General features: G+C 36.1%; 188 protein-coding genes, 1 other RNA gene, 1 pseudogene and 2 riboswitches (1 of these 192 cut by a window edge). Of the genes and pseudogenes, 108 read left to right on the plus strand and 82 right to left on the minus strand.

The genetic code is table 11. The annotated features are described in order from the left end of the window. Together JM84_RS09130 and JM84_RS09135 are read left to right on the plus strand one after the other, a co-directional pair. A protein-coding gene (locus JM84_RS09130) for a PEP/pyruvate-binding domain-containing protein (RefSeq protein ID WP_144783854.1) crosses the window boundary here: on the plus strand, window positions 1-2668 show its 3' portion. It extends 251 nt beyond the left edge of the window; 2668 of the gene's 2919 nt are visible here — the last part of the coding sequence; its start codon lies beyond the left edge, outside the window; the stop codon is at window positions 2666-2668. After that, the gene (locus JM84_RS09135) at window positions 2668-3915 is read left to right on the plus strand and encodes a serine hydrolase (RefSeq protein WP_144783856.1); all 1248 of its coding nucleotides are present in this window, start codon (window positions 2668-2670) and stop codon (window positions 3913-3915) included. The genes JM84_RS09130 and JM84_RS09135 overlap by 1 nt, the downstream gene beginning before the upstream one ends. A gap of 65 nt (window positions 3916-3980) precedes the next feature. Here the strand turns inward: JM84_RS09135 and JM84_RS09140 are convergent, their stop codons facing one another. The 4 genes from JM84_RS09140 to JM84_RS09155 all read right to left on the minus strand — a co-directional run bounded on the left by JM84_RS09140 (window position 3981) and on the right by JM84_RS09155 (window position 10216). Continuing rightward, a complete protein-coding gene (locus JM84_RS09140; protein WP_144783858.1) occupies window positions 3981-6824 on the minus strand; it encodes an Npt1/Npt2 family nucleotide transporter in 2844 nt (947 codons plus the stop codon). A 26-nt stretch (window positions 6825-6850) separates the two neighbouring features. Next, complete coding sequence (locus JM84_RS09145) at window positions 6851-7747, minus strand: serine hydrolase (RefSeq protein ID WP_013752301.1); 897 nt, start codon at window positions 7745-7747, stop codon at window positions 6851-6853. A gap of 159 nt (window positions 7748-7906) precedes the next feature. Then, window positions 7907-9598 carry a gamma-glutamyltransferase gene (gene ggt, locus JM84_RS09150; RefSeq protein WP_013752300.1) on the minus strand — a complete coding sequence of 564 codons (1692 nt, stop codon included), beginning with the start codon at window positions 9596-9598 and terminating at the stop codon, window positions 7907-7909. Window positions 9599-9631: 33 nt separating this feature from the next. Next, on the minus strand, window positions 9632-10216 hold the full coding sequence (locus tag JM84_RS09155) for an ACP phosphodiesterase (protein WP_186439149.1): 585 nt from the start codon (window positions 10214-10216) through the stop codon (window positions 9632-9634). A gap of 208 nt (window positions 10217-10424) precedes the next feature. Here JM84_RS09155 and glmM point away from each other — a divergent pair, with 208 nt between their 5' ends. From glmM to JM84_RS09170, 3 genes are all read left to right on the plus strand, one after another. Next, window positions 10425-11813 (plus strand): phosphoglucosamine mutase, encoded by a 1389-nt coding sequence (glmM, locus tag JM84_RS09160; protein ID WP_144783862.1) that lies wholly within the window; start codon window positions 10425-10427, stop codon window positions 11811-11813. Window positions 11814-11870: 57 nt separating this feature from the next. Next, window positions 11871-12227: a hypothetical protein gene (locus tag JM84_RS09165; RefSeq protein WP_144783864.1), complete on the plus strand. Its 357-nt coding sequence runs from the start codon at window positions 11871-11873 to the stop codon at window positions 12225-12227. Window positions 12228-12317: 90 nt separating this feature from the next. After that, window positions 12318-13823, plus strand: a complete 1506-nt coding sequence (locus tag JM84_RS09170; RefSeq protein ID WP_144783865.1) for an aminotransferase class V-fold PLP-dependent enzyme — start codon at window positions 12318-12320, stop codon at window positions 13821-13823. 2 nt (window positions 13824-13825) lie between these two features. On the opposite strand, the gene JM84_RS09175 is transcribed toward JM84_RS09170, so the two are convergent. Continuing rightward, window positions 13826-14734: a lysophospholipid acyltransferase family protein gene (locus tag JM84_RS09175; protein WP_144783867.1), complete on the minus strand. Its 909-nt coding sequence runs from the start codon at window positions 14732-14734 to the stop codon at window positions 13826-13828. A gap of 64 nt (window positions 14735-14798) precedes the next feature. Between JM84_RS09175 and JM84_RS09180 the strand changes: the two genes are divergently transcribed. The 3 genes from JM84_RS09180 (at window position 14799) to JM84_RS09190 (ending at window position 16406) form a co-directional block, all read left to right on the plus strand. After that, complete coding sequence (locus JM84_RS09180; protein WP_144783869.1) at window positions 14799-15431, plus strand: rhomboid family intramembrane serine protease; 633 nt, start codon at window positions 14799-14801, stop codon at window positions 15429-15431. A 49-nt stretch (window positions 15432-15480) separates the two neighbouring features. Next, window positions 15481-16164, plus strand: a complete 684-nt coding sequence (locus JM84_RS09185; protein ID WP_144783871.1) for an SIMPL domain-containing protein — start codon at window positions 15481-15483, stop codon at window positions 16162-16164. Between the two features lie 62 nt (window positions 16165-16226). Further along, complete coding sequence (locus JM84_RS09190) at window positions 16227-16406, plus strand: hypothetical protein (RefSeq protein WP_144783872.1); 180 nt, start codon at window positions 16227-16229, stop codon at window positions 16404-16406. A 99-nt stretch (window positions 16407-16505) separates the two neighbouring features. Here the strand turns inward: JM84_RS09190 and rluF are convergent, their stop codons facing one another. After that, entirely contained in the window at window positions 16506-17288 is a 783-nt protein-coding gene (rluF, locus tag JM84_RS09195; protein ID WP_013752292.1) for a 23S rRNA pseudouridine(2604) synthase RluF, read from the minus strand. Window positions 17289-17384: 96 nt separating this feature from the next. Then, the gene (locus JM84_RS09200; RefSeq protein ID WP_013752291.1) at window positions 17385-17579 is read right to left on the minus strand and encodes a cold-shock protein; all 195 of its coding nucleotides are present in this window, start codon (window positions 17577-17579) and stop codon (window positions 17385-17387) included. Between the two features lie 251 nt (window positions 17580-17830). Between JM84_RS09200 and JM84_RS09205 the strand changes: the two genes are divergently transcribed. Next, window positions 17831-18070: a DUF1456 family protein gene (locus JM84_RS09205; RefSeq protein WP_013752290.1), complete on the plus strand. Its 240-nt coding sequence runs from the start codon at window positions 17831-17833 to the stop codon at window positions 18068-18070. A 6-nt stretch (window positions 18071-18076) separates the two neighbouring features. Here JM84_RS09205 and JM84_RS09210 read toward each other — a convergent pair whose 3' ends face one another. The 4 genes from JM84_RS09210 to JM84_RS09225 are packed head-to-tail and all read right to left on the minus strand — an operon-like array spanning window position 18077 to window position 21544. After that, complete coding sequence (locus tag JM84_RS09210) at window positions 18077-19258, minus strand: THUMP-like domain-containing protein (protein WP_144783874.1); 1182 nt, start codon at window positions 19256-19258, stop codon at window positions 18077-18079. Continuing rightward, complete coding sequence (locus tag JM84_RS09215) at window positions 19258-20355, minus strand: AI-2E family transporter (protein WP_144783876.1); 1098 nt, start codon at window positions 20353-20355, stop codon at window positions 19258-19260. Before JM84_RS09215 ends, JM84_RS09210 begins: the two co-directional genes overlap by 1 nt. 22 nt (window positions 20356-20377) lie before the next feature. Next, window positions 20378-20875 (minus strand): TrmH family RNA methyltransferase, encoded by a 498-nt coding sequence (locus JM84_RS09220; RefSeq protein ID WP_261375716.1) that lies wholly within the window; start codon window positions 20873-20875, stop codon window positions 20378-20380. A gap of 21 nt (window positions 20876-20896) precedes the next feature. After that, window positions 20897-21544 (minus strand): DUF4159 domain-containing protein, encoded by a 648-nt coding sequence (locus tag JM84_RS09225; RefSeq protein WP_144783880.1) that lies wholly within the window; start codon window positions 21542-21544, stop codon window positions 20897-20899. A 238-nt stretch (window positions 21545-21782) separates the two neighbouring features. On the opposite strand from JM84_RS09225, the gene JM84_RS09230 reads away from it, so the two are divergent. From JM84_RS09230 to rnpB, 4 genes are all read left to right on the plus strand, one after another. Beyond that, window positions 21783-23102 (plus strand): M16 family metallopeptidase, encoded by a 1320-nt coding sequence (locus tag JM84_RS09230; RefSeq protein ID WP_144783882.1) that lies wholly within the window; start codon window positions 21783-21785, stop codon window positions 23100-23102. Further along, a complete protein-coding gene (locus JM84_RS09235) occupies window positions 23102-25171 on the plus strand; it encodes a M16 family metallopeptidase (protein WP_144783884.1) in 2070 nt (689 codons plus the stop codon). The genes JM84_RS09230 and JM84_RS09235 overlap by 1 nt, the downstream gene beginning before the upstream one ends. A 324-nt stretch (window positions 25172-25495) precedes the next feature. Beyond that, complete coding sequence (locus JM84_RS09240; protein WP_144783886.1) at window positions 25496-28075, plus strand: phosphoenolpyruvate carboxylase; 2580 nt, start codon at window positions 25496-25498, stop codon at window positions 28073-28075. A gap of 58 nt (window positions 28076-28133) precedes the next feature. Continuing rightward, an RNA gene (gene rnpB / locus JM84_RS09245) (RNase P RNA component class A) lies at window positions 28134-28455 on the plus strand. 128 nt (window positions 28456-28583) lie between these two features. Here the strand turns inward: rnpB and JM84_RS09250 are convergent. Genes JM84_RS09250 through JM84_RS09260 form a run of 3 tightly spaced genes read right to left on the minus strand, consistent with a single transcriptional unit; the run spans window position 28584 to window position 30575 of the window. Then, on the minus strand, window positions 28584-29144 hold the full coding sequence (locus JM84_RS09250) for an RsmD family RNA methyltransferase (RefSeq protein WP_144783888.1): 561 nt from the start codon (window positions 29142-29144) through the stop codon (window positions 28584-28586). Next, window positions 29141-29932 carry a DUF3822 family protein gene (locus tag JM84_RS09255; RefSeq protein ID WP_186439111.1) on the minus strand — a complete coding sequence of 264 codons (792 nt, stop codon included), beginning with the start codon at window positions 29930-29932 and terminating at the stop codon, window positions 29141-29143. Before JM84_RS09255 ends, JM84_RS09250 begins: the two co-directional genes overlap by 4 nt. Further along, window positions 29925-30575, minus strand: a complete 651-nt coding sequence (locus JM84_RS09260) for a hypothetical protein (protein WP_144783892.1) — start codon at window positions 30573-30575, stop codon at window positions 29925-29927. Before JM84_RS09260 ends, JM84_RS09255 begins: the two co-directional genes overlap by 8 nt. 114 nt (window positions 30576-30689) lie before the next feature. Between JM84_RS09260 and JM84_RS09265 the strand changes: the two genes are divergently transcribed. The 4 genes from JM84_RS09265 to JM84_RS09280 all read left to right on the plus strand — a co-directional run bounded on the left by JM84_RS09265 (window position 30690) and on the right by JM84_RS09280 (window position 34291). Next, complete coding sequence (locus tag JM84_RS09265) at window positions 30690-32126, plus strand: ATP-dependent RecD-like DNA helicase (protein ID WP_144783894.1); 1437 nt, start codon at window positions 30690-30692, stop codon at window positions 32124-32126. 168 nt (window positions 32127-32294) lie between these two features. Further along, a complete protein-coding gene (locus JM84_RS09270) occupies window positions 32295-32855 on the plus strand; it encodes a DUF4126 domain-containing protein (protein ID WP_144783896.1) in 561 nt (186 codons plus the stop codon). Between the two features lie 156 nt (window positions 32856-33011). Then, complete coding sequence (gene kdsB, locus JM84_RS09275; protein WP_144785171.1) at window positions 33012-33731, plus strand: 3-deoxy-manno-octulosonate cytidylyltransferase; 720 nt, start codon at window positions 33012-33014, stop codon at window positions 33729-33731. 5 nt (window positions 33732-33736) lie between these two features. Beyond that, window positions 33737-34291 carry a 1-acyl-sn-glycerol-3-phosphate acyltransferase gene (locus JM84_RS09280; protein ID WP_108878734.1) on the plus strand — a complete coding sequence of 185 codons (555 nt, stop codon included), beginning with the start codon at window positions 33737-33739 and terminating at the stop codon, window positions 34289-34291. 76 nt (window positions 34292-34367) lie between these two features. Here the strand turns inward: JM84_RS09280 and JM84_RS09285 are convergent, their stop codons facing one another. Further along, window positions 34368-34859, minus strand: coding sequence for a Dps family protein (locus JM84_RS09285; protein WP_144783898.1), 492 nt, complete (start codon window positions 34857-34859; stop codon window positions 34368-34370). Between the two features lie 164 nt (window positions 34860-35023). Here JM84_RS09285 and JM84_RS09290 point away from each other — a divergent pair, with 164 nt between their 5' ends. The 34 genes from JM84_RS09290 (at window position 35024) to JM84_RS09455 (ending at window position 73669) form a co-directional block, all read left to right on the plus strand. Beyond that, on the plus strand, window positions 35024-36022 hold the full coding sequence (locus JM84_RS09290) for an SDR family oxidoreductase (protein ID WP_144783900.1): 999 nt from the start codon (window positions 35024-35026) through the stop codon (window positions 36020-36022). A 37-nt stretch (window positions 36023-36059) separates the two neighbouring features. Next, window positions 36060-37340 (plus strand): nucleotide sugar dehydrogenase, encoded by a 1281-nt coding sequence (locus JM84_RS09295; RefSeq protein WP_186439112.1) that lies wholly within the window; start codon window positions 36060-36062, stop codon window positions 37338-37340. Further along, window positions 37340-38383 (plus strand): dTDP-glucose 4,6-dehydratase, encoded by a 1044-nt coding sequence (gene rfbB / locus JM84_RS09300; RefSeq protein ID WP_144783902.1) that lies wholly within the window; start codon window positions 37340-37342, stop codon window positions 38381-38383. Before JM84_RS09295 ends, rfbB begins: the two co-directional genes overlap by 1 nt. After that, complete coding sequence (gene rfbA / locus JM84_RS09305; RefSeq protein ID WP_144783905.1) at window positions 38383-39237, plus strand: glucose-1-phosphate thymidylyltransferase RfbA; 855 nt, start codon at window positions 38383-38385, stop codon at window positions 39235-39237. The genes rfbB and rfbA overlap by 1 nt, the downstream gene beginning before the upstream one ends. Then, the gene (rfbC, locus tag JM84_RS09310; protein ID WP_144783907.1) at window positions 39237-39791 is read left to right on the plus strand and encodes a dTDP-4-dehydrorhamnose 3,5-epimerase; all 555 of its coding nucleotides are present in this window, start codon (window positions 39237-39239) and stop codon (window positions 39789-39791) included. The genes rfbA and rfbC overlap by 1 nt, the downstream gene beginning before the upstream one ends. Further along, window positions 39791-40681, plus strand: a complete 891-nt coding sequence (gene rfbD / locus JM84_RS09315) for a dTDP-4-dehydrorhamnose reductase (protein ID WP_144783909.1) — start codon at window positions 39791-39793, stop codon at window positions 40679-40681. The genes rfbC and rfbD overlap by 1 nt, the downstream gene beginning before the upstream one ends. Further along, a complete protein-coding gene (gene cysQ / locus JM84_RS09320; protein WP_144783911.1) occupies window positions 40681-41484 on the plus strand; it encodes a 3'(2'),5'-bisphosphate nucleotidase CysQ in 804 nt (267 codons plus the stop codon). The genes rfbD and cysQ overlap by 1 nt, the downstream gene beginning before the upstream one ends. A 7-nt stretch (window positions 41485-41491) precedes the next feature. Then, window positions 41492-42493 carry an NAD-dependent epimerase gene (locus JM84_RS09325; RefSeq protein WP_144783913.1) on the plus strand — a complete coding sequence of 334 codons (1002 nt, stop codon included), beginning with the start codon at window positions 41492-41494 and terminating at the stop codon, window positions 42491-42493. 109 nt (window positions 42494-42602) lie between these two features. After that, window positions 42603-43997 (plus strand): nucleotide sugar dehydrogenase, encoded by a 1395-nt coding sequence (locus tag JM84_RS09330; protein WP_144783915.1) that lies wholly within the window; start codon window positions 42603-42605, stop codon window positions 43995-43997. A gap of 81 nt (window positions 43998-44078) precedes the next feature. Beyond that, window positions 44079-46511, plus strand: a complete 2433-nt coding sequence (locus JM84_RS09335) for an SLBB domain-containing protein (protein ID WP_144783918.1) — start codon at window positions 44079-44081, stop codon at window positions 46509-46511. Window positions 46512-46553: 42 nt separating this feature from the next. After that, window positions 46554-47651 (plus strand): hypothetical protein, encoded by a 1098-nt coding sequence (locus tag JM84_RS09340; RefSeq protein ID WP_144783920.1) that lies wholly within the window; start codon window positions 46554-46556, stop codon window positions 47649-47651. Window positions 47652-47760: 109 nt separating this feature from the next. Continuing rightward, complete coding sequence (locus tag JM84_RS09345) at window positions 47761-48696, plus strand: UDP-glucuronic acid decarboxylase family protein (protein ID WP_144783922.1); 936 nt, start codon at window positions 47761-47763, stop codon at window positions 48694-48696. Window positions 48697-48757: 61 nt separating this feature from the next. After that, the gene (locus JM84_RS09350) at window positions 48758-49945 is read left to right on the plus strand and encodes a UDP-N-acetylglucosamine 4,6-dehydratase (RefSeq protein ID WP_222428943.1); all 1188 of its coding nucleotides are present in this window, start codon (window positions 48758-48760) and stop codon (window positions 49943-49945) included. Between the two features lie 22 nt (window positions 49946-49967). Next, the gene (locus tag JM84_RS09355) at window positions 49968-51497 is read left to right on the plus strand and encodes a lipopolysaccharide biosynthesis protein (protein ID WP_013752260.1); all 1530 of its coding nucleotides are present in this window, start codon (window positions 49968-49970) and stop codon (window positions 51495-51497) included. Between the two features lie 18 nt (window positions 51498-51515). Then, window positions 51516-52439: a hypothetical protein gene (locus JM84_RS09360; protein WP_144783926.1), complete on the plus strand. Its 924-nt coding sequence runs from the start codon at window positions 51516-51518 to the stop codon at window positions 52437-52439. 2 nt (window positions 52440-52441) lie between these two features. Further along, window positions 52442-53572, plus strand: a complete 1131-nt coding sequence (locus tag JM84_RS09365; protein WP_013752258.1) for a DegT/DnrJ/EryC1/StrS family aminotransferase — start codon at window positions 52442-52444, stop codon at window positions 53570-53572. Window positions 53573-53652: 80 nt separating this feature from the next. Next, window positions 53653-54744: an acetyl-CoA carboxylase biotin carboxylase subunit family protein gene (locus JM84_RS09370; RefSeq protein ID WP_186439113.1), complete on the plus strand. Its 1092-nt coding sequence runs from the start codon at window positions 53653-53655 to the stop codon at window positions 54742-54744. A 7-nt stretch (window positions 54745-54751) separates the two neighbouring features. Then, window positions 54752-55285 carry a GNAT family N-acetyltransferase gene (locus tag JM84_RS09375; RefSeq protein WP_144783930.1) on the plus strand — a complete coding sequence of 178 codons (534 nt, stop codon included), beginning with the start codon at window positions 54752-54754 and terminating at the stop codon, window positions 55283-55285. A 4-nt stretch (window positions 55286-55289) separates the two neighbouring features. After that, a complete protein-coding gene (locus JM84_RS09380) occupies window positions 55290-56510 on the plus strand; it encodes a glycosyltransferase (protein ID WP_144783932.1) in 1221 nt (406 codons plus the stop codon). Continuing rightward, window positions 56473-57567 carry a nucleotidyltransferase family protein gene (locus JM84_RS09385; protein ID WP_261375717.1) on the plus strand — a complete coding sequence of 365 codons (1095 nt, stop codon included), beginning with the start codon at window positions 56473-56475 and terminating at the stop codon, window positions 57565-57567. Before JM84_RS09380 ends, JM84_RS09385 begins: the two co-directional genes overlap by 38 nt. A gap of 18 nt (window positions 57568-57585) precedes the next feature. Continuing rightward, window positions 57586-58707, plus strand: coding sequence for an EpsG family protein (locus JM84_RS09390; protein WP_144783934.1), 1122 nt, complete (start codon window positions 57586-57588; stop codon window positions 58705-58707). 18 nt (window positions 58708-58725) lie between these two features. After that, window positions 58726-59757, plus strand: a complete 1032-nt coding sequence (locus JM84_RS09395) for a polysaccharide biosynthesis protein (RefSeq protein ID WP_144783936.1) — start codon at window positions 58726-58728, stop codon at window positions 59755-59757. A 104-nt stretch (window positions 59758-59861) separates the two neighbouring features. Then, a complete protein-coding gene (locus JM84_RS09400) occupies window positions 59862-60197 on the plus strand; it encodes a sugar epimerase (protein WP_144783938.1) in 336 nt (111 codons plus the stop codon). Between the two features lie 79 nt (window positions 60198-60276). Beyond that, window positions 60277-61395, plus strand: coding sequence for an NAD-dependent epimerase/dehydratase family protein (locus tag JM84_RS09405; protein ID WP_144783940.1), 1119 nt, complete (start codon window positions 60277-60279; stop codon window positions 61393-61395). 9 nt (window positions 61396-61404) lie between these two features. Next, window positions 61405-62544, plus strand: coding sequence for a non-hydrolyzing UDP-N-acetylglucosamine 2-epimerase (gene wecB, locus JM84_RS09410; protein ID WP_144783942.1), 1140 nt, complete (start codon window positions 61405-61407; stop codon window positions 62542-62544). Beyond that, the gene (locus tag JM84_RS09415) at window positions 62544-63716 is read left to right on the plus strand and encodes a glycosyltransferase (protein ID WP_144783944.1); all 1173 of its coding nucleotides are present in this window, start codon (window positions 62544-62546) and stop codon (window positions 63714-63716) included. The genes wecB and JM84_RS09415 overlap by 1 nt, the downstream gene beginning before the upstream one ends. 3 nt (window positions 63717-63719) lie before the next feature. Then, on the plus strand, window positions 63720-64898 hold the full coding sequence (locus JM84_RS09420; RefSeq protein WP_144783946.1) for a right-handed parallel beta-helix repeat-containing protein: 1179 nt from the start codon (window positions 63720-63722) through the stop codon (window positions 64896-64898). Window positions 64899-64909: 11 nt separating this feature from the next. Continuing rightward, window positions 64910-66061 (plus strand): glycosyltransferase family 4 protein, encoded by a 1152-nt coding sequence (locus JM84_RS09425; RefSeq protein ID WP_144783948.1) that lies wholly within the window; start codon window positions 64910-64912, stop codon window positions 66059-66061. 56 nt (window positions 66062-66117) lie between these two features. Next, entirely contained in the window at window positions 66118-66723 is a 606-nt protein-coding gene (locus JM84_RS09430; protein WP_144783950.1) for a sugar transferase, read from the plus strand. Beyond that, on the plus strand, window positions 66710-67360 hold the full coding sequence (locus JM84_RS09435; protein WP_144783952.1) for a sialic acid O-acetyltransferase: 651 nt from the start codon (window positions 66710-66712) through the stop codon (window positions 67358-67360). The genes JM84_RS09430 and JM84_RS09435 overlap by 14 nt, the downstream gene beginning before the upstream one ends. Beyond that, window positions 67353-68492 (plus strand): DegT/DnrJ/EryC1/StrS family aminotransferase, encoded by a 1140-nt coding sequence (locus tag JM84_RS09440; RefSeq protein ID WP_144783954.1) that lies wholly within the window; start codon window positions 67353-67355, stop codon window positions 68490-68492. Before JM84_RS09435 ends, JM84_RS09440 begins: the two co-directional genes overlap by 8 nt. A 12-nt stretch (window positions 68493-68504) precedes the next feature. Next, entirely contained in the window at window positions 68505-70514 is a 2010-nt protein-coding gene (locus tag JM84_RS09445) for a polysaccharide biosynthesis protein (protein ID WP_409994608.1), read from the plus strand. Then, window positions 70514-71287, plus strand: coding sequence for a polysaccharide biosynthesis/export family protein (locus tag JM84_RS09450; RefSeq protein ID WP_013752239.1), 774 nt, complete (start codon window positions 70514-70516; stop codon window positions 71285-71287). Before JM84_RS09445 ends, JM84_RS09450 begins: the two co-directional genes overlap by 1 nt. An 18-nt stretch (window positions 71288-71305) precedes the next feature. Next, complete coding sequence (locus JM84_RS09455) at window positions 71306-73669, plus strand: GumC family protein (protein WP_144783956.1); 2364 nt, start codon at window positions 71306-71308, stop codon at window positions 73667-73669. On the opposite strand, the gene JM84_RS09460 is transcribed toward JM84_RS09455, so the two are convergent. Beyond that, the gene (locus JM84_RS09460; protein ID WP_144783958.1) at window positions 73666-74394 is read right to left on the minus strand and encodes a tyrosine-protein phosphatase; all 729 of its coding nucleotides are present in this window, start codon (window positions 74392-74394) and stop codon (window positions 73666-73668) included. The genes JM84_RS09455 and JM84_RS09460 overlap by 4 nt on opposite strands. Before the next feature lie 46 nt (window positions 74395-74440). On the opposite strand from JM84_RS09460, the gene JM84_RS09465 reads away from it, so the two are divergent. From JM84_RS09465 to JM84_RS09475, 3 genes are all read left to right on the plus strand, one after another. Continuing rightward, window positions 74441-75799 carry a capsule assembly Wzi family protein gene (locus JM84_RS09465; RefSeq protein WP_144783960.1) on the plus strand — a complete coding sequence of 453 codons (1359 nt, stop codon included), beginning with the start codon at window positions 74441-74443 and terminating at the stop codon, window positions 75797-75799. A gap of 286 nt (window positions 75800-76085) precedes the next feature. Then, window positions 76086-77156, plus strand: a complete 1071-nt coding sequence (locus JM84_RS09470) for an NADH:flavin oxidoreductase/NADH oxidase (protein ID WP_144783962.1) — start codon at window positions 76086-76088, stop codon at window positions 77154-77156. A 165-nt stretch (window positions 77157-77321) separates the two neighbouring features. Further along, window positions 77322-81968 carry a DUF5689 domain-containing protein gene (locus tag JM84_RS09475; protein ID WP_144783964.1) on the plus strand — a complete coding sequence of 1549 codons (4647 nt, stop codon included), beginning with the start codon at window positions 77322-77324 and terminating at the stop codon, window positions 81966-81968. Window positions 81969-82210: 242 nt separating this feature from the next. On the opposite strand, the gene mnmE is transcribed toward JM84_RS09475, so the two are convergent. Next, complete coding sequence (gene mnmE, locus JM84_RS09480; protein ID WP_013752233.1) at window positions 82211-83599, minus strand: tRNA uridine-5-carboxymethylaminomethyl(34) synthesis GTPase MnmE; 1389 nt, start codon at window positions 83597-83599, stop codon at window positions 82211-82213. Between the two features lie 76 nt (window positions 83600-83675). Between mnmE and JM84_RS09485 the strand changes: the two genes are divergently transcribed. Continuing rightward, on the plus strand, window positions 83676-84041 hold the full coding sequence (locus tag JM84_RS09485; protein ID WP_013752232.1) for a DUF4870 domain-containing protein: 366 nt from the start codon (window positions 83676-83678) through the stop codon (window positions 84039-84041). On the opposite strand, the gene JM84_RS09490 is transcribed toward JM84_RS09485, so the two are convergent. After that, window positions 84034-84312 carry a DUF3817 domain-containing protein gene (locus JM84_RS09490; RefSeq protein ID WP_013752231.1) on the minus strand — a complete coding sequence of 93 codons (279 nt, stop codon included), beginning with the start codon at window positions 84310-84312 and terminating at the stop codon, window positions 84034-84036. The genes JM84_RS09485 and JM84_RS09490 overlap by 8 nt on opposite strands. Window positions 84313-84375: 63 nt before the next feature. Then, window positions 84376-85479: an esterase-like activity of phytase family protein gene (locus JM84_RS09495; protein ID WP_186439114.1), complete on the minus strand. Its 1104-nt coding sequence runs from the start codon at window positions 85477-85479 to the stop codon at window positions 84376-84378. Window positions 85480-85590: 111 nt separating this feature from the next. Here JM84_RS09495 and JM84_RS09500 point away from each other — a divergent pair, with 111 nt between their 5' ends. Further along, window positions 85591-86307, plus strand: a complete 717-nt coding sequence (locus JM84_RS09500; RefSeq protein ID WP_013752229.1) for an SDR family oxidoreductase — start codon at window positions 85591-85593, stop codon at window positions 86305-86307. Window positions 86308-86466: 159 nt separating this feature from the next. On the opposite strand, the gene JM84_RS09505 is transcribed toward JM84_RS09500, so the two are convergent. The 3 genes from JM84_RS09505 to JM84_RS09515 form a co-directional block, all read right to left on the minus strand. Beyond that, window positions 86467-86769 (minus strand): STAS/SEC14 domain-containing protein, encoded by a 303-nt coding sequence (locus JM84_RS09505; RefSeq protein WP_144783968.1) that lies wholly within the window; start codon window positions 86767-86769, stop codon window positions 86467-86469. Window positions 86770-86911: 142 nt separating this feature from the next. Further along, a complete protein-coding gene (locus JM84_RS09510) occupies window positions 86912-87220 on the minus strand; it encodes a hypothetical protein (RefSeq protein WP_144783970.1) in 309 nt (102 codons plus the stop codon). A gap of 234 nt (window positions 87221-87454) precedes the next feature. Beyond that, the gene (locus JM84_RS09515) at window positions 87455-90007 is read right to left on the minus strand and encodes an ATP-dependent Clp protease ATP-binding subunit (RefSeq protein ID WP_013752226.1); all 2553 of its coding nucleotides are present in this window, start codon (window positions 90005-90007) and stop codon (window positions 87455-87457) included. A gap of 251 nt (window positions 90008-90258) precedes the next feature. Here JM84_RS09515 and gyrA point away from each other — a divergent pair, with 251 nt between their 5' ends. Together gyrA and JM84_RS09525 are read left to right on the plus strand one after the other, a co-directional pair. Continuing rightward, on the plus strand, window positions 90259-92805 hold the full coding sequence (gyrA, locus tag JM84_RS09520; RefSeq protein WP_013752225.1) for a DNA gyrase subunit A: 2547 nt from the start codon (window positions 90259-90261) through the stop codon (window positions 92803-92805). Between the two features lie 64 nt (window positions 92806-92869). Then, on the plus strand, window positions 92870-94126 hold the full coding sequence (locus JM84_RS09525; RefSeq protein ID WP_013752224.1) for a tetratricopeptide repeat protein: 1257 nt from the start codon (window positions 92870-92872) through the stop codon (window positions 94124-94126). A 74-nt stretch (window positions 94127-94200) separates the two neighbouring features. On the opposite strand, the gene JM84_RS09530 is transcribed toward JM84_RS09525, so the two are convergent. Then, window positions 94201-94950 (minus strand): C40 family peptidase, encoded by a 750-nt coding sequence (locus tag JM84_RS09530; RefSeq protein ID WP_013752223.1) that lies wholly within the window; start codon window positions 94948-94950, stop codon window positions 94201-94203. 15 nt (window positions 94951-94965) lie between these two features. Continuing rightward, window positions 94966-96147, minus strand: coding sequence for an acetyl-CoA C-acyltransferase (locus JM84_RS09535; protein WP_013752222.1), 1182 nt, complete (start codon window positions 96145-96147; stop codon window positions 94966-94968). A gap of 139 nt (window positions 96148-96286) precedes the next feature. Here JM84_RS09535 and JM84_RS09540 point away from each other — a divergent pair, with 139 nt between their 5' ends. Then, window positions 96287-98335, plus strand: a complete 2049-nt coding sequence (locus tag JM84_RS09540; protein ID WP_013752221.1) for an HD family phosphohydrolase — start codon at window positions 96287-96289, stop codon at window positions 98333-98335. A 118-nt stretch (window positions 98336-98453) separates the two neighbouring features. On the opposite strand, the gene JM84_RS09545 is transcribed toward JM84_RS09540, so the two are convergent. The 8 genes from JM84_RS09545 to purL all read right to left on the minus strand — a co-directional run bounded on the left by JM84_RS09545 (window position 98454) and on the right by purL (window position 116440). Next, window positions 98454-100862 carry a thiamine pyrophosphate-dependent enzyme gene (locus JM84_RS09545; RefSeq protein ID WP_144783971.1) on the minus strand — a complete coding sequence of 803 codons (2409 nt, stop codon included), beginning with the start codon at window positions 100860-100862 and terminating at the stop codon, window positions 98454-98456. Window positions 100863-101044: 182 nt separating this feature from the next. Next, a complete protein-coding gene (locus JM84_RS09550; RefSeq protein WP_261375719.1) occupies window positions 101045-103810 on the minus strand; it encodes a metalloprotease in 2766 nt (921 codons plus the stop codon). 170 nt (window positions 103811-103980) lie between these two features. Beyond that, complete coding sequence (locus tag JM84_RS09555) at window positions 103981-104670, minus strand: TIGR00730 family Rossman fold protein (protein ID WP_035337030.1); 690 nt, start codon at window positions 104668-104670, stop codon at window positions 103981-103983. Between the two features lie 47 nt (window positions 104671-104717). After that, window positions 104718-107549 carry an excinuclease ABC subunit UvrA gene (uvrA, locus tag JM84_RS09560; protein WP_144783975.1) on the minus strand — a complete coding sequence of 944 codons (2832 nt, stop codon included), beginning with the start codon at window positions 107547-107549 and terminating at the stop codon, window positions 104718-104720. A 159-nt stretch (window positions 107550-107708) separates the two neighbouring features. Then, window positions 107709-108143: a methyltransferase family protein gene (locus JM84_RS09565; RefSeq protein ID WP_144783977.1), complete on the minus strand. Its 435-nt coding sequence runs from the start codon at window positions 108141-108143 to the stop codon at window positions 107709-107711. A 72-nt stretch (window positions 108144-108215) separates the two neighbouring features. Next, window positions 108216-109985, minus strand: a complete 1770-nt coding sequence (locus JM84_RS09570; protein ID WP_144783979.1) for an AMP-dependent synthetase/ligase — start codon at window positions 109983-109985, stop codon at window positions 108216-108218. Window positions 109986-110114: 129 nt separating this feature from the next. After that, a complete protein-coding gene (locus JM84_RS09575) occupies window positions 110115-112502 on the minus strand; it encodes a M14 family zinc carboxypeptidase (protein WP_144783981.1) in 2388 nt (795 codons plus the stop codon). A gap of 200 nt (window positions 112503-112702) precedes the next feature. After that, window positions 112703-116440, minus strand: a complete 3738-nt coding sequence (gene purL / locus JM84_RS09580; RefSeq protein ID WP_144783983.1) for a phosphoribosylformylglycinamidine synthase — start codon at window positions 116438-116440, stop codon at window positions 112703-112705. Window positions 116441-116614: 174 nt separating this feature from the next. On the opposite strand from purL, the gene JM84_RS09585 reads away from it, so the two are divergent. Further along, on the plus strand, window positions 116615-119611 hold the full coding sequence (locus tag JM84_RS09585; RefSeq protein ID WP_144783985.1) for a GEVED domain-containing protein: 2997 nt from the start codon (window positions 116615-116617) through the stop codon (window positions 119609-119611). Between the two features lie 129 nt (window positions 119612-119740). Here the strand turns inward: JM84_RS09585 and JM84_RS09590 are convergent, their stop codons facing one another. Then, entirely contained in the window at window positions 119741-120952 is a 1212-nt protein-coding gene (locus JM84_RS09590) for an RsmB/NOP family class I SAM-dependent RNA methyltransferase (protein WP_144783987.1), read from the minus strand. Between the two features lie 69 nt (window positions 120953-121021). On the opposite strand from JM84_RS09590, the gene JM84_RS09595 reads away from it, so the two are divergent. Next, window positions 121022-122134, plus strand: coding sequence for a WD40/YVTN/BNR-like repeat-containing protein (locus tag JM84_RS09595; RefSeq protein WP_144783989.1), 1113 nt, complete (start codon window positions 121022-121024; stop codon window positions 122132-122134). Between the two features lie 8 nt (window positions 122135-122142). On the opposite strand, the gene JM84_RS09600 is transcribed toward JM84_RS09595, so the two are convergent. The 4 genes from JM84_RS09600 to JM84_RS09615 all read right to left on the minus strand — a co-directional run bounded on the left by JM84_RS09600 (window position 122143) and on the right by JM84_RS09615 (window position 124925). Then, complete coding sequence (locus JM84_RS09600; protein WP_144783991.1) at window positions 122143-122610, minus strand: hypothetical protein; 468 nt, start codon at window positions 122608-122610, stop codon at window positions 122143-122145. A 3-nt stretch (window positions 122611-122613) separates the two neighbouring features. Then, window positions 122614-123141: a hypothetical protein gene (locus tag JM84_RS09605; RefSeq protein WP_144783993.1), complete on the minus strand. Its 528-nt coding sequence runs from the start codon at window positions 123139-123141 to the stop codon at window positions 122614-122616. 36 nt (window positions 123142-123177) lie between these two features. Further along, window positions 123178-123729 carry an RNA polymerase sigma factor gene (locus tag JM84_RS09610; RefSeq protein ID WP_315897946.1) on the minus strand — a complete coding sequence of 184 codons (552 nt, stop codon included), beginning with the start codon at window positions 123727-123729 and terminating at the stop codon, window positions 123178-123180. Between the two features lie 329 nt (window positions 123730-124058). Then, window positions 124059-124925: an RNA polymerase sigma factor RpoD/SigA gene (locus tag JM84_RS09615; protein ID WP_013752207.1), complete on the minus strand. Its 867-nt coding sequence runs from the start codon at window positions 124923-124925 to the stop codon at window positions 124059-124061. 239 nt (window positions 124926-125164) lie between these two features. Here JM84_RS09615 and JM84_RS09620 point away from each other — a divergent pair, with 239 nt between their 5' ends. Continuing rightward, entirely contained in the window at window positions 125165-125617 is a 453-nt protein-coding gene (locus tag JM84_RS09620) for a Dabb family protein (RefSeq protein WP_144783997.1), read from the plus strand. An 84-nt stretch (window positions 125618-125701) separates the two neighbouring features. Continuing rightward, window positions 125702-127453 (plus strand): ABC transporter ATP-binding protein, encoded by a 1752-nt coding sequence (locus JM84_RS09625; RefSeq protein ID WP_144783999.1) that lies wholly within the window; start codon window positions 125702-125704, stop codon window positions 127451-127453. Window positions 127454-127531: 78 nt separating this feature from the next. Here JM84_RS09625 and JM84_RS09630 read toward each other — a convergent pair whose 3' ends face one another. After that, window positions 127532-127909: a DUF2237 family protein gene (locus tag JM84_RS09630; RefSeq protein ID WP_144784001.1), complete on the minus strand. Its 378-nt coding sequence runs from the start codon at window positions 127907-127909 to the stop codon at window positions 127532-127534. Between the two features lie 134 nt (window positions 127910-128043). Between JM84_RS09630 and JM84_RS09635 the strand changes: the two genes are divergently transcribed. Beyond that, window positions 128044-128406, plus strand: a complete 363-nt coding sequence (locus tag JM84_RS09635; RefSeq protein WP_144784003.1) for a DoxX family protein — start codon at window positions 128044-128046, stop codon at window positions 128404-128406. Here JM84_RS09635 and JM84_RS09640 read toward each other — a convergent pair. Together JM84_RS09640 and JM84_RS09645 are read right to left on the minus strand one after the other, a co-directional pair. Then, the gene (locus JM84_RS09640; protein ID WP_144784005.1) at window positions 128399-128749 is read right to left on the minus strand and encodes a DoxX family protein; all 351 of its coding nucleotides are present in this window, start codon (window positions 128747-128749) and stop codon (window positions 128399-128401) included. The two genes, JM84_RS09635 and JM84_RS09640, sit on opposite strands and share 8 nt — an antisense overlap. A gap of 87 nt (window positions 128750-128836) precedes the next feature. After that, window positions 128837-129160: a hypothetical protein gene (locus tag JM84_RS09645; RefSeq protein WP_144784007.1), complete on the minus strand. Its 324-nt coding sequence runs from the start codon at window positions 129158-129160 to the stop codon at window positions 128837-128839. Window positions 129161-129469: 309 nt separating this feature from the next. On the opposite strand from JM84_RS09645, the gene JM84_RS09650 reads away from it, so the two are divergent. Continuing rightward, window positions 129470-129916, plus strand: coding sequence for a cold-shock protein (locus JM84_RS09650; RefSeq protein WP_144784009.1), 447 nt, complete (start codon window positions 129470-129472; stop codon window positions 129914-129916). Here JM84_RS09650 and JM84_RS09655 read toward each other — a convergent pair. The 5 genes from JM84_RS09655 to JM84_RS09675 all read right to left on the minus strand — a co-directional run bounded on the left by JM84_RS09655 (window position 129913) and on the right by JM84_RS09675 (window position 133623). Further along, entirely contained in the window at window positions 129913-130488 is a 576-nt protein-coding gene (locus tag JM84_RS09655) for a pseudouridine synthase (RefSeq protein ID WP_144784010.1), read from the minus strand. The genes JM84_RS09650 and JM84_RS09655 overlap by 4 nt on opposite strands. Before the next feature lie 61 nt (window positions 130489-130549). Continuing rightward, on the minus strand, window positions 130550-131395 hold the full coding sequence (gene rlmF, locus JM84_RS09660; protein ID WP_144784012.1) for a 23S rRNA (adenine(1618)-N(6))-methyltransferase RlmF: 846 nt from the start codon (window positions 131393-131395) through the stop codon (window positions 130550-130552). A gap of 162 nt (window positions 131396-131557) precedes the next feature. Next, a complete protein-coding gene (locus tag JM84_RS09665) occupies window positions 131558-131842 on the minus strand; it encodes a hypothetical protein (protein ID WP_013752197.1) in 285 nt (94 codons plus the stop codon). A 2-nt stretch (window positions 131843-131844) separates the two neighbouring features. After that, window positions 131845-133245, minus strand: a complete 1401-nt coding sequence (locus tag JM84_RS09670; protein ID WP_144784014.1) for an exonuclease domain-containing protein — start codon at window positions 133243-133245, stop codon at window positions 131845-131847. A gap of 108 nt (window positions 133246-133353) precedes the next feature. Continuing rightward, entirely contained in the window at window positions 133354-133623 is a 270-nt protein-coding gene (locus tag JM84_RS09675; RefSeq protein WP_013752195.1) for an EF-hand domain-containing protein, read from the minus strand. Between the two features lie 210 nt (window positions 133624-133833). On the opposite strand from JM84_RS09675, the gene JM84_RS09680 reads away from it, so the two are divergent. From JM84_RS09680 to JM84_RS09720, 9 genes are all read left to right on the plus strand, one after another. Beyond that, entirely contained in the window at window positions 133834-134943 is a 1110-nt protein-coding gene (locus JM84_RS09680) for an alkene reductase (protein ID WP_144784016.1), read from the plus strand. Window positions 134944-134972: 29 nt separating this feature from the next. Next, window positions 134973-135929: a YihY/virulence factor BrkB family protein gene (locus JM84_RS09685; protein WP_144784017.1), complete on the plus strand. Its 957-nt coding sequence runs from the start codon at window positions 134973-134975 to the stop codon at window positions 135927-135929. 49 nt (window positions 135930-135978) lie between these two features. Then, window positions 135979-137022, plus strand: coding sequence for an NAD(P)-dependent alcohol dehydrogenase (locus tag JM84_RS09690; RefSeq protein WP_013752192.1), 1044 nt, complete (start codon window positions 135979-135981; stop codon window positions 137020-137022). 145 nt (window positions 137023-137167) lie between these two features. After that, window positions 137168-137791, plus strand: a complete 624-nt coding sequence (locus JM84_RS09695; protein WP_144784019.1) for a fasciclin domain-containing protein — start codon at window positions 137168-137170, stop codon at window positions 137789-137791. A 213-nt stretch (window positions 137792-138004) separates the two neighbouring features. Continuing rightward, complete coding sequence (locus JM84_RS09700; protein ID WP_144784021.1) at window positions 138005-143044, plus strand: translocation/assembly module TamB; 5040 nt, start codon at window positions 138005-138007, stop codon at window positions 143042-143044. Between the two features lie 3 nt (window positions 143045-143047). Continuing rightward, window positions 143048-145318, plus strand: coding sequence for a BamA/TamA family outer membrane protein (locus tag JM84_RS09705; protein WP_144784023.1), 2271 nt, complete (start codon window positions 143048-143050; stop codon window positions 145316-145318). A gap of 135 nt (window positions 145319-145453) precedes the next feature. Then, complete coding sequence (locus JM84_RS09710) at window positions 145454-146707, plus strand: NAD(P)/FAD-dependent oxidoreductase (RefSeq protein WP_013752188.1); 1254 nt, start codon at window positions 145454-145456, stop codon at window positions 146705-146707. A gap of 607 nt (window positions 146708-147314) precedes the next feature. After that, the gene (gene mqo / locus JM84_RS09715) at window positions 147315-148802 is read left to right on the plus strand and encodes a malate dehydrogenase (quinone) (protein WP_144784025.1); all 1488 of its coding nucleotides are present in this window, start codon (window positions 147315-147317) and stop codon (window positions 148800-148802) included. Further along, the gene (locus tag JM84_RS09720; RefSeq protein ID WP_013752186.1) at window positions 148803-149303 is read left to right on the plus strand and encodes a peptide-methionine (S)-S-oxide reductase; all 501 of its coding nucleotides are present in this window, start codon (window positions 148803-148805) and stop codon (window positions 149301-149303) included. It abuts the gene before it with no gap. On the opposite strand, the gene JM84_RS09725 is transcribed toward JM84_RS09720, so the two are convergent. Both JM84_RS09725 and JM84_RS09730 read right to left on the minus strand, forming a co-directional pair. Next, complete coding sequence (locus JM84_RS09725; RefSeq protein ID WP_013752185.1) at window positions 149300-150055, minus strand: acyl-CoA desaturase; 756 nt, start codon at window positions 150053-150055, stop codon at window positions 149300-149302. The two genes, JM84_RS09720 and JM84_RS09725, sit on opposite strands and share 4 nt — an antisense overlap. 50 nt (window positions 150056-150105) lie before the next feature. Beyond that, window positions 150106-150678 (minus strand): Crp/Fnr family transcriptional regulator, encoded by a 573-nt coding sequence (locus tag JM84_RS09730; protein ID WP_013752184.1) that lies wholly within the window; start codon window positions 150676-150678, stop codon window positions 150106-150108. A gap of 162 nt (window positions 150679-150840) precedes the next feature. On the opposite strand from JM84_RS09730, the gene JM84_RS09735 reads away from it, so the two are divergent. Further along, a complete protein-coding gene (locus JM84_RS09735) occupies window positions 150841-151773 on the plus strand; it encodes an EamA family transporter (RefSeq protein ID WP_013752183.1) in 933 nt (310 codons plus the stop codon). Between the two features lie 191 nt (window positions 151774-151964). Here JM84_RS09735 and JM84_RS09740 read toward each other — a convergent pair whose 3' ends face one another. The 10 genes from JM84_RS09740 to uvrA (JM84_RS09785) form a co-directional block, all read right to left on the minus strand. Further along, window positions 151965-154445: a M56 family metallopeptidase gene (locus JM84_RS09740; RefSeq protein WP_013752182.1), complete on the minus strand. Its 2481-nt coding sequence runs from the start codon at window positions 154443-154445 to the stop codon at window positions 151965-151967. Window positions 154446-154448: 3 nt separating this feature from the next. Then, window positions 154449-154802 (minus strand): BlaI/MecI/CopY family transcriptional regulator, encoded by a 354-nt coding sequence (locus tag JM84_RS09745; protein ID WP_144784027.1) that lies wholly within the window; start codon window positions 154800-154802, stop codon window positions 154449-154451. A gap of 185 nt (window positions 154803-154987) precedes the next feature. After that, entirely contained in the window at window positions 154988-156265 is a 1278-nt protein-coding gene (locus JM84_RS09750) for an amidohydrolase (RefSeq protein ID WP_013752180.1), read from the minus strand. A 17-nt stretch (window positions 156266-156282) separates the two neighbouring features. Beyond that, window positions 156283-158112 (minus strand): Xaa-Pro dipeptidyl-peptidase, encoded by a 1830-nt coding sequence (locus JM84_RS09755; protein ID WP_013752179.1) that lies wholly within the window; start codon window positions 158110-158112, stop codon window positions 156283-156285. A 13-nt stretch (window positions 158113-158125) separates the two neighbouring features. Next, window positions 158126-159403 carry an amidohydrolase gene (locus JM84_RS09760; RefSeq protein WP_013752178.1) on the minus strand — a complete coding sequence of 426 codons (1278 nt, stop codon included), beginning with the start codon at window positions 159401-159403 and terminating at the stop codon, window positions 158126-158128. Between the two features lie 39 nt (window positions 159404-159442). After that, window positions 159443-160762: a M28 family peptidase gene (locus JM84_RS09765; RefSeq protein WP_041295943.1), complete on the minus strand. Its 1320-nt coding sequence runs from the start codon at window positions 160760-160762 to the stop codon at window positions 159443-159445. A gap of 189 nt (window positions 160763-160951) precedes the next feature. Further along, window positions 160952-161749 (minus strand): sugar-binding protein, encoded by a 798-nt coding sequence (locus JM84_RS09770; protein ID WP_144784029.1) that lies wholly within the window; start codon window positions 161747-161749, stop codon window positions 160952-160954. 43 nt (window positions 161750-161792) lie between these two features. Next, window positions 161793-162653, minus strand: a complete 861-nt coding sequence (locus tag JM84_RS09775; protein ID WP_013752175.1) for a hypothetical protein — start codon at window positions 162651-162653, stop codon at window positions 161793-161795. A 50-nt stretch (window positions 162654-162703) separates the two neighbouring features. Then, a complete protein-coding gene (locus JM84_RS09780; protein ID WP_013752174.1) occupies window positions 162704-163543 on the minus strand; it encodes a hypothetical protein in 840 nt (279 codons plus the stop codon). A 45-nt stretch (window positions 163544-163588) separates the two neighbouring features. Further along, on the minus strand, window positions 163589-166384 hold the full coding sequence (gene uvrA, locus JM84_RS09785) for an excinuclease ABC subunit UvrA (protein ID WP_144784031.1): 2796 nt from the start codon (window positions 166382-166384) through the stop codon (window positions 163589-163591). Between the two features lie 250 nt (window positions 166385-166634). Here uvrA (JM84_RS09785) and JM84_RS09790 point away from each other — a divergent pair, with 250 nt between their 5' ends. Continuing rightward, window positions 166635-167219 carry an RNA polymerase sigma factor gene (locus JM84_RS09790; protein WP_108878876.1) on the plus strand — a complete coding sequence of 195 codons (585 nt, stop codon included), beginning with the start codon at window positions 166635-166637 and terminating at the stop codon, window positions 167217-167219. 238 nt (window positions 167220-167457) lie between these two features. Here the strand turns inward: JM84_RS09790 and nth are convergent, their stop codons facing one another. Next, on the minus strand, window positions 167458-168129 hold the full coding sequence (gene nth / locus JM84_RS09795) for an endonuclease III domain-containing protein (protein ID WP_144785181.1): 672 nt from the start codon (window positions 168127-168129) through the stop codon (window positions 167458-167460). A 210-nt stretch (window positions 168130-168339) separates the two neighbouring features. Between nth and bcp the strand changes: the two genes are divergently transcribed. Next, window positions 168340-168795: a thioredoxin-dependent thiol peroxidase gene (gene bcp / locus JM84_RS09800; RefSeq protein WP_144784033.1), complete on the plus strand. Its 456-nt coding sequence runs from the start codon at window positions 168340-168342 to the stop codon at window positions 168793-168795. Between the two features lie 75 nt (window positions 168796-168870). Here the strand turns inward: bcp and JM84_RS09805 are convergent, their stop codons facing one another. Together JM84_RS09805 and JM84_RS09810 are read right to left on the minus strand one after the other, a co-directional pair. Continuing rightward, window positions 168871-169290, minus strand: a complete 420-nt coding sequence (locus tag JM84_RS09805; protein WP_144784035.1) for a hypothetical protein — start codon at window positions 169288-169290, stop codon at window positions 168871-168873. Between the two features lie 5 nt (window positions 169291-169295). After that, the gene (locus JM84_RS09810) at window positions 169296-170753 is read right to left on the minus strand and encodes a TonB-dependent receptor (RefSeq protein WP_144784037.1); all 1458 of its coding nucleotides are present in this window, start codon (window positions 170751-170753) and stop codon (window positions 169296-169298) included. Between the two features lie 126 nt (window positions 170754-170879). On the opposite strand from JM84_RS09810, the gene JM84_RS09815 reads away from it, so the two are divergent. Both JM84_RS09815 and JM84_RS09820 read left to right on the plus strand, forming a co-directional pair. Next, on the plus strand, window positions 170880-171671 hold the full coding sequence (locus JM84_RS09815; RefSeq protein WP_144784039.1) for an MBL fold metallo-hydrolase: 792 nt from the start codon (window positions 170880-170882) through the stop codon (window positions 171669-171671). Window positions 171672-171674: 3 nt separating this feature from the next. Beyond that, window positions 171675-172166: a hydrolase gene (locus JM84_RS09820; RefSeq protein WP_144784041.1), complete on the plus strand. Its 492-nt coding sequence runs from the start codon at window positions 171675-171677 to the stop codon at window positions 172164-172166. 76 nt (window positions 172167-172242) lie between these two features. Here the strand turns inward: JM84_RS09820 and JM84_RS09825 are convergent, their stop codons facing one another. The 8 genes from JM84_RS09825 to JM84_RS09860 form a co-directional block, all read right to left on the minus strand. Then, window positions 172243-172884: an alpha/beta hydrolase gene (locus tag JM84_RS09825; RefSeq protein ID WP_144784043.1), complete on the minus strand. Its 642-nt coding sequence runs from the start codon at window positions 172882-172884 to the stop codon at window positions 172243-172245. Window positions 172885-172955: 71 nt separating this feature from the next. After that, window positions 172956-173285 (minus strand): DUF4870 domain-containing protein, encoded by a 330-nt coding sequence (locus tag JM84_RS09830; RefSeq protein ID WP_144784045.1) that lies wholly within the window; start codon window positions 173283-173285, stop codon window positions 172956-172958. Beyond that, a complete protein-coding gene (locus tag JM84_RS09835; RefSeq protein WP_144784047.1) occupies window positions 173285-174538 on the minus strand; it encodes a dihydroorotase in 1254 nt (417 codons plus the stop codon). Before JM84_RS09835 ends, JM84_RS09830 begins: the two co-directional genes overlap by 1 nt. Then, window positions 174535-176466 carry a BatA domain-containing protein gene (locus JM84_RS09840; RefSeq protein WP_144784049.1) on the minus strand — a complete coding sequence of 644 codons (1932 nt, stop codon included), beginning with the start codon at window positions 176464-176466 and terminating at the stop codon, window positions 174535-174537. Before JM84_RS09840 ends, JM84_RS09835 begins: the two co-directional genes overlap by 4 nt. A 40-nt stretch (window positions 176467-176506) precedes the next feature. Then, on the minus strand, window positions 176507-177700 hold the full coding sequence (locus tag JM84_RS09845) for a sensor histidine kinase (protein WP_144784051.1): 1194 nt from the start codon (window positions 177698-177700) through the stop codon (window positions 176507-176509). A gap of 85 nt (window positions 177701-177785) precedes the next feature. Continuing rightward, the gene (locus JM84_RS09850) at window positions 177786-178550 is read right to left on the minus strand and encodes a TIGR02757 family protein (RefSeq protein WP_144784053.1); all 765 of its coding nucleotides are present in this window, start codon (window positions 178548-178550) and stop codon (window positions 177786-177788) included. A 57-nt stretch (window positions 178551-178607) separates the two neighbouring features. After that, window positions 178608-179273, minus strand: a complete 666-nt coding sequence (locus tag JM84_RS09855) for an ABC transporter ATP-binding protein (RefSeq protein ID WP_144784055.1) — start codon at window positions 179271-179273, stop codon at window positions 178608-178610. A gap of 51 nt (window positions 179274-179324) precedes the next feature. Further along, entirely contained in the window at window positions 179325-181790 is a 2466-nt protein-coding gene (locus JM84_RS09860) for a DUF5916 domain-containing protein (RefSeq protein ID WP_144784056.1), read from the minus strand. Between the two features lie 132 nt (window positions 181791-181922). Here JM84_RS09860 and folE point away from each other — a divergent pair, with 132 nt between their 5' ends. Together folE and JM84_RS09870 are read left to right on the plus strand one after the other, a co-directional pair. After that, window positions 181923-182519, plus strand: a complete 597-nt coding sequence (gene folE / locus JM84_RS09865) for a GTP cyclohydrolase I FolE (RefSeq protein ID WP_013752156.1) — start codon at window positions 181923-181925, stop codon at window positions 182517-182519. A 51-nt stretch (window positions 182520-182570) separates the two neighbouring features. Then, the gene (locus JM84_RS09870) at window positions 182571-182882 is read left to right on the plus strand and encodes a hypothetical protein (RefSeq protein WP_144784058.1); all 312 of its coding nucleotides are present in this window, start codon (window positions 182571-182573) and stop codon (window positions 182880-182882) included. A 97-nt stretch (window positions 182883-182979) separates the two neighbouring features. On the opposite strand, the gene JM84_RS09875 is transcribed toward JM84_RS09870, so the two are convergent. Further along, window positions 182980-183363, minus strand: a complete 384-nt coding sequence (locus JM84_RS09875) for a hypothetical protein (RefSeq protein WP_013752154.1) — start codon at window positions 183361-183363, stop codon at window positions 182980-182982. A gap of 110 nt (window positions 183364-183473) precedes the next feature. Between JM84_RS09875 and JM84_RS09880 the strand changes: the two genes are divergently transcribed. Beyond that, window positions 183474-183983, plus strand: a complete 510-nt coding sequence (locus tag JM84_RS09880) for a DUF6155 family protein (protein ID WP_144784060.1) — start codon at window positions 183474-183476, stop codon at window positions 183981-183983. A gap of 141 nt (window positions 183984-184124) precedes the next feature. Then, entirely contained in the window at window positions 184125-185648 is a 1524-nt protein-coding gene (locus JM84_RS09885) for a DEAD/DEAH box helicase (protein ID WP_013752152.1), read from the plus strand. A 101-nt stretch (window positions 185649-185749) separates the two neighbouring features. Here the strand turns inward: JM84_RS09885 and JM84_RS09890 are convergent, their stop codons facing one another. The 3 genes from JM84_RS09890 to JM84_RS09900 all read right to left on the minus strand — a co-directional run bounded on the left by JM84_RS09890 (window position 185750) and on the right by JM84_RS09900 (window position 189013). Continuing rightward, window positions 185750-187066: a dipeptidase gene (locus JM84_RS09890; protein ID WP_144784062.1), complete on the minus strand. Its 1317-nt coding sequence runs from the start codon at window positions 187064-187066 to the stop codon at window positions 185750-185752. Window positions 187067-187139: 73 nt separating this feature from the next. Further along, on the minus strand, window positions 187140-187628 hold the full coding sequence (locus JM84_RS09895) for a CAP domain-containing protein (RefSeq protein WP_144784064.1): 489 nt from the start codon (window positions 187626-187628) through the stop codon (window positions 187140-187142). A 104-nt stretch (window positions 187629-187732) separates the two neighbouring features. Next, the gene (locus JM84_RS09900; protein WP_144784066.1) at window positions 187733-189013 is read right to left on the minus strand and encodes a hypothetical protein; all 1281 of its coding nucleotides are present in this window, start codon (window positions 189011-189013) and stop codon (window positions 187733-187735) included. A 365-nt stretch (window positions 189014-189378) separates the two neighbouring features. On the opposite strand from JM84_RS09900, the gene JM84_RS15465 reads away from it, so the two are divergent. The 3 genes from JM84_RS15465 (at window position 189379) to JM84_RS09910 (ending at window position 191560) form a co-directional block, all read left to right on the plus strand. Next, window positions 189379-189513 carry a hypothetical protein gene (locus JM84_RS15465; RefSeq protein WP_013752148.1) on the plus strand — a complete coding sequence of 45 codons (135 nt, stop codon included), beginning with the start codon at window positions 189379-189381 and terminating at the stop codon, window positions 189511-189513. A gap of 204 nt (window positions 189514-189717) precedes the next feature. Next, window positions 189718-191115 carry an NAD-dependent succinate-semialdehyde dehydrogenase gene (locus JM84_RS09905; RefSeq protein ID WP_013752147.1) on the plus strand — a complete coding sequence of 466 codons (1398 nt, stop codon included), beginning with the start codon at window positions 189718-189720 and terminating at the stop codon, window positions 191113-191115. Between the two features lies 1 nt (window position 191116). Continuing rightward, a complete protein-coding gene (locus tag JM84_RS09910; RefSeq protein ID WP_013752146.1) occupies window positions 191117-191560 on the plus strand; it encodes a nucleoside deaminase in 444 nt (147 codons plus the stop codon). 50 nt (window positions 191561-191610) lie between these two features. Here the strand turns inward: JM84_RS09910 and JM84_RS09915 are convergent, their stop codons facing one another. Further along, entirely contained in the window at window positions 191611-192825 is a 1215-nt protein-coding gene (locus tag JM84_RS09915) for a multidrug effflux MFS transporter (protein WP_013752145.1), read from the minus strand. Between the two features lie 116 nt (window positions 192826-192941). On the opposite strand from JM84_RS09915, the gene JM84_RS09920 reads away from it, so the two are divergent. Together JM84_RS09920 and JM84_RS09925 are read left to right on the plus strand one after the other, a co-directional pair. Further along, entirely contained in the window at window positions 192942-193499 is a 558-nt protein-coding gene (locus tag JM84_RS09920) for a DUF4251 domain-containing protein (protein ID WP_013752144.1), read from the plus strand. 176 nt (window positions 193500-193675) lie between these two features. Further along, window positions 193676-195331, plus strand: coding sequence for a tetratricopeptide repeat protein (locus tag JM84_RS09925; protein WP_013752143.1), 1656 nt, complete (start codon window positions 193676-193678; stop codon window positions 195329-195331). A gap of 569 nt (window positions 195332-195900) precedes the next feature. Here the strand turns inward: JM84_RS09925 and JM84_RS09930 are convergent. The 3 genes from JM84_RS09930 to JM84_RS09940 form a co-directional block, all read right to left on the minus strand. Further along, the gene (locus tag JM84_RS09930; protein ID WP_013752142.1) at window positions 195901-196539 is read right to left on the minus strand and encodes a hypothetical protein; all 639 of its coding nucleotides are present in this window, start codon (window positions 196537-196539) and stop codon (window positions 195901-195903) included. Between the two features lie 224 nt (window positions 196540-196763). Beyond that, window positions 196764-201059 (minus strand): hypothetical protein, encoded by a 4296-nt coding sequence (locus tag JM84_RS09935; protein ID WP_013752141.1) that lies wholly within the window; start codon window positions 201057-201059, stop codon window positions 196764-196766. A gap of 460 nt (window positions 201060-201519) precedes the next feature. Beyond that, a complete protein-coding gene (locus tag JM84_RS09940) occupies window positions 201520-203667 on the minus strand; it encodes a response regulator (RefSeq protein ID WP_158307014.1) in 2148 nt (715 codons plus the stop codon). A 461-nt stretch (window positions 203668-204128) separates the two neighbouring features. On the opposite strand from JM84_RS09940, the gene JM84_RS09945 reads away from it, so the two are divergent. The 9 genes from JM84_RS09945 (at window position 204129) to moeB (ending at window position 213327) form a co-directional block, all read left to right on the plus strand. After that, window positions 204129-205601 carry a sensor histidine kinase gene (locus JM84_RS09945; protein ID WP_144784068.1) on the plus strand — a complete coding sequence of 491 codons (1473 nt, stop codon included), beginning with the start codon at window positions 204129-204131 and terminating at the stop codon, window positions 205599-205601. Window positions 205602-205750: 149 nt separating this feature from the next. After that, a riboswitch (TPP riboswitch) is annotated at window positions 205751-205845 on the plus strand. Window positions 205846-205939: 94 nt separating this feature from the next. After that, window positions 205940-206143 (plus strand): sulfur carrier protein ThiS, encoded by a 204-nt coding sequence (gene thiS / locus JM84_RS09950; RefSeq protein WP_144784070.1) that lies wholly within the window; start codon window positions 205940-205942, stop codon window positions 206141-206143. Window positions 206144-206198: 55 nt separating this feature from the next. Further along, entirely contained in the window at window positions 206199-208058 is a 1860-nt protein-coding gene (gene thiC, locus JM84_RS09955; protein WP_144784073.1) for a phosphomethylpyrimidine synthase ThiC, read from the plus strand. Between the two features lie 107 nt (window positions 208059-208165). After that, a complete protein-coding gene (locus JM84_RS09960; RefSeq protein ID WP_144784075.1) occupies window positions 208166-208753 on the plus strand; it encodes a thiamine phosphate synthase in 588 nt (195 codons plus the stop codon). Between the two features lie 198 nt (window positions 208754-208951). Further along, on the plus strand, window positions 208952-209725 hold the full coding sequence (locus JM84_RS09965) for a hydroxymethylpyrimidine/phosphomethylpyrimidine kinase (RefSeq protein ID WP_144784077.1): 774 nt from the start codon (window positions 208952-208954) through the stop codon (window positions 209723-209725). Next, window positions 209725-210366: a thiamine phosphate synthase gene (thiE, locus tag JM84_RS09970; protein ID WP_144784079.1), complete on the plus strand. Its 642-nt coding sequence runs from the start codon at window positions 209725-209727 to the stop codon at window positions 210364-210366. Before JM84_RS09965 ends, thiE (JM84_RS09970) begins: the two co-directional genes overlap by 1 nt. 3 nt (window positions 210367-210369) lie before the next feature. Continuing rightward, window positions 210370-211140, plus strand: a complete 771-nt coding sequence (locus JM84_RS09975; RefSeq protein WP_144784081.1) for a thiazole synthase — start codon at window positions 210370-210372, stop codon at window positions 211138-211140. Between the two features lie 11 nt (window positions 211141-211151). Then, entirely contained in the window at window positions 211152-212270 is a 1119-nt protein-coding gene (gene thiH / locus JM84_RS09980) for a 2-iminoacetate synthase ThiH (RefSeq protein ID WP_144784083.1), read from the plus strand. A 1-nt stretch (window position 212271) separates the two neighbouring features. Further along, window positions 212272-213327 carry a HesA/MoeB/ThiF family protein gene (moeB, locus tag JM84_RS09985; RefSeq protein ID WP_144784085.1) on the plus strand — a complete coding sequence of 352 codons (1056 nt, stop codon included), beginning with the start codon at window positions 212272-212274 and terminating at the stop codon, window positions 213325-213327. Between the two features lie 86 nt (window positions 213328-213413). Here moeB and JM84_RS09990 read toward each other — a convergent pair whose 3' ends face one another. Both JM84_RS09990 and JM84_RS09995 read right to left on the minus strand, forming a co-directional pair. Next, a complete protein-coding gene (locus tag JM84_RS09990) occupies window positions 213414-213842 on the minus strand; it encodes a peptidylprolyl isomerase (protein ID WP_144784087.1) in 429 nt (142 codons plus the stop codon). A gap of 329 nt (window positions 213843-214171) precedes the next feature. Beyond that, window positions 214172-214600 (minus strand): hypothetical protein, encoded by a 429-nt coding sequence (locus tag JM84_RS09995; RefSeq protein ID WP_144784089.1) that lies wholly within the window; start codon window positions 214598-214600, stop codon window positions 214172-214174. Window positions 214601-214995: 395 nt separating this feature from the next. Then, a riboswitch (SAM-I-IV-variant riboswitch) is annotated at window positions 214996-215092 on the plus strand. 36 nt (window positions 215093-215128) lie between these two features. On the opposite strand from JM84_RS09995, the gene JM84_RS10000 reads away from it, so the two are divergent. The 4 genes from JM84_RS10000 to thiE (JM84_RS10015) all read left to right on the plus strand — a co-directional run bounded on the left by JM84_RS10000 (window position 215129) and on the right by thiE (JM84_RS10015) (window position 218961). After that, a complete protein-coding gene (locus JM84_RS10000) occupies window positions 215129-216463 on the plus strand; it encodes a Na+/H+ antiporter NhaC family protein (protein ID WP_144784091.1) in 1335 nt (444 codons plus the stop codon). Between the two features lie 256 nt (window positions 216464-216719). Next, a complete protein-coding gene (locus tag JM84_RS10005; RefSeq protein ID WP_013752126.1) occupies window positions 216720-217394 on the plus strand; it encodes a fasciclin domain-containing protein in 675 nt (224 codons plus the stop codon). Between the two features lie 192 nt (window positions 217395-217586). Continuing rightward, complete coding sequence (locus tag JM84_RS10010; RefSeq protein WP_144784093.1) at window positions 217587-218147, plus strand: DUF4494 domain-containing protein; 561 nt, start codon at window positions 217587-217589, stop codon at window positions 218145-218147. A gap of 172 nt (window positions 218148-218319) precedes the next feature. Beyond that, the gene (thiE, locus tag JM84_RS10015) at window positions 218320-218961 is read left to right on the plus strand and encodes a thiamine phosphate synthase (protein ID WP_144784095.1); all 642 of its coding nucleotides are present in this window, start codon (window positions 218320-218322) and stop codon (window positions 218959-218961) included. A 127-nt stretch (window positions 218962-219088) separates the two neighbouring features. Here thiE (JM84_RS10015) and JM84_RS10020 read toward each other — a convergent pair whose 3' ends face one another. Together JM84_RS10020 and JM84_RS10025 are read right to left on the minus strand one after the other, a co-directional pair. Then, window positions 219089-219280 (minus strand): cold-shock protein, encoded by a 192-nt coding sequence (locus JM84_RS10020; RefSeq protein ID WP_013752123.1) that lies wholly within the window; start codon window positions 219278-219280, stop codon window positions 219089-219091. A gap of 61 nt (window positions 219281-219341) precedes the next feature. Then, window positions 219342-220908, minus strand: a pseudogene (locus tag JM84_RS10025) (SDR family NAD(P)-dependent oxidoreductase). A 166-nt stretch (window positions 220909-221074) separates the two neighbouring features. On the opposite strand from JM84_RS10025, the gene JM84_RS10030 reads away from it, so the two are divergent. The 6 genes from JM84_RS10030 to JM84_RS10055 all read left to right on the plus strand — a co-directional run bounded on the left by JM84_RS10030 (window position 221075) and on the right by JM84_RS10055 (window position 226484). Beyond that, on the plus strand, window positions 221075-221974 hold the full coding sequence (locus JM84_RS10030) for an EamA family transporter (RefSeq protein WP_144784097.1): 900 nt from the start codon (window positions 221075-221077) through the stop codon (window positions 221972-221974). A gap of 243 nt (window positions 221975-222217) precedes the next feature. Beyond that, the gene (locus JM84_RS10035; protein WP_144784099.1) at window positions 222218-222799 is read left to right on the plus strand and encodes a TetR/AcrR family transcriptional regulator; all 582 of its coding nucleotides are present in this window, start codon (window positions 222218-222220) and stop codon (window positions 222797-222799) included. A 31-nt stretch (window positions 222800-222830) separates the two neighbouring features. Beyond that, window positions 222831-223463 carry an NAD(P)H-dependent oxidoreductase gene (locus JM84_RS10040; RefSeq protein ID WP_108878821.1) on the plus strand — a complete coding sequence of 211 codons (633 nt, stop codon included), beginning with the start codon at window positions 222831-222833 and terminating at the stop codon, window positions 223461-223463. A 13-nt stretch (window positions 223464-223476) separates the two neighbouring features. After that, a complete protein-coding gene (locus JM84_RS10045; RefSeq protein WP_186439115.1) occupies window positions 223477-224475 on the plus strand; it encodes an NADP-dependent oxidoreductase in 999 nt (332 codons plus the stop codon). A 33-nt stretch (window positions 224476-224508) separates the two neighbouring features. Beyond that, window positions 224509-225669, plus strand: a complete 1161-nt coding sequence (locus JM84_RS10050) for an iron-containing alcohol dehydrogenase (protein WP_144784103.1) — start codon at window positions 224509-224511, stop codon at window positions 225667-225669. 8 nt (window positions 225670-225677) lie between these two features. Further along, on the plus strand, window positions 225678-226484 hold the full coding sequence (locus tag JM84_RS10055) for a type 1 glutamine amidotransferase domain-containing protein (protein WP_186439116.1): 807 nt from the start codon (window positions 225678-225680) through the stop codon (window positions 226482-226484). A gap of 143 nt (window positions 226485-226627) precedes the next feature. Here JM84_RS10055 and JM84_RS10060 read toward each other — a convergent pair whose 3' ends face one another. Then, a complete protein-coding gene (locus tag JM84_RS10060) occupies window positions 226628-229120 on the minus strand; it encodes an ABC transporter permease (RefSeq protein WP_144785187.1) in 2493 nt (830 codons plus the stop codon). Between the two features lie 47 nt (window positions 229121-229167). After that, window positions 229168-229857, minus strand: coding sequence for an ABC transporter ATP-binding protein (locus JM84_RS10065; RefSeq protein WP_013752114.1), 690 nt, complete (start codon window positions 229855-229857; stop codon window positions 229168-229170). A gap of 26 nt (window positions 229858-229883) precedes the next feature. Between JM84_RS10065 and JM84_RS10070 the strand changes: the two genes are divergently transcribed. After that, on the plus strand, window positions 229884-230633 hold the full coding sequence (locus tag JM84_RS10070; RefSeq protein WP_013752113.1) for an arylesterase: 750 nt from the start codon (window positions 229884-229886) through the stop codon (window positions 230631-230633). Window positions 230634-230686 lie beyond the last annotated feature (53 nt).

Consider the following 230686-nt stretch of genomic DNA (forward strand, 5'->3'; position numbering starts at 1 on the left):
AGGTAAAAAGCACCATTTATATGTGGCAGACATTCTTGCAAATACAGACAAAGAACTTTTTTGGGATGTGGCAAACGACCATAGCCGCATTAAACAATATCAACTTGCTCGCTACTTGGGGAGTGTAGATGATGGATGGGTGCAGCGCAAATCTCAATATTATAGAGGAGCTGTACAATCTGAAGATGAAGAAGCATGGGGTATCGACTTTTATGAGTGGCTACTGCGTAGCGATACGAGACTAAGACAAAATTACTATTTACTGCGTCAAACATTGCGAGATATACCACACGATGGTGATAGTAACATTGCACAACGTATGCGTAGCGAATCAAAAATCCTTGCCGAAGATTATCCTAAGTTTATGGATGCCCGTATTAAGATACATGGTAAACCTAGCGTGAGTGATATCCAGATGGTACAAGAATTTAGAGCAAAGCATAAAGGCAATCTTTCTGATAAATTGAAATCTCAGTTTGATGCTTTAGAAAAAACAATGGCTGCTTTTTATGCACCTATTAACTTTAAGGAATTACAAGCACAAGTAAATCAAGTATCTGTAAAAAATGAGCTCACAGAACGTATAACAAGCTTTCTTGCAAACAGCGAGCGTGATGCCTCTCCTGAAATATTAGTGCCAGAAATTGCAGACATTTTGTGTTTAATTCGCCAAGAGATAGAAACTTTAGATAGAGGGAGTGATAAGCTCACAATGCTTGACCTCTCTAACGAGCTTGAAGATATACTCCTTATAAAAACACAAGAGTGGAAACCAGAGACACTCAAGAGTTTACTATATAAGATACAGACGTTGGGTTATGCCGCAACGGGAACAGGACTTATAGAAATGAATGAGTGGGCAGCGGTAGAGCCTTATCTCATCGCCGATAGCTACCATAATGATAAGAGTGTTGCACAACTAAACGATTTTCTTGCCACATCAAGGGGACTTGTAGAGTGGAGCGCTTCTCAGGTAAAAGCAAACTATCAAGAAATTGTAGATATTTATGCGCAGTTTGAGCCTAAGGCATATGGCTTCATAGATGATCGTGTACGCTCGTCTGTTGCTCTTGACTTAGGAGAGAGTGTAAGTACGTTAGGAGCTTTTATCGCAAAGCATTCAGGACTTGAAAACAAGGTGATGGATATAGATGGGCAATCTTCTGTAAGAGGATTAAATCCTGGCTATGCTTATGGTGAGCTTGTGGTTATAGAAGGATCTCCAGAAGGAGTGGAGGTAGATACGGAGAAGATTTACGTTTTTGAAAAACCGCCATCAGATCTTAAACCCGTTGCTGGTATTATGACTGTGTCAGAAGGTAATCTTGTTTCTCACGTGCAATTACTTGCTAGAAATTTAGGTATTCCTAATGCGGCCTTATCTCAAGAAAACCTTCAGGATTTGAGTAAGTATAGCGGTAAGAACGTGTTTTATGCAGTTTCAAATAAAGGAAGTGTTATCATAAAAGGCGAAGATGATATTACAGATGAGGAACGTGAGTTATTTACAAAGAAACAACGTTCTACTAGCCAAGTAACGGTACCTGTAGAAAAAATTCAACTTGATAAAAAGGATATTATAAATATGCGAGATCTTGATGCAAGTGCATCTGGAAAACTTGTAGGTCCTAAAGCAGCAAATCTTGGTCAGCTCAAAAAGATGTTTCCAGAGCAGGTGGTAGAAGGTCTTGTGATTCCTTTCGGAATATTTAAAGATCATATGGATCAAAAGATGGCTAGCTATGATGGTTCTTATTGGGAATTTTTAAATAACGCTTTCGCGAAAGCGGAAGACATGAAAACCTCTGGCGCATCGTCAAAAGAGATAGAGACCTTCCAAGTGGAAGAGTTGAAGAGGTTGCGTGATGCTATCAATTTAATGACGCTGAAACCGTCATTTGTGAATAGTTTGCGAGCAGATTTCCAAAAAGTATTTAAATCACCTATAGGCAAAACACCTGTGTTCTTACGTAGTGATACAAATATGGAAGACCTTGAAGAGTTTACAGGCGCAGGATTGAACTTGACCCTCTTTAATATACTTGATGAAGATAAAATCTTGAAAGGAATTAAAGACGTTTGGGCTTCTCCATACACGGAGCGTAGCTTTAAGTGGCGCCAGCAATATCTGAGTAATCCAGAAAATGTATTTCCATCCATTTTAATAATACCATCTGTAGACGTGGATTATAGTGGAGTGATGATTACCAAAGGAATTAATCAAGGGACAGATGAGGATCTTACTATTGCCTTTAGCCGTGGTGCAGGAGGAGCAGTAGATGGCCAAGCTGCCGAAACTAGACTTGTAACAGCAACGGGCAGCAGGTTACTTTCTCCTGCACGTCAAGCAGATTATATACGCTTGCCGGCAACGGGAGGTGTTAAGAAGAACATAGCCACTTTTGATAAGCAAATACTCAACGAGAAAAACATAAATGATATACGTGCAATAGCTCAGTCTATAAGAACACGCCTTCCAGAAATGACAGGATCTACTTATGATGGAGCTTATGATGTTGAGCTTGGATTTGAGAATGACAAATTGTGGTTATTCCAGATTAGACCTTTTGTAGAGAATAAAACGGCAAAGACTTCTGAATATTTAGAATCTATTTCGCCTGTAATTAATGAAGACTTTTTAATAACCTTAGACGCACCAATAAACTAATGAAGACATTTATCACATTTACATTTATTGTATTATCCACACTTGTTGCCACGATGATCTATCCTATAGATGGCTATGACAGCACTGGAATCAAAAGATTGTATCGTCTTCAAAAAATGGAGAAGGATAGCATTACTAATAAGCGTATTCCTAATGGAGCTTATTTAAAACTAAATGATATTAAGTTGAATTTGCTTTCGCGAAAGCAAGATTCTCTTGGTGCACTTCTCGTTGAAGATCCAGAATTTGCGCGTGCTATTGCAAGAATCACTCCTGGCGGAAACTACTCCCTTGCAGTTCTTGATATGAGCGATCCAGAAAACTTGAAATATGCAGCCCATAGAGAGAACGCTGGTTACCAGCCAGGAAGTGTGGGTAAAATTGCCGTACTAAACGGTTTTTTTAATGAGCTTGCAGAGACTTATCCAGATGATTTTGCACTACGTACAGGACTTATGTGTAATAAGCGCGTAAAAGCACGTTACTGGGGTACAGGAGATCATCACACCATTCCTATTTATGATATTGAAAAGGATAAGCTTACAAAACGCCAAGTAGTGGCAAGTGATGAGTTTTCATTATACGAGTGGGCAGATCATATGGTGTCTGTAAGTAACAACGGAGCTGCAAGTGTATTATATAGAGAAACGATGTTGCTAGACGCCTTTGGAAGAGATTATGCAGACTTAACAGAAGAAGAGTCTGAAAATTACTTTGTAGAGACAGATAGAGACTCTCTTACAAGCCAAGCAAACAGAGTTGTAAATCAGCCTCTAAGAGAGCTAGGGATAACAGAAGATGACTGGAGACTAGGAGGGATGTTTACGAGACCTGCCGGAAAATATGTAGGTCGTGAAGGTGGAAGTATAGGAACTCCTAAAGGACTCATGAAGTTTCTAGTAGCCTTAGAGCAAGGAAACGTAATAGATGAAGAAAGCTCACTAGAGATGAAGCGTTTATTATATATGACAGATAGAAGAATACGTTATGCACAATCTAATAGACTTGATGATGCCGCTGTGTTTTTTAAATCTGGATCATTTTATAAATGTGATCGCAGTAAAGACCCAGGATGTAAGGATTATGCCGGAAATGTATATAACTATATGAACTCTGTAATCATTGTAGAGCAACCTAATGGAAAGAAGTACATAGTTTGCTTAATGACCAATGTGCTTAATAAAAACTCTGCTGGAGCTCACATGTATCTAGCAAGTAGTATTGATGAGGTGGTGAATCCATCCTAGTCATCACAATTAATTAATACCTTTAAAAATGCCCATTAGAACTCATCTAATGGGCATTTTTTATATTATTTGTTAGCTTTCTGAGAGCTTTTAAGACCTTGAAGAACTCTCGTTGCTAGCTTGCTTATGCCTTTGTTTCTATGTTTAGTAAAGGATTGTGTAATGGGAATGTATCTCGCATCCTCTAAGATTTCTATAAGATGTAGCATGGCGATATTCATTTGCCTGCTTCGGTTTCTTATTAAATTACGAATAGTTTGAAATTCTGACTGATCTTCTATTTCAAAGTGTGCTGTATCTGCTCCTTCTGTTTCAATAATATTGTACTCTAGCAGCGGTAAGATCTTATTCTTAAGTTTAATGTGAAGTAGGTTATCTAAAAATTCGATAGCGTTCACTTTTGCATTATCATCATCACTTTTTAAGCCTAGAAAAGCAGCTGTAATGTCGTCTTGGTTATAGCGTATGCTCAGTAAAGTAAAAATACTATTCAGACTCAAATCTACTTGTTCTCTTAAAATCATTACAATTGCCTCGCGTGCGAGTAAGATTTCTGTTTGTTTATCTGTGGAGCTTTCCAGCATACTTGTGTTATTTACAAGTTTTAAAAAAGTTGATAGGGCATTTATAGTACTTTGATAATAGTTGCTTTCCGTTAGGATGTACCTCGTTATACGTCGCTTATCAATTACTAGAGAAGGATTTTGTGTGCTCAGCTTTAGCAGTGATTTTGAGGCATTTTTACGTACGATAAGATTATTACTAGCTAGAAATTTATATAAAATGCGCACTGCATTCTGAGAATTAAAAGTTGCAATAACCTTAGGTAGATTTCTTTTTATGTCAAGGCTGAAAGCATCCTCACTTTCTAACTGAAGCAGGGTTTTGGTAATTTCTGGTCCGTACTGGGTTAAACTTTTTATAGCAGTCTTACGTAAGTCCTTATCCTCCAGATATTGTAATAGATGTCCTACAAACAATGGATCTGTAGTGATACCTGCAGCTTGAATCGCTTTTCTAGCAACAGAACGTTGCTTATTACTAAAATGAATAGAAATGAAATAATAAAATTCTTTCATCCCAGAGTATGCAATCGTTAACAGTAATTCTGATGTTTCTTTTTGATTTTCTAATCCTTCGGGAGTTCCTAATCTCTCAATTTCTTTGGTAATACGATTTCTTAAGTCAAATCGCGTTGCAAGACGATCATTAGTGCGCGCATCTTGTGCGAGACAAAGTAATGCCGCTTTTGATATTCTTTGATTAGCGTGGTTGAGGTATTCGTTAAAAACGCTGTCGTCTTCTAATTGGGTGTGATGCAATAAGTATTGTAATACAGCGAGTGTGAGCGCATCATCTTCGTTAGAGAGTAGTGTCTTCACCTTAGCTAGCGCTGTACCTTCTTTGTAAATATATAATTCTTCTAAAGCTGCTTTTTTTACAGCGTTAGAAGGGTGATCGAGAAGTTTTACAATATGTGACTTAAGAGGATTGAGTTTTGTAGTAGATAACCTCGTAAGGAGCGTTAGTATTTCTTGTTCTTCACCAGTTTGTAAAATACGTCTCGCGGTAGAGATTGTTCTATCTTCTTGGAATGTCTTTTTAGAACTCTCCTTATTGAGAAGTAAGCTCTTCAGGTTAGTTCTGAAAGAGTCAAAATAAGCATCTCTTAATTTGTAAATTAAAATGAGCCAAACAAATAGAAAAAAGAGTGTGAGTACTGTCACAAACTTAGTGTCTAGTTCCATTCCTTTTATAACAAAAATGAGCAAAAATCCTGCGAGACCCGTAGCAACACTGTCTACCACAATATCTATAAATGATTTAGCTTGATTTTTGATAGCATAAGGTATGGGTAAAATAGATAGCTCGGCAGCTGCTTTGTTTATTGATTGTTTGAAACTACCATCTAATCCTTTGATAATGATAAGTACCCAAAGCTCAGGTACCGTAAGAAATAGGAGGGATCCCAAAGCAATCCCTAGTGGAAGGATGAGCATGGTTGAGGTTACCCCAAGATAACTGAGCACTCTGTTTGTGATAAACAGCTGAATTAATAGTGCAACGACATTAAATGATGAGAACCAAAAACCCAAAAACGAAGCTAACTCATCTGAATCTGGCAATGCTCTATGCGCAAAATCACTGAATTGAAAATCTACGAGCTTAGCAACAACTACGCTTACACCAATTATAGACGCGAGGTATAGTAAATGCTTTGATTTTGATATGAGTTGGTACGCATTGCGGTCTGGCGAAGTTGCTTGATGTACTTCCTTCTTTCTAGAATAAACGGTAAGCGTACGGAGCCTTAAATTCCATATGTGGTGTAAAATGGGCACACATGAGAGAATAAGAATACCTGCTATGAGAATAGAAACCTTATTCCCGAACATGGCAGAAATAAGCGTTGTCAAATATCCTCCAAAAATACCTCCAGCAATAGCACCAGCTCCTATAAAACCAAATAAGCGCTTTGCTTCTCTAGCATTGTACACCATATTCGCTAGTATCCAGAACTGTGAAGTAACTACAACTGCAAAAAGCGATATAAGAACATAATAGAGATAAAGTATCCAAACATTAAGAAACTTGAAGTGTAGCGCTACAGAAAGAATAATGAAAAATAGACAAAAAGCAGAGAGTGTGATTGTCGCAACTCTCTTGAACGAATACTGTTTAAGCGCTTTGTTATAAAAAAACGAACTAACAATAGCTACCACAGCAACCATAAGATACCCGTACGGTAATTTTTCTGCACCTAGTGCAGAGAGGAAAAGCGCATTTACTGTAGGCTTAACAATGAGCAATACTGTAATCACCAAAAAGATGTACAGTTGCATAAAAAAAGAGATGGTGATTTCACCATCTCTTATATCAAAGGCTTTTTTATAAAGTCTTTTTATCATTAATTATGTTTGGATTGTGAGATGCTCTAGTTGAATGCTAAAGCTCGTGATTTTTTCATTGCTTTTTCTAAAGGAATTACTAAATCTCTAACAATCTGCTCTCCTTGAGAATCATCTATAAGAGCAACCAAAATATATTTACGCTCAGGTCCCCATACTAACACAGAATCTGAGTGCCAGTTTTTCCATGACCCTGACTTTCTATAGATATCAGCTTTTGGAGCAATTTTATCAAGGGTATTTACAAATTTGTGGTGTAATGCAGGATCTTTCATGATTTTAAGCATTTCTAAAGATCGTGCTGGGTTAATAAGATTTCCCATTGCAAGTTGGTAATAAAAACTACACACTTGTCTTGCAGTAGCAGCATGGCTGAGACCTTTCATAGGTTCTGGGTGGCGTCTTCCGCCAGCAGCATATCTTTTACCTACCCATAAACCTCCACCTACTTCTTCATCATAAAGTTTAAGCTGATCGCTACGTAGTACTTGTTCTATTTTTTCATAACCTACACGGTCAATCATACGTGTAGATGCAGCATTATTTGATTTACTTATCATGAGGTGCATATCCTTGCGTACTTCCTTAGAATCTTTGAGTTCGCCATTTTCTATAGCGTCCATAGCTGCAAGTAAAATCGCAATTTTGGGTAGACTCGCTGCATACATCATAAACTCATCGTTTAATCCTGCATATTCTATTCTATCTACATTACTCATATCTACAATACCTATAGACATTTTATTTGCTTTGACCATGCTCTTCCATTTAGGATTCTTTGCTATTTCTTGAGAAAGTAGTTCTTGAAGAATAGGACTAGAATGTGTCTCTAATGGAGCGACATCACTTACCGCTAGTGGAAGATTTTGTGCCGTCATCATTGAGGCAAGGAAGGAGCACATAAATAGCGCAATGTATTTCATAAATATATGTTTTTTTAAAGATTTCTTATAGTATACAAAAAGGCTGCCAAAGATAGCAACCTTTACTGTTAAAACGATAAAAACGTTCTATAATCAACTATAGTATTTACTGTATTCTTAAAGTTATTATAAAATTGAGTGTTGTACTCGGCAAGCTATTTAGAACCCTACCGCAGTATCATCTCCACGTCTATCTGCGCCACCTTCTAAGGTGCCTTCAGGAAGCACTAAAATACCGTCCACTTTTCCAATAACTGGAGATTGCTCTTCATTAGTATTATATCCCTTTTCTTGTAATCTTTTTATAGTTTCAGCATCGAAACTATTTGGTTCAAATAATACAACATCTGGCAACCACTGGTGGTGGAAGCGTGGTGCATTAACCGCTTCTTGCATAGTCATTCCATATTCATGTACGTTAAGTATCGTTTGCAGTACAGACGTTATAATCGTAGAGCCTCCAGGAGTTCCTACGGTCATCCAGAACTCCCCATCTTTTTCTACTAGCGTAGGAGTCATACTTGATAGCATGCGCTTCCCTGGTTCAATCTTATTAGCTTCGGCACCTATGAGGCCAAACATATTAGGCACTCCAGGTTTGCTAGAAAAATCGTCCATTTCATTATTTAAAAAGAAACCTATCTCGCCTACATATAATTTTGATCCATAAGCACCGTTAAGCGTTGTTGTCACGGCGATTGCATTACCGTACTGATCTATCGCACTGTAGTGTGTGGTTTCCATACTTTCATAACCTGGTAACTTCCCGTGGCTCATATCACTTGATTTTGTTGCGGTATCCCAAGAAAAAGTATCCATTCTATTTTTTGCATACTCGTCAGAGAGTAATGTTTCTAGCGGAATTTCTACAAAGTCGGGATCACCTAGATAAAAGCTACGATCTGCATAGGCACGACGCTCGGCTTCGGTAAGTAGCTGGATGCTTTCTACTGTATTATGTCCATATTGTGAGATGTCGTAAGGTTCAATCATCTGCATGATTTCAGATAAGCAAACACCACCAGAACTAGGAGGGCTCATGGATATAATCTTTAGGTTATCATATTCAAAAGTTACTGGAGTGCGCCATTTTGCTTCGTAAGTAGCAAGATCTTCCATTGTGATGATGCCACCTTTTGATTGTAGATAGTTTACTAACTTCTGTCCAGTCTCTCCTTTGTAAAATTCATCTTTACCGTTTACAACAATGCGCTCTAGTGTTTTTGCAAGGGCTTCATTTTTGAGGGTAGACATTTTCGCGAAAGCGTTTGCATATAAAATACTATCTCCATTAAGCTCGATAAATTTCTCGCGCAACGCATCAAATCGTTTTGCCTGATTTTCTGTAACCACATAACCATTGCGGGCAAGATCTATTACTGGCTGTAAAATCTGGGACATAGGTAAAGAGCCAAACTTCTCATAAACGGCAAACATACCCGCAAGACCTCCAGGAACACCCACAGCAAGGCTTCCCTCTGTGCTCAAGTTAGGAATCACATTACCATCTTGATCAAGATACATATCGTGCGTAGCGGCTGCGGGAGCCATCTCTCTATAATCCAGCGCGCCTATCTCGCCATCCTTAGTACGATATACTAGAAAACCACCACCACCTAGACTTCCTGCAAAAGGATAAGCCACGTTGAGCGCCATATCTGTTGCAATCATGGCGTCAAAAACATTACCGCCTTGCTCCATAATTTCTGATCCTATGCGTGAAGCTTCTTCTCGAGCAGAAACTACCATAGCTTTTTGTGCAATTACTCCATGTACGGGCTCAGGAGCGGGTCTTTCTGTTTTGCAAGTGATAAATAAAAGTGGGGAGAGCAGTAAGAATAGTTTTTTCATGTAGTTGAATTTTCTAACGTAAATATATCAAACTTATAGTTCTTTAAGTTTTAATGCAACAAATGCCTGCAGCTCCTCAAAAAACCGTGTAAACTCATCTTCAAAGGCTTCATAATGTTCTGCTAGGTCTTCTATAGCCTTATCCATCGCTACGCGGCGCTTTGTGCGTATATTCATATTATAGAGCACTGTGCCTATTCCTTCCATAGTCGCATAACTGAGTAACCAGTTTTGTTTCATCATAGGGATCATCATTTTCTGAATTCGGCTCGTGAGCAGATGGTGATTATCCTCAAGTAATTGATAAAAATCTGCGATGTATACGTCTAAAGGCGCGTCGTGATAGTTCTTCCAGTTTTTGGCAAGAAAGTGATCGTATAGAATATCTACTATCACACCAGAGTAGTGTCCATATTTCTCGTGAAGCCGCTTTGTACTTTGTTTTACAATAGGGTGACTGTCTGTATAACTATCTATCCAGCGGTGAATTAAAATCCCTTTTTGGATATCATCTGAGTATTTTAAATATTTTTTACCCTTAATACCGTCTGCCATAAAGTTTCCTATGGTTTCTTGTGGTAATCCGTCTGTAAAGTAAATGTGTGCAAGAAAGTTCATATAGAGAACAAGATAGTCGTTGCAAGTTGTATTATCAATGGTAATGGGGCAAATATTACTCAAAAAATCAATGTTGCGATAGTTACGCTTTCGCGAAAGCAAAAAAAACTTAAACATAATTTAAATTGCGTCATAAGTGCTATCGAGTTCAATTCTTTACTTTTGCGTCATCAATCAACTAACACCTAATCTCAGAATATCATAATTTATGACACTAATAAAATCCATTTCAGGAATACGCGGAACCATAGGAGGACGCACAGGAGATAACTTAACACCAGTAGATGCGGTTAAGTTTGCTGCAGCATATGGGGCCTGGCTCAAGAATGACCGTAACAAAGAAACCTATAGAGTAGTAGTAGGGCGTGATGCTCGTATCTCTGGATCAATGATACAAGAACTTGTGATGAATACCTTAATAGGAATGGGGATTCATATTATAGATTTAGGACTTTCTACCACGCCTACGGTAGAAATCGCGGTGCCTATGGAACATGCAGACGGTGGAATCATACTCACGGCTTCTCACAATCCAAAACAGTGGAATGCTTTAAAGTTATTAAATAGCAAAGGAGAATTCTTAAACGGAGTAGAGGGAGAGAAGATCCTTAAGTATGCAGAAAATGAAGACTTCACTTTTGCTGAAGTAGATGATCTAGGTGCTATCACAAAAAATGATGCTTACATCGATTTGCATATTGAAGAAGTAAAGGCTCTAGAACTTGTAGATGTAGATGCTATTAAGGCTGCCAAATTTAAAGTCGTAGTAGATGGTGTAAACTCTACCGGAGGTATCGCAATACCAAGATTACTAGAAGAGCTAGGCGTAGAGGCAGTAAAATTATATTGTACACCTAACGGGGAGTTTCCTCACAACCCAGAACCACTTAAGGAGCACCTAGGTGACATTTGTAAAATGGTGGTAGATGAAAATGCAGATTTTGGTATCGTAGTAGACCCAGATGTAGACCGTCTGGCTTTTATAGATGATAAGGGAGAAATGTTTGGAGAAGAGTATACCCTCGTTGCTTGTGCAGATTATGTACTAGGAGAGACTAAGGGTAATACGGTGTCAAACTTATCTTCTTCACGTGCGCTACGTGATATTACAAGAAAACACGGCGGAGAATACTTTGCAAGTGCCGTAGGAGAGGTAAACGTAGTACAAACTATGAAGGACCAAAACGCTGTAATAGGTGGAGAAGGAAATGGTGGAATCATCTATCCAGCTTCGCATTACGGTCGTGATAGCCTAGTGGGAACTGCATTATTTTTAACGCACCTTGCGAAGCTTAAAATTACCGTGAGCGAACTTAAAGCTAGTTATCCTCCATATTTTATGAGTAAGCAAAAAATCCAACTCACACCAGAGCTTGATGTAGATGCTTTGCTAGAAAAAATGGCTGCTAAATATGCTAATGAAGATGTATCAACGGTAGACGGTGTAAAAGTAGATTTTGAAAACCACTGGGTACATCTACGTAAATCTAATACAGAGCCTATAATTCGTATTTATACAGAAGCAAGCACGCAAGAAAATGCAGATCAAATCGCAAATGATATGATTGCTACTATAAAGGAGGTTGCAGGTATTTAATTGTTTATAATAACAATATTATAAAATTGTATTCGTCTCCACAAAATTCTTATTATTATGATTAATTATCGCATATTATTTTATCTAGTATTTTTTTTAAGTACTGTAAATGTTTATTCACAAAGTACTATTCCACCTAAAGGAGAAAGAAGACAAGCGATTAGGCTCATTACTAAGGAGGACTTGTCAAAATTTAGAATAGATACTGAGGAATCTGAAAACGAAGTATTAGATTTTAAATTACGAGTAGACAAGCGTCCATCAATTCTTGTAAAAGGGAATAAAATCGATGGAAGAGGTTTGTCTCTTATTCAAAAAACATCTCGTGGATCAAAGATCATCGTATATGATATAAGACGAAAAATTGTCGACTCATTAAAAGTTGGAACCTATGAATTTGTTGTAAGAGAATAAAATTTATGTTCATACAATTTTAAAAAGGAGCGCCACGGCGCTCCTTTTTTGTTGTCTTTTTTAATAAATTTACAGCCTAAAGTTTTGATTATGAAAACATTAAATCCTATTAAGTCTAGCGGTAAACTAGAGAATTACTTTACACGCTTTCGCGAAAACATTGTAGGTGTGGATCAATTCTTTACTTCACCTTATGGCACCCAGAGATTACTCTATACAGATTGGACCGCTTCTGGGAGGCTGTACGGACCTATTGAAGATAAAATGACACGTGATTTTGGACCCTATGTGGCAAATACACATACGGAGACTACCGTCTCTGGTACTGCGATGACCATGAGTTACCACAAAGCCAAGGATATCATCAAAGAGCACGTACATGCAGATCAAGATGATGTTCTCATTGTAGGAGGTAACGGAATGACGGGAATGATCAATAAATTCCAGCGCATACTAGGTTTAAAAGTACCTGAGAATATAAAAAAGTTTGTAACCGTACCAGAGGAGATAAAACCTATTGTTTTTATCTCTCATATGGAGCATCACAGTAATCAAACTACCTGGTTAGAAACTACAGCTAAGGTTGTAGTTGTTCCTGCTAAAGAAGATGGGCTTTTTTGTATAGAAATGTTTGAAAACGAACTTCTTAAATATGAGAATCATCCGTTTAAAATTGCTTCTATAACAGCATGTAGTAATGTAACAGGTATCCAAACTCCATATCATGATGTAGCAAGATTAATGCACGCACATGGCGGATTGTGTTTTGTAGATTTTGCTTGCAGCGCGCCCTACGTTAACATAGATATGCACCCAGCAAATCCCGAAGAACGGCTAGATGCTGTTTTCTTTTCGCCACACAAATTTTTAGGAGGCCCAGGATCATCAGGTGTCTTGATTTTTAATAAAGGATTATATAAAAACGTCGTACCAGATAATCCAGGCGGAGGTACCGTTTCTTGGACAAACCCATGGGGAGAACACAAGTATATAGACAACATAGAAGAACGTGAAGATGGTGGTACACCAGGTTTTTTACAAACCATACGTACAGCTCTGTCTATAAAGCTCAAAGAAGAGATGGGCGTTGGTAATATTATAAATCGTGAGCACGAGCTCATAGATATTATCTGGAAAGAACTCAATGAGGTGCCAGACATTAATATTCTAGCGAGTAACCATACAGATAGGCTAGGGGTGATTTCATTTTATATTGATGATTTACACTTTAACCTTGCCGTAAAAATGCTTAATGATCGTTTTGGAGTACAAACGCGCGGTGGTTGTAGCTGTGCAGGCACCTATGGTCATTATTTGCTCAACGTAGATCAAAAAACGTCTAACTCACTTACCTGCGAGATTGACGCTGGTAATTTAATTCACAAACCAGGTTGGATTAGAATGTCTATACATCCAACACTTACAGATGCTGAGGTTATGTATGCTTGTAACGCTATAAAGGAACTAGCCTTACATCATAAAGAATGGTCAAAAGATTACCACTACCAAAGCCACTCAAACGAATACCTGCATAAAGATGACGCAACAACCTCCCAGACTCGCAGTGAGGCAATAGATAAGTGGTTTGAGTTTTAAGATTATTTACGCTTCTTTACTTTTGATAGGATCTCTTCCTTTTTTCCTAAAAATTTGAATCGTTTGTGTGTCCATAAGTAATATTCTGGACGCGCTATAATTTGTTTTTCAAGCGCTTTCGCGAAAGCGTTTGTAATCTCACCTTCTTCTGTTTTTGAACCATCAGGAGTTAGTAATTGAAAAGTACCTCTGTAATGACCTCTACTTATTTTTTCGGTTCCAAAATATATCACAGGTAATGCAAATTCGGTAGCAATGCGCTCAACACCTGTAAAGAAAGGTAATTCATGCCCTAAAAATTGAGTCCAATAATGCGCTTTGTGATAACTCGGTGTTTGATCTGCCACAAAACCATAAGTACCCACTTTACCTTCTTTTTCTAAACGTTTTATGTGTCGTACCGTAAATTTTGAGTCAACCATAAAGGTATTCCATCGTCCTCTTATTTTTCTAATAAGGTCATCAAATTGCTTATGCTTAATTTTTTTATATACGGCATAACCAGGATTCTCCATAGAAAGTTGTAGCGCAAAAATCCACTCATAACTAGCATAATGTCCCATCATGAGGCAAGTACTCAAACCATCTTTATCATATTGAGTAATGAGTTCCTTGTTTGTAAACTGGTAACGCTCTAAGAGATCTTCTTTCTTAATATTCATAGACTTGATCATCTCTAGAAACATGTCGCAAAAGTGGCTATAAAACTCTTTTTCAATAGTCTTAAGCTCATCATTAGACTTGTTTGGGAAAGTAAGTCTTAAGTTATGTCTCACCGTTTTCTTACGGTAACCTATGACATGATAAACAAGAAAGTAACAACAATCTGAAACGATGTATAAGGCTCTAAAAGGAAGTACAGAGAGTAACCATAAAAGGGGATAGAATAACCAGAAAACAACTACTTTCATTCAGATTTTGTTAAGAAATTGATAGCACAAATATAGCTATCTTTACAAGTAAAACTTAGTATTTATGGCGGATTTACATCCAGTTACAATTGCAATTATCTTAGCAAATGTTTTATTCTCTATGAGTGGTTTCAACAACTACTCGATGTTTGAAAAATACAAATTTAATATAGGTGCTATACGAAGAGGAGAGCAGGTGCGTATGGTATCTTCTGCCTTTTTACATGCAAACACGCAGCACTTATTATTTAATATGCTCACGTTATATTTCTTTGCAAATGCTGTGATCTATACCATAGGTGTACCTAAGTTTTTAATGGTATATCTATCCAGTTTACTCTTAGGTAACATTCTGTCTTATTTTCTACATAAAGATGAATATCATTACTCGGCAGTAGGTGCTAGTGGAGCAGTAATGGGTGTTGTGTATGCCGGTATTCTACTTAACCCAGGACTAGAAATTTACTTTTTACCGGGTTGGGTATTTGGGGTAGGGTATATGATTTACTCCATCTATGGCATGGTAAAACGTAATGATAATATAGGGCATGATGCCCACTTTGGTGGTGCTATCGCGGGTTATGCAATCGCGCTCATTTCGGTTCCAGAGCTCCTAGAAGTTAGATTACCTATTGTGCTTGCGCTTGCAGCACCCATTCTTGTTTTCTTTGTCTTATTTAAAATGGGAAAGATTTAAGAAACTATGGTATCAACTTTGTTATCTTAATTGTCTAAAACAAACAAATATGAAATATCTAACAGCAATATTATTATTTACGGTAATGAGTCTAACTGCACAAACTGATACTATGGAACCACTTGTAAATGTCACAGGAGAAGGAATTGTAAAAGTAATTCCAGATGGCGTAGCGATAAAAGTTCGCGTAGAAACTCAAGGAAAGGAAGCGCAACAAGTAAAGGCAGAAAATGATCAATCTATAGACAAGGTGATTAAGTTTTTACGTTCTCAAGGAATTGACAATAAGTATGTACAAACAGAATACATTAATCTTAATAAAAATTACGATTATAACAGCAAGACGTATAATTACAACGCAAACCAAACGCTCACTATACAGCTCAAAGAATTAAAAATGTATGAGGGTGTAATGACTGGACTTCTTAATTCTGGTATTAATCGTATTGATAATGTACAATTCACATCGTCTAAGATGGATGCTTTAAAGGCAGACGCTCGTATAGCAGCGATAAAGGATGCAAAAGAGAAAGCTACAGCATATGCAGAAGCACTAGGACAGACTATAGGTAAGGCGGTACAAATAAGTGAGCAAGGCACTTCTTCACCACAGCCACCTATGTATAAAGCAAGAATGATGTCTATGGAAATGGACAACTCAGGAGGAGAAACTATTGCACCTGGTGAGCTTATTATCACAACTAAAATAGCGGTGAGTTTTAAATTAAACTAAGCTTAACTATTCTTAACGACGTGTTAACCATATCATTTAGAATAGCTCAGTATCTTTAGTATATGAAAAAGTTAGATGAAAACAAAAATAAGTCAGAGCGAGAAAAAGAAATAGAAGCACGCATCGTTAGAGATAATCCCAACCCTATATCCATAGGAAATGGTGTACATCGAGAAGAATCAGATTTAGCTAAGAAAGAGGCTAATGATGAGGATATATTACGAGCTAAGAAAGAACAATAGTAAAAGGCTTTTATAGAAAAAGGCAAAGAATGTATATTCTTTGCCTTTTTTATTTTCTAGATTTTAAGATAACGCTTTCGCGAAAGCGCAACTAAAATATTATCTATTTCTAGAACTTCTTAAATCTTTAAATTTTGGTTCGGCATCTTTTTCTGCCTGTGTTTTCTCAGAATCTGCTACAAGTACATAGATTTCTTTCATTTCTTCTTCTGTTATATAGCGCCATTTTCCCTCCTCCACGTCTAGTGAAACATTCATAATTCTGTTACGCTTTAAACGTGTAACCTCATAATCAAGTGCTTCACACATGCGGCGTATCTGGCGATTGAGCCCTTGAGTAAGAATGATTTTAAAAGAAAATCTACTTAACTGTTCTACGTGACAGGTACGTGTTACGGTATCAAGTATAGGTACGCCATTCCCCATTTGTTGAATAAAAGAAGGTGTGATAGGTCTATCTACCCACACTTCGTATTCTTTCTCGTGATTGTTACGAGCGCGTAAAATTTTATTTACAATATCTCCGTCATTAGTTAAAAAGATAAGACCTTCAGAAGGTTTATCTAGTCTTCCTATTGGAAATATGCGACTAGGATAATTAATGTAATCAATGATATTGTCCTTTTCTACACGTGTATCTGTCGTGCAAACGATACCTACAGGCTTGTTAAAGGCGATATAAACAGGCTTTTCTGTAGGAGCAGAGATGAGTTCGCCATTTACATGAACCTCGTCACCTTGAGAGATCTTTGTTCCCATCTCTGGAATTCTACCATTTATGGTCACTCTTCCTTGCTCAATCAATTTATCGGCAGCACGGCGGGAGCAGTAGCCCACTTCACTTAGATATTTATTTATGCGTGTTTGTTTTCTTTCTTCCATAGAGCTACAAAAGTACTATATAATTGGACAAAAAAAATGCCAGTCGTAAGACTGGCATTGCAAGTTCATAAAAGTGAACTAAAAAGTTATATGTGCTTAGTCAATTACTCTGACGTTTACTGCATTTAATCCTTTTTTACCTTCTTTTAATTCAAACTCAACAGCGTCACCTTCCCTTACCTCGTCGATAAGTCCTGTTACGTGTACGAAGTGCTCTTGGTTTGCTTCTTCTTCATTGATAAATCCAAAACCTTTAGTGTCGTTGAAGAATTTTACTGTTCCTTTGTGCATTGTAATAATTTAAATATGTTAAGTTGCAAATTTACAGTTATTTAATACAGAAACTATTAATTGTAGTTAATTGTTTTAAAATAGTTTTTTTATACGCTTTCGCGAAAGCTAAAACCCTTGTAATCCCCATTATATAGGCATTTGATCAGTAAAAAATTGGGTGCTATAAATTGCTATTTAACTAATTTAGTTCTCTTATACCGTAAAGATTGTCTGTCTAATCTCGTAACTTGCGCTTAAAACAGACAAGTATGGCTCTTACAAACAACGATATCTTTAAAAAATTACGAGTAGCACTTCAATTGCGCGATGATGAAATCATTGAAATCTGTAAGCTTGTAGAATTTCAAGTATCTAAGAGCGAACTAGGAGCTATTTTTAGAAATCCTGACCATCCTAAGTTTATGGAGTGTGGCGATCAGTTTTTACGTAATTTCTTAAATGGTCTTGTGATTCATAAGCGTGGACCGATGCCTCCTAAGAAGAAGTAGGTAAAACTACAAGTTGATTTTGTTACATTTTATGACCACAAGTGCTCCATCCTGAAGCGTTGTAAAAAATAAGTAAACAGAACCTCCATCTTTAATCCTAAGCTTCTTACGTATATCTTCTACCTTCATAGGGAAATTACGGGTGGTGATATTTGCCTTATTGATTTGCAACTCTTTTGCTACTTTCTTTGAGTAGGGTAATACCTCAAGTATTTCGAAGCGTCTTCCAGCAAATTCTTTTAACTCTGCTGATGTGTAGAGATGTGAGTGCTCATGTAGTTTATCTACTTCAAAATAATCACAAGCCCAATGAAAAGCTCCGCTTTTCATAAGTGCAGCATTGGGCTCATATAGATATGTTTGAGGCGCTGCATATGTGGGAGTAGACTCAAAAATTGCGGTATAATCAAATGTAAGTGTAGGATCTTCGGTATCTAAGTTAACGACGGTAACTTGAGGTATACTCATTTTCTTAGGCGATAGCTTCCACAGTAATTCTTTCACCTCGTTTTTAAGTGCAACGATATGAATTTCGGCAACATGTTGTAGTTCTTCTAGTCCTGCAGATATATCTAATAATGGCGCAGTTTTAATCCATAAGCTATCACACTTAGATAGTAATAGATTTTTATATAAAGGAACATTAGGTAGGCAATCTTTGAGCATAAACACCTTTCCCTTTGCATATGTACGTCTTCCTGGATCTAAGAAGATGGTATCGAACTTCTGCTCAGTTTTAGAAAAGAATTCTATGGAATCACCTACTATAAAATCAATATTAGATTGCTGTAGTGTTTGCGCATTATTTTTCGCGAAAGCGGAAAGCTCACCATTCATTTCAATGTGCGTAACATGCTTTGCTATTTGAGCAAAGTAAAATGCATCAATACCAAACCCACCAGTTCCATCAATAATATGGTTACCTTCCATAAGACTCGCTTTATAACGAGCTGTAGCTTGTGAAGAGGTTTGCTCTAGGTTAAGTTTAGGTGGAAATAAAATCCCATCTGTTTCATGCCACAGCGGTAATTTACCCTTTGCTTTACGTTTGCCTTCTAGCTGTTGCGCTAGTTCTTGAACGCTTATTTCTTTGAACGGACTACCTTTGAGAATGAATGAGTGTAGTGGTGTTTGCTCATGAAGCTTCAAATAATCAAGCACTTCTGGCTTTAAAAGCATCGTGTTCATTACAAATCTTGTGTAAGTTTTTGAACAATTTTGTATTCACTTAAAAATTCCTTAGAAATCACTTTAAGTGCAGTATATACAGGTACGGCAAGAATCATCCCGAATACCCCAAATAGTAATCCTGCAATAATGATTGCAAGAAATATCTCTAGGGGATGTGATTTTACACTATTTCCAAAAACGAATGGTTGTATGATAAAATTATCTACCATTTGTGCAGCTCCATAGCATATAAAAATCCAAAACAGCTTAGGTAATATCACAGTTCTAAAATCCATATTGATATTACTAGATGTCACAAGTAATAACATGACACCTCCACCTACCAGCGGACCGATATAAGGAACTAGGTTTAGTACCGCACAAAATAATGCAATTGCAAGTGCATTGTCTATCCCAAAGGAAAGCAAGATAATCGCATAAAGTACAAACATGGTAAACACCTGTATGATGAGTCCTATGAAATAGCGAGATAGCAAGTATTTAATCTTTTCAAAAACACGTAAAAATTTACCTTCATTACCTCTCCTAGCAAATACTAACAAGCTATTTACTAGAAGTCTATTGTCTTTCAAAAAGAAAAAAGTGATAAAAATAATAGCAAAAATCCCTATACCCGCAGCTCCTAGATTTCCTAGAATACTATTTAGAAAGGTTGGGATAATTCCAAAATCAAAATTCTTTACAAAATCGGCTTGTTGTACACCCTGTATGATGGTCATTTTATTAATGCCAAAATAGGCAGCAACTTCTCCGTACAATCGATTAATATTCACCTTGACATCATAAAAATTAATCTGACTAAGATGCTGGCTTTGATCAATTACCACTGGTATAAATAAAGCTAGTACGCCCATGATAATCATTAGTAGTAATAAAATGGTGACAACAGATGCCCAGGTCGGACTAAACTTAAGCGAATAGCGTAAAAACTTCACAATAGGTCTTCCTACTAGTGATAATACTGCAGCAACGGCTAGGTATACAATTACACTTTGGATGGTGTAAAGCAGCCATAGGACCATGAGAACACCTACTACAACGCCTATCGCTCGTAGTATGCCTATGCTTATTATTTTAGCTTTGAGTGGTTTCATTTAAGAGTGCAAGATACTATATTTATGACCTAGTAAGTTCGTAAAGCGCAATTCCTGTAGCTTGCGCTACATTCATACTGCTATTAATACCATACATCGCAATATGCGCTACATTATTGCATTGCTCCAGTGTTTCGTCTGTAATGCCTATGCTTTCAGCACCTATTATAAGAGCAACTTTATCTAGTCTAGAAAAATCTATCGTGCTTATCGGTTTACTATTTGATGTGATCTCTAAGGCAACACTAGTATAGGAAAGGTCGTGTAGTTCTTGTAATGTGCTTTTTATAGTATCGCTTGCGCGAAAAGGTATTGTCTTTTCTGTGTTTCTAGCTGTTTTACGTAAACGGCTACTTCCTGTATCTGGTTGATTGCCGCAGAAAATAATTTCTTTAACACCAAAGGCATCTGCTAGCCTAAAAATACTTCCAGCATTTGCAGGGCTTGTCATATGCTCACAGACGAGGATAATCTCTTTATTGTGAGTGGATGGTTTATGATGATTATGGGCGAGTTGCACAGTATGGTGAATCTTTAAATATTAGTTTTCAAAAGCATACTTAACAATATTAGCACCCATTTGTAGTGCCTTCTCGCGTACGCTTTCTGGGTCTCCATGTACTTCTGGATCTTCCCAGCCGTCACCGAGGTCTGATTCTGTAGTGAAAAGCACAACAAGTCTATCTTCATAAAAAAGTCCTAGCGCCTGTGGTCGTTTGCCATCATGCTCGTGGATTTTAGGTAGCCCTTTAGGGAATCTATATGCGCTAGAAAATATAGGATGAGTAGCGGCAAGTTCTGTAAGTTCTTGCTCTGGGAAGATCTTTTTAAGTTCCTTAGGTAAATACTCAGCCATTCCGTAATTATCATCAATGTGCAAGAAACCTCCGCTTATTAGGTAGCTACGCATGTTTTCTACATCATTATCTGTAAAGAGAACATTACCATGCCCAGTCATGTGTAATAAGGGATATTGGAAAATATCTGTACTACCAGCATCTACAGATACGGGAGCGGGATTCATCTTCGTGTTGATGTTTTTATTACAAAAAGTAATAAGATTAGGTAGGGCAGTTGGATTACTATACCAGTCTCCACCGCCTTTATATTTAAGTACAGCTAGATCTTGCGCTTTCGCGAAAGCGAACATAAATAACATGATAACAAGTGCGAGAATACTACGGTTCATAAGGTTTTTCTTAAAAAATAAAAATAGTGAATACCAAAATGATGGAAGTCCTAATTAACAAGAAAGTTGCAGCAGAATACTAATGTACTGTAGATTAGGTATTATCATTCTAAATTGTAGGAATATATATACAAGTGGCTTGTGTTTAATCAAACGAGTATTTAAATTTACTTACGTAAAGTTGTAACAATTTTATCTTGTTGCGACTTACGTACTAACAATAACTTTAAAATCTAATATGAAAAAGAAAATGTATGCTTTAGCAGCTCTTTTATTAAGTGGCGTAGCGCTTAATGCTCAAGAGGTTAGCTTTGAAGAGTATGATCTTGACAATGGAATGCACGTTATTCTTCATCAGGATAATGGCGCTCCAGTAGTAACTACATCTGTAATGTATCACGTAGGTGCAAAAGATGAAGATCCAAATAAAACTGGTTTTGCGCACTTTTTTGAACACTTACTTTTTGAGGGTACAGAAAATATTGAGCGTGGTGAGTGGTTTAAGGTTGTCTCTTCAAACGGAGGACAAAACAATGCAAACACTACACAAGACAGAACGTATTATTACGAAGTATTTCCTTCTAACAACCTAGAATTAGGTCTATGGATGGAATCTGAACGTTTATTGCACCCAATCATCAATCAAATAGGCGTAGATACTCAGAAAGAAGTAGTGCAAGAAGAAAAACGTTTAAGAGTAGACAATCAGCCATATGGACGTTTTCAAGAAGTAATAGGTAAAATGCTTTTTAAGAAGCATCCATACCGCTGGACAACCATAGGATCTCTTGATCACCTTGCTAGTGCAACACTAGAAGATTTTCAAAAATTTAGTGATACCTATTACGTACCAAATAATGCGGTACTCGTAGTAGCTGGAGATATTGATATTGCAGACACTAAAGAGATGATTAATACATACTTTGCACCTATCCCAAGAGGTAAGGATATTGCACGTAGCACGTTTAAGGAAGATCCTGTGATGCCTGTAAGAGAGAAGTTTTATGATCCAAATATCCAGATTCCTGCGATATTTATGGCTTACAGAACACCTGCTCAAACAGAAAAAGATGCTTATGTATTAGATATGGTGTCATCTGTTTTAAGTGATGGTAAAAGCTCTAGACTTTATAAAAAACTTGTAGATGATCAGAAAAAAGCATTACAAGTATTTGCTTTTAGTGGTGCACAAGAAGATTATGGTTCTTACTTAATTGGTGCATTACCTCTAGGTGATAATTCATTGGACGATTTAATAACAGAAATGGATGAGGAAATTGTAAAACTTCAAACAACACTTATATCTGAAAGGGATTATCAAAAGCTTCAAAATAAATTTGAAAACCGTTTTGTAAACTCTAACAGTAGTGTAGAAGGTATTGCAAATTCACTTGCTCGTAACTACATGTTATATGATGATACTAATCTTATTAATACAGAGATTGATATTTACAGATCTATAACAAGAGAGGACATTAAAGCAGCTGCTATAAAGTACCTTAAAGAAAATGAGCGTGTAATATTAGAGTACTTACCAGAATCTCAAAAAGAAAATTAATGAAAAAGCATATTATATTAGGTGCACTTTTAATGCTAGCAACTGCTGGTTATGCACAAGTAGACAGAAGCATACAACCTAAACCAGGCCCAGCTCCTGAGATTAACCTAAAAGATCCAGCATCTTTTGAGCTCAAGAATGGCCTAAAAGTAATGGTTGTTGAGAATAAAAAATTACCTAGAGTATCTATTCAACTTACCATGAATAATCCTCTTATTGTAGAAGGAGATAAGGCAGGTGTTGCTTCCCTTACGTCATCTATGCTAGGTAAAGGTTCTAAAAACATTGAAAAGGATGTTTATGAAGAAGAGGTAGATTACTTAGGAGCAAACATAAGTTTTGGTTCTCAAAGTGCATTTGCTAGCGGATTATCAAAATATTTTGAGCGACTTATAGAGCTTACAGCAGATGCTGGTATCAATCCTAACTTTACACAAGTAGAGTTTGAGAAAGAAAAGGAACGTCTCATAGAAGGTTTAAAATCTAATGAGAAGAGTGTAAGTGCAATTGCAGGTCGTGTACAAAGCGTTCTTGCATACGGTGCAGATCACCCTTACGGGGAGTTTACAACTGAAGAGACGGTAAACAATGTTAATCTTGCAGATGTGCAGAAGTTTCACTCTGATTACTTTAGACCAAATAATGGATACCTAATTATTGTAGGCGATGTTAATTTTGATGAAGTAAAGAAGATTGTAACTAAAAATTTCAAGAACTGGAAAGAAGGAGATATTCCTGAAACTCCATTCTCAGAGAAAGATAATGCATCTACTACAGAGATCAATTTTATAAATATGGATAACGCTGTACAGTCAGAAATTGCTGTTCAGAACACGGTAAACCTTACAATGACAGATGAAGATTATTTTCCTGCATTGATTGCAAATAACATCTTAGGTGGTGGTGGAGAAGCTCGTCTTTTTAACAACCTACGTGAAGATAAAGGATATACCTACGGTTCTTATTCTAGAATAGGATCTAACGAGAAAACGGTAACGCGTTTCAGTGCGACAGCAAGTGTACGTAACGTTGTTACAGATAGCTCTGTAGTTGAGATCGTAAAGGAAATCAATCGCATGGGATCTGAGCCAGTATCTGCTGAGGAACTTGCAAATGCAAAAGCAAAATACACTGGTAGCTTTGTACTAGCGCTAGAGCGACCACAAACTATTGCAAACTATGCATACAATATTGAGAGCAAAGGACTTCCAAAGGATTTCTATAAGAATTACCTTGCTAACATTGATAAAGTTTCTCAACAAGACGTGCAGAATGCTGCAAGTAAATTGTTTAAAGGAGACAATGCTAGAATTGTAGTTACAGGTAAAGGTAGCGAGGTAATTGATAATCTTAACAATGTTGTTATTAATGGTAAAGCTGTACCAGTAAAGTATTATGATGTATATGGTAAAGCAATTGCAAAGCCAGAATTTAAGAAAGAACTTCCAGCAGATTTAACGGTAAATAAAGTGCTTGAATCTTACATTGCTGCCATAGGAGGTAAGGATAAGATTGCAGCAGTAAACTCTGTGTACATAAAAGCGCAAGGTACTGTTCAAGGTATGACGTTAGATTTTGAGCTTAAAAAGACGACTAAAGAGCAATTTGTGCAAAATATCATGATGGGAGGTAATTCTCTTTCTAAGCAAGTGCTTGATGGTGAGAAGGCTTATATGGTAGCACAAGGGCAACGCAAAGACCTAGAAGGTGATGATATTGCAAAAGTAAAAGCAGAATCTTCTCCTTTTCCAGAAGTTAACTGGTTAAGTGGTGGAGCTACTCTAGAAGGTATGGAGAAAGTAGATGGCGAAGATGCTTATGTTGTAAAGGTTGAAGGAGGTAAAATGGCATATTATAGTGCAAAAACTGGACTTAAACTTCAAGAAGTTTCTGTACAAGAAGCACAAGGTCAAACGTTCAAAACTACAATCGTTTATAGCAAGTATCAAGATGTAGGAGGAATTATGTTTCCATTTACATTGAGCCAGTCTTTAGGCCCACAGGCTATAGAGTTTAATGTTACAGAGATCAAAGTAAATGAAGGAGTTTCAGATGCAGATTTTGAGTAATCATTAATCACATAATTTTAAAAAGGTCAGCGATTGCTGGCCTTTTTTTATGCTCTTACTTTACCTTGCACATTGTTATAAACTCCTTATTGCTACTTAACTTCTCAGAATATTCAAAAAAAGCGGGAAGTGTGTGGTTTTACGCTTTCGCGAAAGCGTAATAATAACCCATCAAAAAAGAGAAATTATAAATTTTAATATGCATTAACTTGCTATTTGTTAATGAGGTTAACTCATAAACAAGTGTAATTATGAGATTCTGAAATTTAACAACGCTATATAGTAAGTGAAAAGTGATATGTACTTTTAATAAAAATAATACCCATGTCTAGAGAACCAAAAATTGAGAGATTTAATACAAACGTAAAGTCAAAATATGAAGTGTATAACGCTATATTTATGACACTTCCCTTTGACGGTATTTCAAATACAGGAGTACTTCTACCGCTTTTTCATTCTATTTGTAAAGCAGGATATGAAGACAATAAAAATCCTTCAGAAATCATTGAGTATTTCTTTGAGAGATACATGAGAGATGCTTCGGCAAAGGAAAGAGAAGATTTACTGTTTAAGTTTATTCAATATATAGAACGCCAAGTAGTACTTTTTGATGCGATAGAGGATGCTTCATATCGTATTGTAAACAATATGGACGGACGCGGAACACTGCGTAACATAAAAGAAGAAGCAGAGGCAACTGGTAAAAAAGAAGAGCTTATTGCTTACTTAAATACTTTTAAAATAAGACCAGTACTTACTGCACACCCTACGCAATTTTATCCAGGAGTTGTGCTAGGTATTATTAATGATCTTAGTGAAGCAATACGAGAAGACCGTCTTGAAGACATAAAATCATTACTGGCTCAATTAGGAAAAACACCTTTCTTTAAGAAAGAAAAACCAACGCCTTATGATGAGGCAGTAAGTTTAATATGGTACCTAGAAAATGTGTTTTACCATAGTGCAGGTGCTATTTATGATTACTTACATAAGCACTTAATACAAGACGAAACTTTTAGTAACTCACTAGTAGATTTAGGTTTTTGGCCAGGTGGAGATCGCGATGGTAATCCATTTGTGACTACAGCAATCACGCTTAAAGTTGCACGTAAATTACGCAGCACCGTACTAAGGAATTATTATCGCGAACTAAGACAACTGCGTCGTCGTATAACTTTTCAAGGTACTGAGGAACTTCTGGGATCATTAGAGGTTGCGTTGTATAAAGCGATTTTTATAGAAGGTAAGCCAGAGATTGATCAAAAGCATATTCTTACCGTTCTTAAAGAGGTGCGAGATGTCGTGCGTGATAAACATCAAAGTTTATACTTAGACCATATAGATAGCTTAATTCACAAAGTAGAACTGTTTGGGTTACATTTTGCTTCCCTAGATATAAGACAAGATAGTAGTATTCATAAAATTGTATTCGAAGAAATAGTAGCACATGCTCAGATAGATGGTAAAGCCATATTTCCAGAGAACTACTTGAGTCTAGATGACGAAGCACAGATTGCCTTTTTAAATGATGTTTCTGGCTCCTTAGATCCAGAGAGTTTTAGTGAAGAAGTTGTCACAAAAACACTAGGTTCCATTTATGCAATGAAAACCATTCAGGAAGAAAATGGAGAAAAAGGCTCAAACCGTTATATCATTAGTAATTCACAAAGTGCATTGCATGTAATGCAGGCGTTTACGTTCTTAAGACTATGTGATTGGGATATGCCTACTGCAGATGTTTCCCCACTTTTTGAGACCGTTCCAGATTTAATTGCTGCGCCAGAAGTGATGGAGGCGTTGTATACAAACCCAACCTACAGTGCGCATTTAAAGCGTCGCGGCATGCGCCAGACTATCATGCTAGGCTTCTCTGATGGAACCAAGGATGGTGGGTATCTCATGGCAAACTGGAGTATTTTTAAAGCCAAAGAAGCAATGACTGCCATGTCTAGAAAATATGGGGTTACTGTAATCTTCTTTGACGGTAGAGGAGGACCACCAGCACGTGGAGGCGGAAAGACACATCAATTTTATGCATCTTTAGGGCCAAAAATTGAAGCTCAAGAAATACAACTTACAGTACAAGGACAAACCATCAGTTCAAATTTTGGAACATTGGATTCATGTCAATATAACCTGGAGCAATTATTAAGTAGTGGTGTTGCAAATGAAGTTTTTGCTTCTGCAAATAATGACATTACAGATACTGATAGAGCCACACTAGAAGCACTAGCTCAAAAGAGTTATGAAGCTTATACAGCTTTTAAACAGCACGATAAATTCTTGCCGTACCTAGAGCGTATGAGTACGCTTAAGTATTATGCAAAAACAAATATTGGTAGTAGGCCAAGTAAGCGTTCTCAGAAGTCTACGCTAGATTTTGGGGATTTAAGAGCAATTCCTTTTGTGGGCAGTTGGAGCCAACTTAAACAAAACGTTCCAGGATTTTATGGCGTAGGTACTGCGCTGGCTTCTTTTGAAGAAAAAGGAACACTTGACGAGGTAAAAGAGCTTTATAAGAACAGTTCATTCTTCCGTACGCTGCTTGAAAATAGTATGATGAGCCTTACCAAGTCATTCTTTGGCTTAACGGCTTATATGGCAGATGACGAGGAGTTTGGTGCTTTCTGGAAAATTCTATTTGATGAATATGAGCGTAGCAAGCGATTAATGCTTGAAGTGTCAGGACTCAAGGAGTTAATGGAAAATGAGCAAGCTGGTAAGGCTTCCATACAAGAAAGGGAGCGCATTGTATTACCACTTCTTACCATCCAGCAATATGCATTGAGAGCTATACAAGAAATGCAAAAATCTGGAGAACAATCAGATAAGCTTGCTGTGTATGAGCAGATGGTGACGAGATCATTATTTGGTAATATTAATGCGAGTAGAAACTCGGCATAAAAAAGCATCATAAGGGAGTAATGCGTTGCTCCCTTATAATAGTTAGAGTACCTTTGCGCCAGCAGGCCGCCTTATTGATCCAGCAATGGATAGGAAAGTCCGGACACCATAGGATAGCATAGCGGCTAACGGCCGTCACGCTAAATTTATTTTTAGTGGAGGACAAGTGCAACAGAAAGAATGTACAGGTAATGCTGTAGCGAACCCAGGTAAACTCTATGCGGTGCAATGTCAAGTATACTCACAGTTAAGTGCGATCCGCGCGTTGTGAGAGGGTAGGCAGATAGAGGTTACTAGTAATGGTAATCCCAGATAAATAATAAGGAATCTCTAGAATCATCTAGAGTGAACAGAATCCGGCTTATAGGCCTGCTTTTTTTAAGATTTTACAAGCTTTTTATAACAAATAAATCCCGCTAGTTGCGGGATTTATTTGTTATACTATATATGTTATGCTTCCCAAAGTGAATTCGGGACGAGTCTTGCGAAAGCGTGCTTGAATAAATTGTTATTCTTCTTCGTCGCTTTCTGGCATTTCAAAAAAGCTGAAGGCATTCCCACCATAATTACGTGTTTGTACATAATTAGGAAACGAGTCCATTTTAGTATATTTTCCGTGTTCTATGATCAAGGTGCCATCTTGATCTAGCAAATTTTGTTTAAAAACAAGCGTTGCTATTTTTTCAAAATCCTTAATGTCGATGTCGTAAGGTGGATCTGCAAAAATAATATCATAAGTGCCTCTTGCACGCTCTAAATACTTAAATACGTCACTTTTTATAGTTTGAATTGAAAATTCAAACTCCTCTGCCGTTTTATTTATAAACTGCACACAACCATAATTTGCATCTACGGCTGTAATCTGGTCTGAGCCGCGTGAGGCAAACTCATAACTTATATTTCCTGTACCAGCAAAAAGGTCTAAAACCCTAAGCTGGCTCATATGGTAATTGCTTCTCAGAATATTAAACAATGCTTCCTTTGCCATATCTGTGGTAGGGCGTACGGGTAATTTTTTTGGAGCAGCGATGCGGCGTCCTTTATATTTTCCTGAGATTATTCTTGTCATAGTAGTGTTGCGAGTAGGGATTGAGATCTTGTGAGGCTGGTAGACGGACTATCTTTAATAATAAGATGTCTGATGTACGTATGTGCTATACTATAAAATTCGTCATCCTTTTCTATAGTACCTGTAAGTGTTACAGATGTATTTTCTGGATTGAGTTCTAGTTGCTCTAGAGTGAATAGTAGGTAATATATAAAATCTTCCTTGGCGCGTATCTCAAACCTATTAATAAAAAGTAGTTTTTTATTCTTTACAACGCCCATCTCAAAATACGAGCTTTGTAAATTTATTAATACTTGAGCTTCTTCATTATTAGAATACTCCGTAAGAAGATGTTTTGCAAATATTGTAGTACTGTGATAATACTCAAACGATCCAACAGTGTCAAAGAAGAAGTTGTTTATGTTTGAATAGGGCACATAAACATTGATAAGATCATAAAAATCTATGGTGTCGTGAGCTATATAATCAGTACTTAAAATCTTTGTATTAAACTTGAGATAGTCTGCGGCCTTCTCACTATCAAATAGCGCCTGTGGGACAAGTGTAAACAACTCGTTAGCATATACCACAGTAACCTTAGAAAAGGGTTGTGCAAGCGCCTCTATCTCTTTGAAAGCCTTTTCTATTTCAACGAGTAGGGTTGTAGGATTCACGTTTTCGCGAAAGCGCACCACCTCTGCATCCTTTACGTCCTTAGAATGGATATGTTGAGTAAAAAAAGAAAGTCCATCCAAATGTATTTGGATGGACAGACTATATAATGAATTTGTATGCTTGCTATTAGTCATTAGCACCGTAACTCTTAGGCCAGTTACCATTTGTGTTAATAGAAACCATTGACCCTACAGTTAAAGCATCACCATTTACACCGTCTACAGATACAATTTGCTTTTCTTTTTGAAGATAGTCTTTATCTTGATCTGCAAGTAAAATATCCTTTTTTATAGATATTTCAAAAACAGGATACATTGTGTTACTTTTTTCAATTTCTCCAGCGTCCATTGTATACTTTGCATCGATTCCTTCAATAGGAACATTGATCATTGTCTTATAACGATCTGAACCTTTAAATAAAGAGTCCTTAATAGATTTAGTACCTAATGTATCTGTAACAACAATTTCTTTGAAAGTATCTACACGGAAACGCTTAGTTTTTTCTACATCAAGTATAGTTGTATCTCTACGTTGAGTTATTGTGAACTCAGCTGTGTCTATAAAACGAACTAGTTTGTCAAAGTCTTTTTCATATTTACCTGTTACAGTTTTATGAGCTAATTGAGCCTGACGTAAGTCTCTCATATTGGTAATAGCGGCCTTATATCGCTTTTCTTTTATTTCATTAAATTCTACCTCTCCCCAAACTGCGTTAAAAAGAAGGTAGCCTAAAGCGGCAATTACTACCCAAAGTACAAGCTGTATTACTAGTTTCATGTAATGATGTTTAAAATTAGTTATGGTTAGGAACAAATCTACAATTTTTTTTTACACACAAAAATTTATTATCTCATTTTTCATTATGTAATTTGCGAGCATTCTCAACCTCCTATGATTAAAGAACCCAGAGCATTTTACAAGCAGCTAGTTAAGGACTTTGTGCACACACCTACTTTAAAGCAAGACAGGCTGTTAGAGCAATTGTCTACTTTTCTATTTGACATATCTAAGGATAAAGTGTTTGTTCTTAAAGGGTTTGCAGGTACAGGTAAAACAACAGTAATTGGGACTGTAGTTAAAAATTTATGGCAAGCTGGCATGACATCTGTGCTCATGGCACCTACAGGAAGAGCTGCAAAGGTGGCGAGTAATTATAGTAAAAAGCAAGCCTATACCATCCATAGAAAAATTTATTTCCCCAAAAAAGAGCGTGGAGGCGGCGTTTCTTTTAGTCTGCAACCCAATAAGCATAGAAACTGCATTTTTATAGTTGATGAAGCATCTATGATCTCTGATAGGGCTGCAGAGTCTAAGTTTTTTGATAATGGGTCACTACTGGATGATATGATGCAATACATCTATAGCGGTCATAATTGTAAGCTCATTCTGGTAGGTGATGAGGCGCAGTTACCACCAGTAAAGCTTGATATGTCACCTGCACTTGACATTAATTTGCTTTCCATGCAGTATAATAAAAATGTCGAGACCATACAGCTTGATGAAGTAATGAGGCAAGCAGAGGATAGTGGTATCCTTATGAACGCAACCGCTTTAAGGGAGCAACTCTCTGAAGAGTTTTATGAAGATTTTAAATTTGACATCGCAGGATTTACAGACGTTGTGCGACTTATAGATGGTCATGAGATTATGGATGCCATTAACGACTGTTACAGTAGTGTAGGTACAGAAGAGACAGCCATCATCGTACGGTCTAACAAACGAGCAAACTTATATAATCAGCAAATAAGAAACAGAATTCTATTTCAAGAGGAAGAAATTTCGGCTGGAGATCACTTAATGGTGGTAAAGAACAACTACTTCTGGATTGATGCAAAAAGTGATGCTGGATTTATTGCAAACGGCGATATTGTAAAGGTGCTAGAAATTCTAGCAATTAAGGAACTCTACGGTTTCCGTTTTGCAGAGGTAAAAGTGCAAATGGTAGATTATCCACAGATGCAACCTTTTGAAACTGTTGTCATGCTTGACGTACTTACACTTGAGACGCCAGCACTTCCTTATGAGCAAGGTGACACCTTATATAAGGAAGTTCAAAAAGATTATGCAGACGAAACTTCTAATTACAAACGTTTCCAAAAAATAAAGAATAATAAATTCTTTAATGCCTTACAGGTTAAATTCTCCTATGCAATCACCTGTCACAAATCACAAGGTGGACAGTGGGATAATGTTTTTATAGAGCAACCCTATCTTCCTGACGGGATGAATAAAGATTATTTGAGATGGTTATATACAGCTATCACACGATCTAAAAGTAAGCTGTACTTAATAGGTTTTAAAGATGATATGTTTGTAGAAGAGGCTTAAGTTGTAGGTCTTTTGGAGCTATTTCCCGCTTTACGTTACAATTCCTCATCGCGGCTGCGCCAGCTCTTGCGGGATTTTCACTGCAATCGGGGCTAGGGTTAGGTTAGTACGTTGGCACTTTTCTTTTTCATTCTTACCTTATGCACATTATTAGTTAAGTTTACCGTTATGAGTTTTGAGTTAATTGTAAGTATCATTCTAGGGTTTTCTCTAGCGGCATCTGCTGGTTTTAGAGTGTTTGTCCCTTTATTAGTATTAAGTCTTTCGGCACATTTTGGTTGGTTTCCTGTAAACAATTCATGGGAATGGGTGGGAAGTGTTCCCTCATTAGTGTTACTAGGAGTCGCCACAATTTTTGAAATAGGAGCTTACTTTATCCCTTGGGTAGATAATATTCTAGACACTATATCGGTACCACTAGCTGCAGTAGCAGGTACATTATTAATGGTAGCAACGATGGGTGATATGGATCCTACCATCACATGGGCACTGGCCATAATTGCAGGAGGCGGAGCAGCGGCAGCAGTTTCTGGCACTACAAGTGCTACAAGATTAGGAAGTACTGCAACCACTGGCGGACTCGCAAACCCGGTAATCGCTGGGACAGAAACAATTGCTGCGACTACAGTCTCTGTGGCAAGTATATTTTCTCCTATTTTGGCACTAATTCTCGTATTGTTATTAGTGGGCTTAGTTTGGAAGGTAATTCGTCGTCTTAGAAGAGCATAGCTTTTGTACTCTTTTCACTAACTTCGCTACTTGTTTTGAGGTGATGTATCACGCTGTCGAGAAACTCGTACCGAATTCACTTCGGGAAGCGTAAATAAATCCTTTCTAATTTTCTAAAAAATATTTTTTTTGAGTAAAGAACTTAAAATTATAGCCATGATTCCTGCTCGCTATGCAGCCTCACGTTTTCCAGGGAAAATGATGAAGGATTTGGCTGGTAAGCCAGTAATTGTGCGCACTTACGAGAGTACTATTGCAACGGGACTTTTTGATGAAGTATTTGTAGTTACTGATAGTGAAGTTATTTACAAAGCGGTAGAAGATGCTGGAGGTAAAGCAATCATGAGCATAAAAGAACATGAGTGTGGCAGCGATCGTATTGCAGAAGCAGTTGCAAGTCTTGATGTAGATATTGTGGTAAATGTACAAGGTGATGAGCCTTTTACTACACGAGAAGATCTTGCACCGGTACTAGATGTATTCTATGGTGACGATGCAGATCAAATAGATCTTGCAAGTGTAATGATGCCCATGACAGATGTATCTGAAATTGAAAATCCTAATAATGTTAAGGTAATAGTAGATAACGCAGATTTTGCTCTGTATTTTTCTAGATCTCCTTTGCCTTACGTGAGAGATACTACAGCTGGTATAACTACCTACAAGCATAAGGGAATATATGCTTTTAGAAAGCAAGCTATTTTAGACTTTGCTTCTATGAACATGACACCATTAGAAAAAGCAGAAAAGATAGAATGCATCCGCTTTTTAGAATATGGTAAAAAGATAAAAATGGTACGTTCTTCCAAGCTTGCTATAGGAATTGACACTCCAGAAGATCTTGAGGAGGCAATAAAAATTTATAAAGGTTTATAAAAGTTATGGGATTTTTTAAATGGATATATAACGATGTTATCGGTTGGAAAGCAATAGGTGATTTTTCGCAGGATACCGTAAAAAAAGCGGTGGTAATAGCCGTACCGCATACCAGTTGGCATGATTTCTATATGGGAATATTATTGCGAAGTGCACTTGATGTAAAAATAGGTTTTATAGGAAAGAAAGAGCTTTTTAAATGGCCTATGGGCCTTCTCTTTAAGGCCATGGGAGGCGCACCTATAGACAGAACTCCAGGTCAAGATAAAGTACAGTCTATCGCAGATGTCTTTAAGGATAAAGAAGAATTTAGACTTACAATCGCCCCAGAAGGAACGCGTAAGAAAGTTGATAAGCTCAAAACGGGTTTTTATTACATAGCCCTAGCAGCAGAAGTACCTATTATTATGGTAGCTTTTGATTTTGGTAAGAAAGAGCATCGTATTTCTAAACCATTATATCCATCTGGAAATATTGAAGAGGATATGAAAACAATCTATGCATTTTTTAAAGGAGCAGTAGGGAAGGTGCCTGAGTATAGCTTTACTCCAGAGGAATAAAAGAATTGTTACAGACGTAAAAAAGGCTCAATTACAAAATAGTAATTGAGCCTTTTTAGTAATATAGGTGTTGAACTTATGCCTCAGTGTATGTACCTGCTGTTTTCTTTCTCCATGCATCTAGCATCCAGCTTGTTTTTTCTAGCTCGCGTATGTATGCTCCAATGAGGTCAATAGTTCCCTCGTCACCAGCCTCATCTGCTTTTTTCACAACTGCACTTAACTGTTTTAAAATTATGCCATGGTCCTCAAGGATGTTATCGACCATGTCTCTGTCTGATAAATCTGACTTTGCCTCTTTGATGCTTGATTTTTCTAAATAGTCAGAAAGATTACTTGTAGGTGCAAAACGCAATGTAAGAATTCGCTCTGCGATTTCGTCAATTTTTAATTTTGCGTCATCGTATAATTCTTCAAATTTAATATGTAAATCAAAGAAATTTACTCCTGAAATATTCCAATGAAAGTTACGAAGCTTTTGATAGTATACGTGGTAATCTGCTAATAGTGTGTTAAGCTCGTTTACAGTATGATTAGTTTTTTCTGTATCTAAGTTTAGGTAATTCATAGTTCTTTTTTTTTGTTTTACGTAAAACTACGAAGTAGTGTTCATTAGTGTTAAAATTAGAGTTGGTTTAGTATAAATTTAACCCATTATACTAAGATTATCGTAAAATTAGTAGAGTTCTCTGGGCAGTCAAAATAAACTATATTTGCTCAAATTTTTTTATTATGATTAATAGTGTGTATCCTCAAGTAACGGGGAAGAAAGTATTAGTAACGGGAGGAGCTGGATTTATAGGTTCGAATATTTGTGAGGTATTGATTGAGCATGGAGCAATAGTAATTTGTTTAGACAATCTAGCTACGGGTCACAAGCATAATCTTGATGCTATTATGTCAAATCCTAACTTTACCTTTATAGAAGGAGATATTAGAGATATCAATGTATGTAAGAGCGCTGTTTCTAATTGTGACTATGTTCTTCATCAAGCTGCACTAGGATCGGTACCTAGATCTATTCAAGATCCTGCAACAAGTAATGAAGTAAATGTGGGAGGTTTTTTGAACATGCTTATAGCGTCTAAAGACAAGGGGGTGAAGCGCTTTGTGTATGCTGCGAGTTCCTCTACTTATGGTGATTCTCAAGGATTACCAAAGCAAGAAGATATTATTGGGAAGCCATTATCACCATATGCAATTACAAAATATGTAAATGAATTATATGCAGATGTATTTCATAAAACATATGGATTGGATTGTATAGGTTTGCGATATTTTAATGTATTTGGTCGTAAGCAAGATCCCAATGGGGCGTATGCCGCTGTTATTCCAAAATTTACAAAATTATTAATGGACCATGAATCGCCAGTGATGAACGGTGATGGTACATTTTCTCGTGATTTCACGTATATTGACAATGTTATTCAAATGAATATTCGTGCTATGCTTACCGAAAATGAGGAAGCAATGAATACTGTATACAATGTTGCTTACGGAGAAAGAACTGATTTAAACGAACTTGTTGCGATACTAAAAACTGAATTAAGTCAGTTTGATAGTGAAATTGCGGATGTTGAAATAAAATTTGGACCAAAAAGAGCTGGGGATGTTCCACATAGCCTAGCGAGTATTGATCGCGCAAGAAGTAGAGTAGGGTACGACCCACAATTCAGTATTAAAGACGGACTCAAAGAAGCAATGGTATGGTACTGGAAAAATTTAAAATAGAGTTTTTTGCTTTCGCGAAAGCATAAAAAATATAGATATGACAAAAATAAAGGTAGGAGTTATTGGATTAGGTTATGTTGGATTACCACTGGCTAGGTTATTTGGGACTAAGTACAATACGGTAGGATTTGATATCAACAAAAAACGTATTGCTGAACTTCAATCAGGCACAGATAGTACATTAGAGGTTGCTGACGAAGTGTTACAAGGCGTACTTAAGACTGAAAATAATGACTTAAATGGATTGTTATGTAGTGCAGATAGTAAGGATATTAAAGATTGTAATTATTATATTGTAACCGTGCCGACTCCGGTTGATAAAAATAACAGACCTGTTCTAACTCCTTTATATAAAAGTAGTGAGACTGTAGGTAAAGTTTTAAAGAAAGGTGATATCGTTGTTTACGAGAGCACTGTTTATCCTGGTGTAACAGAAGATGAGTGTGTGCCAGTTTTGGAACGCGTAAGCGGACTTAAGTTTAATGTAGACTTTTTTGTAGGGTATTCTCCAGAACGTATTAATCCAGGAGATAAAGAACATACTGTAGAGAAAATACTAAAAGTGACCTCTGGAAGCACTCCTGAAATAGGGAAGAAAGTAGATGATTTGTACAGCTCTATAATTACTGCAGGAACGCATCTAGCTCCAACTATAAAAGTAGCAGAAGCTTCTAAAGTAATCGAGAACTCTCAACGTGACATCAATATTGCTTTTGTAAACGAACTAGCTAAGATTTTTAATTTGATGGGTATCAATACACATGATGTCCTAGAAGCAGCAGGTACAAAGTGGAATTTTTTACCATTTAAACCTGGCCTAGTAGGAGGTCACTGTATAGGTGTAGATCCATATTACCTAGCACAGAAAGCACAAGAATTAGGATATCATCCAGAAATTATTTTAGCAGGACGTCGACTTAATGATAGTATGGGAGCATATGTGGCCTCTGAAGTGGTAAAGCTTATGCTTAAAAACGATATCAAAGTAAAAGGTTCTGAACTATTGATTCTTGGAATTACTTTTAAGGAGAATTGTCCAGATGTACGCAATACGAAAGTAACAGATGTTATAAGACATTTGAAAGAATTTGGGGTTAATGTAACGATATTTGATCCATGGGTAAATGCTACCGAAGTATTTCATGAATACGGTCTAGATGCTCTTACAGAAGTTCCAAACCAAAAATATGATGCTATCGTACAAGCTGTGGCGCATAAAGAATTTGCTTCTTTAGATTTAAATTCTCTTAAGAATGATAAATCTGTAGTTTATGACGTAAAAGGGGTGTTAGGTAATAAAGCAGATGCTAAGCTGTAATGAACATTCTAATTACAGGTGGAGCAGGTTTTATAGGGTCTCACGTGGTGAGACTATTTTTAGAAGTTTTTCCTAAAAGTCATATTTACAATCTTGATATTCTTACTTATGCTGGAAACCTAGAGAACCTTTCCGATATAGAAGCGTCTAGCAATTATACATTTATAAAAGGGGATATCAATGATGCCCCTTTTTTGATGAATCTGTTTTCTAGTTACCAATTTGATAAAATAATCCATCTAGCGGCAGAATCACATGTTGATAGAAGTATAAAAGATCCTTTAGCATTTGTACAGACTAATATTATTGGTACACTTAATCTTCTTAACGCAGCAAGAAGTATTTGGAAAGAAGATTACTCTTCAAAACTTTTCTACCACATTAGTACAGACGAAGTCTACGGTTCACTAGGTGAAAGCGGACTCTTCACTGAAACTACTTCTTATGATCCAAATTCGCCCTATGCAGCCTCGAAGGCAAGTTCAGATCATTTTGTAAGGGCTTATGGGGAAACCTATGGTTTGCCATATATTATTAGCAATTGCTCTAATAATTATGGTCCTAACCAATTTCCAGAAAAATTAATTCCTTTATTTATCAATAATATTATCGAGGGTACATCTTTGCCTGTTTATGGTGATGGTAATTATACGAGAGATTGGTTATTTGTGAAGGACCATGCGGCTGCAATAGCACTTATATTTGAAAAAGGTACATTAAAGGAAACCTATAACATTGGCGGTTTTAATGAGTGGAAAAATATTGACTTAGTAAAGCTATTGTGTGATATAATGGATGATAAGCTTTCGCGAAATCGGGATTCTTCAAAATCACTTATAACTTACGTGAAAGACCGTCAGGGTCATGATAAGAGGTATGCAATAGATGCAACAAAAATTGAAAAAGAACTTGGTTGGAAACCATCTGTTACTTTTGACGAAGGTCTATCGCGAACCGTAGATTGGTATCTTGCTAATGATCAGTGGCTCAAAAATGTAACTTCTGGATCTTACCAAGAATATTATAAAAAAATGTACTCATAATGAAAGGTATTGTACTAGCAGGCGGCTCGGGGACGCGTTTATCACCACTTACAATAGCGGTAAGTAAGCAGTTGTTACCCGTGTATGATAAACCTATGATTTTCTATCCTATCTCTGTGTTAATGCTTGCGGGTATAAGAGAGATATTAATAATAACTACACATGAGGATAGTCACCTTTTTGAGCGTTTATTGGGTGATGGAAGCACGCTAGGCTGTAATTTTCAATATGAAGTTCAAGAATCACCTAATGGACTTGCAGAGGCATTCATAATAGGTGAATCATTTATAGGACCGGATAAAGTAGCACTAGTTCTAGGAGATAACATTTTTTACGGTAATGGTCTTAGTCAGTTATTACAAAGTAAAAATGATGTAGATGGTGCAGCTATTTTTGCTTATCCAGTTAGAGATCCAGAACGATTTGGTGTTGTGGCTTTTGATAAGGAAATGAAAGCAACAAGCATTGAGGAAAAACCGAGTACACCAAAGTCTAATTACGCAGTTCCTGGAATTTATTTCTATGATAACGAGGTAGTGGGGATTGCAAAGAAGATAAAACCGTCAGAACGAGGAGAGCTAGAAATTACTACAATTAATCAAGAATATCTCAAGAAGAAAAAACTTTCAGTAGGTATTATGAGTAGAGGTATGTCTTGGTTTGATACAGGCACGGTAGATGCGCTTGATGATGCGACAGAATTTATAAGAGTATTACAACGTAATCAAAGCACAATGATAGCTTGTCTTGAGGAGATTGCTTACAAGATGAATTGGATATCATACGAAGCACTTAAGGCAAGTGCATCAAGGTATGGTAAAGGTGCTTATGCACAATATATAAATACACTATAGTGGAATTTCAAAAAACAGCATTCAAAGATTTAATTATATGCACTCCAAAAGTGTTCGAAGATGATCGTGGTTATTTCTATGAATCATATAATTCGCAAGCTTTTGAAAAATTTTCAGGTTTCTCTCCAGTGTTTGTTCAAGATAATCAGTCTAAATCATCATATGGGGTACTAAGAGGACTTCATTTCCAGATAGGAAAACATGCGCAATCTAAACTTGTAAGAGTAATTGAGGGTGAGGTGCTTGATGTAGTTGTAGATCTTCGTAAAGAAGAGCCTACCTATGGAAAATCTTTTACTATCAAACTTTCGGGCATTAATAAAAAACAACTCTTTGTGCCTAAAGGGATGGCGCATGGATTTATTACATTGAGTGATACTGCTGTCTTTGCCTATAAGTGTGACGCGTTTTATGATCAACAAAGTGAACGTGGACTTGCTTACAATGATGTCTCATTAAAGATTGATTGGTTGCTTGACGAGCATGAATTTTTGCTTTCTCCTAAGGATTTAGAAAACCCTATGCTCTGCGAACTTAAAAACATTTCTTTTTAATGAATGTTACTGCGAGTAATAGAGAGGTCACTTTAAAAAAGATTGTAGTCACTGGAGCTCTTGGTCAGCTGGGAATGGCTTTACTAGAGCAGTCTAAGTACCATAAGGATTTTTACTATGTGTTTCTTTCAAGAAAAGACTTTGATATAACTTCTCGTGATAATATCTCATCAGTGTTTGATACACATCAACCAGATGTTGTTATCAATACTGCTGCATATACAGCCGTAGATGCTGCAGAAGACGATAAAGATCAAGCATTCCTTATTAATGAAACAGCTGTGGGTTATCTCGCAGAGGAGTGTAAAAAGCGCGATTGTGCATTAATTCATGTCTCTACAGATTATGTTTTTGATGGAGATAAATCCACTGCCTATGTAGAAAGTGATAATCCTAATCCGCAAACAGTTTATGGTGTGTCAAAACTAGGCGGGGAACAATTAATTGAGGCTTCCAATATATCAAAGTACGCTATTATTCGTACGTCATGGGTTTATAGTGTGTACGGTCACAATTTTGTAAAAACAATGCTGAGATTAGGGGAAGAGAGGGGACAGCTCTCTGTTGTCAATGACCAGTTGGGTTGCCCTACTTGGGCAAATGACCTTGCAGATACTATTTTAACTGTTGCCCGAGAATTGAAAGAAGATAGTTCTGGCGTATATCATTTTTCTAACAAAGGAAGTATTACTTGGTATGATTTCGCGAAAGCCATCTTTGAGAACTCACAAATGGATGTTCTCATTACTCCAGTTACTAGCGATTCGTTCCCCACCAAAGCAGAACGCCCTAAAAATAGTGTGCTAGACACGCATAAGATTGAAAAGCAATTTCAAGTTGATATTCCAGAATGGGGTAGTTCGCTGCAAAAAATGCTCAAAAGACTTTAATGATTGAATCTTGGAAAACTATCGCAATTCAAGCTGCAATAAAAGCAGGAGAAGTTATTATGGATGTTTATCGTCGTGACTTTGATGTAGCACATAAATCAGATAATTCTCCACTCACTGAGGCAGATCTAAACGCTCATGAAACCATTGTCGGTCAGCTCCAGCAAACTGGAATTCCAATATTGAGTGAGGAAGGGAGTGAAATACCTTTTGAGACTCGCATAAAATGGGATCAATTTTGGATGGTAGATCCTCTAGATGGTACTAAGGAGTTTGTAAAACGCAACGGCGAGTTTACGGTAAATATCGCTTTAATGGTAGGTCACAGACCTGTTTTTGGTGTGATTTATGTCCCTGTGCATAAAACTATATATGCTGGTGGATCTGATGATGGAGCCAGTTATAAGTTGGTTGGTCCAAAAGATGATATTTCTTGGGAAAAGTTGATAAATAAGGTAATCCCGCTTTCGCGAAAGCTTAAAAACTACAATAACCTTAATCATGTCAAAGTAGTCACCAGTCGCTCACATTTAAATTTAAAAACGCAAGAATTTGTTAAGGACTTGCAGAATGCAGGTAAAAATACAGAAGTAGTGCCATCTGGTAGTGCGTACAAGTTTTGTCTTGTTGCAGAAGGAACTGCAGATGTGTATCCTCGTTTTGGGCCTTGTATGGAATGGGATACTGCAGCAGGAGACGCTATTTGTGAAGGAGTAGGAGGAGCTGTTTATGTTGAGCATACAAGTGAGAGACTATTCTACAATAAAGAATCACTTTTTAGTCCTAACTTCGTAGCACACTAATTGATTTATGAAAATTCTTGTTACTGGCGCTGCTGGATTTATAGGCTATCATCTTTGTAAACGCTTACTGAGCGAGGGTCACACTGTGGTAGGCCTCGATAATATAAATGATTATTATGACCCACAACTCAAGTTTGATAGACTTAAAGAGCTGGGTGTGGTGAGGGAACAGGCAGAAAAGTGGAATACACCTTCTACTAGTAAGCTACACGGAAATTTCTCATTTATTAGGTTAAATCTTCAAGATAGGGAAGGGTTACCTATACTGTTTAAAAGAAATTCATTTGATCAAGTCTGTAATCTCGCAGCTCAAGCAGGAGTGCGGTACTCTATAGAAAATCCAGAAGTGTATGTAGATACTAATATTGTGGGTTTCTTAAATATTTTGGAATGCTGTAGAGATTATAAAGTTTCAAAATTGGTTTATGCTAGTAGTAGCAGTGTTTACGGTAATAGTAAAGAGGTCCCTTTTACAGAAAAACAGTCTGTAGATGAGCCTATAAGTATTTATGCAGCGACCAAAAAATCTAATGAGTTAATGGCGCATACGTATAGTCATCTATTTAATATAGAGACTATAGGACTACGATTTTTTACCGTTTACGGACCTTGGGGAAGGCCTGATATGGCCATGTTTTTATTTACAGATGCTATATTAAATAAGAGACCTATTAAAGTTTTTAACGAAGGTAATCTCTCACGTGATTTTACTTATATATCAGATATCATAGAAGGGGTAATAACAGTGATTACTGGTACTTCGCGGACTAAAAAACCAATCTATAATATAGGGAATAGTGAACCGGTCAAGCTGTTAGATTTTATTACGGTATTAGAATCGGAGTTAGGTATAACTGCTATAAAGCAAATGATGCCTATGCAAGATGGCGATGTACACAGAACATGGGCAGATGTTTCCTCATTACAAAATGATTTTGGCTATGCACCATCCGTCTCTGTTGCAGAGGGAATTGCAGCTTTTCTAGCTTGGTACAGGTCTTATTATTAAAATTTTAGAGCTTCACTATTCAATTAATTCTGTAAATTGATTTATTACCTTATATTTTGAGTGATGGTATCATTAATTTATATATTTGCGAGCTTAAACAAAATTTATAATGTCTGTAAAAAATATCTGTTGTATTGGTGCTGGCTATGTGGGAGGTCCTACAATGTCAGTCATAGCTCAAAAATGTCCACATATTAATGTTACTGTTGTAGATCTTAATAAAGAAAGGATTGCTGCATGGAATGATGAGGATTTAAATAAGCTACCAATTTATGAACCAGGTTTAGATGCAGTAGTAGGTGAGGCTAGAGGTAGAAACTTATTCTTTTCTACAGAAGTAGACAAAGCTATTGACGAAGCAGATATGATATTTATTTCTGTAAATACTCCGACTAAAACTTATGGGGTAGGTAAGGGAATGGCCGCAGATTTAAAATTTATTGAACTTTGCGCAAGGCAAATTGCTAGAGTTGCTACAACTAATAAAATAATTGTTGAAAAGTCAACTTTACCGGTAAGGACTGCTGAAGCACTTAAGAGGATTTTAGAAAACACAGGTAATGGTGTACAATTTGATATTCTTTCAAATCCAGAATTTTTAGCAGAAGGTACAGCAATAGAGGATCTTCAAAACGCTGATCGAGTACTAGTAGGACGAGAAAATACAGAGAGAGGAATTGCTGCAGCAAAGAAACTTACAGATATCTATGCTAATTGGCTTACTCCAGAAAGAATTTTGACGACTAATGTTTGGTCTTCTGAACTTTCTAAACTAACTGCAAATGCATTCTTAGCACAGCGTGTATCGTCTATAAATGCCTTGTCGGAATTGTGTGAAGTTACTGAAGCAGATGTTAATGAAGTAGCACGAGCAATTGGTTCTGATTCGAGAATAGGACCTAAATTTTTGAAAGCGTCTGTTGGATTTGGAGGGTCTTGTTTTCAAAAAGATATATTAAATCTTGTATACATTGCCAAAACCTATGGTCTTGATGAAGTAGCAGATTATTGGGAACAGGTCATTATTATGAATGATCATCAAAAAAGAAGATTTGCAAAGAAAATAGTAGAAACCTTATTTAATACAGTTTCTGGTAAAAAAATAGTCTTGTTAGGTTGGGCTTTTAAAAAAGATACTAATGATACAAGAGAATCTCCTGCTATATATGTAGCAGATTATTTGCTAAGTGAGCAAGCGGAGGTTGTCGTATACGATCCTAAAGTGCCATCAGAAAAAGTCTATGCAGATTTAGACTATTTAAATACGAGATCTGAATCAGAAAACAAATCATTGGTTACAGTGGTGAGTAATCCAGCTGAAGCATTTAAAGATTCCCATGCGATTGCAGTGTGCACGGAGTGGGATGAATTTAAAAGTTACGATTGGAATTCCATATATGATGATATGTTGAAACCTGCATTTGTTTTTGATGGAAGAGCTATTTTAGATATTGATAATTTAAAATCAATTGGTTTTGATTGTTATAGTGTAGGTAAAGGATAGTTGACCTAGGCATATTTGTTTTATTAATTTATTAACGTTTATGGTAATTCAGTTTTTTTTTAAAGTATTTACATTTTGTGTATGAAATATATTAATTGCGTTGTACTGATTGTTTTTTTATTGTTTTTTACTATAGGTCATTCTCAATCTTTCGACCCTAGTAATTTAAAGTCACTTGATATTGATGCTTTGTCTGATGAACAAGTAAGTTCATACTGGGAACGTGCACAAGATGAAGGTTATAGTTTAGGTGATTTAGAATTAATAGGTGCATCTCGAGGGCTTTCTAAGAGCCAAATCACTAAACTTAAGCGCCGTATCGAAAGTTTGCCAGTAACCTCAGGTGTTGGTAGTTCTTCGCAAGAGGAAGTAGTTGATTCGAAAGTCGTAAGAAAAGCACCAGCTAGCGACGAAAGAAGATTTGGCAGAGGTGAATTGGAAAATACATCTACTTCTATTTCTAATCCCTTGTTCGGGTTTGATTTTTTTAATAACCCAAATATATCTTTTGAACCTGCTCTTAATTTAGCTACTCCAGAAAATTATCAGTTAGGTCCAGGTGATCAAATAACTATATCTGTTTTTGGTGCTGCCGAAGATGTTTTTGAACGCACTGTAGGGGCAAATGGCTCTATAAATATCCCAAATTTGGGGCCAATAGTTTTAAGTGGTCTGACAATAAAAGAAGCAAGAACAAAAGTAAATGGGCGTTTTAAATCAATTTATAGTGGTATTTCAGCCCAAGAAAATAGTCCTTATAGAGTTAATGTTGATCTTTCTCTTACTGGTATAAGAAGAGTTCAAGTTAATATTATAGGCCAAGTAAAGGTTCCCGGCACCTATAGTTTATCAGCTCTTTCAAATGTTCTTAATGCACTTTATGCTGCTGGTGGGCCTACTGAGAATGGGACTTTTAGAAATATACTTATTGTAAGGGATGGTATTGTTGTAGGTAATTTTGATATTTATAAATATATCATTTCAGGAAATACTGAAGGTAATTTATTTATTAAGGATCAGGATGCAATTATTGTAAGACCTTATGATAAGCGTGTAAATGTAACTGGTGAGGTAAAGCGTCCAGGTCTTTATGAGGTCTTGCCCAATGAATCTTTTACTGATTTGAGTCTTTATTTTGGAGGATTTACATCAAATGCTTATAAAGAGAAAGTTGTTATCGAACGCGTTGAAGGCGCTCAGCGTTCAGTAAAAGAAATTGACGTATCTGAATCTAATGTAGCCTTGGTAGATGGGGATCTAATTGATATTCAACCTATAACCGATCGTTTTGTTAATAAAATTACCATCGAAGGGTCAATTTATAGGCCTGGATCTTATGAGTTGCAAGCAGATATGAAGCTTTCTGATTTACTTCAAAAATCTCTCGGACCAACAGATGATGCTTTTTTAGAACGAGCGATTTTATATCGTACTAATAAAGGGCTTAAGAAGGAGGCTATTTCTTTTTCTATTACTGAAGTAGTTAGTGGAGATTTTGATATCTTATTAAAAAGAGAAGATGCTGTAAAAGTGTTCAGCAGTAGTTCATTAGAAGATTCAATGACATTATCTATAAACGGAGCAGTAAATGATCCAAAAACAATTCCATTTATTGATGGTTTAAAAGTTGGTGACCTTATTGCTTTAGGGGGCGGGTTTAGAGATGGCGCAGATCCTCTTTCTGTAGATGTTTTTAGACGCGTTGTAGACGAAGATTTAAGCACGGAGAGTAAAATTTTGAAATGGTCTGGAAATGAGGAGCTTTCAGTCGGCATAAAAACAGATTTTGAACTGAAGCCTTTTGATAGAATCTCTGTTAGATTTAGAAAAGGTTTTGTCAAGCAACAAAGTGTTTCCGTAAAGGGTGAGGTTTTTTATCCAGGAGAATACTCAATCGTTTCTAAAAACGATCGTGTATCAGATTTGATACAAAACGCTGGAGGCCTTTCGCCATACGCAAATATCAAAGGAGCAACATTAATTAGAAAATTGAGAGTTCGTGATGAAAAAACACAAAGAGCTTTAGTCGAAAATCTGAGTGATGATGGGGAAATTATTAATGAAAATAATGATAAGGAATTCAGAATTGCACTAGATTTAGAAAAGATACTTAGCTCTAATAAAAATAAATTAAAATATGATATTATTTTAGAGGAGGGTGATCAATTAACAATTCCCTCATTCAAGCAAACGGTAGAGGTTCGAGGAGAAGTCCTAGCTCCCTCTCTAATTCGTTTTGATAAGCGAAAATCATTAAAAAGTTATATTAACGGTTCTGGAGGTTTTACCTCAAATGCAAAGAAAGGAAAAGTTTATGTAATTAAGGCTAACGGAGAAGTTTCCTCTACTAAAAAGTTCCTTTTCTTTAGAAACTACCCAGATGTAGAGCCTGGGTCGGTAATTTTAATTCCACCTAAGCCAGAGAGAACAGGTGGTCTGTCTGTACAAGAGATAATAGGTATAACTACTGGACTAGGGACTTTAGGATTGTTAGTTGATAGATTAGCAAATTAAAATAAATTATTATTGAGTAATTATATCTCGAAACGATAACTTATGAAGAAGGAAAGTACATTCGATGTAGAGTATATCATAATAAATTTATTAAAATTTAAGAAGTTGATATTATTTTCAACATTTTTTATTTTTATTATGAGTATTATTATTATGTGGGGTACACCAAAAATGTATAGCTCACATACTTCTTTTATCCTTCAAGTTTCAGAAGGCAAAAAGCTCAATAGCAATATTAGTAGTGTTGCAAAATTGGTGGGTATTAATGTAGGTGGAGGAAGTAATGAAAATTTAATTTATCCTACACTTTATCCAATTATTTTTAAGAGTGGTCCTTTTCAAAAAAAGCTATTAAATTCTGAGATTACTAGTAGTTATGAAAGCTCCCCTATAACAATAAGTGAATATTTAGGTAAATATCCTCAAACGAGCAGCCTCGATGTTATCCTTGGCTATACAATAGGCCTTCCTGGAAAAATAGTAAATGCAATAAAATCTAATAAAAGCCCTGCAATTAGTGATCAATTCAAAAAGATATCTGATTCAACCTTAGTTTATCTTTCGTCTAAAGAAGAAGAGAGAATTGGCTTTCTTTATGAAAATCTTAGTCTTGGTGTGAATGAGGATGATGGTATTATAGAGATTAACAGCTCATTTCCTGAAGCTCTAGCATCTGCTCAAATTGCCGGGATTATTCAAAATCACTTGCAATCCTATATAATAGAAAGTAATATAAAAAAGACAAGAACTGAGTTTCAATACATCACTGATCGTTTAGAAGAAGTTAAAGATGATTATGAGATTAAGAGAGCAATTCTTGCAAATTATCAAGATCGTAATATAAATCTTAGAAGTAACATTGCATTAAATAGATTAACTCAACTTGAAAACGATTTTGAACTAGCATCGGAGGTTTATTCAAATGTTCTTAGTGAACATGAGAGTATGAAATTGCAGCTCAAAAGAGATACACCTGTATTTATGACGATAGAACCGCCCGCAGTTCCACTCAATGCAAGCTCTCCCAAGAAGTTAAGAGGTGTAATTCTCATAACATTATTTGGTTCACTTTTAGTTATTGCACTAATCTATTTAAGAATAATTATTCTAGACTATGCGCGTGTATTTTTGAAAAAATAAAAATTGAAGACTCGCATAAAAATTGAAATTTAAAACTTGAATTTAGTATATAATTTTTAATTTAAAATTTAGAATAAATTTTAAATTGAGAAATAAATAAAACTTAGCAATGAAAAAAATATTAGTAACGGGTGGAGCAGGTTTTTTAGGTTCTCACTTATGTGAAAGGTTATTGAAAGAAGGAAACGAAGTTATTTGTTTAGATAATTATTTTACGGGTAATAAGATGAATGTAATTCATTTGTTAGAAAATCCATTATTTGAATTAATAAGGCACGACGTTACTGAACCTTTTTATGCAGAAGTAGATGAAATTTATAATTTGGCGTGTCCAGCATCACCCCCTCACTATCAACATAATCCCATTAAGACTATTAAAACATCTGTAATAGGGGCCATTAATATGCTTGGTTTGGCAAAGAGAGTAAATGCAAAAATTTTACAAGCCTCAACTAGTGAAGTTTATGGAGATCCAGAAGTTCACCCGCAAACTGAAGAATATTGGGGCAATGTGAATCCTATTGGATTGAGGTCCTGTTATGATGAAGGAAAAAGATGTGCAGAGTCTTTATTTGTGAATTATAAAAATCAAAATGATGTAAAAATCAAAATCATTAGAATTTTTAATACATATGGAACGAGGATGAATCCTTATGACGGGAGAGTAGTCTCTAACTTTATTGTTCAAGCATTAAAGGGGGAAGACATAACTATTTATGGAGATGGTAAACAAACTCGTAGTTTTCAGTATGTAGATGATTTAGTAGAGGGAATGATTAGAATGATGGCTTCAGATGATTCATTTACAGGTCCAGTTAATTTAGGTAATCCTAATGAATTCACAATGCTAGAATTAGCTCAAAATATTTTAAAGCTAACTAAATCACCTTCTAAAATTGTTTTTAGACCTCTTCCTCAAGATGATCCAATGCAAAGACAACCAAACATTTCATTAGCATTTGAGAAATTAGATGGTTGGAAGCCAAAAGTTGAACTTAAAGATGGGTTAGAAAAAACAATAAAATACTTTGAAAAAATAGTCTAGTAATTATTCAAAATTAAGGTAATTCTTGAAGGTTTTTATTAAGCTACTAATTTGTTAAATAATGAATGTTTTAAATTTAATTGGACGAGAGAAGCAATTATTTGCTAAGGATATAGCTCAATACGAAGATGAGTTAGTTGAGATCGTAAGTAGCTCCCGCTTCTTAGTTATAGGAGGGGCAGGTTCAATCGGTCAAGCTGTTACTCAAGAAATTTTCAAGCGAAACCCACTAAAATTGCACGTTGTAGATATTAGTGAGAATAATATGGTTGAACTAGTTCGTGATCTTAGGAGTACTTTTGGCTATATCGATGGAGACTTTAAGACATTTGCATTAGATATTGGTTCTATAGAGTATGATGCTTTTTTTGAAGCAGATGGGGCATATGATTATATATTAAACCTTTCAGCATTAAAACACGTGCGTAGCGAGAAGGACCCCTATACTCTTATGCGCATGATTGATGTAAATATTTTTAATACAGAAAAAACTTTAGTGCAGGCTATTGCTAAAGGAGTAAAGAAATATTTTTGTGTATCAACTGATAAAGCTGCTAACCCTGTTAATATGATGGGTGGTTCTAAAAGAATTATGGAGATGTTCTTAATGAGAAAAAGTGAAGAAATAAATATCTCTACTGCTCGTTTTGCAAATGTTGCCTTTTCAGATGGTTCTTTATTGCACGGATTTAATCAAAGAATCTTAAAAAAACAACCAATAGTGGCTCCCAATGATGTAAGACGATATTTTGTGACTCCCCAAGAATCAGGAGAATTATGTTTAGTTTCTTGTCTTTTAGGAGAAAATAGGGATATATTTTTTCCAAAATTAGATGAACATTTAAATCTTATTTCATTTGCAGATATTGCAATTAAATTTTTAGAACAAAGGGGCTATGAAGCTCATATGTGTTCAACCGAAGAAGAGGCGAGGTCTAAAGCTGATACACTAATAAAAGAAGGAAAATGGCCTTGTTTATTTACATCTAGTGACACGACAGGTGAAAAGGACTTTGAGGAATTTTTTACCGAAACAGAAATAATTGATTTAAAGAGATTTAATAATTTCGGAATAATTAAGAATGATGCAATTTATGATCAAGAAAAGCTGGAGATGTTTAGTAGCGAGATTAATCATATGAAAAATAATAGACGTTGGGACAAAGAAACTCTTGTAGACTTATTTCATAAAATGATTCCTAATTTTGGACATAAAGAAACTGGAAAATATTTAGATTCAAAGATGTAATCTATTTATCATCATACCATTAATGAAGAACGCAAATAAAGTAGTATACAATACAGGAATACTTTACCTAAGACTAATTTTGGGATTAGTTATTGGATTGATAACTACACGATTTGTTTTAGAAGCTCTTGGTGAAACTGATTACGGTATTTATATGCTTGTAGCTGGTATAGTAGCAATGTTAGGGATTTTAAATTCTAATATGTCTAATACATCCATGCGCTTTATTGCTCATAGTTTAGGTTCTAATGATGAAAAACTTCTAATAGCTACATTTAATACTACGCTGTTTTTACATTATTTTGTAGGTATTGTTGTTGTTATTTTGATGTTATTTGGCGGATATATACTATTTGAAAATTTTTTGAATATACCCCTAGATAAAGTTTTTGATGCTAAGGTGATTTTTGGATGTATGGTGCTCACTACTTTAATTACAGTTATATCAGTGCCTTATGATGCCTTAATAAATGCTCACGAAAATTTAATTGTTTTATCGTTAGTTGATATTGTAGGTGATATTCTAAAATTATTAATAGCTATTTATTTACTCTATAGCGATACTGAATTATTAATTCAGTATGGTGTTTTAATGCTTGGAGTTCAAATTATTCTTAGAGTAATTAAACAGGTTTATAGTAGAGTAAACTATAAGGAGAGTAAAGTAATTTACGCTGCTTTTGATAAAAAATTAATGAAATCTATTCTTAATTTTACAGGGTGGAATTTGTTTGGATCACTTGCCGCTGTTTCTGTAATTCAGATAAGGAGTATTTTACTCAATTCCTTTTTTGGTGTAAGAATTAATGCAGCAGAAGGTATTTCAAAGTCGGCTAGCACAGCTTTAAACATGGTATCCACGAGTATGACAATGGCTATAAATCCACAGATGGTAAAAAGCGAGGGTAGTGGAGACAGAGAGCGTATGATTTATATAACTAAAGTAAGTGCAAAATTTTCAATATTTTTATTTGGTCTATTTGCAGTTCCTGTATTTATTGAAGCACCATTATTACTTGAATTATGGTTAGTAGAGATTCCTGATTTTGTAGTAATTTTTTTCCAGATCACGGTTCTTACATTACTTTTAGAAAAATTCACATTTCCAATAACTGATGCAATTCGGGCAATTGGAGATATTAGAAAATTTCAAATAACTGAAACGTTTCTTTTTTTATTAAATATTCCAACCGCATATTTATTATTTAGCTTTGGTTATAGTCCATCTTCTATATATATCGTCGGATTATCTATTTCCGGTCTAGTTTTTTTCAATAGATTATACTTTGGAAAGAAAATAGTTGGAATAAAGCCATATAATTACATTCTTGAATCTATCATCCCTGTTATTATTCCAATATCTATATCTCTTATAATCGCACTACTGTTCTACTTTAATATGAAAAGCGGGTTTTTTAGATTATTAGTCGTCTCATTTTCTTTTGGATCCCTTTTAACTGTAATGTTCTGGAAATACGGTATTAATAAAAATGAAAAGGATAAATTTATACAAATAGCTAACACATTTTTAGCTAGGTTTAAAAATAAGTAGTAAATATTTAATTTTAGTATGAAAAAAAATAGTGAAACTCCCGTATTGCTAATAGCTTTTAATCGACCTGATACTACAATTAAAGTGATGGAAACATTAGAATTGGTACGACCCAAAAAGTTGTATGTAGCAATCGATGGACCTCGATCAGGCCGACCAGAAGAAAGAATATTGGTAGAAGAAGTTATTAAAATTACTAAGAATATTTCTTGGGAATGTGAAGCTCACTACTTAATAAGGGAATATAACGTAGGGTGTAAAAATGGCGTTTCTGGAGCTATATCGTGGGTGCTTGAAAAGGAAGACAGAGTTATAATAATAGAAGATGACATAATAGCTGTCCCAGAGTTTTTTAACTTTGCAGAGGAGTTATTAGAGCGGTATAAAAATGATGAACGAATAGGAATGATTAGTGCTAATAATTATACTCCTGTATCATCTTCTAGTGATTATTTACTGACTAATTATGGTCATATATGGGGTTGGGCTACTTGGAAACGTGTATGGGAGAAATTTGATGTAGCAGTACCACAAATTTACAATACCTTAGAAAATAATCTTTCTGAAATGGAATTTGCAAGTAATAGTGAAAAGAGATATTTTAAGAAAAGCTTTAGCAAGCTGGCTACTCAGCTTAAAAATAACTCAGAGAACACTTGGGATCATCAATTTGGATTTTTTAGATTGCAGAATAAATTACGATCTATAGTTCCTAGAGTAAATCTTGCCTCTAATATCGGTGAGAATAGTTCCCGTGATGAACAAAATAACTCTAAGCCTTTGGAACATTTTTATCTATCAGATAAAAAATTTAAACTTACAAACCATCCTGTAAGTTTAAAATGGAATAAGGCTTATGACAAACACCATTTCAAAAACCATATTGATAAGCTTTCTCTTTTGCAAAAAGTGAAGATTAAATTAAATCAAATAAAAAATTAGTTATGGATTATAAGATTCCATTGTTTCAACTCAATTTTGGAGAAGAGGAAATACAAGCAGTAACAGATACGATACGTTCTAAATGGATTTCCACTGGGCCAAAGTGTCAGGAGCTTGAGGAACAATTTATAGAAATGTTTGATGTTAAGCATGCAATAAGCGTTTCAAATTGCACCGATGGTTTGCATCTAGCAATGATAGTTAATAATATAAAACAGGGTGATGAAGTAATCTGTCCATCCCTCACATTTGCAGCATCTGTGAATTGCATCCGTTATGTTGGTGCGACACCAGTTTTTTGTGATATTGGAGGGTTGGATAACATGAATATTACCCCAGCTGAAATTGAAAAAAGAATAACCTCAAAAACCAAAGCAATAGTGGTTGTTCATATGGCTGGTTTTCCTGCAGATATGGATGGTATAATGGCGCTTTCGCGAAAGCATAACCTTAAAGTTATAGAAGATACTTGTCACGCTCCCTTGTCACAGTATAAAGGCAAGACATTAGGCACTATAGGTAGTATGGGTACATATAGTTTTTTTTCAAATAAAAATATAAGTACTGGTGAAGGAGGAATGATTATAACTAATGATGATGAAATCGCTGCTAGATGTAGGCTATTAAGATCTCATGGTATGACCACAATGTCTTACCAAAGGGCAAAAGGGCACGCCACTTCGTATGATATTGTAGAGCTAGGGCATAATTTTAGATTAGATGATATTAGAGCATCTATAGGTGTTGTGCAAATGAAAAAATTAAAGGCTGATCTTGATAGAAGGCAGAATGTGCGCAAATATTATATTGATGCGTTGCAATCTATAGATCAGGTTATTGTACCTTTTTGTGATAACACAGAGTATGTATCTAACTATATAATGCCTATAGTATTAAAAGACAGCACAGAGGCAAATCGAGATGCATTAAGAGCGCATCTTCACGCTCAAGGAATACAAACCAGTAATCATTATCCACCCATTCATAAATTCTCTATTTATAAGGAATACACGACAAAGCTTCCAGTAACCGAGTATGTTTGTGCAAATGAGATAACATTACCAATGTATGCTGCACTTACAAAGGAGGATGTTGAGTTCATAGCTCTTACTATTAGAAATTTTTATTCTTAAGAAGAATGCAGCAGTCTATTCTAATCTTTGGAGGTTCAATTTTACAGAGGTCTCTTATCTTAAAGTGCAAAAATAGAGGGTTGAGAACTATTGTGATCGATCCAGACCCTAATGCTTTATGTAAAAAAGAAGCGACAGTATTTGAAATAGTCGATGGGCAAGATTATGAAAAGACTTTAGCTATTGCTCGTCGCGAGAATATTTGTGGTGTTATAACAGCAGCTTCTGATAAACCATTAGTGATGATGGCGCGTGTAGCTAAGACTTTAAAGCTTCCATTCATAAGTGAGGAAACTGCAATAATTTCGACAAATAAGTTTTTAATGAAGGAATTATTCATCAAGAATAATTTGCCTTGTGCTAAAGGGGTGGAACTAGCTGCTGCAGACCAGTATACAGGAGATTTTCCTGTTATTATAAAACCTTTAGATAATTCAGGTAGTCGTGGTGTAGTATTATGTACTAACAAGAAGGAACTGAGCGTTAATTTTGTTGATACTTTTAAGTATACTAGAAAAAGTAAATTATTAGTCGAAGAATTTATTGAAGGTAAGGAGTATTCTATCGAGGGGCTGCATTTTGATGGGAATCACAAAGTAATTGCTTATACAGAAAAAGAAACGACACCGTTTCCATATAACGTAGAATTAGGACATAGACAGCCTGCAAATTTACCTGACGACATTAAATTAGAAATTAGTGATTTGTTATACAAAATTGGTAGAGCTTTTAATTTTGTAAATTGCGCATCTCATACCGAGATAAAAATTAAAAATAATCAGATACATATTATTGAAACCAGCCCAAGATTAGGTGGTGATTTTATAACTTCACATTTAACACAATTATCTACAGGGTCTGATATTGAGGATTATCTTATAACAATATCACAGGGTAATTTGCCAAAAATCACAAGCGATGTAGGAAAGAGTTCTTTAATTAAATTTTTTAAATTTAATGCAGGATTAACAGTTCTTGAAGAATGGAAATCGACTATTAAAGATGATTCTATAGTTCATTTAAGAGTTGCACTGAATAAGGGCGATGTAGTCCCGACTATAAAAAATAGTCTTAATAGATATGGAGAGGTTATCTTTCAAGGAAATAATATTAATAATTTGGAGTGTAACTACTCAAAATTATATGACTCAATGTTAACAAATCTTAGCTAATATTTATATGTTAGAAAGTAAAAGAATTAGATTACGCCCTTTAAAAGTTCAAGATAAGTTGAAAATGCACGAATGGAGAAATTCATTGGATCTTATTAAATTAACCCAAGGTATTCGCTTTCCAAAAACCATTGAGATGGAAACAAGCTGGTTTGAAAGTATTTTGAATGATATATCTAATAAGAATGTTTATTTTGCTATAGAAACTATTAGTCAAGATGAATTTATAGGCATTGTTCAACTAAACAATATAAATCAGATTTCGGGAACTTCGACTCTGGGTTTTATGATAGGAGATTCTAAAAATCAAGGTCAAGGTTACGGGAAAGAATTTGTAGAACTTATAGTGTCTTATGCTTTTAATATTTTGAATTTGAGAAAAATAACGAGTTACGTAGTGGATTATAATAGCAAGTCACTTAACTTGTTTCAAAAATTAGATGGTTTTAAGCAAGAGGGGAAGCTTGTTGAACATTTTTATTTTGAAGATTCTTATAATGATGTACTTATCTATTCTTTGCATAGAAATAAAATAAAATAGCGGTTTGGCAAAAATCAAAAAAATTAAAGTCGTTTGGTTATGCCATTTTGGTAATGAAGAGCTCTCAAAAAAATTAGGTATTTCTTCTAATTTAAATTTTGCACCTTGGATATCTGATCTACTTCTTTTATTTGAAAACAACGAGCAAATTGAATTACATGTTGTTAGTCCTAATTATTATAATAATCTTGATATTACTACTAATTTAAATGGAGCAACAATTCATTTATATAAGTACAAAATGTTACCTCTACCCAAACAATTTGAAAATATTGCATATTCCCATATTTATTCGATTTCGAAAGTAATTAAAATTGTAAATGGAATAGCCCCAGACATACTTCATTTACACGGTTCTGAAAACCCAATCTATTCAGAGGCTGTTTTGCCTTTAATTACTCAATTTCCTACATTGGTAACTATTCAAGGATTTGTTTCTTTATCTAAAAACCCTAAAAATTACATCAAGCAATATATAAGATGGAATAGGGTACGAATAGAGAGGAAGATTAATAGAAGTGCAAAATTTATTACTGCAGCAACAAAAGATACAAGAGAAGAATTAAAAAGATTTACAAAAGACGCTATTATATACGATGATCATTACCCTACTACTGTTCCCAAAGTTTCTAAGAATGGCATTACTAAGTCCAAATATGATTACGTTTTCTATGCAAGAATTTCCAAGGAAAAAGGCGTCGAAGATTTTGTAAAGGCACTTCATATTATAAAAAAATCAAAACCTCAATTAAAAGCACTTATAATAGGTGGGGGTAGTTCGAGTTATATTGAAAGACTAAAGACTAAGATTAAGACATTAGGACTCTTTGAAAACATTACATTTGCAGGCTATCAAGAGACACAACAAGATGTTTTTAATCTTGCTATACAGGCTAATATTTATATATTGCCTACACACTTTGATGGTATTCCTGGTTCTATAAGAGAATGTATGTTTATGAGAATACCAATTATTGCTTCGGCTGTAGGTGGTATACCTACATTTAACGATGAGAAGGAGTGTTTAACACTCAGCAAACCCAATGATGTGAATGATTTGGTAGTAAAAATTAAATTAGTAGAAGAAAATTCGACAAGAACTCAACGATTAGTTGATAATGCATATCAACTTATTACTAATAAATATGATAATCAAAAAATACCTTCTAATATGCTAGGTATATATAATGATATTCTCAGAAGAGAAAACCAAAACACAAAATAAAATAATGGATAGTAAAAAGAAGCTCTTTATAGATAAAAAGACAACTATACTTCAGGCGCTCGAAAAGATGGATATGCTCAAGCGTAAACTTCTTATAGTGATGGAGGAAAATTTATTTGTTGGTGTGTTGAGCATAGGTGATATACAACGTGCAATAATAAAAAAGTTACCTTTAGATAGCTCCATAGAGGGCATTCTTAGAACCGAAATCACAATATGTTCTGATACGGAATCTGAACAGGAGGTTAAGGAAAAAATGTTGTCTTCTAGAACGGAGGTAATGCCTATTGTTAATAACGAAGGCTTACTAACAAACATTTTGTTTTGGGAAGATATTTTTGGACTAACTCGTAGAAAAAAAGAAGTTAAACTTAATCTTCCAGTAATTATAATGGCAGGAGGAAAAGGAACTCGTTTACGTCCTCTCACACACGTATTCCCAAAGCCATTATTGCCTATTAACGAGAAAACCATAATAGAAGATATTATGGATCGCTTTGTAGACGTAGGTTGTAATAAATTTTTTCTTTCAGTAAATTATAAAGCAAAAACTATAAAAAGTTATTTTAAGGATTTAGATAATAAGGACTATGATATTTCGTATTTCCAAGAAGATAAACCTTTAGGTACTGCTGGTTCAATGTTTCTAATTAAGGATGATATCTCCACACCATTCTTTGTATCTAATTGTGATATTCTAATAGATCAAGATTTAGAAGAGATATATGAATATCATAAAAAAAATAATAATAAAATTACGATTGTTTCTGCTATAAAGAATTACAAAATTCCTTACGGTACTATTGAAACTGGAGAAAATGGTCTGCTAAGTCATATGGATGAAAAGCCAGAACTTATTTTCCAAATAAATACAGGAATGTATCTTTTGGAGCCTGACATGCTTAAAAAAATACCCGATAATACGTTTTATCACATCACAGAATTAATAGAAAATGTCAAAGATTGTGGTCAAAATGTTGGTGTTTTTCCAATAGCAGAAAATAGCTGGCAAGACATTGGTAACTGGGAGGATTATGGTAAAATTCTCGTTCGTTAAGAGAATTAAATTTATTAGATGATTAGACTTTTTGTTATTATCATAATTCTAGCTGCAGCTTTTTACTTCTCTACATCGAGTAGTAAATTCAGTTACGATATCCGTAGAAAGCGATACGTGGCATTTATGGTTTTCGTGCTGGCAATGCAATCTGGTCTTCGAAATTGGGCAGTGGGTTCTGATACTTATCAATATAATTATTTGTGGAGGCAAGCTCAAAGATTTTCTTGGGACAGCACATTAGAAAGACTTTTTACTTTCTCAGGTAAAGATCCATTCTATCTCTTTTTTCAAAAAGTTATTCAGATTTTTATATTAGATTATCAAGTATATTTAATGATTGTTGGTTTCTTTTTTATGATTCCTTTTGGTCATTTTATATATAAAAATACTACTAGCATAAGGCATATAGCAGTCGCCTTTATTATATATATGGGTTATTATTATGGGTTTTACTCTATTACAGGTATACGTCAAACACTTGCTACTGCTGTTTTATTCATAAGTTATGAGCATTTAGTTAAGCGTAACATTTGGAGGTTTATTAGTCTCGTTTTATTTGCTTCTCTATTCCATATTTCGGCACTTGTGTTCTTACCTCTCTACGCCGTAGTCCGATTAAATATGCCACGATTGATTTTTGGATTATCAATAATTACTTTTCCAATTGTAATGTATTTTAAAAATTATCTCGCGTTATTTTTTGTTACTATTTTTGGTGTTGAAGATAGATTTGGAGCTTATGCAGAGCAATACAAAACAGGTGGGTCATTAATACTAACTGCTTTTCAAATCGTGCTTGGTATTATTGGCCTTATATTAATGAAAAAAGCAACAAAAGACAATTACCGCGTTGTGGTAATGTACAACGTTTTTGCTCTTGCCCTATTTTTTCTCCCATTACAATGGGTAAACCCTAGTGCAGGAAGAGTAGCTCAGTATTTTGCTATTATTATGATGGTTTGGATTCCATTTCTTTTAGATGCATCTAGCTCATCGTCGCTGCATTCTAATAAATTTAGGGGAGTTACATATAGTCTAGCAACTGTAGGATTCATATTTATTACCATATTTGCTATACAGTCCTTAGATGAGTATAAGTTCTTCTGGCAATATATGAAAGCGCCCTACGGGTCTTAATCTAAAACAAAATTAATTATGCTTAAAAATAAAATATTATTAATTACTGGAGGAACTGGTTCATTTGGAAACGCAGTATTACAGCGTTTTCTACATACAGATCATTTCAGTGAGATTAGAATATTTTCTCGTGACGAGAAGAAACAGGATGATATGCGTACTGCACTTAAAAATAATAAATTGAAATTTTATATAGGTGATGTGCGCAACTATGATAGTATTGAAAGAGCTACCCGTGGTGTTGATTATATTTTTCATGCTGCTGCATTGAAACAGGTCCCTTCTTGTGAGTTTTTTCCTCTAGAAGCTACTAGAACTAATGTATTTGGCACGCAGAATGTAATTGATGCAGCAGCTTTTAATAAAGTAAAAAAAGTAATTTGTTTGAGTACAGATAAAGCGGCATATCCCATTAATGCAATGGGTATTTCTAAAGCGCTTATGGAGAAGGTTGCCGTTGCTGCCTCTCGCAATAATCCTGACACTACAGTATGCCTAACTCGATATGGTAATGTTATGGCCTCTAGAGGCTCTGTAATACCCTTATTTCTCAAACAAATACAAGAGGGAAATCCTATTACAATAACAGATCCTACTATGACGCGTTTTCTTATGTCTCTAGAAGAAGCTGTAGAGCTAGTTCTTTTTGCTTTTGAGCATGGAAATGCTGGTGACCTATTTGTAAATAAAGCACCAGCAGGAACAATAGGTGATCTTGCTCAAGCTCTTAAGGAATTATGTAAGGCAGATAACGATATAAAGATTATAGGCACAAGACACGGAGAAAAATTATATGAAACCCTCTGTACTAGAGAAGAGATGCTTAAAGCAGAAGATATGGGAGAATTTTATCGTATCCCTGCAGATAATAGAGACCTTAACTATGCACAATATTTTTCTGAGGGAGAAGAGGCGGCTGCTGAGATAGAAGATTATAACTCTCATAATACAGAGCAAGAGGATGTTGAAGGGATGAAACAATTACTATCAAATTTACCTCTAATTAAGAAGCAATTGTTTGGCGAAGATGTTTCTCAATATCCAAATTAAAAAGCATGAAGCAATTTCCTTACATTATTAAAGGAAAGTCATTCAAAGATATTCGAGGAGAACTGGTTTATAACAATGACTTTGATGCATCCCAAATCAGAAGGATGTATTCGATAACTAATAGTGTAGATCGTCCTGTACGGGGATGGCAAGGGCATCAGATTGAGAAGAGGTGGTTTTCTTCTTCAGTTGGACAAGTGAAAATTGATGTCATAAAAGTTGATAATTGGAAAGTGCCCGACCCTAAAGCATCTATAGATAGTTTTCTTATTTTCGCGCAAAGCGGAGATGTGTTATTTGTGCCAGATGGTTATATTACGAGAATTAGCTCATTAACGGAAAATGCAACAATTCTTGTATTTTCAGATTATTTGATGGGAGAAATACAGGATGATTATAAATATGATCTTGATTATTTCAATTCAAACACTCCCATGTAGTTACGTTTAAAAACTAACTTTAAATGCTGATCTAATTGGTCGCTAAATGAGATACGATAAAAAGGTATAAAAATATATTATGAAATTTATAGGTATAACAGGAGAAGCTGGATTTGTAGGTAATCACCTTAAAATGATAATTAATACTAGACCTGAAGATTTTACACTAGTCCCTTTTGAACGCTCTTTCTTTGAAAAAGATTCTAAGATGGATGAATTTGTAAATAAATGCGATGCTATAGTTCATCTTGCTGGAATGAATAGGCACGATAATCCTCAGGTCATATATGATACTAATGTTAATCTTGCAGAAAGCCTTATATCCTCATTAAAGCGTACTAAATCTAGAGCACACGTACTTTTTTCATCCTCATCTCAAGAAGGTAGAGAAAATCTTTATGGATCTTCAAAAAAGAAAGCGAGGGAGTTACTCAATAACTGGGCTGAGCAAGTTGGTGCTACATTTACCGGAATGATTGTTCCCAATGTTTTTGGTCCATTCGGTAAACCTTTCTATAACTCAGTTGTAGCAACATTTGCCCATCAAGTTTCAAAAGGAGAAGTACCTACTATTCAAATTGATGGTGAGCTTAAGCTCATTTATGTATTAGAGCTCGTACAAGAAATTTTGGATAAAATTAATGACAGTATACACGAACCTGAGTATGTGATTTCTCATACCGCTGTCGCTAAAGTTTCAGAAGTTTTAAATTACTTTCAAAGCTTTAAGAATACCTATCAGGATCTTGGAGTGATCCCAGTGATAACCAACACTTTTGAATTACATCTATTTAACACCTATCGATGTTATATGGATATAACATCGCATTTTCCTGTAAAATTTACGCAACATACCGATCCAAGAGGTAGTTTTGTTGAAATAATTAGATTAGGAGTAGGAGGGCAAGTTTCATTTTCGACTACAGTTCCAGGTATAATTAGAGGGAATCATTATCATACTAGAAAGATAGAGCGTTTTGCAGTTATTAAAGGAAAAGCTTTAATTCAATTACGCAAGATAGGTACAAACGAAATATTAGATTTTTACCTTGATGGTGATGAACCAGCCTACGTAGATATGCCTATATGGTACACTCATAATATAAAAAACATAGGAGATGATGTTTTATATACCAATTTTTGGATTAACGAACCTTATGATGCAGCTGATGCAGACACTTATTTTGAAGAAGTTTAAGTAAAAAATATGAAAAGATTAAAAGTAATGACCGTCGTAGGTACGCGTCCAGAGATTATACGTTTATCAAGAGTACTTGATGCACTTGATGCTTCGGAAGCCATTGAGCATATTCTAGTACATACTGGGCAAAATTATGATTATGAACTTAATCAAATATTTTTTGATGACCTTGCTATAAGAAAACCGGATTATTTTCTTGAAGCTGCAGGTAAATCAGCAACAGAAACTATAGGTAATATTCTTATCAAAATAGATCCTCTTTTGGAAGAGATTAATCCAGATGCATTCTTAGTTTTAGGAGATACAAATAGCTGTTTATGCGCTATTCCTGCAAAAAAGCGTCACATACCTATATTTCATATGGAGGCAGGTAATCGTTGCTTTGATCAGCGTGTGCCAGAAGAGACAAACAGGAAAATTGTTGATCACACAGCAGATATAAACCTTACCTATAGCGATATTGCGAGAGAATATTTACTTAAAGAAGGGTTACCTGCAGATAGAATTATAAAAACGGGGAGTCCTATGTTTGAAGTTCTTAATCACTACTTACCTAAAATTAAAGCTAGTGATGTTCTATCTCGTTTAAACCTTAAAAAAGAGAATTATTTTGTTGTTTCTGCCCACCGTGAGGAAAATATAAGTAGTGAGGTTAACTTTACGAACCTTATGCGGGGGTTAAATGATATTGCAGAAACTTATAATAAACCTATCATAGTAAGTACACATCCACGTACTCGAAATATGATTAATAAGAAAAACATTACAATGCACAGTAATGTACAGTTTTTAAAACCTTTAGGTTTTCACGATTACAATGCACTACAAATGTACAGTTATGCTGTGTTATCAGATAGTGGTACAATTTCTGAGGAATCCTCTATTCTCAATTTTCCTGCTCTCAATATAAGACAGGCACACGAGCGTCCAGAAGCTATGGAGGAAGCCTCTGTAATGATGGTAGGCTTATCACCAGAAAGAATAATGCAAGGTCTTTTACAACTCAAGAGACAAGAAAGAGGAGCCAGTCGTAATTTTAGAACGGTTGCAGATTATAGTATGCCTAATGTAAGTGAGAAAGTCGTACGTATCATATTAAGTTATACGGACTATATAAAACGCACTGTCTGGAGTGAATCATTATAATGGATAAAGGAACTATAATATATATAGGAGGATTTGAATTGCCAGACAAGAATGCTGCAGCACACCGAGTAATAGCAAATGGGAAGCTATTACGCGATGTAGGGTATAATGTTCATTTTATGGGAATATCAAATGAAAGAATTTATAGTAATAAAACTTTTTATGGTTTTAACTCAAGTGCATTAAAATATCCTAATTCTATTATTTCTTGGTTTGAATATATAACTACTTTCAAAAATTATATAAAACTTATTGAGTCCTATAGTAATGTCCACTCTATAATATGTTATAACCTTCCTTCTGGATCTCTATATCGTTTACTAAAATATTGTAAAAAAAAAGAAATAAAAATTTTTTCAGACTGCACAGAATGGTACATCGCACCCAAAACAGGTAATTTTTTAGCTAGAACGGTAAAGTCTTGGGATATTAAACTTAGAATGAATAATCTTCACATAAAATTAGATGGAGTTATTGCTATAAGTTCCTTTCTAGACACTTATTATAGTAATCAAGGTGTTAAAACATTGCAGATACCACCTTTGATCGACAAGGAAGATTCTAAGTGGCCTACTAATATACTTCTAAAAACCAATACAACTGTTAATTTAATTTATTCCGGATCTCCCTTCGCTCTAACAAAAGGATCAGAGGTAAAGGACAGGCTTGATTTAATAATTGATGGTCTTTATTTGATTTCCAAAACTTTTAAAGACTTTAAATTGACCATCTTAGGAATGGATTTAAGTGGCTTTCTGATTGTATTTCCTGACTACAAAGACAAACTATTGTCTCTAGGTGAATTAATAGATTGGAAAGGTCGTGTTCCTCACAATGAGGCCTTAGATTTATTGAAAAAGAGTGATTTTTCTATTTTCTTAAGAGATACTAATTTAGTTACTACAGCTGGCTTTCCAACAAAATTCGTTGAAGCTCTTTCTTGCGGTATTCCTGTGCTTACTAATAGAAATAGTAATTTAGCAGACTATCTGATTGAAGGAAAAAATGGTTTTTGGATAGATACAAGTAGTGAGGATTCTGTTTATGATTCACTTTCAGAAGTATTTAAAATAAATAAAAATGATCTAAAAATTTTAAAAGAAAGCGTGTTAGAGGATAAAATATTTGATTATAGAAGTTATATGACTGTTTTTGAAAATTTTTTGAAATAATCTATGAAAAAGCTTACTTTTTTTCTAACCTTAAATGTAATTTTTGTGCTTTTTTCTTGTGGTACAAATGAGCTACTCAAAGTCGATACCAAACTTGCAAAAAAGCAATACAACAAAGAGTCGGATTCATTGAATAAAGACTTAACTAATAATGAGAGTTTTTATCTCACCTATGCGAAAGTTACCGACTATTTACCAAAAAATTATTCTGTATTGGGAGATATAGACTATACTAATTATATTCAGAAAGCTTTAAATGAAGAGCGAAATTTAATCTTTCCTAATTTTCCCTTACTAGTTAATGATAAAGGTATAGCAGTAAAAAGTAATTCTATAGTTATATTTCCAGAGGGTTCTAAGTTAATTTTATCACCATCAGATAAAGTTTGGTATACGATATTAGCTCTAAATAATGTCGAAAATGTAAAATTATATGGGCCGATAATAGAGGGCGATAAGTATAGAAGGCTAAAACCAAATATAACAGAAGGTGAGTGGGGAATGGGTATATGGATGGCCTCGGCACGAAATATTGAAATTTATGCTCCTAAAGTTGAGAAGTGTTGGGGAGATGGTATTTACATAGGGAAAGGTGATATAAACAAACCCAACAATAAAATTTTGATAACTGATCCGTATATAAATGATAATAGACGGAATGGAATTTCTATTGTATCTGGTAAGAATGTAACTATTAATAATGCTATTATTTCCAATACGAATGGTAAAAGCCCAGAGGCAGGTATTGATATAGAACCCAATGGAAACGACGACGTAATTGAGAATATAACTATAAATAATCCACACACTATAAACAATGCTTATTTGGGAATCGTTGTATCCTTAGGTAGTATGGTAGGTGAAAAGGCTAAAAATGTTTCTGTAGAAATTAGAAATCATAAAGATGAGTATTCATACCACGGCTTTGTATTAGCATCGATTAGGAGAGAGGTGAATAAAAATGATAAAAAATTACAAGGATATATAAATATTGTAGAGCCTGTTTGGAAATTTAATAAAGTTCCATACGCTTTAGGCTTAACGAGAGGCTTATTTCCATCGTTGAAAATAGACAAGCCTATTATTTTTACTGTGGAAGATACCGTCAATGCAAATCAAAAATTGATCAATCGTCTAAGCACCTTTGAATTTGATGGGAATTTAGAGATTACAAAAAACTAACATTTTTAGATTTGAAAAATAAAAAATTAATAAGAATCACCACAGTTCCTGTGTCATTAGAAAAGTTGCTTGAAGACCAGCTTACTTTTATGAATAATCATTATGCGGTAACAGCAATTTCTGCTGAGAAAGAAAGATTAGAACTTTTTGGGAAAAATAATGATGTATCAACTTATCATATCGAACTAACGAGAAAAATCACTCCATTAAAGGATATTAAAGCTGTGTATAAACTATATCTATATCTAAAGAATGAAAACCCATTTATAGTTCATACTCATACACCTAAAGCGGGTATTGTAGGTATGATGGCTTCCTATTTTGCAGGGGTGCCTGTAAGATTACATACTGTCGCTGGATTGCCCCTTATGGAAGCTCGCGGTACTAGACGTGTAATCTTAGATGTTGTAGAAAAACTGACCTACAGCTTTGCGACAAAAATTTATCCAAATTCTAAGGGATTGTATGATTTTATTCTTAAAAATAATTTCGCGAAAGTGGATAAAATGAGAATAATAGGTAACGGAAGCTCCAATGGAATTGACACCAATTATTTCGATCCATCATTAATTAACGCTGAGGATAATGGTAACTTAAAGAAGAATTTGGGCATAGATGATAATATATTTGTATTTATCTTTGTTGGCAGACTTGTAAGTGATAAAGGAATTAACGAACTAGTAGGTGCATTTTCTAAACTTGCGCTGGAATTTTGTGATGTTGCATTACTTTTAGTTGGCTCATTTGAAGAGGAGCTAGATCCCTTAGATAGTTTTACTTATGACAAGATCAAATCTAATCCTAGAATATATTCTGTTGGATATCAAACTGACGTAAGACCATATTTTGCTATTTCTAATGCACTCGCTTTCCCTTCTTATAGGGAAGGATTTCCGAATGTCGTTTTACAGGCAGGTTCGATGGGTCTTCCCGCAATTGTTTCTAATATAAATGGTTGTAATGAAATTATTAAAGATGGGATCAATGGTATTATTGTAGAACCTAAAGATGAAATTTCATTACACGATGCTATGCAGAATTTAGTAGATAAAAACCAATTATATTTCTCTATGAAAGAACGAGCTAGGGAATCTGTGGTGGCGAACTATCAAAGGTCAGTATTTTGGGATGCTCTTCTTGAAGAATACAAATCTTTGATGTAGTGGTTTCTAATTCTCAATTTTATGGATAGTTTTGCGTTTAATTAAAAATTAAAAAAGTGTACAAGAACGTCGTGAAACCTATTTTGGACTTACTTTTTGCATTACTTTTTTTAAGTATTGCTTCACCTATATTCGTTTTTGTTTCAATATTATTGGCAATAACTAATAAGGGTACACCATTTTTTCTCCAAAATAGACCAGGAAAAAATGGCAAAATTTTTAAGATCATAAAGTTTAAAACAATGAATGATCGAGCTGACAGTAGTGGTAATCTTCTTTCAGACAAGGAGCGACTTTCTCCATTAGGATTATTTATACGTAAAATATCCCTTGACGAAATACCACAACTTATCAATGTTTTAAAGGGAGATATGAGTCTTGTAGGCCCTAGACCATTATTACCTCAATATTTAAAATTGTATAGTGTAGAACAATCAAAAAGGCATATCGTAAAGCCAGGTATTACAGGTTGGGCTCAAGTAAATGGCCGTAATAATATAACCTGGACTCGCAAATTCGAATTAGATGTCTTTTATGTAAAAAATCTTAGTTTTATTTTAGATATTAAAGTTCTTTATAAAACTTTTTTAAAGGTTATTTTACGAGAAGATATCAATAAAGATGGGGCTATAACTACCGTTAGATTCAATGGAAAAAATTAAAAATTGTATTATTTATGGTGCTGGAACTTACGGTCAAGTCTATGCCTCATATCTTGAAGAAAATTATAATATTTTAGGTTTTATCGACGATAATCCTTTTATTAAAGATAAAAAAATTCATGGATACATAGTTTTAGGTGGTTTTGATTATTTAAAAAAAAACCTCAATATATCTATAGATATTTTTGTTCCATTAGGAAATCCCTCCGTAAAAGAAAAAATTTTAAAAAAAATAAAAAATTTAGGCTATAAAACACCAAATTTCATACACAAAACTTCTGACATTCACTGTAATGTGAAGATTGGTGAAAGTGCTGTCTATATACTTCAAAATACTACGATAATGCCGTTTACTACAATAAATGATAGCGTAATGATAAGCGCAGGTACCGTTGTATCTCATCATTCTATCATCGAGAGCAATGTATTCATATCTTTTGGAGCTAATGTAGGTGCTTCTTTAATAATTAAAAATAAGGCATACCTAGGTATAGGTTGTACAATAATGACTGGTGTTGAATCAGTAGGAGTTGGAGCGATAGTGGGAGCGGGAGCCGTTGTAATAAAAAATGTACCGGATTATACTACAGTAGTTGGAAACCCTGCTAAAATAATAAAATATAATACCAATGAATAATTCTAAAATATGGCTTTCCTCTCCGCATATGGGAGGCACTGAGCAAAATTACGTTAAAGAAGCATTTGACAGTAACTGGGTTGCCCCTTTGGGAGCAAACGTAAATGGTTTTGAAAGTGATCTTGAAAAATATCAAGGAGAAGATACACTTGTTGCAGCTCTTAGTTCTGGGACAGCTGCAATACACCTTGCTCTTATTCAATGTGGAGTTACGCACGGTGATGAAGTAATATGTCAATCTTTTACATTTTGTGGTAGTATTAATCCTATTATATATCAAGGGGCTACACCTATTTTAGTAGATAGTGAGCCAGACACTTGGAATATTTGTCCAAAGTATTTAGAAAAAGCAATAGAGGATAGAATACGCTTGGGTAAGACACCAAAGGCAATTGTGGCAGTACATCTGTATGGGATGCCTTATAAAATTGATGAAGTTCACGCTATTGCAGATAGGTTTTCTATACCTATAATAGAGGATAGTGCCGAGGCTCTTGGGTCAACTTTCAAAGGTCAGAAATGTGGAACATTTGGTCGCTTTGGTATTCTTTCGTTCAATGGAAATAAAATTATCACCACAAGTGTAGGAGGTGCGATGGTTTGTAATTCTAAGAAAGATAAGGACTACACTGTTTTTCTAGCAACTCAAGCAAGAGATGAGGCCGCACATTATGAACACACAGCTGTTGGGTATAATTATAGAATGAGCAATATAACTGCAGGGATAGGCCGTGGTCAAATGGAAGTGCTGGAAAAACACATCAACCTTAGACGTGGTATGCATACATTTTATGAAAGAGTTTTTAAAAATATAAGCGGAGTAAAAGTTTTTACAGAACCTAACTCTGATTATCATAGTAATCACTGGCTTTCTGCAATTATTGTTGATCCAGAAAAGACAAACGGTATTACCAGAGAAGATATGCGTATTGCTTTCGCGAAAGCAGATATAGAATCAAGACCACTTTGGAAACCAATGCATATGCAGCCTATTTTTAAGGATACACCTTATTACGGTAATAATGTTGCAGAGGAGTTATTTAATGAGGGGCTTTGTTTGCCATCAGGATCAAATCTGACTGATGCAGACAGGGACCGAATTGAAAAGGCTATCTTTGATTTATTCAAATAATTCATAAAAGAAATGATGACGAGGTTATATAGAGCAATAAATCGCTTATTTTCTGATGAGAATAGATTAGACATCAGGAATATAAAATATTTGCCTAGATGGTCTGTGCTTTTTATAGATACCTCCCTAGTTCTTTGTGCACTTTCTATTACTTATTTATTGCTAAATGATTTGAATATTAAACCACTTAATGTACTAACTATAGGACAGCAAGTAAGTTTAATTGTTGGTGTTACTTTTGTAAATTTATTAGTATTTAGAACTTATGCGGGATTAATTCGTCATTCCTCTTTGATGGATGCCTTAAAGTTACTCTTTGCTACATTGAGCACTTTTCTAGTACTCACACTTATCAATTTATTTTACCTAAGATTTTGGGGAGGAAAAATTTTCCTAAATAGTGGTTTAGTAATGTTCTTTGTAACCTCTTTTACTGCATTATTTATTTTTAGACTTGTTATTAAGCAATTATATGAAAGCTTTAAAGTAGTTCATCAAGATGAAGAATTAATTCAAGCTGTCATTGTCGGAATAGACGATGGAGCGATATCTATTGCCGCAGCTCTTGATATTGAGCACCCACAGCGATTTGTTATTAAAGGCTTTGTTTCCACTAGACAAATTAAAAGTTTAAGAATATTAGATAAACCAGTTCTAGAAATGGATGGGAGTATTCATACTATTGTTCAGAAATTAAAAGCTTCGGCTATAATTTTTGCGGGAAACACCCTTAATTCAGAAGAACGATTTAAACTTGTCAAAGACTGTCTCGAACACGATATAAAAGTTTTTAATTCCCCTCTAGTTATCAATTGGAGTGAGAAAACAACAGTTACCGACCAGCTAAAGAGCTTACAAATTGAAGACCTTCTAAATAGAGAACCCATTAAATTGAATGATTCCGTTAAGTCTAAAAAAATTCTTGGCAAGACGATTCTTGTCACTGGGGGAGCAGGATCAATAGGTAGTGAGATAGCAAGACAAGTTGCAAGTTATCACCCAACGAAGCTTATTATTTTGGATCAAGCAGAATCTCCCATGCACGCATTGTCACTTGAGCTTATGTCCAAGTTTCCTAATTTAGACATTGAATTTACCATCTGTGATGTTGCTAATAGATCAAGATTAAGAGTTCTCTTTAATACTTTTAAGATTGATGCAATATATCACGCCGCAGCTTATAAACACGTCCCTTTAATGGAGGATAATCCTTCCGAAGCGATATTGACAAATATTTTTGGAACTAAAAATCTTGCAGATATTGCAGTTGAAAATAGTGTAAGCCATTTTGTAATGGTCAGTACTGACAAGGCAGTAAATCCAAGTAATGTAATGGGTGCTACAAAAAGAGCAGCAGAGATGTATGTTCAATCTAAATATTTCGATACTTTAGAAAAAAGCAAGAAAAAAAATGTCACAAAATTTATTACTACTCGTTTTGGAAATGTATTAGGATCTAATGGATCTGTAGTTCCACTTTTTAAAAAACAAATTGAAGAGGGAGGCCCTGTTACAATTACCCACCCAGATATAATTAGATATTTTATGACAATCCCTGAAGCTTGTCACCTAGTTCTCGAAGCTGGATCGATGGGTAAAGGAGGTGAGATTTTTATTTTTGATATGGGAGAACCCGTTCGTATTATGGATCTAGCAGAAAAAATGATAAAATTAGCTGGATATACTACTAACGAGGATATGGAAATAAAAATAACAGGACTAAGACCAGGAGAAAAACTTTATGAAGAACTTCTTTTAGACACTAGTAAGACACTACCTACGCATCACGACAAAATAATGATAAGTGAGGATGTAATTTATGATTATAATTTCGTAGATGAATTAATTTCTAAAATTATTAAAGCTGCTGTAAAAAATAATAACACGATTAGTGTGGCAAAGTTAAAAACTTTAATTCCAGAATTTAAAAGTAACAACTCTACCTATGAATTGCTAGATGTAGAGGTTGATAATCAAAAATCTACTATTTCTGACTTCAGTACAAATGCAAGCTCAAAATAATGTTGTTAGATTCTATAAGCTTTAGATTTTTAGTAGTTGTTTTAATAGCCTTTTTCTTTTCTTCCTGTGTTTCAAAAAAAGATGTTTTATATTTTCAAGACGTTGAAAATATAAGTAGTAAAGATAATAGTAATGACTATGAGGTGATTGTTAGACCTAATGATTTACTTACCATATATGTTTCAGCACTATCTCCAGAAGCTGTGTTACCCTTCAATCCAATGTTTACAAGTTCTGGGATATCACGCAACGGTGACGAAAGATTACAGACTTATTTAGTAGATAACAAAGGTAATATTGACTTCCCATTAATAGGATCATTAGCTATTGGAGGCAAAACAAAGCAAAAAGTTATAGAGTTAATACAAGAGAGAATTTCAACTTATGTCAAAAATCCTATTGTAAACTTGAACATTATAAATTATACAATTTCTGTTTTAGGGGAAGTAGCCAGACCTGGATCGTTTACAATTTCGGATGAGAGGATTACAATTTTAGAAGCTCTTGGTAGAGCAGGTGATATGACTCTTTTTGGAGATCGAAAAACGGTAACAATAATTAGAGAACAAGATAATCGTAAGATTTATGGACAACTAGATTTTACTAGTATTGATGCTATTAATTCCCCTTATTATTATTTAAATCAAAATGATGTTGTAATTGTGTCTCCAAATAAGGCTCAAGTTCAAAGTTCTGGTTTTAATAGAAATTCATCAATTTTCATCTCTATTGCTGGTATCATCATTTCTGTGATTGCTGTCTTAGTGAAATAATTCCTATCCTAAGTTTATATGCCTAAAGATATTCAAGAGTCTTCTGTAAAAGTACAATTATTACATTATGCTGCTTATTGGAAATGGTTTATCATTTCGGTCTTTGTAACTATAAGTGTTGCATATATTTATATTTACTCTAGTATTCCTTTTTATAACAGTTCCTCTAGCATTTTAATTAAAGATGAAAGCAATAGTGCACTGTCGGAGCTCGCAGCTTTCGATGATTTAGGCCTAACAGGGGCTGGTCTCAGTGAGTCTGCCTTTGAAAATGAATTAGAAATTATTAGGTCTAGGAGGATTATAGGTGAAGTTATAACTTCGCTAAAATTAAATGTTTCATATTTTAGAAATGATCGGTTCAAAAAAATAGAACTATTTGAAAATAAACCTGTAGAAGTAAAAGTATTATCAGAAGAAGAATCTATTAAAACAATTCTGTTTGATTTAAAATTAGTAGATGAGGCTAGTTGTCAAATTAGTTTTGATGGTTCTGGAAACTTTGTAAATTACGATTTTGGTGAACGTATTTCTTTTAAAGGTAATGAGTTTATATTGTTTCCACGGTTTGATTATCTATCTATAAAAAATGAAGCTCCTAGTAAAACATATACAATTCAAGTATCAAGTATAGAGAATACAATAAACGCTTTACGTTCAAGTATAGGAGTAGAACAAGTAAGTGAAAAGAGTAGCATTATAAAACTAAGCCTTATAGGTAGTAATTTTAAAAAATCTGAAGTAATACTAAATAGACTTGTTGAAGTCTTTAATAATGATGCCATAAATGATAGAACTGCTGTAACTAAAAGTACGGCTATATTTATTAAAACAAGGCTTGCCATAATTCAAAGCGAACTTGATTCTGTTGAGCAACAGAAGGAAGTGTTTAATAGAACCAATAAACTGGTAGATATTCAAGAAGAAGGGAAGCTTTTTTTAAAAGATGTAGACAAAGTTGTCGAAAAGAATTTCGAGATTGAAACTAAATTAGATTTACTTAATTCTCTCTCAGAATATCTTAGCTCTGGAAATGAAGATGATTTAATACCCATTAATATTGGTTCTGATATAGGATTATCAAATACTGCTGTTGAAAATTATAATGCTTTAATTCTAGAGCGCAACAAACTTCTTAATAGCTCAACAAATTTAAACCCCGTTGTTATAGCCGTTAATCAGCAAATTTCGGCAATACGTAGTAATCTTCTTGAAAATTTAACTACATTAAAAACTGCACTTGAAATAGAAAATAGAGAAGTCCAACTAAGACAAGCTACTATTAATAATAAATTATCTAATATTCCTAAAATTGGAAGATCATCTCTAGTCATCGAGCGTCAAAGGTCTATTAAGGAAGCTTTATACTTATATCTATCACAAAAGAAAGAAGAGACGGCAATTGCACTTTCTGTAGTTACACCTAAAGCTAAAATAGTTGATTATGCATACACATCTAAATCTCCTATTTCACCTAAAAAGAGAATTATTTTATTATTAAGTATTTTGTTAGGTATTTTAATACCTCTAGTTGTTATTTACTTTAAGGAACTATTCGACACTAAAATTCACAGTAGAAGCGATGTTGAAATGTTATTATCTAATCCTCCCATTTTAGGAGAGATCCCAGAGGTTAAGGCAAAGGAGAGTAGTACGATTATTACTAATGATAGATCTGTATTATCTGAAGCTTTCCGTATTATAAGGACAAACCTATCATATTTTTTAAGAGTTAATGAGCAAACTAGTGAGAAAGTAATTTTTGTAACATCTACAGTCAAAGGAGAGGGGAAAACTTTTGTAGCATATAATCTGGCCTTAAGCCTAGCTAGTACAAATAAATCTGTTATACTTCTAGGTGCAGATATAAGGAATCCTCAAATTCACAGATATTTAGAAGGTATTAAATGGACAATAGGTTTAGCAGAATATTTACATGACTATAATGTAATTGAAAGTTCTATAATTAATGAATTAGGTACAGATAAATATAATTTAAATGTAATTCTTTCTGGAAAAGTTCCTCCTAATCCAGCTGAGCTATTGCTCAATGGTAGATTTAGCCAACTTATCGATACCTTATCTAAATCTTATGATTATATAGTTGTAGATACTGCACCTACCTTGTTAGTTACTGATACACTATTGTTAACTCAAAAGTCTAATGTGACTGTGTATGTTTGCCGTGCAGAGTATACAGATAAAAAGCTTTTACAATATCCTTCAGAATTAATAGATGAAGGTAAATTAAAAAATGTAGGGTTTATACTAAATAGTATTACAAGGACAAATTTTGGCTATGGTAGTAAGTACGGCTACGGTTATGGTGAGGAGGAATTAAGTTATTTTGAGAGGTTAAAAAAAAGATGGGAAGAATTTTAATTATTTTCGAATAAAGATTTTGTATTGTGACAAATACGGTTGATTACATCTTTATATTTTGTAGATATCTCAAAAGTCGAAATCTTTTCCAAATGTTCAAATCTATGAGCATCAGTTCCTATAAAATCGTACATACCAGCCTCTAAAAGAAGTAGCGCTTGTTTATTAATAGACTTTCCATAATGGTTTGTCAACGAAAGTGCATTGAGTTGGAAATAACAACCCATTTTTTTTAACTTATTATAATTTTTTAAATTATTGTGATAATAAGCATAACGCTCGGGGTGTGCTAGAATAGGTGTATATCCCTGGGAACCAATTTTGAAAATTTGTTCAAAGAGATTTTCTGGTGGTTGAAAAAAAGACATTTCAACTAATACAAAATTATCGATTAGAGGTATAAGCTCTTTTTTTTCCAAATAGGTAGTAAATACTTCATCTAGCATATACTCAGAAGAGTATGATAAATCAATCCCTTGCGTTTCTTTGATGCTATTATATGCATTTAAAATAGTCGCAGGTGTATTATCATATATTCCTCCCATAGTATGAGGAGTGGCAATAATCTTATCACAACCTAAACTCTTATATTTCCTTAAAAGTTCCTCGCTATGAGCTACAGTTTTGGCTCCGTCATCGATTCCTGGTAATACATGACAATGCATCTCTGGTGTACCTGACCAAATATCTAGAAACGACTTCTTTTTGTTAAATATTCCAAACATGACTCAAAAATACTTCAAATATTTAAGAAACTAGTATCTTCATTCTATGATTAAAAAGTTGTTTAGTGTATTACTTTATATTTTTATTTTCACTTCCAGTATCACTGCGCAAGAAAGATTAAATTTTTCTGGTTCTCTTGGCTCCATAGGCTTTATACCTAATGATAGACTTCCTTTTTGGAGTTTTACTAATAGTCAAGGTTTCCTAAGTGAGTCAAGTAGTTATGGAGTTTCCGCTTTCGCGAAAGCGGACTATAGCATATCAAATACTCATATGCTCACTTTAGGTGCAGGTGCTTATATATCTGACGGATTTGATAATAATATAAGGAGAAGTGATTTGTATCTGGAGTATAAAAACAAATGGATTTTAGTAACGGCAGGTGCAAAACAGCTTACTTCAGAGCCATACAATCTTTCTACTATAAATAATAACATTTTACAAACTGGAAATGCACGACCACTTCCTGGAATCATAATTTCCAACAGGAAATCAATTAAATTGTCAGAGAAATTTTCTTTAGATGCAGCCTTAGCTCATTATAATTTGAATGATGATCGCAGTACGAAAAATTCGCAGATTCATTATAAAATGATTAGAGCTAATTGGACTATAAATGAAGTGAATTCGCTTTCAGTAGCTCTAAGACATTATGTTCAATGGGGAGGTACGCTTTCTGATGGAACTAAGCTTCCTAGTGACTTACAAGCATTCGGTAGAATATTTATTGGAGCAAATGGAGGAGATATAGACAACCCCAACGAAGCTATAAATGCATTAGGGAATCACTTAGGCAGTTATAATGTTAACTATAAAAGAAAACTCAACATTGGCACATTAGCACTTTACCATCAATCATTATTTGAGGATCGATCTGGACGAGAATTAAATAATTTTCCTGATGGTGTATGGGGAATTAACTATCTACCTGAAGGAAGTAAGTTGATTAAATCAATCTTATACGAATATATACAAACGATATCACAAAGTGGAGCACCTAGGCCAACCGAAGGACTTAACCAACAAAGCGGTGGTGACAATTACTTTAGTAATGGAATATATCCATCAGGATGGACTTATGAAGGAGCTATTATAGGACTTCCCTTTCTTAATCCCTTTGGTAATACAACAACGCCACGCAATAACAGAATGATAGGTCATCATCTAGGTATAGCGGGATCAATAGGGAAGATTGACTATGCTTTTAAAGGATCTTATATTCAGAATCTAGGAACATACACTTCACCTATAAAACCTAGACAAAAGGCACTATATAGTCATGCTATGTTTTCTTATAAGACGAATACTCTTGGAATTATCAATTTTTACTTAGGAGCAGATTATATTAATGATTTCTCTAATGCAACAAGTATCGGAATTGGTTACAAGTATAATTTAGAGTAATTATTCCTCAAAGTAATTTAAATATTTGAGGTAGCTTATAATTAAATAGCTCCAGATTCTTCTGAAATTAATTTCTTCTCTACCAGTTTAAAAATTTAAATAAGGTTTGGTTTATTCTTTGTTAGTATGGGCTTCGTGTCTCTTATTATGGAGTTTTATCTTTGTAAAATGGATTGAACTTACGATTTGTAATGTCCTTACTCTTTGTTTAGATATCATATAAAAACGGTCACTCAGAAATTGAGAAAATAACCTTAGGGTACTCTAATTAATAATTATAACTAATATGTCTAAAATATATACACCATTAACAATAAGAGGTTTAGAATTGCCTAATAGAATTGTAGTTTCTCCTATGTGCCAGTATAGTTCAGTTAATGGAATGGCAAATGATTGGCACCTTGTTCATTTAGGTTCTAGAGCTGTTGGAGGAGCTGGGTTAATAATTACTGAGGCTGCTGCAATTTCCCCGGAAGGAAGGATTACACCTTCAGATATGGGGATTTGGTCAGATGAGCATATTCAACCTCTTAAACGAATTACAACTTTTATTAAGGAGCAAGGTACAGCAGTGGGAATTCAGCTAGCACACGCTGGCAGAAAAGCAAGTACATTAGCGCCTTGGGAAGAGAGTAAGAGGCTGACTAAGGATGATGGAGGATGGCTTCCCGTGGCGCCGTCTCCTATACCGTTCAATGATGAAGGAGTGGTGCCAAAAGAACTTTCTATAAATGAGATAAGAGATATTATCAAGTTATTTATAGAGGCAGCTAAGAGAGCAGTTATAGCAGGTTTTGATGTTATAGAAATTCACGCCGCACATGGATATCTATTAAATCAATTTTTATCACCTCTTACTAATAAAAGAGTGGATGAATATGGCGGCACATTTGAAAAACGAGTACGTCTATTATTAGAGGTGACAGAGGGGATTCGATCAGTGATTCCTGATAGAATGCCTTTATTTGTCCGTATATCTGCTACGGAATGGGCAGAAGGTGGTCATACTATTGAGGATTCTCTAAAAATTTCTCAGCTTCTTAAGGATAGTGGAGTAGACTTGATAGACTGTTCAACGGGAGGGGTTGTTAAAAGTCAAGAAATTCCAGTAGAGAAAAACTATCAAGTTCCTTTTGCAGAAAAAATCAAAAAGGAAATAAATATAGCCACGGGTGCAGTAGGCTTAATTGATGACGCCATTCAAGCTGATGATATTTTAACGAATGATCAGGCAGATTTAATATTTATAGGAAGAGAAATGTTACGAAATCCATATTTCGGATTATTAAGTCCAGAACTAGGAGGGAAGAAGATTGCTTGGCCGAGTCAATATCAAAGAGCAAAACCTAGAAAATAGTTGTAACTTTTTGAAAATAAGCGACATATAATTAAAGCTGTTTTAGAATAATAATAATGTCAAAATTATTGTTCATCACCACTTGCCGATTGCTTAACAATATAGAAACATTGAACACTGAGTTTGATTGTAGATTTGCAAAAATCATAACTAAAAACTCTCTCAATGAAAAAAAAACTACTCAGTGCACTCTTGTGTATAATATTAGCATTTCTTACTGCTAATCTAAATGCTCAAGGTATTTTTATTAATGAATTGCATTATGACAACGCAGGGGGCGATGTTAATGAAGGAATTGAACTTGCTGGACCTGCGGGAACAGATTTAGCAGGATGGTCATTAGTTTTATATAATGGTTCTAATAACGAACCTTATCGAACAGTAGACCTTACGGGAGTAATAGCCAATCAACAAAATGGTTATGGAACCGTAAATTATCCTATTACAGGAATTCAGAATGGAGCTCCAGATGGTATTGCTCTTGTAGATGGAACAGGTAACTTGGTTCAATTTATATCATATGAAGGAGAACTTACTGCTATAGGAGGTCCAGCAGATGGCTTGACTAGTAGAAACATAAGTGTATCAGAAGGAGCAGATACTTCAACCGAGAGTTCGCTATCTCTATCTGGAAATGGTATAGAGGCAGCTGACTTCACTTGGGAAATTACAAACACAAATACTTTTGGAGCGGTAAATACAAATCAAGTTTTTGGTACTTTGATAATAACGCCTGTAATTAACGAATTTGTATTTAATCATACGGGATCTGATACCGACGAATTTATAGAAGTTCTTGCAGGGGACAATGAAGACCTCTCAGCCTATTCACTTTTAATTATTGAGGGTGATGTAAATTCTGTAGGAACTATTACTTCAGTATTTCAATTAGGTACTACCACCTCAGATGGACTTTACACAATACCTTTTCAAAATAATGTGTTTCAAAATGGATCTCAAACGATTCTTCTTGTCACAAACTTTATTGGTAACCTCGGAGAAACTATTGATACAGATCTAGATGGATTAATTGATGTTAATCCTTGGGATGAGATTATTGATAGTGTAGCGGTAAGTGATGGTGATGAAGGAGATATGTCATACAGCGATGTGGTACTAACCAATGATTTTGATGGAGGAATTTTTACAGTAGGTGGAGCATCTAGAATTCCTAGCGGAACTAATACGGGAAGTACAACAGACTGGATTAGAAATAATTTTAATGGTGCTGGGCTTCCAAGTTTTCCAAGTGCAATACCATCTGCAGGTGAAGCTATTAATTCTCCAAATTCTGCAAATAGTATAGTTACTTCAGAACCAACAAACGATACAGTATTACTTATCAATGAAATTGATGCAGACAATACTGGTACAGATACCATGGAATTTGTAGAATTATATGACGGTGGAACGGGTAATACGCTTCTTGACGGATACACTGTAGTATTTTACAACGGTTCTAGTGATACTAGTTATGCTTCTTATTCATTAGATGGGTTTACTACAAATGCAAATGGTTTTTTTGTACTAGGAAATGAATCAATAGCTACGGCGAGCATTGTTTTTGCTAGTAATGGGATTCAGAACGGAGCAGACGCTGTTGCTCTTTATAAAGATGCTACAAATGATTTCGCAAATGGAAGTATAGTAGATCTTGACAACCTACTAGATGCTGTTGTTTATGATACTAATGATGCAGATGATGATGGTTTGCTTATACTTCTAAAAGAGGGGCAAGAACAGCTTAATGAAGATGAGTTAAGTAATAAGGATACATTCTCTCTACAACGATTTACAAACGGATCAGGTGGTCTACGAGAAACTGCAACGTACGTAAATGCATTACCTACTCCTGGAGCTACAAATAACAATGCTACTGAACCAATTACTTTAGTCATTAATGAACTTGATGCAGACACTGCTGGATCAGATTCTCAAGAGTTTCTTGAAATCTTTGATGGCGGCCAGGGTAACACCTCTCTATCTGGATTTGTTGTTGTCGCTTATAACGGAAATGGGGATGCTGTTTATAATACATTTGACTTAGAAGGATTTACTACAAATGAAGAAGGATACTTTGTATTAGGAAATGCAGATGTTCTAAATGTAGATTTAGTAATTCCGAGTAATTCATTTCAAAATGGAGCAGACGCTATAGGTTTATATCAAGGAACCGCTGTAGATTTTCCAAATGGATCAGTAGTAACCCTTGATAGACTCGTTGATGCAATAGTTTATGGAACAGATGATGATACAGATCTAGAACTAATTGTGTTATTAAATTCTGGACAACAACAACTAAATGAAAATTCAAATGGAAGTAAAGACTCAGAATCTTTACAGAGAATTCCAAATGGACAAGGAGGCACAAGAAATACAGCAAACTATATTGCTCAAACTCCAACGCCAGGAGGAGCTAATGACGCTGTTGTTACAGCAGGTGAAGTACTTACTATTGCACAGGTGAGATCAGCTGCGGAGGGAGATACCGTAACAACTACTGGAATCTTAACAGTAAGTGATCAGTTTAATGGTCCGGCATTTATTCAAGATGAAACTGGTGGGATTGCAATATTTGATAATCTTGTTCATGGTGAAAATGTATTTGCTATCGGTGATTCTATCACAGTTACAGGTACGAGAAGTTCGTTTAATGGCCTTGCTCAGATAAGCCCTGTAAATATTGTAGAGATAAACGCTCCATCCACAAGTATCATAGAGCCTATAACTATCACTTTATCACAATTATCTGATTATGAAGGTCAGTTGGTGCGTGTTATTGATGCAAGCTTTCCTAATGAAGGAGATTTACTTTTTGGAAATTCGAATTTTGAACTTACAGATAGCAGTGGATCTGGTCAGTTGCGTATAGATGGGAATGCATCTTCACTAATTACATTAACCCAACCTAGTAGTTGTGATATTGTAGGGGTTGTTGGTCGCTTTGGTGATAATTTCCAATTATTACCTAGACTAGCAAGTGATATACCTTGCGCTACTCCTTTTGAAAGTCCAGATGAAACTTCTGATGTTTCAAGGGATGATAGCTTTGATGTAGTCGCGTGGAATATTGAGTGGTTTGGAGATGAAAATAATGCTCCGCCAGCAGGAAGACCTATGTCTGACGAAATACAGAGAGATAGCGTACGTACAGTATTAAGAAGATTAGATGCAGATGTCATTGCTGTAGAAGAAATAGCAGATGATATTCTTTTTGCTGAGCTAGTGGATGGACTAGAAGGCTACGATTATATTCTTTCTGATGCTGTTTCTAATCCTACTGGAACACCACCTTTTCAAAAGCTTGGTTTTATTTACAAAACTGCTACGGTGAATCTTGTAAAAACACAAGCACTATTAGCTACAATACACCCATTATACAATGGAGGTGATGATAGTGCTTTAGTAGATTACCCTAGTACCACAGATCGTTTCTATGCAAGTGGGCGTTTACCGTTCTTAATGACTGCAGATGTTACTATCAATGGTACCACAGAGCAAATAGATTTAATAGCACTACATGCTCGCGCAAATGGTAGTACTCAATCTCAAAATAGGTATGATATGCGTCGTTATGATGTAGAAGTACTTAAAGATTCTCTAGATGTTCAATTTTCAGATAGAAAGATTATTCTTTTGGGAGATTACAATGATGATGTAGATGAGACGGTTGCAGATGAAGTACCTACAACAGAATCATCTTTTATCGCTTACGTACAGGATCCAGAGAACTACAATGTGGTTACAAGTGTATTAAGTGACGCCGGATTTAGATCTTTTGTATCTAGAGAAAATATGATTGACCATATCGCAATTACAGATGAACTTTTTGATAATTATATCGAGAGCAGTGCATCTGTAGGATATCAATTTTATGATGAAGACTATGCATTTACAGCGTCAGATCACTTTCCTGTTTCTGCTAGATTTATATTTGATACTATAGAGCCTTTAGAAGTTGCGACTATTGAAGCATTTGACATCACCTGTTTTGGTGTAAATGATGGCGTAGCAACCGTTTCTGTAACTGGAGGTGTTGCTCCGTATAGCTATGTTTGGAGTGATGGTCAAACGGAAAATTTTGCAGAGAATTTAACTGAAGGCACTTACTCAGTAATTATTACCGACAGTAATGACGATGAACTTCTTGTTGAGAACATCAATATATCTAGCCCTGCACAAATAACTTTTTCAGTATCTAACGATGTGACTATATATAAAGGTTACGGGTCAGACTGCACTACTTTATCAGTATCTGATATTGTGGCTGAAGGTGACACATCCATACTATGGAGCACAGGTGAAACCACAGAAAGTATCACTTTTTGTCCAGAAGCAACAAGTACTGTTTCGGTTACTGTAATGGATGATAATGGGTGTGAGACTGAAAAGGAAATCACTGTTACAGTAGAGGATGTTACATGTGATAATAATCCATATTTCCAGCGCGTTCAGCTCTGTTACAAAGGGCGTTCACTTTGTGTAAGCCGTTATGCTGCAAGAGTATTTTTACGAAAAGGTGCAACATTAGGGGCTTGCGATAACTCTTCAATTGTTATTTCTAAGATTAAAGTATATCCTAATCCAGTAATTAAAGATGCCAACGTGAAAATCACTAGCTCAATAAATACCGAAGTGTCTTTCGAACTTTACAATATTTTTGGAGTTCGTGTATTTTCTCAAAATGCAACAATTTCTGATGGGCAATCTATAACATCACTTCAATTAGGAAATTTACATAGAGGCTTTTACTTTTTAAAGCCAACTGTAAATGGAGTAGTGCAAGGGACGAAAGTTCTTATTAAGAGATAATAAATGAGTACTACATCTTGATAATTTTAAGGCTGAGCAATAATAATATTGCTCAGCCTTTATTATTTAATATACCAAAATGAAAGTTTTTCTAAATCTTCCTACTCTAAAACTTTTTTGTTAACCAATTTAATTTTGATTTTCATAATTTAATAATCAATTCTCTTATGGATATATTTCTTATTGTATCTATGTGTAATAATATATAGGAAGATATTCTTACAATCTTTTCATAATCAAAATTACTTCCCGATACAAAAATTAGCAAAGATATTACCAAGTAGCTCATCATTAGTTACTTGCCCAGTAATCTCTCCAAAATGATAGAGCGCCTCTCTAATGTCAATTGCCATAAGATCACCTGAGAGATCTGTATCTAGTCCATATTGCACTTTTTCTATTTCTTCAAGCGCCTTAAGTAAAGCATCGTAGTGACGACTGTTTGTAACAATAGTCTCATCATTACGTAAGGCACCAGTATTTACAAACTCTAAAAGTTTAGTTTTAAGCTCATCAACTCCTTTGTTTTCTTTGGCAGAAAGTAGATGGAGATTTGGTATTTGATTACTTATTTCTTTAACGTCACTCTCAGATACTTGATCAACTTTATTGGCGACAATAACAAGAGGCTTTAGTGGAAACTTGTTTTTGATTTTTTCAATTTCTGTTTTGAATGTGGCACCATTTGCAAGAAATTCATTTGCACTAAATAGTAAAATAACTACTTGTGCTTGTTTTATTTTTTCAAATGTTTTTTTGATTCCTAAGCCTTCAATCACATCTACAGTTTCTCGTATACCAGCAGTGTCTATAAACCTAAAACCAATACCACCTATTGATAGTTCATCCTCTATAGTATCACGAGTGGTACCTGCGATGTCTGATACAATAGCACGTTCTTCATTAAGAAGTGCATTTAATAAGGTTGATTTTCCCACGTTTGGTTCTCCTACAATAGCTACGGGGATTCCATTTTTTATCACATTACCGGTAGCGAAAGAATCTATAAGACGTTTAAGTACTTTAGTGATACGAGCAATGAGCTCTTTAAATTGACTACGGTCTGCAAACTCAACATCTTCTTCAGAGAAGTCTAATTCTAGTTCAATGAGGGATGCAAAGTTTAAAAGCTCTTGACGCAGTTGTGCTATTTCATTAGAGAAGCCTCCTCGCATTTGTTGCATTGCAATATGGTGAGAAGCTTCGTTATCACTTGCAATAAGATCTGCAACAGCTTCTGCTTGACTCAAGTCCATTTTACCATTAATAAATGAACGTAGTGTGAACTCTCCTGCTTGCGCAGCACGACAGCCTGATCTTAATAGTAACTGTATGATTTCTTGCTGAATATAATTTGATCCGTGGCAAGAAATTTCAACAGTAGGCTCGCCAGTGTATGAGTTTGTGCCTTTAAATAATGAGACTAGAACTTCATCTATAGTGCGCTCACCATCCATAATATGTCCTAAGTGAATGGTATGTGTTTTTTGCTCTGATAACACTTTACCACTAACAGATTTAAAAATAGGGGAGGTTATTTCTAGGGCTTGAGCTCCAGAAACGCGTATTACAGCAATTGCGCCAGCACCTGCTGGACTTGCTAAAGCTACTATAGTATCTTGTACATTCATCTTTACAAAATTACGTAAACGTGTAACATTTTCGTGTAAGCATATACATATATAGTATCAATCAACAATCAACCATATGGAAATCGTACAACAAACCACTTATGCGCGTGAAGATAGAACGCTGCTAGCACTTACTCATCTATCACAACTTCTAGACTATGTTACTGGTTTTGGAGGTTTTATAGTACCACTCGTATTGTGGCTTTCTAATAAAGACCGAGTAATTGACATGGATGAGCATGGAAAATCTATTGCAAATTTTCAGATAAGTTTGTTCATTTATTGCATACTGAGCATCCCTGCAATACTATTATTGGGGTTAGGTCTAGTTACTTTATTAATACTTGCAGTGTTAGGCTTTATTTTACCTATTATAAATGCAATAAGAGCTAGTAATGGTGAAGAGCCTAACTATTATATAAGCATAAAATTCTTTAAGTAGACTGGAGATACTTTTTATCCATCCAGAAAGTACCAAATGGAATAATAGAGCATAAAAGGACGATTCCTACTGTTTTATTGTTCCATTTCATATAAGATTTCATCATAATTGCCATCACTACATAGGCAAGAAATAGAAATCCATGAGCCATCCCTATGACTTTGTTAGGTGCTCCATTATCAAATATATACTTTAATGGCATGGTGATAAAAAGTATTAATAAGAATGATATTCCTTCTAATACACTAAGAATTCTAAAGGTCTTAAGCATCGTATATTTTTTAACAAAAATAAGGGCAAACTACTAATAAGTCTACTCATCAAAGAGTAACTTTTACTTAATTTCAAATAGGATTATCTGACTAAGTTGTTTTCCAAAGGAGTTAAAATTATTATCGGAAATAACGATAAGTGATCTATTGCCGTTTTCAAAATTAGGGCCAAAAGTCATTCCTTCAATATTATCTACAATACCATCTGTGAGCTGACTGCGCACGCTACTAAAATCTAATAGCAGTTTCTTGGTCGCAGGGATATAGGCGGAGTTAGAAAGACTGTTTAGGTCGTTTACATCTGTAGCATTTTTAGTTGAAACTTGGTAAATCTTAACATCATTTCCACCGTCTTCATGACCCGAAGCATAAGAGCGTTCAAGAACTAGAAAAGAGTGCTCATCATATGACAAAATTTCAGTAATACCGTTTACTTCAAGCTTCCCTTTTCTAGCTACTTTATCCAGCATGTAGGCATACTCTTTAGTAAAAGTGTTGCGCTCATGGTCTATGTATGCAATACGTACGGGAGAGTTTGCATCGCTAGCAGTGGGTACAATTCCATCTTGTTTAAGTGGTAACTCTGTAGTTACCCAGAATCCGTTATTGTCGTAATTTCTAGTAAGTGCTTCAAAAACACCATTATTATGTGGGCCATTATTATCGTTTGACTGTACAAGATATCGAGATGGAATTGTAAAAGCACTTTTAAAATTTCCATCTATACTAGCTACTCTTATAAATGGGTCAATGCCTTTACTTATATTTCCTTCGCTAGACCAGATAATGTCATTTGATACTGTAACACGTAGCGACTCAGGATCTGCTTGCCCAGCGTTAAAAGCAAGACCTGTGTTATCTTTAAGACTTACCACTTTAGTAAATATTGGTGCTTGTAATTTGCCACTTTGAATAGGAATATCAGCCATATAAAATCGCGGATCTTTTCTATCATCACATATGATATACATTTTACCATCCATATAATCGATGCTTGATAGCCCGCCTACGGCTGCTCCGTCGTACATTTCATCACTTGGTATGATAACTTCATTTATAAAATTAAGTTTAATTATTTCGGAAGAATTCTTTGGTAGGATGTTAATGGATTTACAAGAGAGTACAACTGTTACAAATAGGAGAGAAAAGATATTTTTAATTGACATTTGAGTGTAAATTTTCATGTGTGCAAAGGTGTTACTTTTTTAGATTTAGTTTAAGGAAATTTCTTGTTTGCTTTCGCGAAAGCGTGATTATCTTTATAAAAACACATAATCATGGAATCATTAAAGGATAAAGTTGCATTAATAACGGGAGGAACAAAAGGAATAGGGCGCGGTATTGCCGAAGCCTTGTTGCATCAAGGGATGAAAGTAGCTATCACGGGAAGAGATGAGAAAGGTGCTCAAGAAGCAGCTCATGAGCTTACTGAAAATGATAATTACATTCTCGGTATTGCTGCAGATGTAAGGAATTATGAAAGTCAGCAACACGCGGTAAAAGCAGTACTAGATAAATTTGGAAAAATTGATGTACTCATTGCAAATGCTGGTCTTGGACATTTTGAGAGCATTACAGATATGTCTATAAAACAATGGGATGAGACTATTGATACCAATCTTACTGGTGTTTTCTACTCGGTAAAAGCATCCCTTGAAGCAGTCAAAAAAACTGAAGGATATATTTTTACAATTTCTAGTCTTGCGGGAACAAATTTCTTTGAAAAAGGAACGGCTTATAATGCAAGTAAATTTGGACTAACAGGATTCTCACAAGCCCTAATGTTAGACTTAAGACAAGATAATGTAAAAGTGACTACCATTATGCCAGGTTCTGTAAGCAGCCATTTTGGAGGTAGATCACCAGAAGAAGGCACAGACTGGCGTATACAACCCGAAGATCTTGGTCAAATTACCGTTGATCTTCTTAAAATGCACCCAAGAACATTACCTAGTAAAATCGAGGTGCGACCATCTAAACCGCCTACTAAATAGATGTTTATTGAATTTAATAAAGCCTTCAATTGTTAAGAAATTGGAGGCTTTAATATTTTGTAATGGTTATAGAAAAATGGAAAACTATATTATTAAATTAAACTTATGGGTCTTTGTTAAAGTATCCTGATGCTGCATGCTTCCGGCGCTAATTAAAATTTAGTTTACGAGCAATTTTGAAAGCCATTCTTTTGCATCCTCTACAGAATAAAAAGATTCAAATGGTTGATTATAAAATTGCTTTTCTAATGCTACATTGGACTTAATAAGTGGATTATCGATAACTACTGCAATAGCTTTAAGACCGGGGTGATTTCCAGCATCCATATAAACTGTGGGATCTACTGAATATGAATTAAGTCTATGGGAAATGTAACCAAATGATTTACCATTGAAATAATCTTTACAGAATGAAAGTAATAATTGGTTGGACTCTCGATCTACATGAGAACCTTCTTTCATGATGCCAATAACAAAATTTTCTTCAATTTGGATTTTTCCAAACTCAAATTCTCTAATATTTTTCAAAGGGGTGTAGGGGGATTAAATTGAGTGCAAAACTCCCTTTTTTTTTAATAAAATAAAAGTATTTCTGCAAAAAATATTAGTGTTCTCCAGAAAGCAATTTTTCCTTGTATTTTAGGGCCTCATCAAGAGTTTGATATACTGCAAAAGGTTTGTTGAAGAATAATTTTTCAACCCTAAATGATTCTATAAGACTTTTGTTTGGACAAACAGCTATAAATCCTTTGAGATTCTTGATTTTTGAGGTCTCCAGATAAATGATGGGATCAATAGAATAGGAATTAATTCTATGAGTTATATAAACAAATTCTCTATCGCTGTAGTATATTTCAGCGACAGCTAATAGAATATCATTAAAATTAGGTTGAACGGTTATTCCTTCGTTCATAATGGTGTAAACATAATCATTATACACAGTTATCTCGCCGAAGGATAAGCTTAAATGGTGCTCTAGTGCTTGTGTCATAGTTAAAAGGGAACTTAGACTATTAAGATAATAATAATACTTATTACAACAATCTATTTATCAATACATTAACTATGTATGCATAGTACTTTATATAAAAAATCCCCAAAAAGCTTATTAGACCTTTTGGGGATATTAATCAATATCTGATGTCAGTTACGATTCTGTAGCTTCTATCTTTTTTATATCAATAACTAATTCTTCTTTTTTCTCGTCAAAGTCCATAAATATGCTATCACCTTCTTTTAGTTGAGAATTAATTATCTCCTCAGCTAGTGCGTCTTCAATATACTTTTGAATAGCTCTCTTAAGTGGTCTTGCGCCATATTCTTTATCAAATCCTTTATCACTTATATAATCCTTAGCTTTTTCACTAAGAGATAAGTCATATCCTAAATCTTTGATTCTAGTATATAATTTTGAAAGTTCAATATCAATAATTCTATGAATATCCTCACGCTCTAATGCGTTAAATACCACAACATCGTCTACACGATTTAAAAACTCAGGTGCAAAGGCTTTTTTAAGTGCATTCTGTATAATACTTCTTGCATTATCGTCTACTTGAGTTTTACGAGTAGCAGTACCAAAACCAACTCCCTGACCAAAGTCTTTGAGTTTTCTTGCACCTATATTAGACGTCATAATGATGATTGTATTTCTAAAATCGATTTTACGACCTAAAGAATCTGTTAAGAAACCATCGTCTAGTACTTGCAATAGCATGTTGAACACATCTGGATGCGCTTTTTCTATTTCATCAAGAAGTACTACAGCATAAGGCTTACGACGCACTTTTTCTGTAAGTTGCCCACCTTCTTCATAACCTACGTATCCAGGAGGCGCTCCAACTAATCTAGATATTGAGAATTTCTCCATGTACTCACTCATATCAATACGTATGAGTGCATCTTGATTATCAAATAGTTCCTTTGCAAGGACTTTTGCTAGTTGCGTTTTACCTACACCCGTTTGTCCTAAGAAAATAAATGAACCTATAGGCTTATTTGGGTCTTTCAATCCTGCTCTGTTACGTTGTATGGCCTTAGCTACTTTAGCAACAGCTTCGTCCTGACCTATTACATTTTTCTTAATGATAGCAGGTAGTTCGGCAAGTTTGTTGCTTTCTGTTTGTGCAATACGATTAACAGGGATTCCCGTCATCATACTCACTACATCTGCAACATTATCTTCAGATACCTCTTCTTTATGAAGCTTTGCATCTTCTTCCCAGCGCTCTTGAGCGATTGCAAGTTCCTTTTCTAAGGTTTTCTCGTCATCTCTTAACTTCGCAGCCTCTTCATACTTCTGCTTTTTGACAACAGATGTTTTGAGTTCTCTTACCTCTTCAAGTTTATTTTCTAGTTCTAGAATTTTCTTTGGTACATCAATATTTGTGATGTGGACACGAGATCCCGCCTCATCCAGAGCATCAATAGCTTTATCTGGGAGAAACCTATCCGTCATATATCTATTTGTAAGTTTTACACAAGCTTCGATAGCCTCATCCGTATATGTTACGTTGTGGTGCTCTTCGTACTTTCCTTTAATATTTTGTAGAATTTCAATAGTTTCTTCAACAGAAGTAGGTTCTACAATAACTTTTTGGAAACGACGCTCAAGAGCTCCGTCTTTTTCAATATGCTGGCGGAATTCATCTAACGTAGTCGCTCCTACACATTGTATTTCGCCTCGAGCTAGTGCTGGTTTAAACATATTTGATGCATCAAGAGATCCTGTCGCTCCACCTGCACCTACGATTGTGTGAATTTCGTCAATAAAAAGAATAATATCATCATTCTTTTCAAGCTCATTCATTACAGCCTTCATGCGCTCCTCAAACTGTCCTCTGTATTTTGTTCCGGCTACAAGACTAGCAAGGTCAAGAGTAACAACACGCTTGTCAAAAAGTATACGAGACACCTTTCGTTGCACAATACGTAAAGCAAGTCCTTCTGCAATAGCAGATTTACCCACTCCTGGTTCTCCTATTAAAAGAGGATTATTTTTCTTGCGTCTACTCAAAATTTGAGATACACGCTCTATTTCTTTCTCGCGTCCTACTACTGGATCAAGTTTACCCTCATCTGCCATCGCAGTAAGATCTCTTCCAAAGTTGTCTAAAACAGGAGTTTTACTTTTCTTTCCTCCTTTAGGCGTTGTAGGGCTATTAAAAGGATTTTCTTTAGATCCTTCATCACTATTATCGCCATCATCACTAAAAGATTCTGACTTAATAGGCTCTATATATTCATCGCTTTCGTTTGCCATCATTAATTTAAATTGGTCTTTAACACTGTCATAATCTACTTTAAGTCGATTAAGAAGTTTTGTAGTAGGGTCATTCTCATTACGTAGTACACATAATAATAGATGAGCCGTATTTATTGATGAACTTTGAAAAAGCTTTGCTTCTAAAAAGGTTGTTTTTAGTGCACGCTCTGCCTGACGAGTAAGATGTAAGTTTTTCTTATCGTTACTCTGCAAATTCATATTGGGGTTTGCTGGGCTTAGTATCTCAACCTTGCGTCTTAAATGCTCTAAATCTATGTTTAAAGCTCCTAAAATATCGATTGCTTTACCGCTTCCGTCTCTTAATAACCCAAGTAGTAAGTGCTCCGTGCCTATAAAGTCATGACCTAATCTTAAGGCCTCTTCCTTACTATAAGCAATCACATCTTTTACTCTTGGTGAAAAATTATCGTCCATATCTCTTTTCTCTTTCTAAGGTAAATTTAAGCAAACTGGTTCAAAAATCATTCCGCTTAAAGTCATTAGTCCAAATTACCAAAAATACCTGACAATTTGCCTTCAAGGGCTTTAGGTAGTTATTAAGAAGCTTTGTTAAAATTTGTTGATAAAAAGTGCGCTTTCGCGAAAGCGTTAACCCATAAAAAACCTCTAAAATGATTACATTGCTAGCTAGTTAAAATTTGACATAAAATCTAATCAATTTATATATGGCTGCAGGAGAAAAGCTGATCTCGATTAATATTGAAGATGAAATGAAATCTGCTTACATCGATTATTCGATGTCGGTTATCGTGTCACGTGCACTACCAGATGTACGTGATGGTCTCAAACCAGTACACCGTCGTGTTCTTTATGGGATGCACGAGTTAGGAATACGAGCAAGCGGCGCTCATAAAAAGAGTGCGAGAATAGTAGGAGAGGTGTTAGGTAAGTATCACCCACACGGAGATACTTCTGTATATGACGCGATGGTGCGTATGGCTCAAGAATGGAGCTTACGTTACATGCTTATAGATGGTCAAGGTAACTTTGGGTCTGTAGATGGTGATAGCCCAGCAGCAATGCGTTATACAGAGGCTAGAATGCAGAAAATATCTGAGGATATGCTGGCAGATATAGACAAAGATACTGTGGATCATCAACTTAACTTTGACGATACACTTAAGGAACCTACAGTGCTACCTACAAGAGTACCAGGCTTACTTATTAATGGTGCTTCTGGGATTGCCGTTGGTATGGCGACAAATATGCCACCACATAACCTCTCTGAGGTGGTAGATGGTATTCATGCTTACATTGATAATAATGACGTTACTATAGATGAACTTATGGAGCATGTAAAGGCTCCAGATTTTCCTACTGGTGGTACGATATACGGGTATGATGGAGTACGCGAAGCTTTTAAAACAGGTCGTGGTCGTGTAGTAATGCGGGCAAAAGCTACCTTTGAAGAAGTTAAAGGTAGAGAGTGCATCATCGTAACCGAAATACCATATCAAGTCAATAAGGCGGATATGATTAAGAAAACGGCCGATATGATCAACGATAAAAAAATCGAAGGTATATCTGCTATACGTGATGAATCTGACCGTAATGGTATGCGTATTGTTTATGTTATAAAGCGTGATGCCATCCCTAATATTGTACTTAATAAACTTTACAAGTATACGGCCTTACAATCTTCTTTTAGCGTAAATAATATTGCTCTTGTAAATGGACGTCCTGAGATGTTAAATCTTAAGGATATGATTCATCATTTTGTTGAGCACCGTCATGTAGTGGTTGTAAGAAGAACAGAATACGAACTCAAAAAAGCTGAGGCACGTGCACATATACTCGAGGGACTCATCATAGCATCTGATAATATAGATGAAGTTATTGCGATCATAAGAGGTAGTGCAAATGGAGATGAAGCTAGACAGAATTTAATAGAGCGCTTCAAGCTTTCAGAAATTCAAGCGAAAGCAATTGTCGAGATGCGTTTACGCCAACTTACAGGTCTGGAGCAAGACAAACTTCGTAGTGAGTATGAAGAGATAATGAAGACTATAGAAGACTTAAAAGATATCCTTGCCAAAAAGGAGCGTCGTATGTCTATTATAAGAGAAGAGCTTCAAGAAATTAAAGATAAGTATGGTGATGAGCGCCGCTCGGTTATAGAGTACGCTGGAGGGGATGTAAGTATCACAGATCTTATTCCAGATAAAAAGGTAGTGATTACCATTTCAAATGCTGGATATATTAAGAGAACTTCACTTACAGAATATAAAACTCAAAATAGAGGAGGAGTAGGTACAAAAGCATCTACTACCCGTAATGAGGATTTCTTAGAACATTTATTTGTGGGTACAAACCACCAGTACATGTTGTTCTTTACACAAAAAGGAAAATGTTTCTGGATGCGTGTGTTCGAAATTCCAGAAGGTAGTAAAACTTCAAAAGGTCGTGCGATTCAAAATCTTATCAATATAGAGCAGGATGATGAAGTGAAAGCATTTGTATGTACGGGTGATTTAAAAGATGAGGAATACATCAATAATCACTTTATTATTATGGCTACTAAAAAAGGTCAAGTAAAGAAAACTGCATTAGAGCAATACTCTAGACCTCGTACTAATGGTATTAATGCAATTACCATTAAAGATGACGATGAATTATTATCTGTAAAACTTACCACAGGAGAAAGCCAAGTAATGCTTGCGCTCAAGTCTGGTAAGGCAATACGCTTTGAGGAAAGCAAGACAAGACCTATGGGAAGAAACGCTTCTGGCGTTCGTGGCATAACTCTTGCAAATGATCAAGACGAGGTCATAGGTATGGTTTCCGTAAACGACGTAGAAAGTAATATTCTTGTAGTATCAGAAAAAGGATATGGTAAACGCAGTAGTCTTGAAGATTATAGAATTACTAATCGTGGAGGAAAAGGTGTGAAAACTATTTCTGTAACAGAAAAAACCGGTGAACTTGTAGCTATAAAAAATGTAACAGATGCCGATGATCTTATGATTATCAATAAATCTGGTATCGCCATAAGAATGGAAGTAGCTTCTCTTAGAGTTATGGGTAGAGCAACACAAGGTGTTAGACTTATAAATCTCAAAGGCAATGATTCTATTGCAGCTGTAGCCAAAGTAAAAAGTGACGACGAAGCAATAGATGAAGAAGATCTAGAAGGGGTAGTAGGTGAAACTACTGAGAATCCTGCTGGAGAATCAACAACCCAAGAACAAAACACCTCTAATGAAGAGGAGTAGCGATAATCAAGGGTTGATAAAAAATTAGTAATTTTGAAACCCTTATATTAATTAAACCATTACAATGAAAAGTAAACTATTTTTAGCAATAGCACTTGCCGCAACATCAATGGCATTTGCACAGAAAAAAGAAGTAAAAGCTATAGAGAAGGCAATTAAGTCTGGTAGCTATACTGAAGCAAAATCGCTATTAGGAGCTGCCGAGGCTCTTACGGCAGATATGGATGAGAAAACAAAAGAGAAGTTTATGCTTCTTAAAGCTCAAGCTTATTTAGGAGTTGATAATCAAAATCCAGCCGATCTCGAAAAAGCTGCGACCGCCTTTGCAGATCTTAAAGACACAAAATACACTAGTGAAGCAGATGCTGGTCTTGCAAATGTGACAAATGCTTACATCAATGGAGCAGTAGCAGATCAGAATAAAGAAGATTATGCTAGTGCGGCAACAAAACTTGAGAAAGCATATAATTTAAGTAAGAAGGATACTGTTTACTTATACTTTGCTGCATCGAATGCAATTAATGGAAAAGATTACGACACTGCATTAGGATATTATGAACAACTTAAGGACTTAGGCTTCCAAGGAAGAGAAGTTTCTTACGTAGCAACTAATGTTGAGACAAGTGAAGTTGAGAATTTCCCAAGCAAACAAGAAAGAGACCTTCAGGTACTTGCTAAAACTCACGTGAAACCAGAAGAGCAGTTAGGAGACTCTAAAAGTGCAGAAATTGCAAAAAATATAGCTCTTATCTATATTTCTAAGGATGAAAATGAAAAAGCACTTGCTGCAATGGCAGATGCACGTAAAGAGAATCCAGATGATATCTTATTATTACGTTCTGAGGCAGACATCTACCTTAAAATGAAAAAGATGGATAAGTATCAAGAAGTAATAGCAAAAGTTCTTGAGAAAGATCCTAATAACCCAGAGTTGTTATATAACTTAGGTGTAAGTTCTGATCAACAAGGAAACAAAGAAAAGGCAAAGGAATACTATATGAAGGCTGTTGAGCTTGATCCTACATATGCTGCAGCATATAATAATATTGCTGTTCTTATCTTATCAGACGAGCGTGCTATTGTTGATGAGATGAACAGTTTAGGAACTTCAAAAGCAGACTATGATAAATATGATGCTTTAAAACTTAAGCGTCAGGGTGTTTATAAAAGTGCTGTTCCTTACTTAGAAAAAGCATTAGCAGCAAAGCCAGATTATCTAGATGTAGCAAGATCCTTATATGGAATCTATGAGCAATTAGGTGAAACATCTAAGGCAGATGCAATGAAAGCAAACATTGAAAAACTAGAAGGAGGAAACTAATCTTCTATCTTCCATAAATTAAAATAGCCACTCATTTGAGTGGCTATTTTTTTGTATGATATTTTAAATCTAAACTATATGATTTTCTTAATCACCCTTAATTTATGAGTGTGTACACCTTTATGCACATTGTAAATACCAGAATGATCTAAGCGATCTATTCTCACTTCTCCGTGAGCATGTATGATATAGTTATCTTCCATAATAATACCTACGTGCGTAATTAGTCCCTCTGCATTATCAAAAAATGCTAGATCCCCAGGTTCACTTTCCTCTATAAAACTTAATGCCTCACCTTGTGTTGCTTGTTGTGAAGCATCCCTTTTAAGGTCAAAGCCGTTAAGTCGATACACCATTTGAGTAAAACCACTACAATCTATACCAAAGGTTGTTCTTCCGCCCCATAAATATGGAGTTTTGAGATAGAGTAGTGCTGTTTCCACAAGTTGGGCTCTGGATGTTTTTCCAGTGTGACTATTGCCATCGTAAGAATCTTTAAGAAGCCCAATATTTTCAACAGAAGAACCTAATACCACCGTAAGTAGTTGATTATGTTCTGTTGTAATAAATTGTACAGGATCTGTGGTGAGTGTGGTTTGTTGCGCTTTCGCGAAAGCGTACTCATCCTCACTAATCTCAATGTATTGCTTATTATCAATCCATCCCTCATATTTATCATGAGAAAGTTTAATACGGCTCCATTGCTTGCGTTGCTCCACAACCTTAAAATGTTCACCATAGAGAACTTGATTTACAAGTTCGCTAGGATCCGAAGGTTCGGCGCGCATAGGGACTATACTAAGCTGGCAAATACCGTATCGCATAAGGTATGTCTATTCTTAATTGTGATTTTCTATTACCATAGCAGAGGCACCTCCACCGCCATTGCAAATTGCCGCGGCACCTAGTTTGGCATTATTTTGCTTCAATACGTTCATAAGCGTAATAAGGATACGTACTCCACTGCATCCTAATGGATGTCCTAAGGAAACTGCTCCTCCATGTACATTTACATTTTCATCTGTTAAGCCTAATATTTTCATATTTGCTAGACCAACTACAGAGAATGCTTCATTAAACTCAAAAAAGTCAATGTCATCTTGAGCTACACCTGCCTTTGCAAGAGCTTTTGGTAATGCTTTTGACGGAGCCGTAGTAAACCACTCTGGCTCATGTGCAGCATCTGCATAACTTTTTATAGTACAAAGTGGAGTAAGGTTAAGCTCTTTTGCTCTTTCTTCACTCATTACGATTACAGCACCTGCGCCATCGTTAATTGTAGATGCATTTGCAGCAGTTACTGTTCCGTCTTTTGAGAATGCAGGACGTAAAGCAGGAATTTTTTCCATTTTTACATTTGTAAATTCTTCATCACGAGATACGATAACATCATCTCCACGTCTTTGTGGTACGGATACTGGTACTACTTCATTGTCAAACTTTCGAGCTTCCCAAGCAGCAGCACTGCGTTTATAAGATTGGATAGCATAATTATCTTGATCTTCACGTGAGAATTTATATTCTGTTGCACATGCATCTGCACATACACCCATCGCGTTACCATCATATGCATCTACAAGACCGTCTTTTTGCATACCGTCTACCATAGTCTGTGGTCCAAATTTATGTCCATTACGTAACTGAACATAATGAGGAATAAGACTCATATTTTCCATTCCGCCAGCAACAACAATATCCGCATCTCCTAGAGCAATGGCTTGTGCAGCCATCATCACAGCTTTCATTCCTGAAGCACATACTTTATTTACAGTAGTACAAGGCACAGTATCTGGAATTCCAGCTCCTAGTGCAGCTTGTCTAGCAGGTGCTTGGCCTACACCAGCTTGTACGACGTTACCCATATATACTTCACTTACAAGTGAAGGGTCAAGGTTAATTTTATCTAAAGCGCCTTTTATAGCGATTGATCCAAGTTTACTAGCAGTAACAGAGGATAAAGCTCCCATGAAACTACCTATCGGTGTGCGTGCAGCCGCAACTATAACAACGTTCTTACTCATATATTTGTGTGTTTGAAGTACTAAATTTTTCTCTTGCGAATGTAAGGAAAATTTGAAGATTTTAGAATCTATAGCGACGCTCTAAGTGGTATATCAAGCGATAATAATTTAGTACTTTAGCTTCATACTAGACAACCCTATGAGCAGCACTGCACAAAAGTTTTATAAAAATCAAGATCTCATCTACAAGCTCTTGCTTGTCTTTATTTGTGCAGGATTTATTGTTTATTTTTTTCCGAAAAGCGGAAAATTTCAATATGAGATTCAAAAAGGTTTTCCATGGCAATATGAAAACCTGTATGCAGATGAGGATTTTGCTATTCTCAAAAGTGCCACAGAACTTGAAGAAGAGCGTAGTCAAGTAAAATCGCAATCTGCTGTGTACTTTAATTACAATCAAGATATTGTAGATAACATAATAGCGTCTTACGATGAAAATTTTGATAAGGTATTTCCTGATAGTATTGATTATCAATTTCCAAAATCAGAACTGAGAAGGTATGGTAGTAATTTGCTAAAAGGAGTTTACAAAACTGGGGTTATAAAGAACAAGCCTGTCTATGATTCTGGCCGACTCATCTTCATAAAAAAAGGTAATGAAGTATATGAAATGAGGTTAAACCAAATTTCAGTGCTTAATAATGTAACAGATGATCTTACATCTGTTATTGAGAATGGTGCTTATGCAGCATATTCTAATAAATATCTTCAGCTTTACTTTGATGGGCTAGAAGCAAATGTTTCGTTAGATGAAGTTCTTACAAAGGAGACACTTGATATAGAGCTTGGTCAGATTTCAGAAACACGCAATATAGTGCCTAAGGGAAGTATTGTGATAGCAAGAGGAGAGCTCGTAGAAGGTGATAATCTGCAAAAATTACTATCTCTAAAAGCCAAATACGAGTCGCAAAACATAAGTGATTCGCGTTATAATTGGGTGCTCTTTGGATACATCTTGTTAGTGCTGCTGGCACTCGTAATGTTGCTCCTTTTTATACGTACTTATAGACTTTCTGTATTTTTAAATAATACTAAAGTAACCTTTATATTTTTCAATGTTTTGGTTATGGTGCTTCTTACAACGATAGTTGTAAAGTGGAGCCCTCAGTACGTATATGCTGTACCTATGTGCATACTACCACTCATTATAAAAGCTTTTTTTGACGCTCGCTTGGGGCTTTTTACGCATGTAATTGCTATTCTCTTATTAGGATTTATTGTGCCAGATAGTTTTGAATATTTTTTCTTACAAGTAATCGCGGGTATCGTAACTATCTTAACAATACCAGAATTATATAAAAGAGCAAACCTCTTTATCTCCATAGGTCAGATAACACTTATATATATACTTGCATATTTTGCATTTAATATTATAAGTGAAGGTGGTATGGAGGGGCTGCAGTGGGAAGACTTCGGTATGTTTTTACTCGCTGGTCTAGCAACACTATTTGTACAGCCGCTCATCTATATTTATGAAAAGATTTTTGGTTTGGTGAGTGATGTTTCACTATTAGAATTATCAGATACTAACTCAAAGCTTCTCAAGCGCCTTGCAGATGAAGCTCCTGGTACTTTTCACCACAGTCTCAATGTGGCAAACTTATCTGAAGCAGCAGCAAATGAAATAGGTGCAAACGCCATGCTTGTTAGGGTAGGAGCACTTTATCATGATATAGGTAAAATAGAAAACCCTACAGATTTTACAGAAAACCAAGCAACAGGTATCAATAGTCATGATGATTTATCTCCAAAAGAAAGTGCACGCATTATCATAGATCACGTGATTAATGGAATTGAACTCGCACGCAAATACAATTTACCAGATCGTGTAATCGATTTTATACGTACGCATCACGGTACCAGTACTGTACAGTATTTTTATTTTAAGGAAAAGGAAATTAATGAGGACACACTAATCACAGATTTTCAATATCCAGGACCGTTACCTTTTAGTAAAGAAACTGCGATACTAATGATGGCAGATAGTGTGGAAGCTGCTTCCAAGAGTCTTAAAAATCCAACTTCAACACTTATAGATGCTTTTGTAGAAAAGATAATCAAGAAGCAAATGGATGAAGGGCAGTTTCTAAATGCAAATATTACGTTCAAAGAAATTCAGCAGATTAAGAAAGTACTTAAAAAGAAGCTTAATAACATTTATCACCTCAGGATTGAATATCCAGAGTAGGAGCTAGATTAAAAGTATATTCTAACGGAGTTATAATAGTTAGTAACGCTTTCGCGAAAGCGTAAAAAAAAACGAGATACAAATTAATGTATCTCGTTTTATATTTAGACTAAGTTTCTTATCTCAACGTAGGAAAACTAGAAGGATTAACTTCGTTCATCATACTGTATATTTTCTCAAATATATCATCTGCAGAAGGTTTAGAGAAGTAATCTCCGTCTGTTCCATAAGCAGGTCTATGAGCCTTTGCAGTCATGGTTTCTGGCTTACTATCTAGGTATTTGTAAGCATCTTGCTCATTTAATACTGCATTAAGTAGGTAAGCACTCGCTCCACCTGGCATATCTTCATCTATAACGATAAAACGATTTGTCTTTTTGATACTCTCAACAACATCGTGATTAAGGTCAAATGGTAATAAGGATTGTGCATCAATTACTTCGATGTTGATACCTACAGTTAGAAGTTCTTTTGCAACTTCCATAACGATACGCAGTGTACTTCCGTAAGAAAGGACTGTAATATCTGTTCCTTCTTTTACAGTCTCGACAACACCTATAGGAGTTTTAAATTCTCCTATGTTAGTTGGCAAGTTTTCTTTTAAACGGTAACCATTTAAGCATTCTACAACTAGTGCAGGCTCATCACTTTCTAGTAATGTATTATAAAAACCAGCAGCTTTTACCATGTTACGAGGAGTAAGAATGTACATACCTCTAAGAAGGTGTACGATGGCTCCCATTTGTGATCCACTGTGCCATATTCCTTCTAATCTGTGACCTCGAGTTCTTACGATAAGTGGTGCTTTTTGTTTACCATGAGTTCTATAACGCAAAGTTGCTAGATCATCACTCATAATCTGGATTGCATACAGAATATAATCAAGATATTGAATTTCGGCAATAGGGCGTAAGCCTCTCATCGCCATTCCTATTCCTTGACCAAGTATCGTTGCTTCACGTATTCCTACATCGGCAACTCTATGCTCTCCGTATTTCTCTTGCATTCCTTCTAGCCCTTGGTTTACATCACCAATGGCTCCAGCATCTTCTCCAAAAACAAGTGTATTAGGATATTTGCTAAAGATAGCATCAAAGTTATCTCTTAAGATAACGCGACCATCTACAAGGTTTTCTTCCCCATAAGTAGGGGCAACAGCCTCTATTGAAGTCGCACCATTACCATTTTCATTGTATAAGTGTGCGCTGTATTGTGGTTGAATTGTTGCAATATAGTTATCAATCCATGCTGCGAGTTCTTTGTGAGTATCAGATTCCTCACCTATAGTAAGACGCAAAGCTTTACGCGCTGTACTAAGTAAATCACATTTAAGTGATTCCTTATTTTCTACCAGTTTTTCAAAAAGTGGCTTTATAAAACTTCCGTTACTTGAGCTCTTTATAAGTGCTTCAAGGATTGTTGTGATTTTTTCTTTTTCACTTTTAATAGGTCTTAAAAATGCTTCCCAAGCAGCCTTCTTGCCATCTCGCACTTTCTTTTTAAGATCTTTGTCAATAGCGGTAAGTTCCTCATCTGTAGCTAGACCTTGATCAATAAGCCAGCTTCTGAACTGTACATTACAGTCATTCTCACGTTCCCATTGTAATCTATCTTGATCTTTATAGCGTTCATGAGATCCAGAAGTAGAATGTCCTTGAGGCTGTGTAAGCTCAACAACATGAACTAAAACTGGTACATGCTCTTCGCGAGCTATTTTTCCAGCACGTTCATATGCATCTACTAGTGCTGGATAATCCCATCCGTTTACTTTAATAATCTCATATCCCTTATCTTCTTCGTCTCTCTGGAAACCAGCAAGAATTTTAGAGATACTCTCTTTTGTAGTTTGGTGTCTAGCGTGAACAGAAATTCCGTATTCATCATCCCAAACACTTATTACCATAGGTACTTGAAGTACACCTGCGGCGTTTATAGTTTCAAAAAACAAACCTTCACTAGTACTCGCATTACCTATAGTTCCCCAAGCAACTTCATCACCATTATGTGAGAAATTTTCTTTCTGAGTTTCGGCAACGTTTCTGTATACCTTTGAAGCTTGCGCAAGTCCTAAAAGTCTAGGCATCTGTCCAGCAGTAGGAGATATATCTGAGCTTGAATTCTTTTGAGCTAGTAAGTTTTTCCAGTTACCGTCATTATCAAGACTGTGTGTTGCAAAGTGACCACCCATTTGCTTTCCAGCACTCATAGGGTCAAATGCTATATCTGTATGTGCATATAGTCCTGCGAAAAACTCTTCTATAGATAAGTGGTCTATCGCCATCATGAACGTTTGATCTCTGTAATAACCAGATCTAAAGTCACCATTTTTAAAAGCACGTGCCCAAGCTAACTGTGGTAGCTCTTTTCCATCACCAAAAATTCCAAATTTTGCCTTTCCTGTAAGAACTTCTCTACGTCCTAAAAGACTACATTCTCTACTAGTAACAGCGATTCGATAATCTTCAAGAACAGATTCTTTAAAGTCATCATAAGATAATGCTGCTTTGGTATTAGAAGTAATTGCCATAAGTTTAAAAGATTTGATTGTAAAAATAGCCAAAACATATCCACAATGCAATATGTAGCTGCGTTAAATACTTATAATTTTCGCATTAGAAGTGCTTTTTACGCAGTCCATTTTCAACAAAAGTCAAGATTTTTTGATTTTATTAAGAATATGACAACTTAAACGGTCCTTTTTGAGAATCTTTAGTACCACTTTCGTGAAAAAAGTCTTATCACCGTATCAAAACTTATTTGTAATTGAAACCTAATTTTCTGATCATAGTTAGGTTGGCCTATTTCCCAACCCAAATTTGAATACAGAGGAAAATATAACTCGAAGTAGTCATCAAGAAGACTTACTTGAATTCCAGAGTCATATACGAGTCTTCCATTTGCTCTTTTATTCTTAACAACTCCAACATCTCCATAAGCATAGAAATACTTCCATAGCGTTGTACTTGCGTTTGCTGTAAACATCCAGTCATTTGCAAATACAGGCGCTACATCATCCAATTGAGATTTAAAACCACCTTCCGCAATAATAATTTGTTGAGAAAATAAACCGCTATCTTCAGAGCGACCATAGTAATTGTAATCAAATAAATAATCTGTAGGCCTGTCTAGCGCAAAGCTAAAAAAATTGCCATCTGCCTGTGCATTGTTGTAGGTAAATACACCGCCAAATAAGCGCACATTTAATTGTCTATTATTAAGAAAAAGTCTTCTGTAAAATATATTACCAGACACCTTACCAAAGTTTTTTGCAAACTGCACATCTCCAGTAACGTTGAGTGTGTGTATTATTCCCGGATTTGATCTAGTGTACCTTAGGTTAAGAACATCGTAGTTAGGTGTAGGTAATGCCACAAGCGGATCTTCTTGTCTTTGTACACTCACAAATCGAGCAGATGCACTCTGTCGTTTATTTGATCTAAGGTTTGAAGTTCTAAAAGATAGATTTACAAAAGGAGTAACCCTTGTAAATAATAAATCTGGGGCATAAGAAAAACGGTTTCCAGAAATACCATACCTCAAAGCATATAGTCCTTGATTTTGGTAGTCATGTCTATAAGAAATAGACGCGCTACCTATTAGTTTTTTTGATTTTAATCCTATTTGAGGCTCTATTTTGTAATTGAGTGCTTTCGTTAGAAGCGTTTTATTATAAAGCTTTACACCTGGGATGAAGCCATCATAAATATTAAACTCTGCAACAGGCATAACAAACAACTGATTCTTTGCTGGATTTTCAAAATCCTGCAAAAATTTTAACTGGATAGGTTTGTCGATCCCTATAAACGCATTAGGTTTCTCGTAGTTGTTTCTCAGGTTATTTTCAGGTATAACATTTTTGTAGTTCAAAACAAACCTATCTGCGTCTTCCTTTAAGTAGGCAAGCGTTTCAATTTTCTTTGTTCCAGATACCCAACGCTTACTTATAAGGCTATCATTTTTAAAACTAGACACAGAAATAGGTGAGGAGCGACGCTCTTTCCTTTTTACATCTACATAAATGGAGTCTCCTTTAACTTTAGAATTTTTTAAAGCATAATCTATCCGTTTATTAGAAGTTATGTAGTCTTTAAAAAACCAATCTACATCTTCATCAGTTTGCAAGTTTACCTCCTTTTCAAACTGCGATGACGTGAGTGGTTGAGACTTATATTTTTGATAAAAGTTCTTAATAATCTCATCAAGTTTATTATCTCCTATGTAATCATTCAGGTAATTAAGTCCTACACCACTTTTGTATGAAGAGCCTATATTCTTGTTATATTTAATAAGCTTGTCGTACGGTGTATCTAGTGGCTGGTCAAGATTTAATCTAGATATATGAGTAGATAAAATATTAAACTGATCATTAAATTCTAGTTCTGAAGCATAGAACTGGCGCACTAGCCAGTATTTTTCTAAAGAACCTACAACCTTGAGGTCTGGATAATAAGTGTCCATATAATTTTGCAACATGTAGACCTTAATACCATCAATGAGCCATCTATCTGTTCTTGGGTTAACAAGAAGTGTGTTATTTACATAGTTGTTAATCGTTGTTTTAAGAAGCTTAATTTCATATTGAAAGCCATCAGGAAAAGGACTTATGAAACTAGGTAGCTGGTTAAGTCCATATACTGGCTGCTCTTTATAATCAAGATCTGTAACAAGAATTTTATCAAATGGGTATTCTCCTAGGTTATTATACAAATATCCAGCAATACGATCAGATATTAAGGCTCGTAAAGGAGAGGGTATTTTATAATCGTGTAGGTTAGAAATGATGTTTACATAATCTGTTTGGACCTCTTCGTAATTAGAACTTTTAAGTAAAAAAACTTTGGCATCAGTTCGGCTTTTGCCAGTGAGCACCGTAAGCTTATTACCTTTTGTCTGCGAACTTGAAATATCATTCTGCTCAAGATCCGTGACTAGATCATAACCTTGAGGAATGGAAAATTGTAAGCGTATGTCCGTCTGAGGAAAATAGCGATCATTTAGATTTTTATTACTATAAAATTGCCAGCCATTATTGTATACAGCAGGAGTAACAAACCAGTATCGCAAGTTATAATCACCGCTTTTAGTAATTCCATAATCTGTAAATTTTACATCTGGTAATATCACAGTATAATCAAGAGTAAAAGTAATGGAAGCTCCTGGTTGTATAGGATCATTTACTATAACTCTGATAACATCAGGGTGCTTCTTCGGCCTTGTGTATTGAAGAATTGTCCCTTGTCCAGAAATAGAAGTTATTTTAGTAAAACCACGATCACTATCAGGTGCAAGATGAAATTTCTTATCAAAAGACTCAGAAAATCTTCTTGCCAGTGGTGTAGTTTTACTAGAAAAACTATGTGCCCAGTCTGTTAAGTATACATCGTTCCACACATCACTAGACGTATTTGTAATAGTTATGGTGTGATCAAGATGTATAGACCTATCTTCAGAAATTAATTGTGCATTAATTTCCATCGTATGTTGACTCGCGGCTCCTACACTTAATAGAAGCAATGAGATAAAAGCATACAGAGATTTAAGGGAGTGTCTCAACTAGAAAAGGGATGTGTTAATTTGTAATAGAATAAGCTGTTTTATTTTGCTGTTATATATAGTTTTCACGCTTTCGCGAAAGCGCAACACCATTAGAAATTAGGACTTAATTGGTATTCATCATAGAAGTTATTAAGCACCTCGATTACCTCGTCTGAAGTGTCTACAAGGTGTATAAGATCCATATCACCAGCACTTATATTTTGGAAACTATCAAGTAATGTAGTCTTTACCCAATCCATAAGTCCTCCCCAAAATTCTGTACCTACAAGAATAATAGGAAACTTCTGAATTTTATGTGTTTGGATAAGTGTGATTGCTTCAAAAAGCTCATCAAGTGTTCCAAAACCTCCTGGCATGACAACAAATCCTTGTGAGTACTTTACAAACATCACTTTACGTACGAAGAAATAATCAAAGTCTAAACTTTTATCACTATCAATATATGGATTGTCGTGTTGCTCAAAAGGAAGTTCAATGTTAAGTCCTACAGATGTTCCACCTGCAAGATGTGCACCGCGATTACCAGCCTCCATAATACCTGGGCCTCCTCCAGTAATTACACCATAACCGTTATCTGCAATTTTTTCAGCAACTTCGGTAGCTAGTTTATAATACTTATTATCTGGTTTTGTTCTTGCACTTCCAAAAATGGATACACATGGACCTATGCGGCTCATTTTTTCAAATCCATTTACAAATTCTCCCATTATCTTAAAGATAGCCCAAGAATCATTTGTTTTTTTCTCGTTCCAGCCTTTTGGTCTATTTTCGTTACTCATAATTATGTCTTAGTATTTTTAATTAAAACTATATTGTATATGTAGTTTTATGCCATTTCCTTCTTTAGAAACTGGGCTGTATATCCTTTATTTTTTTTAATAATTTGTTCCGGAGTACCAATGGCAACTACCTCGCCACCACCTTTTCCACCTTCATATCCTATATCTATGATGTGATCTGCCGTTTTTACAACATCTAGATTATGCTCGATAATGAGGATGGTATTTCCTTTGTCTACAAGACGGTTGAGCACATCCATTAATACTCTAATATCCTCAAAATGAAGTCCTGTGGTAGGCTCATCTAGTATGTAAAAGGTATTCCCAGTATCTCTCTTACTAAGTTCTGATGCTAGTTTAATACGCTGCGCCTCACCACCAGATAAGGTTGTGCTCTGTTGTCCTAGCGTAATATAGCCTAATCCTACATCTTTTATCGTTTTAAGTTTGCGATATATTTTAGGAATAGGTTCAAAAAAGTCTGCTGCCTCGGTCATAGTCATCTCAAGAACATCAGAAATTGATTTTCCTTTATAACGTATTTCTAGCGTTTCTCTATTAAAACGCTTCCCTTGACATGTCTCACACTCAACATATACATCTGGTAAGAAGTTCATCTCAATCACTCTTAAACCACCACCTTTACACGTCTCGCAGCGACCACCTTTGACATTAAAGCTAAAACGTCCAGGTTTATATCCTCTTATAAGTGCCTCAGGAGTCTTTGCAAAAAGGCTTCTAATTTCGTCAAAGGCTTTAGTGTAGGTTGCAGGATTAGACCTAGGTGTACGCCCTATAGGTGTTTGATTTATATCTATTACTTTGTCACATTCGTCAAGTCCTTTGATGCTCTTGTAAGGCATAGGTACTTTTACACCATTAAAATAATGAGCATTCATGATAGGGTAGAGCGTTTCATTAATCAGAGTAGACTTACCACTACCAGAAACTCCTGTAACCGCAATCATTTTACCTAATGGGATCTTAATAGAAACATTTTTTAGATTGTTTCCTGTAGCTCCTTTAAGCTCTATAAATTTACCATTTCCTTTTCGACGTTGTTTTGGGATGGTAATTTCTTTTTCACCATTCAAGTATTGTGCTGTAAGTGTATGGTGCTTTATTAAATCTTCTGGAGTTCCTTCACTTATTATTTCTCCTCCAAAACGTCCTGCTCTTGGTCCTATATCAATTACGTGATCTGCACGCTCAATCATATCTTTATCATGCTCTACAACGATGACAGAGTTGCCTATATCACGCAAAGAAATAAGCGAATTTATAAGCTTTTCATTATCACGTTGATGTAGTCCAATACTAGGTTCATCTAGTATGTATAATACGCCTACAAGTTGCGATCCTATCTGTGTAGCGAGCCTGATACGTTGTGCCTCTCCTCCAGATAAAGACTTTGAGCTTCTGTTTAGATTAAGATATGTAAGTCCTACATCTACAAGGAATTGTATTCTTGAATTAATTTCTTTAATTATCTCAGATGCAATCTGTAATTGCTTGCTAGAGAGTCGTTTTTCTACTGTCTTAAACCATTCTTGTAGCTCAAGAATATCCATAGAAGCAAGGTCTGCAATACTAAGATCATCAACCTTAAAGTAGAGTGATTCTTTGCGCAATCTTGACCCCTCACATACGGGACAAGCTACCTTATCCATATATCCTTTTGCCCAGCGTACAAGTGATGTAGACTCGCTATCATTAAAGGTATTTTCTATAAAATTTGCTACACCTTCAAAATCAATTTTATAATCTCTAGTAACTCCTAATTGCTTTGAAGAAACAGAAAACTTTTCATTTCCGCCATAGAATATAAAATCCATAGCTTCTTCAGAAATCTTTTCAATAGGGTCTGTTAGTTTAAAGTCAAACCTCTCTGCAATAAGTTGTAGTTGTTTAAAGATCCAGTTGTTCTTCTTAGGTCCATGAGGATCTAGTCCGCCAGCGTTAATAGATAGTTTTGGGTCTGGGACTATCTTTTTAGGATTTACTTTATATAGCTCACCTATGCCATTACAGTTAGGGCAAGCGCCTTTAGGTGAGTTAAAGGAGAAGTTATTTGGTTCTGGGTTAGGATATGAGATTCCTGTAGAAGGACACATCAAGTTTCGGCTAAAATAACGTACTTCCTTCGTGTCTTGATCAAGTACCATTAACACATCATCACCATGATACATCGCGGTATTTATGCTTTCGCGAAGGCGTTTATCATCGTCATCACCTTTTTTTACGAGCATGCGATCTACTACAATCTCAATATCGTGTACTTTGTAACGGTCTACTTTTAATCCTTTTACAATATCCTTAACCTCACCATCTACACGAACCTTAACAAAACCCTGTTTTGCAATTTGTTCAAATAACTCTCTATAATGGCCCTTACGTGAGCGTATAGTAGGAGCGAGGATGTTAATCCTTTTACCTTCAAAACTCTCTGTAATGAGCTTCTGTATTTGTTCATCATTGTAACTTACCATCTTTTCGCCAGTATTGTAAGAGTAGGCATCTGCCGCTCTTGCATAAAGGAGACGTAAAAAATCGTAAATTTCTGTAATGGTTCCCACCGTAGATCGCGGACTTTTACTAGTGGTTTTTTGCTCGATAGCAATAACCGGAGAAAGTCCTAGAATTTGATCTACATCTGGACGTTCTAATCCTCCTAGAAACTGTCGTGCATATGCAGAAAACGTTTCAATGTAACGACGTTGTCCTTCTGCATAGATAGTATCAAAGGCTAGCGAACTCTTTCCACTTCCAGATAACCCTGTAATTACAACGAGTTTTTCTCTCGGTATCATTACGTCTATATTCTTTAGATTGTGGGCGCGAGCACCGTAAACTTCAATACGTTCTTCGTGATCTATCATACATTTTTACAAAGCAACAAATTTACCGCTTTGCGCCCTAAATAGAAAGCGAGTAACACTATAAGAGATTGTTAATGTTAACGGTATTGATAGTTGTTGTTGTTACGCTTTCGCGAAAGCGTAAATAACCCAAAAATCATTCTCAAACTTCTAGTCATATTAGAATATATACGGCAATATTCTCCACGTACGCGCCTTATAAACTGTATAGCTCTGACCAAATTTTTCTTTGAGGAAAGCCTCTTCCTTATATATCTTGAGAATAAGGACTACAATTAATAATACATAGTAAATCCAGGGAAATAAATGGTCTCCTCTAATAACCACAGGTAGAAATACTAATAGGATACCTGTGTACATAGGATTTCTTAAAATGTTGAAGATTCCCTTAGTTACAAGAACCTCGGATTTAGCCTCTGGCTGAATATTGAAATTTCCTATCTTAATATTGTAAATACCCCAAAGAGCTATAAATATGCCTAGTAATTGGACACTTAGAGAAGTAAGATCCCAATGTACCATCTGTCCGTTCCATATGATGAGGAAAATTAAGCTAGACTGGGATATTACAAGTGCTAGTGAGTATAGAGACATAAACGGATATAGTTTTTTGATAGAAACTGCTCTAATCAAAAAAGGTTGCGCAATGCGCAACCTTTTTTAATGTTATAAATCGTAAATGTCATTATAGAGATGAATATAGTTCTCTCTTATAATCTTACGTTTAAGCTTCATAGTAGGAGTGAGGTGTCCACCTTCTACTGTCCAAGCGTCATGCGTAAGACGGAAAGCTTTAATTTTCTCCCATTTAGCAAATGTTTCATTAGCTTCGTTTACTTCCTGCTGGTAACGGTCTTGAACACGCTCTGATGCGAGAAGTTCATCTAAATTAGAATAGCTTATGTTTTTCATTTTTGCCCATTCTTCTAAGAATTCAAAATTAGGCTGTATTAAGGCAGCAGGCATTTTTTGTCCTTCTCCTATAACCATGATTTGTTCTATAAAACGTGATTGCTTAAATCTATTTTCTAGAAGTTGAGGAGCAACATATTTTCCTCCAGATGTTTTAAACATCTCTTTCTTGCGATCTGTTATCTTTAAGAAACCATCTTCATCTATGTGACCTATATCACCAGTATGGAAATAGTCATTCTTTAGTACTTCGTCTGTTTTTTCTTTGTCCTTATAGTAACCTATCATTACGTTAGGTCCTTTTACAAGAATCTCACCATCGTTTGCGATTTTAACTTCAACACCTGGCAGTAGCTTACCTACAGTTCCTATTCTGAAGCCGCCATCACGCATATCATTTACAGAACATACAGGAGAGGTCTCAGTAAGGCCGTAACCTTCCATAATACCCATCTCAGCAGCGTTAAATATTCTTGCAAGTCGTGGTTGTAATGCGGCACTTCCAGAAGCGATAAGATCAAGGTTTCCACCTAGACCTTCTTTCCACTTTGAGAATATAAGTTTACGAGCAAGTGCAAGTTGTTTTTCATACCACCAGCCATTCTGACCATATGGTTCGTATTTAAGACCTAAATCTACAGCCCAGAAGAATAATTTCTTTTTGACTCCAGTAAGTGCAGCACCTTTTGCAATAATCTTGTCATATACTTTCTCAAGCAAACGTGGTACTGCGGTCATAACTTGAGGCTTTACCTCTTTTAAGTTATCACTTATAGTCTCTAGCGACTCTGCAAAGAAAATAGAAACCCCTTTATATTGATATAAATACATCAACATGCGTTCATAAATGTGGCAAACAGGTAAAAAGCTCAAGGCTCTCATACCTGTGTCAGCAAGAGGCAGGCGGTGCGCACTGGCCAAAGCGTTGCTCACAATGTTCTCATGTGATAGCATTACCCCTTTAGGGCGTCCAGTAGTTCCAGATGTATATATTAGCGTTGCGAGATCCTTAGTGGTTACAGCAGCTTTAAGTGTCTCTACTTCTGATTGATTAGAAGTGTCTGCTCCTAATTCTAGAACCTCAGACCAGTTTTTACAATTATCAATGTCTTCAAAAGAGTACACTTCAATAAGAGAAGGCACTTTATCTTTTATAGACATTACCTTATCACGTACTTCGTTACACGACACAAATACATACTTAGACTCAGAGTGATTAAGTACATAAGCGTAGTCCTCCTCAGATATAGTAGGATAAATAGGTACGTTTTGAGCTCCTAATTGTAAGATCCCTATATCGCAAATATTCCACTCTGTGCGATTAGTCATAGAGATGACAGCAATTTTATCATTAGGTTTAACACCTAATCGCAAGAGTCCTCGACTAATTGCGTTTGCTTGATCAATATATTCCTGAGTAGACGTAGCAACCCAAACACCATCTTTCTTAGTGTTGAGTGCGTCTGAGAGATTAAATTTTTCCAGTTGATAATAAGGAAAATCAAAAAGTCTGGTAATTTCCATAGATTGCTTTTAAATAGTGTTACAAAATAGGAAAATTTGCACGGTTTTTATTGAGATATTCATAAAATGAGAGAGGATTTCTCATAAAAGTGAGATATCCCTTTGATTTTCTTTAAGATGCACTTTAACTTAATTTTTAACAATTTTTAAAATAGTACTGTTTTTTGAAGTTTTAAGCTTTAAAAAGTACATTCCTTGAGGTAAATAAGCGTAGTCTACGCTTGCGTTTCCGGTTTGTTGGACTGCTGGAGTTACATTTTGACCTAGGATATTGTAAACACTAGTCTCATACGAGCTTAGTGATGTACGTATATTAAGTTGATTTGAAACTGGGTTTGGAAACACTTCAAAAGCATTATTAAATTGTTCATTATCTACAGTTAATTGTTCTCCTGAGAGTATAGAAAAAGATAAATCGTCAAAGTAAAAACCATCTCTCGTTACGGCACCATCTGTAACTAAACGGAATCTTGCCCTAATTGTTTCTCCTATATAATCACTTAAATTAATTTCTTCGAGTATCCAATCATTCTGGATACTGTCGTATAAAGGCTCACCTTGAGGCTGAATATTTGTTCCGATAGTGGTAAAATTACCACATTGTGGTTCCCAGGTGATACCATCGTCTTTAGAAATCTCAAATTGCACATAATCCCATGTATCTTCAATGTTCCATCTTGCATGGTAGCTCACTGTTGCTGTAATAGCATCTGTGAGGTCTAAAGATTGTGTTAGTTCAATGATATTACTAGCATTGTTACTATAATTACCAGAAGGCGAATCTGTTATCGAAGAGGAAGGGGAAACAAAGCTTACATTTGTGGTTCCCCAACTTGTAGATCCAAAATCTGTGAGCGAATTTCCATTTACATAAAATATCTCTGTTGTGCTACCGTATATTTTACTAACGCGAACCTCCTTTTCAAAAAAGCCATTGTCTATAATTAAATCAAATTCAATAGCATCACCCACTTCTACGCTTGTAGATAGGGAATAGGTTATACTTCCAGATTGTGTCGCTAAGGGTGCTAAACTCGATAATGTAATTGGCGCTCCTTGATCAATAATATTAGAAGATACGGGAGAAAAGGTAATAGTAAAATCTCCTAAATTTTCTACAGCCAGTCTCTCTAAATCAAAAGAAGTTGATAAAGCAGCTGACTCACCAGTAAAAGTAGGTGAGGTCTCGGTTAGTTTGCCATAATTACCAGCTATTTGAGCGGCCGTAAGATTGAGAAACATCATGTTTTGCGAAGTGCTAATAATCGAGCTTGCAGGCGGCCAAAATGATGTTCCTATCTCTGGGGTGAAAGCAAAAATTTTATCATGAGTTCCCACTGTTCCGTACATAAAATCATCACTGTCTCCAGCAAATGGGAAATCATTAAATGCATTGTAGCCATTTATAGAGGTAAGAGCATCGCCTATCCCTTGAAATAAATCATCGTCTGGAGTGTCCACATCTGCATAGCCAAAAGGATAATAAACTAACTCGCCAAAAGAATGATTATTAAGAGCAATCACAAAATCATGCTGCTCTACAAACCACTTCACTGCTTGAGTCTCTACTTCAGAGAAAGGGCCTGTACCGTGATATGTTTCATTATTTGTATTTGACGAAGATCCAGGACCGCCCCAGCTACCATCATTAGGATTACCATTAATATGATAGTCATAGTTGCGATTATTATCAACACCATGTCCATTTTTTCTATTCTTACGCCATAGGCCACCACCATCAGGATCTGTTAGCTCATTATATAAGTAACCATCAGGGTTTATTACAGGTATAAAATAAAGCTCCGTATTATTTACAATAGCTTGTACCTCTTCATCAGTATCATAATTTTCAAGCAAGTACCACATATAATATACCAGTTGCATAAGTGACATAGGTTCCCTAGCGTGATGTATAGACGTATATAATACTTCTGGCTCAGTTTCATCGTTTTCAGGATTGTCGCTTATTTTTAACCAGTAAATAGGATTTCCTCCTATGGACGGCGTGACACCATCATCTGGAAGTCCTTCCGTAAGGAAGTTACTTATCGAAGCTCTCGTAGTTATTAAGTCTGGATATTGCTCAGCCATGTCATCAAGTTCATCGAGTAGTTCTTGATACGTCAAGTAGCCACCCATAGATCCAAGATTAAAATTTGCAGGAGTTTCATATGTCAGAGCATCGCTGGAGCTACAAGCTACGTTGCGAGTGGCAGTGCTGGATCGTGTTGATTGTTCTTTATAGGCTTTTTGAATATCTTCTTCAATGGTTTCGTATTGAAAACCTGCATTTCTAATTTTCTCTAGCTCTTGCAATGAAAAGTCAGATATGATAAAAGTTCCCTCTTTATGTATACCATGGTCTGCAGCAACACCAGTTAGGTTTAATTGTGCAAGCGTTTGAGTTTGGTTTAAAAATACTTTTATACGTTTATATTGAGGGGTTTCTTGTTGCGCTTTCGCGAAAGCGTAACAGAAAAATATACAAACAATAATTGGTAGTTTTTTAAAGCGCATAAAAGTGTCTTACTTGGTTGAATATGTGCAACTAAAGATAAAACAAGCTGCAATCAAATTGTCCTACCTAGTCGGTAATATATAAATAGTATTACATATTATATACTCGTTGAAATATTATGTAACTTAATTACAAGGTTTTATAAAAAATGCCTCACTTAGTGATAAGTGAGGCATTCTGTAATTAGAAGTATATAATATTATGAGTTTTTCTCTACCCAATTTCTTGCGTTTACAAACGCTTCAACCCAAGGACTCACCTCATCACTATTTCCAGCAGGGTAGTGCGCCCAGTTCCATGGGAATGTAGATCGCTCAATATGCGGCATTGTTGCAAGGTGACGACCTGTAGTATCACAAATCATCGCTGTATTAAAGTCAGACCCGTTAGGGTTTGCAGGGTATCCTTCATAACCATAGGTCGCTACAATATCATATGCATTTGCTCCCATAGGTAAATCAAATCTACCTTCACCATGAGAAATCCATACACCTAAGGTTGTTCCAGCAAGCGTAGAAAGCATCACACTGTTGTTTTCTTCAATCTTCACAGAAGTAAAGTTACTCTCGTGCTTGCGGCTTTTATTGTGTTTTAATTTAGCTAACCTTTCGTGATCTGGGTTTATAAGATCAAGTTCTAAGAATAATTGGGCACCATTACAAATTCCAACAGAGAGTGTGTCTTCACGTGCAAAAAAGTTCTTAATCGCTTTATTTGCCTTCTCATTATATTTTATGGCACCAGCCCATCCTTTGGCAGATCCTAATACATCACTATTAGAAAACCCTCCTACAGCTCCAAGAAACTGAATATCTTCTAGCGTTTCACGTCCAGATATTAAATCTGTCATGTGTACATCCTTTACGTCAAAACCAGCGAGGTACATCGCATTTGCCATCTCGCGCTCAGAGTTACTTCCTTTTTCACGTAAGATTGCCGCTTTAGGTCTAGCTTTGCTAGTATCTAATACTGGCTTTTTTCCTGTAAAGTTTCCAGGAAAAGTATATTGTAGTGGTTGTACTTTATAATTGTCAAAACGATCCTTTGCAAGACCATTTGCCGTTTGCTTATTATCTAGTAAATAAGAAGTCTTAAACCAAGTATCACGAAGTGATGCAATGTTAAGACCTAATTCTACGCCACTATTTTTGATTGTTAGCTCTGCAGTGGTTGTTACCGTTCCTATTTTTGAGAATGTAACACCATTATCAGTAAGTATTTTTTCAACAGATGCATCTGCTTGGAAAACTAATCCTGCATTTTCAGAAAAAAGCACCTTGATAAGGTCTTGTTCTCCAAGTGGAGTCAAATCTAAGTTTGCACCTAAGTTTACATCTGCAAAGCAAAGTTCAAGTAGGGTAGTGATAAGTCCGCCACTCGCAACATCGTGACCAGCTTGAATTTTGTCGTCTTTTATGAGTTGTTGAATGGCGTTAAACGCTTTCGCGAAAGCGGTATCACTCACAACACTTGGCGCTTCGTTACCTATAGCATGACATACTTGTGCAAAACTAGATCCTCCTAGTTTATGGGTATCTCCAGACATGTTGATATAATAAATAGCACCACCGTCTTTTTGAAGAACTGGCTCTACTACTTTATTAATATCATTACAATTTCCAGCTGCCGAAATAACGACCGTTCCAGGAGCAATTACATCTCCATCTGGATATTTTTGTTTCATTGAGAGGCTATCTTTCCCTGTAGGGACGTTGATCCCAAGGTTAATTGCCATTGCAGATATTGCCTCTACAGCCTTATACAAACGTGCATCTTCTCCTTCATTCTTACAAGGCCACATCCAGTTTGCCGAAAGGCTTACAGACTGTAATCCATCTTTAAGAGGTGCCCATACAATGTTTGTAAGAGCCTCCGCAATACTGTTTTTACTTCCCGCTACAGGATCAATAAGTCCAGAAACTGGTGAGTGTCCTATAGAAGTAGCAATTCCTTCTGTACTCTTATAATCAAGTGCCATTACACCCACATTGTTAAGTGGTATTTGTAAGGGTCCTACACATTGTTGTTTTGCAACACGACCACCTACGCAGCGGTCTACTTTGTTAGTAAGCCAGTCTTTACAAGCCACAGCTTCTAGTTGCAATACCTGTTCTAGATAATCGTGGAAGTGCTCCAGTTGATACTCTGGGTTTTTATAATTGCGAACAACTGTTTTGTCTGTCATTATAGTTTTTGGAGAACTCCCGAACATATCATCTAGATGCAAGTCCATAGGACTTAAGCCTGTTGTTTTACTTTTAAAAGTAAAACGGTGATCATTTGTAACATCGCCTACTTGATACATAGGTGAGCGCTCACGATCTGCAATGCGCTGTAGCATATCGATATCTTTTTCACCTATTACGAGACCCATACGTTCTTGCGACTCGTTTCCTATAATTTCTTTTGCGGATAGGGTAGGGTCACCTACGGGTAATTTATCAAGATCGATACGACCTCCAGTATCTTCTACAAGTTCAGAAAGACAGTTAAGATGTCCTCCAGCACCGTGATCGTGTATAGATACGATTGGGTTTACATCACTTTCTACCATTCCTCGTACTGCATTTGCAGCACGTTTTTGCATTTCTGGGTTAGAACGTTGTACCGCATTAAGTTCTATTCCAGAGTCAAAAGCTCCAGTATCTGCACTTGAAACAGCAGCACCACCCATTCCTATTCTATAATTTTCACCTCCTAAGATTACAATTTTGTCACCATCTTGCGGAGTGTCTTTAAGCGCTTGCTCACGCTTTCCGTAACCAATACCACCAGCTTGCATAATTACCTTGTCATACCCAAGACGCTGACCGTCTTCTTGATGCTCAAAAGTAAGAACTGAACCTACGATTAAAGGCTGCCCAAATTTGTTTCCAAAATCTGATGCTCCATTTGAAGCTTTAATAAGGAGGTCTATCGGGTTTTGATAAAGCCATTTACGAGCATCCATTCCATGCTCCCAAGGACGTTCTTCTTCAAGTCTAGAATACGGAGTCATATACACAGCTGTTCCAGCAAGAGGAAGTGATCCTTTACCTCCAGCAAGTCTATCACGTATTTCTCCCCCAGAACCTGTAGCAGCTCCGTTAAAAGGCTCTACGGTAGTTGGGAAGTTGTGTGTTTCTGCTTTTAAAGAAATAACAGAGTCAAAATCTTTCTCTGTATAGAAATCTGGCTTATCTGCAGTGTCTGGAGCAAATTGTGTTACTCTAGGTCCTTCTATAAAAGCAACATTATCTTTATATGCAGAAACTATTGTTCCTGGAGTTACTTTTGAAGTTTCCTTTATTAACTTAAATAGGGAAGAAGGCATCTCTTCTCCATCAATCACAAAGGTTCCATTAAAAATCTTGTGACGACAGTGCTCAGAGTTCACTTGGCTAAAACCAAAAACTTCAGAGTCTGTAAGTGGTCTGCCTATTTTGGCAGCAACACCATCAAGGTAAGCAACCTCTTCATCGCTTAACGACAAACCTTCTTGCTCATTATATGCAGCAATATCCTCTATAGATAATATAGGTTCTGGAGTAACGTTAACCGTAAAAATCTCTTGATTTAAAGCTGCGTATTCTTGAGAGATCATAGGATCATAATCAAGAGTACTTTCTGTAACTACGCCTGTAGCATCTTCTATAGATGGAAAAGGAGTCGTGTTAACTTGTTGTGATGAAGAGTTCGCTTTCGCGAAAGCGTGAAACTCCTCTATTCTTATAATATTTGAAATTCCCATATTCTGGGTAATCTCTACAGCATTAGTGCTCCAAGGCGTAATCATAGCTGCTCTTGGACCAATAAAAAAAGCGTCAATATGAGACGCTTCAATTTTTTGAGAGTTGCCAAAAAGCCATACGAGCTTAGCGGTATCGTCTTGTGAAAATGCTTGTGTGCTTTGTACTGCGTAAACAGTGCCTTGAGGGTTTCCAAAGAAGTGGATCATCCGATTGGTTTTGTTGCGTTGTTTAAGGACGTAAATTTACTACAATATTTATTGATATGATAGGTAGGATAATATCTCTTTGTCATGTTCTTTAAAAGAGTTGTTAACCATTTATTAAGATAAGGGGAATAAAATGTATTATCTTTAGTAAACAGAAACTAAACTCCCCAAATTATGAAGAACAAACTACTAATAATTTTGCTAGTTACATTTTCTAATTATCTCATTGCGCAGGAGTTATTACCTCCTACAGAGATCACTAAGGGAAAATTTATAGGTAAAACAGCAGCACTGAGAGATCAACCTATAATTACCTCAAATAAATCTTTAGGAGTATCAGAGATTACGATTGTTCCTAATAATTTACGAGGAAACCGAAAGATAAATGATCAAGCATTACCACTAGGTTCAGATCCTATTACACAGTTTGCTTCGGGACAGTTTAGAATGCTTGAAACTGAAGCAAATTTTGGAGGTGGAAACTCCTCTCAGTCCAATTTTACACCACCAGACCCATCTGGAGCGGTAGGGCCTGATCACTATGTACAAGGTATAAATAGTGTCATTAATATATTTGATAAGCAAGGAACGTTACTCTTGGGGCCTGTAGCGTTAGGAGATTTTCTAGGAAATGGACAGAATGAAGGAGATCCTATAGTTATGTATGACCAACTTGCAGATCGATTTTTTGTGAGTCAGTTTCAAACGTCTACCGTTGCTAGTTTAAATAATATTCTTGTTATAGGAGTGTCAGAAACTCCGGATCCTACAGGAGCTTACTTTATATATCAATTTCAGTTAGATGCTTTTCCAGATTACCCACATTATGCAGTTTGGCCAGATGCCTATTATTTAACTGCAAATAAAAATCAAGGAAACACCACCTATGCGTTAGATAGAGCAGCAATGCTTGCCGGAGAGGATACTGTGACTTTAGTAGGTTTTAATCTGCCAGGGATTGTGCGCAATCCCGGCACTGTTTTTAGTCCAGAACCAGCAAATTTAACGGGCTTTTCATTTCCAGAGGACGCACCAGGTTACATTGTTTATTTACAAGATGATGGCTGGGGTGGAGCAATTACAGAAGATCACTTAAAAGTCTGGGAACTAGATGTAGATTTTGACGAGCCCGGAAACTCCACGGTATCTATGCCATTAGAAATTCCTGTTGCCCCTTTCGATTCTGTTTTCGGAGAATTTGGAGAGGGAGATCTTGCTCAACCAGGTTCTAATCAAAAAATAGATATGATAGGAGGTGTCATATCTTATGCTGCCAATTATAGAAGTTTTGAAGATCATAACTCATGGCTTATCACATTTAATGTAGATGTAGACGGAAATGATAGATCAGGAATACGATGGACAGAGTTACGTAACAGCGATACAGAACCGTGGAGTGTTTTCCAGCAAGGAACTTATGCTCCTTCTGATGGAAAAAGCCGTTTTATGGGAAGTGGGGCAATGGATGCTCAAGGCAATATAGGCCTTGCATTTAATGTAGGAAGTGCAAATGATTTTATCGGAATAAGCTATACCGGACGTTTTGATGGCGATACAGCTGGTGAGATGACACTGGGTGAAGCCATTATTGTACAAGGTTCTGGAATACAAACTTTTTCTAATCGTTTTGGAGATTACTCACATTTAACAATGGATCCAAATGACTTTTCATTCTGGCATACCGCCGAATATTTCTCGGCAACTAATTTTTGGGATACGCAGATAGCTTCTTTTAGATTATCTGATGGATTTACTAATGATGTAGGTGTAATTGCCATCGACTCTCCAGTAGACGGAATTCTCACAAGTGCAGAAACAATTCAAGTTACAGTAAGAAACTTTGGGACAGATCCTCAAGTAGATATTCCTATTTCATTATCAATAGATGGGGTGGTGGTAGCAAATGAGGTGATTACTGGACCTATTGCACCTAACTCTAACAGCTCATATGAATTTACAACCACTGCAGATTTATCTGTACAAGGGCAATCGTATTTAATAGCTGCGGAGACTAGTCTCGTAACAGATCAAGCTCCAGTAAATAATGATGCTGTAAAAACGGTAACGCACTTATATGAAAATGATCTTGGAGTTGTGAGTATCACTTCACCAGAATCGGCTGGAGGGTTGTCACAAGAAACAGTGGTTATTCGTATTAAGAACTTTGGAGCTAATACCCAATCAGATTTTGAAGTACAGTATGCTGTAGATGGAGGAACAGCTGTAGTAGAAACATTTACTGGCGCTATCGCTCCTGGAGCGATTGAAGATTTCACATTTGCAGTTCAAGCAGATATTACAGTATTTACCACCTATCAATTAGAAGCAAGAACTAATAGCGTGGGTGATCAAGATCCTTCAAATGACGCTGCAACTACAGAAGTAATTAACTCTTGTATGCCTCGCGCGACCGAACCTAATGGTGCAGGTTGTCAAGCAGACGGGATTAAGCAATTTATATTAAACACCATCAATGTTGATGATGGTGGTGATGGATGTAACACAGAACCAACTAACGGGCCTCAAGGTTATGCAGACCGTACAGATCTAGAAACAACACTAAGTAATGTAGCTGGTCAAAATGAATACGTACTTCAAGCGCGTCATAATTATGATGCGGGAGCTGGTATAGAAGTATTGTCTGTATGGGTTGACTTCAATGACGACGGGATTTTTGAACAGTCTGAACAATTAATTCAAGGTGTTCCTTTTCCAGGAGCAAATACGCTAGATAGTTTTGATCTGGTAATCCCAGTAGACGCTCCTTTAGGAAGTCATACTTTAAGAGCTAAAGCTATTGATGGTGCAGAGCCAGGTGACATTAATAATCCGTGTTCAGATTTCCGTTTTGGGGAAGTCCAGGATTATACGGTTACTATAGATGATACATTGAGCATTGATGATTTTCTACAAGGAACTACAGATTTAGTTATCACTTCACTAGAAGACAATCAATTTGATGTGCAATTGCCAACAGATTATGATGGTAAAGTGTATGTAGGTGTTTCTAATCTCTTAGGGCAGCAATTAACGTATAAAGCAATTGCTAGAGGTATTGATGGTTTTAGAGTATTATTGAACTTAGCTAACCTTTCTTCAGGAGTGTATATAGTAACAGTAAATGATCAAACGGGTAGATTTACTAAAACTAAGAAGATTATAGTGCAGTAGATTTTAATTCTTACATTAGATTTATTCACATAAAAAAAGCCTTATTATCAATCGATAATAAGGCCTTTTTTTTTAAGTATAATCTCAGAACTCTTCTATAATAAATAAGAGAAGTGGCGAGGTGTTTTTTTATTGCTTTCGCGAAAGCAATGCCATGTAGAATCCGTCGTAACCAGTCTTTGCAGGGCTTACTGTTTCTTCTTTATCAAGTTGAAACTTCTGACCTTGTTCTGTAGCTAGGAAGGCTTGCACTTGCTCTTGATTCTCTCTAGGTAAGATAGAACAAGTAGCATAAAGCATTTTACCATCTTCCTTAACGATTTTACTATAGCTTTCTAGTAATTCTGCTTGTCTTTGTACGACCTTGTCTATAAATTCTGGCTGCAATTTCCATTTTAGATCAGGGTTACGTTTAATAGTTCCTAGTCCAGTACATGGTGCATCAATCAATACACGGTCTGCTGTATTGTAGAGTTTCTTAAAAACCTTAGTTGATGTAATTTCTCTTGTCTCTATATTGTGAGCTCCAGCGCGCTTAGATCTTCTTTTAAGTTCCTTAAGTTTACCTTCATAGATATCCATGGCGATAATCTGACCTTTATTTTCCATCAAGGCTGCTAGGTGTAAAGTTTTTCCTCCAGCTCCTGCACAAGTATCTACTACGCGCATTCCTGGTTGTACATCAAGCATACGTGCCACTTTTTGAGATGAGGCATCTTGTACTTCAAAGAAGCCATTTTTGAAAGCTTCTGTTGTAAATACATTCTTACGTTCTACAAGCTCTATAGCATCAGGATACCCATCTAATAATCGAGTATCTATATCTTGATCTGCAAGGGTATTTCTTAAATCTTTTGGAGTAGTCTTCAAGGTATTTGCTCTAAGTACAACTTGTGCTTGTGTATTTAAAGCCGCAAGTTCTAAAGCCCATTTTTTACCAAGTGCTTTCTCTCCCATCTCATCCATCCAGTCTGGAATAGACTCCTTGTACTTTCTGATTTTTGAAAGTTCGTCAAAACGTCCTTTTATTCTACGAGTAGGTATAGGTTCCATTTGTTTCCAGTCTGGAACTTCAATACCTCTTAATGTAGCCCAAACAGCAAATAACCTAAATAAATTAGGTCTACTATATGGTGCTTTTACTTCTGCAATTTCTGAGTATAATCTTTGCCAGCGCACGATATCGTAAACCGTCTCTGCAATGAAACCGCGATCACGGGATCCCCATCTTTTGTCAAATTTGAGAACCTTTCTTAAAACCTTATCAGCTTGTTCTCCGTCATTAAATATCATCCCTAGTGCATCAACTGCGGCAAAGACTAAATTTCTGTGTAATTTCATACTTTATTTTGAGGGTGTAAAGGTATTGGTTCTTTAGGTAATAGTGCTATTTTTACTAAAATTTTGACAATGCGTTTTCTATCTCTTTTTTTTATTTTATTTCTTCTTATTACATCTTGTAAGGATGTAAAAACTAATGACCAACATCCTGCGGTTGAGGATGCTCAAGTTTTCACGAAAGTGGATATCGAATTTTTACATCAGGATAGTACGAGTATACGTGCTCTAGAAGTAGCTCACGATGCAGTGATGTATGCAGGTAGCGACGGTCACTATGGTATTTATGAGATGAATCTTGATAAAACCAAGTCTACAGATGCTGCGATGGCTTCACAATTTAAAGAGACTAATAAAGGTAGAATAGACTTTTTGGGTAAAAATCCAGCTTTTAGAAGTATTGCTAATACTAGCAAGGCTTTTTACATACTCTCTATTGAAAATCCAGCATTGTTATATCGTTATGATAGAACAAGCAAAGAGGTTTCATTAGTATATACAGAGCAACAAGATAGTGTTTTTTATGATGCTATGACTTTCTGGAATGAGGAAGAGGGAATCGCGATAGGGGATTCTGTAAACGGTTGTTTATCTGTTATTGTTACAAGGGATGGCGGTGCTACTTGGGGAAAGCTAGATTGTGGATCACTGCCTAATCAACTAGAAAAAGAAGGAGCTTTTGCTGCTAGTAATACTAATATTAAAACCATAGGCGACGAGACATGGATTATTACCGGTGGTGGTACGTCTAGAATATACTATTCTGCAAACAAGGGGTTTTCTTGGAGTATTTATAACGTTCCAGTAGCTCAAGGAAAAGATACTCAAGGTGCTTATACCATGGATTTTTATGACAATAAAACAGGTATTATATACGGAGGTGATTATACTACCCCAGAAGATAATATTGACAATATAGCCATGACAAACGACGGTGGTAAGTCATGGATAGTTACTGCTTCTGGTAAAAATGATGGCTATAAAAGTTGTGTTCAGTATGTTCCTAACTCAAATGGAAAGGAAATTATTGCAGCTGGATTTACAGGTATTTCATACTCAAGCGACTCAGGTGCTTCATGGAAACAATTATCTGATGCGCCTTTCTTGACTGTAAGATTTGCAAATGATTCTACAGCTTATGCGGGAGGAAAAAACGCACTAGCAAGGCTTAATTTTAAAAGATAAGAGAGTTATTATGGCTCTCTGTGATCGCGCTTTCCATCTTTATCACCACGAAGTTTGTGTAATAAATCACGTCTAAAATCTCCTTCGGCTTTGAGAAGTATAAGTGTCTTTTTATAAGAGAGCTTATTTTTTAAACTCACAAACAATGCTTTTCTAGCATCAAGTTTTTGTTGCTCAAAAGACTGAATGTTATCAAGCGTGTTTTTTGCGCTGCTTTCATCCATAGTATCAAATTGATCTCTGGTTTCCTTTAGCACTTTACGTTCTCTGCTATAGATCTCAGACATGCGCTCACCGTAGGTATTGTAAATAGGCCAAAACACTTGCGCTTGGTCCGGAGTAAGCGATAACTTTTCAGTAATATATGCAACCTTAAGCGCTTGTATTCTCTCCTTTTTAGCGTTTCTATCCTCTTTTTGACCTACTGCAGTTGCAGTGATCATTATCGTAATTATACATGTTATAAGTAGTCTCATAATTTAATCTAAGTAAAAGTGGTAGCTATCTGTGCGATCATCTAGATAGTCGATAATAACTGATTCGTCTAAGGCAATATCATTATGAAGCGCATCAATGTCATCATCAGATAACCAATCGGCAAATTCAATTTGTTCAAGATCACTGGTTTCATCATCTAAATACTCTGCAATAGCAATACTCTCGATTCCTGCAGTTGTGTCTAGTTGTGACCAAACAATACTAGCTAGGAGTAGGAGGGCAGCAGCCACTCCTGCAATTGAATAGTAATAGTTTTTAAGAGATATTACTTTAGTAGCCGTATTTTGAGTTGATGTATTTTCCTCTTCTAGTTTTCGCAAAAGCGTAGTAAGCATTTCGTTTTTAGAGTTCTCAAAATATCCATCAGGGACATCATAGCGCTCACTATTTGAGCTAGATACTTCTGCTCTTAAGGTGATTTCATCAAGAATTACTTCTCGACTAGTGTCGAAATAATCTTGAGGAACTTTAAAACCTCTTTTAGACGGTATGTTGTTTGTTGTTTTCACGGTTCTATAAATAAGACTCTTAAAAAGTCAAAAGGTTTAATCTGCTTGTAATATGGCGGTTACTTTTTTTGTAGCGATATGGTAAGAACTTTTGAGAGCTCCTACAGAAGTGCCGAGTATTTCACTCATATCTTCATATTTCATATCCTGATGGTATTTCATCTGGAAGACTAGCTGTTGTTTCTCTGGTAATTGCGCTATTGCTTTTTCTAATGCTAGTTGTATGTCGTCTCCATTAAAATAGACATCACTTTCTAGGTTCTCAACAATGCGCGTTTGAAGCTCTTCATTTGAAATTTGTAAATGCCTAGCACGTTTCTTTAAAAACGTTAGCGATTCATTAGTCGCAATTCTATATAACCAAGTATAAAGTTTGCTATCTTCTTTGAAGTTTTTAATACTCTTATAAACTTTAATAAAAACGTTTTGTAACACATCATCTGCATCTTCATGATTTTTTACAATCCCTCGTATATGCCAATACAGCGGCTTTTGATATTTATCAAGTAATATAGCAAATGATCCATTATTGGGATCTTGCTGTAATGCGTGTATAAGGTCTTGCTCTTCTATGAGATGCGTTTTTATAAATTATAAGACTTCTAATGTACTTAAAGGTTTAATCCAGATATCAATCTGTAGTCTTAATTAGCAGACATTAACATGTATCTAATATTAATATCGATAAAATGCATTTAATCACGATAAAATACACAAATAGCTTGTGGGATTGAATTAAGGGTTTTATATTTGAATCATCATTAAAAGATGGTCAATTAGAATCCCCAAATTCATAAGTTGATTTTACAATAGTTTTTAGTGTCTAGGCCCCAAAGCTAGCATTAATGTCTAACCTACTTAACCTAAAAAAGCCCGTAAAAACGGGCTTTTTTTATGTTTTATTGTAAAATAGGATATTATCCTAAATACTTCATTAAGATTTTACTTTTAGAAGTGTGACGCAATCTCTTGATAGCTTTCTCTCTAATCTGGCGTACACGCTCACGACTTAGGTCAAAAATATCGCCTATCTCTTGAAGTGTCATAGCTGGTTGATTACCTAAACCGTAGTTTAAACGTACAACCTCTGCTTCTTTCTCTGTAAGTGTGTCTAGTGCTCTGTTGATCTCAATACTTAAAGACTCCTGCATAAGCTCTCTATCTGGACGAGGTGACTCGCTAGAACTTAAAACGTCATATAAGTTGTTATCATTTTCACCTTCGGCAAAAGGAGCATCCATACTTAAACTACGGCTTACGTTTTTAAGTGAGATTTTTACTTTTTCTTCAGATATGTCAAGATACTTTGCAATTTCTCCAGAGGTAGGCTTACGCTCATGTACTTGCTGTAAGTAAACCATTGCTTTGTTAATCTTACTTATCTCACCAATTTTATTGAGAGGAAGACGTACCGTACGTGCATGCTCTGCAATAGCTTGTAAGATAGATTGTCTAATCCACCATACTGCATATGAGATAAATTTAAAACCTCTAGTTTCATCAAAACGTTTTGCTGCTTTTACAAGCCCAACGTTTCCTTCGTTAATTAAATCAGAAAGGGATAAACCTTGATTTTGATATTGTTTTGCTACAGATATTACAAAACGAAGATTTGCTCTTGTAAGAGCATCTAGTGCTCTCTCGTCTCCTTTTTGAATACGTTGTGCTAACTCAACCTCTTCTTCGGCAGTAATTAAATCAATCTTGCTCACATCCTGAAGATAGTTATTCAGGGATTTCGTCTCTCTATTAGTAACCTGCTTGGTGATTTTGAGTTGTCTCATGTATTGTCTATATATTAAGTGAGTATTACCCCATTATAACCTAAATGATTCATAAAAGCAAGTATTTAACTAAAACAGTTAAAAAACATGCGATAAGCCCAGTAAAACTGAAATTTATAAAAATTACGTTATGATAATTTTAAGATATGATAGCGTTATAATAATGGATGTATTCTATTATTAAGTATGTATAACGCACAAAGGTAAGATTTGTTACATTTAACTCATAATTATAGGGCATGAAAATACAATTACAACTCATTATTCTTTTCATTTCCAGCATTTTCATTACTTCTTGTGATCAAGGAGAATTTGCTGCGAGTAATACTGCGATCAAGAGTGATGTCATTATCTCAACAGATAGCGAGACTGTTTTTAATGAAAACTATGCACATGTCGTTTACTTTTGGTTCAAAGACCCTACTAACGAAGAGGATAAGAAACTTTTTGAAAAGTCCCTGCGCACTTTCTTGGATAGTTCGCTATATGCCAAAACACATTTTATAGGCACATCGCCCATGGCAACAAGGGAAGTTGTAGATGACGGCTTTACTTATAATCTAGTGTTGAGTTTTGCATCAGCAGAGGATCAGCAGGCGTATCAAGATGAGGATGCACACAAGACATTTATAGAAAAATGCGCTCATCTTTGGGAAAAAGTAATAGTTTATGATGCCACGAGCATAAGATAATTACCCCATAGTTACAGCTTTCAAATATAATGACGGTGGTTAGTTATGCTTTCGCGAAAGCGCAATTATAACTAGTTTTGTGCTATGTCAAAAGAGCAAAGTAAAAAGAGTAAAGTAACTATAACATCTGCATTTAAAACCATTATCTGGCCACGACGAAAGCTAGTATTTATTGGACTCATTCTCATCGTAATAGGTCGTCTAGCGAGTCTCGTGTTGCCATGGAAATCAAAAGCTTTACTAGATCACATTATCCCTAATAAGGACATGGCTGCACTATACGATTTATTGTGGCTCGTGGGGGTTGCGCTTCTTATACAAGCCATCACATCATTTTTACTTACACGTATATTGAGTGTGCAAGCACAGTATCTCATCTCAGAACTTAGAGCTCAGGTACAGAAAAAAGTATTGTCATTACCTATTAGCTTTTTTGATAACACAAAATCCGGAGCGCTTGTATCACGCATCATGAGTGATGTAGAAGGTGTGCGTAATCTTATAGGTACAGGATTAGTACAGCTGGTGGGAGGGAGCATAACCGCCGTTATATCATTAGTGCTATTGATACGTATTAATGCGTTAATGACCTTGTTTGTGTTCTTACCGGTAGCCATTTTTGGGTATGTTGCCTTACGTGCTTTCAAGCATATCCGTCCTATTTTTAGAAATAGAGGTAAAATCAATGCCGAAGTAAAAGGAAGACTCACTGAGACACTATCTGGTGTACGAGTAATCAAGGGCTTTGGGGCAGAAGAACAAGAAAATAAATCCTTTGAAGAAGGTGTTGATAGATTATTTCAAAACGTCAAAAAAAGTCTTACTGCTACCGCAGTGATGTCTAGTAGTTCTACATTTTTACTTGGTTTAGCATCTGTTGGAATTATGGGTATAGGTGGCTATTTCATGATACAAGGGGAGATGACTACGGGAGAGTTTCTGTTTTTTACACTCTTGCTAGGCTTTATGATTGCGCCTATCGTACAAATGAGTAATATAGGGAGCCAACTTACAGAGGCGCTAGCAGGATTAGACCGTACGGAAGAATTAATGAATATGACACCTGAGGATGAATTAGGGAATCGTGATATAGAACTAGAAAATTTTAAAGGAGATATAAAATTTGAAAATGTATCCTTCTCTTATGAAAAAGGAAAAGAAGTGATACATAACATTTCCTTTGAAGCAAAAGCAGGAACTACGGTAGCACTTGTAGGAAGTTCTGGTTCTGGAAAATCAACTATTGCCGGATTATCAGCAACATTCTTAAATCCTCAACAGGGAGTGGTGTCTGTAGATGGTCAAGATTTATCAAGAGTAAAACTACCTAGTTTTAGAAAGCATTTAGGGGTTGTATTACAAGATGAATTTCTATTTGAGGGAACCATAAGGGACAATATAATGTTTCCTAGACCAAATGCCTCAGAAGAGCGATTACAAGAAGCAGTAAAAGCTGGTTATGTAAATGAATTTACAGATCGTTTTGAAGATGGACTTGATACACTTATAGGTGAGCGAGGTGTAAAGCTATCTGGTGGACAGCGCCAGCGTATTGCGATTGCTAGAGCAATACTTGCTGCTCCTAAAGTGATTATACTAGATGAGGCTACCTCAAACCTAGACACCGAAAGCGAAGCGCTTATTCAAAAGTCCTTATCACAACTAGTAAAGGATAGGACGACTATTGTCATTGCTCACAGGCTAAGTACTATAAAAAAAGCAGATCAGATTTTAGTGATAGAAGATGGCCGCATCGCAGAACAAGGAACTCACGATGAACTTATAGGTAAAGAAGGAAGGTATTTTGACCTATACACGTATCAAGCTAAGATTTAATGATTTTTAAATAGTTAGTAATTAAACGATTCTCTATAATATGTTTACAGTCAAAATGCTATCAAAAACTACCTGTTCTTAATCGTAGGCATATTTTTTAAGCATATTGATGGTAGTGTACTCCAGTGCTTTTTGATCTGTGGCAGCCAACTTTACCAGTGGTGCAACCCCAGCTTTTTCTGCTTCTAGCCATCTTAAAATGCACAAACACCACCCATCACCAGGTTTAAGCCCAGGAAAATTCCATTGAGGAATAGGGGTAGAGAGGTCATTTCCTTTTGACTTTGTATACGTGAGAAACTCCTCTGTCATAATTGCACAAACTACATGAGTTCCTTGATCTATGCCAGCAGTCCTACAGTATCCATCTCTAAAATACCCTGTCATAGGATCACTGCAACAACCTATCAACGATGAGCCTAATATATTTAATGCGGGTGTACTGTTGTCATTCATGATTTTGCTTATATTTTGTTAAGTAAAGGTCTTAAATCTTAATCTCTTGGTAAATTTCATGATAGAAATTAATTTTTTTTGTGAAATGCAGCCTTTACATATCTTAAAATCTTAATTTTAAATAAAAAAAACACATGGAATATTTATCGATTGTTTTAAAATGTATTGTTGGTTTAAGCATTCTTAATGTTTGGCTATTGCGTAAAGGACAATCTTCACCTTGGAGAGGAGGAAATGCAAATTCCTTAAAAGAAGAATTTGCTCATTATGGATTATCAGAAACAGCGATGAAAGCGGTAGGTACAATTAAGTGTTTACTTGCTGTGGGGCTTCTAGTTTCTATTTTTGTACCAGTTTTAGAATTTTATAGTGCTTTAGGTATTGCGGTGATGATGGTAGGAGCAATTGCAATGCACTTGAAAGTAGGGGATGTTTTAAAAAAGTCTTTTCCTGCATTTCTGTTTTTAGCACTTTCAGTATTGATTATTCTCATCTAAGGAAAATCAGATAATAAGCTAGATAAGCGTTGAGCACAAAGAATACAAAGGATGGCAAAGCGGCTATAAATGAATCTTTTATCTTAAGGCGAACAGCCCATCCTAATAACATTAGTAGTGAAATCCCCATCAGAGCTGCAATTTGTAAGGGTTTGTAGAAGTATCCTATTAAGACTCCTAGTCCACCTATAATTTGCGCGACACCAGTAATTTTTCGTTGTAGCTTAGATAACCCAAAACGCTCAAATTCGGCAGTCATAAAATTGGAAGACAAACAACTCACACCGTAATAAAGGAATGAAAAGCCTATTAACCCTATAAGTACTGTATGTGCTATTGTCATTTAATAAAGATATACTAATTGTAAAGTTAACTTCCATATAAATAAAAAGCGACCGTTTGGTCGCTTTTTATCGTTTATCGTAAATGGTTACTTTATATACTGATCACTTTGCTCTTCAAGATTCTCTTTTGTTTCTCCACCTTGACTATATAACATGTTTTCCTCGTCTTTAATTCGGTTTGTAGTCTTCTTACTAGCCGCACTACGTCCCGGAACATCTAAGTCTTTTCCAGAAAAATCAACGTTTTCTTCCCTATTGGTTAATGCTACATCATCTCCACCATCTTGACGAATGTTATTTTCAATGTCTTGCCCTAATACTTTAAGGTCTTCACTCGTAATGTCAGAGTTGTATGATGTATCCTTTTGGTCTTCTTTTAACTTGTTATTGTTATTTGCTTGTGTTTTCATATCTTTTGTTTTTTATAAAGTTAAGGAGATATCATAGTAGTAAAATGAGCTTTAACCCATTGATAAGAAAAGGATAACAAATGGTGTTAAATACAAGTCATAGTGGGGTGTGTACATAATTACGCTTTCGCGAAAGTTAAAAAATCACATTATTTTTTGTATCTTTACAAATATTCACGAATACCTTATCAAAAGGTAGGTTACACAGTTCAAAAATCTTTTACAGACTTAATAGTATTTTAAACTGCGTAAACGTGAGCGTTACGAGATATTCTTATAACGACTTCATTTAATACGAGAAAAGAGTTAATGGCTAGACCACAAGAAACCTTTGGTAAAAAAGAACGAGAAAAGAAAAGGCTTAAGAAAGCCGAAGACAAGCGCAAGAAAAAAGCAGCGCGAAAAGAAAGCGGAGAGAAAGCAAACGAGTTTGTGTACGTAAACCACTTAGGACAATTAGTAGATACTCCACCAGATCCAGCTTTGAAGGAAGAGGTAGATGTAGACGATATTGTTTTAGGAATTCCTAAGAAAGTTGAAGGCGATGAGCCAGATCCTATCAGAACTGGTTTTGTAGAATTTTTTGACTCTTCAAAAGGTTTTGGATTTATCAAAGATGCCGATACTCCAGAAAAGTACTTTGTTCACATTTCTGAAGTACGCGATGGTGAACTTAAAGAAGGCAATAAAGTGTCTTACGAAATAGAAAGAGGACAAAAAGGAATGAACGCAGTACGCGTGAGTAAAGTTGCTTAAAGCAACTCCTTTACCTCAATAACTTGTCTAGGCTCCAGACCCATTAGGGTTTGTGAGCCTATTCTTATTCTTACAAGTCTCAGTGTAGGGAAACCTACAGCACTCGTCATCTTACGTACTTGTCTAAATTTTCCTTCTGTAATAGTAACAGCTATCCATGGTGTAGGACCATGACGAGCGTCTCTTATTTTTTTAGAACGTTCTGGCAGCGTAGGATTCTCAATTAATCGTCTTACTTTACATGGTTTTGTTTGATATTTCTTACCGTCAAAACCAATCTCGACTCCAGCGGCCATTTGTTCAATAGCGTCGTCCGTAATCATACCATCTACTTGAACATAATATTCCTTTTCAATACCTGATCGATTAATGGTATCTGAGAGTTTACCATCTGTTGTCATGAGTAGTAATCCCTCAGATTTCTCATCAAGACGCCCTATAGCCATTGTACCCTCAGGAAAATCATGTAGCTCACTTAAAAACTTCTTCTTTCTAGCCTGTCGCTCATCATTACTAAGCAGCTGACTAATAAAACCATAAGGTTTGAATAATTTGAAGTGAGTATGGCTCATATCTAATTAAAGGAAGAGTAAAATAAATAAAGTTGATTATTAAAAAGAGTGATGTTTTGTACTACTCTTTAAATCTCCAAGCTAGAAATCTTGATTTCTTATTACCCTGAGACATATCTACCGTTCTATGCTCTGCATTAAGCTTCTCAAGTTGCTTTTTGATTTTAGAAAGGTGCTCACTTTTTGAAACTAACGTTGTAAACCAATCCACTTGTGATTTAAAGTTTACACTTTCCTTTACCATGCGCTTAATAAATAGTGCTTCTCCACCATTACACCAAAGCTCATTAGATTGTCCTGCAAAGTTACGTTCAACTTCTTTGAGTTTAAGCCCTTTTGATTTCTCCTTAGTTGCTTTAAAAGCATCTTTTTCAGAGCTGTAAAAAGGAGGGTTACACATTGTAAAATCGTAATGCTCTCCAGGTAAAATAGCGCCTGTAAAAATATTAGCACGATCTTGTTGATAGGTAGCTGTTAAGAATCCTTTGAGATGCGTATTTTTTTCAAGAATTGTATTTGCATTTCTAATAGCCTTTGCATCGATATCAACTCCTTTCATTTTCCAATTAAAAACAGATCCTGCTAGAAGTGGGTAGACAAAGTTTGCCCCAGTACCTATATCAAGGCCGTGCACATCTTCTTTTCCTATAAAATCATTGAGATAATGTAGATAATCTACGCGTCCCGGAATTGCTGGGCACAAATAGCCTTCAGGGATTTCATACCAGTTTAAAGAATAATCGCTTAATAAAATAGCACGATTGAGTTCTAAAACCGCTTTAGAATTTGTAAAATCTATTGTTTGAATTCCGCGGTCTGTTTCTAGAACATAAGGAGCAAGCTCTTTATTTGCTTTTCTAAGCTGTTTAAAAAGATAAGGACCTATATTTTTATTATTTGGATGCATAGCTGGATAATTAGTAACGCCCTGATAATATGTTATCTCGGCAGTTTATTAGTCACCTTATATCAAATTAGTATAAAAGTGATTAACGTTGCAAAATTACCAATTATACTTTCCTTAGTAAGAGAAGCAAGCCTTTTTCTTTGGGTAGGAAAAAGTATCTGTTTACACTAACTTTCCTCTATATGCTAGTGAGATCATATTATGTGATAAAAGTAAGTTCTTGTCCTTCACGTAAGATGAGAGATAAGATATGACCAGTTTTCTTTGATCTGTAGTAAGATGCTTATATGCTGGCTTAGCAATCTGAGTATCCCACTTTGTACCTATAACATTATCTAGCGCAATGCGTAGATAGCAATGATTTTGAAAATTAAGATCAGGATAATGACTTACTAATAGTTCAGGTATTTCAAGGTAATAGGTTTTAAAATCTAAGGCTGTGTCCATAATTAAGCAGAAATAGCAAGTGATACAATATGCGGATTTTTATGTCTACGTAAATAACTTCTCAATATAATGTCTGTATGATACGTGCTCTTTTTAGGTAGTAAATGTGAGGCTACTTCATCAAAATGACTCACTTGCTCTGTCTCAGGTACAAAGCCAAAACCTTTATAAACGCCTTTATCTATGTATATGAAGGCTGTTTCATTATCTGTACGACCGTCTTCTTTTATAATATAACTCTCATTTTCTGCATCAAAGGATTGTAATGCTTCACGAACGCGTAGATTGTAATCAGTTACAGATTCGTTATTACTACAGATACCTTTACAATTTTTTAGACTATAATGTGAGCACTCATTAAAGGTTGCCTGCAAACCGCAAAAACGTGGGCATAATTCATACATCTCACAAAGCTCCATGAGTCGCTCTGTAGCTTTGGCTCTAGTAAATACTTTTTGAGTTGCTGTATGTCTATATTTTGTCTTGGCTACCGCGAGCTGTATGATACCTTTTCTATTTTCATACGATATAATAGAGTAGGTGCTTGTGGGTATTTTTTGAGCCCTGTTGAACTTTGGGAAATATTGCTGGATATATTCAGATTCTAGTAATAGTGCGCAAAGTTCATTTCCAGTAACTTCATAATCTATTTGATAGGTTTCTTGACCTAATAAATATTCCTTATTCTTTTTGTCGTAAAAATGTGAGAGGACTCTCTTTTTAATATTAATAGCTTTACCTACGTAAATCACTTTACCCGTGCGATCTTTAAATAAGTAGATACCAGCAGTTTCTGGTAATTCTTGAATAATGCGAGATGGCAAGTGCGGCGGCAGTGTAGCTTCTTTAGAGCGCACATTAAGAAAGGAGCTCATAACTTTGCCATCCTCATCAAGGGTGAGTAATCGTTTAAAAAGAATTACAGTAGCATCTGTATCCCCTTCGGCTCTGTGGCGATTATTAAGAGGAATTCCTATAGAGGCACAAAGATTACCTAACGAATAACTAAAGAGACTAGGTATAAGCTTTCGCGAAAGCCTCACCGTACACAGTTTTTTTCTAGTAAATGAATGGCCGAGTCGCTTAAACTCGCTACGCAACACGTTAAAATCAAATGTGACGTTATGTGCTACAAATATGGCTCCTGACGATATCTCAATAATTCGATCTGCAATTTCATTAAATAGCGGTGCGTCTGCCACCATAGCGTCATCTATACCCGTAAGATTAGTAATAAATGGCGGAATGTATTGTTCAGGATTTACTAGTGAAGTAAATTTATCTACTACTTCACCATCTTTAAGGCGTACCGCACATATTTCTGTAATGCGATTGCCATTAATTCCTTTTCCCGTAGTTTCTACGTCTATAACACAATGATATGTAGGCTCTGTCTCATTCATAAATGAGTTACAAAGTTACTCTTTATTTTGAGATATTAGGAATAATTCCAAAAAAATGGAAAATATTGTGAATGTTATTTAGAAAAAGTGAATCCTATTGATAAGATATTAGTGTTTGATCTCGTCAAGTGCCTTTTTAAACTCTTCCCAGCTCACATTATCGTTACCATCCTTACTATATCCGTCTATTAATGCAGAGGCAACCATAGATCTTATAAAACCACTTATTTCTGCTTTTTTCAAAAGTTCTTTGATTTCATCTTTTGATAAAGTGCCATTGCCATCTTCGTCAAAAAAAGCAAAAGCCTGCTCTGGACTATCAAATTCTTGTGTAATTAAGATTTGAAGTTTTTTGAGAATCATGTCTTTAGTAGCCATACGTTTATTTTTTTGTAATGAGTTGAATACGATTTTTTACTCGTTTTTAGATATAAAAGTACAACTTCACTTACTTGCGCCAAAAAGATAGTTGGTTATGATTTCAATTTTTCACGAAAGTGAAAACCTTATGATAATGAAAACATTGTTTTAACAACGCATTAACCGCAATGAGCGATAGCATGGACTAGTTTTGTAAAAAAAAATTGCATGGAAAATTATAAAGAACTTTTAAGCCCATTAGACACTGAGCATTTTAAATTGAAAAATAAGGTGGTTATGGCGCCTCTTACGAGGTCAAGATCTACTGCGGGACATATTCCGACAGATATAATGATTCAATATTATAGTGAGCGTGCCGGTGCAGGACTTATTATAACAGAAGGAACATCGCCGTCACTTAATGGTGTGGGATATCCTCGTATCCCAGGTATTTATAGTCGTGAGCAAGTAAAAGCATGGACGCCAGTAGCAAGTGCTGTACACAAAAATGGTGGAAAGATATTTATGCAACTTATGCACTCTGGTCGTATATCCCATCCAGATAACATGTCTGATGATGCAGTAGTATATGCTCCGTCTGCAATTAGACCAGAAGATACTAAGATGTATGTAGATGGAAAAGGTGAGTTACCTATTCCAGAACCTACCGCGATGAGCATTGAAGATATAGAGCATACCATTGAAGAGTATGTTACGGCAGCAAAAAATGCTATTGAAGCTGGTTTTGACGGGGTAGAAGTTCATAGTGCAAATGGTTATTTATTAGATCAGTTTTTAAATACTGGAACAAATAAGAGAGATGATAATTATGGTGGTTCTGTAGAGAATAGATGTCGCTTTACACTTGAAGTCACACAACGTGTTGTTGCGGCATTAGGTAAAGAAAAAGTAGGAGTCCGTTTATCTCCTAATGGAGCAATGAATGATATAGGACCTTTTGATAGTCAAAAAGAGACATTTGATTACCTATCTGCAAAATTAGAAGAGATTGCACCAGTTTATATACATCTAGTAAACCATGAATCTATGGGAGCACCAGGCTTACCAGCAGATATTGAGAAAAATATACGTGACCGTTTTAGTGGTTTACTTATTCTTAGTGGTGGTTATGATGCTGCCAAAGCAAATCAAGATTTGATGGATAAGAAAGGAGATTTAGTCGCTTTTGGACGTAATTTTATAGCAAACCCAGATTTAGTTAAGCGTTTTGAAGAAAATGCTTCTCTCAATGAGCCTAATCCAGATACGTTTTATACTCCTGGAAAAGAAGGTTACATTGATTACCCAACGCTCCAAGAGCAAAAAGATAACTCATAACTTTTAAACCCTTGAAAAAGGGTTTTTTTATGGAAAAAACAGATAATTATATGACGGCAGACCAAGGTAGGCGTTCTTTTAAAATAAAGGATGTGCCTCGCCTTATGGTTGACACTTATAAAAAATGGATGGCATCAGACCCATTTAAGTTAAGTGCTATCGTTGCCTATTATGCCATCTTATCACTGCCTGCACTTGTTGTTATTATTTTAAACATTGTAGGAGCTGTGTGGGGTAGAGATATCGTTCAAGGAGAACTACTTGCTGAAATTACTAAAGTCTTAGGACAAGAAACAGCAGAGTCTATACGACTCATGATGGTAGATCGAGGAGATGAAGAAACAGGTTTTTTTACAGCTACAGTCGGTATTTTAGTACTATTATACGGTGCAACGGGTGTTTTTTTTCAATTACAGCAGGCGCTAGACACGATATGGGGAGTTAATCTCAATGAGCAAGATGGGATTCTTAATATTATAAAAAGTAGGGCGAAGGGATTTGGATTTATTTTAATTATTGGGTTCTTACTTCTCATCAGTTTTATAGCCACTTCACTACTTAGCGCATTTTCAAACAGACTAGCAGAATTTTTACCAGCTTCTTTAATAGAATTTATATTTATAATTGATATAGCAATCTCGCTTATAGTTATTTACACGCTATTTGCAGCACTGTTTAAGTTTTTACCTAGCGTTTATGTGCGTTGGAAAGCAGTACGAGTAGGCGCCGGTCTTACAACCATATTATTTATTTTAGGAGAAGTTGCTATGGCATACTACTTCAATACCATGGAGCCTGGTTCTACTTATGGAGCAGCAGGATCTATAATCCTCATCATGCTCTGGGTTTCTTATAGCAGCCTGATTTTATTTTTTGGAGCAAATTTTACTAGAGTATATGCAGACGCATATTATAATGAAACGCGCCAGTTAAAGACAGGAATAGGTTTCAAAAGATTTCAACATTTTAAAAAGAAAGAAGAATAGTTACGCTTTCGCGAAAACTACCAATTAATAATAAATTAAATAACCAACTATGACAGAAGTAAAAGCATATGGCGCTCAAGATAAAGAAGCCGACTTAAAAGAAATGACTATAAAACGTCGTGATACACTATCTACAGATGTAAAGATAAAAATTACATATTGTGGTGTTTGTCACAGTGATATACATACGGTAAGAAGTGATTGGGGACCAGCAATGTACCCAGTAGTTCCAGGACATGAAATTGTAGGAGAAGTAATAGAAGTAGGATCTGATGTCACAGGATTTAAAAAAGGAGACGTTGTAGGAGTAGGGTGTCTAGTAGATTCTTGTCAAGAATGCTCATCATGTAAAAGTGACCTTGAGCAATTCTGTAAAGAAGGAGCGACATGGACTTACAACAGTAAAGACAAGCATACAGATGGGCACACCTTTGGAGGGTATTCTCAAGAAGTAACTGTAGATCAAAATTTTGTACTTAACATACCAAGTAATTTAGATATTAAAGCCGTTGCACCTTTATTATGTGCAGGTATTACTACATTCTCACCGTTGCACCACTGGGGTATCAAGGAAGGAATGAAAGTAGGAATTGTAGGTCTAGGTGGACTTGGTCATATGGGAATTAAGTTTTCTCATGCAATGGGAGCAGAGACAGTAATGATCACCACTTCAAAAGGAAAGGCAGATGACGCAAAACGCCTAGGTGCAGATAGCGTGCTGATCTCTAAGGATGAAGATGCGATGGAAGAGCAACACGGAACTTTTGATTTTATATTAAACACAGTCCCTGTAAGTCACGATATTAATCCATATTTAGCATTGTTAGGCGTAGATGGAACAATGTGTATGGTAGGAGCTATAGAACCATTACCAGATGTTCATGGTGGTAATCTTATTATGGGACGTAAAAGTGTTGCAGGTTCTCTTATAGGAGGAATTAAAGAGACTCAGGAAATGCTAGATTTCTGTGGCAAGCACAATATTGTAAGTGATATTGAAATGATTGACATGAAAAATATCAATGAAGCCTATGAGCGAGTACAAAATAATGATGTAAAATATCGATTTGTAATTGATATGGATACCCTATAGTAGGTGTCTTATTTATTAAAAAGTTGTAAAAAGCGAGCTGTAATAGCTCGTTTTTTATGTTTTTAACGTCTTTACATTTAGTTTTAACGATAACTTAGCGGAGTTTCTATTATGTGCTTGTGATATTTGTAAAAAAAGAATTAGCATGTTTTTAAACAAAACGATACTGTTAGTAGGGTGTATATCTGCATTCGTTACGCTATCATCTTGTGATAATAAACAAAGAGATCAACAAATACGTGAAGAAGCTGAGCGTGAGATTGTGCAAAAGAAATTATCAGAAAAAGCCTTAAAAGAACAGATAATAATTGAAGATAATAAGGTACATGGAATAGTTTCTAAAATTAACAATACCGAAGAGCTTTCTGAATTTGAATTACAAATTAAGGAACTAGATTTGGATGAATGTTTAGTGAACCAAGGATTTCTTACCATATTCGCCCCAAATAATAAGGCGTTTAATAATGAAAACTTAGGTGTCTTAGATAAGAAATCTAGTGATTATGACAAGTCTGAGGCAAAAAAAGCACTCAAGTACCATGTAGTTAAAAATAAGTGGACAGCAGAAAAACTAGAATCAGAAATTATAAAGAGTGGCGGTTCTTTAGAATTGACTACCCAAAATGGAGGTAGCATCCGCGCGACAATAGATAAAACAAATATCATTCTCAATGATGAAAGCGGCCATACTGCTAGAATACTATCTGCAGATATGAGTCCCTCAAACGGTTCTTTGTATATTATAGACAGCGTTTTAATGGCTGACTAGCTTTTCAATTAGCACCTTTCGTGAGAATAGTCAAATATCTCCTCTATTTATTTGTAAGTGATTTTATCACGCTTTCGCGAAAGCGTAACCCACAACAATGTTAAAATTTTAATAGTAGGTTGATACTATTTAACAGAAGATTACGTCGTCAAATTATGTTAAAAGCGATTATCGACGTTAATTTGTTAAAGCTTATCAAACCCTCTATTTTCATTGTCAGAAGAACAACAGTCTATCCCAAAAAAGCCTAAGAGAAAATATCGATGGCTTCGCATTATTGGTCGAATCTTACTGATCATATTTCTTATATTATTCTTACTTGTTCTATTCATACGCAGTGAGTGGGGACAGAATATTATAGTTTCTAAAGCAGTTACCTATTTATCTGAGAAGACAAATACCAAAGTTGAACTAGAAAGGGTGTTTATCACCTTCGATGGTGATATTGCGGTTGAAGGACTTTACATAGAAGATAAGAAGGGCGATACACTGGTTTACAGCAGATCATTAGAGGCAAATATCCCGTTTCTTCCTATATTACAAGGTTCTGGAATAGGGATAGAGGATGCACAGTGGGAAGGCGTTCGTGCAAACATCATAAGAAACGATAGTATCTCTGGATTTAATTTTGACTTTATAGCAGAAGCATTTGCTAGTCCTTCAACTGCGGAAGTAGATACCATTGCGACAAATCCCCTTGATATAATTATAGGAGATATTTCTTTAAAAGATTTTGACATCACTTACAATGATGGTGTAACTGGAATTACAAGTAGCTATGTTTTTGATGTACTAGAAGTAGAGATGGATGTAGTAGATCTCGACGCAATGAGATTCACTGCTAATAGCGGTTTAATTCAAAATGGACGCTTTAATATCTACCAAGTTCCTGTACCTTCAGATCCGAATGCAGAAGAAATTCCGTTGCCATTTCTAGCTTTCGAAGAGTTAACACTTAACAACGTAAGCGGTAATTATACTGGCACAGAAGCAGGAATTGATTTTGACTTCGATTTAAAAGAACTATATGCCGAAATCCCAAAAGCAGATTTTAATACGTTTACCATTGATGTAAATACGATTAATATTTCAGATAGCAACTTAGGTATTGATATGACTACTGTTGCATCTGCTTCGACTATTGGCGCTACTAGTACTTCCATATTCCCTGCCTATAATATTCAAATTACCGAAGCACTTATTAAAAACACAGATGTTTCATATACTGTGGATGGTGCGACTTCCTCTAAGGGGACGTTTAATCCTAATGCAATCACTATTGAGAATATTGCCTTTGACGCAACAAATACATTTTTAAAAGATTTTAAAGCGGGTAGCACTATAGCGCATCTTTCGGGATATGAGTCAAGTGGTATTAACTTAAAATCTCTAGCAACTAATTTCCTTGTGTCAGAGCAGAATCTGACTATCGATGATTTGAAGCTTCAGTTAAATAATAGTGCTATAGATGGTTGTATATCAATGAATTACCCTTCATTTAAATCATTAACATCACAACCTGAAAAGGTGACTCTTGATGTATCGATACCAAGTTTTAGATTTGATGTAAAAGATACCTATCGTTTTCAGCCAGACTTGTTAAATAATGAATATATAAGAGCATTGAGTAAGCAGTTTTTAACTGGATTTGTAAATGCATCTGGATCATTAGCTTCACTTGATGTCCCATTATTACGTATGAATTGGGGTAAAGAAACATCGATTACTGCCAGTGGCGCTCTGAGTAATCTAAGCGATGTAGATAATCTCTACATGAACCTACCAGAGATACAAGCACAAACCACCAAGCGAGATATTTCTAAGTTTGTAAGTGCAGATTCCCTTTCAATTAACTTACCTGCGAAGTTTAACCTAGTGGGTAATGCAAAAGGTAGTATGGAAGATATAACTGCAAAGGCAGCATTGACTTCAAGCCAAGGTGCAGCAACCATAGTTGGTAGATTTAAAAATGGTAACACCATTGCATTTGAAGCAGATGTAGCTGTGCAGGAATATGCGATGGGAGAATTATTGGGCAATGACCAATTAGGAGCACTCACCTTATCTATTAAAACTAGTGGATCAGGAAGCACTATAAATACACTCGATGCAAGTCTAGATGCGACTGTAAATACTTTCCAATATAACAAGTATGCCATTAAGGACCTTAACCTCAAAGGTCAAGTCACAAATGGTAAAGGGGCATTTAAATCTACTTATAAAGATGAAAATCTTAATATGACGTTAGATGGATTAGTAGTGTTAGATTCTATAGCTCCTGAAGCCTCTATAGATCTAGACATTATAGGAGCAGATCTTCAAGCACTTGGTCTCATGCAAAGAGATGTGCGCACAGGTTTTAAACTAAAAGGAAATTTTAAGGGTAATGCAACGAGTTATGACGTAGCTGCTACGATGGATGATGGTATTGTTGTTTATGATGACCGCTCATACCTCATTGGGAACCTAGATGGTACTGCGAGAGTTCGCCCAGATAGTACCTCAGTTACTTTTGATAATAAAATCATGAATCTTGATTTAAAATCAAATGCAGATCCAGCACGCATAACAACAGCACTTCAGGATCATATTTATAGCTATTTTTATAGAGATGTGGCTGTTGCAGATACGCTAGCAAACCCTGTAAACCTTATTCTCAAAGGAAAAATCAGACAGTCTCCTTTACTTAATGAAGTCTTTTTAGTAAACATGAAAGATCTTGATACGGTATCCATAGATCTAGACTTTGCGCAAGCAGAGCGTGTCTTAAATGCTTCTATTAAAGCACCACATATTAATTATGGAGGTAATGAGATTGATAGTCTTGCTTTTGTAATGAATACAGATAAGGATGATTTTAATTTCAATCTAGGCTTTAAAGGAATTAAAGCTGGACCATTTGCTATTCAACGTACAGAGATAAGCGGTAATCAAACGAATAATGAGCTAGCATTAGACTTTCTTGCTTATGCTGGAGGGGATAAACTTATACAAGTTCAATCTGAAATTACAGGAAGTAGAGAAAATCTCCGTTTTCATGTATTGAGAGATAGTTTGATTTTTAATAAAAAACAATGGGGAATCCCTGTTACTAATGAAGTCCTCATCACAGATAAAAAATTATCCTTTAATGATTTTCGCTTTAAGCGAAATACCCAATCAGTAGAGATTACAGATAAGCTTCCTACCATTGAGAAAGACCATATTGCAATAGATTTTAGGAATTTTAAGATTAGCGAATTCTTAGCTTATCTCAATCCAAATGAGCAACTAGCTACTGGAAATCTTAACGGCGATCTGGTATTAGAGGAGCCATTTGGAGATTTAGGTTTCTTGGCTGACTTATATGTAGAAAATCTTGGTTTATTAGGAGAAAATTTAGGTACAGCAGAGCTTACAGGTAGGTCACTCAATGGAGACCGTTATGATTTTAATTTGGGCATTCAGGGTGGAAGTGTTGATCTTGATCTTACAGGTGATTATGTAGCAGATGTAGATGGCGCATTAATTAACATGGATCTCGATATTAACGAGATTAAAATGGAAGCTATAGATGGCTTTTCACTTGGAGAGCTTAAAGATGGCTCAGGAAGTCTTGAGGGTAATTTTAAATTAAATGGGGCACTAGCAAGCTTAGAATATCAAGGATTTTTGAGGTTTAAGAATGCTGGATTTATAGTGTCAAAGCTTAATGCTCCTTTTTCTTTAAAGAACGAAACAATCTCCTTAGATAACGATGAAATCTCAATGTCTAATTTTACAGTATTAGATGAAAAACAAAACACACTTGTAGTCTCTGGGCTCATTGGTACGGAGAGTTTTATTAACCCATCTTTTGATTTAACAATCAACGCAAAAGATTTTCAAGCTTTAAATGCTAAGCCAAAAGATAATGACTTCATTTATGGTACGGCTGTTTTTGATGCAAAAGCAAGTATCAAGGGGGATTTACAAATTCCAATTGTTACAGTGGACGCGACAGTAGGAGGTGCTACAGATGTTACTTATGTGATGCCTACGGCGGCAGCAAATATAGAATCTAGTGACGGAATCGTAGTTTTTGTAAATCGTGAAAATCCAGATGCCATACTTACAAGAACAGAAGAGGAGACCGGAACTATTACAGGTTTCGATTTCAAAGGACTTTTTAAGGTAAACAAAGAAGCGCAAGTAACTGTTCTTATAGATAAAGAAACAGGTGATAATCTTAAAGTACAAGGAGAAGGAGATTTTAATTTTACATTACAACCTAATGGTAGAATGACGCTCACGGGTGTGTACGACGTAACTAGTGGTCAGTATGAAATGAATCTTTACAATTTAGTGAACCGCACATTCAAATTAGATCCTGGTAGTAGAGTAAGCTGGTCTGGTGATCCATTTGATGCAAAACTTGATGTACGTGCTGTATATGAAGTGGAGGCTTCTGCATCACCTTTAATGGCAAGCGCAAATGCGGGAGCAGATCCTGCTCAAAGTAGTAAATACAGACAGCAGCTACCATTCTTAGTATATTTAAATATAGATGGCGAACTACTGAGTCCAAAAATTAATTTTGCTCTTGATTTGCCAGAAGATGAGCAAGGCGCCATAGGTGGCCAAGTTTATAGCCGTGTGCAGCAAGTAAACCAGCAAGAAGGAGAGCTCAACCGTCAGGTATTCTCATTGCTTGTATTAAATAGATTTTACCCAGATTCCAATTCTGATGGAAGTCGTGGTGGTTTTGCAAGTATTGCAAGAGATAACTTAAATGACGCTCTATCGGATCAGCTTAATATTTTTTCTGATAAGTTATTGGGAAAAACAGGATTTCAACTTGATTTCGGATTAGATAGTTTTACAGATTATCAAGGAACCACACCACAAGAGCGTACACAGCTAGATATTGCAGCACAACGTAAGTTTTTTGGTGATAAGCTTACAGTACGCGTAGGCAGTAGTGTTGATGTAGCTGGTCAAAGTGCCTCTGGCGAGAGCAATCCGCTCATAGGTAATGTGAGTCTTGAGTATGAGCTTACCGAGGATGGCCAATACCGTCTTAAAGGCTTCCGTCGTAGTGAGTTTGTAAATGTAATTGATGGGCAAACAATCGTAAGTGGTATATCTCTAATATTTCAGCAAGAGTTCAATAAATTTAGTCAGCTGTGGGATGCTATTTTAAGAAAGAAACAGCAGCAGCTTGTAGAGGAGGAAAAAGCCAAGAAAGAAGCAACTCCACCTCAGGAAACTATTGAAAACAATAAAAACAACTAGCACGTGCAATACCGATTATCTACATATTTTTCAGCTCTAGTTTTGATCGCTTTTTGCGCGTCGTGTAGTGTTGAAAAGTACATTCCAGAGGGAGAACGTTTATATACTGGCGCCGAAATTGTCATATCCCCAGATAGCACCATCACAAATCAAAGTTCGCTACAAACAGAGCTTGAAGGTGTGCTGCGACCTACACCTAATTCTAAAATCTTAGGAGGTTATCCTTATTTAAGTGTTTATTACAAAGCACAGCGTGAAAAACCAGGAGTAATCAATAAATGGCTTAATAAAAAGATAGGAGAGGAGCCTGTTTATCAATCTGATGTAGAAGAATTTGAAGTAGAATCATTACTACGTAACAGACTAGAAAATCGCGGATTTTTCTATAGTACGGTGAGTTCACGCTTTCGCGAAAGCGAGACAAAAAAAAGAGCATCTATTACTTACAACCTCAAAGTACCTACGCCATACCGCATGGAGACGTATCAACTTGATACGTTATCACCGCCTATTTATAGAGAGATGATAAGCACGGTGGCTTCCTCACCGCTTGAAAAAGGCATGAGATATGACTTGTCTAATCTTAAACTTGAGCGCGATCGTATTGATTATCTCCTTAAAAGAAAAGGATATTACAACTTCAATCCTTCGTTTTTAATATTTGAGATAGATACCAATCAATACAGCAATAAGCGTTTTGATATGTTCTTGAAGATTAAGAAGGATGTGCCTAATAAGGTCATTGTTCCTTACAAAATAAGCAAGGTAAATGTGTATCCTAATTATGCGCTCAAAGACTCGTTACAATCTGATGTGGTTCGCTTTGATAGTTTAAATTTTATTCAAGAAGAGCTTTATTTTAAACCTAAATACCTTGCGCCATTTGTACAACTTGAAGAAGGACAATTGTATCATCCAGATGTCTCCCGTAACACTGCGCGACGCCTGTCTACTATAGGAGCCTATAAATTTGTAAATATCCAGTATGACGAGATTGATAGCTTGCGCACAGATAGTTTAGGTATTCTTGAGGCAAATATTTACTTATCACCTTTAAATAAACGAGCCTTAAGAGCCGAAGTGCAAGCAGTAACTAAGTCTAATAATTTTGCTGGACCTGGACTAGCACTAACCTATAGCAATAGAAATCTCTTTAATGGTGGGGAGATTCTTAATATTACAGGATCTGCAGGATACGAAGTACAACTAGGAGGAGGAGAGTCATTAAGTAGTATAGAGCTAGGTCTGGCCAGCGAACTCGTATTCCCAAGAGTGATATTTCCTATTGATATTTCAACAGATTTTTTTGAGTATAATATTCCAAAAACGGTTGCAGCACTAGGTGTAGATTATTTGAGCCGTTCTAGATTATACACCTTATTGTCTGGTAATGCTGGATTTGGTTATGTGTGGGATGCAAATAAATATGTCACACACCGTATTAATCCTCTTTCTGTGAGCTATACGAGACTCTCTAATACTACGACAGAGTTTGAAGATATACTCACTGCAAATCCTTTGTTAAGACAGAGTTTTGATCAGCAGTTTATTGCTGGACATAATTATAGCTTCACGTATAATGGGATGGTAGAGACCCAGAAAACACATCAAATATTTTTCAATTCTAACTTTGAACTTGCAGGTAACGCCATTAGTTTGCTAGGTAAAGATGATGCAGACACTCAAAATAAAACATTTATAGGATTGGAATATGCACAGTTTGCTAAGTTAGATGTAGATTTTAGGTATCATTTTAATATTACAAATGAGCAAAAAATCGCAACGAGACTCTTTGCAGGATATGGGTATGCGTACGGCAACTCAGAGATATTACCATTTGTAAAGCAATACTATTCTGGTGGGCCATATAGTGTGCGCGCCTTTAGAATACGCTCTTTGGGGCCTGGAACATCTTCTGGAAACCAATCTAGCGGAAACTTCTTTGATCAAATAGGAAACATCAGGCTAGAGGCAAATGCAGAGTATCGTTTCCCAATTTTCAGTTATCTCAAAGGTGCCTTTTTTGTAGATGCTGGAAACATATGGAATAGCACAGAAAATGAAGATCTTGAAGGTAAAGATAAGTTCACCTCAGATTTCATTAATGAATTAGGAATAGGCGGTGGTTTTGGACTTAGAGTAGATGTTCAGGGCTTTGTGATTCGTTTTGATCTCGCAGCTCCTTTTCACGATCCATCATTACCGGAGGGCGAGCGATGGGATTTCAAATTTGACGAACCTATTTTCAACTTTGCTATTGGATATCCATTCTAAAACAATCTCGCTTTCGCGAAAATGTGAAACAAACTATTATTAGAAAGAAATCACGTCACAGCCAGGGGATTTTTATAGTACAAGAATTATCAAACCAACAGACCAAACAATACATACATACCTTATTTTTGAGTTATGAATCAAACCGACCAGAAGATTTACATCATAGGCGCTGGAATAAGCGGCCTTGTTGCAGCTATTAACTTAGAGAAAAAAGGCTACGCACCTATAATTCTTGAAGCGACAGATCGCATAGGGGGACGTGTAAAAACAGATATTGTAAAAGGATATCAGTTAGACCACGGTTTTCAAGTGTTACTTGAGAGTTACCCGAAAGCCAAAGAGTATCTCGATTACAAAAAGCTAGAGTTACAATCTTTTTTGCCTGGAGCTACTATTTACAAAAATAGAAACTCGCAATCTATAGGAGATCCTACACGTAGTTTTAAAATGCTCATCCCGACTATGAGCTCATCTATAGGTACACTGGGGGATAAGGTCAAAATTTTGAAACTTAATAAAAGTCTTAAGAAGAAATCGCTCGAGGATATTTTTAAAGAGGAAGAAAAGACTACCTTAAAGTATTTACAAGATAAAGGCTTTAGTAAATCGATGATTACAGATTTCTTTAAGCCGTTCTTTAGTGGGATATTTTTAGAATCTTCACTAGAAACATCTAGCAGGATGTTTGAGTTCGTTTATAAAATGTTTGGTACTGGTATGGCAACATTGCCAAAAGCAGGTATAGGAGCAATACCAAAACAATTACAAGAGCAGCTAGCAACTACTCAGGTTAGACTAGACACTGCTGTTAAGGAAGTGTCCGGGCAAACAATCACATTAGAAAATGGCGAGGTTCTAGAGAGTGACTACATCATCATTGCAACAGAGGCGAGTCACATAGTTCCTAACCTCAGAGGTCAAGAAACTCCATGGAAATCATGTGTAAACTTGTATTTTGAAGCAGATGCTCCTAAAGATCGTAAGCCGCTCATTGGTCTTGTGGCAGATGAGAATACTAGAATTAACAATATATTCTATCACGACACGCTAGAAACTGTTACAACAGGTGCAAAAAGTTTATTATCTGTTACCGTGGTAGATCATAATGATTTGAGCGTGGAAGCGCTTAGCGCAATGGTGTCATCAGAGCTCAGTACGTATTGTGGTATAAAAGGGACTACTTTTCTCAAATCATATGAAATAAGAAAAGCATTACCTGAGCTTAGCAATCTCCGTAACAATTGCGCGCCATCAGAAACGCAGCTTACTAACAACATTTTTCTTGCTGGTGATCATTTATTAAATGGATCATTAAATGCAGCAATGGTTTCTGGGGAGAGAGCAGCAGAAGGTGTAATCGAAAAAATAGAAGGACTTCTAAAGTAACTTCAGAAACATAAATTAATACTTGAAAGAGGCGATGATTTTATAATCATCGCCTCTTTTTTGTACAATACATTCTGGATGTAAAGCTAGTAAGTTTCGGAATATTCTAAAGCAGAATAGATAGCAAATTGCACTTAATTTTTGAATCCTCAGACTCAATAAATAATGCTTGTTTAAGACTTTTGTTTAGCAAATCAATGGCAAATGAATCATCAGTAATTGCTAACTATAGACGTTATCTATATAGAGTTTAAAATGATAGTAAAATTATTAAAATCAATTAGTTGTATAGTATTTTTAAAGTTATTGTTTAATCATAAAGAATAGCTATTTAAGATTGGCATCAGAGATTTTAAGATAATTTGTGATGATAAGTGCAAAGTGAAAAGAGTAGTCATTTTGAGGTTTTTGATTGCTGTATTAGGTTAATTTTTAGACAAGACTAAAAGTGTAAATTTATGATATTTGTGAGATTGTTGTGTTGCCTTTTTAGGCTTTCGCGAAAGCGTAATTGTTATTATTTACAATCTTTACCGACTCATTCTTTTTTGATGTTTTACTCAAACTCAACAAGCTTATTAATATCTTTAGAGTGTAAAAAATTACTATGACTGGAGCCATCCCAAAACAACATTACGACCTCATTTGTGTAGGCGGAGGAATTATGAGTGCAAATCTGGCATTGCTAGCCAAAATGATAAAACCAGAATTGAGCATCTTAATTTTAGAACGATTAGGAGATGTAGCTCAAGAGAGTTCGGCGGCATGGAATAATGCAGGAACGGGTCATTCTGCTCTTTGCGAACTCAATTACTGCCCTGAAGAAAGTGATGGTTCTGTTTCTATTGATAAGGCAATTAAAATATGCGAACAGTTTGAAATCACAAAGCAGTTCTGGGCGCATCTTGTAGAAGAAGGTCTTATAGAGGATCCTCAAGCATTTTTAAAGTCTATCCCACATCATAGTTGGGTGACTGGAGAAAAGAACGCAGATTATCTAGAGAAGCGTTATGAGGCGTTTAAAGATCACTTTATGTTTGATACTATTGAGTTTACTCGTAACGTATCAAAAATGAAGGAGTGGTTCCCGCTTATCATGAGGGGGCGCACAGAGGATGAGGTGATGGCAGGGTCGCGTATAGATCGAGGGACAGAAGTTAACTTTGGCGTTCTTACAAAGCGATTATATGAGATTCTAGAAACAGAATTTGATACTCCTGTTCATTTTCATAAAGAAGTAAAAGATCTCGATCCGCTTGAAAATGGGAATTGGACAGCATTTACAAAAGATTTAAAAACAGGAACTAAGCAATCTATAGAAGCAGATCATATCTTTATAGGTGCTGGTGGTGGTGCTTTACTGCTGCTAGAAACCGTTGAAATAGAAGAGAAAGATGGTTTTGGTGGTTTTCCCGTAAGTGGAGAATGGCTTGTTTGTAAGAACAAGGAAATTATAGATCAGCATTATGCAAAGGTGTACAGCAAGGCAGGCGAGGGCGCACCACCTATGAGCATGCCGCATCTAGATACTAGATATGTAGATGGAGAGCGACAATTAATGTTTGGTCCCTTTGCTGGTTTTAGCCCTAAGTTTTTAAAGGAAGGATCTAATTTTGACTTGCTCGACAGTGTGACGTTTAAAAATATACCTTCTATGCTTGGTGCTTTCTGGCATAATCTAGATCTCACCAAATATTTGATAGGTCAGATCACCATGAACTTTGACGATCGCATGAAAGACCTACGCACTTTTATAAAAGATGCAAAAAATGAAGACTGGCGTATAGAAGTGGCTGGACAGCGCGTACAAACCATAAAACGAGATGAGTTTGAAGGTGGTAAACTTGAATTTGGTACTCAAATCGTAAGTGGTTCTGATGGGAAGATTACTTGTTTACTCGGGGCTTCACCAGGAGCATCTACAGCGCCTAGAATTATGCTAGACGTACTAGAGAAGGCATTTCCGGAGATTATGGAAACAGCTGAGGGTAAACAACGTTTGAGTGAGATTGTACCTAGCTATAAGCAGGAAATAACAAAAGAGCATTTTAACCGTGAGTTAAAACGAACCTCTACATTATTGAACCTAGATTAATTGCAAGACAAGGAAATACATAAAATAGGATTTGGTGGCGGCTGTCACTGGTGCACAGAGGCGGTCTTCCAGTCCTTACTGGGTGTTGTAAATGTAGAGCAAGGGTACATTGCTTCAGAGGGTATAAACGCTTCCTTTTCTGAGGCTGTTATTGTGCATTATGATAGGAACGTCATACCGTTGGAGGTTTTAATCGAAATTCATCTTCTTACGCATAAGAGTACAAAGATGCACAGCATGCGAGATACATATCGATCTGCAGTGTATGTTTATAATGTTCGGGATAACGCTTTCGCGAAAGCGGTATTAAATAGTTTACAAAAAAGTAACGAAGAAAAGATAATTACTACTGTATTGCCTTTTAAAGACTTTAATCCTTCAAGAGAAGAGATTACAAATTATTACAAGAAAAATCCAAATAAACCCTTCTGTGAGCGTTACATATCACCTAAGCTGGGGGAACTTAAGAATACGTTTGCTCACAGAATGGTCGATTTTTAATGGTGTGAGTGCACGTCTATCGTGATGGGTTTCATTTTTATCACTCCTGTGCGGTGAAGCACTTTCATGATTACATAAGTAACATCAATCTCATACCAGTGTATCCCTCCAAAGTTAGGCCTAGCCGCAAATTTGTGGTGGTTGTTATGATATGCTTCTCCCATCATTAAGAAGTCAAAGCGGAATAAATTCTTAGAAGTGTCTTTAGTTTTGAAATTTGTATACCCTAGAATGTGACCAAACCAGTTGATAATCACTCCGTGTATAGGAGCCATCGCAAAGGCAACAGGTAACAATAACCACTGCCACCATGCTGTTGCAAATACGGCAAAGAAAGCGATATATAAACCTACCCAAAGTAAGCGTGATAGACGCGAGCTAGCGAAAGTGTCAAAACTCTTCCACTGTGGTACGTTTTTCTTAAACTTAGGGTCTACCTCAATACGATCGTTATTTATATCTTGATAAATAGTCTTAGTCTTCCACATCATTGCAAAAAGGTTTGCATCATAAGAAGGGGAGTGAGGATCCTTTTCTGTGTCTGTATAAGCATGATGCATGCGGTGCATAATCCCATAACCATAAGCACTTAGGTAACTTGGTCCTTGAAAAAGCCAGGTTAATATAAATGTGATTTTTTCTGTGGTTTTAGACATTGTAAATGTCTGGTGAGCTGCATATCTATGGAGAAAGAATGACTGAAAAAATAACCCGCTATACCAGAGGATTACTATAAAGAATATTATAAGCATTTTTTTTTACAAAGGTACTTTCACAAATAATGCCAGACAATGAACCTGTATTAACTAATACGTTTGCGAATGCGGCTTAAAGCCTGTGGCGTCACGCCTATGTATGAGCTGATATATTTAAGAGGAATTTCCTTAAGTAACTGAGGGCGTTCTTTAAAGATGCTCAAATAACGCTCTTCGGCAGTTTGATCTAGGAGTGATTGTAGTCTTTTTGATTTGGTAATAAAAAGACTTTCGGCAGTAAGTCTGCCTATAAGATTACCAATGGCCGTTTTCTCGTAAATTTCTTGTAAATCCTTATAAGAAACACTCAAAATCACGGTATCGACAAGCGCCTGAACAGAATGATCTGATGGTTCTTGAACTAAAAACGAATCATATGCACTCACAAATTGGTTTTCAAAACAAAAGCCAAAGGTGATTTCTTTATCTGATGATTCCTTTGGTATAAATAAACGTACAGAACCTTCCTTAATAAAGGAAATATAGTTTTCTGTTACACCAGCTTCAAGAATGGTTTCTTTCTTTTTGAACGTGCGTTCTACAAGCTTTGATGTAAAAAGTTTCCAATCTATATCAGATACGGGAGCAAACTGGTTTATATAGGTGCGTATTTCGTCCAAGATGGTTTATAAATAAGAGTAAAGATACTACTCAAGAGCGCAGTTTACTTGAATAAATTATAAATTCTATTGCTGTTGTTATTTTAAAATAAAGATACACTCCGCATGCATAAAATAGCTAAGTTCGTAACTTATAAATTTTAACCTATTTACGGCCTTACAATGAAGAAGGAAACCTATCTAGCTATTCTCGCTTTTTTTTCTATTTATGTTTTTTGGGGATCAACTTATCTATGGAATAAAATTGTAGTAAGCGAAGTACCTGCATTTATGTTGGCCGGTTTACGTTTTACCACTGCAGGTCTAATCATATTTCTAATAGCGGGATTAAGCGGTAAATCACTTAAAATATCAAGAAAGCAGCTGCGTAATTCTATTCTAGCAGGGTTTTTCTTTTTAGTGTATGGGAATGGTGTTTTTGTATGGTCACTCAAGTATGTAGATAGTGGATTTGCAGCGCTCCTTGCGGCCTTACAGCCATTATCAATTCTTTTACTAATGCGCATTGTTCAAAAAAAGGGTTTAAAACTCAAATCGATTATAGGGGTTACCTTAGGTTTAATAGGAATGTACTTACTGGTTTCTCAAAGAGAGATAGCGATGCAACAAGGAGCAACCTTAGGGATTATAATGATATTTACTTGTATCTTAAGTTGGAGTATAGGAAGCTTGTTTGTAGCACAAGCAGATTTACCTAAAAATTTCTTTATTACAACTGGTTATCAAATGGTAAGCGCTGGTATTTTATTATGGACGTGGAGTTTTATTATAGGAGAAACATGGAGTTCTCCGGTAGATTGGAGTTCGCGTGCACAGATATCCATGGTATGCCTTATTATTTTTGGAGGTATCGCAGCATTTACTTCGTTCAATTACTTACTCAAAAATGTATCAACAGAAAAAGTGGCAACCTCTGCATATATAAATCCTGTTGTTGCTTTATTCTTAGGTTGGTATTTTCTAGATGAAAATATCACTACTCAGTCTATTATTGCAGCATGTGTATTGCTGAGCGGTGTTTATTTTATAAATAGCGTACGCAAAAATGATAAGACGCAAACAAAGAAGATGCGTTTTAGAAGAGGTAGGGTATAACCGAACTTTTCAAACAAAAAAATCTTCATGTAGATTAGAATTTTTATAGGAAAATTATCGCTCATTTTAGGCGTATTCATCTCATTCCATCATTTTAATTGAATTTTCATGAGTGGTAGTTGTAAAGAACACCATATAAAAAAAGTCCGCTTTCTGATTGAAAGCGGACTTTTAAAATAATGTGAGTGTAGTTAATCTTTGGTTTTTACGAGTATTACTCCGTTTTTTCCTGCCTGTCCATAAAGTTCAATTGCTTTTTCACCATTGACAACTGATAAGCTTTCAATATCATTTGGATCTAAATTATCAAAATTTCCTGAAGTAAGTAATTTTCCATTAATATAGATAATAGGTTTATCGGAGGAGCCACTTTTAATAATCCCATCCTTAGGTACCATATTCATTACTTCATCTTTGCTCTTGTCATCTACTGTAAAGTAACCTTTTTTTAAAAGCCTTTTATAGAGTGGAGTGTCTTCTTTTATTTGTTTTCCCCAACGATCATAGAAACTCTTTGACCCTTCTGGGCTAACCACAAAGTAGTAAGTTTTATCATCAAGTGTTAAGTAGCCCACGTCTCTTTGCTGTCTGCTATTTTTATAGTTTTCTCTATCGCTTTTTAAATTCTCACGTCGCTCCTTCATTTGCGTTTTCATGCTATCACGTCTAGCCATCATAGACTGGCGCATAGAGTCACTTTGTGCACGGCCTTGCAGGTTTCTACGTTCATCCATACGAGCGCGTAGTTCTTGTTTACGAGCTTCCATATTTTTACGCATACTGTCTCTGCTAGTTATCATTGAGTTGCGTCGTTCTTCTAAGCTAACTCTCCTGTTGTCATATGTATCTCCAGTATTGTTCTCCATATTGACATTTCCCATGCCTGTACTACCGTCAGCATTGCGGTATATATATATGTCGCTGATAGGATTAGAGCTCTTTAAAGTGTAATTCTTATTATTCCCATTCTCATCTTTAAGATTGACCGAAATTTTTTCTATTTCTAGATTTCTATTTCTCTTAATACCACTTACCTTCAGAGTAGCCTTGTGCTTTTCTCTCATTACCTTAATGAGCGCATCAATCTCATTATCCGTTGTATTTTTGGTAATTATATAGCTATAAGTTTCTTGTACTATACGCGATACTACTCGTGTGGTGTCTGCCTTGGGACTACTGTGTACAATGAGCGCACCGTCTTGTGCAATAGTTCCGTAGGCTTTGATAGCTTGGGCAGTAGGTAAGCTTGTGATACTATCACCTGTGACTCTTTTCTCTTTTTCTTGTCCCAATACAACGTTATTATTCACAACTATTACGGGATTAGGTCCTAGTGCATCCTTTGTAATATTATTTTCTTTAGCTACTGTTTTTTCTGTATTTACAGCAACCTTCTCATCTGTGATGATTGTTTTATCTGGAGTGATGTTTATAAATGTGCCATCGTTTTGCTCCATTACAACAATCTCCTGTTCAGTATTAACCATTAGGCTATAGCCTTCCCACTGGTTAATTTCTTTAGAATTAAAAGAAAGCTTATTTACAAAACCTTCCTCCTCGTCAAATTGTACCTGCAACGTAAAAGCTGACAAGTCATTTTCAGAAGTATAGCTTCTTTTTGAAAATTTGATTGCGACTTCTTTCCAATGGTCTGTGACATACTTTTCGATTCTGTCTAGCTTGTCATTTGTAGTCTCACGATCTATAAAAAAGACATCTCTTCCTTTATTAGTCGGATTTTTAGTTGTTTCCGCTTTCGCGAAAGCGGTATTGTCCTCTTCAACATAAGTGACAACTTCTTTTACATTAAAAGAATATAGAAAGAAAGATACGAGCGGGATGATTAATCCCAGTTTCCAAAGATGGTGTTTACCTGATTGTGGTGTGTTGAGCATAACGATTCGTTTTTTGATGAATGATTGATAAAATTGATTAGTAAGCGCTGGTTTAAATGAGGGAGATGAAACCTTAACCAGTGTGCGTTGATATTGCTGCGGATTGTTGATGTGCTGGATAGCATGAGCATCTGCAATGTATTCTAAGTTCTGTTCTAAACTCTGCTTATACAACCACGCCAGCGGATTGCACCAGTGAAGCGCTAATATAATTTGTGTAATCAGGATGTCTATGGAATGGCGTTGTCCTGCATGAATTTGCTCGTGAGCTAAAATCATTTCGAGCTCTTCTAGCGTATGTAGCTCGGGATTATAGACGATACACGAGAAGAAGGAGAAGGGTGCTATATTATTTGTGACAATAACATACGTGTATGCATTCCTTTGTACCACAGTTCCGGAAGAAATGAGATTTCTAAGTGAGAATAGTTGCATACCTAATCTAATACACATGACAATAACGCCTGCAATGTATATAAGCAATGCAATTTGCCACCAATCAATTGTTGGCACCTCTGTTGTGGTTGCCGTGGGAAGATATTCAACTTGCGATAATGGAACTACATTTGCAGTATCAAACACTTGCTGTGAAGGCAATACGATTTCTGTAACTTGAGTAAATTCTAAAAAGGGTAGCGTGAGCGCTGCAATGATACCAGCAATGAGAAAATGCCTGTTTGCTGTAAAGAGCGTGTTTTTGTGCAAGATGGAAATGTATATCACATAAAACAAGGATAGAATTCCAATACTTTTTGCTATTAAAATAAGGATTTCCATAAGTTACTTTTTTTCTATGATTGCTAAAATTTCCCTAAGCTCATCTGCAGAAATCTTTTCTTCTTTGGCAAAAAATGACACCATATTTTTATAGGAGTTCCCAAAAAACTTTTGACTCGTAGTTTCCATAAACTCTTTTCTATAAGCCTGAAGAGATACCACAGGAAAATATTGATGCGTCTTCCCAAACGCTTGGTAACCCACATACCCTTTATCTGCGAGGTTACGCACAATGGTAGATATGGTATTGTAATGATTGCCTTCTGGTAAGCTAGCAACCACTTCTTTAACAAAAGCGCGCTCTAACTTCCATAGTGCGTGCATCACTTCTTCTTCTTTATTTGTTAGTTTTTCCATGTATACAATTGATTATCTAATGATTGATAATTCAAACTTACAACGAAAAGTATAGTTACACAACTATTTTTATAGTTATTGAACGAAATTTATAGTTTTCATTGATTTTTTACATAAAAAAACGACAGTTAACACATTGGTTAACTGTCGTTAATATAATCTTTAGTGTAATGATGGAGTAGGGGTTATTGCCCTAAATAGTCATGCGTAAGTTGTATAAATGTTTTTACTCCTAGCAGCATCCCGCTTTCATCAATGTAAAAATCTGGAGTGTGGTGAGGAAAAGCTTCTCTGCTTCCTGGTGTTTTACCTCCTAAAAAGAAATAAAGCCCAGGAACTTCTTTTTGAAAGAATGAAAAATCTTCGGCGCCTGTAATGGCTTTTATCACAGAGACATTTTCCTTACCAGCAGCTTTCTCGAGTGAAGGAAGCATTTGTGCCGTAAGTACTACATCATTATAGGTGATAGGGTAGCCCTCAGGAATAGTAAGCGTAGCCTCTGTACGATACGCCGCAGCAATAGCAGGAATCATTTCCTTCATACGCTGATTTATAAAAGCTTGCATATCATAATCTAACGTGCGTAATGTACCTACTATGTGTACTTCTTCTGGGATAATATTACTTCGCACACCTGCGTTAATTTGTCCTATCGATAATACAGCCGCTTCTTCTGTAAGTGGTATTTCTCTAGAAATAATGGTTTGCAGTCCATCTATAATTTTTACAGCAGCCATGATAGGATCACGACTTGTCCACGGTGTAGAACCATGACTTTGTTTTCCTTTTACGTGGATTTCAAAACTCTGGGAAGCTGCCATAATCCCGCCTGGTTTATATGCGATGGTATTTACATCTTGACCAGAACCTATATGAAGTCCGAAGATGGCATCCACATCAGGGCTTTTAAGAACATTTTCTTTAACCATCAACTCGGCACCACCTTCTTCTCCCGGAGGTGCGCCTTCCTCAGCTGGTTGAAAAATGAATTTAACCGTTCCTGCAAAGTCGTTATTTTTTGCAAGTACTTCTGCAACACCCATAAGTATGGCAATATGCGTATCATGCCCACAAGCATGCATTACAGGTACAGGATTACCTTGGTATTCACCCATCGCTGTAGATTTAAACGGTAAATCTGCACGTTCTTTAACTGGGAGGGCATCAATATCCGCACGTAAAGCAACTACTTTTCCTTTGCGTTTTCCTTCAAGAATTCCTACTACACCTGTTTTTGCAACTCCTGTCTGCACTTTAATGCCCAAGGATTTAAGGTGTTTTGCAATTTTATCGGCAGTATTAAACTCTCTGTTTCCCAATTCTGGGTTTTGGTGAAAATCTCTACGCCACTCAATTACTTTTGATTCTACAGCTGCTATTTCTTTATCTAGATTTGATTGCGCTTTCGCGAAAGCGGTAAAAAGTAACACACTAGAAAATAGTAAGGTTGTTGTATACTTCATTTATGGTAATGATATTTTTAATTAATCGTTGTGCTAAAGGCCGTTTCTCCACCTACAACTGGTAGTGTAAGTTTGGTTTTTGATAGATCTACAGTTAGCTCTGTTCCAGGATTAGGAAGTACTGTAAACTCGCTATCACTAGAAAAAATCATCAAGCCTATTTGCTGTCCTTTTCTTATAATCTGATCATCTGGCATTAAGTCAAATGTCACTTCATAAAACTCACCTTTCTTAAGAGGCTCGCTCTTACGGATGGAGGCATGATTTTGAGGATCTGCCCATCCACGAGTGATAAGATTATCTGTAATCTTAATCCCTTTTCCTTCTTCATAAGGTAATGAAACCAAGTACACGCTTAAGTTTGCTGCTTCCTTACTGCTAGAAACACTAATAGTCACTTTAGGTGTTCCGGAAATATGTAATTCTTCCTTAAGAGTAGAAGTGAGGTACAATAATCTGTTTTGAGATGCAGAACCTTTCATCATATCTTTAGCGCTCACAGTAGCATCATCTACAAGTGTTTCCTTAGGTGATTTCTTTGCTTTTTGAATAGATAATGTTCCAGCTCCATCTATACTTTGTCCTAAGTATAATGTTATATCCTCTGCTTGTGGATTTGGATAGTTTTCATAAGGTGTAGGTTGATCTCTGGCATCGTTTTCTCTTACAATTTGCGCTTTAGGATCATTTTCAACGCCATTATCTATTCCGTGTAAATATTTTGTAAACCATCTGTTCATCATTTTCATAGGTGGTGGACCTCCATGACCATTCTGATGATAAAAAATCTGACTAGGGATTCCCATTTCTTGAGCTCTCTTATAAATGCGGTAGCTATGCTCAGGCATCACGTTCCAATCGTTAAAACCATGTGACATGAGTAGTGCGGCTTTCATTGGTTTCATATCATTGAGATAATCTCTTTCTGCCCAGAAATCGTTGTAATCTCCTGTGGCACGATCCATACCATTTTTAAGCTCGATATCCCTCACAAGACTATCGGCATATGCTCTTTTTGATTCGTCTCCACTATGAATAAAATTGTACAGTACATCGATATCCTCACCAAGATACCCTCCTGGGGAGCGCACTAAACCATTTGATCTATAGTAGTGATAATATGAAGTATTAGGAGCTACAGGAATGATAGCTTCAAGACCATCAACTCCAGTAGTTGCAGCGGCTAACGGTAAGGTACCATTATAAGAAGTACCTGTCATTCCAACTTTCCCCGTAGACCAGAATGCTTTTACCTCTTCATTACTGTCAATTTCTTTATAACCTTTTGCTCTACCATTAAGCCAATCTACAACGGCCTTAGGCGCTAGTGACTCATTATCACCACCTACTGTAGGAGATCCTTCTGATAGTCCAGTTCCTGGAGAGGAAGAATGCACCACAATATAACCCCTAGGAATCCAAGTCTTAATGAGCGAATTTGAAATTACAGGACGTTTTCCTCTTCGTACGACAACTCCGTTTGCTATTGGTTTTTCTTGAGCTCCTATTTCATGCTTTACATCATAAAACAAGTTTGGATCATTTGCTGCAACACCAGCATAATAAGGGCTTGTCTCATAAATAACAGGCAGTTTTAGTCCGCTTTCGGTTTGTGCTGGCCTTGTTACATCTACGTGCATGCGATCTAGCTCGCCATCGCCATCAGTGTCAAACTCTGTTTCAACCCATAAATCCTCGCGAATCCAAGTAGAAGGCGTATCAAATGCTGGAACTATCTGCGCTTCTCCGTCCTTAAAAATTGGTTGATCATTCTGTTGTGAATGTAAGTTGGTAGCCGCCATTGCAGCAACTGCAAACGGTATTAATGTTTTGAAAAATGTCTTCATAGGGATTTAATTTTTATTTACCGTTTAAGTAGTCAATACTCATCTGACTCAAAGCCTTAACACCGAGCTGGAATCCAGCTTCATCAATCACAAAATCAGGTGTGTGATGAGGAAAAGCTTCAGTGCTTCCTGCAGTCATACCTCCTAAGAAGAAATAGAATCCAGGTACTTTTTCTTGAAAGAAAGAAAAGTCTTCTCCACCAGTGACCGCTTTCTGTAGCGACACATTTTCTGTACCACCTACTTTTTGTAAGGTAGGGAGCATTTGTGCAGTAAGATCAAGATCGTTATAAGTTACGACAGTCATGTTTTGCCAGTCTATCGTAGCCTCACCGCCATAAGCCTTTGCAATACCAGCAGCCATTTCATCCATACGGCGTATGATTTTCTCACGCATGTCTGGATCAAGTGTACGTACTGTACCTATCATTTCGGCACTTTCTGGGATGATGTTAAAGCGTGTTCCAGATGTAATTTTACCGACAGTAATTACTGCAGCTTCCTCTGTTAATTCACTCTCACGAGATATTATACTCTGGAAACCATTGATAATCTGTGCCGAAATTAAAATAGGGTCAACTCCAGACCAAGGCTGACTACCATGAGATTGCTTTCCTTTTACATTTACTACAAAACGCTCTGTAGCTGCCATCGTTCCACCTGGTTTATATTTTATAGTATTTACAGGAGTAGCACTATTAATATGTAAACCAAAAATAGCATCCACTTTAGGATTATCAAGTACACCTTCTTTTACCATAAGTTTTGCACCGCCTTCTTCACCTGGAGGTGGTCCTTCTTCTGATGGTTGAAAGATGAATTTTACAGAACCTTTGATTTTGTCTTTATTTTTAGATAGCACTTCTGCCACACCCATAAGAATAGCAGTGTGCGTGTCATGACCACAAGCATGCATCACACCAGTTTCTGTTCCTAAGAAAGAAGTAACTACCTCAGATTTAAAAGGAAGGTCATTTCGTTCTGTAACGGGAAGCGCATCTATATCTGCTCTCAACGCAACCACTTTACCTGGCATATCTCCTTTAAGTAAACCTACGACACCAGTTTTGGCAACTCCTGTTTGTACTTCAATTCCTAAAGATTCAAGATGTTTTGCTATTTTCTCGGCAGTTTTGAATTCGCGATTTCCTAATTCTGGATTTTGATGAAAGTCTCTGCGCCATTCTATGACCTTTTTTTCTACAGCGGCAATGTCTTTGTCAAAAGAGGTTTGCGCTTTCGCGAAAGCGGTACCAGCAATAAGGGCACTTAGTATTAATACTTTTTTCATAAGGTATATGTTGTGATGATTTAAAATCAATATGTAGTATTATCTAATAATCTGGCTAGGAAAAGCAACAGGACTTTCATGACCATCCTTACCTACAGCGGCAACGCCAAAGAAGAAATTGTCTATAACAATACCTTTTAATGTCGCCGATGTTCCATCTGTAATCAATCGTGCATTGTCCCAAGTAGGAGAGGTAGTATCTCTCCAGTATATTTTATAAGCAACTGCACCTTCAACTTCATCCCATTGTAATCTTGCGTTTGCCTCTACAATACCACCAATGCCTACATTTTTAGGTGTAGGAGGAGCCCAAGCAATACTTGCAAGATTAATCGCATTTACAGCGGTAAGCTTTGCGTTATATGGGAAATTTACATGCTCAAATGTATCTCCGTAATTAATGCCATTTTCTGTACGTATATCTTGATGTTGTTGTGTGTAGTTTTCATGAGCTTCCATGATACGGATACCTGCAAAACCAGCGTCATTAAAAGGTCTGTGGTGACCACCACGACCAAAACGATCTAAACGGTACACCATCATAGGGTTCATTTCTGGCATGTAGTCTTGTGTAGTTTTGTAAATAAATCTTGCTAGTTGGCGAGAGATTCCATCTACCTCACCACCATAAAAACGGCGAGCTCTGCGTTGCTGCTCTGTCTCTGTAGGCGGTACAGGCTCAGAGAAAATTCTAAACGTACGGTTATCAATAACACCATCTACACCTTCAATGTTACCTATCATGTCATTATTCATAATCCCGATGATTTCCCATCCTTTTTCTTTAGCATGGGCAGCAAGTCCTTTTCCACCATAAAGTCCTTGTTCTTCACCAGAAAGACCTACGTAGATAATACTGTTCTCAAAAGAATATTTAGAAAGTACTCTTGCAGCTTCCATCGTTCCAGCCATTCCGCTCGCATTATCATTTGCTCCCGGCGCGTCATCTGTATAATTATTAGGATCAGATATACGGCTGTCTATATCCCCACTCATAATTACATAGCGATTAGGATATTTAGTTCCTTTTTGAACTGCCAGTACATTTACAACCATCACATCTTTTGTGATACGGTCATTATCACCTTTTTTTATAAGGTTACTTTGATAAAATACATCTAGACAGTTATTACAGTTTTGCGAAGTCTTTTCAAATTCGTTTTTTATCCATCTTCTCGCAGCTCCTATTCCTCTTGTGTTTGATACGGTATCGCTTAAGGTGTGTCTCGTTCCAAAATCTGCTAGTTTCTTTACATCTGCTCTCAAGCGATCTTCAGATACTGCATCTATGATTTCGTAGATTCTCTTATCGGTTTGTGCATTTGCTGTTACTACAGAAAAAAGTAGTGTAAACACCATAAAACCTAAGGTTATGGGTAGTCTTTTAGTAGCTCTAAATAGGGTAGAAGTATGCGTGTTTAACATTATAAAGTGTTTAATAAATTGTTATGTTTTAAAGATACTAAAACAATGTATGTGCTAGAAGTACGCTTTCGCGAAAGCAAAAAAAAATCCCAAACCTATGTTTGGGATTTTTACTGTCTTATTTTATTGCTCTACTAGCTCTATGGTGCCAAAGATTCCAGCGTCTATCCAGCCTCTATTTTTATCTTCACCAGGCACAGCTACAGAACCTATAAAGTTCTCTCGTTCTGCACTTGTGTCGTTATCACAATAAGCAAGCGCAAAACCAAGTTTCTGATGTACATCCAGAATTTTTGGTTCATTGACACCACCATCTTTGTAGGTATCATTATAAACGGTCATCTTACATTCCCAAATCATTGTATTTTCTCCTGTTTTCATTGTCTTAGACACCACGTGATTATTATAAAGCGTAGGGACTTGACCAGGAGCGACATCTACCACGTTTCCATCTAGGGCAACGTGATAGGCAAAAGCATTATGTGTAAACTGGTGCCCACCACCAGAATTATCTGCATCTATAAAGATCTCAAGGCAATCATCATCCCACCACAATGTAAGCGGGTCATCTTCTTTATCATAAATAATATCGTCTGTAATCTCAGCTATGATGTATAAAGCTTCTGGAGTCCATGTGAGCTTGTATTTACCTGAGAAGTCCTCTGCTGTATAGTCTTCACCTAACCATTTTTGATCAAGTGATTGCCATTGCACGTCTTTCCAAGCTGGGTCTGTTGCAAGCCCATCAATCTCTGGTGTTATGGTCGCCTTTATTACTTGGCGTAACTGGTGATCTGTTTTTGAGTTGGGTATTTCTGAGGTGTCCTCAATGAGATCTGATGTTTTTTCTTGTTGATTTGGATTGTTATTGCAGCTAGTGAAAACGATTAAGAATAAGCTTAATGACCAGAAATGCTTCATTGATGTGTGTTGGTTTAGTTGAATATTGAGATTGTTGCTTTGTTTATTTTTTATCCTTTTTAGCAGCGACTATGGCGATTTGTGAACCGTTAGGGGAGATAGCAAATCTTGAAATATCTTGGAGTTCTTCGTCTTCAAATGTTTGGTAGACTTTCCATGCTGATTTATTAGTTTTACTGAGCAGTGTATTTCCTTTTGCAGCTAGTAGCGTACCATCTGGTAACCAGTTAATATCTTCAATACCTTCTGGAAGTTCTGTAATACTCTTTATTTTTTTAGTGTCTGGGTTGATAGATTTTACGACCCATTGATCTGTAGATTTGTCAATAAAACTAATGAGATTTGTATCTGGTATGTTGTGAAATGATCTACCAACAGGGATTTCTAAGTCATCAGATGTTTGATTCTTTACATTATGAATTACAAGGTGTAAGTTACTCTCAACAATATCGGCTCCCACGATATAGTCTTCATTTGCCCATGTATAGTATGCAACCACAGCATCTTTAATTAACACGGGTGCTTTGTCTTGTCTAGGTAAGTAGGAGTAAAGACGTTGTAGTCCATCAGGATCTAGTCGTACGGCCGATATTCCTCGTTTTCCTTTCATAAACTGTGGTGAATACTCACCACCAGATGTAGCTTTGTTAAACTGTCTTGTAGTGCCACGTGTGTATTGAATAATTTCTGTTTGACCATCACGTGCTCCTGCATAAATAATAATGTCATTAGCTAAAAATTGCGGCTGACTATCATATCCGGGATTATTACTTATGTTTCGCTTGTTTGTGAGCGTATCTCCGTTATCGGCTTTATTAATGTCAAGTAGAAAAATTTCTGTTTCTGCTTGAGATGCTGCAAACTGTGTTGTAAGAATTAATAGTATTAGAAGTACGTTTTTCATAAATTATAGATGTATTGTCGTTTAGTACGCTTTCGCGAAAGCATACTTATTTACATTTTCCTTGGTTTTGATGAGTCGTAGTCTTGATCAAGTTCGTCAACTATAACTTCTTTGTTCGAATAGGTTGTTGAAGTGCTGTCATAACTACTTTCTGTATTATCTCGATGAGCAATATCTGGTTCGAGACTATTATAGCCATCAGTAGTATCAGTATTTTTTGAAAAATAAGTAGTAGCAGTCATTTTATTCCAAGCAGGAATACCTAAGAAATCACTGAGCACAACAGCATCTTGTTCTATACTCTTACGGTGCCCATGATCTACCACTTTATAACGCGAGCCATCTTCAAAAATAAGATTAATCTCATAGCTTGTGTACGAGCTTTTATCACCACTAACGCGTTCTGGCAAAATTTGGAGTGCCTTTATAGTTTCTAGTTTAAAGGTATGAGCATCTTCTGTGACAGTAAGACTTTTAACCTGTTGTTTTTTACCTTTATAGAAATAACCAGTTGATTTATTAAAACTAGTAGTAGTGTTGAATTTTTTTATAAAAAAGATCCCTACACCAATAAATAATAAAGGAAACAGCGCAAAAAGTAATGATTCAATGTTAAAACCTTGATTTATAATAGTCGCAATACTTATTCCAATAAAGATGAGTGGAAATAAAATAAATATACCGCCAAAAATCTTACCGAAAGACGAGGCTTTATAGCGAAGCTCATTATCTGAAACGACTTCTAGTGTTTTGGTTTTAAAATTTGCACCACCACCAGCCTTAGGAGACCAGCTTGTTTTTGAGGCAAGCTCATGGTTAAATACCGCAGGGTCAAACACCGGAGTACTCGCAGATTGCACAAGGCTTTTTAAAAATGAAGAAAGTCCCATTGTACTAAAATAGGACTTTCGATAGAATAATATGTTTGAGAATGGCTAGAGTTTTTCTTTCAAGTATTTTCCAGTAAAGGACTTCTTGTTTTTTGCGACCTCTTCCGGAGTTCCAGAAGCGACTAGAATACCTCCGTTTTTTCCACCTTCTGGCCCCATATCAATAACATGGTCAGCGCATTTTACAAGATCCATGTTGTGTTCTACAACAATAATAGAGTGACCCTTTGCAATAAGTGCCTCAAAGGAAGCTAAGAGTTTTTTAATATCATGAAAGTGCAAGCCTGTTGTAGGTTCATCAAAAATGAACAGTGTTTTATCCTTAGTGGTTCCTTTTACTAAGAAACTTGCAAGTTTTATACGCTGCGCTTCACCTCCAGATAGGGTAGAGGAACTTTGTCCTAGTGTTACATACCCTAAACCTACATCTTGTAGAGGTTTAAGTTTGCGAGTTATTTTTGTCTCATTATGTGCTGTAAAAAATGCCACGGCATCATCAATAGTCATCGTGAGAATATCATCAATATTCTTATCATTGAATTGTACTTCGAGTACCTCTTTCTTAAAACGCTTGCCCTTACAAGTTTCACATTCTAAGTGCACATCTGCCATGAATTGCATCTCAATGGTTACTTCACCTTCACCTTTACAAGTCTCACATCTTCCGCCATCTACGTTAAAAGAAAAGTGTTTTGCTTTATAGTTTCTTATTTTGCTAAGCTTCTGACTTTCAAATAATTTACGAATATCATCGTAAGCTTTAATGTAAGTCACAGGATTTGATCTAGAAGATCTCCCAATCGGATTTTGATCTACAAATTCTATGGTTTTTATATTGTCATAGTTTCCTTTGAGTTCTGTAAATTGGCCTGCCTTTTCACCATAGCCGCCTATTGCTTTAAGCATGGCAGGGTATAATATTTTTCTAACTAAGGTAGATTTTCCACTTCCAGAAACACCGGTTACAGCGGTAAATACACCAAGTGGAAAACGTACGTTTACGTTTTGTAAGTTGTTTTCACGAGCGCCAATAACTTCGGCATAATATTTTGTAGTTCTACGCTTCTTAGGAACTTCAATTTCTAATGTTCCGTTAAGGTATCCTGCTGTTAAAGAATCGCTTTTTAAAATCTCATCATAATCACCTACAGCAACCACATCTCCTCCAAAGGTTCCTGCTTCTGGCCCAATATCAATGATAAAATCTGCTTTTTTCATGATATCCTCGTCATGTTCTACAACGATGACCGTATTACCTAGATCGCGTAGCGATTGTAGCACCTCAATGAGCTTTTCTGTGTCTTTAGGGTGTAAACCTATACTTGGCTCATCAAGAATATACATAGAACCTACAAGACTGCTCCCTAAAGAAGTTGCAAGATTGATACGTTGCGACTCACCACCAGAGAGTGTATTTGACTTTCTGTTGAGCGTAAGGTAGTTGAGCCCTACTTTTTCAAGAAAACTCAGTCTACTTGTAATCTCTGTAAGTAATCTTTTTGCGACCGTAGTATCATACTCATTAAGCGTTAGGCTTTTGAAGAAAGCTGCTACTTCGTCTAGTGGTAGCTCTACTAAGTCAACGATATTTTTACCACCTATTTTTACATAAGTCGCTTCAGGGCGTAGACGCTTTCCTTTACAAGTGTTACATTTTGTCTTACCGCGATAGCGCGATAGCATTACTCTGTTCTGAATTTTATATGCCTTAGATTCTAAGAATTTAAAGAACTTATTGAGCCCATCAAATTCTTTATTTCCGTCCCAAACAAGCTGTTGTTGCTCTGGAGTTAACTCAAACCAAGGCTTATGGATAGGAAAATCAAATTTATAAGCACGATTTACTAGCTGGTCACGATAATGGCTCATGCTATCACCACGCCAAGGGAATACAGCATTCTCGTAGATTGATAGTCCAGTATTAGGTACTACAAGATCTTCATCTATTCCTATTACATCACCATAACCTTCGCAAGTAGGGCATGCACCGTAAGGATTGTTAAAGGAGAATAAGTGAACATTAGGTTCTAAAAAAGTAATTCCATCAAGCTCAAACTTATTTGAAAATTGGCGACGAGAATTATCTGCTAGCTTTTCTATAAATAGTTCGCCCTTTCCTTCAAAAAATGCCGTTTGTACCGCATCTGATAGTCGGTTTATAAAGTCTTCATCTTCTGGATCATTGATAATTCTATCTACAACGAGTAATACATCTTTTGTTTTCAGTTTGCTTCCTATTTCAGCAACTTCATCTAGACGTTTTACTTCGCCCTTTACTTGTATACGTGAATATCCTTGTTGTAATAAGGCTTGTAATTTAGATTCTATTTTTCTTCCTTTTTCTAAATGAATAGGAGCGAGTAGGAGTAGTTTTTCTCTTTTCGCGAAAGCGGAAACATAAGCAACCACATCTGATACCGTATCCTTTTTAACTTCATTTCCGGAAACAGGAGAATATGTTTTACCTATACGTGCAAAAAGTAACTTCAAATAATCATAAATCTCCGTCGTCGTTCCTACTGTAGATCTAGGGTTTGTACTATTTACCTTTTGCTCGATGGCAATGGCTGGAGCAATCCCTTTTATATAGTCTACTTTAGGTTTGTCAAGTCTACCTAAGAACTGGCGAGCATAGGAGGAGAGGCTCTCCACATACCTGCGCTGTCCCTCTGCATAAAGGGTATCAAAAGCTAGAGAAGATTTACCAGATCCAGAAAGTCCCGTAATAACAACGAGCTTGTTACGAGGGATTACTGCATTTATATTTTTAAGATTGTGCAGTTTGGCACCCTTAATGATAATATTCTTCTTAGGATTTACATCCTTAACGTCTATAAGCATCGCAATTCTTTAGTTCTATTACAAAGATACCGAAAGTGCATTGCTATTGAAACCAAGTGCTAGTCGCATTTTGAACGTTATTTTTAATTTATTGTGCAAAATGAATGTTTTTTTGCAAATGTTAACAGATTTATTATATATTTACCGAAATATTCACTAACACATACTCTGCGTATAGCATAATACTACTTTATAAAATTTTGGGCTAAGGGAATTCCCCCTTGCAATTTTAACCTACAAAGTAGTACTTATGAAAAGTGTATTAATAGACGATGCTACGCTCGTTAGCAATTACATCAAAGGAGACGAACAATCACTAGCTATGCTCATTGCGAGACATAAGCAACGTATATATAGTTTTATATACTCTAAGGTGTACGATCGTGATATCTCTGAAGATATTTTTCAAGACACTTTTATTAAAGTTATCAAGACGCTCAAGAAGGGCAAGTATAATGAGGAAGGTAAATTTTTACCATGGACGATGCGTATTGCGCACAACCTGGTGATAGACCACTTCCGTCGTAATAATAGGATGCCTAAGTTTGATAACGCAGGTGAGTTTTCTATATTTTCTGTGTTAAGTGATAATAGCCTTAATGCTGAGAAGCAAATGGTGCGTGATCAAGTAAATAAAGACGTTAAACGTATTATAGAAGAACTTCCAGAAGATCAAAAAGAAGTACTTAAAATGCGTATTTATCAAGAGATGAGCTTTAAAGAAATCTCAGAACGCACAGGCGTGAGTATCAATACTGCTCTAGGTAGAATGCGTTATGCACTTATCAATATGAGAAAAGTAATTGATACCAATAATATAATTCTAACAGATTAATATAATATGCGGTGCATTTTTGCGTTCTTGATAAGAATCAAACAAAAACCGCATGGCAAAAACTTACACTACACCCTCGTCAGGTCATAATAAGACGAACCAATTTGAACCGAAACAAGAGACCGTAGATTTTCTCTTGAATTTTTCTAAGGCTTTAAGTGTTATGCATTATAAATCGATGAAGTTTGAAGCATTCATCAACTAAACTTTGATAAAACCTCGACCAGTCATCGAGGTTTTATTTTTTTCTCCTTTTTGCCATCATTTTCTCATAGCCGGCTATCACTGTCTTGCGACCTATGGTTTTTGTAATGATATCTTTTTCTAGATCCCAGCCTCGTGCTGGTGAGTACTGGCGACCATACCATATAATTTGTAAGTGAAGATCATTCCATACATGCTCTGGAAATAAACGCTTTGCGTCTTTTTCTGTTTGTTCCACATTTTTACCATTTGTGAAGCCCCAGCGATACATTAATCTATGTATGTGCGTATCTACAGGAAATGCTGGTATTCCAAAAGCTTGAGACACCACAACACTTGCCGTCTTATGACCCACCGCAGGAAACTCTGTAAGTTTCTCAATGCTGGCAGGCACCACACCATTATACTTATCTATAAGCATATGTGATAAGCCATGAATTCCTTTTGCCTTCATAGGTGAGAGTCCTACTGGTTTTATGATATCTCTAATATCTTCAACCGTAAGTTTAATCATGTCATAAGGATTATCTGCCACTTCAAATAGGAGGGGAGTGATTTGATTAACCCTAACATCTGTGCTCTGAGCACTCATCAAAACGGCAATAAGAAGTGTATACGGATCTTTGTGATCTAATGGAATAGGTATCTGAGGATATAATTCTTGTAATGTTTTTATCGTGAAGTCTACCTTTTCTTGTTTAGTCATATGGTGTGCATAATTATTCTTTATGGTGTAATCCATAAAGCTTAAACGTATTCCTTTATTGTAATTGCGAGAACTCGTAACTTTATAATTCCATGCTTTCACTAGATGTGATAGTTTACGCTTTCGCGAAAGCATAGAATTGCTATGTAAAGATAATTAACTAGTGCCAATGATGGATGAGAATTCCTAATTAGCCAAAACCAAACACAGATGAATACATTAAAAGTGGGCGATAAAGTCCCAGATTTTACAACAATCGATCAAGACGGAAACGAAGTTACACTTGCGAGTTTTAAAGGCAAGAAACTTATCGTTTTCTTTTATCCAAAAGCAAGTACTCCAGGTTGTACTGCAGAGGCTTGTAATTTAAGGGATAATTATAAGGAATTACAGGCGCAAGGATATCATTTACTAGGAGTGAGCGCAGATTCTCAAAAACGGCAAAAGAATTTTGCAACCAAATATGAGTTTCCTTTCCAGCTGCTAGCAGATGAGGACAAAACGGTAATCAACGCGTTTGGTGTTTGGGGACTTAAGAAATTTATGGGAAAAGAATATGACGGTATTCACCGTATGACGTTCAAGGTAGATGAAGAAGGAGTAGTAAGTGATGTAATACAAAAAGTAAAAACAAAAGATCACGCTGCACAATTACTCGACGCATAGTTTTGTGAACTTAGTAATAGTACAAAGGGCGATATATTTAATGTATCGCCTTTTGTTATATAAGAATTTATGTAATTATTGCTTTTCATAAACCAGTAATGGTCCGTCGCACATCATCCAACTATTCTGTAATTTTCCATCCTTACGTAGTAGCAACTCTTCATTATCATTTCCAGTACAACTGCCTACTATTTGCAAACCTTCTGTGTATTTTAATGAATAAAAAATACCTTCACTAGTTTCTTTTGTAGTGTATGTTCCAGAGGCTTCTATAGTAGACGCATCTTTAGTTTGCTGCTTTTTAAATGTCATTTCTGGAGTAAAAACATAAGTCTGGCTTATAGAAAGCTCAGCTTCTTGATCGGATGGTGGTACCATACCGGCAGTCATCTCAACAAGTTGCCAGGTTTCTCCTTTTATGTCGCTTGTAGTAATCTTACCTCCGCAAGCGGATACAAGAAATAGCAAAGAGATACCAGCTATGTAATTAATCACATTCATTATTTTTTGGCTTCTAGAAGTGCTTGAGATTGATACCCAAAAAGATTACGAGACTTAATAAGCTCTGCAACTCCTTCTGGAAGCATACCTTCCCAACCTTTTTCACCGTCAGAAATCATTCTTAAAACTTCTCTAGAGAAGATATCTGTGATTTCTGGGTCGTAATTTTCAATGTCAAGTACTTTTCCATTGAGTTTAAAGAACTTATACAGTTCTTTCATACGTGGATGTACTTTTAGATTATCGCTATTAGTATATTCTCCTGTTTTTGGATCTTTCATAGGGTATAAGAATACCTTAAGATCTTTAAAGAATAATTTTCCAAATGCTTCGAGAATACCTCCACTTAAATGACGGTAGTAGCTAGTATCAAATATGTCAATAAGATTATTTACACCCATTACCAGACCCATTCGTTCCTTAGTATAGTTTGAGAAATATTCAACAACGCGGTAATATTCTTTAAAGTTTGAGATCATTACAGTCTGTCCAAGAGAACCTAGTAATCGAGCTCTTGCCATGAAATCTTCCTCATCAATATCACCTTCGGCGCGAAGGTTAGATAGTGTGATTTCAAAAATAGCTTCTGTCTTTTTCTCGTTTACACGATTTGCCTCTACAAACATTTTATATGCTTTTTCAAACATATCCATGTTTACCTTAGTTACAGGACGGAAACTACCGCGCAGTGCAAGTACGTTTTTCTTATATAGTAATGCTGCTGGAAGGATGTTATTTCCTTTGGCGTCAAACATTACGGCCTCTGTCATTCCGTTTTTAACAAGCTGTAAACTCATTAAGCGGTTATCTACGTGCTCAAATTGAGGTCCAGAGAAGTTTATAGTATCAATCTCTATCTGATCTTGATCGATGTGATCATAAAGATAGCGAAGTAAGTTCTTAGGGTTATCATGCTTATAAAAAGCACCATAAATTAGGTTTACACCTAATGTTCCTAGGGTAAGCTGTTGTAAACGAGCATCATTTTCATGAAAACGAACGTGTAGTATAATCTCGTTAAATTCCCCTTCTGGAGTAATCTGGAATCTAATTCCAACCCATCCGTGACCTTTATATTTCTTTGCAAAATCTATGGTAGCTACCGTATTTGCGTAAGTAAAGAAGATTTTATCTGGCTGCTTGTAACGTGAAATACGATCTTCAATGAGTTTCATCTCATGAGAAAGCATTTTCTTAAGACGCTTTTCTGTAACATATCTACCATCATCTTCCACACCATAAATAGCATCAGAGAAGTCTTTATCATATGCACTCATTGCCTTTGCTATGGTACCACTTGCACCACCTGCTCTAAAAAAATGACGAACCGTTTCTTGTCCTGCACCTATTTCGGCAAAAGTTCCATATATGTTTGCGTTTAGATTTACGCGAAGTACCTTATTCTTGAGAGGAGGTACTTTTTCAAAGTCTTTGTCTCCTAAAATTTTAACAGCCATAGTGTGTTTTTATCCATTAATTAATGGTCACTCAAAGATACTAAAAGGTTGTAGTAGCCAAAAAAATAACTGTATTTTTGTTACACAATTAACGGCGTGATAAGCGCATTATTTTCTCAAACATTAGTGAAAATCACCTTTCTCGGTACTGGCACATCACAAGGAATTCCTTTAATAGGAAGCACACATCCCGTGTGTTTAAGCACAGATGCTAGGGATAAAAGATTACGTGTTTCTGTTCTAATAGAATGGGAAGATTATAATTATGTAATAGATTGTGGTCCAGATTTTAGACAACAAATGTTGAATACGCTTTCGCGAAAGCGTACTACTGCAGGTGATCCTGCACCTTTACATGGTATATTATTAACGCACGAACATGCTGATCACGTCGCTGGACTGGATGACATAAGACCTTTTGTTTTTAGACAAGGTGATATGCCTATTTATGCTCATAAACGAGTATTGAAAACTCTTGCCGAACGTTTTGATTACATTTTTACGACAGAAAATAGATACCCAGGAGCACCTAGTGTAGCTTCAAAAGAAGTTGTAAATGGTGTATCTATTACATTAGGTAATATCGAAGTGCTGCCTATTGAGGCATATCATGGATCATTGCAAGTCTTTGGATATCGTTTTCAAGATATTGCGTATCTCACAGATGTTAAGACTATTGCAGATGAGGAGATTGAAAAATTACAAGGATTAGATATTCTCGTGTTAAATTGCTTGAGGGAAGAAGCGCATTATACACATCTTAATGTAGAGGAAGCGCTTGATCTCGTGGCAAAAATCAAACCTAAACGCACTTATCTTACGCACATAAGTCATCATCTTGGTTTTCACGCAGAAGCCGAACAAAAATTACCCAAAAATGTCTTTCTAGCATATGACGGACTTACCTTAACTACATAATTTATGAGACGTAATATTTTTTTATACTTATTCCTTTTTGCAGCATTGTATATTATTTTTCAATATATCAACAGTAGCAAGGGGTTAGAATATCAAGCAAGACAAATTGAAAAATTAGAAGTAAAACTAGCAGACAAAGATTCTATTGCAGGAATGTATCAAGAACGCCTTGCAAATGTGGAATACTTTACGCTGTTAGGTAATGACAATGCAAAGGAATATTTTGATAATGATGATCTTGATATAACTGAGATTAAACCAGCTATAGAAGATGGATTATATGCAAAAAATACAGCTCAAGGTAATGAGCTTATCACATTTGTAGGTGACGGAAGACCTTTCCAAATTAATAAAGTACAGATTTTAAACCATCGCTGGATCATCGCCGACTTTTCTGATGGTAAGAAATGGGGAGAAATGCTGGTTGAGTATTTTGTAAATGAGGATGGCACGGTAGATTATAAAACCGTGGAGAGTTTAGTATATCCTAATTAAGTGATTATATTCATGTGATTTTACATCACGATTAGACATAAAAAAAACAGGCTTTACGCCTGTTTTTTTTATGTCTCTATTTACTTTGTAGCCACTCCTTAAACTCATAGAAGTTAGTAGGATGAACTCCGTGACCTACAGGAAACTCACTTAGTGTGGATTCAATCCCTATATTTTTGAGATAGCCAGGTGTTTTGCGCGCAGCATCTATAGGTATTACTTGGTCTACAGTTCCGTGTGAGTTATAAATATTAAGATGTGCATATGATGGATTACTTTTTAAATCTATAATCTCTTCATTGATATAGCCACTCAGACCTATAACATTTTTAACCTTTTCTGGGTAGGTGAGTGCTACTGCGTAGCTCAATATCGTTCCCTGGCTAAACCCTAGCAAGGTTACATTGTGCTTGTCTACATCGTACTCCGCTACAATCTCATCTATAAATCGTGCGATGATATCTCTAGACTCACGAGCACCTTCATTATCTGAAGATTTTACACCATCTCCATCTATAGTGATATGATACCACGCATTTCCATAAGGTTGCATCGCAATAGGAGCCTTTGCAGACACTATGAAATACTCTTCAGGAATTTCTTCTGCAAAGCTAAAAAGGTCTTCTTCATTACTTCCATAACCATGAAGGAGAATTATTAATGGAGACTTCCCAGTAGAAGGTTGTGATGGTTTACGTGTGATATATTCTAATAACATATAATTGAAATAGTAGACATTACAAGGCAAGTAATGTCCTGATGTATAATTGTTTTTAGCTCGAAGCAGTACTAGTTGTTTCCGCCGAAAACGTTTTGGTAAAACGCACCTACTAAAGGTACAAGTTGGCGTTTTGCTTGAAAAGCAGAAATAATTCCAAAAAGCCACAGTACAAAAAATAGTACTAGAAATCCTATAGATGCCATAGGTATGTCTAGGTAACTGAGCGGCATCATTACTAAGAAGTAGCTCAAGGTTAACCCTAATGACTGTCTAAGGTGAAAAGCGGCAAACTCATTTTTTGATTCGCTATTCATGAAATAGGCTATAATTAATCCTACGAAGGTAATGTAGCTCAAAACTGCAGCTGTTTTTCCTTCAAAAACGGTGTTTTCATCCATTAGTTAAGTACTAGTTGGTTATTTGCAATAATTCCATACACATCTCCCTTCATCTTTTGATTGAGGAATATGGCATTATTTGAAGTTGATTTGATGTGTTCTTTAGTAAATGTGGAACTTCCTTTTGGTGTAAATAAGGTGATATCTGCTGGGCTATTTTCTTGTATCGAATTACTTGTACCTATAAATCTACGTCTACCGGCAGTAAGTAGTGTTACGGCACGCTTCTCGCTCACAATGGTAAGTAGCGCTTTAAATGTAGCTTCTTGGGATATAGCGCCATACATAGCATTATCAAACTCTACGTGCTTGCGCTCAACATCTAGCGGATTATGATCACTGGTCACCATATCAATAGTACCATCTTTTACACCTTCTATCAGTGCGTCTATATGCTCTTGATTTCTTAGTGGTGGTAATACTTTATAACGCGTGTCAAAATCATCTATAACTGTATCTAGTAGGTACAAGTTATGTATTGCAACACTGCAAGTAACGTCTAATCCTTTCGTTTTAGCTTGTTTTATAAGTTCCACACTTGCCTTTGTGGAAATTGTAGGAATATGAAGGCTTCCTCCAGCATATTCTAGTATGTGTAAATCTCTTGCTACTTGAAGACTTTCGGCTATAGCGGGAATTCCTTTAAGACCTACTCGAGTGCTTATTTCTCCTTCATTTACCATTCCTTTCCCTGCAATTTTCTGCTCTTGGGGAAATGATAAAACAAGTCCGTTGAATCCTTGCGTGTATTGCAGTGCAATTTTAAGCAAATTAGGATTTGCGATAGGTTGTTGATAATCACCAAAAGCGACAGCTCCGGATTGCTGCATATCGTATAATTCTGCTAAGTCTACGCTTTCACTATTTCGCGTAAGCGCGCCTATAGGAAAAAGAGATGTAGCATGTCCTTCTGCCATTTTCTTTACAAAAGTAACATCAGAGCTAGTGTCAATAATAGGGTAGGTGTTTGGGTTGAGTGCTACCGCTGTAAAGCCACTTAATGCCGCAACTTGTAAGCCGTGATCTATAGTTTCTCGCTCCTCAAATCCTGGTTGCCCCATACTCACGCTACTATCAAACCAACCTTGTGATAAATGGAGATTATCGCGCTCTATAAGCGTCTCTCCTTTTGTATTTTCTAGATGTTCTCCTATTTCTATAATGAGGCCATCCTTAATTCTTACATCTTTTGTACTACCGTGATGTGGGCTATCACTGTCTACAATTATGGCGTTCTTTATGAGTGCTTTCATTTATAGAATTTTAAAATCAAGATTTCTAGTACTAGGAATAACAAGGCAAAAATAACAAACCATTTCCAAAGTGATTTGACACTATCTGCTGTTTTGAATTCGTCAAAAAGATCTTCTACAGAGCTGTTATAATGATCTGTAACACCCGTGTTTAATGCAGCATATCGTAAGGTGCTTTCACTACGACTGTAATTATAACTGACTTGCTGTACTGTATTATCTGATAGCTTAATATTATAAATACTTGCTTTAGATGGCGAGTCGCTTGTTGTAATTTGCACTTTATTTTCTTTAGATTGTTGCAGAGGAATAAGTGTATTTGAGGGGTCTAACATGTCTTCCAAACTCAAAATATCATCTTCTTGAAGCGCGACAGGTATGTCATATGTTGTGTTTTTACCTATAGGCATATATAATCGTGGTAACTGCAAGCTCTGTCGCGACATATTGTAAAAAGTAGGAACTATGAGGGGCGAACTTTGGAGGTTTGAATTTGCTACATCTATACCTCCAGAGATTACAAAGAAATTTGAAGCATATGATAAGAAAGGACTTCCATCTTCAAAACGAAGTAACGCATCTCCACCTTGTAAAGCAAAGGATTTTGAAACAGACGGATATTGAAAGTTTTTTATTCTTGCATCAAACACATCTTTATAAACAGGATGGTCATAGTTGATGGTGGTTACTAATCGCTTGGTAGTTTCACTTTTTGAGATTTCAAAATTTCCTAGATCTCTTAACGCATTGTTATAACTGGCGGCATCTGCATTTGAATCTAAAATAATGGTGGTAATTCCTCCCGCTTTCGCGAAAGCGTTCAAAGCACCACTAAGAGATACGCCTATTTCTGAAACTTGATTTACAACAATGTAATTAAACTCTGGTATGCTGCTATAATCAAGGTTCTTAATGTTTATGCTTTTATACTCAAACTCTGGAGCCGTAAAAATACGTGACAAATAATCTGAGTTTGCACCATTTATTGCGAGTACTTTTATGGGCTGACTTTTATTAATGCTAAAAAACATGGTGTTGTCAAAAGCGAGTAGTGGATCTTCAATCACGATACGACCTGCGATTTCTTCCTTTGTATCTATATCAAAAACTACGGTAGTTGTTAATTTGCTATCAAAAGATGCTGTTCCCTTAGCCAATAATTGTTCACCGTTGTATAGAGAAACGGCTGTATTAATATCTTTCTTTTCACCTGCTGAAAGTGCTACAGTGAGGCCAATACTTCCTGCTTTTCTTTTTGATATAAAAACGGAGTCTATACTTACATTGTTTTTTATAACTGGCTGGAGCTGCACATAATGCTTTTCTATACCATCAGTCTGTAGCTGATACGTCTCCCCATTATCTTGAAAATCAGAAATCATAATGAGCCTCTTATCTTTTGATTGGTCTCTAGAAAATTCTTTCTGAGCTCTGAGTGTTATGGCAGTTTCAGATAACTGTGATGCTGCATATGGTAGTTGTAGCAACTCGTTACGCATGTTTTTTATAGAGGTATTTCTATACGTATCTGTATTTGTAATTAAAGTGAAGGTTTGATCCTCGGGAATATTAGTAATAATATCTTGGGTGGCCGTGCGTAGCAATTGTCCAGAAGAACCCTTTGCTTGCATACTGAATGAGTTATCCAAATAAATGATAGTTTCCTTTTCTCGGGTTGCGCTATCTGATTGTGTGATAAATGGTTGAGCAAATGCTAGCACAATTGCAGCAATTGCAGCCATACGAGACAATAACACGAGCCATTTCTTTATGGAATTACTCTTACGAGTTTGAATGTTGAGCTTTTGAAGAAAGGCAACATTTGTAAACACTTCTGTCTTAAACTTACGAAGTTGAAATAAGTGAACGAGAATAGGGATAAGCAGTAAGAACAGTGCATAAAGGAGTTCTGGATGTCTAAACTGCATGTGCGATTTTAGGTTTATTCAAAAATACTTAAAACGGACTTTATCGCCTAATGGTAAAAGTGAAAATACTCCCTTCACCTACCACAGAAGAAACACTAATAGTACCACCCAATCCTTCTACCAGTTTACGCACGGTTGCCAGTCCCATTCCAGAACCTTGTTTGCCATTACGATCTTTAGTTCCTGTAGTTTTAAATAGGTCAAAAATAATGTCTTGTTTGTCTTCTGGAATTCCGGTACCATTATCTTTTACGGATATAGTGTAGTAGTCTTTAGATTCCGTTGCACTTATTTGGATGGTGGGTGTATCCTTGTCATTGTATTTCGTAGCATTATCAACGAGATTTGATATTATCTGGTCAATAGCGATTGTAGAAACAGATGCTAACTTGATATCATCTGTAACGTTAATAGCGACATCACTAGACTTATGTAAATCTGCTACATTTTTAACTAGTTTAAAAAGTGTAGTATTCTCTTTTGTTGCCAGTAATGTATCTGCTCTATAATAGTCCAGAAGCCCATCTATATAACCTCTCATAGACTTTGTCGAAGTATCTAGATGCTTTAGGTATAGTGCAAAATCTTCATCATTGCTATCCAGATAATCTTCTTTCAAGAGATTGAGTAAACCTTCTATACTTGCAAGTGGGGACTTAAGATCATGAGCTACTAATCGAGCAAAATCTTCTAAACGATCATTACGTTGTGCAGTTTCATTTTCTGAGGCTGCAAGGTCTATATTACGTTTGCGAGCCTCAAACAATAATACTGTTTGCTTTGCAAGACCTCTTAAAGCATCTTGTTCTTCTAAGGATAGTGTTCTTGGTTTGTGATCATAAACACATAAAGTACCTAGCGCATAACCATCACTTGTGCGTAAAGGAACACCTGCATAAAAAATAGCTTTAAAATCTTTTACCAGCGGATTATCTTGAAAACGTTTATCTAGGCGGGCATCTTCTACTATAAAAATAGGATCTTCTGTGAGAATAGCGTGACCACAAAAAGAGATATCTCTAGGAGATTCAGACATATCAATACCACGTCTTGATTTCAAAAAATTACGATCTGCATCAAGCAATGTAACTAGTGATATTGGTGTATTACAGATGTGAGAAGCAAGCTTTGTTATCGTGTCATAAGCATCTTCTGGAAGCGTGTCAAGAAGTTCATATGACTTTAATACTTCTAGTCGTTTACTTTCGTTAATTGGCTTTTGAGGTGCTATCACAGTGTAATTTTAATCAAAAATAGTCTTTCTAAAATATAGCTAATCATATTCTATATAAATAATACCTATAGTGCATCGAGAATAATTAAAACTTCTCGAAGGCTCCTAATCCAAACAATGCAAAATCATATTTAACAGGATCATTAGGATCCATTTTTCTTAGCGCTTTATCTAGCTCCTGCAATGTTTTTCCGTCGTTTTGCTTTCTCTTAAGCAGTTTAAGTTTTCTAGCTACATTACTTGTATGGACATCTAATGGGCATGAAAGTAAACTAGGGGAAATAGTGTTCCATATTCCAAAATCTACTCCCGCATTTGCATCACGTACCATCCATCTCAAAAACATGTTGATACGTTTTGCAGCAGAGTTCTTGAGTGGGTCACTCACATGCTTTTGTGTTCTTGGTAAATGTTCGACCTCAAAAAATAATTTCTTAAAATTTGAAATAGCGGGTTGTAGGCCTTCACTTTTGATTCCCTTCTTAAAAGCATTTTCTAGACCGCCATGATTGAGGTAAATGTGCTGTAATGCTCTTATAAATGTCTCTAAATCTCCGCTATTAAAAGTGCGATGTACAAACCCATCAAAAAGGTGCGCTTGTTCTGGATCGTAGTTTAAGATAAAATCATAAGGTGCATTCCCCATGATATCCATCATTTTTGTAGCATTCGTTATGATACTCTTGCGATTGCCCCAGGCAATAGTAGCTGTTAAGAAAGCGGCAATCTCGATATCTTCTTTTAGTTCAAATTGGTGAGGGATTTGTATAGGATCGTGTGGAATAAAATCGCCATTCTCATATTGAATTGCTTTTTCGTCCAAGAATATTTTAAGATCCTTTTTATTCATGTATTACTATGTTTTATGTAGTAGGGGTGTGGTGCGCTTTCGCGAAAGCGTACTAAATTAACTAGTTACAAACTCGCCATCTTTCATTACAAGCTTACGGTCTGCCATATCTGCTAGCTCTTCATTATGAGTAACAATAATAAGCGTTTGATTAAACTCATCTCGTAATCTAAAAAATAGTTTATGTAGATGATCTGCACTTTCTGTATCGAGGTTACCGGAAGGCTCATCTGCCAGAATGAGTGCTGGATTGTTTATAAGTGCTCTAGCTACTGCTACTCGTTGTTGCTCTCCTCCAGATAGCTCATTAGGTTTGTGATTATAGCGATGGGACAGCCCTAAGAAGTCAAGAAGCTCCTTTGCACGAGCCTCTGTGGGTGCCTTATCTTTTTTGGCAATAAATGCAGGAATACACACATTTTCTATAGCTGTAAACTCTGGAAGTAGTTGATGAAACTGAAATATAAACCCAATATGCTCATTACGGAAAGCACTTAGCAACTTAGATTTAAGCCCTGTTAATGATTTTCCGTTAATGGTAAGTTGTGTTTGGGCATTGTTATCAGGCATGTCTAGAGTGCCTAGAATCTGTAGTAGTGTAGTTTTACCTGCGCCACTTTGACCAACAATAGAAACCACTTCACCCTTTTTTACATTTAAAGCAACGTCTTTAAGAACTTGTAGGTTTCCAAAAGTTTTTGATATATGTTCTGCCTTTACCATAATACAATATTGACTGTGAAAGTACTATAATACCTGCTTTTTACCAACGGACTAGGCGGTCTTTTTAAAGATGCCTTTTACATTATTATAATCTATAAAGTAAGTGACTCTAAGTGATAATGTATGATTAAGAGGTTCATCAAACAAGTTACCAAGACTCTGGCCATAATCTAAAGTAGATTGCTCATCAAAGTTCGAAATTTGATGGCGGTATAGTAATGATGCTTCGCTTCCTGGAGCAAAACGCCAGCGATAGCTCACGTCGAGGTTCCAGATATTGAAATTTGCATTAGGATCACGCTGTACGGTGGTATCGTAGTTATCTATTTGAGATCTCGATCCATCATTGTTAAGTAAGTAATATATATTACTACTGTGGTCTGAAACCGCCCAAAAATTACGTAAACTCAAATTAAGCGCCTTGTATGGGTCAAAATTATAATTTACATTAACTCTATTTTCCAAGGATTTAACATCTCTAAGACCCAAGTATACCTCTGTATCTGTATTATCTACCCATCCAAAGTTGTTTTTTCTGCTTGAGTAATTTGATGATAAAATAACAAGTAGTTTATCTGAAAACCTATAACGAGGCGAGAAATTAATACTGTGATTAAATTGGTCTTGATTGCCAAACCAAGAACGTATAGAGCCTCTTAAATCAAATGCAAATTTCTTTCTAAAGTCGGTTGAGATAAAGCCACTGCTCCCTAGGTTAGACTCAAAGGTTACAAATCTTCCGTCTACTCTGGGTTCAAAATAATCTTGCTCTTTTCCGTTAAGACTCATGTCGATTCCAAAAGCTAAGCGTTCTGTAGTTGAGAAGAAAGAATCAAAGCGTATACTGTTTCTAGTTTTTATGCTTGGCTCGTATAGCCTTCTATGTCTTGCGGTAAGATCAAAGCGATATCTGTTGAATTTACCTCTAGGCTGTATTAACTCATATGAACCACCCACTGCAAAATTGTTAAAATTGTTTCTAAAATTTAAACCAAGATCATTTATATTGAGTTTGGTATCTGCAAAGTCATGTCCAAAACGGTATCGCCAGTTGCCTTTTATTTTCCTAAAATCAAATTCTGATAAAAAACCGCTAGTAGTTTCTCCTGCTTCTCTTACATTGCTAAAGATTGCGCGCCCAGAGGCTCTAAAGTTATTTCCCTTATCTGCTAGGTCAAACACACCTCCTGTTACATTTGCATTTCTAAATTTACTGCCACTTCTAGTTACATTAGTATTAATAAGAGACACGGAAGAGTTTTGATTAAACTGTTGATCTAAAACAAAAACATTGTAATTAGTAAGAGGTTCTATCACTTCGTCACGTCTAGTTTTTTCAATAACTGTTGTTCCATTTACTTCTGTGGTAATTGTGTTTTCTATGGTTGCAAATGTCTCTTGACCTATAGAATTCAAAAAACCAATACCTAAACCTCCTTTTGTACGACCAGAAATCTTGACAGAATTTGCAAGCTTTACGGTAGAAGGTGAAGTTATCACTTCTTCTGTACTTAAGAGCTCTGGGCTATTAGTGGGTGCACCACCTATACGTCTTGAGAAGAAGATTCTTCCCTTATTAAATAAATCTATTCCTTCTGTAAAGAATGCTCTATTCTCCCCAAAGGTTTGCTCAAAAGGACCTAGGTTAAGCTCTACATTATCAAAAGCTACCTGACCGAAATCTGGAATTAATTGTGCATCAAGTGTAAAACTGTCTGTAAGACCGTATTTTATATCAAGACCTCCGGCAAAGTTGGTCTCATTATTCCCATCAAAGAAATTAGTAGATGTTTGAGCAAATGGAAATAAAGTAAGTCTTACAGGGGGATCAATATCGCGCACACCTGTTACGGTTCCATTGTATTGTGTGTCTCTACCAACACCACGTTCTATAAAATTCCATGTATGCGTTTCATTCTTTTTTACTAATCTTCTATAGAAATTTACACTCCAGTCTTGAACAGTAACCTCTGGAAACCGCAGTGCATTATAAGGAATACGATACTCTGCATACCACCCTTTATCATCTCTTGAAACTTTACACTCGAACACTACATTAAATCCAAAATCTCTGTTATTTTGTGTTATACGTTGATCACCTATGGTTCCTGCACTGGTCACATAAAATCGAGTTTCATTAATCCCGTCATTATAGGTGTTTAATGCAACTACAAAGTGATCCGCTTGGGCAAATACCTGATCTCGCTGACTGAACTGACTAGGAATACTTTCTGGGTCCGGATCAAATAAATAAGCTGCTATGTAAACTGCCTTATCATCGTAAGCCATTTTAATCTCTGTACGCTGATCTTCATCTATTGTTCCTACATTTCCAGGCTCAAACATGTTAAAATCATCATAAGTTGCCAGCGATTTCCATACGGCATCATCAAGTACCCCATCTATTTTAGGCGGCGTGCTTATACGCTCTGCATTGAGCGTTTTCGTTTGCTGACCGTGTACTGATAATGAGGGTAATAAAACAAGGGAGAAAATTCCCAATAGAAAAATGCGCATGACATGTGTTTGGTTTGCTCGACAAATCTAACCGTGAGATTCTAAGAAAACTCCAAATAAAAAGTTAAATAGAGAAATAAAAATGTTTAATAAATAGTATATTTGATTAAACAAAAAAAATAAATTGCACTCATGCCATACAGAAGCTTTGAAGAATACAACATTGAAGTTACAGACGAAATAAAAGATAATTTTACGTCAATTATAAAAAAATTAGGAGAAGACACCGACAGAGAAGGTATTTTAAAGACACCTGAAAGAGCCGCAAAAGCAATGCAATTCCTTACCTCAGGATATGAGATGGATCCAAGTGCTATACTTAAAGGCGCTATGTTTAAAGAGGATTATGATGATATGGTTATCGTAAAGAATATAGAGCTCTATTCATTATGTGAACATCACATGCTACCATTCTTTGGTAAAGCTCATATTGCATACATACCTAATGGACATATTGTAGGATTAAGTAAATTACCACGTATAGTTGACGTTTTTTCAAGAAGACTACAAGTACAGGAAAGACTTACACATGATATCTTAGAGTGCATTAACTCCACATTAAACCCTAAAGGTGTTGCTGTTGTGATTGAAGCGTCTCATATGTGTATGATGATGAGAGGTGTGCAAAAACAAAACTCCACAACGACGACTTCTGGTTTTAGAGGACAATTTGAAAAGCAAGAAACTCGTAATGAGTTTCTCAAATTGATTTCCTCTAATTTAGATTAATAATTTTGGAATGTTATTTGATTAGCTTAAAGTATTATATTTAATATACTTATGGATAATCAAACAAATAAATACAAGCTTTTATTAATTGGACTTCTTATAGACGTCTTAGGGATAATTACCTCGAGTTGGGTATTCCCGGTAATAGGAGATATGTCAGACGTGGTCTGGGCACCATTATCTGCATGGCTTATGACAAGAATGTATAAAGGCGCTGCGGGAAAAGTAGGGGGTGTAATCACCTTTGTAGAAGAGGTTGTACCTGGATTAGACATCATTCCTTCTTTTACCTTAATGTGGCTATATACGTACGTTTTGAAAAGTACTGCAATAGGGCAAAGTATTGAGAAGAAATTTGAATAGTCTTCTCAATTACAATTTGAACTACAATATTTTGTTATAAAAAAAAGCCACTCAATCGAGTGGCTTTTTTATGATATAGATAAAGAGTAATTGTATACTAGTACTCTCTTAACGCCTTTACGTATTCACGTAATTCGTCTTCATTTGTTTTTTTATCTACATCTCTTATTAAGCAAAAGAAGTAGTGTAAGCTTTCTTCCGGAGTGCTTTCGGCAGGATCTGCAGCTGCAATAATTTCTTCATTTTCATCTTCAATATCATCATCTGCCGGGATAGGAATTGCAAAAGTTCCTGTTTCCTCTATGTGTTCAGCGGCAAGGCGTGTAGCTTTGGCTAATAAAGGTAGTTGCTCTGTAATAGTATGTGGGCGAAGTGCTTTAAGGTCTTCAACCACTGTATTTGTTATAATTCCGTTTTGAGCTACATCTCCTATGAGTTTTTTGATCAAGTTTACGGCTTTACTATCTTGAAGTGTATTCATTGTAAAATGATGATTTATATATGAAGTTGGTATTGTTGCAAAAATAGGTTTTTGATTCGCTTTTTACGACTATTTTTTATTATAAATTCGCAATAAGTAATCAATTAGCAATGAGTAAACGGGCGTTAAAAAAGCAAATTTCTACATTAAGCAATGCAGAGCTTCAAGAGCAAATTATGGAGCTTTATGAGCGTATACCTGAGGTTAAGACCTATTATGACTTTGTTTTTAACCCTAAAGAAGACAAACTCGTAGACGAGGCAAAAATTAAAATAAGTAACGAGTATTTTCCCACAAGACGTAAACGCCCTAGAAAAAGACGTTCTATTGCACAGAAGTATATCAAGCACTTTAAAACTTTAGGTATGAACCCGCTGTTGCTTTCTGATGTGATGATTTTTAATATTGAAATAGCACAGACTTTTGAGCAGTCTAACCCTGGGCAGCCAGACGCGTTTTATAAAAGTATGCTCAATTCATTTAAGGAGCTCTTGCAGTATGTTACATATCATCATTTATTAGAGGATCTTGGCGAACGAATAGAAGGCATAGTTTCTCTAGCCGAGGATGGAAAGTGGCCTAATGCAGCTTTGTTTGATGAAGCAGCAGATCCATCATAAAGACATTCACTTTCATTCATTTATCTGAAATTCGACATAATTTTTAAAATTGTGTCAAGAATTCTTGCGGTACGCTTTCGCAAAAGCATAAAAATCCCTTAGTTTTGCAAGATTGACTTTTAACCGAAGAAACCTACACTTTTGAGCGACGCTATTCAAGAAAAAGAAACTCCAGAAAAAGAATTATACGATTACCAACTCAAGGATCTTGAGGCTGTTTTTAGCGTAATGGATCGTACATCGGAAGATTATAACTTGTTGTATCAACTGCCTACTGGTGGTGGAAAAACGGTTATTTTCTCTGAGATAGTTCGTAACTATATAAAAAGGGCAAATAAGAAAGTTGTAATCCTCACGCACCGTATTGAGCTTTCTAATCAAACCTCGAGAATGCTTACTGAATTTATGGTTCCTAATATGATCATAAGCAGTGATGTTAAGACACTAGATGATAGTGAAGACTACATGTGTTATGTGGCAATGGTAGAAACGCTTACTAACAGATTACAAGAGGAGCAGATGAATATGGATGATGTGGGTCTTGTTATTATTGATGAGGCGCATTATAACTCTTTTAGAAAACTCTTCAGCTACTTTGAAAAGGCTTTTATTCTTGGGGTAACAGCGACTCCCTTGAGTTCTAACATTAAGTTGCCTATGAAGGACAACTATAGCGAACTTTTAATAGGGGAGAGCATACCAGCTTTGATAAAGAGAGGATTCTTATCTAAAGCAAAAACAATAAGCTACAATGTTGGGTTGAGTTCGCTTAAGCTTGGTATTAATGGTGATTATACAGTGAAGTCTTCAGACATTCTGTACACAGATACCATCATGCAGCAAAAGCTGTTAAGCGCTTATGAGGATCAATCTAAAGGGAAGAAGACGCTTATCTTTAATAATGGTATAAATACCTCTCGCTACGTCTATGAGACGTTTAAAATGGCAGGCTATGACATACGCCACCTTGATAATACCCACAGTGCTAAGGAGCGAACAGAAATCTTGGACTGGTTTAAAAATACTCCAGATGCAATACTTACTTCTGTAAGTATTCTTACTACTGGTTTTGATGAACCTACAGTAGATACTATTATCTTAAACAGAGCAACAAAGTCACTTACCTTATACTTCCAGATGATAGGTCGTGGATCGCGTATTGCTCCAGGTAAAACTACATTTAAGGTACTTGATTTAGGAAATAACGCAGCGCGTTTTGGGCTTTGGGAAGCACCAATAGACTGGAAAGAGATTTTTGCATACCCAGATTTCTATCTTGAAAACCTAATTGCAGATGAGGAGATAGAGCGCAACTTTACTTATGTGATGCCTCCAGATTTACGTAAGGAATTTGCAAATACTAAGAATGTTTATTTTGATATCAAGAAAGAATACAAACGTGTAATTAAAGAAGGACTTAAAGCAAAAACAGCATTAGAAAATGCCATCGAGCAACACGCAGAAATGGTTATTGAAAATAGTGAAGATGTTTTTGATGCGAGAATTCTTGCACGTAAGTTAAAAGATGATATCGCTTACCGTGTGCGTTTATATTCATACAGCATTATGAATAATACTAAAAACTATAGAGATTGGTTACAAGAAGATTACGAGCGCAAGTTAAAGCTTAGAGTTAACCAGATTTGTAGAGAGCGAGATATGTAATCTATTCATTTAGTTACCATAGAAAACTTATAAAAAGAGCCCAGAAGTGTAAACTTCTGGGCTTTTTCATTTTTAAAATTGTTATTTTCTATACTTAGAAATTAGCTTTTCTGCTCTGCGGCATATGCTTGTACTTCATCAAGAACACGTAGTAAATTACCACTCCATAGTTGGTCGATTTCTTCTTGTGTATAACCACGACGGACAAGCTCTATAGTAACATTCATAGTTTCTGATGCATCGCTCCAGCCTTTTACACCGCCACCGCCATCAAAGTCTGATGAGATACCTACGTGATCAATTCCTATCTTTTCTACTAGGTAGTCTATGTGATCTATAAAGTCTGTCACATCTACCGCAGGAGGAAGGTCTGTGCGTTCTGCCAGTTTCTTCTTATGTGCAGGCAGTAGTACGTTTGTATACGTTTCGTAATACGCTTTTCTTTCGGCTTCTGGTAGCGCTCTCGCTGCCGAGCGATCAAGCCATGTAACTCCAAGAGAATCTGCGATGTTTTTTATTACTTGATTTGCTTCGGCTTGGTATGCGTCGTTTTTTTCTGTGTTTAAGTAGCTTTTAAAAGCGACTGTTTGCACGACACCGCCATTATCTTGCATCCATTGCAATTGCTCATCATCAAGATTACGGCTATGATTACATAATGCTCTTGCCGAAGAGTGAGAAGCTATAATAGGCGTCTCGCTCATTTCAATCATCTGGCGCATTGCTTCCTTACTAGGATGCGATACATCTATCATCATCCCAACACGGTTCATCTCTGCAATAACTTCTTTTCCTAAGTCACTTAGTCCATTGTGAAGCCAAACATCATCTGCTTCACCGGTGTTACTATCACTTAGCTGGCTATGCCCATTATGCGCTAGAGACATATAACGACCTCCTAGATTATAGAACTTCTCTACATTAGAAACATCTGTGCCTACTGGATATCCATTTTCTATACCGATCATGGCTACTTTTTTACCAGATTTCCAGATATCTCTTGCTTCTTGTGAAGTAGTTGCTAGCTGGATTTGGTCTGGAGCTATCTCTTCACAGAGTTTATGAATGGCATCAAATTTTGACATTGCATTCTCATAAGCTGCTTTGTAACCTTCTTCGTTAAGCTCTCCTTGACCTGTATACACTACAAACCACGGCACGTCTAGACCACCTTCTTGCATTTTAGGTAAGTTTACCTGTGAAGCAAGATTTTGAGTATAGTTTACAGTATCTGTAAAATTATCTACGTTTATATCGCAATGCGTGTCTAGTGTCATCACGTTACTGTGTATTTCTTTTGCTTTTGCAAGTACTTCAGCCTCCGTCATTTCTTTAGGTGGTTCAACTTCTTTTTTCTTTGTTTCTTGACACGAAAACATCGCTAGTAAACATGCGGTAATGGTAATGGATCTAATCATTGGTTATTATGGTTTTTGAAGATCCTAAGATACTGAAATTGAATGTTCCCATTTTCGCGAAAGCGTAAAAATCTCAAAAGTTAATAAAGAGCTGTGTGTCGTACCATATACCATTTGCATCTTGTATAGATGCTATACTAGTGTGTGTGGCATTACTTTCTATAGCTGCTTTATGTTTAATACTCTTAAGCCAACCTTTTACAACTCCTTGTGCTGTGAGATAACCCTTACCTACATTCTCGCTCACAGAGGTCGCTCCTTTATATTTCAAGTAGTCACTGCGTTTAAAGAAGTTATCATGACTCATAAGTCGCTTGTCTACCATATAGTTAGTGTGATCAAGGGCTTGGGCTTGAGATAGAGTAGTGGTTCTCAAAGTAGAGATACCAAGACTGTCTCGGTAGTCATTTACAAGCCGTAAGATGGCAGCTTCTCTATTACTATCACTGGGTCTGTTGCTCGTAGATGTAATGGGCGGACTAGTGGTGGTGTTAGATTTCTTTTTCTTTTTACAACTGGTAGTAAGCACTACCAGAACGAGTAATACGTTTAAAATTCTCATATTTAGATACTTATGGTTAATAGTAGCTAAGTTATAAAAAAAAGAAGACCCTAGCGCTTATAGCAACTAGGGTCTACCAAACTAACCAACCAAAAATCTAATTCTCATCCTCTTCTAGATCTCGTAGACGTACTTCTACTTGACTTGCTATTTGAACTTCTGTTCGTGCGCTGTGGTGCAGCCTTACGAGAAGAAGATCGCTGAGTGTTTACTTTACTTGAGCTTCTACTCTTAGTAGTTACCGCTCTTTTTTGTGAGGTACGAGGTGCAGCTTTAGACTGTGTGCGTGTTCCTCTATTTGTTGCTACAGACTTAGTGCTTCTGTTTGTAGTACGCGTTGTAGGTCTTGTTGTTCTAGGAGTACTCTTACGTACGCTATTGCCAGATCTAGATGACACAGATGGGCGTTGTCTAGGCGTAGTAGTTGCTGTAGGTCTTCCTCGTTGTGTTTCATTACGTCCAGAAATTACAGCACGCTTGTTTGTACTTCTTCTTGACGTTGTAGTAGCAGTACCACGTTGTGCACCATTACGGCTTGTAGATTGTGCCACACGACCATTTCTACTTGATGTATTTGCTGCAGTTGTTCTACGTGCAGAGGTGTTATTTCTTCTTGAAGCAGTAGTATTTGCACGACTTGCAACACGTCCTGTGTTTGCTCTTGTAAAGCGAGCGTTATTACGATCTACATTATCACGTCTACCATTATTATGAGCTACACGACCTCTATCTGGACGTCTAAAGTCACGGCGAGCATTTGCATACCCACGGTTGTAACCTCTGCTATAATTGTTTCTATGATATGCGTAGTTATAGCGTACTGGATTATAATATCTTCTATATGGTGTATTAAACACTAGACATCTGTTAAATACAGGTCTATAGTAGTAATTATGGTATGGGTGGAACACATAGTTTCTGTTATACACGTTGATGAAGCCTGTATAGTGAGAAAATAGTCCGCGATTGTTGTAATAAATCTGTAGTCCACCTACACGAGATATTCTGTTATTTCTATAGTTGATACGTACGTCACCAGCTTGTGCAAGGCGCCCGAAATTATCATAATATAATGGAGTGTCTTCTACTTGTATCACAGCTCCATACTCATCGTACTGTACATATGGATCGTAGTCAAAACCTGTATTAAAGCTTATGCCTACTGGCCCAGCGTTTACAGAGAGGCTTACTCCTTCTACATACTGTGGAATATAAAAATCAAACTCTCCATCTGGAAATACTGAAAATTCGATACCGTTTTCTACAAAAATATACTTGCTACCGTCATATACGGTACCGCGTCGTATTGATGTATCTTCTTCTGCTGCATAGGTACTTGCCGAGAAGGTAAGTAGTCCTATAAATAATAATGCAAGATGTTTCATAATGTTCGTTTTTAATTAATTGTGTGGATTGATGTTCACAATTAGGTAATTACAAGTAGCGTGCCAAAGTCTGAAAAGCACTCTATACCAAGTAGGGTAGTAGTACCGCTTTCGCGAAAATATTAATTCATTATACTTAGTTAAATCACTATAAATGAAGTTGATGTTCGAAGTGTGAGAATATAATCACCTTGTAGAAAGTTACCTTGATATTTTCTATCCTTAGTAGCTCTTATGGGATTTAATTTCTAAGAAATGCATGTGATATGTGTACGTGTAAAACGTTAAATAACTCTGAATTAGCATTTTGATTAACAACTAGCTATGATGCTTTAAAATACCTTTATCAAAAAAAACATTAAGCTATGAATACTACACAGAACAAAAAGCACGCAGATTTTCAAGATGCACACAGAAGATCTTCAAACTTTAATCGTACCATTCCAAAAGAAGAATTTGAGATTAAAGGTAATGGAGACGTTACTTTAGATAATGAGTAAGACTTATATAATACTTGTAAGTTTTTTTAAGATAAACCCCTTGATAAAGAGCCACTACCACATATAAGGTAGTGGCTTTTTCCTATTATAGAGATGATACCTTACTCGTTAAACTTCTCTAAAGACAACTCTTAAATACTATTAAAGTGCATTCTCAGCATGTAGTCTCCCCGTAATTTTACAACAACAAAAAAAACATTACCAATGGAAAGAGAAATTAAAGGAGGCTTTAGAACCATAAATCCTCATACCGAACAATCAATTAAGGAGTATACATATTTTACAGATGATCAGGTTACAGAAGCGATAGACAAATGTCACGACGCTTTTAATGATTGGAAAATGCAATCGCTTGACGATAGAGCCACTGTAATAAAGAATATAGGAGAGCAACTTAAAAATTATAAAAATCAACTTGTACAACTAATGACCGATGAGATGGGTAAAACCATTGAGCAAGGAAAAAGTGAGATTGACCTTTGTATTGCCATCACTCAATATACTGCCGAAAACGGAACTAAAGAACTACAACCAATAGAAAGAACATTAATGGATGGTGGTAAAGGAATTATTACCTATTCTCCTGAAGGTGTTATATATAGTATCCAGCCTTGGAATTTTCCAACATACCAACCACTTAGAGTTGCCATTGCAAACTTACTTGCGGGTAACGGAATTTTATTAAAGCACGCTCAGAATGTAACAGGAAGTGCTTTACTAATAGAGGAGATGCTCTTGAAAGCTGGTGTTCCAGAAGGATTATTTAAAGTACTTGTGATAGATCACGCACAGTCTGATAAGGTGATAAGCAATGATAAAGTACGCGGCGTTACATTTACAGGAAGTTCTGCTGGAGGAAAAATCATAGCAAAAACTGCAGGAGCATCTATTAAGAAAACAGTGTTAGAGCTGGGAAGTAACGATGCATACATCGTACTTGACGATGCAGATGTAGAAGAAGCTGTAAAAGCCTGTGTACAAGGTAGAATCATAAACAATGGTGAGACTTGTATTGCTGCAAAACGTTTTATCGTAGTAGATAAAGTGTATGATGCATTTAAGGAAGGCTTCGTACAAGGAATGAAAGATGTGGTCATGGGAGATCCTAATGAAGATGGAACACAACTCGGACCTATTGCTCGTAAAGATTTACAGGAGTTGCTAAGCGACCAAGTAAAAGAAAGTGTAGATAAAGGAGCAAAAATTGAAACTGGAGGAGAAATACCAGATGGAAGCGGTTATTATTACCCATCTACAGTACTAAGTAACGTACAGCCTGGACAACCAGCTTATGATGACGAACTCTTCGGCCCAGTGGCTTCTTTAATTAAAGCTAAGGATAATGAAGATGCAATGCGCATTGCAAATGATAGCCGTTTTGGTCTAGGAGGAGGAATTTTCTCAAAAGATGAAAAAGCTGCAATCAAACTTGCTCAAGAGCACTTTGATACCGGGATGATTTTCATTAACTCTTACGGACTTGCACAGCCTATGATGCCTTTTGGAGGAGTAAAAGACTCTGGATATGGTAGAGAGCATGGAGGATTCGGGATGAAAGAATTTGTTAATGCTAAGTCTATATTATTAGTAGAAAATGAATAATATGAGTTATCAATCATCTTTTATGAAGCAAGCCATTGCGCTAGCTCGTGAAGGTAAAGATACAGACGGTGGCGGCGCTTTTGGCGCCGTCATTGTTCGTTCAGGGCAGGTCATTGCGGCTTGTCATAATCTCGTGGGAGGTTCGCAAGACCCTACGCAGCATGCAGAGTTACGTTGTATTCAACTAGCTTGTAAAGCACTGGGTACAAAAGATCTTTCAGATTGTGATTTGTATACGAGTTGCGTTCCCTGCATGATGTGTTTAGGCGCAGCGAGATGGGCTCGATTTGAGAATATCTATTACGGAGCTTCTGCTGCGATGGCAAAAGATGCTGGCTTTATCTATAGCGATATGTTTTACGCTAGAGATATTGAGGCACGTGATCAAGAGTTTAACATGCAACAGTTTCTTGGAGAAGAGGCAGCTGCGGTTTGGAACGAGTAATTATGGAGTTACGCTTTCGCGAAAGCGTACTAAAAACCACTACAATGATATTAAGGCTTCAAGACAACTATTCTTGGAGCCTTTTTCTTTATCCAGAATAGAATACAGAGTGATATTGCAGCACACGAAGAAAAACCAATGAAGAGTGGGAGCGTGGTTTCCTCAATAAAACGACCTATAAATGTACTGATGGGCACCGCCATGAGTGTAGAGATAAGACCCGTGATTGCCGCTCCTATACCAGCAATGTGGCCTACAGGCTCCATCGCTAGCGCTCTAAGATTTCCAAACATAAAACCAATACAGAAAAACTGCATTGCAAAGAACCCTATAAGCACATACACTGGAGGATGTAGTATATTGTTAAACAGAATTAGATATAATAAGGACACGGCAAGGAAACCTATGAGTGAACCGGTGACTATTTTTTCCATCCCAAAACGCACGACAAAGTTGGCATTAAGTAAGATAGCAGCGCCTATAGCCGAGGCAAGTCCGGCAAAAATGTAAGGAAACTCATCTACGAGACCATATTGATTTTGGAAAATTTGCTGACTAGCACTAATGTACACAATAAACGAACCAACAATAAAGCCTTGTATAATCGTGAATCCCATGGTACGCTTGTATTTTATGGTTTCGCGGAATCCCTTTGAGATACGCTTCATAGAAAACGGAATTCTATTTGCTGGTTTGAGTGTTTCCTTTTGGCGCCTCCAGAACCACAGCATTACAAAGAGGCTTATTATTACCTGTACTAAGAAAATCGCTTGCCAGTTCCAGGTATCCAGAATCACTTTACCCATAGCGGGAGCGATTATAGGAACAAGTAAAAAAACTACTGTGACAAAAGACATAATACGCGCCATGTAGTCGCCCTCATAAAGGTCTCTTATAATCGCAATACAGATCGTACGCGGCGCCGAAAGTCCGATTCCCTGTAATATCCTTCCTAATATCATTACTTCAAAACTACGTGTGTACATACATAAAAATGAAGCGATTATAAAGACGGTAAACCCAAAGTAAACAGAAGATTTTCTACCTTTAGCATCGGCTAGTGGTCCAAAGACGAGTGGTCCCAGGCCTAGACCTAAGAAAATCATGCTTATGAGTAGCTGATTATCGGCTGGAGTTTTGGTCTGTATAGCAACACCTATAATATCAAGTGCTGGAAGTAGGGCATCAATAGATAGTGCGGTGACAGACATTAAAGCCGCCATAAGTGCGATAAATTCTATTTGTGATCCTTTCGTTTTTTGCATTTGGCAAAAGTACGGGAATGCCTTACGAGCGATGGTCGTTTTATGTAAAATCTAACATCGTGTTAACATCCCACAAAGGAATAGTTTTTGCTAACTATCTAATAAAATTGCACCCTATGAAAAAATACATCATCATCATCATCATCATCCCGTTTCTTATACTCGCAATCGCGTGTAAAACTAAGCAACCCATGACGCAGCAGGAGCTCGCAACCGCAAGCCGTGTGCAAGAATTAATAGACAATCGCCAGATTGATATTACAGCAACCTGGGCATACCCACTGGCAAGTAATGTGCTCAACCAACTAGCAGTAAATAATGGGCTAGGGGCTGGTAACAGCGGCAGCCGCATCAATTTACTGGGTAACGGTAACTTTCTCAAAATACATAATGATAGCGTGAGCGCTTATTTACCGTATTATGGCGAGCGCAGGATGGGCGGTGGCTACAACTCATCAAATGGTGTGGAATTTTCTGGAATTCCAAAATCCTTTGAAATTACCAAAGACAAAAAAACAGATCGTACAGAAATAACATTTTCTATATCTCAAGATGCTGAAACCTATGAGGTATTTATAGAATTTTTTAATACCAAGAAAGTACAGATTTCTGTAAACAGCGTGCAGCGCACAAGCATTCGCTATGATGGATTTATGGATTTAGATGCTGAATAATGTTTTAATAACGCTTTCGCGAAAGCGTAAAAATGCATTTTTAAACCTGTAAAACAGTTTGTAATGAATGAATTACAATTCGGGAGTGAATTGTGACTGTTCAGGGCATATCATGTGGCGGTGGTGTAACATTGTGTGTTATTTGTGGTCTCTTATATAAATCAAAAAACGAACCAATGACCATCATTAAACAACTTAGCCTTACACTCTTAGTACTACTATGCAGTGCTAGCGCTTTTGCTCAGAAGCCTCTTACCGCTGCACAGTGGCAAGAAGATCTAACTTATCTAAAAGAAACCGTACATAAGGAATACCCCTTCTTATTTAAAAAAGTCACTGCCGAAAAATGGAATTCGGCCGCAGATGCATTTTATAACAAAATCCCTACGATGCAAGAGCACGAGGTAAAAGTAGGGTTAAGTCGTATGGTGTCACTCTTTGAGTACGGTCACACCCAAGTACCTTTTAGTACGGTTGCATCACAGGGAGTGCTGCCTGTAAATCTATATCATTTTGAAGACGGAGTATTTGTAGAAGGGGCAACTAAAGAAAATGCAGCCATTATAGGCGCCAAAGTTCTTAAAATAGGAACTGTAGCAGTATTACAAGCTATAGAAAAAGTACGTGCCGTTGTACCCGTTGAAAATGAATCATATCTAAAAGCCTACGGGATGCGGTTTCTCACCGTGCCAGCAGTATTGCACGCACAAGGAGTAATCCCTAAGTACAGCACGGCAGTTACACTCACATTAGAAAAGGAGGGGAAACAATTTACCCATACCCTTAATGCGATACCGCTTGAAGAGTTATCAAGAGATTATGGCTTTACAATCCCTAGTGAGCAGTGGGAGAGTGGTAGAGCGCAAGATGCGACTCCCTTTTATTTAAAACATCTTAACGACAAGCTGTATTATTTTGAAATGATACCAGGTACAAAAACCTTGTATGTGCGTCAGAGCTCCGTTTTCCACGATGATGAAGAAACGCTACACGATTTTTATAAACGTCTTTTTGAGTTTATAGATACGACAGACGTACAGAAGCTTGTGTATGACGTGCGTCTCAATGGTGGTGGAAATAATTATAACAATAAACCCCTCATAAAAGGACTTATGGCAAGACCTGAGATAAATAGCCGTGGTAATTTTTTTTATATAATAGGTCGTAACACCTTTTCTGCTTGTCAAAATCTTACAAATGAGATAGAGCAGTACACAGAGGCGATTATAGTAGGAGAGCCCACTGCCGAAAATATAAACTTTTATGGAGATACTAAACGCGTTACTTTACCTAACTCAGGACTCAACGCATATCTCTCATTTGCCTGGTGGCAAGATAGATCTCAATGGGATAATAAAGACTGGACCATACCACATCTAGCTGTAGCGATGACATCTGAGGAGTATTTTACAAATCAAGATCCTGTACTTGACGTAGCGCTCAATTACAACGAGACCGGAGCTATTTTAAACCCAATGGATTATCTCACGGAGTTATTTACCGCAGGTAAATTTGCAGAGGTAAAATCTGTAGGTATAGAAGTGGCAAAAGATACAAGATATAAATACTATGATTTTGAAGATGAATTTGGTACAGCTGGCTACAGACTATTTTCAGGTGGTAATAAAGAAGGCGGATTGTTTATTCTAGAACTGGTGGCCGAAATGTATCCAGCGTCTACAGGAGCATTATACAGTCTAGCAAGCGCACAAGAAGAAATGCAACAAACTGATAAAGCAATTGCAAATTATACAAAGTTTATAATACAACATCCTACAAATCAACTCGTATCTACGGTAAAGAAAAAACTTGCGGTATTACAGAAACTATAGATTAGTTATAATGAGTGGTACGCTTTCGCGAAAATAATATGCAGCACGGATAACTTAATAACTCAAAGTGAAATGAATCGCTCTAATGAAAATTAGAGCGATTTTAATTTAAAGAGGGTATACAAGTGAAGTAAAGAACTATTGTGTTGTGTAATTAAATATTCTATTTGACATAATATAAATTATAGTACAAATTGATATATAAGTTAAATGGCGAATAGAACCTTTTCGGTTCTATTTTACATAAATGCAGATATAGCGCCTTTAGGTCTATATCGTCAGCATTTATGTAACAGCCCTTTTACGTACTTATTGCTATAGTGGACTTTAAGAGATTCACGGAATCTTATAACTAAAATAAAAACCTGGGAGAATATTTTTTTGAAAGAGCTCTTTTTCAGACTGATCAATTATTACAGCTGCAAAATGCTTGGTAATTCTTTTGGTTATAATTCGCTTATATGGGAAAATATGCGGGATGATTTTGTTTGAGCGATTCTTGTGGGTTGCTAATTCAACTTTAGATTAAGATTCTATTTGACATAACAATATCTAACTATTCAATCCTTCTATTTTACTTTTTTAATAACTCCAAATATTAACTTATCACTTTGTGACGAAGATGAACGATATAAGTAAGAATTGTCATCTAATATTTCTATAATTTCTACATTAATAACATTCCCTATTTTTTCCTTGTCTTTATGTAACGGTAGTTTGAGAGTTGTTAAAACATATATATTTTCATCTGTCCAATCTATATTGTATACTTGGCGTTCACCTTTGTAGCCACTCTTTTCAATTTGTCGTTTTCTTCTTCTGAGTATACGTGTCTGATTATATGCTGCGGCCATATATTTAAATTCACCTTTCTTAAATTGCCCACATTTTTGCAAATCTTCTTTTCTAAGGGAACTTGTTTTGTATTTAGGATTTACGAAATAATATACTGATCTCCATTCTTCATTTAGCATTCTCATTGGATATTTGAGCTCGCCATTCATAAAATGTTCTAGACAGCCTTTTTGCCAACCTACGTTGTGATAGGTCGTTAAATTACTATCTATTTTGACATCATATCGTTTACCGATGTTGTCAACTTTATAAGTGATAACAACATTTTCTACTTTTTCAACATCATCCACAAATGTTTGACAAAATGAAAATTGGCAGAAAAATAAGAAAAAAATTAGGGTGTATTTATTCATATAACTAGCTTGAAAAAAGAGGAATATAATATAAAGAACAATTTAAGAAACGACAAAAAATCAGCTATATAGCATTAGGATTAATCTAGAGTATCTTCGACTAACACTATAAAGGGCTTAACATTCTACTCCCCTATTTTATTACCAAAGTTTCTGAGGCCATCAAAAAAATATCAACCTAAAATTAATTTTTATGTGTAATATTAAACTTGTTCACAAACAAATCATCCTAAAACTTGTTCTTCTGAAAGTATTGATTTGAATTTCTGATATCCATCTACTCTGTGTTTTTTGTAAAAATTTATTGACTCATTATGATTTTCAAAATAAGTCTGTTTTTCACCCCAAATTTTCCAAACAATATTTTGATTTGTGTCTTCCAAGTATTTTTGTAATAAATCTTTTCTCAGGTATTCAAAATTTTGGTGTGAATTGTAATTTTCGTGGAAATGATATTTCTTGTACGCAAGTTGTCCTTTATCATCAAATAAATCAAATGTCTGCGGTTTTGGGAATAAATTTAAGTGAAATGATAATTCTTTGGAGAGTACGCTTTGATGCCCAGCTTGATTTGTTTTACTATGATATGATTCCCAATTATATCCTGATACAGGGCTAAGGACTTTGAACTCTTTATTAATTCTTTCTTCAATTTCTATTTCATCAGGAGACTCCATAGAAATACTTCCTTTATTAAATACAACCTTTGGATAATAACCTTCTTCTCCTTTTTTTACTTTCCTCTTTCTTCTTTTTATTTTAAAATATATATCACGGTAATTGTCATAAGTAGAGTCCATCAATGTATTCATTTCTCCAGCATAGGTATAATAATTTTCAGATAATTGATTTGAATTACCATAAACTGCATCCTTGTCTTTAAGAAAACATAAAAAGTCATCATAGTCTTCATTTGCTACTATATAAGCCTGTAATACAACAAAGGTTTTTCTATTTGATTCTTCCTCAATCTGCGAAACCATTCCCCCTACGCAAATCCAATCTAAATTATCTTCATCCAGATTTTTCACATTAAGGTAATCTGACATCGACGGTATATTTTTTATCTTGTACCAATCAATTAATGGTAGATGCCTATCTCCCAATAAGTCATCTTCGAAGTATAACTTATTTTCTGGAAGCACAGGAAATGTGGGATCAATGTCGGCTCCAGATGGTCTAAAATTAGGATATTCTTCTTTAACTAAATCATTATCCTCTCTAAAACCGTATATCTCGAAATAAGCTATCCAAGAATATTTTTTTCCGTAACGATCTATTGTAGGTTGTTCATCTCGTGGATATAGATAATTATCATCGCCAAGTCTTTTTTCTACCTCCCCAAAAGCCTCAAAATTCCAACCTAACTCATAAATTCTCCAGTATAATTGTCTTCTTACTTTTTGTTTTTCAGGTGGGTTGGAGTATGAATGTCCGTTCGGCACAATTCTTCCCAAGGTATAATTGCTAAAATCCATCCTTAAGGGCGATTCGTAATGATAATCTCTTTCGCCATAATCATATTCCCCCCAATCTCTTATTCCACCAAATGAATAAGGAGGCTGAGAAAGTGCATATTGATCTTTTGAGAGTAAATTCGGGCAATGTTTATAAGCAATGTCAATTATACGTCTTGCATATTCTCTTGTTAAAATGTGCGTAGTACTACATTCTGCTTCCATTTGAAATATTAATTCATACATCTTTAGCCCGATATTCTTCAGATCTTCTTTATCACCTTTTGATAAAAGTTTACATTCGAAAAGAGCGATTACAATCCCATAAAGGCTGGCTAACATTCTCTCTGAAACATAAGGGTCGTTTATTTTTAATGAAAATATAACGAGCTCAAAAAATTTATTTATGTACTTTTTTCCATAATAGTAAAGTGCTTTGGTGGAAAAATCACGCATATCTTTATTAGTCGAAGTGAGAAACCACATAATTTTTTTTGATGCTAAATGCAGTCGCTCGGAGTGATTTTCTTCCTTGATAGTTACTTCCTCAAAATTTTGAATAAGTTTTTTAAAACCATATCCTCGTAACCCTAGATATTCTTTTCTAATGTATTCAGTCCAAGTTAAGTCTCTTTCAGCCATAGGTAGTTCTAATAATAAATCTGATAATAGATTCATATTTAGCGGATGATTATTATCAAATTCAGTGTTAGAAAATAAATTAAATAATAAAGACCTATTCGTTATTTTTGTAAATACATCTGATATGAATCTTATTGAATCTGTTCTAATTTCAACAACGATGTTAGTACTCACTTCAAAAAGGGCTTTTACAATATTTGTTGTTAATCTATTATGAAATGAAGGTTTGTAGAACTTTAATCCAAATTTCTTAATAGCTAATACGCAGAAACATCTTAATATGTCACTGTAAAGTGGATGTAGCGAGCCTTGCACTAATAATTCATCATAAAATTTTGAGCTTGAAATAAAACTACTACAGTCATCTACGCTTGTAATTCCATTTAGTATTGATTTTGCAATAAAATATCCACTTAAAAGATCATAAGTAAATGTTACGACTTCAGATTCGCCAAAATCTCTAAAGATTAATAAATCCTCTCTTTCTAAAGCGATTAATTCATCCTCAGAAAGGGCTGAAGGTACCACCTCAGTTAAGTCAATATCTCTTGCTCCATAATTCCATAATTTATTTGAAATTATACTTAGTTTGTCAAACAAAAATGTCCTATTGAACCTTGGTTCTCTCTCAAGTTTTGCCAATACACTATCATTAGATTTTTTAATGTATTGATCAAAAACATCAAATAAATCTTCATTTTGAAATGAAACCTTTTGACCTTGTTTGGCTTCGCAAAATATCTTTAAATAAAGAGGTTCTCTAAAAGAATTTAATGCTCCAGATCTATTTTCTAGAGTTATCTTATAATATTTGAAATATTTATCTATAGCTTCATCCAGATTAAAATTTTCAAAACCATCTACTCGTGCTTTTTTCTTATAGTTTCCTTCACCGTATTTGAAATAATTCTCAGGAAAAATCGCCTTTTCGTATGAACTGCGATAAGTAGTAATAAATAAAATGTGTGGATAATTTTGATTTATTTCATTGATAAATGCCTCTAAATCATTTGACCATATTTTTTTCCAATGATAAGCCTCGTTAAGTCCATCAATCAATAGAATTACTTTTGTTTTATGAATTCGTCCTGAGATATTTAGTGCCCCTAGCAAATCACTAACACTCCAATTACTAGGAATGTCTAATAGAGTTCTAAGTTGCTCGCGAAATGGCATATCACTTTTAAAATCTTTGCCAAATAAAAATATTGCAGGTTTATTTTTGTTAATTTGATACTCAACAGTGTTTACGGCAAGATGGGTTTTTCCTTTAGATGCTTTCCCAGTTATATGTAGTTCATTTAATTTTATAAATTCAAAGTAATAGAAAATCCCTTGGTAGGAATCGACATAATTTCTAAGCGTAAAATATGGACCGAGGATCGTTTCTCTACATTTTTTAATCTTGTTTTTGACATCCTCATTTTCTTCAACTTCTTCAGTATTCCAATGGATATTTGGTATTTTCTCGATAAGTTTATATCCAGAATACTCACTGTATAATTTATCTAACTCTCCCACATAGGACTTTATATTGCCAATCAATGAATCGAGTTCTGTGAATTCTTCTTTTTCAATAAGTTCGATTGATTTATTAATGAGCTGATTACCTCTATCTATGATCTCTGGAATACCTCTAGACAAAACGTATTTTTTCACAGTTTCATAATCATCCATAAAACCAATCGCATTCTCATTGTTTTCAATCGCTTTGATTCTAGTAGAAAACTCGACGGCAAATCCTTCTATATCTAATTCAGCAGCGTGCTCTTTTATTAGTGTAATCAAACGTTCATCACACATAACACGAGCAATTGATGTATCGGCCTGACCTTCTATGTGTAGACCATTGAGGTATTTTGCTTTTATAACACTAGAGGTTAAAATGAGTTCAAATTTTTTCTTGAACCAATCGAGATCAAGCATTTTCTCAGAAAAGAAGTATTTATGTATGTCTGGATAAATCCTCAAGAAATTTAATATCTCACTCTCACCCCAATGATCTAATGTAATAGAGTGTAGGTCAGGTAAAACTTGTTCCCCATTTCTTTTGGTTTTATCTAACTTATTATAAAACCAATTCCTTTCATTCGGAGTAAGAGAAAGTTTAGAGCATAAAATCCACTTTTTTAGATTACTTCCGTGAACTTCGCCTGCTTTTTTAAGAGACTTTTTTATCTGTTCTTTACCACCACCTTCGTCGAATCGTCCAAAAAACTTGCATTGCCAGCCCCATATATCTCCGTTTGGAAATTCAATATAAAACTCAACGCCATCACCACCACCACTGTCATCAATAGATGATAAAACTCCTTCACCTTGATATCTTTCATATGTGATTTGATAACAGAGTTCTTCAAAACTCTTTTTTTGATCACTTCTATATGGTTTAAGGTCCTCCCAATTAATTAAACTACTCATACACTGATTTTAATATATAAAATTATAGTAATTATTATAGCTTATCAAATTACTCAGTGATTCAAACAAACTCTTTTTAAAATTCTAAATCTTACAATATTAATTAGCCTCGGAATTCCACTTCACACACTTTTCCTTCACATTACTCTAGCCAACGCTGTAAAGAGTGTGTCATCCAGATCCCCAAAAATAAACCTCTATCACCAACAACCTTTACGAGAAACCGTAAACCAACAATCTTTTCTCCCAAAGCCCAACATTTCCCCTAAAAACCACTTCTAGCTATAACTCAGTTATTCCCTTCTGTAATATACCCTCCACAAAAGCGATTAACTACCCACATAAAAGTCTAAGGCGTATTACTGCTCACTTACAGTTTTTATTACCTTAAAATAGATGTTGATTCCTTAACGGAGAGGAAATGTGGATTCTATGCGGGAGGTTGTGCATTTTTTTAAGTCTAGATAGTATCTGTACAGTGTATATTCTCCTGTATGATAGCCTCAAGCGCTTCTTTGTTGATAGGCTTATTGATAATATCACGTATGCCCACATTGTGGCATCGCTCTTTTACCTCGCTTATTTCTAGAGCTGTTAATGCTATGATGGGTATATCACCATCTTCTGCAGAAATCACTTCTGAGGCTTCAAAGCCGTTCATCACGGGCATATTGAGATCCATTAAGATGAGATCAAAATGGGTGTTGTGGTATTCTTTTATAGCTTCCTTTCCATTTACAGCAACGGTACACTTGTGACCTAGCGTGCTTATTAGTTTTTGAGTTACTAGTTGGTTGATTTTATTGTCCTCAACGACTAGTATGTGTAGGCTTTTAGTTTCAGAAACCATCGGTTGCTCATCAAGCTTATCTGCAACTTCGCATGCTAGGATAAACGAGAATTGCGATCCTACTCCTACTTCACTGGTGACAGATAATTTACTGTCCATAACCTTCATTAAGGACTTAACGATAGGCAATCCAAGACCAATACCGTATGAGGTGTTTTCTTCTGTGTTAGCTTGTTTAAAACTATCAAAAATGACTGCTAGATTTTCTTTTGAGATACCTGTTCCTGTGTCTGAGACTTTAAAAGCGATGTGATCCTTACCTTTTTCTCTTTCAGCTAAATTTACACAGAGCGTTACAGTACCATTTTTTGTGTTTTTAAGCGCATTATCAATGAGTTTTAAAAGAACCTCTGTGAGATTAGTTTCATCTAAGATGTAGTAGCTAGAAATCTCATCTGCAATAGCTAGTTTTAGTTCCGTTTGTTGCTCGTTTGCTAGATAATGTAAGGAGGTAGTAATATTCTCTAAGAGGTTGCCTAAATGAACCTTTGTACGCTTAATCGTAATGTTGTTAGACTCTACTTCATTAATCTTCAATATATTATTTACCACCGATTTTAAATGATCTCCAGAGAATTTTAAAGCATTTAAAAGACCTTTATTTGTCTTAATAATGGAAGGATTTTCTATAAGCATCTCCGTTATACCTACCACTCCATATAAGGGTGTTCTTAAGTCGTGACTAATATTAACTAATAGCTCAGATTTTAATTTATGGGCGTGTTCTGCTTCATTTTTTGCTTGTAATAGGGCTTTATTATTTTTTTCTAGTGCTAAGAATGACAACCGCCTTTTGTGATTATAAAAGATTAAAAAGGCGGTACTTAAAAATAGCAGCGCACTAATACCTCCTATAAAGATAGCGTTAGATTTTAATTGAGACGATTCGGCTTTTTGTTGGAACTCTTTTACTTTAAAATCTGCTTCAACTTGTTCTATTTGGAGATTTTTTATCTCATTAAAATCTAAGTCTTTATAATAGAAATGTTTTCTAAGGCTTTCCAGAGCCGCGTCATATTCTCCTAGCTCTTGGTGTATCTCACTTTTAAAATCATAAATATCTATGAGTCCTCTGATGAGGCTATGCTCCTCTCCTATCTCTAGTGCGTTATTGATAAAGGTGAGCGCGAGTCTATGATCTTCTTTTTGGTTGTGATAAATAGCAAAGTTCAACTGTTGTAAAAGCCCGTAGATTGGGTCTTTTTTGTCAATGAGAGGCAACAACGTATCGGCTTCTAGAATGTAAGGATATGCTTTATCTGGATCTTTAAAATTAAGGTACATGCCCGCTATATTGTAATAGGTATAAAAGGAATGCTCATTTTTGCCTGCCTCTAGTGTGTATACGATAGACTTTTCAAAATAAGCAGCAGCCTCGTCTGCAGTGGTTATATCCATTGAGTATATATTACCGAGACCGTTGAGTGAAGCTACGTTTACGAAGTAATCATCTGTTTTTTTACGGAGTGCGAGGTTATAGTACTTTTTCGCGGAAGCGAAATCTTTTATAGCTTGATAGGTATTTGCCAGACTCACATAAGCCTTTGCCTGTAAGGTTTTATCCTTACCTTGATTTGCATATTGCACGGCTGATGTTGCAAATTTTAATCCATCCTTATAATTCCCGTTTAGGTTTTCCTCCTTAGAAGAGGAAATTAAAATACTCACGCTATCAATATCGCCACTAGCGCTATTTTGAGATACAATAGGCACGCAATAGCAATATACAAGTAGGACTAAAAGTAGCTTGTTTTTCAACTTAAATAACTTTTGGGGCACTAGTAAGATAGCAAAGAATAATTTAAAAGTCACTGGAAAAGAAATTATTACGATAAAATGCACACAAAATAAATAATTGTTACTTCTTTAGTTATAGACGCTTAAATCTACTATTCAGTAGTTATGTGTAAGCTGTTTTTAGTATTGTTAAGAGAAATATACGCTATATAGAGTCGGTATATTTTTTAGAATTCACCAACTAAATTTTCTGTAATTCAGAATTGTTTACTGTAAATTTTAAGTAGACAATTTTCAAAGGAATTGTTTTTTTTACTATATTACAGAGACAACTACTTCATATTTAAGTTATTATAACCCCTAATTGTAATTACATTTTATATAAGTTTTGAGCCTTAGAAACGTAATTAAGAATCTAGATGAAAATCAAGTATTCTTAATTATTGTACTTGTATTATATTCTTAACTAACCACCGCCCCATATGAATAGTTTTGATATTAATTTTTTAATAGTTTCCTCATTTACCGCCATCTTTGGTGTTTTCGGAGTTTATCACTTTGTTTCTTATTTAATTTTAAGGCACAAAATTCTGTGTCACTATTGTATCATTCTTTTTGGACTCACACTACATTGGAGTTGGTCACTTTTTCCAGAAGGATTTCTTCCTGAGGTTATTCAAAAAAATGGATCGCTTATCTCTGCAATGACTACCACCTTTGGATTTTTATTGTTTACAACCAATTATTTAAATATTCATCGCGGCAATCATCCTAAAATATCGCGTAGTTATACTTTTTTAAAATATAGCACAGTTTTAATCCCAATTCTTTTTGTTCTTAATATTCTAACTATCCATATTCCTTGGTTACATAGTTCGCTCGTAATGTCTGCAGCGATTACTGCTTTGCTATCTGTACTTTTGAATATTTTTTCTGGGATTCGTTTATTTAATGAAGAGCGTTTTAATAAATACTATTTGTATGCATATTCCCCGATGCTGCTCTCCTCAGTCATCTATATAAGTGCATGGTTTTTAAAGGAAAACTATGATGTTGATAGGGAGTTTATCGTATTCATTACATCATTACTTATTACACTCCAACTTATTTTATTTTCTATTCTCGTTAGTTATAAGTTTAAGTTTATAGAAAAGTCTAACATGAGGACGCAGGTAGAAACTAATAAAATGCTTGCTCTAGAAGTAGACAAGCAGACGAAAGATCTACAAATTGCAAAGCAAGATGTAGAGAGTAAAAATCGCGAACTTGAATCTGTCAATTCTCTTAAAAACAAGCTGTTTTCTTTGCTTACACATGACGTTAGAGGACCGCTGCATAATATTTCTTTACTGGTCAATCTACTTGAAAACCAAATAGAGGACAATGAATTAAAAGAAATCTCACAAAGTCTTAAAAATGAGTTGGATGAGAGAATTGCCATGGTAAGCGCCTTATTAGACTGGTCATATAATCAGCTAGAAGGAATTAAACTCAATAAAAAGCACTGCGATATTGAAGAAATATTTAATACTATGGCAAAGCAATTTCAACGCCCAGCAAAAGAAAAGGACATAAAGCTATTATTTGAAATTGAAACCCCTACCCTATTTATTGATGAAAATATGTTTAAAGTGGTATTACGTAATTTGATTTCAAACGCCATAAAATTCAGTACAAAGAATCAAAATGTCATATTATCAAGTATGAAAGGGCCTGAGGGTATTGAAATAGGCGTACAAGATTTTGGTGTGGGAATGACAACTAGCTGGCGCAAAAACCTTGTTAAAAATTGTATTCCTAAGACAACTTTAGGCACTAAGGGCGAGCAAGGAACGGGTTTTGGACTACTCATCACAAAAGACTTTGTTGAAATGAATGGAGGCGAACTTTTCTGTACGAGTACACCCAATGAAGGCACCCATTTTGTAATGCGTTTTGCGGTTAGTAATAGCTGATTTACGCTGTGTCTATAAGAGTTTATCAAGTAACTTATTAGTAAGCAGATTGTTTCCTATATCCCTATAAAAACCTACCAACCATAACATAACATTATATTTTTTTACATTTTCTCTCGTCTAGTTGAGAATAATTACTACTTTTAAAGTCTAAACTTTAGGAGTAGCTATTAAATTAGTTTGAGAAAAATCCTTAGAACCTGATTTGGTTAATACCAACGTAGGGAAAAGTTAGAGGTTCTTGCACCACTACGCACTTCCTCTATTTTTAATTCTATCCTTCTCATTCCTTTATCGTTTATATAACCGAAGCACAATGCTTCATAATTGTATTAAACATGATAAACATAAAGGTCAATCAAACCTCGTATCAATTTCCAGCACAGGTCACACTAGACCAGATTCTCACCCAACTCGATATTTCGGTTAGTGGGATTGCTGTGGCTATTAATGAGCGCATTATTACCAGATCACAATGGGTTTCCACCGTTCCTGATGATGGTGATGCGGTTCTTATTATTAAAGCAACACAAGGCGGATAATTGCTGTTTCTAGGTACTTCAAGAGTAGAAAAACATCATTAATTAATCCAGAAAGATGAAAAATAGAGACACTGCGCCTAAGCAAGGCGGCATTACCAGAAATCCATTTCCTAATTCAAAAAAAATCTACGTAAACGGTAAGATTCACCCACAGATTAAAGTGGCTATGCGTGAGATTGCGCTTAGTGATACTGTGGACTCAATGACCAAAAGGAAAACGCCAAACGAGCCAGTAACGGTGTATGATACCTCTGGTCCATACACAGATCCAAACAAAGAAATTGATATACACAGCGGTTTAGAACGCATACGTGAGTCGTGGATTTTGGAGCGCAATAATGTAGAACAATTAGACAGCTACTCCTCTACCTATTGCAACGAGCGTCTTAATAATAAAAGCCTAGACCATATGCGTTTCAAGCTTTTAAAGAAACCTTTGCGTGCAAAAAAAGGTGAAAATGTCACGCAGCTGCATTATGCAAAACAAGGAATCATCACTCCAGAAATGGAGTATATCGCTATTCGCGAAAATCAGCGTATCGATGAGATGACGGAGATTAGAAAGCAACATAAAGGAGAACATTTTGGTGCATCTATTCCTGATAAAATCACGCCAGAATTTGTACGCTCGGAAGTTGCAAGAGGTCGCGCCGTAATCCCATCAAACATCAACCACCCAGAAGCAGAGCCTATGATTTTAGGACGTAATTTCTTGGTGAAGATCAATGCAAATATTGGAAACTCTGCAGTTACCTCGTCCATTGAGGAAGAAGTAGAAAAAGCAGTATGGGCATGCCGCTGGGGAGCAGATAATATCATGGATTTATCTACGGGTGAAAACATACATGAAACACGCGAGTGGATCATACGTAACTCCCCTGTTCCCGTGGGAACAGTTCCTATTTACCAAGCCTTAGAAAAAGTAAATGGCGTTGCCGAAGATCTTACGTGGGAGATTTTTAAGGACACCTTAATTGAGCAAGCAGAGCAAGGCGTAGATTATTTTACCATACACGCCGGTGTGCTATTGCGTTATGTGCCTATGACCGCAAATCGCGTGACGGGTATCGTCTCTCGTGGCGGATCTATCATGGCAAAGTGGTGTCTTGCACACCATAAAGAGAGCTTTTTATACACCCATTTTGAAGATATCTGTGAGATTTTAAAGCAATATGACGTTGCCTTTTCTTTAGGTGACGGTTTACGCCCAGGATCTGTAGCAGATGCAAATGACGAGGCACAATTTGCCGAGCTAGAAACACTAGGCGAACTTACAAAAATCGCTCGTAAGCATGATGTGCAGTGCTTTATAGAAGGTCCTGGTCACGTACCGATGCACATGATTAAGGAAAATATGGAGAAGCAAATCGAGCTTTGCGATGAAGCTCCATTTTACACTTTAGGGCCGCTTACCACAGATATTGCGCCTGGATATGACCATATTACCTCTGGAATTGGTGCTGCCATGATAGGCTGGTATGGTTGTGCGATGTTGTGCTACGTTACTCCAAAAGAACACCTAGGATTACCTAATAAAGAAGACGTGCGCGTTGGTGTGGTTACTTACAAACTAGCTGCCCATGCTGCAGATTTGGCCAAAGGTCACCCAGGTTCACAACATCGAGATAATGCGCTGAGTATGGCGCGTTTTGAATTTCGCTGGGAAGACCAGTTCAATCTTGGGCTCGATCCAGAGCGCGCTCGTGAGTATCACGATGAAACCTTACCAGCTGCTGGAGCAAAAGTGGCTCACTTCTGCTCCATGTGCGGACCAAAATTTTGCTCCATGAAAATTTCTCAGGAAGTAAGAGATTTTGCTGCTGTAAATGACATAGTTGATAACGAAGTCATCCAAAAAGGAATGGAAGAAAAGTCTAAAGAATTTAAAGCCAAAGGTTCCGAAGTATATCTGTAAAAAGATGTGGGAGTTCCCACGCTGCAAAAGCGTGGGCAGGCTTTCCACTACAATCTTTTGCCAGAAAAAGGCAAAAGGATTTTCATTTCAATCCTTAACTCAAAAACATGATCATCGTACTATCACCAGAATATGATATCCCTAATGAAGTAGAAATACTACACCAGTTATTTAAACAAGGATTAGCATGTTATCATTTACGAAAGCCACATAAAAGTTATAAGGAATATAGCGCCTATATACAGCAGATAGATACGGTATTTCATGACAGGGTTGTAGTGCACGATCATCATAGGATAATCAACGAATTCAATCTCAAAGGAATCCATTTTAAGGAACAACATCGCATGGATCACATAGATAATCCTGGTAAGTATTTTAAAGGATTAAACATGTTCGGAAAAACGATAAGCTCTTCCTTTCATGATTTGCAAGCTCTAGAAGACTGCTATTTTGAATTCGATTATCACTTTTTGAGTCCTGTGTTTGATTCCATTTCAAAGGAAGGCTACAAAGCCCGTGGCTTTGATGTAAATAACAGTGATAAAACAATCATAGCCCTAGGCGGTATTTGTCCAGAAAATGTAGCACAAGTCAATGAACTAGGATATAATGGAATCGCTGTGTTGGGAAGTATTTGGAAAACAGAAAATCCGCTACAGAGTTTTAAAAAAATAAAATCAGCATTTGGATAGCCTATGTCAAAACAATAAACAGTTTGCGTTAAAGATTGAGCGGTTAGACTGCGCTCACCTCAGGCTATATGTCTGAGCTCTTTTTATGAATATTTCATTCATAAAAAAGTGAGTAGCGAAAGCCTGACCTGAAAGGGAACGCCCACATAAAAAGCAGAAGAAAACAAGGAACGTCCAAATAAAACCAGTAAAATAATATTGAAAACGAACAACTACATACTAACCATTGCAGGCCTAGACCCATCAAGTGGCGCAGGAATCACTTCAGATATTAAAACCTTTGAATCGCACCAACTATACGGTTTATCAGTGTGTACCGCAGTTACGGTTCAAAATGACATCGATTTTAAAGAATGCGTGTGGATGGACAAAGCTGTGATTATTTCACAAATAGAAACGCTTTTTGAGCGATTTGAAATCTCCGTAGTGAAGATTGGGGTTATACAGTCATGGGAAGTGCTGTCGCTTGTTTTGGATAGCTTACATATGCTTAATCCTGAGATAAAAATCATTATAGATCCCATCATAAAAGCGAGTGCTGGTTTTGATTTTCATAGCCTCGAGCATCATGATATTTTGGATAAAATATGGTCACAATGCTATATAGTTACGCCTAATTATGATGAGATCCAACTGCTATATCCAGACCTCAGTATGGAAGAAACGATAGAACACATAAGCAGCTTGACCAATATTCACTTAAAAGGTGGACATAGAAAGGATAAAACAGGCTGGGACGTCCTTTACCACAGTAAAACCGTTGTAAAAAATATTACTCCTAAGGTAGAAAAGGTGTTACAAAAACATGGAAGTGGTTGTGTGCTTTCGGCCGCGCTGGCAAGTAATATGCTGTTAGGGCAAAACATAGAAGAGGCTTCAATAAACGCAAAATATTATACCGAGACCTTTTTAAACTCAACCGATAGCTTACTGGGACAACACTGTTATCCAACAATAAAAATTAAATTGTAATGATACCAAAACTACATTATATCTCTCAGGGCAAAACGCCAGAAGTGCATCTTGATAACATAGAGAATGCTTGCACGCATGGAGCAACACTGGTGCAACTTCGCTTAAAAAATGTCTCTTTAGATCAGGTACTAATTACAGCAAAAGAAGCGCGAGCAATAACCGCACAATACCGTACAAAACTCATCATCAATGATCACTATGAGATAGCAAAAGAAGCAAAAGCAGATGGTGTGCACTTAGGAAAAACCGACTCCTGCCCTACTGTCGCTAGAGCGTATTTATACTCTTGGCAAATTATAGGAGGTACTGCAAATACGCTAGAAGACTGTGTATCATTGATAAACAAAGGAGTAGATTACATAGGTCTTGGGCCGTTACGTTTTACATCTACCAAGAAGAATTTAAGCCCAATTTTAGGTTTTAACGGTTATCGTCTCATTACAGATGAATTAAAAACTAAAACTCCCATTATCGCAATCGGAGGAATCACTTTAAGCGACGTAACAAATCTACTGGAAACAGGTATTCATGGCATCGCTGTATCTGGCGAAATCACCAATGACTTTACAAAGATAGATGCGTTCCAGCAATCCCTAGGAGCATCATTAATAGAAGAACAACGCCATACATTTAAATAATATATGAACGATATTTTAAGAATAGCTGATAAGGAATTCAGCTCACGATTATTTACTGGAACGGGAAAATTTAGCGCAGATCATTTAATGACAGAGGCTTTGACAGCCTCTGAAAGCGAACTAATAACCGTTGCTCTAAAGCGTGTAGATGTTGGAAATGAAGAGGATACTATGCTGCAAAGCATTATGCGTCCTCATGTGAATATACTACCTAACACCTCTGGAGTAAGAACTGCAACAGAAGCCGTTTTTGCAGCGCAGCTAGCACGTGAGGCACTAGAGACTAATTGGATTAAACTAGAAATTCACCCCGATCCCAAATACCTTTTACCAGATCCTATAGAAACCCTCAATGCCGCCGAAGAACTAGTAAAATTAGGTTTTGTAGTGATGCCATACATACACGCAGATCCTGTGTTATGTAAAAGGCTGGAAGATGTGGGCACACAATGTGTGATGCCTTTAGGAGCACCCATAGGCACTAATAAAGGAATAAAAACGGTAGACTTTCTAGAAATTATCATTGAGCAAAGTAATGTACCTGTAATTGTAGATGCCGGTATTGGTAGTCCGTCGCATGCGGCTTATGCTATGGAGTTAGGAGCTGATGCTGTCTTAGTGAACACAGCCATCGCAGTGTCTAAAAATCCTGTAGCTATGGCAAAAGCATTTAAAATGGCAGTACAGGCTGGTCGCATGGCTTACAATGCAAAACTAGCTCCGGTAAAAACATATGCAGAAGCTAGCAGCCCGCTCACTTCTTTTCTTAATTAAAACAACTAGTTATGTCTTTTAAAAGCACTTTTGACACCTATGATTGGGATACTGTAGAAAAAGAAATCTATAGCTACACAGCACAAGATGTACGGCATGCTCTTGATAAGGAAAAAATCGATTTAGAAGATTTTAAAGCACTTATATCTCCTGCTGGAAAGGGTTTTCTAGAAGAAATGGCACAACGTAGTCATGCGCTTACTAAGAAGCGATTTGGTAATACCATCCAGATGTATATCCCGATGTATCTGTCTAATGAGTGTCAAAACATATGTACGTACTGCGGTTTTAGTATGACTAATAAAATCCCTCGTAGAACACTCAATGATGAAGAGATCCTAAAAGAGGTTGCATTTCTAAAGTCTAAAGGATATGATCACATATTACTGGTTACCGGAGAAGCAAATAAGACTGTTGGTGTTTCTTATCTAAAGCATGCTATTGAACTCATCAGAGAACATTTTTCAAATATAAGTATCGAAGTACAGCCACTGGATCAAGAGGAATATGAACAGCTCGTTAGTGCTGGTTTATATGCTGTGTTGGTATATCAAGAAACGTATCACGAAGCAACGTATAAAACACATCACCCTAAGGGGAGAAAATCAAACTTCGATTATCGCTTAGATACACCTGATAGACTGGGTAAAGCTGGCATTCACAAGATAGGTATTGGTGCTTTATTTGGTCTAGAAGATTGGCGCGTAGATAGTTTTTATACAGCATTACATCTAAAATATTTACAAAAAACCTATTGGCAAACTAAGTACTCTATCTCCTTCCCCAGATTAAGACCGCATCAAGGAGAAGTACAACCTAAGGTTGAAATGACAGACGCAGATCTGGTGCAGCTTATTTGTGCTTATCGTTTGCTAGATGAAGATGTGGAGTTATCTATGTCTACAAGAGAAAGTGAATGCTTTAGAAATAACATAATAAGTCTAGGGATAACGTCAATAAGTGCACAATCTAAAACAAACCCTGGAGGCTACGTCGTGGATCCACAATCATTAGAACAATTTGAAATTTCAGACGAAAGAGATACTGATGAAATCAAACAAATGATTGAATCTAAAGGATACCAAGCGGTTTGGAAAGATTGGGATAAAAGTTATTTTAAAACTGTGTAAAATGGATCTAACCACTTCAGAAAAACAACAATATAGCAGACACCTCAATCTAGAAGAAATAGGATTAGAAGGTCAATTGAAAATCAAAAAAGCAAGCGTTTTAGTTATTGGTGCAGGTGGCCTAGGCTGCCCAGTATTACAATACCTTACTGCTGCAGGTGTTGGTAGCATTGGAATCATAGATAATGATGTGGTGGAGCAATCCAATTTACAACGTCAAATATTGTATAATCATGATGATATTGGGAGTAATAAAGCCATATCAGCTACAAGGCGCTTAGAAAAACTCAATCCTTATATTAAATTTGAAACATACCCAATGCGTCTTACTAGAGATAATGCGCTAGAGCTCTTTGCAAACTATGATATCATTGTGGATGGTTCTGATAATTTTGCTACGCGATATTTAGTAAATGATGCTGCTGTATTAAAAAATAAACCTGTCGTGCTGGGTTCTATTTATAAATTTGAAGGGCAGCTGGCTGTTTATAATTACAACAGTGGTCCTACCTACCGATGTTTATACCCAACACCTCCTAAACAGAATGAAATGCCTAATTGCTCTGAAGCAGGCGTTCTAGGCGCACTAGCAGGAATTATAGGTGCATTACAAGCCAATGAAGTATTAAAAATCATCTGTGGAATAGGTGAAGTTCTTTCTGGAAAATTGCTCACCTATAACATGTTAAGCATGGAACAAATGATTTTGGGATTTGATAAGGATACTAGTATCATAGTCAGTCGTCTTGAAGATGAGTACGAGTTACAATGTGAGTTTTCTGTAGACAATATGGGTATTACAATAGATGAGATTAATAAACATCCAGACAAATACAATCTCCTAGACGTGAGAGAGCATCATGAGAGAGCAGTACATCATATAGGAGGTCAACATATTCCTTTAGGCGAACTGCAGAATAGAGCACATGAAGTATTGCAAACTAAAGATCTGGTTGTGTATTGTAAAGCTGGTGTACGTAGTAAAAAAGCTATCAAATTATTGCAAGAAGAAGACTTTGACTGCAGGCTTTTATATTTAACGGGAACTGTTTTGTAGTTTATTGCTGAACAACCTTAATTCTATACAAAAAGAAAACGCCTTAGCATAGCTAAGGCGTTTTATATACTTAATATTAAGTCGTCTTATGCAATCTCTAAAAGCTCAAGTTCAAACTCTAAAGTTTGTCCTGCTAGTGGGTGGTTTGCATCTACAATGATATGATCTTCATTTACTTCAGATACACGTAACTGTTGCTCAGAACCATCAGGTCTAGAAGCTACTAATATAACACCTACTTCTGGTTTGATTTCTTCAGGTAATTGCGTTTTCGGTACTGTTTGAAATAACTCTTGCTGTACGTCACCGTACGCTTCTTCCTTAGTTATAGTAACCGTTTTCTTCTCGTTAACCGCCATATCTATTAAAGCATTCTCAAATCCTGGGATAAGTTGGCCTTTGCCAAGTTCTACCTGCAAAGGTTCTCTTTGTAAAGAGCTATCAAACACCTGTCCATCTTCTAATTTTCCTGTGTAGTGTACTGTTACTACATCATTTCCTTTTACTTTACTCATAATTACTTGTTTTTAATCGAATTATAATTTACAAAACTACAAGAAGAAAATCGGCTTACGAAGGAATCCACCAATGAATCTGGATACTGTAAAAGCTTGTACTGTGATGTGTACTTTTACGATGATTCATAATAACCAATATTATCTCAAAAAATAAAGGCCTGACACCCCTGCCAGACCTTTATAAGCTCAAAAATCGTGAGCCCCTCTCACGATTTTGATTCAATTGAATTGTGCGCAAAACTACTTCTAATCTCAGAGAAGCATGAACGCTATTCAATAAGAAGCTAGTGCTATTGATAATCTTTTGACCAGTAGTAAATAGATTATTATACTTTGTAAAAATTACTTATTTCATATTGAGCCAACTTAGGAATAGCGGCGGTAAATACTTTAATCTCCCAGTGGCTTAAGTGCGGCATCATATTCATAGGATGCTCAAAGAATATCGTATTATCTGCTGTTGTAAACGTAGCAGACGGAATAATATAAAAGGCTCTTGGATTATCTTCTATGACTGTCACTAGACCTATAAAACGGTGTCCTGCAACCTGTCCATAATCAAGCTTTTGTATTTTAATATTTTCCTCATCTTCTACTTGGATAGAACGTAGTTGTAGCTCGCTTGTTTTACCCGTAGGTGCTGTGATGAGAAAGTCAAGGCCTGCTACTCTATTAGTATCTGGCGCAATGGTAAAACCAGCTTTCGAGAGTTCCCTCGTGACAAAATCTAGTAGTTGTAATGTGTCGTTTTTCATAATGGGGTGCAAAGATAATTATTTCTTTAAAAAAGTAGGATTACATAACCACTATAACGATGTACTAAAAAGGTAAAGAAAATGTACTTCTAGATGGATGTTACGCTTTCGCGAAAGCGTTAAAAAACTTAAAACGCACATAAAAAACTAATTATACAGGTCAACTATATCATAAATAAAGGATTGATGAGTCTATTATAAAAATAAATGGGTTCTCGTGTAATGTAAGTGGGATGATATCGTCAAAGTACAAATCGTTTAAAGTAATATCAATCTTATAAATGACTGTATGCAAGTACAAATTATACTTCCAGCTATTTAATTACATAAATATTGAAAAATTAACCTTTTTTAAGTTTTAGAATATTATTTGAACACTAGTTTTGCACCCTTAAATTATTTATCAAGAATCTCAATTAGGAGATAGCAACCTGCAATAACGAGCAAGGTGCTAAATAGATAAGCCAATTAGTTGGAAACAATGTTAACTCAGACTTCTATCTAAATTGCTATTATCTCCTTGCAAGAATGAAGAAGAACATGACACAGACTACACAAATTACCCCAAAATTTTCAGCCCTAGTTCCGCTATTTGTATTTGTAATTACATTTTTAGGAGTTGGTATTTATCAAGATGACTTCTATGCGCTGCCTGCCCCTATGGCGGTTATTGCAGGAATCATCGTGGCCTTTATAATGTTTAAACAGACTATAAATGCTAAGATTGACATCTTACTTAAAGGTTGTGGTGATGACAAAATTTTAACCATGTGCCTTATTTATTTACTGGCTGGGGCATTTGCCGCAATTACTAATGCTACAGGGAGTGTGGATGCGATTGTAAACATAGGCTTAGATTATATTGCGATACAATATATCTACGTAGGTATTTTTGTCATTGCTGGGTTTTTATCGGTTTCTACAGGGACATCTGTGGGTGCAATTGTCGCGCTAGCACCCATTGTGGTAGGTTTTGCAGATAAAAGTAGTGCAGACCTTGCCATACTTTGTGGTGCCTTGCTAGGTGGTAGTATGTTTGGTGATAACCTCTCCGTAATTTCAGATACTACGATAGCTGCGACCCAATCTCTGGGTACAAAAATGAGTGATAAATTCAAGCAAAATATAAAAATTGCTGTTCCCGCAGCGCTCATTACTATTGCTATTTTGATTTTTCAAGGAGTAGATCTCACAACAGATGTAACAGAGACCGTTGTTTATGAATATGATGTAATTAAAATTGCACCTTATGTCCTTGTCATTATTCTCTCTGTCATAGGACTCAACGTTTTTGTAACGCTTCTTGTAGGTGTACTTGCAGCAGCATTGTTAGGTATTATTTATGGTGATTTTACGATTATAGAGTCTACAAAGATTGCTTATACAGGTTTTACAAATATGACGGAGATTTTCTTATTGTCACTACTTACCGGTGGTCTTGCTGCTCTTGTGGCTAGTAATGGCGGGATTGAGTTTATATTAGTGAATATCAAAAAACTTATCAAAAGTAAAAAAACGGCACAATTAGGCATTGCTGCGTTAGTGAGCACTATTAATATGGCAATTGCAAATAACACGGTATCTATTATTGTTGCTGGTCCTATTGCAAAAACCATTAATGATGAATATGCCTTAGACAATAAGAAAACAGCTTCCATTCTAGATATTTTTGCATGTATCTTTCAGGGCTTACTTCCTTATGGAGCGCAGGTTTTAATGATTCTAAGTTTTTCAAAAGGTAATATCAATTACTTAGATCTTGTAGGTAATACTTGGTATTTACTATTGCTGTTTGTAGTTACCATCTTATATATCATCTTTAGAAGTGATACAAAAAAGCACGCTTTCGCGAAAGCTGCATAAGTACATCGCAAAGCACAATTTGAGCACTACGAACGTGTTGTATTCATATAAAAAAAAAATCCAAAAGCGGAAAAAGAGATACTCCAAACAAAACTTTTTTTTAGCCAAATTGCCTCTTTTCTTATATAAATTGGCAATTCATAAGAATTTAGGGCTTTATTGTTAAACCTATCCCAAAATCAAACCCTACTGAGAACCGTACGGGAAGTTGCTGCGTTATATATGTAAATCTAAATAACACAAACACTAAACAATTATGAAAACAGTAAACGTATTATCAATGGCACTTTGTGCAGGACTTTTATCACTAGCTTCATGTGAAGGCTCAAAAAATGTTGGTAAAGAGGAAGTATCAAACCAAAAAGAAATGATGGATGATAAAATGTCTGAAGGTAAGGACATGATGGACGATACAATGTCTGAGGGTGAAGACATGATGGATGAAATGACAGTAATGGTAGGTGGAGCAGCAATGTATCCTTCTAAAAACATAATAGAGAACGCAGTAAACTCAAAAGACCATACAACACTAGTTGCGGCAGTAAAAGCTGCAGGTCTTGTAGAGACTTTACAAGGTGAAGGACCATTTACAGTTTTTGCCCCAACAAATGCTGCTTTTGAAAAACTTCCAGAAGGAACGGTTGCAACTTTACTTAAGCCAGAAAGTAAAACTGCTTTACAAGGTGTACTTACATACCATGTAGTTGCAGGAAAATATGATGCAGCGGCTATTATGAGCGAGATCAAAAAGAATAATGGTACAGCAACCTTTACTACTGTAAACGGTGGGAAATTAATGGCTTCTGTAAAAGGATCGTCTGTAGTTCTTATGGATCAAAACGGAAACAGCTCTACAGTAACTATTGCAGATGTAAACCAGTCTAATGGTGTAATACACGTAGTAGATACCGTAGTTTTACCAGCTAAATAATTTTAAAATACCCAATTTTAAAAGCGTCACTGTACATTGCAGATGGCGCTTTTTTTTGTTTTAATTACTAGTAATTCTCTCGTATATAAAGTGCTAGCTTCACACTTTTGAGATTGTGAATATCTATTGTCGTTTTTTACTTTTTCGCCTTGAGCTAACCCCTATTTTTGGCAATCTTAAAATAAAAGATATATGAGTGCAACTTGGTATGAGTGCAAAGTAAAGTATAGAAAATTTGATGAAGCATCAGGAACTCAAAAGGTAAAAACAGAGCCTTTTCTTGTAGATGCTATTTCTTACACAGAAGCAGAAAGTAGAATAACACAAGAAATGACAGCTTACTTAAGTGATAGCGAAGAAATCAAAATCACAAACATAAAAGTAGCAAACTACGCAGAGATTCACCCATTTGAAAATTCTGATAGATGGTTTAAATCTCGTGTCTCACTCATCGCTTATGATGAGGAAAGCGGCAAAGAACGTAAGACTAATCAATACTTGCTTGTACAAGGAAATGATGTAAAAGAAGCCTTTGATAACACTGTTGTCACTATGAAAGACACGATGGGAGAATATACAATTCCAGCAGTTTCTGAGTCGCCTATTATGGATGTATTCCCATACTTTTCTGGTGAGGAAGATGATCTAGAGCGTCTAGAGGAGTTTACTAGAATTAAAGATTCTGTTCCTGTAGATTATAGCGAGAATAAGGAGCAAGCCATGGCAGACTCACTTACTACCGAAGAAGAATAAACCAGTCGATCTTACGTAAGATCTACGATAAAGAGGCTGTTTATATACTTATAAGCAGCCTTTTGTTTTTAATAACACATGCCCTTCATAACTACGGTAAGACCCACGCGGGATGAGTATCTTTGCTAGATTACTAAATAACCGTTTTACGTAGTTATTAAATAAGAAGATTATGATTCCAAAACTTCATTACATATCGAAAGGAAGCTCACTCAAAGAGCACATAGAACATATACAAAAAGCATGTAATGCCGGAGCTGAGCTCGTGCAACTCCGTGTAAAAGACTGTTCTCAAAAAAAACTGCTTGCCATTGCACAAGAAGCTAGAGAGATTACCGCTCATTTCCAGACACGGTTAATTATTAATGATGATTATAAAATTGCAAAAGAGGTAAAAGCAGATGGAGTGCACCTAGGAAGCGCAGATGCCTGCCCTATAACTGCTAGAAAACACTTATACACTTGGCAAATTATAGGAGGTACCGCACATACTTTACAAGATTGTGAGGCACTAATTGAGAAGCAAGTGGATTATATTAGTCTAGGACCTTACAGCACTACTACTACAAAAGAAACCACAGCGAAAACACTAGGAACTTCTGATTATAAAGCAATCATTGACGAGCTAGCTACCACTACTCCTATGCTGGCTGTAGGAGGCATCACCCTTAATGACGTCAAAAACATTTTGGAAACGGGTATCGATGGTATTGCAGTTTCTCAAGCAATTACAACAGATTTTAATAGCATTCGCTTGTTTAATGAGCTGCTGGGAGCATCTTCTACACAAGAACAGCGTCATAGTTTTGAATAAAAAAGCGTTGCTTATATAAATGATGATTGGTTTTGATTGCGCTTTCGCGAAAGCGTGAAAAAGATTATAAACAAAAAGCCCATCTAATTTAATAGATGGGCTTTTATTAAAACTTGAAGTATATGTATTAGATAACTCTTACGTTTACTGCGTTTAATCCTTTGTTACCTTCTTTAAGTTCAAATTCAACTTGATCACCTTCGCGAATCTCGTCGATTAACCCTGAAATGTGTACAAAGTGGTCTTTTTCAACACCTTCTTCTGTAATAAAACCAAATCCTTTAGTGTCGTTGAAAAATTTTACTGTTCCGTTATTCATAATATAATGTATTTAATAATTGTGATTATTTTTTATCACGGAGCAAAAGTACAACTAAAGATTACCAATCTATAGGAAAATAGTCTTTTAAAAATTTTCCAGACCAATGTTTACCTGTATTAATTCCATCAATAAGTGGATCCATCACCCTAGCAGCGCCATCTACGATGTCTAATGGTGGTTGAAAATCATGTACTTCTACTTTCTTTTTTGATAGCTCTGCAGGGTCCTCATCTGTCACCCATCCCGTATCTACGGCATTCATATAAATTCCAGACTTTGCAAATGTGGCAGAAGAAGTATGTGTAAGCATGTTTAATGCAGCCTTTGCCATATTGGTATGCGGGTGTCTATCCTCCTTTTTAAAACGGTGAAATTTACCTTCCATAGCAGACACGTTAATGATATGCTTCTGTCCAGTATTTTCTTTCATCATGAGATTAGACAGACGGTTACACAATACAAAAGGCGCCACGGCATTAACTAGCTGTACCTCTACCATCTCAGTAGTTTCTATCTCACCTAGTTTTAAACGCCAGCTATTAATTAGTCTTACGTAGATCTACTTGTTGTAAATCTGCATCCAGTTTTCCTTCTGGAAAGACTTCGCTAGTTTGTAACGAATTATCAAAACTATAAGGAATCTGAGAAAGCTCTGCCGAGTTGCGTAGTCCTATTCCTGGCTCAGGTCCATGCCAGGTAACCGGCAAGACATTATTTTTACTAGTTTTTGCAGTACTCACGCTTAAATCTGATAACTCCTGCAAGCAGGTAATGTGATCTTGTAAGAGTGGCTGTGCGAGCTTAGGAAGTTGATCTACTGGTAGTTTTTCATTTTCCATTAAGTGGAAATAAAAACCAGATGGCCTACGCACCGTTTGTGCCGCATTATTAATTAGTATATCTAGCCTATCGTACTTCTGCTCTATATAATTACAAAATATCTCTACACTTGGTATATGACGTAAATCCAGTCCATGAATGTGTAAGCGGTCGCTCCAGTCACCATAATCTTCTTCCTTTGCATATCGTATAGCGCTATCTGCTGGAAAACGTGTGGTTGCTACCACCGTCGCACCAGAGCGTAATAACATGAGGGTTATATGGTATCCTATTTTTAATCTTGAGCCTGTTATTACAGCTACTTGCCCGTTTAAATCGGCTGTTTGAAAGCGTTTTGCATAATTCAGATCACCACATGAAGTACACATGGTGTCATAAAAGTGGTGCAGCTTTGTATACACTGTTTCACACACGTAGCAATTTCTTGGAGACTCAAGTTCTGGAGTGTCTTCTGGAATTGCAGCTGCGCCAAGTAACTTAGGTGCTACAAAAAGCGAAGCTTCTCTAGCAGAGCGTATTCCTGTAGTTTTACGAGCGTGCTTATCTCTAGTAATCATCTTACGTTTGGCAGCCTTCTTGGCGTCTTTCCTCCTACGCTGAAACTCATCTCGATTAGGACGAGATAACATTCCTGAAGCTTTGAGAAGCTCTGTACGCTGTTCTTCTGGAAGCTCAAAAAGCTGATTTGTATCGGCTACTAGTTGCTGCAATGTATTAATACATGCATCAATTTCTTGTTGAGAGAGACTTTTATCTTGGGTGTTTTTACTTTGATCTTCGGGCATAATGAACTGCAATCATATTTTTTGCAAAGGTAATTATACTGCGTTTTATGAAGATGATAAATACTCGTATTCTTCTTGAGATATATTTGAATTACGCTTTCGCGAAAGCTTTGAGAATCCTCAATACTACGCACTTTAAAATCTCACAAAAAAGTATATTCGCGCCATGTGGATGTATTTAGGCTTACTGGCCGCACTTTTTCTGGGATTACACAACTTAGCAAAGAAACATGCTGTACAAGGTAACGAGGTGTTACCAGTATTGTTAGGAACACTATGTGCAGGATTTGTATTAATACTGCCATTTTTTATAGGTTCAAGGTTTTTTCCAGAATACACTCGAGAAATAGGGTTTTACATCACTCCTATTCCGTGGAAAACGCATGGTTTTATCATAATCAAATCCATGATTATGACTGCCTCATGGATTCTAGCATATCAAGCCTTAAAGCACTTACCTATCACCATAGTCACTCCTATACGATCTGCTGGACCGTTTTTTACATTTTTAGGAGCAATATTTATTTATAGAGAACAACCTAATGCACTACAATGGGTGGGTTTCTTTGTGATTATTCTATCAGTAATTCTGTATGCAAATATTGGTAAGAAAGAAGGGATTCACTTTAGAAAGAATAAGTGGATTTTTGCCATTATAGGTGCTACTTTCCTAGGAGCCTCCAGCGGATTGTACGACAAGTTCTTAATTCAGAATCTGGTGCTTAATCCGCAAACGTTGCAGTTTTGGTTTTGTTGGTATACTATTTTGATGTTACTAGTAATACTCTCAATTACATGGTTTCCTAAAGCCGAAAAAAGAAGTGCATTTACCTTTAGGTGGACGATTATTGCCGTAGGTATCTTGTTACAAACCGCCGATTATTTTTACTTCAAAGCACTGCAGGATCCAGATGCGCTTATCATGTTACTCTCTGCAATAAAACGTAGCCAACTTATAATAGCAGTAGTTATTGGTGGATTAGTGTTCAAGGAAAAGAATAAGCGCAAGAAATTGGTTCCGCTCGCAGGTATATTAATTGGGGTCTTCCTCATTTTATATTCTTAGTAAGCTGCCGTTCGCCATAACTAACTTATAATATTCCATAGATAATTTTTCATCATAAATAATTTGTATCCTTTTTACGCTTTCGCGAAAGCGTAACATCCCACCTACTCGCCTTCCTGATTATTCAACGTGCTTTAGGTAAAACATGAATATTATTTCACTTGCAGCTATCAAATTAAATGTTTGTTAAAAAAGAATGAACGTTCATTTTTGACACTACCTTTGCAGCAGCAATTAAATAACATGGCAAAACTTCAAAAAAGTATAGATAAACGTAATGCGCTTGTAAAAGCGACCATAGAGCTTGTAAACAATAATGGTTTTCACGCTACACCTATGAGTAAAATTGCCAAAATGGCAAGCGTTTCTCCTGCCACTATCTATCTCTATTTTGAAAATAAACAAGACCTTGTTAATAAAACTTATATAGAAGTTAAGGCTTCTTATACAGAGTATGCATTTGCATCTTATGATGCTTCGCTCCCAGTAGAGTCAGGTTTTGAGTACATCTGGAAACGTATTGCAGATTTTAAATTAAAGGAATGTGAGAAAGCAATGTTTCTTGCACAGTGTGATAACACTCCTATGATTGATGAGGAAAGTAGACAAGAAGGAATAAAACACTTACAACCTCTACTCGACTTATGGGAACGTGGTAAAAAAGAAGGAATTATTAAACCATTATCCGATTTTATATTATACGCATATGCTATTAATCCGCTTTCATTTTTAATGATGACTCAAAAGCGAGGAGCATTTCAATTAGACAAAACTCACTTGGAAGAAGCTTATCAATCTGCCTGGAGTAGCATTAAAGTATGTTAATAAAAACAACAAGAAACCAAATAATTAAAACATGGAATTACTAGATAAATTAAACTGGAGATATGCCGCAAAGGCAATGAATGGAGAAAAAGTAGCCGAAGATAAAATTGAAAGAATTTTAGAAGCTACAAGACTTGCTCCTACTTCAAGCGGACTACAACCTTTTGAGGTTATGGTGATTAAAAATCAAGATATAAAAGAACAAATAAGACCTGTAGCTTGGAATCAGTCTGTAATTACAGATTGCTCACACTTATTAGTCTTTGCAGCTTGGGACACTTATACACCAGAAAGAATTAACTATATGTTTGATCTTACTAATGATATAAGAGGATTTAAAAATGAAGGTTGGGAAAACTACCGCCAAATGTTACTAGACTCTTACCCACAAAAGGATGAGCAAGAAAACTTTGAACACGCTGCAAGACAAGCATATATTGCATTTTCGCACGCAATTATAGCTGCTGCTTATGAGAAAGTAGATGCAACCCCGCTAGAAGGTTTTGATGCTACTGAGGTTGATAAAATTTTAGGCTTACGCGAAAAAGGATTACGTAGTGCGGTACTACTTCCTTTAGGCTACAGAAAAGAAGATGAAGACTGGCTAGTAAATCTTGTGAAGGTGAGAAAACCTATGGAAGATATGGTAACTGTAATTGACTAAAAAATAGATAGCGATGACTAAAAGTATATTATTAAAAAGTAGACCAGAAGGAACACCATCTTTATCAAATTTTGAATTTGTTACAGATGAGTCAGCGCTTACTGCTGGTAAGGGTGAAATCTTGTTAGAGGCAGCATATGTTTCTGTAGATCCCTATTTAAGAGGTAGGATGAGTGATGCAAAGTCATACATTGCACCCTTTGAAATAGGTAAACCTATACACTCTGGTGTAGTTGCAAAAGTAACAGCATCTAAAAATGACGCTTTTAAGGAAGGTGATTATGTTTCTGGAATGCTAGATTGGGCAACTGCTCAAGTGCACACAGGAGAAGGACTTCTTAAAGTAGATCCATCAAAAGCATCGCTAAGTGCGTACTTAGGTATTTTAGGAATGACTGGACTTACAGCTTTTCTAGGTTTACATGAAATAGGAAAACCTGTAGCAGGAGAAACGCTCGTAGTTTCTGGTGCAGCCGGGGCTGTAGGTAGCGTTGTAGGACAGATTGGAAAGATTTTAGGATTACGCGTAGTAGGTATTGCGGGAACTGATGAGAAGGTTACAATGCTCAAAGAAAAATTTGGCTTTGATGCAGCTATCAACTACAATACTACAGATGATATGGCGGCAGCAATAAAAACTGCAGCGCCAGATGGTGTAGATGTTTACTTTGATAATGTAGGTGGACCCATCTCTGACGCAGTGCTCGTAAATATTAATCGCTTTGCAAGAATGATTATTTGTGGAGCTATCTCTGTGTACAACAATACAGAAATACCAATGAGTATGAGTGTACAGCCATTTTTAGTTAAAAATAGCGCACTAATGCAAGGCTTTATTGTCTCAAACTATGCAGAGAAATTTCCTGAGGCTATGAAACAACTGGCTACTTGGTTATCTGAAGGTAAACTGACTTACACGGAAACAGTAGTAGAAGGTTTTGAGAACATCCCAACAGCTTTTATTGATTTATTTGAAGGTAAAAACAAAGGGAAGATGGTCGTAAAGATCTAAGAAATATTGAAAGAAAAAGAAAAAAAAAGTACGATGAACAATTTTGAATTTAAGAATCCGACTAAAGTCATCTTTGGAAAGGATACGATTGCAAAGCTAAGTGAAGAGATTCCTGCAGATGCCAAGGTGCTATTATTATATGGTGGCGGAAGTATCAAGAAGAATGGAATATACGACCAAGTAAAAACAGCGCTATCAGATGTAGATGTTACTGAGTTTGGAGGTATACCTGCAAATCCTGAGTATGCAGTACTTATGGAAGCGTTAGAGGTAATTAAAGACAAAGAAATTACATATTTACTTGCTGTAGGTGGAGGTTCTGTAATTGATGGAACTAAGTTCTTATCGGCAGCGGCTCTTTATGATGGAGATACGCCATGGGATATTCTTACACAGAATATTAAAACTGAGAAAGGAATGCCTTTTGGAACGGTATTAACACTACCAGCTACAGGATCTGAGATGAACTCAGGATCTGTAATTACGAGAAAGGAAACGCAAGAGAAGCTTGCTATGGGAGGTCCAGGATTATTTCCAGTATTTTCTATTTTAGATCCGCAGGTCATTACTTCTATTCCAGAACGCCAGCTAGCAAATGGTCTTACAGACGCATTTACTCATGTTCTTGAGCAATATATGACGTACCCTATAGGTGCGCGTTTACAAGATCGTTTTGCCGAGAGTATCTTACAAACACTTATTGAAGTGGCTCCTACGGTTATTAAAGACCCATCAGATTACAAAGCCGCAGCAGATTTCATGTGGAGTTGTACTATGGCTCTTAATGGATTAATCCAAAAAGGAGTTCCTACAGACTGGGCAGTACATGCCATTGGTCATGAACTTACAGCAATGTTTGGTATAGATCACGCACGCACGCTAGCAGTTATTGCTCCTAGTCACTATAAATTCAATTTTGAAGCTAAGAAAGAGAAATTGGCTCAATATGCAGAACGTGTATGGAATGTAACAGAAGGTAGTATAGATGACAAAGCTTATGCTGCTATCGAAAAGACAGAGGCTTTCTTCAAAGAATTAGGAATAGATACTAAGCTCTCAGATTACACAGGAGATTACGAAGGAACTGCTGAGAAAATTTCTAAGCGATTTACAGATCGTGGATGGGAAGGATTAGGAGAACACCAATCACTAACTCCAGATAATGTGGAGAAAATAGTCAAAATGGCTTACTAATAACAATTATGAAGATTATACAATCACTAGCACTTGTGCTAACTATTATCACAGCAACAAGCTGTAAGGAATCAAACACTAAAACAACTTCTGAAAAAGTTTCGGAAGTAACAACAGAAATTAAAAAAGAAAAAGAAATGAACGTTTTATTTGTATTAACATCACACGACCAATTAGGAGACACTGGAAAGAAAACAGGATTTTGGGTAGAAGAATTTGCTGCGCCATATTACTCGTTACTTGACAAAGGTGTAAACATTACAATCGCAACTCCAAAGGGAGGAGCTGCACCTATAGATCCAAGTAGTGACTCTCCAGACGCTGCAACAGAAGCTACAGAGCGTTTTGACAAAGACGAAACTGCAAAAAACCTTATCGCAAACACAAAAGTACTTGCAGATATGAATGCAGACGATTTTGACGCTGTATTTTACCCAGGAGGTCACGGACCATTATGGGATCTTGCAAATGACGCAAAGTCAATCGCACTTATTGAAAAATTTAATAGTCAAGAAAAGCCAGTTGCTTTCGTATGTCACGCTCCAGCTGCATTAAAAGATGTAAAAGGAACTGATGGAAACCCATTAGTACAAGGGAAAAAAGTAACAGGATTTACTAACACTGAAGAAGAGGCTGTACAACTTACTGAGGTAGTACCTTTCTTAGTAGAAGACATGCTAACTAAAAACGGTGGTCTCTATTCTAAAAAAGAAGATTGGGCTGCATATGCAATCCAAGATGGAAACCTTATTACAGGTCAAAACCCAGCTTCATCAGAACTAGTAGCAGATAAACTATTAGAGAGCATCAAGTAATTGATTTCATTCTAAAAAGTGAAAAGGTTGCCGTTTGGCAACCTTTTTTTATGCGGTAAAGTGTGATAACCTTTAATTTGTTTGCTGTAGAAGGGTTACGCTTTCGCGAAAGCGTGATAATATAAAATATAATGCTACACCTCCTACTCTGCCTTTCTGAGCACCTCAAGAGGAGAACTGCGCAATACGCCGCCTATATTGCTGAGACCAATGAATACAACCAATACTGTGATGCCAGGTAGAAATACTAGGAATGGGATTAATGATGGAATAAACGGCTCTTTGAATACAAATATCGCAAGCAGTAAGCTACTCACTAATGCCAATAAAATCCCAACTAAACTTCCCAAAACACCTAAAAAGAAGTACTCAAATGCCGAAATCTTAAGAATCTGTTTGTTTTTTGCACCCAAGGTTCGCAGTAGCACGCTTTCTTTAATACGTTGATATTTGCTCGTGCGCACAGATCCTATAAGTACGATGATACCTGTAAGAATACTAAAGAATGCCATAAAATTGATTATCCACGAGACTTTGTTTAAGATATCTTCTAACACATTATACACCTGTCTTAAATCAATAATAGAGACATTAGGAAATGCCGTAACTAAATCCCGCTGTAATCCCGCCGATTTTTCTTTAGTATCTGCATACGTTGTTAACACATTGAATTGAGGAGCATTCTCGAGTACACCCTTTGGAAAAACGATGGAGAAATTGAGTTGTAATCTTGCCCAATCAACCTTGCGAATACTTCCTACAGTAGTTTCCATAAGGACTCCTTGCACATTAAAAACAATAGGATCACCTACAGTCACATTTGCATCATCTGCAAGATTATCAGAGATGGAAATTTTTATAGGTTCGTTAGGTGCTATAGCGTCTATCCACTCCCCTTCTATAATTTCTTCTGATGCTATAAGCTCATCCCTGTAAGTAGTTCTAAACTCATGGTTGAGAATCCACTTACGTATTTGTGCGGTACTATCTGTACGTAAGGCGTTTACTAGAATTCCATTAATACTGTGCATACGCATAGTCACTAGCGAAATATTATCAATAACTTGTAAGTCATTAGTTTTGAAAGTAGTGGCTACCTCCTCAACTTGATCTGGCTGGACGTCTAGCGTAATGATATTTGCACTATTTGAAGTGTTGCCTACTTCCGTTTTGGCAAGTAATATATCCTTTGTAAAATAAAGCGTACTTATTAAAAAAGTACCTAAACCTATGGCAACTAGTAATACTAAAGTTTGATTATTAGGTCGGTATAAATTGAGGAGACTCTGGCGCATGGTGAATGACGCCTTCTTGGGGAAGTACTTCTTAACGATGAGCATCGTACCTCTTGCTACTCCGGCTAAAACAGCAAATGTCACGATAACACCGCCTACAAAAGTAAGTGCAAATAGACCATCCTTTAATAACCAAAAGGAAAATAAATACAGTGATACCATAATGAGTCCTACGACCACTAATCTAGCTTTTGCACTTTCTTGATTAGATGTTTCCGTTACTCTTAACACATCTAATGGAGACACATACCAAGTACGAATAAGTGGTAATAGCGCAAATAAAACAGACATAAATAAACCAAGTAATACTCCCATGATGAGTGGCTGTATGGAAATATTTATGGTCACATCAAAAGGTAAAAACTCTTGTAGGATATAAGGGAATAACTCTTGTAGACCTGCACCTATGATGGTGCCTATGATTCCACCTATTAATCCTATGCCAGCTATTTGTATCAGAAAAATTAAAAAACTCTGTTTTCTAGAAGCTCCCATACACTTTAAAACAGCGATGGCTTTCAGTTTTTCTTTGATATAGATGTTTACAGAACTAGCGATACCTACGCATCCCAATAGAAGCGCTATAAATGCTGCTAGGTTGAGAAATGCTCCTACATTCTCGTATCGCTGTCCTAATCGTGCGCTGGTGCTTGTATGCGTATCTATATCTGCATTTTCTAATTTGAGAATAGGATCTATGTTTTTTTCTAAAGCTTCAAGATCTATGGACGGTGCTTTATAAAAAAATTGATATTCCTTACGACTACCAAACTGCAATAGCTCCGTCTCTGCGATAAAGCGATTAGGGATTATTACGGGCGGTGCAACAGAACTTGATACGGCACTACTTCCTGGCATAGATATTAACTCCCCAATGATAGGCAACGTGATCGCTCCTACTTTGATAGAATCTCCAGGAACCACACTGTACTGTAACATAAGTGTAGCGTCAACGAGAGCTCCGCCATTAACCTGATAACTAGTTCCTGCGTTTACAGGATTAGTTTGCATGGATCCATAAAATGGAAAATCGCCTTCTAGACCTCTTACACGTACCAGTTTTGTTCCTCCATTTTTAGGAAACGCAATCATAGATACAAAGTTCACCTCTGATGCATCTGGTTGAAGCGAGTCTATGATAGCTTGAGCACGCTCGCTTGGAGCTTGCCTACTGTCAATGATATAATCTGCCCCCATGAGGGTTTTAGATTGTCGCTGTATATTTTCTGTAAGATTCTGGCTAAATAGCTGAATGGAAACCACCGCTGCAATTCCCAATATGATGGAAGCCATAAAGAGCAACAAACGCACTTTACTTGCCTTAGCATCCCGCCATGCCATTTTAAACAACCAACTTGTAGCTGCCTTAGTGATTAGTTTTGGATTATTCAAGATGCTGTGGTGCGTTCGTTAGTTAAAATTTGACCTCCTTTTAATCGTAAGATTTGTTGCGTTCTATTTGCTAGATCTAAGTCGTGTGATATAATCACTAAGGTAGTTCCGGCACTTTTGTTTAGTTCAAAAAGGAGTTTTATCACTTTTTCGCCAGTTTCTTCATCAAGATTTCCCGTAGGTTCATCTGCAAAAAGTATCGATGGCTTATTTACGAAAGCTCGTGCAAGAGCGACACGCTGTTGCTCTCCACCAGAAAGTTGGGAAGGATAATGATCTATACGATCAGCTAGACCTACCTGCTCCAGTAGTTCTTTTGCACGTGTACTAGCATTCTTGTCTCCCTGAAGTTCAAGAGGAACACTCACATTCTCTATGGCAGTAAGTGTTGGTAATAGTTGGAAATTCTGGAAGATAAAACCTACCTCTTTATTGCGTAATGCAGCACGCTCATCTTCGTTTAATGCACTTAAGTTATGACCGCATAACTCAACGGTACCAGCATTAGGCTGGTCAAGACCTGCACATAAACCTAGCAGAGTCGTTTTACCACTACCTGACGGACCTATGATAGAAAAAGTTTGACCTTTTTCTACTTCAAAATCTATATTTTGTAATACGGTGAGCTGTTTTGAGCCGCTGGTATACGTCTTTTCTAGCCCGCTTATCTTTAATATCTTTGACATGCTTCCTTAAATAAATACAACTAATTATGTTCTCTATAAAATTAACACAATGGTCTTTAAAAAGCCCACAGTCGCTACAATACATTATCACAAAGTTTAGTATTGTTATAATGTCGATTTCTTTCGCTTCATGTAACAGTAATACGGCTACAAAAGAACAAGTTGTACAAGAACCCACAATAGCGGTTTCTCAAGAAGAAATACATGATTCAAGGAAATCTCTGCTCTTCTTTGGAGATAGTATTACTGCTGGCTATGGCCTAGATGATACAAATGATGCCTATCCAGCACTCATCCAAAACAAAATAGACAGTCTAAACTTAGATTATGAGGTGATAAACTCAGGCTTAAGCGGAGAAACCAGTGCAGGTGGTCGAAGCAGGATAGATTGGATACTAAATCAACCTATAGATGTATTTGTGCTAGAACTTGGTGCAAATGACGGCTTACGAGGCGTTGCTGTAGAAGAAACCAGAGAAAACCTTCAAGCTATTATTGATGCTGTACGTGCCAAAAGTCCGTCTACTACTATTGTTCTTGCTGGAATGCAACTACCTCCTAATTTTGGTCAAGTATATACCGCAAATTTTAAAAGTATGTTTATTGAGCTTGCAACGTCAAATGATATGGCTTTTATTCCATTTATTTTAAAAGATGTAGGTGGTATTAAAGCTCTTAATCAAAATGATGGTATTCATCCTACAGAAGAAGGTCATGAGATTGTTGCCGAAACTGTCTGGGAAACCCTAGAAGAGCTTCTCACCAAAAAGCAATAAACAGTATTGATTATCAGTTATTTGAAAATATAAATATATCGTTATATCATAAA

The sequence above is a fragment of the Dokdonia sp. Hel_I_63 genome (assembly GCF_007827285.1).
GTDB lineage: Bacteria > Bacteroidota > Bacteroidia > Flavobacteriales > Flavobacteriaceae > Dokdonia.

Coding starts and splice junctions, on each gene's coding strand:
- JM84_RS09135 (WP_144783856.1), top strand. CDS start 2,668: ATGAAGACATTTATCACATTTACATTTATTGTATTATCCACACTTGTT.
- JM84_RS09140 (WP_144783858.1), bottom strand. CDS start 6,824: ATGATAAAAAGACTTTATAAAAAAGCCTTTGATATAAGAGATGGTGAA.
- JM84_RS09145 (WP_013752301.1), bottom strand. CDS start 7,747: ATGAAATACATTGCGCTATTTATGTGCTCCTTCCTTGCCTCAATGATG.
- ggt (WP_013752300.1), bottom strand. CDS start 9,598: ATGAAAAAACTATTCTTACTGCTCTCCCCACTTTTATTTATCACTTGC.
- JM84_RS09155 (WP_186439149.1), bottom strand. CDS start 10,216: ATGAACTTTCTTGCACACATTTACTTTACAGACGGATTACCACAAGAA.
- glmM (WP_144783862.1), top strand. CDS start 10,425: ATGACACTAATAAAATCCATTTCAGGAATACGCGGAACCATAGGAGGA.
- JM84_RS09165 (WP_144783864.1), top strand. CDS start 11,871: ATGATTAATTATCGCATATTATTTTATCTAGTATTTTTTTTAAGTACT.
- JM84_RS09170 (WP_144783865.1), top strand. CDS start 12,318: ATGAAAACATTAAATCCTATTAAGTCTAGCGGTAAACTAGAGAATTAC.
- JM84_RS09175 (WP_144783867.1), bottom strand. CDS start 14,734: ATGAAAGTAGTTGTTTTCTGGTTATTCTATCCCCTTTTATGGTTACTC.
- JM84_RS09180 (WP_144783869.1), top strand. CDS start 14,799: ATGGCGGATTTACATCCAGTTACAATTGCAATTATCTTAGCAAATGTT.
- JM84_RS09185 (WP_144783871.1), top strand. CDS start 15,481: ATGAAATATCTAACAGCAATATTATTATTTACGGTAATGAGTCTAACT.
- JM84_RS09190 (WP_144783872.1), top strand. CDS start 16,227: ATGAAAAAGTTAGATGAAAACAAAAATAAGTCAGAGCGAGAAAAAGAA.
- rluF (WP_013752292.1), bottom strand. CDS start 17,288: ATGGAAGAAAGAAAACAAACACGCATAAATAAATATCTAAGTGAAGTG.
- JM84_RS09200 (WP_013752291.1), bottom strand. CDS start 17,579: ATGCACAAAGGAACAGTAAAATTCTTCAACGACACTAAAGGTTTTGGA.
- JM84_RS09205 (WP_013752290.1), top strand. CDS start 17,831: ATGGCTCTTACAAACAACGATATCTTTAAAAAATTACGAGTAGCACTT.
- JM84_RS09210 (WP_144783874.1), bottom strand. CDS start 19,258: ATGAACACGATGCTTTTAAAGCCAGAAGTGCTTGATTATTTGAAGCTT.
- JM84_RS09215 (WP_144783876.1), bottom strand. CDS start 20,355: ATGAAACCACTCAAAGCTAAAATAATAAGCATAGGCATACTACGAGCG.
- JM84_RS09225 (WP_144783880.1), bottom strand. CDS start 21,544: ATGAACCGTAGTATTCTCGCACTTGTTATCATGTTATTTATGTTCGCT.
- JM84_RS09230 (WP_144783882.1), top strand. CDS start 21,783: ATGAAAAAGAAAATGTATGCTTTAGCAGCTCTTTTATTAAGTGGCGTA.
- JM84_RS09235 (WP_144783884.1), top strand. CDS start 23,102: ATGAAAAAGCATATTATATTAGGTGCACTTTTAATGCTAGCAACTGCT.
- JM84_RS09240 (WP_144783886.1), top strand. CDS start 25,496: ATGTCTAGAGAACCAAAAATTGAGAGATTTAATACAAACGTAAAGTCA.
- JM84_RS09250 (WP_144783888.1), bottom strand. CDS start 29,144: ATGACAAGAATAATCTCAGGAAAATATAAAGGACGCCGCATCGCTGCT.
- JM84_RS09255 (WP_186439111.1), bottom strand. CDS start 29,932: ATGACTAATAGCAAGCATACAAATTCATTATATAGTCTGTCCATCCAA.
- JM84_RS09260 (WP_144783892.1), bottom strand. CDS start 30,575: ATGAAACTAGTAATACAGCTTGTACTTTGGGTAGTAATTGCCGCTTTA.
- JM84_RS09265 (WP_144783894.1), top strand. CDS start 30,690: ATGATTAAAGAACCCAGAGCATTTTACAAGCAGCTAGTTAAGGACTTT.
- JM84_RS09270 (WP_144783896.1), top strand. CDS start 32,295: ATGAGTTTTGAGTTAATTGTAAGTATCATTCTAGGGTTTTCTCTAGCG.
- kdsB (WP_144785171.1), top strand. CDS start 33,012: ATGATTCCTGCTCGCTATGCAGCCTCACGTTTTCCAGGGAAAATGATG.
- JM84_RS09280 (WP_108878734.1), top strand. CDS start 33,737: ATGGGATTTTTTAAATGGATATATAACGATGTTATCGGTTGGAAAGCA.
- JM84_RS09285 (WP_144783898.1), bottom strand. CDS start 34,859: ATGAATTACCTAAACTTAGATACAGAAAAAACTAATCATACTGTAAAC.
- JM84_RS09290 (WP_144783900.1), top strand. CDS start 35,024: ATGATTAATAGTGTGTATCCTCAAGTAACGGGGAAGAAAGTATTAGTA.
- JM84_RS09295 (WP_186439112.1), top strand. CDS start 36,060: ATGACAAAAATAAAGGTAGGAGTTATTGGATTAGGTTATGTTGGATTA.
- rfbB (WP_144783902.1), top strand. CDS start 37,340: ATGAACATTCTAATTACAGGTGGAGCAGGTTTTATAGGGTCTCACGTG.
- rfbA (WP_144783905.1), top strand. CDS start 38,383: ATGAAAGGTATTGTACTAGCAGGCGGCTCGGGGACGCGTTTATCACCA.
- rfbD (WP_144783909.1), top strand. CDS start 39,791: ATGAATGTTACTGCGAGTAATAGAGAGGTCACTTTAAAAAAGATTGTA.
- cysQ (WP_144783911.1), top strand. CDS start 40,681: ATGATTGAATCTTGGAAAACTATCGCAATTCAAGCTGCAATAAAAGCA.
- JM84_RS09325 (WP_144783913.1), top strand. CDS start 41,492: ATGAAAATTCTTGTTACTGGCGCTGCTGGATTTATAGGCTATCATCTT.
- JM84_RS09330 (WP_144783915.1), top strand. CDS start 42,603: ATGTCTGTAAAAAATATCTGTTGTATTGGTGCTGGCTATGTGGGAGGT.
- JM84_RS09335 (WP_144783918.1), top strand. CDS start 44,079: ATGAAATATATTAATTGCGTTGTACTGATTGTTTTTTTATTGTTTTTT.
- JM84_RS09340 (WP_144783920.1), top strand. CDS start 46,554: ATGAAGAAGGAAAGTACATTCGATGTAGAGTATATCATAATAAATTTA.
- JM84_RS09345 (WP_144783922.1), top strand. CDS start 47,761: ATGAAAAAAATATTAGTAACGGGTGGAGCAGGTTTTTTAGGTTCTCAC.
- JM84_RS09350 (WP_222428943.1), top strand. CDS start 48,758: ATGAATGTTTTAAATTTAATTGGACGAGAGAAGCAATTATTTGCTAAG.
- JM84_RS09355 (WP_013752260.1), top strand. CDS start 49,968: ATGAAGAACGCAAATAAAGTAGTATACAATACAGGAATACTTTACCTA.
- JM84_RS09360 (WP_144783926.1), top strand. CDS start 51,516: ATGAAAAAAAATAGTGAAACTCCCGTATTGCTAATAGCTTTTAATCGA.
- JM84_RS09365 (WP_013752258.1), top strand. CDS start 52,442: ATGGATTATAAGATTCCATTGTTTCAACTCAATTTTGGAGAAGAGGAA.
- JM84_RS09375 (WP_144783930.1), top strand. CDS start 54,752: ATGTTAGAAAGTAAAAGAATTAGATTACGCCCTTTAAAAGTTCAAGAT.
- JM84_RS09385 (WP_261375717.1), top strand. CDS start 56,473: ATGATATTCTCAGAAGAGAAAACCAAAACACAAAATAAAATAATGGAT.
- JM84_RS09390 (WP_144783934.1), top strand. CDS start 57,586: ATGATTAGACTTTTTGTTATTATCATAATTCTAGCTGCAGCTTTTTAC.
- JM84_RS09395 (WP_144783936.1), top strand. CDS start 58,726: ATGCTTAAAAATAAAATATTATTAATTACTGGAGGAACTGGTTCATTT.
- JM84_RS09400 (WP_144783938.1), top strand. CDS start 59,862: ATGTATTCGATAACTAATAGTGTAGATCGTCCTGTACGGGGATGGCAA.
- JM84_RS09405 (WP_144783940.1), top strand. CDS start 60,277: ATGAAATTTATAGGTATAACAGGAGAAGCTGGATTTGTAGGTAATCAC.
- wecB (WP_144783942.1), top strand. CDS start 61,405: ATGAAAAGATTAAAAGTAATGACCGTCGTAGGTACGCGTCCAGAGATT.
- JM84_RS09415 (WP_144783944.1), top strand. CDS start 62,544: ATGGATAAAGGAACTATAATATATATAGGAGGATTTGAATTGCCAGAC.
- JM84_RS09420 (WP_144783946.1), top strand. CDS start 63,720: ATGAAAAAGCTTACTTTTTTTCTAACCTTAAATGTAATTTTTGTGCTT.
- JM84_RS09435 (WP_144783952.1), top strand. CDS start 66,710: ATGGAAAAAATTAAAAATTGTATTATTTATGGTGCTGGAACTTACGGT.
- JM84_RS09440 (WP_144783954.1), top strand. CDS start 67,353: ATGAATAATTCTAAAATATGGCTTTCCTCTCCGCATATGGGAGGCACT.
- JM84_RS09445 (WP_409994608.1), top strand. CDS start 68,505: ATGATGACGAGGTTATATAGAGCAATAAATCGCTTATTTTCTGATGAG.
- JM84_RS09450 (WP_013752239.1), top strand. CDS start 70,514: ATGTTGTTAGATTCTATAAGCTTTAGATTTTTAGTAGTTGTTTTAATA.
- JM84_RS09455 (WP_144783956.1), top strand. CDS start 71,306: ATGCCTAAAGATATTCAAGAGTCTTCTGTAAAAGTACAATTATTACAT.
- JM84_RS09460 (WP_144783958.1), bottom strand. CDS start 74,394: ATGTTTGGAATATTTAACAAAAAGAAGTCGTTTCTAGATATTTGGTCA.
- JM84_RS09465 (WP_144783960.1), top strand. CDS start 74,441: ATGATTAAAAAGTTGTTTAGTGTATTACTTTATATTTTTATTTTCACT.
- JM84_RS09470 (WP_144783962.1), top strand. CDS start 76,086: ATGTCTAAAATATATACACCATTAACAATAAGAGGTTTAGAATTGCCT.
- JM84_RS09475 (WP_144783964.1), top strand. CDS start 77,322: ATGAAAAAAAAACTACTCAGTGCACTCTTGTGTATAATATTAGCATTT.
- mnmE (WP_013752233.1), bottom strand. CDS start 83,599: ATGAATGTACAAGATACTATAGTAGCTTTAGCAAGTCCAGCAGGTGCT.
- JM84_RS09485 (WP_013752232.1), top strand. CDS start 83,676: ATGGAAATCGTACAACAAACCACTTATGCGCGTGAAGATAGAACGCTG.
- JM84_RS09490 (WP_013752231.1), bottom strand. CDS start 84,312: ATGCTTAAGACCTTTAGAATTCTTAGTGTATTAGAAGGAATATCATTC.
- JM84_RS09495 (WP_186439114.1), bottom strand. CDS start 85,479: ATGTCAATTAAAAATATCTTTTCTCTCCTATTTGTAACAGTTGTACTC.
- JM84_RS09500 (WP_013752229.1), top strand. CDS start 85,591: ATGGAATCATTAAAGGATAAAGTTGCATTAATAACGGGAGGAACAAAA.
- JM84_RS09505 (WP_144783968.1), bottom strand. CDS start 86,769: ATGAAAGAAGGTTCTCATGTAGATCGAGAGTCCAACCAATTATTACTT.
- JM84_RS09510 (WP_144783970.1), bottom strand. CDS start 87,220: ATGAACGAAGGAATAACCGTTCAACCTAATTTTAATGATATTCTATTA.
- JM84_RS09515 (WP_013752226.1), bottom strand. CDS start 90,007: ATGGACGATAATTTTTCACCAAGAGTAAAAGATGTGATTGCTTATAGT.
- gyrA (WP_013752225.1), top strand. CDS start 90,259: ATGGCTGCAGGAGAAAAGCTGATCTCGATTAATATTGAAGATGAAATG.
- JM84_RS09525 (WP_013752224.1), top strand. CDS start 92,870: ATGAAAAGTAAACTATTTTTAGCAATAGCACTTGCCGCAACATCAATG.
- JM84_RS09530 (WP_013752223.1), bottom strand. CDS start 94,950: ATGCGATACGGTATTTGCCAGCTTAGTATAGTCCCTATGCGCGCCGAA.
- JM84_RS09535 (WP_013752222.1), bottom strand. CDS start 96,147: ATGAGTAAGAACGTTGTTATAGTTGCGGCTGCACGCACACCGATAGGT.
- JM84_RS09540 (WP_013752221.1), top strand. CDS start 96,287: ATGAGCAGCACTGCACAAAAGTTTTATAAAAATCAAGATCTCATCTAC.
- JM84_RS09545 (WP_144783971.1), bottom strand. CDS start 100,862: ATGGCAATTACTTCTAATACCAAAGCAGCATTATCTTATGATGACTTT.
- JM84_RS09550 (WP_261375719.1), bottom strand. CDS start 103,810: ATGGAAATTAATGCACAATTAATTTCTGAAGATAGGTCTATACATCTT.
- JM84_RS09555 (WP_035337030.1), bottom strand. CDS start 104,670: ATGAGTAACGAAAATAGACCAAAAGGCTGGAACGAGAAAAAAACAAAT.
- uvrA (WP_144783975.1), bottom strand. CDS start 107,549: ATGATAGATCACGAAGAACGTATTGAAGTTTACGGTGCTCGCGCCCAC.
- JM84_RS09565 (WP_144783977.1), bottom strand. CDS start 108,143: ATGTCTCTATACTCACTAGCACTTGTAATATCCCAGTCTAGCTTAATT.
- JM84_RS09570 (WP_144783979.1), bottom strand. CDS start 109,985: ATGGAAATTACCAGACTTTTTGATTTTCCTTATTATCAACTGGAAAAA.
- JM84_RS09575 (WP_144783981.1), bottom strand. CDS start 112,502: ATGCGCTTTAAAAAACTACCAATTATTGTTTGTATATTTTTCTGTTAC.
- purL (WP_144783983.1), bottom strand. CDS start 116,440: ATGATCCACTTCTTTGGAAACCCTCAAGGCACTGTTTACGCAGTACAA.
- JM84_RS09585 (WP_144783985.1), top strand. CDS start 116,615: ATGAAGAACAAACTACTAATAATTTTGCTAGTTACATTTTCTAATTAT.
- JM84_RS09590 (WP_144783987.1), bottom strand. CDS start 120,952: ATGAAATTACACAGAAATTTAGTCTTTGCCGCAGTTGATGCACTAGGG.
- JM84_RS09595 (WP_144783989.1), top strand. CDS start 121,022: ATGCGTTTTCTATCTCTTTTTTTTATTTTATTTCTTCTTATTACATCT.
- JM84_RS09600 (WP_144783991.1), bottom strand. CDS start 122,610: ATGAGACTACTTATAACATGTATAATTACGATAATGATCACTGCAACT.
- JM84_RS09615 (WP_013752207.1), bottom strand. CDS start 124,925: ATGAGACAACTCAAAATCACCAAGCAGGTTACTAATAGAGAGACGAAA.
- JM84_RS09620 (WP_144783997.1), top strand. CDS start 125,165: ATGAAAATACAATTACAACTCATTATTCTTTTCATTTCCAGCATTTTC.
- JM84_RS09625 (WP_144783999.1), top strand. CDS start 125,702: ATGTCAAAAGAGCAAAGTAAAAAGAGTAAAGTAACTATAACATCTGCA.
- JM84_RS09630 (WP_144784001.1), bottom strand. CDS start 127,909: ATGAATGACAACAGTACACCCGCATTAAATATATTAGGCTCATCGTTG.
- JM84_RS09635 (WP_144784003.1), top strand. CDS start 128,044: ATGGAATATTTATCGATTGTTTTAAAATGTATTGTTGGTTTAAGCATT.
- JM84_RS09640 (WP_144784005.1), bottom strand. CDS start 128,749: ATGACAATAGCACATACAGTACTTATAGGGTTAATAGGCTTTTCATTC.
- JM84_RS09645 (WP_144784007.1), bottom strand. CDS start 129,160: ATGAAAACACAAGCAAATAACAATAACAAGTTAAAAGAAGACCAAAAG.
- JM84_RS09650 (WP_144784009.1), top strand. CDS start 129,470: ATGGCTAGACCACAAGAAACCTTTGGTAAAAAAGAACGAGAAAAGAAA.
- JM84_RS09655 (WP_144784010.1), bottom strand. CDS start 130,488: ATGAGCCATACTCACTTCAAATTATTCAAACCTTATGGTTTTATTAGT.
- rlmF (WP_144784012.1), bottom strand. CDS start 131,395: ATGCATCCAAATAATAAAAATATAGGTCCTTATCTTTTTAAACAGCTT.
- JM84_RS09665 (WP_013752197.1), bottom strand. CDS start 131,842: ATGGACACAGCCTTAGATTTTAAAACCTATTACCTTGAAATACCTGAA.
- JM84_RS09670 (WP_144784014.1), bottom strand. CDS start 133,245: ATGAATGAGACAGAGCCTACATATCATTGTGTTATAGACGTAGAAACT.
- JM84_RS09675 (WP_013752195.1), bottom strand. CDS start 133,623: ATGGCTACTAAAGACATGATTCTCAAAAAACTTCAAATCTTAATTACA.
- JM84_RS09680 (WP_144784016.1), top strand. CDS start 133,834: ATGGAAAATTATAAAGAACTTTTAAGCCCATTAGACACTGAGCATTTT.
- JM84_RS09685 (WP_144784017.1), top strand. CDS start 134,973: ATGGAAAAAACAGATAATTATATGACGGCAGACCAAGGTAGGCGTTCT.
- JM84_RS09690 (WP_013752192.1), top strand. CDS start 135,979: ATGACAGAAGTAAAAGCATATGGCGCTCAAGATAAAGAAGCCGACTTA.
- JM84_RS09695 (WP_144784019.1), top strand. CDS start 137,168: ATGTTTTTAAACAAAACGATACTGTTAGTAGGGTGTATATCTGCATTC.
- JM84_RS09710 (WP_013752188.1), top strand. CDS start 145,454: ATGAATCAAACCGACCAGAAGATTTACATCATAGGCGCTGGAATAAGC.
- mqo (WP_144784025.1), top strand. CDS start 147,315: ATGACTGGAGCCATCCCAAAACAACATTACGACCTCATTTGTGTAGGC.
- JM84_RS09725 (WP_013752185.1), bottom strand. CDS start 150,055: ATGCTTATAATATTCTTTATAGTAATCCTCTGGTATAGCGGGTTATTT.
- JM84_RS09735 (WP_013752183.1), top strand. CDS start 150,841: ATGAAGAAGGAAACCTATCTAGCTATTCTCGCTTTTTTTTCTATTTAT.
- JM84_RS09740 (WP_013752182.1), bottom strand. CDS start 154,445: ATGGAAATCCTTATTTTAATAGCAAAAAGTATTGGAATTCTATCCTTG.
- JM84_RS09745 (WP_144784027.1), bottom strand. CDS start 154,802: ATGGAAAAACTAACAAATAAAGAAGAAGAAGTGATGCACGCACTATGG.
- JM84_RS09750 (WP_013752180.1), bottom strand. CDS start 156,265: ATGAAGTATACAACAACCTTACTATTTTCTAGTGTGTTACTTTTTACC.
- JM84_RS09755 (WP_013752179.1), bottom strand. CDS start 158,112: ATGAAGACATTTTTCAAAACATTAATACCGTTTGCAGTTGCTGCAATG.
- JM84_RS09760 (WP_013752178.1), bottom strand. CDS start 159,403: ATGAAAAAAGTATTAATACTAAGTGCCCTTATTGCTGGTACCGCTTTC.
- JM84_RS09765 (WP_041295943.1), bottom strand. CDS start 160,762: ATGGTGTTTACACTACTTTTTTCTGTAGTAACAGCAAATGCACAAACC.
- JM84_RS09770 (WP_144784029.1), bottom strand. CDS start 161,749: ATGAAGCATTTCTGGTCATTAAGCTTATTCTTAATCGTTTTCACTAGC.
- JM84_RS09775 (WP_013752175.1), bottom strand. CDS start 162,653: ATGAAAAACGTACTTCTAATACTATTAATTCTTACAACACAGTTTGCA.
- JM84_RS09780 (WP_013752174.1), bottom strand. CDS start 163,543: ATGGGACTTTCTTCATTTTTAAAAAGCCTTGTGCAATCTGCGAGTACT.
- uvrA (WP_144784031.1), bottom strand. CDS start 166,384: ATGCTTATAGACGTTAAGGATGTAAATCCTAAGAAGAATATTATCATT.
- JM84_RS09790 (WP_108878876.1), top strand. CDS start 166,635: ATGAAAAGTGTATTAATAGACGATGCTACGCTCGTTAGCAATTACATC.
- nth (WP_144785181.1), bottom strand. CDS start 168,129: ATGACTAAACAAGAAAAGGTAGACTTCACGATAAAAACATTACAAGAA.
- bcp (WP_144784033.1), top strand. CDS start 168,340: ATGAATACATTAAAAGTGGGCGATAAAGTCCCAGATTTTACAACAATC.
- JM84_RS09810 (WP_144784037.1), bottom strand. CDS start 170,753: ATGGCTGTTAAAATTTTAGGAGACAAAGACTTTGAAAAAGTACCTCCT.
- JM84_RS09820 (WP_144784041.1), top strand. CDS start 171,675: ATGAGACGTAATATTTTTTTATACTTATTCCTTTTTGCAGCATTGTAT.
- JM84_RS09825 (WP_144784043.1), bottom strand. CDS start 172,884: ATGTTATTAGAATATATCACACGTAAACCATCACAACCTTCTACTGGG.
- JM84_RS09830 (WP_144784045.1), bottom strand. CDS start 173,285: ATGGATGAAAACACCGTTTTTGAAGGAAAAACAGCTGCAGTTTTGAGC.
- JM84_RS09835 (WP_144784047.1), bottom strand. CDS start 174,538: ATGAAAGCACTCATAAAGAACGCCATAATTGTAGACAGTGATAGCCCA.
- JM84_RS09840 (WP_144784049.1), bottom strand. CDS start 176,466: ATGCAGTTTAGACATCCAGAACTCCTTTATGCACTGTTCTTACTGCTT.
- JM84_RS09850 (WP_144784053.1), bottom strand. CDS start 178,550: ATGAATAAAAAGGATCTTAAAATATTCTTGGACGAAAAAGCAATTCAA.
- JM84_RS09855 (WP_144784055.1), bottom strand. CDS start 179,273: ATGGTAAAGGCAGAACATATATCAAAAACTTTTGGAAACCTACAAGTT.
- JM84_RS09860 (WP_144784056.1), bottom strand. CDS start 181,790: ATGCGCATTTTTCTATTGGGAATTTTCTCCCTTGTTTTATTACCCTCA.
- folE (WP_013752156.1), top strand. CDS start 181,923: ATGCCATACAGAAGCTTTGAAGAATACAACATTGAAGTTACAGACGAA.
- JM84_RS09870 (WP_144784058.1), top strand. CDS start 182,571: ATGGATAATCAAACAAATAAATACAAGCTTTTATTAATTGGACTTCTT.
- JM84_RS09875 (WP_013752154.1), bottom strand. CDS start 183,363: ATGAATACACTTCAAGATAGTAAAGCCGTAAACTTGATCAAAAAACTC.
- JM84_RS09880 (WP_144784060.1), top strand. CDS start 183,474: ATGAGTAAACGGGCGTTAAAAAAGCAAATTTCTACATTAAGCAATGCA.
- JM84_RS09890 (WP_144784062.1), bottom strand. CDS start 187,066: ATGATTAGATCCATTACCATTACCGCATGTTTACTAGCGATGTTTTCG.
- JM84_RS09895 (WP_144784064.1), bottom strand. CDS start 187,628: ATGAGAATTTTAAACGTATTACTCGTTCTGGTAGTGCTTACTACCAGT.
- JM84_RS09900 (WP_144784066.1), bottom strand. CDS start 189,013: ATGAAACATCTTGCATTATTATTTATAGGACTACTTACCTTCTCGGCA.
- JM84_RS15465 (WP_013752148.1), top strand. CDS start 189,379: ATGAATACTACACAGAACAAAAAGCACGCAGATTTTCAAGATGCACAC.
- JM84_RS09905 (WP_013752147.1), top strand. CDS start 189,718: ATGGAAAGAGAAATTAAAGGAGGCTTTAGAACCATAAATCCTCATACC.
- JM84_RS09910 (WP_013752146.1), top strand. CDS start 191,117: ATGAGTTATCAATCATCTTTTATGAAGCAAGCCATTGCGCTAGCTCGT.
- JM84_RS09915 (WP_013752145.1), bottom strand. CDS start 192,825: ATGCAAAAAACGAAAGGATCACAAATAGAATTTATCGCACTTATGGCG.
- JM84_RS09920 (WP_013752144.1), top strand. CDS start 192,942: ATGAAAAAATACATCATCATCATCATCATCATCCCGTTTCTTATACTC.
- JM84_RS09925 (WP_013752143.1), top strand. CDS start 193,676: ATGACCATCATTAAACAACTTAGCCTTACACTCTTAGTACTACTATGC.
- JM84_RS09930 (WP_013752142.1), bottom strand. CDS start 196,539: ATGAATAAATACACCCTAATTTTTTTCTTATTTTTCTGCCAATTTTCA.
- JM84_RS09935 (WP_013752141.1), bottom strand. CDS start 201,059: ATGAGTAGTTTAATTAATTGGGAGGACCTTAAACCATATAGAAGTGAT.
- JM84_RS09945 (WP_144784068.1), top strand. CDS start 204,129: ATGAATAGTTTTGATATTAATTTTTTAATAGTTTCCTCATTTACCGCC.
- thiS (WP_144784070.1), top strand. CDS start 205,940: ATGATAAACATAAAGGTCAATCAAACCTCGTATCAATTTCCAGCACAG.
- thiC (WP_144784073.1), top strand. CDS start 206,199: ATGAAAAATAGAGACACTGCGCCTAAGCAAGGCGGCATTACCAGAAAT.
- JM84_RS09960 (WP_144784075.1), top strand. CDS start 208,166: ATGATCATCGTACTATCACCAGAATATGATATCCCTAATGAAGTAGAA.
- thiE (WP_144784079.1), top strand. CDS start 209,725: ATGATACCAAAACTACATTATATCTCTCAGGGCAAAACGCCAGAAGTG.
- JM84_RS09975 (WP_144784081.1), top strand. CDS start 210,370: ATGAACGATATTTTAAGAATAGCTGATAAGGAATTCAGCTCACGATTA.
- thiH (WP_144784083.1), top strand. CDS start 211,152: ATGTCTTTTAAAAGCACTTTTGACACCTATGATTGGGATACTGTAGAA.
- moeB (WP_144784085.1), top strand. CDS start 212,272: ATGGATCTAACCACTTCAGAAAAACAACAATATAGCAGACACCTCAAT.
- JM84_RS09990 (WP_144784087.1), bottom strand. CDS start 213,842: ATGAGTAAAGTAAAAGGAAATGATGTAGTAACAGTACACTACACAGGA.
- JM84_RS09995 (WP_144784089.1), bottom strand. CDS start 214,600: ATGAAAAACGACACATTACAACTACTAGATTTTGTCACGAGGGAACTC.
- JM84_RS10000 (WP_144784091.1), top strand. CDS start 215,129: ATGAAGAAGAACATGACACAGACTACACAAATTACCCCAAAATTTTCA.
- JM84_RS10005 (WP_013752126.1), top strand. CDS start 216,720: ATGAAAACAGTAAACGTATTATCAATGGCACTTTGTGCAGGACTTTTA.
- JM84_RS10010 (WP_144784093.1), top strand. CDS start 217,587: ATGAGTGCAACTTGGTATGAGTGCAAAGTAAAGTATAGAAAATTTGAT.
- thiE (WP_144784095.1), top strand. CDS start 218,320: ATGATTCCAAAACTTCATTACATATCGAAAGGAAGCTCACTCAAAGAG.
- JM84_RS10020 (WP_013752123.1), bottom strand. CDS start 219,280: ATGAATAACGGAACAGTAAAATTTTTCAACGACACTAAAGGATTTGGT.
- JM84_RS10030 (WP_144784097.1), top strand. CDS start 221,075: ATGTGGATGTATTTAGGCTTACTGGCCGCACTTTTTCTGGGATTACAC.
- JM84_RS10035 (WP_144784099.1), top strand. CDS start 222,218: ATGGCAAAACTTCAAAAAAGTATAGATAAACGTAATGCGCTTGTAAAA.
- JM84_RS10040 (WP_108878821.1), top strand. CDS start 222,831: ATGGAATTACTAGATAAATTAAACTGGAGATATGCCGCAAAGGCAATG.
- JM84_RS10045 (WP_186439115.1), top strand. CDS start 223,477: ATGACTAAAAGTATATTATTAAAAAGTAGACCAGAAGGAACACCATCT.
- JM84_RS10050 (WP_144784103.1), top strand. CDS start 224,509: ATGAACAATTTTGAATTTAAGAATCCGACTAAAGTCATCTTTGGAAAG.
- JM84_RS10055 (WP_186439116.1), top strand. CDS start 225,678: ATGAAGATTATACAATCACTAGCACTTGTGCTAACTATTATCACAGCA.
- JM84_RS10060 (WP_144785187.1), bottom strand. CDS start 229,120: ATGGCATGGCGGGATGCTAAGGCAAGTAAAGTGCGTTTGTTGCTCTTT.
- JM84_RS10065 (WP_013752114.1), bottom strand. CDS start 229,857: ATGTCAAAGATATTAAAGATAAGCGGGCTAGAAAAGACGTATACCAGC.
- JM84_RS10070 (WP_013752113.1), top strand. CDS start 229,884: ATGTTCTCTATAAAATTAACACAATGGTCTTTAAAAAGCCCACAGTCG.